The sequence below is a fragment of the Streptomyces zingiberis genome (assembly GCF_012034935.1).
Lineage (GTDB): Bacteria > Actinomycetota > Actinomycetes > Streptomycetales > Streptomycetaceae > Streptomyces > Streptomyces zingiberis.
Window position 1 is genome coordinate 170,686 of sequence record NZ_JAATEN010000001.1, and the last position, 230,686, is coordinate 401,371.

Below are 230,686 nucleotides of genomic sequence, written 5' to 3' on the forward strand. Positions count from 1 at the left end.
TCGAGCCCGTCCAGCTCCTCCAGGGGGCTGCCGGTGCGGATGTGGCTGAGCAGCGACTGGAGGGCGCGGAGCGCGGCGGACGCCGTCGGGCCCCAGGTCGAGAAGTAGGAGAACTGCCACCACCACAGCGCCTCGGCGACCCGGCCCGCCTGGTAGTGCGCCATGCCGTGACGGAGGTCGCTGATGATGTCGGCGAGGTCGTCGGAGATCCGGTGCGGGACGGGCTCGCTGCGCGGCACATACGGGTCGAAGACCTCGGAGTAGACGTCCGCCGGCTCCAGCAGCGCGGCGAACCGCTCGCGCAGCTCGTCCATGTCGAGCTCCGGGCCGATGTCCGGTTCGTACCGCTCCACCGGGACGAAGTCCTCGTGCGCGCCGAGCCGGCCGCCGGCCAGCAGCAGTTGCGAGACCTCCAGCAGCAGGAACGGGATCGCGCTGCCGGGCTCGTCCCCCTTCGCCACCTCCGTGACCGCGACCAGGAAACTCTCGATCTGGTCCGCGATCTGTACCGAGAAGTCGTCCGGGCTCCGCCGGGCGTCGTGCAGTGTGGCGTCAGACATCGAGCAATCGTCTCCCTTCGAAGGCACGCCCGAGGGTGACCTCGTCGGCGTACTCCAGATCCCCCCCGACCGGGAGACCACTGGCCAGTCGTGTGACCCTCATGCCCATGGGTTTGATCATGCGCGCGAGGTAGGTGGCGGTGGCCTCTCCCTCGAGGTTGGGGTCGGTGGCCAGGATCAGCTCGGTGACGGTGCCGTCCGCGAGCCTGGCCAGCAGTTCCCGTATACGCAGATCATCGGGGCCTACACCCTCGATCGGGCTGATCGCCCCGCCGAGTACGTGGTAGCGCCCGCGGAACTCCCGGGTGCGCTCGATGGCGACGACGTCCTTGGGCTCCTCGACCACGCAGATGACCGCCGGATCACGGCGCGGGTCCAGGCAGACCCGGCACCGCTCTTCCTGCGCCACGTTGCCGCACACCGCGCAGAACCGGACCTTGGCCTTCACCTCGGTGAGCGCGTGCGCGAGGCGGCGGACGTCGGCCGGCTCGGACTGGAGGATGTGGAAGGCGATCCGCTGCGCGCTCTTGGGACCGACGCCGGGCAGCCTGCCCAACTCGTCGATGAGGTCCTGGACCACGCCTTCGTACACGGGTCGTCTTCTCCCTGCCTGGTCGTTCCGGTCGGCGGTGCCGCTTCGGCCGCCGATTCCGCTGTCGCCGCCCGCCGCCCGCCGACCGCTGTCCACCGCCTGCGGTTCACCGCCTGCGGTTCACCGGCCGGGCGGTGCTGCGCCTCCCCGGTGCGGCGGTCCCGCTCAGCCGGCCGGCGCCGGGCGGAACGGGCCGCTCCTGCCCGGCGCCGGGCCCTCACCGGGACGGGCCGGCGCCGGGGGCAGGCCGGTCAGAAGGGCAGGCCGGGCGTTCCGCCGAGCCCCTGGGTCAGCGGGCCGAGCTTCTCCTGCTGGAGCGCGCTCGCGGCGGCGTTGGCGTCGCGCACCGCCGCCAGCACGAGATCGGCGAGAGTCTCCGTGTCCTCAGGGTCCACGGCCTTGGGGTCGATGACCAGCCCCTGGAGCTCACCGGCTCCGGTGACCGTGGCCTTCACGAGCCCGCCGCCCGCGGAGCCCTCGACCGAGGTCTCGGCCAGTTGTTCCTGCGCCGAGGCGAGGTCCTGCTGCATCTTCTGGGCCTGCTGCAACAACTGCTGCATGTCGGGCTGGCCACCACCGGGAAACACGTGCGTACGCTCCTGGCATCGACGACGGTTCGGTCTGCTTCGCCTGATGAGCCTACGTGGTCACCCGGGGGCGCGCGCCACACCTCGGGGCAGGAAACCGGCCGGGTTCGCTGCCGGATCCGCCGTCGGATCCGCCGCCCGGTTCGGTGGCCCGGCTCCCCTGCCGGGTCCCTTGCCCCGGCGGCCACCGCGCTGCGTGGTGCCGACGGTGCGCAGGGTGCCCGCGGGGGGCGGATCGGCCACCGCCGGTGCGGGGAGCCATACCCGGGCACGGGCGCCGGGCGCCGCCCCGGGCTCCGGGTCCCGGGCCTCGGGCGGAAGGTCCGGATCCGGGCCCCGGTACGGGCGTCGGGTTGTGGCGGCGCCCCGGAGTACGAGTGGACGCGCGGGCGCCGACGGCGCGGATCCCCGGCAGGGAGCGTCCCCGCCCGAAGGCGGCCTGGCGCCGGGGGCTACTGGTGCTCGATCTCCTCGACCACCGTCGCGCCGAGTTCCCGGACGATCAGGTCATGCCCGGAGAGGGCCGAGTCGTCGAGATCGGGATCGTCGGCGGCCGGCATGTCGTCCTCCAGCGCCACCGGCCGGCGCGGCGGTTCCGGGGCGGGCCGGGCCGGACGCGGAGCGGATGCCTCCGGGCGCGGGGCGGGCTCCGCCGAGGAGGCCGGGCCGCTCCCGGGGCCCCCGGGGGACGGCGGACGCGGTGCGGGGGTGGGCGGACGCGGAGCGGCCTGCGCGCCCCCGAAACCGCCCCCACCGCCTCCACCACCGAAGCCCTGGCCGGGACCGGGGCCCGGCGGGGGAGCCGAGCCGCCGCCGGCCCCTCCCGTGGGGTCGACCACCGATTCGATCTTCCACTGCACCTGGAGCGCGTCGGACAGCGCCTGGCGGAGGACGTCCTCGCTGCCACCGCCGACGAAGCTGTCCCGGGCGCCGGGGTTGGAGAAGCCGATCTGCAGGGTGCTCCCGTCGAACCCCACGACGTGCGCGTTCTGGCTGAGCAGGATCCAGGTGAACCGGCGGCGGTTCTTCACCGCCTCCAGGATGTCCGGCCACATCTGCCGCACCTGGAGCGCACCCTGTCCCGCGCCGGGCGGGGCGGCCGACCCCGCGGTCGGGGCCGGGGCTGCGGAGGACGCGCCTCCGGGGGGCCCGGACGCCGGTCCGCCCGCGGCGCCCGCGTCCGGGGAACCGCCCCGGCCCTGGCCGGGCGCGGCGGCCGTGGGCCAGCCGCCGGGACGGCGGCCGGCGGGGCTCTCGCCGCCACCCGAGCCCGTTCCGGCGCCGGCGCCCGCGCCGCCCTGCCCGGCTCCGGGCCAGGAACCCGGCCGCCGGCCGCCGTCACCGGCGGTCCCGGCCTGACCTGCCTGGCTGCCGTGGCCGCCGTGACTTCCTCGACCGGCCTCCCCCTGACCGGCCGCTCCGGTTCCGGCCGCGGCACCGGCACCGGCACCCGTACCGGAAGCGGCACCCGGCCAGGCACCAGCAGGACGAGTCGCCGGGCCGGCGTCCCCGGCCGGCTCCGGTACGGGGCCGCCGGGCTCCGCGCCCGGCGCCTGCCCGGCCGCGCCCTGCGAGGCCACCTCCGCGCCGCCGGACGGGCCCACCGGCCGGCCCGGGGCGGCCGGTGCCACGGCTGGGGATGGCTCGCCCGGCTGCGGTCCGCGGTTCGGCAGCGCGGCCCGGGCGGCGGCCGGACCCGCCGGCCCGCCGGCCGCCGGCGCGGAGAACGCGGAGGTCTCAGCCCCCGGGGCCGCGCCCGCGCCGAAGCCACCCGCCGGGACGCCACGCTCCAGCCGCTCCAGCCGGGCCTGCACGGAACGCTCGTCGTCGAAGGCCGCGGGCAACAGGACGCGCGCGCAGATCAGTTCGAGCTGGAGCCGTGGGGAGGTCGCACCCCGCATCTCCGTCAGCCCCGTGTTGACCAGGTCCGCGGCCCGGCTCAGCTCGGCCGCGCCGAAGGCGGACGCCTGTGCCTGCATCCGTTCGAGGAGGTCGGCGGGGGCGTCGATCAGCCCCTTGTCGGCGGCGTCCGGGACGGCGGCCAGGATCACCAGGTCCCGCAGGCGCTCCAGCAGGTCGGCGACGAAGCGGCGCGGGTCGTTGCCCCCCTCCACGACCCGGTCCGTGACCTCGAACACCGCACTGCCGTCGCCCGCCGCGAAGGCGTCGACCACGGCGTCGAGAAGGGAGCTGTCGGTGTAGCCGAGCAGGGCCGTGGCCATGGCGTACGTCACACCCTCCGCGCCGGCGCCGGCGAGAAGCTGGTCCATGACGGACATCGAGTCCCGCACGGAGCCCGCCCCGGCCCGGACGACCAGCGGCAGCACCGCGTCGTCGACGGGGATCGACTCACGCTCGCAGACCTCCGCGAGGTAGTCCCGGAGGGTCCCCGGGGGCACCAGCCGGAACGGGTAGTGGTGCGTGCGCGACCGGATCGTGCCGATGACCTTCTCCGGCTCGGTGGTCGCGAAGATGAACTTGAGGTGCTCCGGGGGCTCCTCCACCACCTTCAGCAGGGCGTTGAACCCCGCCGAGGTGACCATGTGCGCCTCGTCGATGATGTAGATCTTGTAGCGGCTGGAGGCGGGGCCGAAGAACGCCTTCTCCCGCAGCTCACGGGCGTCGTCCACACCGCCGTGCGACGCGGCGTCGATCTCGATGACGTCGATCGAGCCCGGGCCGTTGCGGGCGAGATCCCGGCAGGAGTGGCACTCGCCACAGGGCTGGGGCGTCGGCCCCTGCTCGCAGTTGAGGCAGCGGGCGAGGATGCGGGCGCTGGTCGTCTTGCCACAGCCGCGCGGGCCGCTGAACAGATACGCGTGGTTGACGCGATTGTTCCGCAGCGCCTGCTGCAGCGGGTCGGTGACGTGCGACTGCCCGATGACCTCGGCGAAGGTCTCGGGACGGTAGCGACGGTAGAGCGCGAGGGACGACACACCCCCGACGATATCGGCAGCCGCCGACAGCCGGGCCCCGGCCGCGTCCCGTCCGGCCCGGGCGGCGGGCCACGGCAGAGCACGGCGGGCCACCGCAGACCGTCGGCATCGGGCCGACGGCACTCCCCCGCCCCGGCACCGAACGCACCGTACGGCAGCTCCCGGCACCACCCCGGCACCACTGCGGACCGGCGGCGCCCCGGCCCGGCCCGGAGAACGTCAACGCCCCTCACGCACCCGCCAGAGCCCACTTACCCTTGCTGCCTTCCGGCCCTGGGGGAGTTCGGTGAGATAGCGCCACGTGAGGGGCTGAGCCCCACCCTAGCGGATCCCGGACGCCGATTCGAACCCGCTCCGGAGGAAGCCCCGGGGAGCGGCCCGGACCCGCCCCTCCACCCCGCGAGACCGCCCCGCCCCGTGCCCGGGCACGGCCCGCCGACCCCCTCGCGACGGGCCCCGGGCCTGTCCGAGGCCGCCCCCGGACACCCCGGCCCAGGGCGGCCGGGGCCCGGGGAGGGAGGGGTTCGCTAGCACTGCCTCACGTCTTGTATTGTTTGCGGCGGAGGATTCGCCTAGAGGCCTAGGGCGCACGCTTGGAAAGCGTGTTGGGGGCAACCCCTCACGAGTTCGAATCTCGTATCCTCCGCCAGTGCCTCACCGGGCACGATGTCGAGGGGCCCCACCGTTCGCGGTGGGGCCCCTCGGCGTTGCTGGTCTCAGTTGTCCTGCGTTGTCCTGGTGTTCGTCCACACAGGGCGCGTTCGGGGCTTCCCGGGGTACTCCCGATCTTCCCGTGGGCCGCCTCGGGCGCGTGGCCGGTCTCGCGCCGCGCTGCCTGGCCCGGTGCCCGGCCGGGCGGCGGGCCGGTCCGCACAAGCCGGCACCGTCCTCGTACGCCGCCGCCGGCTCCCCAGCGGGCCGGTCCGGATCCCTGCACCGCCAGGCCGCCGGCCGCGGACGGCGGACGGCGGGCGGCGGACGGCGGACGGGCGGTTCAGGCGGGGAGATCGAGGAGGACCACCGGGTCGGAGGTGGGCTGCGGGGAGCCGCCCGCCGGTTCGACGGTGACGCCCATCGCGGACGCCGTGCCGAGCGCGCCCTCCATCAGGACGGCCCGGCTGGTACGGCCGGCGTCCATCAGCCCGGCCGGGCGCATGGTGTCACCGTCGGCGAACCAGAGCTGGTAGACCTTGCCGTCCGGAAGGGGGGTCATGCCGGTGGCGGTGAAGACGGCCTTGTCGCGGGCGGCGGAGACGACCACCGTCCCGCTCGTCCCGTCCTCGAACCGCGCCGTGCGGGACTTGGCGTCCGGGGCGGCCAGGACCGCCGCGAGCTGGTCCGCCCGCTGCTGCGCCTGGTGCGCGTCCCGGCGGGCGTCCTCCACCTGCGTGTGCTGCCAGGCCGCGGTGGCACCGAGCGCGGCCGTCAGGGCGACGCAGGCGGCCAGCGCCCAGTTCGACAGCAGGCGCCTGAGCACGCGGGCGCGCGCCGGCGCGCGGACCACCGGGGGTTCCTGCCGGACGGTGGCGATACGGCGGATCACCTGCTCCTTGAGGGCGGGCGCGGGCGGCGCGGAGGCGGCCAGACCCAGCCGCGCCGCCGTGGCGGCCAGCTCACGCACCTCCTCGGCGCACGCCTCGCACACGGTCAGGTGCCGCTCGAACCGCGCGCGCTCCTCGGCGTCCAGGGCGTGCAGGGCGTAGGCCCCGGTCAGGGTGTGCAGGTCTGCTGCGGTGCTGGTCATGCACTCACTCCCAGGCAGTCTCGGAGCCGGATGAGACCGTCGCGCAGCCGGGTCTTGACGGTTCCCAGCGGTACGGACAGCTGTGCGGCCACCTCGCGGTAGGTCAAGCCCCGGTAGTAGGCCAGGGTCACCGACTGGTGTTGCAGTTCGGTGAGAGTACGCAGGCACCGGCGTACCTGTTCGCGTTCGAGCCGTGCCTCGACCTGCTCGGTCACCTCGTCGAACTCGGGCATCCGGTCGAGCAGGGCGGCTTTGTGGTCGCGGGCGGCGGAGGCGTCCGCCGAACGCACGCGGTCCACGGCGCGGCGGTGGGCCAGGGTCAGCACCCAGTTGATCACGCTCCCGCGGTCCTCGCGGTAGCGGGGAGCGGTGCGCCACACCTCGACGAGGACCTCCTGGGTGATCTCCTCGGACTGCGCCGGGTCGCGCAGGACGGCCCGGACCACGCCCATGACGGGGGAGGCCACGGCGTCGTAGAGGCTGCTGAAGGCCTCTTCGTCCCCGCGGGCAACCGCTTTCATCAGCTCCTGCAGGTCAGGTTGTGCCGACGGATTCTTCCCGATGTACACGGCTTCCGGCATGTGGTGGGCCCTTCCGCAACAGATGTCGTCCACTGGTGATCCGGAGCGGGGTGGACGACGGTTTGGTGCCTGTTGCCGGTCCGGAGCCGTCCCGACCCTTTCATGGGTCGCGGCAGCTGTGACCTGCGGGGACGAGGCCGTCCGCGGGACGGGAACGCGCCGGCCGGCAACGACCCCACCGGGAGGGCGCGTTCGGGCGGTGGAGAGGACCGGGGGCGGACGGAAGCACCCGAACGGCTCCCGCCCGCCCCCTCCCCCGGACCGGAGGGCCCGGTTCCGATTGCCGTCGCCGGCCCCGGGCCCCCCGGCGGCTCATCCACCGGCGGAGGCCGGCGGGAGCCCGCGTCCATGGATCTCCATGGATCTCCATGGCTGTCCGCGGGTGACCGCCGGCTCAGCCGGTTCAGCTCTTCGGCATCAGGACCGAGTCGATGATGTAGACGTTGGCGTTGGCGGTCTTGACGTTGCCGCAGACCACCTTCGCCTCGTCGTTCACCGTGTAGGACTCGCCGGAGCCGGAGGTGGTGATGTCCCCCTTCTCCAGCGTGGTGAAGGTGCCGTCGCCGAGGTCCTCGGGGGTGAGCTTCTCGCCCGTCACGTGGTAGGTGAGGATCTTGGTGAGCTGCTCCTTGTCGTTGAGCACCTTCTCCAGGTCGGCCTCCGGGATCTTGTCGAAGGCGTCGTTGGTCGGGGCGAAGACCGTGATGTCCTCCGCGCTGTTGAGCGTGTCGACCAGGCCGGCCTTCTTCACCGCGGTGACGAGGGTGGAGAGTTCCGGGTTGTTGGAGGCCGCGGTCGCCACCGGGTCCTTCGCCATGCCGTCGAAGGAGCCCGCGCCGTCCTTCGGCACGGCGGAGCAGGCCGGGCCGAACTCCGCCATGCCCGCCATGTCGTCCGAGCCCTCGGCCTCCTCCGCGGGCGTCTCCTCGGCCTGGGTCTCCTCGGCCGCCGAGGTCCCCTTGGAGGACGAGTCGCCGCCGTCGTCCGACGAGCAGGCGGCCAGGCTCAGCGGCAGCACCGCGGCGGTGGTCACGGCGATCGCGGCACGGCGGAGACGGAGGGTGCGCTGGGACTTCGTGTTCATCGTTGCTCCTCGGAGAAATCGGGAGAAAAGCGCGGCACGGACGCCGCTCGGATGGAGGTGGAGGTTGATCTGAAAGCGGTGGAGGTCGATCGGGGAGGGCTGGTTCGGAGGGGGAGGCTGCTGCGGAGGGCCGCCGCCGGGGCGGCGCGGGTCACTCGACGTTGACCACCACCGAGTGGTGGCCGGTGGCCCCGTCGGGGACGGTCGGGGCACGCCGCGCGGTCTGCGTCCCGCCGGTGCGGTCGGTCGCGCGGACGGTCAGGGTGTGGCTGCCGGGGGCCGCCTTCCAGGGGAAGGACCACTGCCGCCAGGTGTCGACGGTGTGCTCGGCGGCGAGGTCCGCCTCCCGCCAGGGGCCGTCGTCCACCCGCACCTCGACCTTGGCTATGCCGCGGCGCTGGGCCCAGGCGACGCCGGCGACCATCACGGTGCCCGCGGCGGGCCGGGCGAACGGCTTCGGGGTGTCGATCCGGGACTGGGTCTTGACCGGCGCCTCGCGGGCCCAGTCACGCCGGACCCAGTACACGTCGTAGGCGTCGAACGTGGTGAGCTCGATGTCCTCGATCCACTTGCAGGCGGACACGTAGCCGTAGAGGCCGGGCACCACCATGCGCACGGGGAAGCCGTGGTCGAAGGGGAGCGGCTCGCCGTTCATCCCGACGGCGAGCATCGCGTCCCGGCCGTCCATGACGTCCTCGACCGGCGTGCCGATCGTCATGCCGTCGACCGAGCGGGACACGAGCTGGTCGGCCGGGCCGCCCCGGGACGGGGGCCGCACTCCGCAGTCCTCGAGCAGTGCGGCCAGCCGGACGCCGATCCAGCGGGCGTTGCCCACGTAGGGCCCGCCGACCTCGTTGGATACGCAGGTGAGCGTGGTGTCCCGTTCGATCAGCTCGCGGCGGAGAAGATCGTCGAAGCCGAGGGTCAGGGGCCGGCGCACGCCCTGGCCGTGGATGCGCAGCCGCCAGGCCGTGGCGTCGACCCGCGGCACCTTCAGGGCGGTGTCCACCCGGTAGAAGTCGCCACCGGGGGTGAAGAAGGGACTCACACCGGGGACCTTGAGCCGGGCCCCGCGGGGGACGGGCGCGGCCCGGGAGGCCGGCGCGGGCAGGACGACGTCTTGGCGGGAGGCGGCGGCCTCACGGCCACGGGTGGAGCCGAGCACGCGGGCCGTCACCCCGGCGCCGGCCGACGCGGCGGCGGCCGCAGTGGCCGCCAGGACGAAGCCACGGCGGTCCCACTCCCCCTCGGCCCGGGGCGTTCCGGGGCCGGGGAGCGGGGTGCCCGGGTCGGTGGTGCCGGGGGTCTCAGGGGTTCCGGTGGCGCCGGAGGCGGCGGAGGCAGGGGCGGCGGCAGGCGGATGTCCGGGGCCGCGGGCCGGACCGTGGGGTTCGGCGGCACGCGGCTCGGCGGTACGCGGCTCGGCGGTGCCGTCCTCCGTCGTCCCGCCGTCCGCCCGCCGGGCCAGGAGCCGGCCGGCCAGGCCGTACAGCGTCACCGCGCCGGCCACGGCGCCCGCGGCGGACGGCAGGATGTCGGCCCACCCCGCCGCGTCCGGGCGGCCGAGCGCCGCCACCCCGCCGACGGCGCCGAACAGCAGGACCCCGCCCGCCGCCACCCGGCGGTGACGGAGCGCCAGGGCGCCGAGGACCGCCGCCGCCACGGCGATCACGGTCACCATGCCGATCTGCAGGACCAGTTTGTCGTCGGTGCCGAACTGACGGATCGCCCAGTCCTTCACCGCGGCGGGCGTACCGTCGATCGCCGACGAGCCGACGGCCACGAGCGGACCGGTCTGGGACCGCGCCGCGGCCACCAGTTCGGCGGCGGACAGCGCCGCGCCGCCGGCGAGCAGCCCGCTGAGCGCGGCCAGTGCCCGCCGCGGCCGGCCGCCGCCGTGTCCGGAACCCTCTCGATCTCGTCTCACGTGGGGAATCCGGAGCGGCGGTGCGGAGCGGATTGGTGCGATCTCCGGGAAAAACCGCAGGACGAAAGGTGCCTCCGGGACCAATCCGCGGAGGCCCCGGCTACGGATCACCCGGGTCGCGTCACCCCGTCACCAGGCCGCTCACGCGCGGGGCACCGGCGGTCCGGCCGGCCCCGGGCGCCCCTCAGGCCCGGTAGGTGCGCAGCCAGCGGGCACGGTGGCGGGCGTCGCCCTGCCCCGTGCCGTTCAGGCCGACGAGACGCTGCAGCGAGGTGCCGCCGTTCCACAGGCCGAGGTGGTCGCGGTGGACCGCGAGGATCCCGTGGCGCACGGCGAAGGCCTCAGAGGGACCGCTGAAACGGGTGGTGGTGACGAACACGGCCAGGTCGGCACCGAAGTGCACCTGCGCGCCGAGCAGATCCCGGACCTCACGGCTGGCGATGGCGCCCCGGCCGGGGGCGTACCGCTTGCACTGGATCACCATGGTCCGCCCGTCGGGGAGCCGGCCGAGGACGTCCGCGCCGTTGTCCCCGCTGCCGCCCACGCGCCGGACCTCCGTGCAGCCGTCCCGGCGGCAGAGCGCCGCGACCAGCTCCTCGAACTCGCCTCCGGACATCCGGTCGATCTCCGTGAGCGTCCGGTGGCCGGCCCGGATCGCGTCCTCCTCACGCCACCGGCGGTCGCCGCGGCGCGCCGACCGGTCGGTGCGCCACAGCCACCATCCGCCGGCGCCGACGGCCCCGAGCACGAGGGCGAGCAGGAGATAGGGCCAGACCTCCGACCAGTACGCCACCAGCGGGACGAGTGCCGACGCGCCGGACCACAGCGCCGCGTCCCGGCGTCGCACGCGCGCCGGCCGCTGCCGCCACCGCTGTTGCCGCCCTTGTGCCTTCCGCTGCCGCCGCCGGGCGGGTGAACCGTGCCCGCGTCGTCCGGCCATGCCGATGCCCCTTCTCCCGCGCTCCTCCGCGCACTCCCGTGTTCCGCCGTGCCGCGTCGCGTTCCGCCGTGCTCCGGGCCGGGACGCCCCGTCGCAATCTCCGCCCCGCGTCCGCCGCGCCGCCCGCGCGCGGGCCGTCGTCCGTGGGAGGTGCAGTCTGGGAGGCGGGTGCCCCGGAGCGGAAGGGTGCCCGCGGGGGCCGGCCGAAATCCGGCCAGTGGTCCATTACCGAACGGTCATACGACCGTCGGCGGGCAAGCCCTCCTCGGAGAAGGACCGTTCACCGGTGCCGGAAGCGAGCCGCGTCCCGGCCCGCCCGCACACTCCGCCCCGGCGCGGGTAGCCGGTCCGCCATGGGCGACATCCTTGTGGGCACCTGCTCCTGGACGGACCGGGCGCTGCTCGCCGCGGGCTGGTACCCACCGGGCCGGCGGGACGCGGAAGGGCGGCTCCGCCACTACGCCGAGCAGTTCCCGGTGGTCGAGGTCGACGCCTCGTACTACGCGCTGCCGAGCCGCCGGAACAGCGCGCTGTGGGCCGAGCGCACCCCACCCGGCTTCCGCTTCGACGTCAAGGCGTTCTCCCTGCTGACGGGGCATCCGACACGGTCCGGCGCGCTCCCCGCCGAACTGCGTCCGGCGCTGCCCCGGCAGCGCGGGCACGGCCCGGCGGACGCGGACCCGGCGCTGCTGGACGAGGTCTGGCGGCGGTTCGCCGAGGCGCTGGAGCCGTTGCGCGCGGCGGACCGGCTGGGCAGCGTGCTGTTCCAGTTCCCGCCGTGGTTCGCGCCGGGTCCGCACGCGGAGACGGCGCTCCGCGCCTGCGCCGAACGGACCGCGGGCTGGCCGGTCTCGGTGGAGTTCCGTCATCCGGACTGGTGGCAGGAGGAGCGGTACGGCGCCACGGCGGCCCTGCTCGGCGAGCTGGACCTGACGGCGGTGGCGGTGGACACGGCCCAGGGGCTCCCCGGCTCCCTCCGGCCGGTCACCCCGGTGACCACGCGGCGGCTGGGCGTGGTCCGCTTCCACGGCCGCAGCCGGGAATGGCGGACCGGGGGCAAGGAGGACCGCTTCCGGCACCGTTACACGGAGGACGAACTGACGGCGTGGCTACCGGGGGTGCGACGCATGGCCGAGCGGACCGATCTGCTCCACGTGCTGTTCAACACCTGCTGCGGCGACGCCGCCGTGACGGCCGCGGCGTCGATGCGGGACCTCCTCGGCCTGCCGGCCGGGGTCCGGCGACGGACCGGGAACGGCGTCGAGGGGGCGATGGATCCGCGCGGCGGCGGCAGGGGCTGACCGGCCCGGCGTGACGCGCGGGCGGCTGTTCCGGGGTCCGGCGGAAACGGCCGGTTGTGCACCGGCGCGGCGGTCTGCCGAGCGGCGCGCCACCGCGCTTCCGCGCCCCGAGCCGCGGGTCCGGCCGGGCCCGCCCGGTGGTGCCGGGTACGCGGGGTCCACCGGGTGCACAGGGTCCGCCGGGTGCACAGGGTCCGACGCGTCCCCCGCCTGCGCCGAGTACGCCGCCGGCACGGCGTGCCCGCCGGTCCTTGGCGTTCAAGCGGCTTCCGCGCGCCCCTCGCCGCTTCCGGTCCGCCCCTCGCCGGTCCCGGTCCGCCCCTCGCCGGTCCCGGTCCGCCCCTCGCCGGTCCCGGCCTGCCGGTCGCCGGTTCCGGTTCCGGTTCCGGTTCCGGTCCGCCGGCTTCCCGCCTCTCGCGGCTCCGCGCGGTGGCCTCGCCGCCCACCGCCCCGGCCGCCCGGCCGGCCCGCGCCACGGCCACCGGCCACCCGGTCCCCGTCCTCCGTCGCGCCCCGTGCCCCGGGCCTCCGCTCCGCCCGGTCCCCTTCCCTCCGCCCCGCCGCCGTTCCCCGGTCCTCTCGTTCCGCCCGGGCCACGTGCTCCTTGACGGCCAGAAAGCTGTCGGGCGTGACGGAGATCGAGTCGATACCCGCGGCCACCAGGAAACGGGCGAAGTCCGGGTCGTCGCTGGGCCGCTGGCCGCAGAGCCCCGCCTTCCGCCCCTTACGGTGGGCCACCTCGATCAGATGCTCGATCGAACGGGTGACGGACGGGTCACGCTCGTCGAACTCCTGTGCCAGCAGCTCCGAGTCGCGGTCGATGCCGAGGGTGAGCTGGGTGAGGTCGTTGCTTCCGACCGAGAAGCCGTCGAAGCGGTCGGCGAACTCCTCCGCCAGCACGATGTTGGAGGGGATCTCCGCCATCACGTAGACCTCCAGTCCACCGCGGCTGCCGTCCCCCCGCTCGCCCCCGGCCCGTGGGCCGCCGCGCCCGTCGCCGCCGTTGCGCCCCCCGCTCCCGCGGGCGAGCCCGTGCTCCGCCAGGGTGGCCAGGACCCGGTCGGCCTCGTCCAGGGTGCGGCAGAAGGGGATCATGACGACGGTGTTGGTCAGCCCCATCTCCTCGCGCACCCGGCGCACCGCGCGGCATTCGAGCGCGAAGCCCTCCCGGTAGCCGTCGCTGTCGTAGCGGGAGGCGCCGCGCCAGCCCAGCATCGGGTTCTCCTCGCCGGGTTCGAAGGGCCCGCCACCGATCAGCTTGGCGTACTCGTTGGTCTTGAAGTCGCTCATCCGGACGATCACCGGCTTCGGCCACCAGGCGGCGGCGATGCGGGCGATGCCGTACGCGAGCCGGTCCACGAAGTAACGGGTCTTGTCCGGGTAGCCGCGGGTGAGTTCCTCGATCCGCTCCCGGGCCTCGCGGTGCTCGGGAGCGTCCGCCAGCGCCTCGGGATGGATCAGGGCCAGCGGGTGAATCTTGATGTGGTTGTTGACGACGAACTCCATCCGGGCGAGCCCCACCCCGTCCGCCGGCAACCGCCACCAGCGGAAGGCGGCCGACGGGTTGGCGAGGTTGAGCATCACCCGGGTGCGCGTCCGTTCGATGCGGTCGAGGGCGATCTCGCGCTCCTCGTAGTCCACGGCGCCCGCGTAGACCCGGCCCTCCTCCCCCTCCGCGCAGGAGACCGTCACCTCCTGCCCGTCGTGGAGCCCGGCGGTGGCGCCGCCCGTGCCGACGACGGCCGGGAGGCCCAGCTCGCGGCTGACGATGGCGGCGTGCGAGGTGCGTCCGCCGCGGTCGGTCACGATGGCCGCCGCGCGCTTCATGATCGGCTCCCAGTCGGGGTCGGTCGCGCCGGTGACCAGCACCGACCCGTCCTCGAACGCGGCGATATCCCGGGCGCTGCGCAGCCGGCAGACCCGTCCGGTGGCGACGGCGTCACCGACGGCGAGCCCGGTGACCAGCGGCCGGCCCTCGCCGGTGAGCCGGTACGAGCGCAGGGTCGCGGCCTCCTTGCTCTTGCGGGCCTGCACGGTCTCGGGGCGGGCCTGGACGACGGACAGCTCGCCCGTGCGGCCGTCCTTGGCCCACTCCAGGTCCATCGGGCAGCCGTAGTGCTCCTCCACGGCCACCGCCCACTCGGCCAGGGTCAGGATCTCGTCCTCGGTGAGCACACAGGAGGACCGTTCCGCCGCCGAGGTCGCCACCTCCTCGGTCGGATCCCCGCCCGGGCCGCCCCCGCCGTCCGCATAGACGATCTTGCTCTGTTTGCCGCCGGCCGTCCGGGAGATCACCGGCCTGCACCCGGCCCGGCCCAGCAGCGGCTTGAAGACCAGGTACTCGTCGGGGTCCACCCGCCCCGAGACCACCGATTCGCCGAGCCCGTAGGCGGCGTTGACCAGGACGACGCGGGGAAAGCCGCTGTCGGTGTCGAGGGTGAACATCACCCCGGCGCCGGCCAGGTCGGAGCGGACCATCTCCTGGACCCCCACCGAGAGCGCCACCCGGAGATGGTCGAAACCGTGTTCCTCCCGGTAGTTGATCGCCCGGTCGGTGAAGAGCGAGGCGTAGCAGCGGCGGCAGGCATCCAGCAGCCGCTCCTCACCGGTGATGCCCAGGAAGGTCTCCTGCTGGCCCGCGAAGCTGGCCTCGGGCAGGTCCTCGGCGGTGGCGCTGGAGCGGACGGCGACGTCGGGGTCCGTCCGTCCGAGCCGGGCGGCGAGCTGCCGGTAGGCCGCCGTCACCTCCTCCGCGAGCCCTTGCGGCAGTGCGGTGGCGAGGATCAGCTCCCGGATCTCGCGTCCGGTCTCCGCCAGGGGCGCGCCGGCGTGGAGGGCGTCGATCCGCTCCCGGACGGCGTCCCGCAGCCCGCCGGTGCCCAGGAACTCCTCGTAGGCCGCCGCGGTGGTGGCGAAGCCGATGGGCACCCGCACCCCGCGGGCGGTGAGGTTCGCGGTCATCTCGCCGAGGGACGCGTTCTTGCCTCCGACGACGGGGACGTCGGAGGAGGTGAGGTCCTCGAACCGGAGCACCCTCGGCCGGGTGGTGCGATCCGTCCGGCCGGCGCGTCCGGCCCGGTCGCCTTCCTGAAGGCCCATGGCGCCCGGGTAGCCCGGCAGGGTGGGGCGAAACCGGCGCAGATTCTCCGAAAATCCCGAATCGCTCCGAATCTTCTCCAAAACCTCCGAAAGCCGCCGTCCCGGACGGACGCGCCCGGCTCGCCCGCCGGAGCGGGCTCCACCAGGCTGGACGGCGGAGAACTCCGCACAGCCGTTTCCCGCACCACGCACCAGCACCAGCACCACGCACCCGGGAGGGCACATGGGCCGCCTGGACGGCAGGACCGCCATCGTCACGGGCGGCGCACGGGGCATCGGCGCCGCCGTCGCCCGGCTGTTCACCGCCGAGGGCGCCGCCGTCCTCGTCGCCGACCTTCTGCGGGAGGAGGGGGAGGCGCTCGCCGGCGAACTGGGCGCCGCCGCCCGCTTCCATCCACTGGACATCACCGGCGAGGACGACTGGTCCGCCGCCGTCGCCGCGGCCGAGGAGGCCTTCGGCCCCGTCTCGGTGCTGGTCAACAATGCCGGGATCGTCGAGTTCGCCACCATCGAGGAGCAGCCGCCGGAGCGCTTCCGCCGGGTGGTGGAGGTCAACCTCTACGGCGCGTGGCTCGGCCTGCGCGCCACCCTGCCCTCCCTGCGCCGGGCGGGCGGCGGCGCGGTCGTCAACGTCTCGTCGACGGCCGGGCTCATGGGCTACGCCAACCTCGCCGCCTACAGCGCGAGCAAGTGGGGCCTGCGCGGGCTGACGAAGGCCGCGGCCCTGGAGCTGGCCCCGGACCGGGTACGGGTCTGCTCCGTCCACCCCGGCCCCATCGCCACCCCGATGACCAGCGGTTTCGAAGAATCCACCATGACCGGCTCGCAGCCGGTGCCACGCTTCGGGCAGCCGGAGGAGGTGGCGCGGATGATCCTTTTCGTCGCGGCGGACGCCACCTACTCCACCGGTTCGGAGTTCGTCGTGGACGGCGGCGCGACCACGGGCTCGCTGCTGGTGGCCGGGGGACCGGACAAGTAACCCCCGGGCCGCCCGCGCCGGGCGGGGAACGGCGCCGGGCCGGGAACCCCGCCGGGCCCTCCCAACACGAGAGATGAGGACTCCGGGAAAGCCGGGGACGGAAACCGGGAACACCACGCGCATCGCGACTCCGACGGGCAGGCCACCATGACCGCAGCAGCACCGTCGCAGGACGTGCTCACCACCGACCTCTACGAGGCCACCATGTGCCTCGCCTACCTCCGCGAGGGCATGACCGGCGAGGCCACGTTCAGCCTCTTCGTCCGCCGCGTCCCGCCCGGGCGCGGCTTCCTGGTGGCCGCCGGCCTGGAGTCCGCCCTGGACCACCTGGCGCGCCTGCGGGTCGGCCCCGCCGAGGTGGCCGCGTTCGCCGCGGTCATGAACCGTCCGCCGGAGGAGCTGGCCGTGCTGGACGGCCTGGAGTTCCGCGGCGAGGTCCGCGCCGTGCCCGAGGGCCGCGTGGTGCTGGCCGGGGAACCGCTGCTGGAGGTCACGGCCCCGCTGCCGCAGGCGCAGCTCGCGGAGACGATCCTGCTCAACCAGGTCAGCCACCGGACCGCGGTGGCGGCCAAGGCGGCGCGCTGCGTCCTCGCGGCGCGGGGCCGCCCGGTCGTCGACTTCGCGCTGCGCCGCACCCACGGCACGGAGGCCGGGCACGCGATGGCGCGGATCGGCGCGCTCACCGGTTTCGCCGGCACCAGCGACGTCGCCGCGGCGCACCACCTCGGCCTGCCGGCCATCGGCACCATGGCGCACTCCTACATCGAGGCGTACGAGGACGAGGAGACGGCCTTCCGCGCCTTCGCCCGCGCCCACCCCGGCCCGGTCACCCTGCTGGCCGACACCTACGACACGGAGGAGGGCGTCCGGACCGCCGCCCGGGTCCTGCGCGACCTGGGCCTCGGGCCCGGCTGCGCCGTCCGGCTCGACAGCGGCGACCTCGGCGAGCTGGCCAGGCGCTCCCGGCGCATCCTCGACGAGGCGGGGCTGCCCGAGGTGGAGATCACCGTCAGCGGCGGACTGGACGAGTACGCGATCGACCGGCTGGTGCGCTCGGGCGCGCCGATCGACACCTTCGCGGTCGGCACCAAGGCGGGCGTCGCGGCCGACGCCCCGTATCTGGACTCCGCCTACAAGCTGGTCGCCTACGAGGGCCGCCCGGTGATGAAGCTGTCCCACGCCAAGGTCACCCGGCCGGCGCCCAAGCAGGTCTTCCGCCGCCCCGGCCTGCGGGACACCCTCGCCCTCCGGGACGAACCGGTGCCGCCCGGGGCGGAACCGCTGCTGGAGACGGTGATGAGGGACGGACGGCGCACCGGGCCGAAGCCCTCACTCGCCGCCGCGCGGCGCCGCTTCGAGGCGGACCTGGCCCAACTCCCGGAGGCGGCGCGCCGGATCGACGATCCGGAACCACCGGAGGCGCAGATCTCCGGTCCGCTCAGCCGCCTCACCGACGAGGTCCGCGGCCGTCTCGAACGGCGGATGGCGGCCCTGAGGGAGCGCTGAGAGACCCCACCCGCCGGTCCCACGCGCCGGTCCCACGCGCCGGTCCCACGCGCCGGTCCCACGCGCCGGTCCCACGCGCCGCCCCGGGCGGGCCGCCGGTCACGGTCGCGCGCCGGAGAATTCCAGGTCATCGCGTCCCGCCCGTTCCCAAACAGGCCCTGCTCTCGTTAGGTTCCCTCTCACACCCACCGTCCGCATCACGGAGCTGTGCCACCGGATGCCGGACGGTCGTCGTGCTGCCGACCGCCCCCCATCGGCACCGCCCACTGCCGGAAGGAACGTCCGTGGATGCACGCCACTCCCGCCGGGCGATAGCGGCTCTGGCCGCCACCGCCCTGGCCACCCCGCTGCTGCTGGCGGCGGCCTCCCCCGCCGCGGCCAAGCCCGACCCGGGCCGCAAGGCGCAGGTCCTCGCCAAGAAGCTGGTCACCCAGTCCTCGGCCAAGAGCGCCCACAGCCACCTCAAGCGCTTCCAGGCCATCGCCGACGCGAACGACGGCCACCGCGCCGCGGGCTCCCCGGGGTACGACGCCTCCGCCGCGTACGTGTACCAGCTCCTGAAGAAGGCCGGTTACCAGGTCTCCTACAACACCTTCGACTTCGTCTACACGGAGACCCTCGCCGAGAAGCTCTCCGTGCTCTCCCCGAACGCGCGGGACGTCGAGGTCGCGGCCATGACGTACACCACGAGCACCCCCGAGGGGGGCATCGAGGCCGCCGTCGCCGCCGTCCCGGTGGACGCGGACGGGACCACCGGCTGCACCTCCGGTGACTACGCCGGGCAGGACTTCACCGGGAAGATCGCGCTGATCCAGCGCGGCGGCTGCACCTTCGGCGAGAAGCAGGCGGCCGCGGCCGACGCGGGCGCCGAAGCCGCGATCATCTACAACAACACCGACGGCGCCCTCAACGGGACGCTCGGCGACGCGGCCGTCGGCCGCATCCCCACCGGTGGCATCACCCAGCAGGCGGGCGAGGCGCTCGCCGCCGAGGTGGCGCAGGGCGAGGTACGGGTCGCTTACGAGATCCGCGCCCTGCAGGAGGACCGCACCACCAGCAACGTCATCGCGGAGACCAAGGGAGGGAAGGCCGCCGACACGGTGATGCTCGGCGCCCACCTCGACTCCGTCGCCGAGGGGCCCGGCATCAACGACAACGGCTCCGGCTCGGCCGGCCTGCTGGAAGTCGCCCTGAAGCTGGCCAAGACCAACGAGAAGCCCGCCAACAAGGTCCGCTTCGCCTGGTGGTCGGCGGAGGAACTGGGACTCCAGGGCTCCGAACGCTACGTCGCCGGCCTCACCGACGCCCAGCGCGAGCAGATCCGGCTGTACCTCAACTTCGACATGATCGCCTCACCCAACTACGGCCTCTTCGTCTACGACGGCGACGACTCCGACGGGGTGGGCGCCGGTCCCGGCCCCGAGGGCTCCGCCCAGCTGGAGCGCCAGATCACCGACTTCCTCGACAAGCGCGGCATCCCGCACGCGGGCACCGACTTCACCGGCCGCTCCGACTACGGCCCGTTCATCGAGGTCGGCATCCCCTCCGGCGGCACGTTCACCGGCGCGGAGGGCATCAAGACGGAGAAGCAGGCCGAGATGTTCGGCGGCGAGGCCGGGGTCGCCTACGACCCGTGCTACCACCAGGCGTGCGACGACCTCTCGAACATCGACATGAAGGCGTTCGACGTCAACATCGACATCATCGCCAACGCCGTGGGCACCTACGCGCACGACCTGAGCCCTCTCACCCGCACGGTGGAGACCGTCCCCACCGACGGTGACGCGGGCAGCGGCGGCGGTCTGCACGACGGGCACGCGGACCACCGCCCCACCGAGTGACACCACCGGGCGGCGTCACCGGGTGACCCCGGCGGCGCCGGCGCTTCCCGGGCCGCGGGCGCCGGATCACACTCCGGCGCCCGCGGCGCGCCCCCGCCTCTCCACAGCCCCTTTGCATCACCCCTTTGCACCGCCGCTTCTCCACGGACCCTTCTCCACGGCCCCCTCGCCACCGTCCGCGAGACGCCGCGCCCCGTCCCGGGCCCGCGCCGTGGACCGCCCGCCCGCCCGCAGCCCCGGGAGCCGAATCGGCCGGGCCGTCCGGGACCGCGAGGCTGCGCCCGCACCACCCGGCCCGGTAGGCTTTCCGTGTGATCTTCAAGCGCATCGGAAACGGGCGGCCGTACCCGGACCACGGCCGGGACAGCACCCGCCAGTGGGCGGACGTCGCACCCCGGCCGGTCCGCCTCGACCAGCTGGTGACGACCAAGGGACAGCTCGACCTGGAGACCCTCCTCGCCGAGGACTCCACGTTCTACGGCGATCTCTTCGCCCACGTCGTGAAGTGGCAGGGCGACCTCTACCTGGAGGACGGGCTGCACCGCGCGGTCCGCGCCGCGCTCCAGCAGCGGCAGGTGCTCCACGCCCGGGTGCTGGAACTCGACTGAACAGGCGGCCCGTGAGCCGCGGGAGCGGCTGCACCGTTCGGGTTGCGCGGTCCGCCACTCGTTGATCCTTTAGTAGGCAGAAATGACCACCCGCACTACGCTGCGCCCATGAGCATGCTCACACCTCCCGGCATGGGCGGGAAATACCGCGTCACGGGCACCACGTTCCCGCGGATGCGCAGGCCACGGCATCGCCGGGCGGTCCTCGCGGCCGTCGGCGCCACCGCGGCGGTTTCCCTCGTCGGGTGGGGGACGGTGCAGGCCGTGGACATCTTCACGGGCGGCGGCGGACCGGCGGCCCGGGCGGCCGTCGGCGACAAGAACTGCACCGCGCGGCAGGCCACAGCGTCTCCGGCGTCTCCGGCGCCCGTGGCCCTGCCCGAACCGGGCGAGATCACGGTCAACGTCTACAACGCCACGACCGAGAGCGGCCTGGCCAAGAAGACGGCGAAGGCGCTGGAGAAGCGCGGCTTCACCATCGGCGAGATCGACAACGCGCCCGCCGAGTACGACAAGAAGGTCAAGGACACCGCGCTGCTGCTGAGCGGCCCCGGCGCGGGCAAGGCCCCCGAGGTGCTCGGCGCCCATGTCACCGACGCCCGGACCGAACAGGCCCGGGACGGCGACCGGGACAGCGGGGACGGCGGCGGCGACGGCGCGAAGAAGCAGCCGGCCGAGGGGAACGCCAAGGGCGACAAGAGCGGAACCCCGGATGAGACCGGGGACGCCGGGGACGCCGGGAAGGCCAAGGGCTCCAAGGCGGAGATCGACTTCATCATCGGCGAGGCGTTCACCGGGCTGGCGCCCGAGAGCAAGGCCACGAAGACCGTCGCCGCCCTGGCCGAGCCCTCGCCCCGTCCGTCCTCCCGCTGCTGACCCGCACGCGCGCACCGGCGGCCGCCCCCTCGCGGCGCCGTGGAGCCCGCCGCCCCGGGCCGGGGCGGCGGGCTCCACGGGCACCGGCCGGAGGTCAGCCCTCGGCGATGCCGTACATACGGTCGCCCGCGTCACCCAGCCCGGGGACGATGTAGCCGTTCTCGTTGAGCCGCTCGTCCACCGCGGCCGTCACGACCGTCACCGGGGCCCCGTCGAGTTCCCGCTCCATCAGCTCCACGCCCTCCGGCGCGGCCAGCAGGCAGAGCGCGGTGACGTCGTCCGCGCCGCGCGAGATCAGCTCGCCGATGGCGGCGATCAGCGTGCCACCGGTCGCGAGCATCGGGTCCAGAACGTAGACCTGACGGCCCGAGAGGTCGTCGGGCATCCGGGTGGCGTAGGTGGAGGCGCGCAACGTCTCCTCGTCACGGACCATGCCCAGGAAGCCCACCTCTGCGGTGGGGAGCAGCCGAACCATGCCCTCCAGCATCCCGAGGCCGGCCCGCAGGATCGGCACGACCAGCGGCCGCGGGTGGGAGAGGCGGACCCCGCTCGTGGTGGTGACCGGGGTCTCGATGCCGACCTGTTCGGTGCGCACGTCGCGCGTGGCCTCGTAGGCGAGCAGGGTCACCAGTTCGTCGGCGAGCCGCCGGAAGGTGGGGGAATCGGTGCGCTTGTCGCGCAGTGTGGTGAGTTTGTGCGCCACCAGCGGGTGGTCGACGACGTGGATCCGCATGACGACGACACTAACCGACCCCGTCCGGGTGCCCGGCCGGGCACCGTTCCCGGCGCCCGCCCGGGGGGTTCCGCGCGGGCGCGAGTGCCCGTCCGCCCCTGCCCGTTCGCATCTTTCGGCCCGTCCGGGGAAGGTGGGAGGGATCTCCCCGGGTCCGGTCCCGGGGGCGGCGTCGCCGCAGGGGCGGTGCCGGGATCGGTGTGAATGGGGATGGTTTCTGCCATGGCGGACCGTGACCGCGACACCAAGGAGGCGGACCGGGCGGCGCCGGAGGGCGGCGTCACGGCCCGGCGCCGGCGGCGCGCCCAGTTCCTGCGCGAATTGCACGAGGCCAGGGAACTGCGCGACCGGGTGCAGCCACGACGCGCCCGGGCCGCCCGGATGCGCCAGCAGATGAGGATGCGCACCTTCCGCTGGTAGCGGGGTGCGAGGGCCCCCCGGCACGGACCGGCGGGGCCCCTCACCCCCGCACCGTCCTGCCGTTTCCGTTCATTCATCGCCGGGCTCCGAACGGGTTCGATCAGGCTCGATAAGGGTCCGATCAAAGGACTGGCGCACGACGCACAGTCGAAGACCTCTCACAATGGCGCTCTTTCTGCCACGATTCCGAGTGGACGGGACAGCGGGCACGGACCGCGGGCCCGTCCGTCCCGGCACACGCCTATGACCAGTGGGAGAGTCACGGTGTACTTCGCCGCACTGCTCGCGCGCACCGAAGACGGGTGGGAAGCGAGCGACACAGAGCTCGACGACGTGGAGTCCCTGGCCGATCTGATGGATCTGGCCCGTGGGGCATCGACCGACGACGACACGGTGATCGCCTACATCGAACAGGAGGACGCCTGGTTCGGCCTCCTGCGGGTGGACGGTGAGGAGGACCCGCGCATCTTCGTCTCCGACGCGGCGGCCGCCGCACGCAGCTCGTACGGCGAGATCCTCCTCACCGACGAACTGCTCGGCAGGGACCCGGACGACCTCGACGACCTCGTCGATCTCGACGGCACGGAGGACGGCGAACCGGACGGGGACTTCGGCGCGGACACGCCCGGCGCCGACGGCGACACCGTGCCCCCGGGCCCGATCGGGGACACCCTGGTCCTGGATGACCTGGGGATGGCCGAGAAGGAACTGCTGGCCCTGGAAGGCGACGCGCTGGGCGCCATCGCCGACGCGCTGGGATGCGTGGACGTCCTGGAGGCGGTCCGCTGACCGGAGGGGCGCCCGGCCCCGGGCACGGCCGGACCCGCGCCTGACCGACACTGTCCCCATGGACGCCCGCTCCCCCCGAGAGCCCACCGGCCGGGACACCACCCCCGGCCCCGGGGCCCCGCTCCGGGGCCACACCCCGGGCGGCGCCCGGCCCGCCGCCCCCGGTCCCGGCTCCGGCTCCGGCTCCGGCTCCGCTGAACAGGACCCCGCCGCCGGGGACACCACCACCGGGGCACCCGCCACCGAGGACACCGCCGCCCGGGCCGGCCGGCCCGGGCGCGACGCGGCGCCCGCCGGCGCCTCCGAACCCGTGCCCGAACCCGCGCCCGATCCCGCGCCCGATCCGGTGCGCGACCGCTGGCGGGAACCCATGCGGCTGGCCCTCTCCGAAGCCGTCCGCGCGCCCCGCACGGGGGACGTACCGGTGGGCGCCGTCGTGCTCGGTCCCGACGGCGCCGTCCTCGGACGGGGACGCAACGAGCGCGAGGCCGTGGGCGACCCGACGGCGCACGCGGAGGTCCTCGCGCTCCGCGAGGCGGCGCGCGCCCGCGGGGAGTGGCGGCTGACCGGCTGCACCCTGGTGGTGACCCTCGAACCCTGCACGATGTGCGCGGGCGCGGCGGTCCTCGCCCGCGTCGACCGGATCGTCATCGGGGCGGCCGACGCCAAGGCCGGTGCCGCCGGCTCGCTGTGGGACGTCGTCCGCGACCGCCGGCTCAACCACCGGCCGGAGGTGATCCACGGTGTGCTCGCCGAGGAGTGCGCCGCGCCGCTGACCCGCTTCTTCCGCTCGGGCCGGCGCCCCGGCCCCCGGACCTGACACCCCCGAGGCACCGGGGGCGCGGCACCGGGGGCGGGGGCCCGGGGGCGGGGGCCCGGGGGCGCGGCCCGGGGGCGCCCCGCCCCTCCGGGGCACAGGGCTCCCGGGAGGCCTCCGGGAACCGGATTTCGGTCAGCGGCGCCCCTCCGCTAAGCTCTCTCTCGGTAGCGTGTCCGAGCGGCCGAAGGAGCTCGCCTCGAAAGCGAGTGTGGGGCAACCCACCGAGGGTTCAAATCCCTCCGCTACCGCAGGTGGAAGGGGCGCCCGGTCCGGTGGACCGGGCGCCCTTTCGGTTTCCGTCTCCGTTTCCGTCTCGGTCGACCGGTACGAGCACCCCGGCAGCCCCTGGCGTCGCCGTCGCCGGGCCGCCGCGCGAGTCGCGGAGAACCGGAGAAGATCGTCAACGCGCCGGGGCCGTGCGGCCGTCCGGGCGTTAGACTCACCCGACTGCTCAGGAGGCAGGGCGCTCGGCACCGGAGCAGGAAGGGCTCGGCATGGCACAGGCGAAGAAGATCGGGATGTACCTGGCCGTCGTCTTCGTGCTGTACACGATCATCACCTCGCCGGACCGGGCCGGAGAACTCGTCCAGATCGGCTTCAACGGCATATCGAGCGCCGCCCACGGCGTCGGCGACTTCATGTACCAGCTCGTCAACTGAGCCATCACCCCCGTCCGCCCGGCGCGGCGCAGCGCCGCACGGCCGACCGCACCGCGAGGAGCCACCCGTGATCCGCCACCTGGTCCTCCTGAAGCTCGACGAGGGCGTCCGCCGCGACGAGCCGCGTGTCACCGCCGGAGCCGAGGCGTTCCGCCGGCTCGGCGACGAGGTGCCCGGGCTGGAGTTCTGGGAATGCGCCTGGAACATCTCCGAGCGGCCCATCGCCTACGACTTCGCCATCAACTCCGCCGTGGCGGACAGCGACGCCCTGCGGCGCTACCTGGAGCACCCGGCGCATCAGGCCGCCGTGGCGCAGTGGCGGGAATTCGCCACCTGGGTGATCGCCGACTACGAGTTCTGAGCCCGGCGCGGGCCGGCACGCCGGCCTCGGAGTGGCCGCGAACGCCTCGCGCCGCGGGGCCGGGCCGCGGCCCGGCCGGGCGCCCCTCGCGTCCCCTGCCCCGCGGGAGGCGGGGCGCGCCGCCTGACGGCCGCTGACGCCGGTGCCCCGCGCCCCTTCCGTCCCGCGGCGCCCATCACCCTGCCCGGACCGGCCAGGGGCACCCCCTCCACCGGGCCCGTAGGGCCCCGCCGTCTCGCCCACCGCCACCGGATCGCCCCCGGCTCCCCCACGGGCCGGCGGGGCACACAGAACCCGGGCGGCGCGCGGAACACGCGCGGGAGTCCCGGCACGGACCGTCACCGGGGACCGCTCTCCTGGCTCAACTTGCCGCAGACACGGCATTATCGGGTACTTGCGCATGGTGCACATGTGTTGTGATGCTATGACCGATTTTGCCGGTTGCTGACTCGGCAGTCTCGACGACTTCGGCGACCCCTGCCGCCCTGACCGGCCTGACGGTCCGGGCGGCCGGGGCAGCCCACGACCGTCAGGAATGCGCCATGACGGTCACGGCCGCCCTGCCCCCGGTGCCCGCCGTGACCGTCCTGGCTGCCCTGACGACGCCGCCACCCTTGACCGCTCCGACGTCCCCGACGTCCCCGATGCCCTTGATCGACCCGACACCCGGGGCGCCCCGGCACCCCGGCCCCCTGACGCCCTGACGCCCTGCCGACCTGACGCCTGATTGACTCCGCGAACTCCGAGAAGGGGTGGCATGACCGCTTCGGCACGCACAGCGCCCGCGACACCCTTCCGGAGCGCCACCGCCCGGTCCCGTGAGAGCCGCGGCGCGGACACCCGCGCCCTCACGCAGGTCCTCTTCCAGAAGCTCTCCGCGCTGACCCCGGGCACTGCCGAGCACGCCCGGGTCCGCGCGGCGCTCATCGAGGCGAACCTGCCGCTGGTGCGCTACGCGGCGGCCCGCTTCCGCAGCCGCAACGAGCCGATGGAGGACGTCGTCCAGGTCGGCACCATCGGCCTGATCAACGCCATCGACCGGTTCGACCCCGACCGCGGGGTCCAGTTCCCCACCTTCGCCATGCCGACCGTCGTCGGCGAGATCAAACGCTACTTCCGGGACAACGTCCGCACCGTCCATGTGCCACGCCGGCTGCACGAGCTGTGGGTGCAGGTGAACGGCGCCACCGAGGACCTGACGGTGCTGCACGGGCGCTCCCCCACCACCGCCGAGATCGCCGAGCGGCTGCGCATCCCGGAGGAGGACGTGCTCGCCTGCATCGAGGCCGGCCGGTCCTACCACGCGACCTCCCTGGAGGCCGCGCAGGAGGGCGACGGCCTGCCGGGGCTGGTGGACCGCCTCGGCTACGAGGACCCGGCGCTCGCCGGTGTCGAGCACCGCGATCTGGTGCGTCACCTGCTGGTCCAGCTCCCCGAGCGGGAGCAGCGCATCCTGATGCTCCGCTACTACAACAACCTGACGCAGTCGCAGATCAGCGCGGAGCTGGGGGTCAGTCAGATGCATGTCTCCCGGCTGCTGTCACGGAGCTTCGCCCGCCTCCGGTCCGCCAACAGAATCGAGGCGTAACCGGGACGAGTGGCGATTCCTGCGCAGATAAATCGACTTGGCACTACAGCGCGTTGCCGACATGTGACATTCTGCAGGAAGTGTGTTTGCCGCAGCGTCGTGTCCGGTATTCAGGTGGAGGTTGGCTCTCCTCTTCGGGGAGGATGCCGCTGCGACTCGTCCGCAACCCAAAGGGGGTGGCATGTCCGTAGAACTGGGCAGCTCGAAGGTGCTCTCCACTGACGCACCGCATGTGTTTGACGACGACACTGCCGCCATCGACACCCGCACCCTCTCCCGCTCCCTGTTCCTGCGGCTCGGCCTCCTCGACCAGGACAGCCCCGAACGCACGTACGTCCGGGACACCCTCATCGAGCTGAACCTCCCCCTCGTCCGGTACGCGGCGGCCCGCTTCCGCAGCCGCAACGAGCCGATGGAGGACATCATCCAGGTCGGCACCATCGGCCTGATCAAGGCGATCGACCGGTTCGACCCGGACCGCGGCGTGGAGTTCCCGACCTTCGCGATGCCCACGGTCGTGGGTGAGATCAAGCGCTTCTTCCGGGACACCAGCTGGTCGGTCCGCGTCCCGCGCCGCCTCCAGGAGCTGCGCCTCGCCCTCACCAAGGCGAGCGACGAGCTCTCGCAGCAGCTCGACCGCTCCCCCACGGTCCCGGAGCTCGCCGGCTCCCTCGGCGTCTCGGAGGAGGACGTCGTCGACGGCCTGGCGGTGGGCAACGCCTACACGGCCAGCTCGCTGGACTCCCCGGCCGCCGAGGAGGACGGCACCGAGGGTTCCCTCGCCGACCGGCTGGGCTACGAGGACACCGCCCTGGAGGGGGTGGAGTACCGGGAGTCGCTCAAGCCGCTGCTGGCCAAACTGCCGCCCCGTGAGCGGCAGATCATCATGCTCCGCTTCTTCGCCAACATGACGCAGTCACAGATCGGCGAAGAGGTCGGCATCTCCCAGATGCATGTCTCCCGGCTGCTCACCCGCACCCTGGCGCAGCTCCGCGAGGGCCTGGTCGCCGAGGAGTGAGCCCCGCGCCGGCCCCGTGGGCCGGCGGTACGGCGAGCGAGAACGGCCGCCGCGGCGTTTCGGAACGCCGCGGCGGCCGTTCGCCGTGATGCCGGGGGAGCAGGAGCGGGTCAGGTCCGGTCAGGTCTCAGGAGGGAGACCGGCCGGGTGAAGCAGGGCGAGCGGGACCCGGCTCCCGCCGGCACGGCCTCAGGGGCGCGCGGCCGCGGCGGCCACCCGGAAGGCGGCCCGGCGGGCGGCGAGCCGAACCGGTCAGCCGAGGGCCAGCCAGGCGACCCCGGCGACGATCGCCAGGGCGGCGATCACACCGATGATCAGACCGAGCCGCGGGCCGGAGGAGGCCGGGGCGGGCCGGCGGGCGGGGGTGCCCTCGTCGACGAAGGCACGGAACATCTGGGTGCTGCCCGCGGGGTCCTGCTGGGGCGCGGGGCCGTGAGGGTTGTTCGTCATGTGCGGACCCTAGCGAACCCCGGGAGCCGTCCCAACCCCAGGGGCGCGCCCCTGGCGGCCGCGGCGCGCCCACGACCGGCCGGCCCCGCGCGCTCCCCGGGGAGGCCCCTGCCCCGGCCGCCCCGCATCGGCCACTCCACGCCCATGACCGGTCACGTTCCGTCCCCTCCGGCGCCACCGGGGGTTCATTTGCCTTCAGCAACCAACAGGTTTACCGTTGCTTCGAGCAACTATTTGGAGGGTGTGCGGTGGCCGAACCGAGCCGGTACGAGGAGCTGGTCCGCGGACTCGGCGTGATCGGCGTGGTGAAACGCAGCCTCACCCGCGCCCTCCCGCGCGACGCCCAGCCGGGCCCGACGGCCGTCCTCGCCCTCCTCGACCACCACGGCGAGCTGCGGATGAGCGAACTCGCCGACCTGCTCGGCGTCGGCATCTCCGTCGCCAGCCGCCATGTCGCCCACGCGGCCGAGCGCGGCTGGGTCGTGCGCGCCCCCGATCCGCTCGACGGCCGGTCCCAGCTGCTCAGCCTGAGCCCCGCGGGCGGCGAACTCCTCCGCGAGGTCTCGGCGCACTGCGGGCGGCTCCTCGCCGAGGCGCTGCACGACTGGCCCGACGAGGATCTCGACCGTCTCGGCGAGCTGCTGGACCGGCTGCGCACCGGCTTCGACGGGTGCCGGTCCCGGGACCGGCCGTCACCGGGGCGGGCCGCCACCGTCCGTACCACCCCGTCCCCGTGAGGGACCTCAGGAACCAGAAAAGGAACCGCATGGCCACCACTCCGTCCGCCGGTGTGCGGCCGGCCGCCGACACCGGCCCGGCCGGCGACCGGCCGCCGATGACCCACCGGCAGATCATGGAGGCGCTCTCCGGGCTGCTGCTCGGGATGTTCGTCGCCATCCTCTCGTCGACGATCGTCTCCAACGCGCTGCCCCGGATCATCTCCGACCTCGGGGGCGGGCAGAGCGCCTACACCTGGGTCGTCACCGCGTCCCTGCTCACCATGACGGCGTCCACTCCGCTGTGGGGCAAGCTCGCCGACCTGACGAGCAAGAAGACGCTGATCCAGATCGCCCTGGTCGTCTTCGTCCTCGCGTCCGCGGGCGCGGGCCTGTCGCAGAACCCGGGCACGCTGATCGCGTTCCGCGCGGTGCAGGGCCTGGGCATGGGCGGGATGGCCGCGCTCACCCAGATCGTGATCGGGGCGATGATCCCGCCCCGCGAACGCGGGCGGTACAGCGGCTACCTCGGGGCGACGTTCGCCGTCGCCACCGTCGGCGGCCCGCTCGTCGGGGGCGTCATCACGGACACCTCGTGGCTCGGCTGGCGCTGGTGCTTCTACGTCGGGGTGCCGTTCGCCGTCGCCGCGCTGGTGGTGCTCCGCAGGACGCTCAACCTGCCGGTGGTCAAGCGTGAGGTCAAGGTCGACTGGACGGGCGCGTTCCTCATCGCCGCCGCCGTCTCCCTGCTGCTGATCTGGGTGACCCTGGCCGGCACCAATTACGACTGGATGTCCTGGCAGACCGCCGTGATGGTGGGCGGATCGATCCTGCTGGGGCTGGCCTTCGTCGCCGTGGAGGCCCGGGCGGCCGAGCCGATCATCCCGCTGCGGCTGTTCCGCAACCGGACGATCACCATGACCTCGCTCGCCAGCCTCTTCGTCGGTGTGGCGATGTTCGGCGCCACCGTCTTCCTCAGCCAGTACTTCCAGCTCGCCCGGGGCGAGTCGCCGACGATGTCCGGGGTGCTGACCATCCCGCTGATCGCGGGGCTCTTCCTCTCCTCGACCGCGTCGGGTCTTCTGATCACCCGGACCGGGCGCTGGAAGCGCTGGCTGGTGTCCGGAGCCGTCCTCCTCACGACCGGCCTCGCCCTGCTGGGCGCGCTGCGGCACGACACCCCGTACTGGCGGACCGCCGCCTTCATGGGCCTGGTGGGCCTCGGGGTCGGCATGATGATGCAGAACCTGGTGCTGGCCGCGCAGAACCAGGTGGAGACGGAGGACCTCGGCGCCGCCAGCTCCGTCGTCACCTTCTTCCGCTCGCTCGGCGGCGCCGTCGGCGTCTCGGTGCTCGGCGCGGTCCTGGCCCACCGGGTCACCGACCACCTCCGCGAGGGCCTGGCGGCCATCGGCGTCCAGCCCGGCCAGGTGGGTGACGGCGGTATCCCCAAGCTGGAGACGCTGCCCCCGCCCGTCCGCGCCGTCGTGGAGTCCGCCTACGGGCACGGCATCGGGGACATCTACCTCTGGGCCGCGCCGATGGCGCTGGTGGCGCTGGTCTTCACGCTGCTGATCAAGGAAGTCCCGCTGAAGACCACCGGCGGCCTGTCCGTCGTCACCGGCGGCCCCGGACAGGGGCCGGAGGACGGGGCGCAGGCGACCACGCCCGGCACGTCCGCTGCCCCGGCCGGTGTTTCCGCGGCCACCACCGGGACGGGACGGCGCGCGGAACAGCCGGCGGCCCCCGAGCCACCCCTCGCCGGCACCGCCGGCCACCGGCCCCGGGAGACGACGCGGGCGGACGAGCCCCGGAGCTGATCCCTCCGGCCACGGAGGCCGGGTACGGAGGCCGGGTACGGAGGCCGGGTACGGAGGCCGGGCGGCACCCTGCGCAGGGTGCCGCCCGGCGCCGTATCCGCACCCCGGGACGGACTCCCCACCTCCCGGCGGCCTCCCGGCAGGCGGCAGGCGGCAGTGGGCACACGGCAGTGGGCACACGGCAGTGGGCACACGGCCTGTGCGGACGGCTGGATACCGCTCCCGCCGTTCAGCCGCGCGGTGGTTCGCGGCGCAGCGCCACCAGCCCGAGAAGGGCGACGACGGCGGTGGCCGCGGCCGCCACCGGCTCGTTCCACGGCTCCAGGAGCAGACCCCAGGGGTACGGATCCTGGGGCGTCCTCAGCCCCGCCGCCACGGTGACGAACAGCCACCCCGCCGTGGCGGACGCGGCGACGGTCCCCCCGAACCGGGCCCGCACCAGCAGCGCGAACCCCACCAGGAAAAGGGTGTTCCGCCCGGCGGCGGTCGCGGTGGGCATGTCGAGCCGCAGATGGAACAGGGCCCCCGTCAGCAGCACAACGCCCGTGGCCGCCAGCACCAGTCCGCGGTCGGCCCGGACGACCGGGCGCACCCCGGTCAGCTCGGCGTGGCCGAGCCTGCGGTCCAGGCTGAGCAGCAAGGCCAGACAGACGAGGAGCGGGAGGAAGTTCATCAGCTTCATCCCCGCACTCCCGAAGATGGTCACCGAGGGCACGTACACGACCTGCTCCCGCACCACCAGCAGCAGACCTGTGTAGGCCACCACCCCGATCAGGACGATCCACGGTCGGCGGACCATGACCCACGGGCTCACCGGCGGGCCTCCGCGTGCACCCGCGGGTCACAGCTGCGCAGCGCCCGCGCCTGGCCGTCGGCCCACCGCTTCTGCGCGGCTGGGGTGAGGGCGCGGATCCCGGCGACCCGGCGCAGGGTCGCCTCGCTGTGCGCCGCCGCGACGACACGTTCGTCCATCCCGGCGGTCAGCCGCATCCACGCCGTCAGCGGCCCCGGAGACGGCCGGCCCGCGTAGTCGTCCGGGAGGCGCGGGCAGTCGTCCCAGCGCCGCACGGGGACGAGCGCGGTGGCCACCGCGCTCAGGGCCCGGTTCTCCGTCAGCGGCCGCTCCACCCGGATCCGCCAGGTGTCCGGGGACGCCGGCGCGCTCCGGGACATATGGACCAGGGCGCGGGGCCGGTCGTACCCCGCCGCGACGAGTTCCGGCACGACCGTCCGGGCGGCGGAGCGCAGACGCGGCAGCATGTCCGCGTACTCCTCCGGCACGCAGATACGCGGTGCGCGGTCGTCGCAGGCCTGGTGGCCGGTGCGCGGGACGGTGGCGGTGAGATACCCGTCGTCCGCCACCATCGCCTGTGCGGGGACGGCGCCCGCGGCCAGACACAGCACCGCGAGGACCGCACGGAGCAGCCGGCCGCGGAGCCGGACGGCGGCAACCAGCACGGCGGCCACGGCGGCCGACCACAGGACCACCGGGGCGAGCAGGGCGTGCGGCGCGATGGAGTCGGTGACCGTGGGGCCCTCCCGCACCAGACCGGTGAGATGACGAACCCACGGCGTCTCCAGCGTGGCCGGAACGGCGGACCACAGCACCAGGGCCAGCCCGACCAGCGGAGCCGCCGGCGGACGCGGGAGCGCGCACCCCGCCCCGAAACCGATCACCAGAGCCGCGACCTGCACGGTGAGGAGCGTCCCGATGAGCGGCAGATCCTCGGCAAGCCTGGGCGCGGCACCCACGTGGAGCGAGGCCCCGGCGAAGACCACGAGGTCGACGAGGAGCATCAGAAGCAGAACGGGGCGCAAGGCCTCGACCGCGATGCGGTACCGATGCCGGGACGGGGTCAGCGCCCACGCCTTCCCCGCCCGCAGCCGGCCGGCCTCCCAGGCCGCGACCGCCGCCAGCCCCGCCGGAACGGGCCCCATCGCGAGCGCGGCCTCGGTGCCCGCGTCGCCACCGAACCCGGTGCCGGGACGCTCCCACAGCAGAGATGTGTAATACAGCGCCAGGCCGAGCAGCACCGGACCGGCCCACAGGAGCGACGAGCGCCGTAGCGCGTTTCTCAGGCCCATGCGCGATCCCGCTCCGTCAGCACGTGGTAGGCGGAGTCGGCCCGCCGCCCGGGGACGGTGCCCGGCTCGGCATGGGCCAGGAACTCCCCCACCGGGCCCTGGAACCGGATGCGTCCGTCGACCAGGACGAGCACGTTGTCGTAGACCGTTTCGAGGTCGGCCGTGTCATGGGTGGAAAGGATCACGTGGACGGTCGGCGGGAGGTTGCCCAGGGTCTGGTGGAATACGCTCCGCCGGCGCGGGTCCATGCCGGCGGTCGGTTCGTCGAGCAGGAGCACCTCCGCCCCATGGACCAGGGACTGGGCTACCCCCACCCGGCGCTGCTGGCCACCGGACAGTCGACTGATCTTGTCATCGGCCCGGTCTCCGAGCTCCACCCGCTGGAGGGCGCGCAGCGACTGTTCCCACGCCTCGCGCCGGGACATGCCCTTGAGCCAGCCCACGTAGGCGACCTGGTCCCGCGCCGTCAGGCCCGGCACGGCGGCGAGTTGCTGCGGCATCCACGCGATCCGGCGACGGTAGGCAGCCAGGGTGCGCCGGTCGGTCGTGTTCATGCCGCGGTAGGTGACCGTCCCGGTCCGGGGGAGCAGGGCGGACGCGGCGAGCCCGAGCAGCGTGCTCTTTCCCGCACCGTTGGGCCCGAGGAACACGGTGCGGCCTGGCGGCAGTTCGCCATCGAAGCCGCTGATGACGGGCTTCCTGCGGTGGTACCCGAAGGAGCAGGCGGAGAAGTGGATCGGCATGAAGGGCTTCCCTGACGGCACGGAGGTGGCAGGCAGGTCGGTCCCCCGCCGCGACCATCTTGTCGCCGCCGGCCGGCACCGGGTGGGGGTTCTCCACATCCGGTGCCGGCCGGACCGTGCCGGCCCGGGGCGACGCGCCGCGCGGCGGTCCATCGACGTCCGCACGCGGCCCCGGAAGGGAAACGGGGGTGCCGGCGACGACGGGGCGTCGCCGCTCGCCGCTCGCCGCTCGCCGCTCGCCGGGTGACGGGTGCCGAAGCGAGCTACGGGCGTCCGAGGCATCGGGGGAATCCGCTGATCACCGACCGCACCCGCGACCACCCACCCCAGGCAACCCACCAACACGACGAAACCCCCGAACCCGAGGGTTCGAGGGTTCGAGGGTTTCCGATGCCACAAGACATCACACTGTGCGCTCGGCAGGATTCGAACCTGCAACCTTCTGATCCGTAGTCAGATGCTCTATCCGTTAAGCTACGAGCGCTTACTTTCCGGCTTTTCGGGCCGGTCGGCGTTGCGGGAACAACATTACATGACCTGCCGCCCGAGGCGAAATCCATTGGCCATACCTGGCCCCACCTGCGAAAACGTCCTCCGGGACGGTCTCGGGAGGCCCTCGTGGCGACGCCGGGAACGGCAAGAGCCCCGGCCGTCGGGCCAGGGCTCTCGGTGATCCGGGGATCAAGCGGAGGCTCCGGGATTTGAACCCGGGATGGGGGGTTACCCCAAACCGCATTAGCAGTGCGGCGCCATAGACCAGACTAGGCGAAGCCTCCACACCCGCCCGCGGAACCGCGAGTGGTGTGTGCAGAGATGATGGCACAGCCCCGTGGGCTGTCACCAATCGGACCCTACGGTACTCGGCGCCGCGGGCGCAGGGCAAAGGTCTTCCACCGCCCTCGCCGGGCCGGCCGGGCGAGGGCCCGCTCCACGGCGGTGGCGGTCTGCTCCACGACGGTGGCGCCCACCACGGCCGGGCGGTCCGTTCACGGCGATGGCGCCCACCACGGTGGCGCGCGGCCCCGGTGGTGCGCGCCCCACGGCGGGCCGGTGCGCCCCGGATGGGCGCCTCGTACACACGGACGGCGGCCGGTCGCGCAACGCGACGGCGTGCCCGGCGTTATCAGGGGCGGGGCCGTCTCAGCAGCCGGCCCCGGACCGGCGCCGTGGCGGGTACGAGACCGCCACCGGCAGGCCGGTCCGCCCGCACCAGCCCGAACCCGGGCCCTTGCCCGGTCCGCACCAGGAGAGCCCGATGCCGTTCCGCCGTCTCACCGCCGCCGTGTTCTGCGCGGCCGCCCTGCTCGCCACCGCCCCGGCCGCGGGTGCGGCGCCGTCCCCGCCCCCCGTTCCGCTCCCCGCGCCCGCGGGGGCTCCCGCGGGGGAGGACCGGCTCGTCGTCTCGGTCAGTGACGCCCGCCCCGGGGCCGGCGCGGACGGTGGTGGGGCCGGCGAGACCGGCGACGGGGCCTGGGGGCGTGCGCCGGAGCGTTCCTACCGGCTGGAGTGCCATCCGGCGGGCGGTACCCATCCGAGCGCGCCCGACGCGTGCGGCCGGCTGGACGAGCTCGGCCGGGACGGCGGGGACCCGTTCGCCCGGGTGCCCGCCGGCACCCAGTGCACGATGCTGCACGGCGGCCCCGAGACCGCGCGCGTCACCGGCTCCTGGCACGGCCGTCCGGTGAACGCCCGCTACAACCGTGAGGGCGGTTGTGAGATCGCCCGCTGGGAACGGCTCGGTCCGGTCCTCCCCGGTGCCGGTCCCGAAGTCGGCCCCGTTACCGGTGCCACCGCGGCCGGTGCCGGACGGGACACCACACCCGCCGCCGGCACCGGCCGCTGACGGAGACTGACGCAGACGCTGACGGAGAGGGCCACGTCGCCGCCCCGCGCGCGGAGCGGAGGACGGCCCCCGTCCGCCGGAATGGAGAGTTCCGTCACGGGCCGGACCGGCCGCCGCCCCCTCCGGATTCCGCACCTGCGGAGCGGGGCCACGGAACCGCCACGGGCTCACCAGGCGTCTCACACCCGGCTCCCGGGGGACCGGGGGAAGCACGGGGGCATACCCGGGGGAAGCGCGCAAGGTCATCTCCGCCCCTCCGCTCATCCCCAGCCGTCCTCCGGCCGGCTGCCCGTAGACTCCCCCCAGTGACAGGCCACCGGACACCCCCCGAGGAGTCCGCGGCCGTCGGCACAACGCGGTAACAGGAAGGAAGCGCCGTCGTGAGCAGCAGGCCATCCCGAGGCGCTGCTCGCCTCGCCGCGATACTCGACGCACTGCCCGACGCCCTGCTGCTCGTCAACTGCAACGGCACGGTCGTCAACGCCAACACCATCGCGCTGGAGGCCTTCGAGGCCCCCGGCACGGCCCTCGTCGGCCGCGGTCTGCTGGACCTCCTGCCGTCGTTCGACTCCAAGCGCATCCCCGGTTCGATGCGCCTCCCGGACGACGACGACCAGGACGAGAACGGCCGGACGAAGCCGACCCGCATGGTGGCCCGGCGCACCGACGGCAGCGAGTTCCCGGTGGAGGTGACCAGCGCCAATCTCGACGGCCGGACCCCCTACGCCTCGGCCGTGGACGCCGCCTTCGCGGACCACAACCCCTACACCGGCGACGAGCTGCTGATGCTCGTCGTCCGCGACCTGACCGGCACCCTCGACACCGAGGCCGAACTCGCCCGGCAGCAGCGCCAGACGGAGATGATCCTGCGCGCCGCGGCCGAGGGCGTCGTCGGCGTCGACATCGAGGGCCGGGTCGTCCTCGTCAACCCCGCGGCCGCCCAGATCCTCGGCTACCGGGCCAGTGACCTGGGTGGCAAGAAGCTGCATCCGCTGATCCACCACTCACGGCCCGACGGCTCGCCGCTGCCGTACGAGGAGACGCAGCTCGCGGACACCCTGCGGTCCGGCCTCAAGCACCGGATCCGCGGCCAGGTGCTGTGGGCGAAGGACGGCCGCCCGGTGCCCGTCGACATGACCACCGCGCCGGTGCGCGACGGTGAGCAACTGGTCGGCGCCGTCCTGGCGTTCACCGACCGGCGCCCGTACGACGCGCTGGCCGCCCGCCACTCCCAGCTGCTGGCGGTCCTCGACGACTCGCTCCGCGGGCCACTGGAGAACCTCCGCTCGGAACTCGGCGGGCTCGCGGCCGACCCGGGCGGCCAGCTCTGGCCCGAGGCCAACCAGATCCTCCACCACCTGGCCGCCGGTTACTCCCGGATGACCACCTTGGTCGACAACGTGCTGTCCTACCAGCGGCTCGACTCCGGTACGGAGAAGCTGCGGCGGGAGCCCGTCCCGATGGACGCGGTCGTCGCGGCGGGTGTCGAGGGCGCCATCGAGCTGATCGGCCCGGGGCGTGCGCAGTTCGCCGTGCACGCCCCCGCGATCGAGGCCGAGGTCGACGCCGACCGGCTGGCCACCGCGCTGGCCCACCTCATCGCGGACGTGGCCGGGGTCGACTCCACCGGCAACACGATGGCCGGCGGCGGTTCGGGCGATTCCACCATCGTCGTCGCGGCGGCCCAGCGTGGCGAGGTCGTGCGGATCGAGGTACGCGGCCCGTACACCGCCGCCGACCCCGTGCACGGCCCGATCGTCGCCGGCATTGTCCGGCTCCACGGCGGAGTGCTCCAGACCCACGAGGTGCCGGGGGTGGACGGCACGGCGTATCTGCTCGAAGTACCCGTCTCCGCGGCGAACGTGCCGGTCCGCCCGTCCGGCGACGCGGACCGCGACCGGGGCGGCGACACCTCGACCACGGTGATGCCCGCGCCGGCGGCCCCGGCCCGCGGCACCCCGGCGGCCGGAGGCGCGGCGGCGCCCGCCGGGCTCCCGCCCGCTGACGCGCCGGGTGACACGCCGGGCGCCGGGGCGGGGGCGGGCGCGCCCGGTCCGGCGGCGCCGCCCGCCGCGCTCCCCGGGGCGCCCGCCGCGCAGAGCGCTGCCGCGGGTGACGGGCCCGGTCTCGTCCACGTGCCCAGCGGTGCGGGCGGCGCCCGGCAGGGGCGCCCCGTGCGCCGGGAGATCGGCTCGGGGCCGCAGGCCCAGGCACCGGGGGCCCAGCCCTCCGCGCAGGCCCCCGCGCGGGGGCGGCAGTCCGGATCGCGCGCCCTGCCCGCGCTGCCTCCGGCGGGAACCGCCGCGGGCCGGCCGGACCGCCCCGCCCCGGGGCTCCGCCCGGTCGCCCCCGAGCAGCCGGGCGTCCCGGGTCTGCCCGCCGGGGATCCCGCACCCACCGGCCGGCGGCGCGGCCGTCCCAGCCCGGCCGAGGAACAGCCGGCCGCGACGCATCAGCCGCCCCGGCCCCAGGAGTTCCCCGGGCAGCAGGCACGACCGCCGCAACCGGCACAGCCGGGACGGTCGGGACAAGCAGCACAACCAGGACAGCCGGGACGGCCGGCTCAGGGCGTGGCGCCCTCCCCGGCGGCGCGGCACGGCGGGCCTGACACCCCCGGGCCCCGTCCGGAGCGTCCCGCGCTGCCCCCGGCCCCCTCGCCCGCGCCCCCAGGCGGTCGGCCGTATCCGCGCCCCGGCGCCCCGGAGGACGGCCCCGCTCCCCGGCGGGCCGCGGTGGCGACGGCCCCCGCCGAGTGGCCCGCCCCCCAGCAGGCAACGGACGAGGACGGCGGCGGCCACCCCTACGGGCCGCAGCCGCCCGGAGCCCAGCCGCGGCCTCCCGAGCAACCGCAGGGTGAGGGCGCGCCGACCGGCCGCCGGGCCCGTGCGCTCCCCGCTCCGGCCGGTGAACCGGGTGACGGTCCGCCCGCGGGTGACGGCTGGGGCACGCGGCAGGGCGCGTCCGGCCTGCCGGCGGTCCCCGGTCCGGCCCGGCCCCAGGACGCCCCCGCCGGCGGCACGCCCCCCGAAGGCGTCCCCGGGGGCCCGGGCCGGCAGCCGGCGGGCCGCCGCACGCGCCGGGCCCTCGCCCCCGCCGACCGGCCGATCCCCGAACAACCGCAGGACCGGCAGCCGCCGGCGCAGGGACCACGCCGCCCCGTGCCCCCGCAGGGGCGGCCCGGCGGTGCCCCGGCCGAAGCCGCCCCGCAGCGGCAGGCGTTCGCGCTGCCGCCGGCGGAGGCGGACCGCGCGCCCGCCGCGTCCGGCGGCGGGCCGAGCCGCCCGCAGCCGTACCCGCCGGAGGGCGCGCGCCCGTACCCGGACGACCCGCCCGCCGCCGCGCCCCGCCCACCGGGGCCCTACGGCGCGGCCCCGGCGCCGTACGAGCGGGAGGCCCACGGGCGCCACCGGCCGGAGCAGGAGGAGGACCACACTCCGCCGCAGCCGCACCCCGCGCCGGGTGGTGGCCGTCGCGCCCGTCCCGCACCGCCCGGTGGCGCCACCGGGCAGCAGCAGGCCTGGACCGACGGCCCGCCGCCGGCGAGCCCGTACGAACAGCCGTCCGCGCCGGAGGCCGGACCGGGCCGCCCCGCCACCGGCCGCCGCGCCCAGCCGCCTCAACCGGCTCAACCGGCTCAGTTGTCCCGACCGCCCCAGCCGGCTCAGCCGCCCCGGCAGCCGGGCCCCCAGCCGGTGCCCGCCCGGGCGCCGCAGCCGCCGGCCGGGCAGCCCGGCGACCCCGGAGTAGCCGCAGTACCCGCAGCCCCCGGTCAGGCACCACGGCCCGGCGCCCTCCCGCCCCGGCAGCAGCCCGCCCCCCAGCCCGGGCCCCGGCCGGGTCCGCAGCCGCCCCGGCAGCCCGGGGGCGCACAGCCCGGTCCGCAGCCGGTGCCCGCGCCCCAGGAGTCGGACACCCATGGCCACCCCATCAGCGTGCGCACCCTCGGTCAGGGCGTGCCGTTCGCCCAGCACTTCGCCGACCAGGGCGGCAGACCTGCACAGCCGCAACAGACCCCGCCCCGGCAGCCGGCCCAGCCCCCGGACGCCGCGGAGCCCCCGCAGCAGCAGCCGGCCCAGCCGACCGGCCGCCGGCGCAAACTCGCCCCGCCGCCGGACGGAGCGCCCACCCCGGGAGCCCCGGGACCGTCCGTGCCGCGCGGGACGCAGCCGCCACGGCTGCTCGACTCCCAGGGTGACGGCCGGGCCTACGCCATAGGAGCCCCTCAGGAGGGGACGGAGGGACCGGAGCCGCTGGACGGGCCCAACGGCGCCGTCGACGTCACGGACGTACAGGCCGGACCGCCGCTCGACGACGAGCTGCCGCCGGAGCCGCTGGACAACCCGCGCCGGCTGCTCGTCTGGCCGGTGCCGGACGTCGACACCCAGCAGGCGCTGAGCGACCGCGGCTACCGCCCGGTGATCGTCAACTCCCGTGAGGAGGTGGACGCGCAGATCGCCGCCTACCCCGCGGCGCTCTTCGTGGACCCGCTGACCGGCCCGATCACCCGGACCGCCCTCCAGTCGCTGCGTTCCGCCGCGGTGGCGGCCGAGGTGCCCGTGCTGGTGACGGCCGGTCTGGGGCAGGCCACCCGGGAGGCGGCCTACGGCGCCGATCCGGCCGTCCTGTTCAAGGCTCTCGCGCCGCGCGACAGCGAGCAGCACCCGCCGCGCGTCCTGCTGATCGAGGAGCGCGACGCGGTCGCGAGCGCCCTGACGGGGGCCCTGGAGCGGCGCGGCATGCAGGTGGCGCGCGCCCGCTCGGACGCGGACGCGGTGACACCCGCGGCGCAGATGCGGCCGAACCTGGTGGTGATGGACCTGACCCAGGTGCGCCGCCGCCGGGCCGGCATCGTCGACTGGCTGCGCACCAACGGGCTGCTGAGCCGCACCCCGCTGGTCGTCTACACCTCGGCCGGGATCGATCCGGCCGAGATGCATCTGCTGGCCTCCGGGGAGACGGTCCTCTACCTGGCCGAGCGGTCGACCAGCCCGGAGGTGCAGGAGCGGATCGTCGACCTGCTCGCCAAGATCGGCGCCACCTGAGCGGCCGGCCGCGGTGCGGGGCGGCCCCCGCACCGCGCCGCGCGCACGCCGGGGGGCGCCTCCCCGCCCCGGGCCTCCCGGCGGGGGCGGCGGAAGCGGGGCGCGCCACCGGACGGCAGGCGCGCCGCCCGCGCGTTACACCTCGCTGACCTCCAGCTCCCCGTCCGCGTACCGGCGGCGCAGCACCTTCTTGTCGAACTTGCCGACGCTCGTCTTCGGCACCGCCTCGATCAGCGACCAGCGCTCCGGCAGTTGCCAGCGCGCGACCCGCTCCGCCAGGAAGGACTTGAGCCCGGCGAGGTCGGCGGACGCGCCCTCCCTGAGCACCACCGAGGCGAGCGGGCGCTCTCCCCACCTCTCGTCCGGCACGGCGACCACCGCCGCCTCGGCCACGTCCGGGTGCGCCATCAGCGCGTTCTCCAGCTCCACCGAGGAGATCCACTCGCCGCCGGACTTGATGACGTCCTTGGCACGGTCGGTGAGGGTGAGGTACCCGTCGGGGCTGATCGTGCCCACGTCGCCGGTGCGGAGCCAGCCGTCGGGGCTGAACTTGTCCTCGGGGCGGAAGGGTTCGCCGTCCGCCCCGCCGTAGTACGCGCCCGCGATCCACGGCCCGCGCACCTCCAGCTCCCCGGTGCTCTTCCCGTCCCACGGCAGGACGTCACCACCGGGGCCGGCCAGCCGTGCCTCGACGGAGCTGAGGAAACGGCCCTGGGTGAGGCGGTACGGCCACTCCTCCTCGGCCGTCAGCCCGGCGGGCGGGTGGGCGATGCTCCCGATCGGCGAGGTCTCCGTCATGCCCCAGGCATGCAGGACGCGGACCCCGTGGATCTCCTCGAAGTCCCGCATCAGGGCGGGCGGGCAGGCCGAGCCGCCGATGACGACCGCGCGCAGCGAGGAGACGTCCCGCCCGCCGGAGGCCAGCTCCTCCAGCAGCCCCTGCCAGATGGTGGGGACGGCGGCCGCGACCGTGGGCCGCTCGCTCTCGATCATCTCGGCGAGCGGGGCCGGCTGAAGGAAGCGGTCGGGCATGAGCAGCGAGGTGCCCGACAGGAACGCGGCGTGCGGCAGGCCCCAGGCGTTGACGTGGAACATCGGGACCACCGGGAGCGTGATGTCGTGCGGGGTGGTGGCGAAGGACTCGCCGCTGTTCGCCTGCATCGAGTGCAGGTAGATCGAACGGTGGCTGTAGGCGACGCCCTTGGGGTCGCCGGTGGTGCCGGAGGTGTAGCAGAGGGCCGCCGCCTCCCGTTCGTCCAGCTCCGGCCAGGGGTACGCGGCCGGGCGGCCGGCGATCAGCTCCTCGTGGTCGTGGACGCGGGGGCGGCAGCCGTCCAGGACGGAGCGGTCGCCCGGCCCGGATACGACCACGTGGTCGACGGAGTCGAGGGCCGGGAGCAGCGGGGCGAGCAGCGGCAGCAGCGAGCCGTCGACGAGGATCACCCGGTCCGCCGCGTGGTTCACGATGAAGGTGAGCTGGTCGGCGGGGAGCCGCAGATTGAGCGTGTGCAGCACCGCGCCCATCGCGGGGACGGCGAGATACGCCTCCAGATGGACGGCGTTGTTCCACATCAGGGTGGCGATCCGCTGATCACCGCGGACGCCCAGTTCGTCGCGGAGCGCGTGCGCCAGGCGTCCCGCCCGGGCGCCGACCTCGGCGAACGACCTGCGGTGCGGCGCGCCGTCCCCGGTCCAGGTGATGACCTGGGAGGAGCCGTGGATCGTGGAGCCGTGCCGGAGGATACGGCTCACGGTCAGGGGTATGTCCTGCATGGTGCTCAGCACCGTCGGCCTCCCGGGCAGTGTGACGCGGCGGTAACGTGCCGCCGATTCTCCGGCCGTACCGGCCGGTATGTCACTACCTCCGGCAAGGATCACCGAAGGCCGGGGAGGGAATGCCCCCGGGGAACGACGTGATGACGCGGGGAGCGAGCGCGGGCGCCGGCGCGGGGCGCGCGCCCGCGGGGCGGCAGGCAGGGAGGGGCGGGCGCGGGGCGGGGCAGCGGGCCGGCCGGGAGGAAGGGCCGGCAGGGAGGGGCGGGCGCGGGCGGCGGGACGCGGATCAGCCGCGCACGGGGGCCAGTTCCGGATCGTCCCTGAGCTTGGCCAGCGCCCGCGAGACCGCGCTCTTCACCGTGCCGACCGAGACCCCGAGCACCTCGGCGGTGCGCGCCTCGCTCAGGTCCTCGTAGTACCTGAGGACGACCATCGCCCGCTGGCGGTCCGGCAGCCGCATCACCGCCCGCCACATCGCGTCCCGCAGCACCTGCTGCTCGGCCGGGTCGGGCGCGGGCTGGGTCTCGCGCTCCGGCAGCTCCGCGCAGGCGAACTCGTCGACCCGGCGCTTGCGCCACTGCGAGGTGCGGGTGTTGATCAGCGCCCGCCGGACGTAGCCGTCCAGGGCCCGGTGGTCCTGGATCCGTTCCCACGCCAGGTAAGTCCTGGTCAGCGCGGTCTGCAGCAGGTCCTCGGCGTCGCAGGGATCCGGCGTCAGCGAACGTGCGGTACGCAGCAGAACGGGCCTGCGGTTCCGGACGTAGGAGGTGAAGTGCGTCGCGGTCGCGCTGGTGATGCGGACAGGCGTGGTCATACCTCAACGCTAGGAGCGGGGGTACCGGCGCGGATCGCCCGCAGGTGCCGAAGCGGGCTCCGACTCAGGTTGTATGGACCACATGGGCCGCACCTCCTCGGGGTGGAGAGGCGCTGTCCGGCGGAGTAGGGGTCGGGCGGGGATTCCCGCAGGGCGGCCGGGTGGTCGTCCACCCACCCTGCCGGTCTCCCGGCGGTCGTCCCGTGGCCGTTTCCTCATCAGGGGAGGCTCCCTCAGGTGGGGGTTTCCCTCAGGCGGGGGTTTCCCTCAGGCGAGGCGCGGTTCCCTCAGACGAGGACGGCCACCGGGGCGTCGACGGCGCCGCGGTCGGGCTGCGCCGGGAACCCGCTGGGGCTCTCACGCACGTCGCCCGTGGACCGGTGAATCCCGCGGTGCGGAGGCCAGGAGCCGTCGGCGAGCGCGGAGTCGCGGCCGGCCGGGGGCCTCGTCCCCCAGCGGGCGAACCACATCACCTCGGGCAGATCCCGTCCCCCGTCCCGCCGGCTCCGCTCCACCGGGGCCATCCCGCTCTCCGCGCCGCCGCGGAAGCCGGGGAAGCCGGGGAAGTGGCCACGCCGGTGGACCTCACGGCTCCAGGCGCGGACGGAACGCGGGGTGGTGACGGCAGACCGCCGCTCACCGCGGTCGTACGCAGCCACGTCCAGGTCGTAAGGAGCGACGTCCGGTTCGTACGGGGCCACGTCCAGGTGGAGCGGACCGCGTGGGTGGAAGCCGAGCACCGGGCCACCCCGCACCACGTCCCGCCCGTCGGCGGCGCCCTCCGTCCGGAGCCGGCCGGGTCCACCGTCGAGCGGCACGGGTCTCCCGTGGTGACTCCGCGCGCACGGGACCTGGGCGCCGACCCGGAGCGGCGGCGCTCCCCAGCCGGCGCGGTGGACGGAGAGCGCCCAGTTGCGATTGAGGTTCGGCTGACGCTTGCAGAGGCGTCCCCGGCCCCCGAAGGAGACGCCGATCGCGCGGTAGTGGGACTTGCGCCAGGCGTTCATGGCCGCCGGCGACGGCGTACGGCAGGTGCCGAACCCCGTCTCCCGGAAGATCTCCGGGCCCCGGCCGCGCGGATCGCCGAAGGCGGCTCGCGTCAGCAGGCCCTCACCGGAACCCTCGGAACCACCGGGAGCGCCGGGGCCACCGGCGGAAGGGGTGCCCCGCCCGGAGGGCGCGGCGGTGGCCGGTGCCGAGAACAGTCCTCCGATGAACGAGGCCAGGGCGGTCAGCGCGGCCACGAGGTATTGGATGATCTTCGTTCGTCGTTCCATGGGAGGAAGTGAAAAGGGCCGGACGCGCGGATCCACGGCGGACACGCGGCGGGTCGTCCCGGACCACCCGTCCGCACCAACGCCCCGAATGCGCGGCGCCCAGGCACCGACCCACTCCCACCTGCGGAGATACCGTCGAGGTCACGGTACGGCCCCGCCGTCGGGCCGGCGCGGGGTTGCCGCCCGGACCGGGATGTGGCAGAAACGTGCCCGCCCACCCCCAGGAGTCATGCCCCTTCCGTGCCCCATCGAGCGGGGAACCGCGGGGAACCACGGTCAGCCAAGGTGTCGCCCCATGCGAACGGCCCCCGACCGTAGTTCCTGGTCAAGGGCCGTTTACCTGCGGAGGGTGTGGGATTTGAACCCACGGTGGTGTCGCCACCACGACGGTTTTCAAGACCGTTCCCTTAGGCCGCTCGGGCAACCCTCCCCGCTCCCCGCGCACCAGCGACGGAGGCGGCTACAGCCTACCTGGCGGCGCCACCTGCGGGGGCGCTCGATCCGTCCCCGGCCCACCGGCCGCCCCGGGCACGCGGTCCGTCGCCGGTCCGCCGTCCGTTCCGGCCCGCTGGTCCGTCGCCGGTTCGTCCAGGGGGCGTCGGCCGCGGGTGGCTTCAGCCGTTCAGCGGGGGGCTTCCGCTCCACCGCCGTGGCGGATTCCCGCCAGGACCTGTTCGTGCAGCGCGGCCAAGCCCTCCCCGGGCACCGGGACCGGGCTGCCGGTGAGGGTGTACCACTCGTCCGCGTCCGTGTACTGGACGGCGAGGCCGGCGCGCCCGTCGGGCAGCGGCCGGGTGGCGAGGGTGAGGTCGCCGGTGATGACGCCGACCTCGTCCGTCATCGCGCCGCCGGGGCCGGCCTTCACCTCGGCCACCAGTTGCTCGGGCTGCTCCGGCTGCGAGGAGTGTGCGTTCATGAGGAACAGGTACCCAGCATGTCGGTGAGTGTGTCCTTCTCGGCCTCGGTCACGGACAGCTCGTAACCGGACTTCACCGACACCCAGGCACGGGCATAGGTGCACCAGTACCCCTCCGACGGCGGCTGCCACTCGTCCGGCCCCTGGTCACCCTTCGAACGGTTCGTGGCGGCGGAGACGGCCAGCAGTTGCGGGCCTTCCAGGTCGTTGGCGAATTCCTTCCGCTTCTCCTGCGTCCACGTGTTCGCGCCGGACCGCCAGGCGTTCGCCAGCGGCACCATGTGGTCGATGTCGAGGTCGGAGGCGTCAGTGAAGGTCTTGTCGTCGTACACGCTCACCCAGCGGCCGGACACCGCACGGCACTCCTCGTCCTGGGAGACGTCCGTGCCGTCGCGTTCGAGGACGGTCTCGCGGGTGTTGCAGTTCTCCCCCAGCTCCGACCAGTGGGGGAACTTGGAGCGGCTGTAACCGGACATCGAGCCGTGCGGTGCCACCTTCAGCCCCGCCAGCTCCGTACGGGCCTGCTCCGCCGTCGGCACGCCGGGCAGCGTGCCGTCCCCACCGCCCGACGCTCCCGCGGAGGACGACGAGGAGGGCTTGGAATCACCCGACTGCGAGACCTCCGGGAGGTCGATACCCGCACAACCCGCCACGGCGAGTACCGCCACGGCCGCCAGACTCCGCTGCCACCGCTTCTGCTGACGCCCCATGACCTGCCGGTTTCCTCTCACCCGGGGATGTACGCGCGCAGCCTAACCGGTCCGGAGAACTCCGGATCCCGCGCCCCGACCCCGAGAGCATCTCCCGGCGGACTCCCGCGGAAACGGCGCACGCCCGTGGTGTGTGCCCGGGCCGGCGTCGCCCAACGTCCCCCGCCGGGGCGGCCGGTGGGCGCCGCGAGCCCGCGGGAGGACTTCGCTGCCACGCGTTCCGGCCCCCTCCCGTCGTCGCGGGAGGGGGCCGGAAGGTGTGGCGCGGAGCCCGGGCCCGGGGCGGGGCGCCGTCCCGTCGCGTGGGAGCGGTCGCCGGCGTCCAGGCCGGGGAGTCACCGGGTATGACCGGCCGTCATTCGCCCTTGCGTTCGCCCAGCGTGACGTCGACCGTGGTCTCCTTGCCGCCCCTCTTGTAGGTGAGCTTGACCGTCTGGCCCGGCTCGTGGGCCCAGATCTCGCTGATCAGGGTGGGCCCGCTGTCGATGATCGTGTCGCCCAGCTTGGTGATGACGTCGCCCGGCCGCAGTCCGGCCTTGTCCGCCGGGCCACCCTTGGTGATCGCCGCGCTGCCGCCCTGGCCGTTCTCGGAGATCCGGGCGCCCTCGCCCTGTTCCCGCATCTCGACCTGGACGCCGATCACGGGGTAGACGGCCTCACCGGTCTCGATGAGGTTGTCGGCCACCCGCTTCGCCTGGTTGATCGGGATGGCGAAACCGAGCCCGATGGAGCCCGCCTGGGACTGGCCGAATCCACCGCCACCGCCCGCCGACTGGATCGCCGAGTTGATGCCGATCACGGCACCCTGGGAGTTGAGCAGCGGACCGCCGGAGTTACCCGGGTTGATCGAGGCGTCGGTCTGCAGGGCGCTCATGTACGAGGCGTTGCTGCCGCCACCGTCGCTGGACGCGACCGGGCGGTTCTTGGCGCTGATGATCCCCGTGGTGACCGTGCCGGACAGACCGAAGGGCGCGCCGATGGCGATGGTGGCGTCACCGACGGCGACCTTCTTGTCGGAGTCGCCCAGCGGCAGCGGCTTGAGATCCGCATCGGAGGCGTTCCTGAGCTTGATCACCGCCACGTCGTACCCCTCGGAGCGGCCGACGATCTCGGCGTCGTACTCCTTGCCGTCGGAGAACGTCGCCGTCAGCTTGCCGCCGTTCGCCGCGGAGGCCACCACGTGGTTGTTGGTGAGGATGTGACCTTCCGTGTCGTAGACGAAGCCGGTGCCCGTGCCGCCCTCCGCCTCGCCGCCACCACCCTGGGCGTTGAGGGTGACGACGCTGGGCAGCGCCCGCTGGGCTATACCGGCGACCGACTTCGGCGAACGGTTCAGCACCTCGGGGTCACCGGCGGCGGAGATCGTCGTCGAGCCGCCGCCGTTCCGGTCGGCGGCCACGAAGCCCAGGCCACCCCCGACACCGCCCGCGACCAGCGCGGCGACGAGCACGGCGGCCATCATCCCGCCGCGGCGCTTCTTGCCTCCCCCGGGGGCCCCGCCCGGTGCCCCGCCGGGCGGCGGGGGGAGGGGCGCGCCGGGCGCCCCCCAGCCGCCCTCCGGCGGGGGCGGGGGCGGCGGGGGCCAGCCCGCGCCGGCTCCGCCCGGTCCCGCTCCGGCGGCCCCGCCGGGAGCGCCGTGGCCCTGCGGTCCCTCGTACGGCGTCCCCTCCGCCCCGTGCGGCGCCTGGGCCGGCGGGTGCGCCGGCACCGGGGGCTGCTCGGCCGTCCGGTCGGTCCCCGGTCCGGTCTCCGGCCGCGGCAGCGGGTAGTCCGCCTGCGTCGCGCCCGTACCGGACGGGTGCTCGGCACCGGACGGTGTGGACGGGCTGGGCGGCGCCCCGGGCGCCGACGGCCGGTCCGTCCCCGGCGGAACGGCGGCGCCCTCGTTCTCGGTGCTCACGGCTCTCTCCTTGGGTACGGGAAGTCTTGTTTCACGGCCCACGTGCTCACGGCCCACATGGTGACGGCCACATCGCCCGATCGGCGAATGCCCAGGAACAGGGTTCCCCATGGGGCGTCAGGGCACTGTAAGCGCGGCGGCGCCCCCGGCCCCGTTTCCTTACTCCCCCACACCTCCGGCATTCCCGGCATCCCGGGAGTCCGGGGAATTCCGGATGCCTGCGGCGGGAGGGGCGTAGGGGGCGTTCACGGCATCGGCTGCCTCCATGAGCTTCCAGGTGTTCGTGACGCACGTGACGACCTCCAGGGTGCCCGGGCGCGGTGACGGTGGCCGTCCGCCCTGGGTGCCCGCGGGGGTGGCACCATAACGCGGTGACCCCTGCGCACCCGGCCCCCGGCACCCCTCCGGGACCCGCCTCCATCGCCGTCGTCGCCCACCGCGGTTCCTCCGAGGACGTGCCGGAGCACACGCTGGCCGCGTACCGGCGAGCCATCGAGGACGGCGCGGACGCCCTCGAGTGCGATGTGCGGCTCACCGCCGACGGCCATCTGGTCTGCGTCCACGACCGCCGGGTCGACCGGACGTCCAACGGGCGCGGGGCCGTGTCGGGCCTGGAACTGGCGGACCTCGCGGAGCTGGACTTCGGCTCCTGGAAGGACCGGTACGAGGCCCCTGACCGGGAGCACAGCTCCGTCCTCACCCTCGAACGTCTGCTCGAACTGATCCACGATACCGAGCGCCGGGTCGAACTCGCCATCGAGACGAAGCACCCGACCCGGTGGGCGGGACAGGTGGAGGAGAGGCTGCTGACCTTGCTCCGCCGCTTCGGGCTGACGGAACCCCCGCCCGGCCAATCTTCAGCCGTACGGGTGATGAGCTTCTCGCCACGCTCCCTTCACCGGATACAGCTGGCGGCGCCGGGGATACCCACCGTCTACCTGATGCAGTTCTTCTCCCCCCGGCTCCGCGACGGACGGCTCCCCGCCGGGGCGCGGATCGCCGGGCCGAGCATGCGGGTGCTGCGGAACCACCCCGAGTACGTGGCCCGCGCGCACCGGGCGGGCCACCAGGTGCACGTCTGGACCGTGGACGACCCCGCCGACGTGGACCGGTGCATACGTCTCGGCGTGGACGCCATCATCACCAACCGCCCGGCGAGAGTTCTGTCACAACTCGGACGGACGAACGGCCTCCGGAACGGCTGAACCCCCCGGTGGGGAGCACACCGGCGCGTTCGGGACGTATGCCGACCTTCTCAGTGCGCCAGTCGATCGCGGATGGCCGGTTTCCGGCTCAACGGGGGAGGGCATCCATCCTCTGGCGTGGGGCGAAGGAGGTCTCGGGGGTGGCGTTGGTGGTGGCACAGGAGGTGCCTACTTCATCGAGCATGACCGTGTCCCACGGGCCGTCGGGCGCGCGTGCCGCGCGCCACCGGATGCGCGAAAGACTGGGCATGAGCGGCGTCCCCGAGGGGGTCGTCGACGATGCGGAGCTGGTCCTCTCGGAACTCCTCAGCAACGCCTTCCGGCACGGACGGCCCCTGGGCGGCGGGCTCTCCGGCGGCCCGGGAGCCGACGAGATCCGGGCCGCCTGGCGTGTGGACGAATACGGGCAATTGACTGTCGAGGTGACAGACGGGGGCGGTCCGACCCGACCATTTCCGGCCACTCCCTCGGTCACGGCTCGCGGCGGCCGCGGCCTCAACATCATCCGGTCGCTCACCGAGGACTGGGGCGTGCGGGACGAGGAAGGCGGCGCGGTCACCGTCTGGGCCCGCTTCGCCCCCGTCTCCCGCACCCCCGGCCCGGGCGACGGCCTGGGCGGCCCGCTCCGCCTCGCCCGGCCCGCCCGGCCCGCCCGGCCCGCCGCCGACCTGCTGGACGACTTCGCCTGAAGACCCCGCCCGCTCCGCCGGGCCCCGCGCCTCCCGCCGCCCCCGCGCCTTTCGTTCCTCCCGGCACGCCGGACGCGCCCGGGACGGCGGCACGGCCCCCGCCCCCGGCCCGCTCGGCGGGGGCGGCCGGTCCGGCGTGCACCTCCGTCGCGGCACCGGAACGCGCGCCGGCCCCGGCCCCGTCCCCCGCGGACGCGGACCGCGCGCCGGCCCGGGCGCCCCGCCGGGCTCCCGCGCCACCCCCTCGCCCGTTGCGCACCAGGGGTTCGCCAGGGGCCTCACGGGCCGTCCGCGCCCCGCTCACCCGCCCGTGGCCACCCTTCCCGCAGGGCGGGCGGAGCCCCTCCGAGCCGCTAGGCTCGGCGGCCGAGACCTACCGCCGCACCCGCGGCCCGACCTACCGCCGCACCCGGGAGACCCACGCCATGGCGAAGAAGCGCCCCCAGAAGAAGGCCGGCACGTCGTCCTCCGCACGGGGCGCCGACGCCGCCGTTCCCGTCGTCGGGGCCCGCGAACCCTGCCCCTGCGGCTCCGGCCGCCGCTACAAGGCCTGCCACGGGCGAGCCGCCGCCCAGGCCGTCGCGGAACTCGTCCAGCGCCCCTTCGAAGGGCTGCCCGGCGAGTGCGACTGGGTGGCGCTGCGCGAGCTCGTCCCCGCCGCCACGGCCGAGCTGCGGCTGAAGGAACCGCTGCCGGAGGGCGTGCCGTCGGTGACCCTGGCGACCGTCCTGCCGATGGCGTGGCCGGCGCTGCGCCGCGAGTCCGGCACGGTCCTGCTGGGGCTGCAGAACGACACCGCCTCCGGCGACCTCAGCCGTGACCTCGCCGACGTGCTCTCCCGGGCACTGACCGCCACGCCCGGCAGCCCCGTCGCCGCCGAGCGGGTGCCCGCCGGCGGGCCACGGCTCCAGGATCTGCTCGACACGGGGGCTTCCTTCGAGCCGGTGGTGCACGAGGGGTTCGAGTTCTGGCTGGAGGACGCCGCGAACGCCGCCCCGGAGGTGGCCGCGTCGCTGGAGCGCGCCAACGAGGCGGCGATCCCGACCGTGCGGCTGTCCGGTGTCGAGGCCGCGTACTGGTGCCGGACCCCGGAGAAGAACCACCTGCGCTGGGTGATGCCGTACCCGGAGGAGGGGCTGCTGAACGCGCTGGCGCGGCTGCACGCGGCGGGTGACTCCTCGCTCGGGGAGGGCACCCGGCTCGTGGGCTCCTTCCGGGCCCACGGCCTGCTGGTCCCGGTCTGGGACCTGCCGCGGGACATGGGCGCCGACGAGACCGAGAAGCCGGCGGCCGCCTTCGCGGAGCGGCTCGGCGAGGCGCTCGGGTCCGAGGCCCCGCTGACCGCGGAGGAGCGGAGGGCGCGGGGCGGCCTCACGAACCGTCAAGTCACGCTGAGTTGACGGAAGATGGGGAAACGGATGCGGTAGCAGTGATTCCCGTCACACAGGGTTCTACCGAACAGTAAATTCGCCGCCGAATCCACGCGATCGAATTTGCGAACGGGCGATCTCTTGTTACCTTTCTAGGAGCCCGGTCGCTGGTGCATCCCCCGTCGCCAGCGACCGGGCGCTTCCATGTCCGGGCCCGGCCCGGCGCCGGGCCCGCCGGCCGTCCCCGTCACGGAGGGCCGGCCGGAACGGGTGGGAGCGGGGCCGCCTGACGCCGCGGCACCTCCCCGCACCAGGCGGCGTGGGAATGACGCGCACGGCGCCCCGGAGGGGCCCGGCCCCTGATCGCTCATCCGGCCGCCCGGGCGGAACCGCTCCCCGGCGGGCGGGCGCGGGCCGTGGACCGGCCCGGGCCGCCGGTTCCCGCGAGGCGGGACCCGCGGGATCAGCAGGCGTGCCGGATCAGCAGTCCGGCGGGATCAGTAGGACAGCCGGGTGCCACCGCCGGGCGTGCCGGCGCTGGCCTCGACGAGGGCCTCCACGACGGTCTCCACCCGCGGCAGCCACGGGCCGCCGTCCCGCTCCGCGCGCGGTGCCCGTTCCCAGTGCACCGGCCCGGCGCCCGTGGCCGACGGCGGGAGCGCGAGGTAGCCGCCCTCACCGTGGAAGCGGAGCGAGCCGGGTACCCAGTCCTGGCTGTAGAGCAGTTCCCCCAGCTCCGGCAGCGAGTACGGGGCGACCAGCAGCGCCCAGCGCTCGGGGTGGGCGACGACCGGGCCCAGCCGGACCCCCGCGCGCTCCAGTTCGGCCACCGCCTCGGCACCCGCCGCGGCGGGCAGGCTGACGGCACAGGGGGCGCGTCCGCCGGTGGCGAGGATCACCGGCGCGGACGGGCGGTTGGTCCACCACCAGCGGACCATGCGGGCGTCGGTCGTCGCGGCGAGCAGCACCGGTTCGAAGGGGTGTGCTCCGGGTACGGAGCAGTCGGGCTGCGGGCAGTCGCAGTGGGCCGCGCCGCCTCTGCCCTGCCGGGCCCCCACGCCGGGGAGCACCGGCCAGCGCCACTCGGTGGCGCAGGTCAGCGCCGCGTCGAGCAGGACCGACCGCCCGCCGCGCCTGCGCCCGCGCAGGAGCCTGCGTCGCATTCCGGGGATCTCGCGCATGAGCGCTCGTTCCTTTCCGTTACGCCGAGGGCTGTTTCCGTCGCGTGTGTCCGCGGACTCCACGCGCCGGGGAGGCGCGGGGAACCGCGACGAGCAACTGTCTGGCAACTACCTGGAACAGAACCGCACAACAACTGCCTGGCACTCTGGTACTACGCGGCGCCGCGTAACCGGGACTCAAACGCCCCGCGCGCCGCGCTCGACCGCGGGACTGCGCGTGTGCATCAGCGCATCACGCCACCGACCGGGCGTGGAGATGCGTGGGATGGCGCTCGTACAGCGCGTGCCGCCCCCGTTTACCCCACGTGACGCGAGGAGCCCCCACGTGTCCGCTCACCTGTGGGAGCGCGACGTTCGCAGATGAGGACGCTCCCGGCCGCCGCCGGGTTCCAGCACGCCCCAACTGGCCCCGCCCTCCTCGGTTTACGTACCCACCGCGGTGGATGTGACGCGTTACCGACGAGCCTCAGTCGACCGCGCATCGACTGGAGCGCATCATTTTCCGGCCAAACCTAGCAGCCTCCCGGGTCTCGTCAAACCCGGCTACCCGGAGACGGCCCCGCCACACCGGCGGGCGTGGGTCCCACCTTTCGGCGGGAATGCGGCCATCCTGCCCGCTTGGCCGGGGACCACCACGATGACCTGGTTCTCCCACGGAACCGCAGGGCCGGCGCGGCGGGCGGACGGCCCCGGGAACCGTGACGACCGGCGGGGACGCGCGCGGCGGGGACCGATCCCCGCCCCGCCCGCGCCACGGTGGCGGACCGTACACCCGCCTCTGGGAAAGTGGCTGGAACCGATCCGATCACTCGGGTGACCACGCATAATGCGGTCCGCCCGCCGAGGGACCGGGGGCGTTCCCCGTCGCGCCGGCCCCGGCCGCCCGTACGTCCGGGGCGCCCCGCGCGACCCGGGTCCCGCCCCGCGGCGTCCCCCGCGTGTCCCGTGCGCGCGCCCTGCATGCGTCCTCCGCGTCTCCGCCGTCCGCACGGTGTTCCCGTCCGTGCCGCCCCGCCGGAACGCCCGCTCACCCGTTCCCGCCCCTCCTGCCTCCGGCCGCCCGCCCATACGATGGGACGAAGGTGTTCAAGGAGGAAACCGTGACAGATCAGCCCGTACCGGCCCAGCAGAGCGAGACCGCCCCGGCGGGTGACGAGGAGCCGGTCAAGCAGCGGAAGAACGGTCTCCACATGGCCGTGTCCGAGGAACTCGCCGCGAACATGCGCGGCGGCTGGGCCGACACGGAGCTGCGCGATCTCGAACCGCTGCCGCAGGCGGCCGAGTCCGCGGCCCGCCGCGCCGCGCTCTCCGCCCGCTTCCCCGGCGAACGGCTGGTGATTCCCGCCGGGAACCTCAAGACCCGCTCCAACGACACCGAGTACCGGTTCCGGCCCGCCACCGAGTACGCCCATCTGACCGGTGACGACTCCGAGGACGGCGTCCTCGTCCTGGAGCCGTCGGCGGACGGCGGGCACGAGGCGGTGCTCCACCTCCTCCCCCGCTCGGACCGGGAGAACGGCGAGTTCTGGCTCGACGGCCAGGGCGAGCTGTGGGTCGGCCGCCGGTACAGCCTCAAGGAGAACGAGCGGCGGCTCGGCCTGCCCTGCCGGGACGTGCGCCGGGTGGCCGGCGAGCTGACCGCCGCGGACGGCCCCGTGCGCCTGGTCCGCGGTCACGACCGGGGGCTTCAGGAGGCGCTCGCCCCGCAGCTGGACGAGGAGCGCGACGAGGAGCTGCGCGTCTTCCTCAGCGAACTGCGTCTGGTGAAGGACGCGTTCGAGGTGGGCGAGTTGCAGAAGGCCGTGGACTCCACCGTCCGCGGCTTCGAGGACGTCGTGCGGGTCCTGGACCGCGCCGAGGCCACCTCCGAGCGCTACGTCGAGGGCACCTTCTTCCTCCGTGCCCGGGTCGAGGGCAACGACGTGGGCTACGGCTCCATCTGCGCGGCCGGCCCGCACGCGACCACCTTGCACTGGGTCCGCAACGACGGTCCGGTCCGCGCCGGCGAGCTGCTGCTGCTCGACGCCGGCGTGGAGACCCACACCCTCTACACCGCCGACGTCACCCGCACCCTGCCGGTGAACGGCCGCTTCACCGATCTCCAGCGCCGGATCTACGACGCGGTGTACGACGCCCAGGAGGCCGGGATCGCCGCCGTGCGCCCCGGCGCCAAGTACCGCGACTTCCACGACGCGGCGCAGCGGGTGCTCACGGAGCGGCTGGTCGAGTGGGGACTCGTCGAGGGGCCGGTCGAGCGGGTGCTGGAGCTCGGGCTTCAGCGCCGCTGGACCCTGCACGGCACCGGGCACATGCTCGGCATGGACGTGCACGACTGCGCGGTGGCGCGTACGGAGACCTACGTGGACGGCACGCTGGAGCCCGGCATGTGCCTCACCGTGGAGCCCGGCCTCTACTTCCAGGCCGACGACCTGACCGTGCCACAGGAGTACCGCGGCATCGGGGTCCGCATCGAGGACGACATCCTCGTCACGGAGGACGGCAGCCGGAACCTCTCCGCCGCGCTGCCCCGCGCCTCGGCGGACGTGGAGTCCTGGATGGCGCGGCTCAGGAGCTGAGCGCCGGGCCGGCGACGGGGCCGCCCGCGAGCAGCGCCCCGTCCCGGCCGCGGAGCCGCTTGCTGAAGGAGACCACGGCCCCCCGGCCCGGCCGGTTCCGGATGTGGACGTGGTCGGCGAGCGCCTCGATCAGCAGCAGTCCGCGGCCGTGCTCCGCCTCCCAGGCGTCCGGCGGCGGGCCGGGCCGTACCGGGGCGGCCCGGGCGTCACGGCGCCCGGTGGCGCGGACCGGCACGGCGCGGGCCGCGGGGAAACCGGGCCCGGAGTCGGCGACCTCGATACGGCAGGTCCCGCCGGCCGGGACGCCCCGGCTCCCCCGGTCCGCCAGGACCTCCGGTCTCCCGGACCCGGACGCTCCCGGCGTCTCCAGATACGCCGTCACGCTGTACCGCCCGCCCCGCCGGCCCTCCGCCCCCGCGCCGCCGTGCTCGACGGCGTTGGCGCACGCCTCGGTGAGGGCGAGGGAGAGTTCGTAACCGGCGTCGGGGTCGGCGCCCGCGGACTCCAGTGCGCCGAGGAGCATGCGGCGGGCCAGCGGCACGCTCGCCGCCTCGCGCCGCAAGTGGAGGGACCACCAGATGCTCATGCTGCGGCCTCCTGGCTGCGGGCTGCGGCTCGACTCACCGTACGTATTGCCCGGGCCCTCGCGCCGTAAGCCTGGCCCGAAGGGGACTCCCCTCGTTCGGCCGCGCGAGGGCGGCGGGCGGGCCGGCCTGACGGGCGCGCGGGCGGGCGGCCCCGGCAGGGCGGGCGGGGGTCGGGGGTCGGGGGCGGCGGGCTGCCGTGGACGGCCGTGCGGCCGGGGCAGTTGGGGCGGCGGGACGGGCGGGGCCGGGGAGGGCGGGCAGAGGGCCTGCCGGGGCGGCGGGGGACCGGCGGGCCGCCACGGCCACCCGGGCACCGGGGCGCGGGGGTCCTGGTGCGATGATGAGTCCGCCATGTCTGGTTTCTCAGCACGCGCCGGAAGCGGTCTGCGCCTGGTGAGGGCCGCGGTGTTCGCCGCGGCCTGCGTCGTGCTGTCCGGGACCGGGCACGCGTTCGCCTCGCACGGCGGCGTGCCGCTGTGGGCGTCGGCCGCCGGTTTCGCCGCCGTCTTCGGGTGCGCGGCGGGGCTCGCGGGGCGGGAACGGTCGCTGCCGGGCATCGCGGTGGCGCTGGGTACGGCGCAGATCGCCCTGCACGTCCTCTTCGGCTGGGCCCAGCGGGCCGCGTCCGCGCCGGTGGTCACCCCGCCGTCCGGCCGGGCCGCCACCGGCGCGGACCCGGTGGTCGCGCTCGCCGGCCGGCTGCTCTGCGGGGAAGGCCCGGAGCCGCTCTCCGTCGCCGAGGCCCGGCGCGTCGTGACCGCGGCGGGCATCGACCCGGCGTCCCACACGGCCGCCCACGCCGCGGCCACCCCGGCTCCCGCTCCGCCGGGAGCCGGCGCGGGGCTCCACGACACCGTTCCGGCCACGCTGTTCCCGTCGACGGCCATGCTGCTGGCGCACCTGCTGGCGGCGGTGGTGCTCGGGCTGCTGCTGCGGCGGGGTGAGGCCGCGCTCTTCCGTCTCGTGCGGCTGTCCGCGCGGGGGCTGGCCGAGGGGGTGTCCGTACGGTCGCTGCGCGCCGCGCTGCGGCTGGCGCGGGTGCTGCTCGCCGGCGCCTGCGGGGCGCCCCGGCCGCGGAACCCGCGGCGCTCGGCGCTCTCCCGCGAGCGGGTGGGCCCGCACACCCTTCACCTGGCGCACTCCGTCAGCCGGCGCGGGCCCCCGGAGTTCGCCCTCGCGGCCTGACGCGCGCTCCGCCGGCCCCGGCCGGGGCTCCGCGTGCGCTGCCGCCTGCGTTCACGGACCCCACCCCCTCTCTCCAGCGGAGATGCGCACTCATGCGTTCACACACCACCCGATCCGTCCGTCGCGTCCCGGTTCTCCTCGGCGCAGCGGCCGGCTCCGTCCTGCTGTCCGCCGGCCCCGCGCTCGCCCATGTCTCGGTCCAGCCGGGCGAGGCCGAGCAGGGCGGTTACGCCACCGTCGTCTTCAAGGTCCCGAACGAACGGGACTCCGCCTCGACCGTCAAGCTGGAGATCAGCCTCCCCGCCGATCACCCGCTGGCCTCCGTCCAGCCGCAGCCGGTGCCCGGCTGGGACGTGAAGGTGGCCACGGCGGCCCCCGCCGAGCCGCTGGAGTCACACGGCGAGCGGGTCGAGAAGGCCGTCACCAAGGTCACCTGGAGCGGCGGGACGATCGAGCCCGGCATGTTCCAGCAGTTCCCGCTCTCCGTGGGCCGGCTTCCCGAGGACACCGGCCAGTTGGTGTTCAAGGCCCTGCAGACCTATGACGACGACGAGGTCGTCCGCTGGATCGAGGAGCCGAGGAAGGACGGGACGGAGCCGGAGACCCCGGCCCCCGTCCTGAAGCTGGTCCCCGGCACGGGCGGCCACGGAACGGCCGGGAACCAGGCCGGGGACGGCAAGGGGAGCGCCGAGGAGGACGGCCACGGGCACGGCGCCGAAGCCGCCGGGACCGCCGAAGCGGCCGGCGGCGGAGGCACGGACACCACCGCGCGGGTCCTCGGTGCCGCCGGCATCCTCCTCGGCGCCGCCGGGACCGCCTTCGGCCTCCTCGCCCGGCGCCGCCGCGCCGCCTGACCGCCTGACCGCCGGCGCGGCCTGACGGGTGGCCGGCGGCTCGTCCCGGCCACCCGCCCGGGGCCCACCGGCCCTGCCTTTCGTTCGCACCACCGTTCGATCCAGGAGAGACCCCACCCCATGCACCGCACGCACTCCGCGCGTCCCGCGCAACCTGCGCCGTCCAGCCTGTCCGGCCCGTCCGGCCCGTCCGGTCCCCGGCCGCGCCGCTCCCGCCGCGGCGGACGCCTCCCCCTGTGGCGCGCCGCCGCGCTCACCGCCTCGGCCGTCCTCACCCTCGCCGCCTGTGGCGGCGGCAGCGGCGAGGGCGACGGATCGGGTGGCGACCACCACGCGGGGGCCTCCGCCTCACCCACCAAGGCCGCCACGGTCCTCGACACCCCGTTCGAGAAGCCGGACCTCGTCCTGACCGACACCGACGGTGAGACCTACGACCTGAGGAAGGAGACGGAGGGACGCCCGACCCTGCTCTACTTCGGCTACACCCACTGCCCCGACGTCTGCCCGCTGACGATGAGCAACATCGCCGTCGCCCGCAAGGCGCTGCCGAAGGAGCAGCAGAAGGAGCTGCGGGTCGTGTTCATCACCTCCGACCCGGAGCGGGACACCCCGGAGCGGCTCGGCTCCTGGCTGCGCGGCCAGGACCCCGACTTCACCGGGCTGACCGGCGACTTCGAGGAGATCCAGGCCGGCGCCCGGAGCGTCGGCATCGGGCTGGCCCCGCCCGAGAAGCAGAAGAACGGCGACATCGTCTCCACCCACGGCACCCAGGTCCTCGCGTTCTCCCCGAAGGACGACAAGGCGCACGTTCTCTACGGCGAGGGCACCACCGTGGATGACTACACCGCTGACCTGCCCGTGCTCGTCGAGGGAGGGACGCCGTGAGGCGCCGCGCCACCGCCTCCTGGGCCGCCCTGGCGCTGGGCGCGGTGCTCGCGCTCTCCGGTTGCGGCAGCGCGCCGGAGCTCACGGCGCGCGACGGGTACGTCCCGCAGCCGGTGATGGCCGACATGGCCGGCGGCTTCCTGACGGTCGTCAACACCGGGGACACGGCCGACCGGCTGACCCGGGTGACCAGCGACATCTCCGACGACGTGGAGCTGCACCGGACCCAGGACGGCACCATGCGGCAGGTCCGGTCGCTCGAGGTGCCGGCGGGCGGCGAGCTCGTGCTCTCCCGCGGCGCGGACCACATCATGTTCAAGGAGCTCCGGCGCACACCGGTCGAGGGCGAGAAGGTCACCGTGACCCTCCACTTCGCCGAGTCGGACCCGCTGGAGGTGACCCTCCCCGTGAAGGCCACCACCTACCGGCCCGCGGCGGGGCGCTGACCCGTGTCCGCCGCGTTCCGCCACGCTCCCCGCGCCCGCCACCCGGCGCGCGGGGAGCCCCGGCGCGCCCCCGCAAGCGCACGCCGGGCGGCCCCGGGTGCGGGGGGCGGTCGGACGGCCGCCTCACGGACCGCCCGTGTCCTCGCCGTACTGCTGCTGGTCCCGGCCGCCGCCCTGGCCGGGCTGCTGGCCACGGCGTCGCCCGCCGCGGCGCACGCGGCTCTCACCGGGAGTTCCCCGGGCCAGGGCGCGGTGGTGGACAGCGCCCCGGAGCGGGTGACGCTCACCTTCTCCGAGAGCGTCACCCTCTCCGGAGGCTCCGGAAGTCCGGGGAGCCCGGGAAGCTCCGTTCAGGTATTCGACCCGCGGGGCGGGCGGGCCGACACCGGGCGGGCTCCGCTCCCGTCCGACGGCGGCACCCGGTACGACGTCCCGCTCCGCCCGGGGCCCGCCGAGGGCACCTACACCGTCTCCTGGCGAGCCGTCTCCGCCGACGGGCACCCGATCTCCGGCGCCTTCACCTACTCCGTCGGCGCCCCGTCGGAGACCTCCGCCGCCCCCGTGGCGCGTCCGCCGGGCGGCGGGACCGTGGACGCGCTGTACGCCGCCGCCCGCTGGGCCGCGTACACGGGGTTCGTGGTGCTGGTGGGGGCCGGCGCGTTCGCCCTGTACTGCCGGCCGGGCGGCGCGGCCCCGGCGGCACTGCGGTGGCTGGTGACCCGGGGCTGGGCGCTGCTCACCGTGTCGACGTTCGCCCTGCTCCTGCTCCGCGGCCCCTACGCGGGGGGCGGGGGGATCGCCGCCGCCTGGGACCCGGCCGTCCTCCGGGAGACGCTCACCACCCGGTCCGGGACCGCGCTGCTCGCCCGGTTGCCGCTGCTCGCGGCGGCCGCCCTCTGGACGGCGGCCCTCTTCGCCGCCCCCCGCGGGACGGCCGGGGAGCGGCGGACGTCCGCCCTCCCGGGGCGGCGGGGGCTCGCGGCGGGCGGTGCCGCCGTCGCCACCGCACTCGCCACGACCTGGGCGGCCGCCGAGCACGCCACCACCGGCCCGCAGCCCTGGCTGGCGATACCCCTGGACGTCCTGCATCTGCTGGCCGTCGCCTGCTGGCTGGGCGGGCTGTCCGCGCTGCTGCTGACGCTGCGCCGGGAACCGGCGGTGGCGGGAGCGGCGGTGCGGCGCTTCTCCACGCTCGCCCTCGGCAGTGTGGTGGTGCTGGCGGCCACCGGGCTGTATCTGTCCTGGCGGCAGGTCGGCTCCTGGGACGCCCTGGTCTCCACCGCGTACGGGCGGCTGCTGCTGGTGAAGGTGGGCCTGGTCGCGCTGTTGCTGGTGATCGCCCGCCGGTCACGGCGCGCCACCGGCCGGCTGGCCGACGCGGTGGACGGGGCGGCCGGCGGAGGCGGTCCGGCGGTGGCGGCGGGCCCCCCGCGCGGGCCGGCGCGCGGCGGGCCGGAGAGCGGCCCGCGACGGGACGACGGGTCCGGCGGCGATCGGCAAGAGCACGCCGGGGAGGAGCCCGGCCGGGAGCGGAACGTTCCGGGGGTGAGCAGCGTGCCGGACGGCACGCCGCCGCGGCCCGTGGAACCGGCGGGCGCGGCGGAGCCGGGGACGCCGGCCGGATCCGTGAGCGTGGCGGCCCCCGCCGGACCGGCCACGCCGCCGGAACGCGGAACACCCACCGGGCCGGTCCCCGGCGGCGGGCGGCCCTCCGCCGGTGCTCTCCCGGACCGCGTGCGCGCCGCCCAGCTCGCCCGGCAGCGGGCGGCCCGCGCGGCGGCGAGCACCCGGCGGGCCCGCGAGGCCGACCCGGTCCGCTCCCGGCTCCGCCGGTCGGTCCTGGCGGAGACGGCCGTCGCCGTGCTGCTGCTCTCCGTCACCACGGCGCTGACCGGCACCGAACCGGCCCGCGCGGAACAGGAGGCGGCGCGGGCGGCGGCCGGCTCCCCGGCCGCTCCCGGCGCCGGCCGGCCGGCGCGGCTGGAACTGCCCTTCGACACCGGAGGCCCCGGCGGCCGGGGGACCGCCCGGCTGGACCTCCCGCGGCGGGAGGGCGGCTGCGGCAACGGCCTGCGGCTGCGCCTGACCGATCCGGCGGGCGCGGCGCTGGACGCGGCCGAGGTGAAGCTCTCCTTCACCCTTCCCGGCCGGGACCTCGGACCGCTCCCGGCCCAGCTGCGGAAGCGGGCCGCCGGCCGCTGGACGGCCGACTGCTTCCGGTTCCCCCTGACCGGGGACTGGCAGGCGGCCCTGACCGTACGTACCTCGGACATCGACCAGGTCACCGAGACCGGAAACGTGAAGATCGACCGATGAACGACCCTCTCAGCGAAACCCCCGGGATCTCCCGGCGCAGGCTCCTCGGAACCGCCGGTGCCGCGGGCGCCGCGGGCATCGCCGCCGGCGCGGCGGGCGGCGTGGCCTCCACCGCGCTCGCCCGGGACGACGCGCCGGCGCTCACCACCGTCGGCTCCACCTCCGTGCCGTTCCACGGGAAACACCAGGCGGGGATCGTCACCCCACCGCAGTCCCGCGGGCATCTCGTCGCCTTCGACCTCGCCCCGGGCCAGGGACGGAAGGCGGCGGCCGCCCTGCTGCGCCGCTGGACCAGGACGGCCGAACGGCTGACCACGGGGGAGGCCGTGGCGGACGACACCGGGGTGGCGCTGGACGCCGGGCCGTCCTCCCTCACCGTCACCTTCGGCTTCGGCCACAGTTTCTTCGGCCGTACCGGGCTGGCGGACCGGCGCCCCGCCTCCCTCGATCCGCTGCCCGACTTCTCGTCCGACGCGCTGGACCCGCGCCGCTCCCACGGCGATCTGTGGGTGCAGCTCGGCGCCGACGACGCGCTGGTCGCCTTCCACGCGCTGCGCGCGCTCCAGCGGGACGCCGCGGGGACCGCCCGGGTGCGCTGGCAGATGAACGGCTTCAACCGCTCGGCCGGGGCGACCGCACGCCCCATGACCACCCGCAACCTCATGGGCCAGATCGACGGCACCCGCAATCCGCGGCCGGAGGAGCCGGATTTCCAGGAGCGCGTCTTCGTGCCGGAGGGCGGCGGCCCGAAGGACCCGGCCTGGATGGCGCACGGCTCGTACGCGGTGGTCCGGCGCATCCGGATGCTGCTGGACGACTGGGAGAAGCTGGGGCTGCGGGAACAGGAGCGGGTCATCGGGCGCCGCAAGGACACGGGTGCCCCGCTCACCGGCGGCTCCGAGACCACCGAGCTGGACCTGGAGAAGACCGGCCCCGACGGCGGCCTCGTCATCCCCGCCGCCGCCCACGCGCGGATCTCCGCGCCGGAGGCGAACGGCGGCGCGGCGATGCTGCGGCGCCCGTTCTCCTTCCACGACGGCTTCGACGAGCGGGGGGTGCCCGACGCCGGACTGCTGTTCGTCTGCTGGCAGGCGGATCCGCTGCGGGGGTTCGTCCCGGTGCAGCGCAAGCTCGACCGGGGGGACGCGCTGTCGCCGTTCATCCGGCACGAGTCCAGCGGCCTCTTCGCCGTGCCCGGGGGCTGCGGGCCGGACGGGTACGTGGGGGAGGAGCTCCTGGAGGGGTAGGGGACGGCGCACGGACCGGAAACCACCGGCCCGGGGCGGCACGCGGCGGAACCGGCCGGCACGGAGGAAGTGGCCAGGACGGGGCAGGCGTGGGCACCGGAGTGCGCACCGGAGCGGGCGGGGCGGCGGCGCCCCGGGGGCGTGCGGCCCCCGGGTGGCTGCTCCTCCGCCGGCGGGTCCGCCCCGCCGCCCGCCGGTATGGTGGGAAGCCCCCCGCAGCCGAAGGAGCCCGCTCGCGATGTCCGTCAGCCGCTACACGTATCTGGGTCCCGAGGGCACCTTCACGGAGGCCGCCCTGCGCACCCTGCCGGAGGCGGCGACGCGTGAGCTGGTGCCGATGGTCTCCGTGCCGGCCGCGCTGGACGCGGTGCGGTCCGGGGAGGCGGGGGCCGCGCTGGTGCCGATCGAGAACTCGGTGGAGGGCGGGGTGACCGCGACCCTCGACGAACTCGCGACCGGCGAGCCGCTGATGATCTACCGCGAGGTGCTGCTGCCGATCTCCTTCGCCCTGCTCGCGCGGCCCGGGGCCGCACTGGCGGACGTGAAGACCGTGACGGGGCACCCGGTGGCGCAGCCGCAGGTACGCAAGTGGCTGGCGGAACACCTCCCGGACGCGCAGTGGGAGTCGGCGGCCTCCAACGCGGACGGGGCCCGGCTGGTCCAGGAGGGCCGGTACGACGCCGCCTTCGCGGGGGAGTTCGCCGCCGTCACCTACGGGCTGACCCCGCTGGTCACCGATATCCACGACGCGCAGAACGCGGTGACCCGCTTCGTCCTCGCCGGGCGGCCCGCGCGGCCCGCGGCGCGGACGGGCGCCGACAAGACGTCCATGGTGCTCTGGCTCGGTGACGACCATCCCGGCGCCCTGCTGGAACTCCTCCAGGAGTTCGCCGCCCGTGGCGTCAACATGGTGCGTATCGAGTCCCGGCCGACCGGTGAGGGGATCGGCCGGTACTGCTTCTCGGTGGACTGCGAGGGCCACCTCACCGACCGCCGGGTGGGCGAGGTGCTGATGGGGCTGCGGCGGACCTGCCCCAAGGTGCGTTTCCTCGGCTCGTATCCGCGGGCGGGGGTGCGGCCGGAGGAGGTCTCACCGCTGCGGCCCGGCACGGCGGACGAGGACTTCTCCGCGGCCTCGGACTGGCTGGCGCGCTGCCTCGACGGGCGTGGCTGAAAGGTCCATCCCGTCACGCTGTCTCACCGGCTGTGCACAACGACGGAGAGTTATCCACAGGTTGTCGATGAAAGCTGGGGACAAGTCGACACGGGAAACAGTCATAAAGGACAAAAGCCGCCAGGCGCTCCACTTCTGCGCACAATACGGCGGATCACCTTTCGTCAGCCGAATTCTTGGGGGCAACCCTTCGGAGTGAAGCATTTCCGTCCGAAAGAGGGCGTGAAGCGGGTTTGAGAGGGGAATCCATGAGCCTTCACCCAGAAGACCGGAATGATCAATTCCGACTTCCACAGCCCCCGCGCACACCCTGTGGATAAAGCCTCCCGGCACTCCCCAACTGTGGAAAACCCCTGAGGAGTACACAGCTTCCCGGGCTCACCACCCCGGAGGACTTCGGCCGGCCCCGCTTTTCCGCGGCACCGCCCCTCCTCCGGGGTGACAGATCCGGCCGAAACCGGCCGAAACTTGCCGGAATCAGCCCGGAATCAGCCCGGAGTCTCCGGCGGCCCCTGGCGGCGCCGGCCGGGAATCCAGGGGCGACGGTGACCACCGACCCCTTTCCCAAAACGGTCGAATTGAATAATTGCCCCCATATCACTCAGGGAGGGTGTCCAGGCGCCATCGCCCGCACCGGTAGCCTGGAGCGGTGATTGACCTTCGCCTGCTCCGTGAGGACCCCGACCGTGTCCGCGCGTCCCAGCGCGCCCGTGGCGAGGACGTCGGCGTCGTCGACACCCTCCTCGCCGCCGACGAGCGGCGCAGGTCGTCCGGCGTCCGCTACGACGAACTCCGCTCCGAGCAGAAGTCGCTCGGCAAGCTGATCCCCCGGGCCGCCGGGGAGGAGAAGGCGGAGCTGCTCCGGAAGGCCGGTGAGCTGTCCGCCGCCGTGAAGGCGGCCGACGCCGAGCGGGACGAGGCCGCGGCCGAGACCCAGCGCCTGCTGGCCGGTCTCGGCAACCTGGTCCACCCCGAGGTGCCCGTCGGCGGCGAGGACGACTTCACCGTCCTGGAGACCGTCGGCACCCCGCGGGACTTCGCCGCCGAGGGCTTCGCCCCCCGGGACCACCTGGAACTCGGCCAGCTGCTCGCCGCGATCGACGTGGAGCGCGGCGCGAAGGTCTCCGGCTCGCGCTTCTACTACCTCACGGGCGTCGGCGCCCTGCTGGAACTGGCCCTGGTCAACGCGGCGATCGCACAGGCCACCGCCGCCGGTTTCGTTCCGATGCTGACCCCCGCGCTGGTCAAGCCGCGCGCCATGGAGGGCACCGGTTTCCTCGGCCAGGCCGCCGAGAACGTCTACCACCTGGAGAAGGACGACTACTACCTGGTCGGCACCTCCGAGGTCCCGCTCGCCGCCTACCACATGGACGAGATCCTGGAGGCGGACCGGCTGCCGCTGCGCTACGCCGGCTTCTCGCCCTGTTTCCGCCGGGAGGCGGGCACGTACGGCAAGGACACCCGCGGCATTTTCCGCGTCCACCAGTTCGACAAGGTGGAGATGTTCTCCTACGTCGCGCCCGAGGACTCCGAGGCCGAGCACCGCCGGCTGCTGGAGTGGGAGAAGCAGTGGCTCACCGGCCTGGAACTGCCGTTCCGGGTGATCGACGTGGCCACCGGTGACCTCGGCTCCTCGGCCGCCCGCAAGTTCGACTGCGAGGCGTGGATCCCGACCCAGGAGCGCTACCGGGAGCTCACCTCCGCCTCCGACTGCACGGAGTTCCAGGCCCGCAGGCTCTCGGTCCGGATGCGGGACGGCAAGCACGTCCGCCCGCTGGCCACGCTCAACGGCACGCTCTGCGCGGTGCCCCGCACGATCGTCGCGCTGCTGGAGAACCACCAGCGGCCGGACGGCTCGGTCCGGGTGCCCGAACTCCTCCGGCCCTATCTCGGCGGCCGCGAGTCCCTGGCCCCCGTGAACGCGTGAGCGCCGCCGGCACCGCCCGCCCGGGCACCGGCGGGCACCTCCCCTACCGGCTGATCGCCACCGACCTCGACGGCACCCTCCTCCGGGACGACCACACCGTCTCGCCGCGGTCGCGGGAGGCCCTGGCCGCGGCCGTGACCGCGGGCGCCGCGCACGTCGTCGTCACCGGCCGGGCCGTGCCCTGGACCCGTCACATCCTCGACGACCTCGGCTACCGGGGCCTCGCCGTGTGCGGGCAGGGCGCGCAGGTCTACCACGCCGGCGAGGACCGGCTGCTCACCTCCGTCACCCTGGACCGGAGGGTCGCGGCGCTGGCGGTCGCGAAGATCGAGGCGGAGACAGGGCCGCTGGCACTGGCCGCGAGCAGGGACGGGCTGGCCGGTGAGGTGCTGGTCGGGCCCGGTTACGCCGTCACCGACGGGCCGCTGCCGTACACCGGCTGCCCGGACCGGGCCGACCTGTGGGCCGAGCCCCTGGTCAAGCTCTACCTCCAGCACCCGCGCCTGGACGACGACGCGCTCGCGCAGGCCGCGCGCTCCGTCGTGGGCGACCTGGTCGGCGTGGTGATGGCCGGCCCCGGCGTCGTCGAGCTCCTGCCCGCCGGGCTCACCAAGGCCACCGGGCTCTCGCTGGCCGCCCGCCGGCTCGGGCTGCGCCCCGCCGACACCATCGCCTTCGGCGACATGCCCAACGACATCCCCATGTTCGGCTGGGCCGCGCACGGCGTCGCCATGGCCGGGGCGCACCCCGAACTGAAGGCCGTCGCCGACGAGGTCACCGCCTCCAACGAGGAGGACGGCGTCGCACTGGTCGTGGAACGCCTCCTCGGCCGGGGAGCCGCGGGCGCGTAACCCCCGCGCCGGGGGCTCGTTGCCCACAGTGCGCGAGGGCAACGGGAGTTCGAGGCGTCGAGAGTGCGTGAAGTGGCGGATTGCCGGGCGGCAGAACCGGTCATCGAGTACGTGGACAGGTGAGCAGCCCTCGCTCCTGGCCCCTGGGTACGGGCGTGACCCATTCGTCATGGAAAACGAAGGAGGGCACTCCCATGCCAACTTCCATGCCACCCGAGACCGCCTTGCTGGAGTCGCGCGCCCTGCGCGACAGCCTCGCCCGGCGGACCGGGGTCCTCGACAAGGTGAAGATCCTGACGGTGCTGCCGGACGGGCTGCACGTCACGACGCGGATGGTCGCGGGGTACTTCGAGGTCGGGGAAGAGGTGATCCGCCAGCTGACCTCGCGCCACCGCGCAGAGCTCGGCGAGAATGGCATGATCACGCTTCGCGGCGCTGACCTGCGGCGATTTAAGCGTGACATCCTGTCACTCCATCCCGGGGACGGTTATCCACAGCCCAGGTCCAACCTGAACCTGTACACCCGCCGCACCGTGCTCAACGTCGCGATGCTGTTGCGCGACAGCGGCGTGGCGCGGTCGGTGCGCAGGTACCTGCTCGACGTGGAGGAGGAGTCCCGTCGGCCACGCCGGGGCGCCGGGGACCGGCCGCACGGCCGGTCGCTCGAAGCCCGGACGGCGGCCGTCGAGTCCCATCTGGCCGAGGTGGGGGCGGCGCTGCGGGACCTCGGTCCGGTGCTGCGGCGGACCTCGGACCGGCTCGACCGCATCGACCGGCGGCTGGACCTGATGGACCGGCGGATCGAGTTCCTCGACCGGCGGCTCGACAACACCGACCGGGTCGTCTGCGCCATGAGCGAGCGGCTGGCCGGGGTGGACGGCCGGCTGCGGGAGCTGGGGGAGGGCATGCGGCGCTGAGTCCGGGCCGCCCGGTCCGGTGACGTGAGCCCGGTGGCGTGAGCCCGGTGGCGTGAGTCCGCCGCCGGGGGGCGGCCGGTTCCGGCCGCCCGCCGCACGACACGGCGGAGGCCGGGGCGCTCGTCCTCGCGGACGCGTCCCGGCCTCTCCCGTGGGCCTTCTCCGCTCCCGTCCCCCGGCGCTACTCCTCCGCCGCCAGCTTGAGCACCCGCAGCTTCCGCCCCGCGTACCAGGTGGCGACGGCGGTGACGGCGACCAGCAGCACGACGGCCGGGGTGAGGCCGACCTCCGAGGTCACCAGCCCGCCCCCGGCGATCCGCTCGGCGACGGCCAGCGCCCACTGCTGCACGCTGAGGGTCTGGGCGCCCTCGACGAGGCTGCCGAAGAGCGTCTCCCACACCAGCGCGTAGACGAGCCCGGCGACGACGGCGTGCCGGGTCACCGTGGCGAGCAGCAGGAAGAGGGCGCTGTAGGCCACCGCGGCGACGGCGGCGGCCGCCGCGAAGGCCACGGCGAGCCGCTGGCTGTTGCCGCCCAGGATCAGCCCGGCGATCAGGGTGGGCACCGCCGCGAAGAGGACGGTGACCCCGGTCGCGACGAGCAGTTTGGTGAGGATGACGGTGGGCCGCCGCACCGGTTTGGCCAGCAGGTGGATGATCGAGCCGTCGTCGATCTCCGGCCCGATGGCGCCCGTGCCGGCGATCACCCCGATCAGCGGGACCATGGTGGCCAGGGCGAAGCCGCCGAGCACGTCGGTGGTGATCTGGTCGTCGGCCCCGGCGAGCCGGCGGACCGCCACCGCGATGACCAGCAGCAGCGCGGGGAGCAGAAAGAGGATCAGCGCCCGGCGGCGGCCGAGCAGGCCCCGGTAGGTGAGCCGGGCGACCGTGGAGTTGTACATCGGTTCGGGCTCCTTCAAGCCGCGGGGCCGCTAGGCCGCTACGAGGTAGGAGAAGACGCTCTCCAGGGACTCGTCCGAGGGCGAGACCGTGAAGAGCCGGATGGAGCGCTCGCGCGCGACCCTGGGGAGCAGTTCCGTGAAGCGCGGGAAGTCGACGGCCTGGATGTGCAGCGCCCCGTCGGCCAGGTCGATCTCGACAGCGGCCGTGGACGGGTCGGCTATCAGCGCGGCGGCCAGCGCGCGGTCGTCGCTGGACCGGACGAGATAGCGGTGCGGACGGTCCGTCATCAGCCGGCGGATGCGGCGGAAGTCTCCCGAGGCGGCGTGGCGCCCCGCGACGATCACCTCGATGTGTTCGGCGAGCTGCTCGACCTCCTCCAGGATGTGCGAGGAGAAAAGCACGGTGCGCCCTTCGTCGCCCATCCGCCGCAGCAGCTCCATGAGCTGCATCCGCTGGCGCGGGTCCATGCCGTTGAACGGTTCGTCGAGCAGCAGCAGGGAGGGGTCGTGGACCAGGGCGGAGGCCATCTTCACCCGCTGGCGCATGCCCTTGCTGTAGGTGGAGATCTTGCGCTTTTCCGCGTACTCCATCTCGACGGTGGCGAGCGCCCCGCGGGCCGCCGCGCGGGGGTTCTTCAGACCGTGCAGCTCGGCACTCGCGAGGACGAAGTCGTGGCCCGTCAGGAAGTCGTACATCCCCTCGCGCTCGGGGACGATGCCGAGGTGCCGGTACGCCTGTTCGTTGCGCCAGACCGGGGCGCCGTCGAGGGTGACGGTGCCGGTGGACGGGGCCAGGAAGCCGGCGGCCATGCTGATCAGCGTGGACTTCCCGGCGCCGTTGGGGCCGAGGAGGCCGGTGACGCCGGGGCCGACGGTCATGCTGACGTCGTTGACGGCGACCACGTTGCCGTACCAGCGGGAGGCGTGGTCGAGGGTGAGAGTGGTCACAGTCCGACCTTCCGGTAGCGGGCCGTCAGCAGCGCGTACGAGCCCAGGATCACGCCGAGGAGGACCAGCGCGTAGGCGGTTCCCAGCAGGGCGCCGGACGGCGCCTCCCCGCCGGGGAAGGCCGAGGTCGCGCCGAGGAACAGCGACTTCGCGCCCTCGATGAGGGTGATCGGCGAGAACAGGCCCAGCCAGGGCACGGCGTCGAGGTTGCCCTGGTCCCAGGCGATCACCTGGAGGGTGGACACCGCCCCGTACGGGATCGTCATCACGGCGATGACGGCGGCCACGCCGAAGCCCCGGCGCGGGGTGAGCGCCGCGACGACCAGGCCGATGCCCGCGAAGAGGACGGAGAGCACGGCCACGGAGAGCAACCCCTGGCCGAACCCCTTGGTCTGCTCGGCGAAACCGAGTTCGGCGAGGAGTGCGCCGAGGTAGAGGATCACCAGCGGGGCGGCGGTGAGCACGAAGAGGGCGGAGGCCATCGCCGCGTACTTCGCCAGGACGTAGTCCCCGCGCTCCAGCGGCCGGGAGAAGTAGAGCGGCACGGTACGGAACCGCAGGTCGCGCGAGACCGCCTGCGGGGCCTGGGCCGCGAGGTAGAGCCCGATGACCGCCTGGAGCAAGACCGCGTACTCGGTGTACTCCACCGGCAGGTTCTTCATGTTCGCCGAGACGGCGACGGCCACGATGATGCCCGCGGGCAGGCACATCACCGCGAACAGCAGCATCGGCAGCACCTTGGAGCGGGCGGACCGCCCCAGCCCGTAGGCGCCGCGCAGGCTCTGCGTGTACAGCGAGCGCCGGGCGTAGGCGCGGCCCAGCCGGGGGCCGTCGTAGCGGCGGTAGCCGATGTCGTGGATCCGGGCGGCCTCGGCCGAGGGGTCGGCCGCCGCGATGGTCTCAGGCCGCATCACGGCCACCTCCGTCCGGCCCGCCGGAGGTGGCGCGGGGACGGGACGGGCCCGCCGTCTCCGCGGTCTTCCCGGTTTCCCCGGTCCGCGTCCGGCCGGCCTGCCCCGGCTGCCCGGTCCCGCCGGGCCGCCCGGGTTCCGCCGCCGCGGGGTCCGCCGGGGAGTCCGCTGCGGAGTCCGCCGGGGAACCGGCTGCGGAGTGGAACACCTCCGCGATCCGGTGGCGGCGCTGTTCCATGCGGACCAGGCCGAGCCCCAGTTCCGCGACGGTGTCGCGGACGGTGTCGTAGGTCTCCTCGTCGGCGGCCTCCAGCAGCAGCACCCGGCCGGCGCCCGGGGCGGCTCCCCCGGCGTGCGTGCGGATGCCCGCGCGGTCCAGCGCCGCGACGAGCGCGGCGGTGCCGTCCGGGTGCCGGCCGGTGTCCGTGACCTCGACGGCGAGCGTGGTGGTGGACCGGGTGAAGTCGCTGGTGGCGCTGGAGCGCAGCAGTGTCCCGCCGTCCACCACGACGACGTGGTCGCAGACCCGTTCCAACTCGCCGAGCAGGTGTGAGGTGACCAGGACCGAGATCCCGAAGTCGGTGTGGATCCGGCGGATCAGGGTGAGCATCTCGTCCCGGCCGACCGGGTCCAGGCCGTTCGTCGGCTCGTCCAGCAGGACCAGCCGGGGATCGTGCACCAGCGCCTGGGCGAGTTTCACCCGCTGCTTCATGCCGGTCGAGTAGCCGCCCATCGGGCGGTACCGCTCCTCGTGCAGCCCGACGTGGCGGAGGGTGTCGGCGGTGCGTTCCCGGGCGGCGGTGGGCGGCAGCCCCGAGATCCGGGCCATGTGCACCACGAACTCGGTCGCGGAGACGTCCGGGGGCAGGCAGTCGTGTTCGGGCATGTAGCCGACCTGCTCACGGATGGCGCCGCCGTCGCGCGCCACGTCGAGGCCGAGGACGCGCGCGCTGCCCTCGGTGGCGGGCGAGAGCCCGAGCAGGATCTTCAGGAGGGTCGACTTGCCCGCTCCGTTGGCGCCCACCAGGCCGGTCACCCCCGGTCCGACGGTCAGGGAGAGCCGGTCGAGCGCGGTCACCTTGGGGAACCGCTTGCTGAGGCCTTCGGTCAGGATCACATTCACGGGGTTGACGGTAGGGCCCGGGAGGGGGCCGGTCGTCACCCTGTGCGGCTGTCCCGGGCTCCGTCTGGAGGTGGAGAAGCCCGTAAGGGCTGTCCTCCCCGGCCGCCACGGCGGTCATGGCGGGGGGCCCGGGTCTTTCGTCCCGGAACCCCCGCGCGCCCCGGCGCGAGGCCCGGACCCCGCCCGGCGTGCCACGGTCGTCGCAGGTCACGGCGGTACCCTGGGGGGATGCGGGTACTCGTCGTCGAGGACGACCCCGGGATCGCCGACCTGCTCGTACGGGGGCTGGAGCGCGCCGGGTACGCGGCCGGCAGCGTGTCCGGCGGGCATCAGGCGCTGACCGCGGCGCCGGAGCCGGATGTCGTGCTGCTCGACCTGGGCCTGCCCGACCTCGACGGGGTCGAGGTCTGCCGCCGGCTGCGCCGCCGCTCCGATGTGGTGATCATCGTGATCACGGCCAGGGGCGAGGAGGGCGACCGGGTCGCCGCACTCGACGAGGGCGCCGACGACTACCTCGTCAAGCCGTTCGGGCTCCCGGAACTGCTCGCCAGGATCCGGGCCGTGCTCCGCCGGGCGCGTCCCGTCGGCGCGCCGGAGGAACTGCTGCGCCACGGACCGCTGTCGGTGGACCTGCGCACGCGGAAGGTCGCCGTCGGCGGCCGGGAGGTGCCGCTCACCCCGAAGGAGTTCTCCCTGCTGGAGACGTTGGCCACCGATCCGGGCCGGGTGGTGACCCGGCAGGAGATCCTGGAACGCGCCTGGGACGCGCACTGGTACGGCCCGACCAAGGTGCTGGACGTGCACGTCGCGGCGTTGCGGCGGAAACTCGGCGTCCCCGGCCTGGTCGAGACGGTGTACGGCAGGGGATTCCGCCTCGGCGCGGTGACCGGGGTGACCGGAGAGGCGCCGGGACCGGGGCCGGGGGACACCGCCCCGCACGGGCCGCCGGAGCCGCTCCCGCCGGCGCCGCTCCAGCCGGCGCCGGAGCCGCGGGACGCCGCTCGGCCGGAGCAGCCGGACGCACCGTCGCCGCCCGGAGCCCCGGGCACACCACCGCCGCCCGGAGCCCCGGGCCCTCCGCCCGCCGCAGAGCGATGACGCGGCGGGTCGCCCTGGCCGTGATGGCCCTGGTCGCGGCGGTACTGGCGCTGGCCGTCGTCCCCCTCGGGCTGTCGCTGGCTCAGCGCGAGCGCGCGTCCTTCCGGGACGGCGCCACGGCGGCGGACCGGGCGATCGCGGCCGCCGCGGAGGAGTATCTGTCCGACGGCCGTCCCCCGGCCGCCGTGCGCGGGCTGCTGGAGCGGGCGCGGCGGGACGGGGACTGCGCCGCGGTCTTCGACGGCGCGGCCCGCCGGGAGGCGGCCACCTCGTGCCCGGCGCCGAGCCCCGCGGCGGCCGGGCGGGCCGGCGAGGACTGGGCGGCCCTGGCGCGGCGGGTGATCGCCGAGCCGCGGGTGGTGACGCGGGAACGCGACGGCCGGTTCGTCGTGGCGGCCCCGGTCGGGGACGGTGAGGACACCGCGGGCGTCGCCGTGCTCTCCCGCCCGACGGCACCGGTGGACGAGCGGATCACGGCGATGTGGGAGCGGCTGGCGGTGATCGGGGTGGCCGGTCTCGCGGCGGGCGCGCTGCTGGCCGTGGCGCTCGCCCGCTGGGTCGGCCGGCCGCTGCACGCCGTCGACGCCGCCGCCCGGCGGCTCGGTGAGGGCCGGCTGGCGGCGCGGGCGCCCGGCGGCCGGGGCCCCGTCGAGGTGCGCAGGCTCGCGGCCACCTTCAACACCATGGCCGCGCGGATGGAGGCCCTGATCCACGGCCACCGGGCGGTGGTCGCCGACGTCGCGCACCAGTTGCGCACGCCGCTCACGGCGCTGCGGCTGCGGCTGGACGTGCTCGCGGCGGCCGCGGACGAGACCACCGGGGGCACGTCCCACCCGGAGAGCACGGCGGACGCGGCGGACGCCGGGGACACCGCCGCCGAGCTCGCCGCCGCCCAGGAGGAGATCGCCCGGCTGTCCCGGCTGGTCGACGGGATGCTCGCGGTCGCCCGGGCGGAGAACGCGGTGCCGGTACCGGTGCCGGTGCGCGTGGACCGGGTGGTGGCCGACCGGATCGCGGCCTGGCTCCCGCTGGCCCAGGAGCGCCACGTCACGCTCACAGCGCACTGCGCGGCCGGGCTGACCGCGCGGCTGGCGGCGGGCGATCTGGAACAGGTGCTCGACAATCTGCTGGCCAACGCGGTGGACGCGGTGGGTGAGGGGGCGCGGGTACGGGTCGGGGGCCGGGCCCGCCGCGACCGGGTCGAGCTGACCGTCGCCGACGACGGCCCCGGGATGAGCGAGGCGGCCCGCAGGACCGCCTTCCGCAGGTTCGGGTACCCGGAGGGGTCCGGCACCGGGCTGGGCCTGGCCATCGTGCACCGCCTGATCACGTCCAACGGGGGCACGGCGCGGCTGGCGGAGACCCCGGGCGGCGGTCTGACCGTCGTCCTCGACCTGCCCGCCGGCGAGTCTTAACCAGATCTGAGGAACTCCTGAACGGGTTTCTGAACCACCGCGCGGCAGGCTGGGCGACGGAGCACCGAAATCACGGAAAGGCCCGCCCCGTCGCGAGGAGTCCGCCATGTCCGATTCCGATCACCAGCCCCGCCCGGCCGTCGAGGCCGCGGTGCACCGCCGTGCGCGGGGACGGCGCCGCGTGCGGGGCGCCACCGGCTGGGCGGTGGCCGCCGCGGCCGCCGGCACCGCCGCGCTCGGCGTGGGGTACGCGCACGCGATCCCCGGCACCTCCCCGTCCTCCGGTGGCACGCCGGACCAGAACACCACGCCGGGTCCGGCCGGGCCCCGGACCCCCGGCGGGACATCGGAACCGTCGGCTCCGGGCACGTCGGCCCCGGCGACCCCGCCCGGGACGACCTCCCAGGCGCCCCACACTCAGTCGGGCGCGTCATGACCGCCACCCACCGGCCGGCCGCGGAGCCGGCCCGCGTCTCCTTCCGCGCGCTGGGCACCACGGCGGTCCTGCTCACAACCGGCCCGGCCGGCGCGGGGGTGTCGCTGCCGGCGCTGCGGGCGCTGCGGGCCGAGCTGGCCGCCGTGGACGCCGCGTGCAGCCGGTTCCGCCCCGACTCCGAACTCAGCCGGGTCAACGCCACCGCCGGCAGCGGCCGGCCCGTGCCGGTGGGACCCCTGCTGGCCGAGGCCGTGACCGTCGCGCTGCGCGCCGCCGAGGACACCGGCGGCGCCGTCGACCCGACCGTGGGCCCCGCCGTCTCCGCGCTCGGCTACGACCGGACGTTCGACGAGGTGCCACCGGGGACACCGGAGCCCTCGCCGCGGCCGCGGCCGGCCGTCGGCCGGCGCGCGGTCGGCTGGGATCCCGGGCTGCGGCTGCTGCGGCTGCCCGCCGGCGGCGCGCTGGACCTGGGTGCCACGGCCAAGGCCCTGGCCGCGGACCGGGCCGCCCGGCGGGCCGCCGACGCGGCCGGCTGCGGGGTGCTGGTCAATCTCGGCGGTGATCTGTCGGTGGCCGGACCACCCCCGGCGGGCGGCTGGCGGATAGCCCTGGCCGACGACCACGCCGGCCCGCGCCCGGCGGCGGGCCCCGTCGTCACCGTCGGGGCCGGCGGCCTCGCCACCTCGGGGACGACCGTCCGCTCCTGGCGGCGCGGTGGAAGGCTCCGGCACCACCTCGTCGACCCGGCCACCGGCACCTCCGCCCCCGTCGTGTGGCGGACCGCGAGCGTGGCCGCAGCCTCGTGCGTGGCCGCCAACACGGCCGCGACCGCCGCCGTCGTCCTGGGCGAGCGGGCCCCGGAGTGGCTGCGGGACGCCGGGCTGCCGGCCCGCCTGGTCCACGCCGACGGACACGTACTCCACCTGGGCGGATGGCCCGACGACCCGACGGGAGGCCCCCGATGACCGGCTCCACCACGACCGCCCTGGCGGCCCTCGCGGCCGGCCCGAGCCCGCTCTGGTACGCCACCCGGGCGTCGGGCACCGTCTCGCTGGTGCTGTTCACCGCGGTGACCGCGCTCGGCGCCGCCGCCGGCGGGCGGTACGCGCCCCGGCGGATCGCCCGGTTCGAGGTCTCCGCGCTCCACCGCAACCTGTCGCTGATCTCCCTGGCCTTCCTCGGCCTGCACCTCCTCACCACCGTGGCCGACACGTACACGGACATCGGCCTGACGGCCACCGTCGTGCCGTTCGTCTCCTCCTACCGGCCGCTGTGGGTGGGGCTCGGGGCCGTGGCCCTCGATCTGCTGCTCGCGGTCGCGGTCAGCAGCGCCCTCCGGCACCGTCTGGGGCACCGCCGGTGGAAGGCGGTGCACTGGCTCGCCTACGCGGCATGGCCGGTGGCCCTGCTCCACGGGATCGGCACGGGCACGGACACCCGCCTGGGCCCCCAGCAACTGCTGTACGCGGGCTGTCTGCTGACGGTGCTCGCCGCCGCGGGGTGGCGGCTCGGCCGCGCGGGACGGCTCCCGGGCGCGGCACGGCGCACCCGGAGGCAGGCGGTCGCCGCCCCGGCGCCGGTGCCGGTGGCCCCCACCGCCCCCGCCTCCCCCGTGCCGCTCCGGACCGGGCCGGCGACTCCGCACCATCCCGGACGCCCGTGGCCGGAGATTCCGGAGAGCCCCGGAGGGCCCGGAGGACCCGGAGCACCGGAGAGAACCGGAGGAACACGAGAAGCACGTCGGGACATCAGAGAAATCGGAGAAATCAGAGAAAGGGGTGAGGCCGCGTGACCCCCGGCCCCGTCACCACATCCACCCTGCGGCGCCCGCGGCCCCCCGCCGGCCCGGACGGCACCCGTCTGCTCCTCGGCTGGTACGAGACGGGCGGGCCCGCCGGTCTCGCCGAGCACCTGGACCGCTACGGCCCCGCCCCGTCGGCCGCCGCCCCGGAGACGCTGATCGACGCGGTGCTGCGGGCCGGGCTCACCGGCCGGGGCGGCGGCGGCTTCCCCACCGGGCGCAAGCTGGCCGCGGTCGCGGAGCGGCGCGGCCCCGCCGTCGTGGTCGCCAACGGGATGGAGAGCGAACCGGCCGGCCGGAAGGACGCCACCCTGCTCCATCTCGCCCCGCATCTCGTGCTGGACGGAGCCGTGCTCGCGGCGGTCGCGACCGGCGCGGCCACGGTGCACCTCTGCCTGGCCCGTACCCGGGGAGAGCAGGTGCGCCGGCTGGTCCGGGCGGTCGGGGAGCGGCGGCGCGCGGGAGTGGACCCCGTCCCGGTGGAGGTGCACACCCTGCCGCACCACTTCGTCTCCAGTGAGGAGACCGCGCTGGTGAACTGGCTCAACGGCGGTGCCGCCCGGCCGCGGGCCACCCCGCCCCGGCCGTTCGAGAAGGGGGTCGCCCGGCGCCCCACCCTGGTCGACAACGTGGAGACCCTCGCCCATCTCGCCCTGATCGCCCGCTACGGCCCCGAGTGGTTCCGCGAGCAGGGCGGCCCCGAGGCCCCGGGCACCGCCCTGACGGCCCTCACCGGCTCCGTGCGCCGCCCGGGGGTGTACGAGCTGCCGGCGGACAGCTCCGTCTCCACCGCGCTCGACGCGGCGGGCGGACCCGCCGGGCGGCTCGGCGCCGTGCTGGTGGGCGGCTTCTTCGGCAGCTGGCTGCCCGCACCCCCGCACGGCGCGGACCCGGGGCGGCTCGCGGGCGTGGTGGCGGCACTGCCCGAGGAGGCGTGCGGACTCGCCGAGACGGCCGCGGTGCTGGCCTACCTGGGCGCCCAGAGCGCCCGGCAGTGCGGTCCCTGCCGCTTCGGGCTCCCGTCCGTGGCCGAGGACTTCGCCGAGCTGGCCTGGGGACGGGCCGGGGCGCCGGTGCTGGAACGCCTGAACCACCGGCTCGGCCTCCTCCCCGGCCGGGGCGCCTGCCGCCACCCCGACGGGGCCGCGCGGCTGGCCGTCTCGGCGCTGCGGGTCTTCGGTGACCACGTGGCGCGCCATCTGAGCCACGGTCCGTGTGCCTTCGCGCACGCGCCCCTCACCCTGCCGGTGCCCGCCGCCCGGCCACCGGCCGAGGACGCGTGGCGGTGAGCGCGCCGCGCGGTGCCGGCGGCCCGCGCGGCCGGGGAACGGCGACCGGCGGACGGGGCCGGGCCGAGAGAACGGCGGAGCAGGGAACGAAGACGAAGGGATGACGCAGATGACCCAGATGACCCGGATGACCCAGATGACGGAGCCCGCGGAGACGGCGCAGACGGCGGAGGCCTCAGGCATGGCGGAGAAGCCACGGCGCGCGGGAACGCCCGGGACGGCGGGAACGGCGGGGACGCCCCGGCCGGGGGCGCCCCGGCCCGGCGGGCGGCTCTCCGTCGACTTCGCGGCGTGCGACGGCCACGGCCTCTGCGCCGAACTGCTGCCGGAGCTGATCACGCTCGACGAATGGGGTTACCCGGTGCTCCGTGCCACGGCCGTCCCGTCCGAGCTGGCCGGGGACGCCCGCCGGGCCGTGGCCGCCTGCCCGGTGATGGCCCTGCGGTTCACCCGGCCACCGGCGCGGCACCGGCATCGCGCGGCGGGGCGCTCCCCGGCCGGGGGGACGCGGGCCGAGCGGGGAACGCAGTCCGGGGCCCGGTGACCCCGCGCACGCCGCCGCGGCCCCGCACCGGGCCGGGGTGACCGCGGGGTGGCACGGCACGGATCGGGGGCGAACGTCCCCGGTGGAGGCCGGCGCGGCCGCGCCCAGGACGACCACCGCTGCTCCCGGGCCGTACCACCGGACCTTCCGGGGTGTTCGGACCGCACCGTAGGCTTCCGGACCATGACCCCGCGACTGAGCACCGTGATCCTCCCCGTCGACCGCTGGCACGAGGGCGGCCGGGCGAAGTGGCGGCGGGCCGAGGAGCTCGGCTTCCACGCCGCGTACACCTACGACCACCTCTCCTGGCGGTCCTTCCGGGACGGTCCCTGGTTCGGCGCCCTGCCCACGCTCACCGCCGCCGCCACCGCCACGGAGCGCCTGCGGCTGGGCACCCTGGTGACCTCGCCCAACTTCCGGCATCCGGTGACGCTCGCCAAGGAACTGATCTCCCTGGACGATGTCTCCGGTGGCCGGATCACGCTCGGTATCGGCGCCGGCGGCAACGGTTTCGACGCCACCGCCCTGGGCCAGGAGCCGTGGCCGCCGCGGGAGCGCGCGAGCCGCTTCGCCGAGTTCGTGGCACTGCTCGACCGGCTGCTCAGCGAGGACGCCCTCTCGCAGCGTGGCGCGTACTACTCGGCGGAGGAGGCCCGGAACATCCCGGGCTGCGTCCAGCGGCCCCGGCTGCCGTTCGCCGTGGCCGCGACGGGCCCGCGCGGTCTGCGGCTGGCCGCGCGGTTCGGGCAGGCGTGGGTGACCACGGGGGATCCGAAGCTGTTCGCCGAGGGCACCCCGCAGCAGTCGGTGGAGGCACTGCGCGGCCAGCTCGGGCGGCTGGGCGCGGCGTGCGAGGAGGCCGGGCGGGACCCGGCCGGGCTGGACAAGATCCTGCTCACCGGTTTCACCCCGGAGGGGGCCGGGCCGCTGCAATCCGTGGACGCCTTCGTGGACTTCGCCGGGCGCCACCAGGAGCTGGGCTTCACCGAACTGGTGCTCCACTGGCCGATCCCGGACTCCGACTTCGCGGCCGACCAGAACGTCTTCGAGAAGATCGCCACCGAGGCCATGAGCCGGCTCGGCTGAGCGCCGCCCGCCCCCGGGGTGGCGAGGGCGGGGCGGGCCGACGCCGGGCCGGCCGGGAGGCGAAGGGGCAGGACGGCCCGCCGTGCGCGCGCCGGCGGGGCGGACCCACCGCCGCGCACGACACCGCCGCCCGCCCCGGCACCGGCCGGGACCGGCCCGCCCGGCCTCGGCCGCCGCGTGCGTACGCCGCCGTCGCCGCTCCCGCGTCCCCGCCCCTCGACGTGGGGCGGAACACCGCTCCCCTGTGCGCCCGATCGCACTTCTGTACGCGCATATGCGGGAAGATGGAGGAGTGACCTCAGCTACCGAGCGGCCCGAACCGCACCAGCGGCCCCGGACGGCGGCCGGTGAACCGGCCCCCGTCGCCGGGCCCGTGCGGCTGATCGCCACCGATCTCGACGGCACCCTGCTGCGGGACGACAAGTCGGTCTCCGACCGCACCGTCGCCGCCCTGGCGGCCGCCGAGCGAGCCGGTATCGACGTCTTCTTCGTCACCGGCAGGCCCGCCCGCTGGATGGACGTCGTCAGCGCCCATGTCCACGGTCACGGGCTGGCCATCTGCGCCAACGGCGCGGCCGTGGTGGATCTGCACCGCGGCGGCCGGGTCGTCGACCTCCGTCCGCTGCACCGCCTCTCCGCGATGGACGTCGTCGGGGCGCTGCGCGTGGCGGCCCCCGGCACCTCCTTCGCCGTCGAGCTCACCTCCGGACTCCACCACGAGCCGGAGTACCCGCCGTTCCCCCTGGACACCGGCGCCCGGGTCAAGGCGGCCGAACTGCTGCTCGCCGAGGACGCCTGGGACGCGGAGCACCACCTCCTCAAGCTCCTGGCCCACCACCCCGTGATATCCCCGGACGAGTATCTGGCGCTGGCCCGGGAAACGGCCGGCGCGCACGCCTCCTTCACCCGCTCCAGCCCGACCGCGCTGCTGGAGATCAGCGGGCTGGGGGTCAGCAAGGCGTCCACCCTGGCCCGGTGCTGCGCCGAGCGCGGCATCTCCCCGGAGGAGGTCGTCGCCTTCGGGGACATGCCCAACGACCTGGAGATGCTGAGCTGGGCCGGGAACTCCTACGCGATGGCCAATGCCCACCCGGAGGTGCTGGCCGCCACCTCGGCCCGTACAACGGGCAACAACGAGGACGGCGTCGCCGCGGTCATCGAGGCCATCCTGGAGCGGCAGACCTGACATGCCGCCGGCGTGAACGCGCGGGCTCCCCGTACGAACGAACAGGCCGAAGCACAGGGATGGAGCAGGGGACGCCGTCCCGTCCTTCCGGCTTCCGGCCGGCTTCCCGCGGCCACGCTCCGTGCGGCCGGGTGCCCGTCCCGTCGGCGCGCCGCACGGGCGCGCGTCCGAAGCTCCACCCGTCCGGCGGCGACCCCCCGCCGGCCGGCAGCCCGTCCGCCCGTCCCGGCCAATCGGCCCCGCCGGCCACACCGGACGGGGCGGCCGGACGGGCTGCCGGCCGGCGGAGCGGCGCACCGCCCAGGGCCGTCACCGCAGGTCACCATGGTCTCGGGCACCGGCCGGCGGGTCAGGGCGGCCTCAGGTCACCGCCGCGTCCCGGCCACCGGGAGGACCGGCCGGGGCCCATCGGCCCCGCCCGGGGAGGCCCCGCCCGGACCGTCCTCGCCCGGGGCGCCCTCCACCGCGCGCTCCCGCTCCAGCATCCGCCGGAACGGCCCGTCGGCGGAGGCCAGTTCGGCGGGGGCGCCGCGTTGCACGGCCCGGCCCCGGTCCAGCACCACCACCTCGTCGACCTCCGCCAGACCCGCCAGCCGGTGGGTGATCAGCACCGTCGCCCGCCCCTGGGTGGCGGCGAGCAGGTCGGCCGTCAGGGCGTCCGCCGTCGCCAGGTCGAGATGCTCGGCGGGCTCGTCGAGGACGAGGACGGGGACGTCGGCGAGGAGCGCGCGGGCCAGCGCGAGGCGCCGGCGCTGACCGCCCGACATCCGGGCGCCGTGCTCACCCACCGGCGTGTCCAGCCCGTCGGGCAGCCCGTCCACCCAGTCCAGCAGCCGGGCCCGGGCCAGCGCGGCGCGGAGCGCGGCCTCGCCGGCCGGCGGGCGTGCCAGCCGCAGGTTCTCCCGCAGGGAGCTGTCGAAGATATGCGCGTCCTGGGCGCAGAGCCCGACCAGCCGGCGCACGGCGTCGCCGTCGAGCGTCGTGGCGTCGGCACCGGCCAGGGTGTAGCGGCCGGACTCCGGGTCCAGGAAGCGCAGCAGCACCTGGGCCAGCGTGGTCTTGCCCGAGCCCGAGGGCCCGACGACGGCGATCCGTCGCCCGGGGGCGAGGTCCAGGTCCAGCCCGTCGAGCGCGGGCCGCGGCTGCCCGGGATGGCGGGCGGTGATCCCGCGCAGCTCCAGCGGGAACGGTGAGGCCGGCGCGGGCGCCGGGCGCGCGGGTTCCCGCACCGGTTCCGGCGCGGACAGCACCTCCTCGACGCGGGCCGCGGCGCGGTGGGCCCGCTGCCGGTGGCGCACCGCGAGCGGCAGGTCGGCCACGGCCTCGAACGCCGCGAGCGGCAGCAGGACGACCACGGCCAGCGCGACCCCGGCGAGGCGCCCCTCGTGCACGGCCTGGATCCCGGCCCAGGACAGGGCGGTCACGGTGAGCCCGCACACCAGGGCGGTGAGCCCCGCCCCGGCCCCGGCGGCGGCGGCCGAGCGGCGGGCGAGCGCGGTCAGCCCGGCGTCCGCCCGCAGGGCCCCGGCCGTGCGGGCCTCCAGCTGCCCCGCGACCGTCAGTTCGGCGGTGCCCGCCAGGAGGTCCACCACCCGGGTGGCCAGGTCCCCGCGGGCCGGGGCGAGCCGGCGTTCGGCCCGCCGGGAGAGCGCCCCGGAGAGCAGCGGGACCCCGGCGCCCGCGGCGAGCAGCCCCAGCGCCAGCAGGGCGCCGGCCTCGGGCAGCAGCCAGGCGGTGAACCCGGCGGAACCGGCGGACACCAGCAGGGCCACCCCGACGGGGAGCCACAGCCTCAGCACGTAGTCCTGAAGCGAGTCCACGTCAGCGACCAGCCGGGACAGCAGATCCCCGCGGCGGGTGGCGCGCAGCCCGGCGGGCGCGAGCCGCGCGAGCCGCCGGAAGACGTCCACCCGGAGATCGGCGAGCATCCGGAAGACCGCGTCATGCGCGACCAGCCGCTCGGCGTACCGGAACACGGCGCGGCCGATGCCGAAGGCCCGGGTGGCCGTCACCGCGACCAGCAGATGCAGCACCGGCGGCTGCTCGGAGGCGCGGGAGATCAGCCAGCCGGAGACCCCCATCAGCCCCACCGCGCTGCCCAGCGCCAGGCTGCCCAGCGCCAGCGCCAGGGCGAACCGGCCCCGCCGGGCCCGCAGCAGCGCCCGCACCCGGCGCAGCGGGTCGGCCCGGCGGCCCCGCCGTCCACACCGCCCGCGCCACCGCCCGCTCCCGCCTGCCGCGGCCGGTGCGGCGGGGCCGGTGGAGAGGTTCACGGCACGGTCCGCCGGAACGTCCGCACGGGCCGCCGCGAGCTCCGGGGTGGCCGCGTCCGCGCCCCCGTCCGGGCCGTCCGCGCCGATGGCCCGGGCCGCGGGGGCGTGGACCACCCCGCCGGCCCCCTCTCCCGGGAGTGCCGCCGCGGGCCCGGCCGGGGTGCCCGGCGCCGCCGGGGCGAGGGCCACGACCCGGTCCGCCACCGCCGCCGACGCGGGCCGGTGCACGGCCATCAGCACGGTGCGTCCCTCGGCCAGCCGTGCCACGGCCGCCGCGACCGCGGCCTCGCTCTCCCCGTCCAGGTGGGCCGTCGGCTCGTCCAGCAGCAGCACGGGACGGTCGGCGAGGAAGGCCCGGGCCAGCGCGACCCGCTGCCGCTGCCCCGCGGACAGCCCGGCACCGCCCTCCCCGAGCACGGTGGCGGCCCCGTCGGGCAGTGCGGAGACGAACTCCAGCGCTCCCGCGTCCCGCAGCGCCTCCCGCACCGCGCCGTCACCGGCGTCCGGCCGTGCCAGCCGGACGTTGTCGGCGATGGAACCGGCGAAGAGGTGGGGGTGCTGGGGCAGCCAGGCGATCTGCCGCCGCCAGTCCGCGGGATCGGCGTCGGCCAGATCCGTACCGCCGAGGAGCAACCGCCCCTCCGCCGGTTCGGCGAACCCCAGCAGCGCGTGGAGCAGCGTCGTCTTCCCCGACCCGCTGGGGCCGGTCAGGGCGACCGTCTCACCCGGGCGGACGGTCAGCGAGGTCCGGGGGAGCGAGGGCCCCGGGCGGCCCGGGTGGCGTACGACGAGACCCTCCACCCGCAGCGCGGAGTTCCGCGCTGCGGGTACGGGCGCACCGCCGCCACGCCCGGGAAGCGGGGTCTCCAGGACCGCGAACACCCGGTCCGCGGCGGCCAGTCCCTCGGCGGCGGCGTGGAACCGCGCCCCCACCTGGCGGAGGGGCAGATACGCCTCGGGGGCGAGGATCAGCACCACCAGCCCGGTCCGCAGGTCGAGGTCGCCGTGGACCAGCCGCATCCCGATCCCCACGGCGACCAGCGCTACCGACAGGGTGGCCAGCAGTTCCAGGGCGAAGGAGGAGAGAAAGGCGATCCGCAGGGTCCGCAGGGTCGCGCGCCGGTAGTCCGCCGTGATGGCGCGTATCGAGCGGGCCTGCGCCGCGGCCCGGCCGAACACCTTCAGGGTGGGAAGGCCGGCGACCACGTCGAGGAAGTGTCCCGACAGCCGGGAGAGCAGCAGCCACTGCCGCTCCGTCCGCGCCTGCGTGGCCCAGCCGATCAGCACCATGAAGAGCGGGATCAGCGGCAGCGTCAGCACGATGACCACCGCGGAGACCCAGTCCTCGGTGACGATCCGGGCCAGCACCACGGCGGGCACCACCACCGCCAGCGCCAGCTGCGGCAGATACCGGGCGAAGTAGTCGTCGAGCGCGTCGATGCCCCGGGTGGCGAGCGTGGTCAGCTCCCCGGTGCGCTGGGTGGAGAGCCAGCCCGGGCCGAGCCGGGTGGCATGGCCGAGCAGCCGCGCCCGCAGCTCGGACTTGACGGTGGCACCGGTCCGGTGCGCCGTCAGCTCCGTCAGCCAGGAGACGAGGCCCCGGCCGGCGGACACGGCCACGAGCAGCAGCAGGGGGGTACGCAGCCCGCCGGCGTCCAGGCCGCGCTGGAAGGCGCCGGTGATGATGTCGGCGAGCAGCACCGCCTGGGCGACCACCAGACCGGCCCCCGCCAGCCCGAGCGCGGCGGAGACCAGCAGGAAGAACCGGGTCGCCCGGGCGTACCGGAGGAGCCGGGGATCGACAGGTTTCACGTGAAACACTCCCTCGGTGCCGACGCCCCCGCGGGCCGCTCCGCCCGCCTGTCCCCAGCCGGCTGCACCACCGCTCCTGCCCGTACCGCGATTCCCGCTCGTAGCGCCGTCCCGGCCGTTCCGCCGGCCACTGTTCTCACCCGGCCCTCAGTGCGCGTCCGCGAGATGCTGGGTGCCGATGCGCTTACGGAAAACCCAGTAGGTCCAGCCCTGGTAGAGCATGACCAGCGGAGCCGCCACCCCGGCACACCAGGTCATGATCTTCAGCGTGTACGGGGTGGAGGAGGCGTTGGCCACGGTCAGGCTCCACTCCTCGTCCAGGGTGGACGGCATGACATCCGGGAACAGCGTCAGGAAGAGCATCGCCACGGCTGCGGCCACGGTGATCCCCGACAGGGCGAACGCCCATCCCTCCCGGCTCCGGCCGTTCATCCCGATCGCCGCGAGCAGGGCGCCTGCCGCGACCACCAGGGCCACCAGGCTGAGGCCGTCCCCGCGCTCCAGCTGGGTCCAGCCCAGCCAGAGGACCGCCAGCCCGGCGGCGGGCACCCCCACGGCCGTGGCCGTCCGCCGGGCCCGGGCCCGGATGTCCCCGACGGTCTTGAGGGCCACGAAGACCGCGCCGTGGAAGGTGAAGAGGGTCAGCGTGACCGCCCCGCCGAGCAGCGCGTACCCGTTGACCAGGCCGAGCAGACCGCCGGTGTACTCGCCGTCCGCGTCGATGGCCACCCCGTGCACGATGTTGCCGAAGACCACTCCCCAGAGGAACGCGGGCACCACCGAGGTCCAGAAGATGGCGTGCTCCCAGCGGGACTGCCAGCGCTCCTCCTGGCGCTTGTGCCGGTACTCGAAGGCGACCCCGCGGACGATCAGCGCGAGCAGGATCGCCAGCAGCGGCAGGTAGAAGCCGGAGAAGAGGGTGGCGTACCACTCCGGGAAGGCCGCGAAGGTGGCGCCGGCGGCGGTGAGCAGCCAGACCTCGTTGCCGTCCCAGACCGGGCCGATGGTGTTGATCAGGACCCTTCGCTCACGGCGGTCGCGGGCCAGCACCTTGGTGAGCACGCCGACCCCGAAGTCGAAGCCCTCCAGGAAGAAGTAGCCCGTCCACAGGAAGGCGATCAGGACGAACCAGATGTCGTGCAGTTCCATGCCTCGCTCCTCGTCGCTCGGTCAGGCACGGTCAGGGACCGGGGGTCCAGAGGTTCAGGGGGTCAGGGGATGCGGCCGGCCGGGGCCGGTGGTCCGCCGCCGGGCCCGGTGAGCGGTGGCCCGCCGGTCCCGGGCCGCCGGCCTCCGGGATCAGTACGAGAAGGCCATGGGCCGGTCGGCGTCGTCGCGGTCGTGACCGCCGATCCGGGTGGGCGGGTCGAGGTCGGCGTCGGTGAGCTCCGGCGGCCCGGCCTTGGCGTAGGTGACCAGGAGCCGCACCTCGACCACCGCGAGAATCGCGTACAGCAGGGTGAAGACGCCCATCGACAGCAGCACCTCGCCCTGGCTCACCCCCGGGGAGACCGCGTCCTCCGTCCGCAGCACGCCGTAGACCACCCAGGGCTGACGGCCCATCTCGGTGAAGATCCAGCCCCAGGAACTGGCGATCAGCGGGAAACCGATGGTGAGCACGGCCAGCCGCCAGTACCAGCCGGTGAGGGTGGCCCCCAGCGTCCGGTCCCGGGTGAGCGCGAGCAGCGGCACCTCGTCCTCGCCGGTCCGCAACCGGGGCGCGAGCCAGAGCCGCTTCCGGGTGAGGTACAGGCCGACCGCGCCGAGCAGGAAGGAGGCCATGCCGAAACCGATCATCCAGCGGAAGCCCCAGTAGGCGACCGGGATGTTGGGCCGGTAGTCGCCGGGCCCGTACTTCTCCTGCTCGGCCTCGTTCACGTCGTTGATGCCCGGGACGGCGGTCTCCAGATCGCCGTGGGCGAGGAAGGAGAGGAGCCCGGGGATCTCGACGGCGACCGAGTTGTGCCCCTCGTCGACGTCCCCGTAGGCGAAGAGGGAGAAGGGCGCGGGCGCCTCGCTGTCCCACAGCGCCTCGGCGGCGGCCATCTTCATCGGCTGCTGCTCGAACATCACCTTGCTGAGCTGGTCACCGCTGACGGCGGTCAGCAGACCGCCGACGACCAGGGTCACCAGGCCGAGCCGGAGCGAGGTCCGCATCTCGGGGACGTGCCGGCCACGGCGGAGGTGCACCGCCGCGATGCCGACCATGAAGGCGCCGCCCGCCAGGAACGCCGCGGTGAGGGTGTGGAAGACCACCACGAGGGTCGTCTCCTGGGTGAGTACGTGCAGGAAGTCGGTGAGTTCGGCCCGCCCGGTCTCCTCGTTGATCCGGTAACCGACCGGATGCTGCATCCAGGAGTTGGCCGCCAGGATGAAGTACGCGGAGAGCACCGTGCCGAGCGCCACCATCCACATGCAGGCGGCGTGGATCCCCTTCGGCAGCTTGTCCCAGCCGAAGATCCACAGGCCGATGAAGGTGGACTCGAAGAAGAACGCGATCAGCGCCTCGAGGGCCAGCGGGGCGCCGAAGACGTCCCCGACGAAGCGCGAGTAGTCGGACCAGTTCATCCCGAACTGGAACTCCTGCACGATGCCGGTGACGACCCCCATCGCGATGTTGATCAGGAAGAGCCGGCCCCAGAACTTGGTGGCCCGGAGGTACTTCTCCTTGCCCGTCCGCACCCACGCGGTCTCCAGCCCGGCCACCAGCGCGGCCAGGGAGATCGTCAGGGGGACGAACAGGAAGTGGTAGACGGTCGTGATGCCGAACTGCCAGCGCGCGAGCGTCTCGGGGGCCAGGGCCGTGTGCACGGCGTCGACCGCCGTCACGGTGGTCACGGTGGTCAGAGGATCCATGGCGGCACTCCCTCACATCGCGGCGATCGGATGTGGCAGACCACCCGTTTCACGGAGGAACGGGAGGAACCAGCAGAACCAGAGCAACCGGAACAGAGTCCAGCGCTTGTGAAAGCGTTCACATTCACAAGCCCAGTATCGCGCACCCGTTCCCCGGAGGAAGCAGCGGGGGGTGTGCCCTGCGGCACACCCCCCGAACTGCGATCTTTTCCGGACACCCCCGGTGCCGCACCGGCCCCACCGGCACGACCCGGCCCCTGGCCCGACGAGGGCACCGGCGGTCCTGACGCGGCCGCGGCCGACGCCGCCGGGGCGCGGCCGGCCAACCCACCGCGCCACCGGACAACCGGATCACCGGACGCACTGAACCGACGGGCGCACCGGACCGCCGGAACCCCCGGGCCCCGGATCACCGGCCGCCCGGGACCTCAGAGCTCCTTGCGGAACGCCTCCGCCGCCTCCAGCAGCAGGTCGTTCGCCTCGGGCTCACCGATGGTGATCCGCACGCCCTCGCCCGGGAACGGCCGGACGACCACGCCCGCCCGTTCACAGGCCGCCGCGAACTCCGACGTCCGCTCCCCCAGCCGCAGCCAGACGAAGTTGGCCTGGGACTCCGGGACCGACCAGCCCTGGGCCGACAGCGCCCCGGACACCCTTGCCCGCTCCGCGACCAGCGCCGACACCCGCTCCAGCAGCGCGTCCTCGCTGCGCAGCGAGGCCACCGCGGCGTCCTGCGCCAGCTGGCTCACGCCGAAGGGCACCGCGGTCTTGCGCAGCGCGGCCGCGACCGGCTCGTGCGCCACCGCGAAGCCGACGCGCAGCCCGGCCAGCCCGTACGCCTTGGAGAAGGTGCGCAGCACGCAGACGTTCGGGCGGTCGCGGTAGATCTCCAGGCCGTCCGGCACCTCCGCGTCCCGGATGAACTCCCGGTAGGCCTCGTCCAGGACCACCAGGACGTCGGAGGGCACCCGGTCCAGGAAGCGTTCCAGCTCCTCCCGGCGGACGGCCGTGCCGGTCGGGTTGTTCGGATTGCAGACGAAGACCAGCCGGGTCCGGCCGGTCACGGCCGCGGCCATCGCGTCCAGGTCGTGCCGCTCGTCTTCGGTGAGCGGCACCTGCACGGAGGACGCGCCGGAGATCTGGGTGAGGATCGGGTACGCCTCGAAGGAGCGCCAGCCGTAGATCACCTCGTCCCCCGGGCCGGCGGTGGCCTGGAGGAGTTGCTGGGCCACGCCCACCGAGCCGGTGCCGGTGGCCAGATGCGTGGCCGGCACGTCGAACCGCTCGGACAGCTCGGCGGTCAGCGCGCTGCACGCCATGTCGGGGTAGCGGTGGAAGCTCTCCGCGGCGCTCCGCACGCTCTCCATGACTCCCGGCAGCGGTGGGTAGGGGTTCTCGTTGGAGGAGAGCTTGTACGTGACCGGCCCGTCCCCCGCCGCGGCGGGCTTGCCCGGCTTGTAGGTCGGGATGCCCTCCAGCACACCGCGCAGTCTGGGGATCACCGGGGCCTCGGGGGAGACCCCCCGGGATTCAGTGTGCATCACAGTCCTCCTCGACCGTCCCGCCGCCTCATCGTGCCGTCCAATGCTGCATACCCTATGAGGATTGCGGCGACGGGCAATGGCCGCGGCGCGGGAAGCCGGGCGGCGCGGCGCGGGAGCGGACCGCGGCGCCGTGCGGCGAGGCCCGGCGGTGTGCGGCGCCGCAGGGCCCGGGCGGAGTGATGTGGAACCGCGGCCACCTTCGCCCGATACGTCCGCGGGGCCCTCCGCGGTGCCGTCCGCCGTCCCGCCGGTGCACGGCCACCTCCCGCGCGCCGGTGGATCGCGCCGCCCCGCGCATCACCCGTCCAGGTGACTTGAGACCTCTTCGAAACAAACACGGTTCCCTGGAAAGCGGCCCGTATGGGCACCACGGCCGCCCAAAGTTTTCCCCAACGACCTTGCATGTCATGGCTGTTGAGGTCGCCCGCCTTGCAGAAACGTAACTCCTGATGGTCCGTCACCGACTGCCGCTCCCGGGGCCCGGGCACCCTAGTATCGGCTGGCCATGACAGCAGCAGAGAAGCACCAGGTGAGCCGGGCGGCCGGCCGTCGGCTGGGGCGAGCGGGCATCCGGGACGTGGCCGCCGCCGCCGGTGTCTCCATCACGACTGTCTCCGACGCCCTCAACGGCAAGGGCCGCCTCCCCGACGCCACCCGCCGTCACGTCCGCGAGGTCGCGGAGCGACTGGGCTACCGCCCTTCCGCCGCGGCGCGCACCCTCCGTACGGGCCGGTCCGGGCTGATCGGACTGACCGTGACCACCTACGGTGACGAGCCCTTCACCTTCACCGAGTTCGCCTACTTCGCCGAGATGGCCCGGGCCGCCACCTCCGCCGCGCTGGACCGCGGCTATGCCCTCGTCATCCTCCCCGCCACCTCCCGTCACGACGTCTGGTCCAACGTCGCCCTCGACGGCACGGTGGTCATCGACCCCTCCGACCACGACCCGGTCGTCGCCGAGCTCACGCGGCAGCGGATCCCCGTCGTCTCCGACGGCCGCCCCGCCGGTTCCGTACCGGTGACCGCCTGGGTCGACAACGACCACGAGGCCGCCGTCCTCGGACTGCTGGACCACCTCGCCGAGGCCGGCGCCCGCCGGATCGGCCTGCTCACCGGCACCACCACCGACACCTACACGCGCCTCTCCACCAGCGCCTACCTCGCCTGGTGCGAACGGGCCGGGCAGGACCCGGTCTACGAGAAGTACCCGGCCCACGACCCGCGCGCGGGAGCCGTCGCGGCGGACCGCCTGCTGGCCCGCCCCGACCGCCCGGACGCCGTCTACGGCCTCTTCGACCCCAACGGCACGGACCTGCTGGCCGCCGCGCGCCGCTACGGCCTGCGTGTCCCCGAGGACCTGCTGCTGGTGTGCTGTAGCGAGTCCACGGTCTACGCCGGCACCGAGCCGCCGGTCACCACCCTCTCCCTGCAACCGCGCCGGATCGGCACGGCGGTGGTCCAGCTGCTGATCGACGCCATCGAGGGGCTGGACGAGGGGCGTCCGGTGGCCCAGGTGATACCGACGGAGCTGATCGTGCGCACCTCCTCGCAGCGGCGCGCCTCGCGCACGACGGTCACCCCGCCCCGGTCGTCCCCGGCCTGACGGCGCCGGATCCCGGGCGGCCCGCCGGGTCCGGGCCGTTCACCCGGCCGCCTCCCGTGCCGGGAGCGGCGCGCCGCCCGGCGCGGGCCGCGCCGGGCCCGGGCCGCCCGGGACCGGCGGTGCCCGGCCTGGAGGCACACCGGCCCGGCGACCTCCCGCGGGCGTCTTCCGGTGCGGTGCGCCACGGCCGGACGCCGGCACACCCGCGTGCGGACGGGCGTCCGGGGCCGGATCCTCCCGCCGGCCGGAGCCGCGGCACGGCCGGCGCCCGCCGCCACGGGGCAATTCGGGAGGAAAGCCGGTGCTCCCGGCCGTCCCGGGGATTGACGGGTCCCTGGTGCGTCACAACCCGCGAGCGGCGTTCCTATGATGGGCGCACGACACTGCGGATCCTTGATCGCGAAGGGTCCCCGCCCCGAGGCGGGGAGGGTGCCGTCCGCGGCGGCGGACGGGGTCCGGCAGGTGTACGGCGGCGCGACGGTGGAGGGGTCGATGACTCAGGGGGCCGGTCAGGGACCCGTGGTGCGGGGCATGCTCACCATGCAGGTGACACCCGCGGACGCGGCGGCACCGCCGTACGCGGCCGAGGACGGCTATACGCCCACCGAGCGGAATCTCCCCGTCATCGGGCGCGCTGCCGCGGCCGCCGGGGTCCCGCATCCCGGGCAGGAACCGCAGGCGGCCCCCTCGGACGGGCCCGGCCCGCTCTACGTGGTGGGAGATGTCCACGGTTACCTCGACGAGTTGCGCGCGGCCCTGCGGACCGAGGGGCTCATCGACGAGCAGGACCGGTGGGTCGCCGGCACCGCCCGTCTGTGGTTCCTCGGGGACTTCACCGACCGCGGCCCGGACGGCGTCGGGGTCATCGATCTCGTCATGCGGCTCTCGGCCGAGGCGGCCGCGGCGGGCGGCTACTGCAAGGCCCTGATGGGCAATCACGAACTGCTGCTGATCGGCGCCAAGCGGTTCGGGGACACCCCCGTGGCCTCCGCCGCCGGGACGGCCTCCTTCCACGCGGCCTGGCTGCTCAACGGCGGCCAGCGCACCGACATGGAGCGGCTGCAGGACCACCATGTGCAGTGGATGTCCCGGCTCGACGCGATCGCCGAGGAGGACGGCCATCTGCTCGTCCACTCCGACACCACCGAGTATCTGGATTTCGGGGACTCCATCGAGGCCGTCAACGACAGGGTGACGGAGACCCTGCACCGCGGTGACGCCGCCGAGTGCTGGGAGCTCTTCCGCAAGTTCACCAAGCGCTTCGCCTTCCGCGACCAGGGCGGCTCCGAGGCCGCCCGCCGGCTGCTCGGGGCCTACGGCGGCGGGCGCGTCGTCCACGGCCACAGCCCCATCCCGTACCTCACCGGGCAGGTGGGCAGCGAGGACGGGGAGGACGGCGGCGCGCCGGTGGTCGAGGGCCCGCACGTCTACGCCGACGGGCTGGCCATCGCCATGGACGGCGGGGTCACCATGGCCGGAAGAATGCTGGTCACCCAACTGCCCTTGGCCGGCTGAGGATTACCGGACACCCGCCCCGGGCAGATAGACATGCCCACGGTCGGGTCACATTCCGGCAACACCCTGCCAGGTCCCGCGTGGGCGCTCTACCATCGGCCTATCCGCAGCAGGCTCTCCTCCGTTTCCGCCCGCTCGCCCGGTGAGAATCGGGGCGCCGGGCCCACGGAGCATCGGGGGATGCACATGAACAGCGCACAGCATCTGCTTCCCGAGGACCACCCGGAGTACGCCCGGGTCCTCGACGAGGCGCTGCGCGGCATGACCGGGTCGTCGGCGGCGACGGCCGGCGGCACCGGTGGGCGGCCGGGCACCGAGCAGCTCCGTGCCCTGGCGCTGGAGGCCGCGCCGAGAATCGCGGCGCGCGCCGCCGGCGAGTACCGCGCGTATGTGACGCTCCGGGAGAAGGTGCGGGAGGGCGCGCGGCAGCAGAGCGGCGTCGACACCCCCGAGGGCGGGAACGGCGGCGGGGCCGCCCTCACCACCGCCGTGGGTGAGACCGCCGGGGCCGGGCTGCTCGCGGTCTTCACGGTGCTGGCCCCCGTGCTGGCGGGTGCCGCGGCGGCGATCTTCCTGCTCATCGGCTATCTGCTCCATCTCTTCAGCCCGGACGCGCCGACGGCCGGCCCGATCATCAACGCCGGCTGGGTCTTCCTGGCCCTCGCCGCGGCGGCCACCGTCATCGCGATGTGCGGCCTGGTCTTCACCGCCCTCCGCAACGGCTCGGGCTCCCTGGGCACGGCCGGCCGGGCCCGGGGCCGCGACCGGGACGACGAGTTGGCGCGCCTGCGCGAGACATGGCGGCGGGCGCTGCTCGACCGGGGCATCCTGCCGTTCCTGCGCGAGGCGCAGAGGGAGTCGACGGCGGCGCTCGCCGCGCGGGAGGGCGGCCGAGCCGAAGACGCCTCCGCGGAGGGCTCCCCGGAGGAGGACCGGTCGGGCGGCCGCACCCCCCAGCTCGGCTACAACCGGCCGGGATTCAGCAGCCCGGGCGGAGGCGACACCCCGGGGGAGGGTGGTTCCCGGCCGCGCTTCAACAGCCCCGGCTTCTCCAGCCCCGGCTACGGTGGCCCCGACCACCCGCCCGAGTAGCCCGGCCGGCGCACCGCCGCCCGCCGCCCCGCCCCTCACCACCGTCCGCCGCCGTCCGCTTCCATGGGCCCGGGGCGCGAGGAGGCGGACGACGGCGGGAACGAGACGGAGGGACGCGCCGGCGGACGGTCCGGCCCCGCCGGCCCGGGCCCCTCGGCGGTCAGTCCGCGATCGGCAGGTACACCCGGTTCCCGCCCGCGGCGAACTCCCGTGACTTGCGGAGCATCCCCTCGGCGGCCTCCTCCGCCGTGGTCCCCTCCGCTCCGGCACCGAACCGCTCGGTGATGTCATGGCTGATTTTCATCGAGCAGAATTTCGGTCCGCACATCGAGCAGAAGTGCGCCGTCTTCGCCGGCTCGGCCGGCAGGGTCTCGTCGTGGAAGGCGCGGGCCGTGTCGGGGTCGAGGGCCAGGTTGAACTGGTCCTCCCAGCGGAACTCGAAACGGGCGTCGGAGAGCGCGTCGTCCCACTCCTGGGCGCCGGGGTGCCCCTTGGCCAGGTCGGCCGCGTGGGCCGCGATCTTGTAGGTGATGACCCCGGTCTTCACGTCGTCGCGGTCCGGCAGCCCCAGGTGCTCCTTGGGCGTGACGTAGCAGAGCATCGCCGTGCCCCACCAGGCGATCATGGCCGCGCCGATGCCCGAGGTGATGTGGTCGTAGCCGGGCGCCACATCGGTGGTCAGCGGACCGAGGGTGTAGAAGGGCGCGTCCTCGCAGATCTCCTGCTGGAGGTCCACGTTCTCCTTGATCTTGTGCATGGGCACATGGCCCGGTCCCTCGATCATCGTCTGCACCCCGTGGGCCTTGGCGACCCGGTTCAGCTCGCCGAGGGTGCGCAACTCGGCGAACTGCGCCTCGTCGTTGGCGTCCGCGACGGAACCGGGGCGCAGCCCGTCCCCGAGGGAGAACGTCACGTCGTAGGCGGCGAGGATCTCGCACAGCTCCTCGAAGTGCTCGTAGAGGAAACTCTCCTGGTGGTGCGCCAGGCACCAGGCAGCCATGATCGAGCCGCCGCGCGAGACGATGCCGGTCTTCCGGCGGGCGGTCAGGGGGACATGGCGGAGCAGTACCCCCGCGTGGACCGTCATGTAGTCCACGCCCTGTTCGGCCTGTTCGATCACGGTGTCCCGGTAGATCTCCCAGGTCAGCTCCTCGGCCCGGCCGCCGGTCTTCTCCAGGGCCTGGTACAGGGGCACGGTGCCGATGGGCACGGGGGAGTTGCGCAGCACCCACTCACGGGTGGTGTGGACGTCCCGCCCGGTGGAGAGGTCCATGACGGTGTCGGCGCCCCAGCGGGTGGCCCAGGTCATCTTCTCGACCTCCTCCTCGACGGAGGAGGTGACGGCCGAGTTGCCGATGTTCGCGTTGACCTTCACCAGGAACCGCTTGCCGATCACCATCGGCTCGGACTCCGGGTGGTTGACGTTCGCGGGGAGCACCGCGCGCCCGGCGGCGATCTCCTCCCGGACGGTCTCCGGGGAGACGTCCTCCCGGACGGCGGCGAACTCCATCTCGGCCGTGATCTCGCCGCGCCGGGCATGGGTGAGCTGGGTGACGGGCGAGCCGTCGCGGCTCCGCCGGGGGCGCCGGGGCCCCTCGGGACCCGGGCCGGCCAGGTGCGGGCCCCGGCCGGCGGCGGTACGGAGGCCGTCGTCCTCCGGCCGCCGCGGCCGGCCCGCGTACTCCTCGGTGTCACCGCGAGCGGTGATCCAGTCCTGGCGCAGCGGCGGCAGTCCGCGCCGTACGTCGGTGGTGACGGTGGGGTCGGTGTACGGGCCGGACGTGTCGTACAGCGTCACGTCGCGGCCGTCGGTCAGACGCACCCGCCGTACGGGGACCCGCAGGTCCGGGCGGGAGCCGGTCAGATAGCCCTTGTGCCATCCGATCGGCCGGGGCCCGCCGTCCCCGCCGGGGCGGGTGGACGGTTCCTGGGCAGGCGTGCGCGCGTCGTCTACGGTCATCTCGGACCTACTCCCTACGCCGGCATTACCCGGTAACAGGTTCGGCGGTCGGCGCAGCGGCTTCCGTGGGGTCCCGGCGTACGGCCGGACCCGGGTACGGAGTTCAGCGCCCTCTCAGCCCGGTGCTCCGAGCTCCCGCGTGTGCAAAGGCGCCCCCACGCTAACGCCGTCCCGCGGTTCCTGACCAGAGCGCCTCCCTTCTTGCGATGATCGGGCGGTGAACTCGACGCCCGAACCCCCGGCCCGCCCCGACCCGGCCCAGCCCCACGGCCACGCGCACCCGCCCCCACACGCGCATACGCACGGCCACGGCCCCGCGGCCCCCGTCTCCCGGCGGCTGCGGACGATCATCGCCGCCGTGCTGATCCCGTTCGCCGTCGCCGTCGCCGTCGGACTGGTGGCTCTGTGGCCCGGCGGAGTCCCGGGGCACGCCCCGAGCGGCGTGGGCATGGACCGCCAGATGGAGAAGGCGCAGGTCGTGCGGGTCGAGCAGGTGAAGTGCTCGGACGTGAACGCCGGCGGTGGGCAGCCGCCCGGGGCCGCGCCGGAACAGGGGACACCGGGCGCGCCGGGCGGGGACGGGGCCGGCGACGAGGTCTGCGAGAAGGCGACCGTGCGCGTCACCACCGGGGACGACAAGGGGCGGGAGTTCACCGAGATCGTCCAGCCGGACTCCACACGGCGGCTGAGCCAGGGGCAGGGCGTGGTGGTCGCGTACGCTCCCAACGCGCCGCGTGAGTTGCAGTATTCGGTGAACGACGTGGAACGGGACGTCCCGATCACGCTGCTGGCCGGCCTCTTCGCGCTCGCCGTGGTCGCGGTGGGACGGCTCCGCGGGCTGCTCGCGCTGGTCTCACTGGTCGTGAGTTTCGCCGTGCTGACGCTGTTCATCCTGCCGGCGATACTTCAGGGCGAGCATCCGCTGCTGGTCGCCGTGGTCGGCAGCAGCGCGATCATGCTGGCGGCCCTCTATCTGTGCCACGGGCTGACGGCGCGGACCTCCGTGGCCGTCCTGGGCACCCTCATCTCCCTGCTGCTGATCGGGCTGCTGGGGTCGGTCTTCATCGACTGGGCGAAGCTCACCGGCAACACCTCCGACGAGACGGGGCTCATCCACGGCCTCTATCCGGGCATCGAGCTGAGCGGTCTGCTGCTGGCGGGCGTCATCATCGGCTCGCTCGGCGTCCTCGACGACGTGACGGTGACCCAGACCTCGGCGGTGTGGGAGCTGCGCCAGGCGGACCCGACGATGTCCGCGCGGCGGCTGTACCAGGCGGGTATCCGAATCGGCCGCGATCACATCGCGTCCGTGGTCAACACCCTGGTGCTGGCCTACGCGGGGGCCGCGCTGCCGCTGCTGCTGCTCTTCTCCATCGCGCGGAGCGGTGTGTCCACGGTGGCCCTGAGCGAGGTGGTCGCGGAGGAGATCGTCCGCACCCTGGTGGGGAGCATCGGGCTGGTGGCGTCGGTGCCGGTCACGACCGGACTGGCGGCCCTGGTGGTGTCGGCGGACCGGTTCACGCCGGGCACCGGCGCCCCGGCGGCGGGCACGGCCGGCGCGGAGGCCCCCTCGGCGGGCGCGTCGGCGCCCGGCCCCCGGCGCGCGGAGTCCCGAGGGGGGCGCGGACGCCGCCGCAAGCCCTGAGCCGCCGGGAAAGCCGGGCACCCGCCTCCCCGGGGGCGGAGGCGTGCCGGGTGACGCCCGGACCGGCCCCGCGCGGCCGTCCGCCCAGGAGCGGCAGCGCCGTCAGCCGGCGTTGCGGGCCTGGGAGAGAATCCGGTCCAGCGCCTCCGCCAGCCGGTCGTCGAAGTCGCCGGCGGCCTGTTCCTGCCCCATGGGGACGATGCGGTCCGTCCGGTCCAGGAAGGCCACCAGCGGGGCGGCGCCCGCCCGGAAGGCCGCCCGCTCCTCGCCCACCTGGAGGCGGATGAGGACGTCGGAAAGCACGCCCGGGGTGGCCGGGGCGATGTGCACGTCCCCGTCCCCGGTGGGCGCGCTCAGCCCGTCCAGCAGCAGGTCACGGGCGAACGCCCAGGTGACCGGGGTGTCGCCCGGCAGGTGGAAGGTGAAGCGGACCGCGAAGGGATCGGCCGGGTCGTACTCCAGCTCCACCGGAATGCGGAAGGACAGCTCCTCGGAGACGAGGAAGCTCATCATCAGCTCTGCCTGAATCGTGTCGCGCATTGGTCCCACTGCCCCGCGTCGCTCGGAGTGGCCTGGTGTGAGACTCCCCGGCCCTCATGACGCCTGGTGATCGATGCGCCGACGGGCCACCGGAGTGGTGTTACGGATACTGCTGGTGCGGGCGGGGCCACGGAGAGAGCCGCCCACTGCGCAGCGTAGCCGCTTCCGGTCGTGGAGTAGCTGACCGGCATGGGGAGATGAGCGAGAAACACGAAAGCGGCGCCCGCGGACCCGGGCCGTCCGGAGGGACGGGGACCGGGCCCGTGAGCGCCACGGGTGGGGGCCGGCGCACCGGGGCCGGCGAGCGCCTCAGCCGTCGCCGCGCGGGGGCGAGGAGGCGGTGAACTTCCGGACGACGTAGACCAGTCCGGCCACCAGCGCGGCGAAGACCAGCACCTTGAAGAGCAGGCCGACGAGGAAGCCGATGACGTTCATGATCAGGCCGCCGAACATGATCAGCGCCAGGACCGGAACGGCGACCCACTTCACCCACCACGGCAGACCGTCGAAGATTTCCTTGACCGCCACTGTCGTTTCCCCTGCCTACGGTTCGCGGTACCGGAACGCCTCCGGCTGTCTTCGATGCTAATCGCGGTGGGCGTGTCGCGGGGCCGCCGCGGCCCTCGTCGTTCCCTGACCCGCCCCCTACGGGGCGCGCGGCTCCCCGTCAGCTCTCGGGTGGAGAGAAGATCACCAGCACCCGGAGGTCCTCGGTGATGTGGTGGAACTTGTGCTCCACCCCGGCGGGCACGTAGACGACGCTGCCGCGGGCCACCGGGGTGGTCTCCGCCCCCACGGTGATCGACGCCCGCCCCGTGATCACGCAGTAGATCTCGTCCTGCGCGTGCGGCCGCTGCGGGTCCACCGCCCCCGCCTCCAGGGCGTACAGCCCGGCCGACATCGTCTTCTCCCGGAGGAACTGCAGGTAGGAGCCATCGTGCGCGGCGCGCTCCGCGTCCAGTTCGTCCAGTCGGAAAGCCTTCATGCTCACCCCTCGATACGGCCTTCGGCCCAGCGGATCCTGTCTGGGACGATCAGATCATGCTGAATTTTCTGATCAAGACGGTGGCCAACGCCGCGGCCCTCGCCGCAGCGGTCTGGCTGCTCGACGACATCACCCTCACCGGGAGCAGCACGGGTGGCAAGGCGCTGACCCTGCTCCTGGTCGCCCTGATCTTCGGCGTGGTCAACATCGTCGTCAAGCCGGTGGTGCGGCTGCTCTCGCTGCCGCTGTTCGTCCTCACCCTGGGGTTGTTCACCCTGGTGGTGAACGCTCTGATGCTGATGCTCACCTCCTGGCTGGCGGGCCTGGTCGACCTCCCCTTCCACGTCGCGGGATTCTGGACCGCGGTGCTCGGTGGCCTGATCGTCTCCGTCGTCTCCTGGGCCGTGAACCTGGCGCTGCCGGACCGCAGCTGACCGAATCCGCCCGGCCCCGCGGCGCCCCCGGCCGGACCCGGCTCCTGCCGGGCGGCCGGAAGGAGGCCGGTGGCCGCGGGGCCGGCCGCCGGAGAACCGCCGTACCGCCGCCGGAGGGCGGAGAAGGGAGAGGAACGGATGACCGAGACCGCCGGGGACGGCACCCGCGCCGTCCGCGCCGGGCTTCCCGAGCCCGTGGCCCACGAGCCGTCGCTGCCCGGGCCGGTGTTCGCCGCCCACTACCACCTGCCGGGGGAACCGGCCGGCCCCTACACCTACGGCCGGGACGAGAACCCCACCTGGACCAGGCTGGAACAGGCCATCGGCGAGCTGGAGTCCCCTGAGGCACCGGCGGAGACCGTCGTCTTCCCGTCCGGCATGGGCGCCGTCTCCGCCGTCCTGTTCTCGCAGCTCCGCTCCGGCGACGCGGTCGTGCTGCCGTCCGACGGCTACCAGGCGCTGCCGCTGGTCCGCGAGGCCCTGGAAGGCTACGGGGTGGAGGTGCGCACCGCGCCCACCGCGGGCGACGCCCAGCGCACCCTGGTGGACGGCGCGCGGCTGCTGTGGATCGAGAGCCCGGCCAACCCCGGGCTCGACGTCTGCGACATCCGGCGGCTCTGCCGGGCCGCCCGGGCCGCGGGTGCGCTCGTCGCCGTCGACAACACCCTGGCCACCCCGCTCGGCCAGCGCCCGCTCGACCTGGGCGCCGACTTCTCCGTGGCCAGCGGGACCAAGGCGCTGACCGGCCACGGGGACGTCCTGCTGGGGTACGTCAGCTGCCGCGATCCGCGGTCCGCCGCGGCGGTGCGGAAGTGGCGCAAGACGGCGGGCGCCGTGACCGGGCCGATGGAGGCCTGGCTGGCCCACCGCTCGCTCGCGACGCTCCAGCTCCGCGTGGACCGGCAGGCCGCGAACGCCCTCGCCCTGGCCCGGGCGCTCCGCGAGCGGCCCGAGGTGACGGGGCTGCGTCACCCCGGACTGCCGGAGGACCCCGCGCACACCGTCGCCGCGGGGCAGATGCGCGGTGGCCGCTTCGGCTGCGTGGTCTCCTTCACCCTCCCGGACCGCGCGCACGCCGAGCGGTTCCTGGGCGCGCTCCTCCTCGTCGACGAGGCCACGAGCTTCGGAGGGGTGCGTTCCTCGGCCGAGCGGCGCGGGCGGTGGGGCGGGGACGCCGTGCCGGAGGGGTTCATCCGCCTCTCGGTGGGCGTGGAGGACCCGGACGACCTGCTGGCCGACGTGGAGCGGGCACTGGACCGGGCACGGGGCCGGGCGGCGACCTGAGCCGGACTCGCACCCACGCCGCTTCCGGGGCGGCACGGCGGGGGCTGCCCGAGCAGCCGGGCGGGGGCGTGCGGACGACGGTGCGCGGCGGGTGTCAGCGCCGACGGCGCGGGCGCGGCACGGTGGGGCCGGGCGGGGCGGCTCCCCCCTCGTGGTTCGAGCCGCCCCTGGTTCCGCCCGGGAACCGCTCGCACAAGGCTGGTTGACGGCCCGTCATGCACCCGTCGCGGTGAGGACACGGGGCAGACGCGGATACCCGGAGGACGCCCGGCGCGCCGGCACGGATCCACCGGACGCCGGGCGCGGGTTTCGACGGCGCCGTCCTGGGCCAGATCAACCCCATGACCGAACGGCCGCTGGTCAAGCGCACCGCCCGCGCCATCCTGCTCGACGGCGACGACATGGTTCTGATCAAACGGACCAAGCCGGACCGCCCGCCGTACTGGATCACGCCAGGCGGTGGGGTCGAACCGGAGGACGCCACCGTCGTCGAGGCCCTCCACCGGGAGCTCGACGAGGAACTGGGCGCCAAGGTCACAGATGTGGTCCCGGCCTTCGTCGACACCGTGGAACACACCACGGGGGACGGTGCCTCCGGCGTCAAGGTGCAGCACTTCTTCCTCTGCCGGCTGGTCACGATGGATCCGTCCCGCCGCCACGGCCCCGAGGTGGAGGAGCCGAGCGGCGAGTACGAGATCGTCAAGATCCCTTTTACGCGGGTCGGACTCGCCTCCGTGGAGGTCGTCCCGCTGTCACTCCGGCACTATCTGGACGGCAACATCGAGGGGGTACGGGCGCTGCACGCCCCGGACCTGGGGTGACACCTCCCCGCCTCCGTCTCGCCTCTGTCCCGCGGCCGTCCCGCCCCCGCCTCGCGGGAGGCCGGTAACCGGGACGAGCGGTCCGGGGAGACCGGGCGCGTGTTTCACGTGAAACGGGATCCGGCCACCACCCCTCGGCACCGGAGACGGAGGCCGCGGGAAGCCCGGGGGCCGCGCCGTCCCGTCAAGGCAGAGGCCGCCATCCCCCGCGGTCCACGCCACCGGGCACCGGCGCCGCCGGGTCGTAGGGCTCACGGGTGAAGACGAACGAGCCGAGGTCCAGATGGCTGAGGGTGCCGTCGGACCGCCGGACAGGCCGCAAGGTCTCCCCGAGGTAGTAGCCGTCCAGACCTGTCCAGGTGGCGTCCGGCTCGGCGCGGAAGCGGGAGGTGCGGCCCATACCCGCCAGAGCGGTGAGCTCCAGGCCACGCCCGGCCAGAAGCCGCACCGCGAACGGCACGGGTCCCCAGTACCACGGGCCGGTCAGCTCCAGCAGTTCCGGATCCCACGTGGAGAGCGGCCGCCAGGGCTCCGGGATCCGCGGCTCACGATCGGCGACGATCGACACCAGATCACCGGCCGCGGGGCCGACGGCCGGACCGGCGGTGGCGTTGGCCAGCACGATCCCCGCCACGTCGTCCTCCGCACTGATCCACAGAGTGGCCAGGTAACCGGGGAGCGAGCCGCCGTGACCGAAGAGCACCCGCCCGTCCCGGCGGAGCAGGAGCAGGCCGAGCCCGTAGCCGGCTTCCCAGCCGTCCCTGGCGGGCACCGCCGCCGGTTCGCGCATCTCGGCCACCACCCCGGCCGGGAGCACCCGCTCGTCACCACGCATCAGGAAGGCCGCGAAGCGCCCCAGATCCGCCGCCGTGGACCACAACTGCCCGGCGGGGGCCATGATGCCGAGGTCCTCCGCCGGCTCGGGAAGGAGGACGTCCGCCCAGGGGTGGACCGCCCAGCCCGCGGCATACGGGGCCCGTGGGCGTACCCCGGTCCGGGCCATTCCCAGCGGCTCCAGCACCTCGCGCCGGAGCACCGCCTCCCACGGCTCCTCACGGAGGGCCTCCACCAGCGCGCCGAGCAGGGCATAACCGGGGTTGGAGTAGTGGAAGCGCCGCCCGGCGGGGTGGAGCACCGGCCGGTCCCCCAGGACGTCCCGCAGGGCGGGGCGCGTCTCCCCCGGGGTCCGCTCCCACCACGGGCCCGGCGTCTCGGCCGCCAGTCCGGCCCCGTGACAGAGGAGCTGGGCGACGGTCACCTCCCCCACCCCGGTACCGGGCAGATGGTGCTCCAGCGGGTCGTCGAGCCCGATCAGCCCCTCTTCCCGCAGCCGCAGCACGAGCACGGCCGTGAAGGTCTTGGTGAGGGAGCCGACGCGGTACTGGGTGTCCTCCCCCGGGGCCGCTCCGTCCGGGGCCGGGCTCTCCGGGGCCGGGCCCTCCGGCGTACCGGCCGGGGTGAGGGCGCCGTACCCCCCGCTCCAGACCGTCCGCCCGCCGCGTACCACGGCCGCCGCCAGGGACGGGGCCCGTCCTTCGGCCTGGGCGACGGCGGCCCGGTGGTGCAGCGCGCGGACGGTCTCCGGCAGCAGGCTGTCGTGCAATGCAGTCATGCGCCTACTACAGCAGGCGTGATCAGGTCTGCGCCATGTCGACGAAGCGCGAGTAGTGGCCCTGGAAGGCGACGGTGATGGTCGCCGTCGGGCCGTTGCGGTGCTTGGCCACGATCAGGTCCGCCTCGCCTGCCCGGGGCGACTCCTTCTCATAGGCGTCCTCGCGGTGCAGCAGGATCACCATGTCGGCGTCCTGCTCGATGGAGCCGGACTCGCGGAGGTCGGAGACCATCGGCTTCTTGTCCGTGCGCTGTTCGGGACCGCGGTTGAGCTGCGACAGGGCGATGACCGGCACTTCCAGCTCCTTGGCCAGGAGCTTGAGGTTCCGGGACATGTCGGAGACCTCCTGCTGGCGGCTCTCCGGCCGCCGCGCGCCGCCGGACTGCATCAGCTGGAGGTAGTCGATCACCACCAGCTGGAGGTCGCTGCGCTGTTTCAGCCGCCGGCACTTGGCACGGATCTCCATCATGGAGAGGTTGGGGGAGTCGTCGATGTAGAGGGGCGCCTGGGAGACATCGGGCATCCGCCGCGCGAGCCGGGTCCAGTCCTCGTCGGTCATGCTGCCGGAACGCATGTGGTGCAGCGCCACCCGGGCCTCCGCCGACAGCAGTCGCATCGCGATCTCGTTGCGCCCCATCTCCAGCGAGAAGATGACGCTGGGCAGATTGTTCTTGATCGAGCAGGCCCGGGCGAAGTCCAGCGCGAGGGTGGACTTGCCCATCGCGGGGCGGGCCGCGATCACGATCATCTGCCCGGGGTGCAGGCCGTTGGTGAGGGAGTCGAGGTCGGTGAAGCCCGTCGGCACCCCGGACATCTGGCCGCTGCGGGAACCGATCGCCTCGATCTCGTCGAGGGCGCCCTCCATGATGTCGCCGAGGGGGAGGTAGTCCTCGCTGGTGCGCTGCTCGGTGACGGCGTAGATCTCGGCCTGGGCGTTGTTGACGATCTCGTCGACGTCACCATCCGCCGCATAACCCATCTGGGTGATGCGGGTCCCCGCCTCGACGAGCCGGCGCAGCACCGCCCGCTCGTGGACGATCTCGGCGTAGTACTCCGCGTTGGCCGCCGTGGGCACCGACTGGACGAGCGTGTGGAGGTACGAGGCACCCCCGACCCGGGTGATCTCCCCGCGCCGGGTGAGCTCGGCGGCGACCGTGATCGGGTCGGCCGGCTCGCCCTTGGCGTAGAGGTCGAGAATCGCCTGGTAGACCGTCTCGTGCGCCGGGCGGTAGAAGTCGGCCCCCTTGAGGACCTCCACCACGTCCGCGATGGCGTCCTTGGAGAGCAGCATTCCGCCGAGCACGGACTGCTCGGCGTCGAGGTCCTGGGGAGGTACGCGCTCGAAACCCTGTGCGGCGCCCCCCGGGCCGGCCCAGGGGTCGTCACCCCGGTCGTGCTGGTCCTGGCGGCCCCGTTCACCGCGTTCGCCCCGTTCGCCCCGTTCACCGCGCTGGAACGAGCGCGAGCGCGCGGTCGGCAACCGGTCGCCGGGACCGGCCTCCGGGGCCCAGGCCTGCTCCGTGTCCGGCTGGGTCATCCGGCACCTCCTCCCGTCCGCGCGGCCGGCGTCTCACCGCCCGGTCCACCACTCGGCGTGCCCCACCTTCATACGGCACGGCTCCGACAAATGGGATGCTCGACTCCGCTGGCGACGGGCCGAGTTCCCTGGGTGGCCGGACCACCGTAGGGCCCCCGGAGCCGAGGACCAAGAAAGTTATCCACAGGGTGTGTGGACGACGGATCACATCCTGTGGAGAAGTGGCCCCAACCTGTGCACGAGCCGGGGGACAGCGCTGTGGACAGTCGGCCAATCACACCATCGCAACTGCCCTGACCTGCACTTCTGCCGTCCACCGGCTGTGCAGGAGAAAAAAATCCCCCACTGGGACGAGATCATGACAGAAGCGCGCGCGCACCCAGCCCCCCTCGCCCTCGGGTAAGGGCCGCAGCTACACTCCATCCATTACCTGTGGAAGATTGGAGCCAGAGGCCATGCCCCAGGCCCCCGCGCCGCCCCGGTCCGGCCGCCGCCACGACCGTGAGATCCTCTCCCTCGCCCTTCCGGCCTTCGGGGCCCTGGTCGCCGAGCCGCTCTTCCTCCTGACCGACAGCGCGATCGTCGGCCACCTGGGCACCGCCCATCTTGCCGGTCTCGGCGTCGCCGCGGCCGTGCTCGCCACCGCCGTCAACGTCTTCGTGTTTCTCGCCTACGCCACCACCGCCGCCGTGGCCCGCCGGGTCGGCGCCGGCGACCTCCCCGCCGCGATCCGGCAGGGCATGGACGGTATCTGGCTCGCCCTGCTGCTGGGCGCCGTCACGGCCGCCGCCGCCCTGCCCGCCGCTCCCTGGCTGGTCGGTCTCTTCGGCACCTCCCCCACCGCGGCCCCGCACGCCGTCACCTATCTGCGGGTCAGCGCGCTGGGCATCCCCGCCATGCTCGTGGTCCTCGCCGCCACCGGCGTGCTGCGCGGGCTGCAGGACACCCGCACCCCGCTGCGGATCGCGGTGGCCGGGTTCGGCGCCAACGCCGTCCTCAACGTCCTGCTGGTCTACGGCGCCGGGCTCGGCATCGCCGGCTCCGCCTGGGGCACGGTGATCGCCCAGTGCGCGATGGCCACGGCGTATCTCGTCGTGGTGGTGCGTGGCGCCCGCCGCCACGGCGCCTCGCTGCGGCCGGACGCCGCGGGCATCAGGGCCTGCGCGAGGGCCGGGGCGCCCCTGCTCGTCCGCACCCTCTCCCTGCGGGCCGTGCTGCTGATCGCCACCGGGGTGGCGACCCGGCTCGGGGACGCCGAGGTGGCCGCCCACCAGATCGTGCTGACCCTGTGGACGCTGATGGCGTTCGCCCTGGACGCCATCGCGATCGCCGGGCAGGCCATCATCGGGCGCATGCTGGGCGCCGGGGACGGCACGGAGGCCCGGTCCGTCTGCCGCCGCATGGTGGGGTGGGGAGTGGTCTCCGGCATGCTGCTGGGCCTGCTCGTCGTGGTGGCCAGACCGCTGTTGCTGCCGCTCTTCAGCACCGACGCCTCGGTACACCGGCTGCTCCTCCCGGCGCTGGTGGTGGCCGCGGTGTTCCAGCCTGTCGCCGGGGTGGTGTTCGTGCTGGACGGGGTGTTGATGGGCGCCGGGGACGGCCCCTATCTGGCCTGGGCGATGCTCGCCACCCTCGCCGTGTTCGCCCCCGTGGCGCTGGCCGTTCCCGCGCTGGGCGGCGGCCTGACGGCGCTGTGGTGGGTGATGGGGCTGATGATGGCGGTACGGCTGCTCACCCTGGGCCTGCGCACCGCCTCCGGCCGGTGGCTGGTCACCGGAGCGGTGCGGGGCTGACGAGCCCCGCACCACCGCCGCACCACCGCGGTGCCGCGTCCGTGCCGCCGGCCCGCCGGGCCCGGAGACGGCGAAGGGCCGCGCCCCCGGGCTCCTGCCCCGGGACGCGGCCCCTCGGCCGTTTCCGCCGTAGGCGTCAGGCCGGGACGACCTCGACGCCGACCTGCGCGGCGACCTCGGAGTGCAGCCGCACGGACACCTGGTGCGAGCCCAGGGTCTTGATCGGCGCACCGACCTCGATCCGGCGCTTGTCCACGTCCGGCCCACCGGCCTGCTTGATCGCAGACGCGATGTCGGCCGGGGTGACGGAGCCGAAGAGGCGGCCCGAGTCACCCGAGCGGGTGGCCAGGCGGACCTTCACGGACTCCAGCTGGGCCTTCACGGAGTTGGCCTGCTCGATCGTGGCGATCTCGCGGATCTTGCGGCCGCGGCGGATCTGCGCGACGTCCTTCTCGCCACCCTTGGTCCAGCGGATCGCGAAACCGCGCGGGACCAGGTAGTTACGAGCGTAGCCGTCCTTGACGTCCACGACGTCGCCCGCGGCACCGAGGCCGGAGACCTCGTGGGTGAGGATGATCTTCATGGTCCGGTCACCCTTCCCTTATCGCGCGGACGAGGTGTAGGGCAGCAGCGCCATCTCACGGCTGTTCTTGACAGCCGTGGCGACGTCGCGCTGGTGCTGGGTGCAGTTGCCGGTGACGCGGCGGGCACGGATCTTGCCACGGTCGGAAATGAACTTCCGCAGCATGTTCGTGTCCTTGTAGTCCACGTACGCGGTCTTGTCCTTGCAGAACGCGCAGACCTTCTTCTTCGGCTTGCGCGGAGGCGGCTTCGCCATTGTCTCTCTCCAGTGTGATCAAAAAGTGTCGCTGACCGCCCGGGCCAGGCCGCTGCCGGCCTAGAAAGGCGGCTCGTCCGAGTAGCCACCGCCGGAACCGGAACCGGAGCCGGAGCCACCGCCCCAGCCACCGCCCCCACCCTGCTGGCCGCCGCCGGCCGGAGCGCCGGTCGCCCAGGGGTCGTCGGCGGGAGCCCCGCCGCCCTGCTGGCCACCACCGGGGCCGCCGCCCCAGCCGCCGCCACCCTGGGGACCGCCGCCCTGACCGCCGCCGTAACCACCCTGACCGCCACGGCCGGTGGTCTTGGTGACCTTGGCCGTCGCGTTGCGCAGGCTGGCGCCGACCTCGTCGACGTCCAGTTCGTAGACCGTGCGCTTGACGCCCTCGCGGTCCTCGTACGACCGCTGCTTCAGCCGGCCCTGCACGATGACGCGCGTGCCGCGCTGGAGCGACTCGGCGACGTTCTCCGCCGCCTGGCGCCAGACCGAGCAGGTGAGGAAGAGGCTCTCGCCGTCCTTCCACTCATTGGTCTGGCGGTCGAAGGTGCGCGGAGTGGACGCGACACGGAACTTCGCGACCGCCGCACCGGAGGGGGTGAAGCGCAGCTCGGGGTCGTCGACGAGATTGCCGACGACCGTGATGACGGTCTCGCCTGCCATAGGGGTACCTCTCGGCGGGGTGCTGGCTGCGGGTTGCTGGTGGGCCGGGCCGCTTGACGGCGCCCGGTCCGGTCCTGGGCATCACCGCTGAACGTGCGCCGCGGTGGCGCCCCGGTCAGTGGGTCTCGGGACGGAGGACCTTGGTCCGGAGGACCGACTCGTTCAGGTTCATCTGCCGGTCGAGCTCCTTGACGACCGCGGGCTCGGCCCGGAGGTCGATGACCGAGTAGATTCCCTCGGGCTTCTTCTTGATCTCGTAGGCGAGACGACGACGGCCCCAGGTGTCGACCTTCTCGACCTTTCCGTTGCCCTCACGGACGACGGAAAGGAAGTTCTCGATCAGCGGGCTGACGGCCCGCTCCTCGAGATCGGGGTCGAGGATGACCATCACCTCGTAGTGACGCATGTGGAACCCACCTCCTCTGGACTCGGCGGCCACGGTCTTTCCGTGGCAGGAGGGTCGTGATGCGTACGCAACGGTACCGGCCACCACCGACAGCCGAGGATTCCCGGCGAGGACCCCGGGGGGCCCGGCCGCGGCGGCGGGTCAGTGGCACGGGAACGGTCACCGATGCAGACCGTTCAGACTACCCGCATCTGCTCTTCCGGTTGAAATCCGCCCCGGACTCCCCGCAACCTGGAGACATCGGGTGTGACCGGCGCCACAGCGCGCCGTTTTACCGCCGGGAGGTGCCCATGGCGCAACCAGCACGTCATCACCGCAACCCGCTCGCCGCCGTCAGCTCCGTCCTCAACAGCGACGGCCGGCCCCATCCCGTGGAGAACAGCCTCGTCGCCGCGACGCTCGTCCTCGGGGCGGTGGCCTTCGTCACCGCGCAGTTCCACCATCTTCACCTGATCAGTTCATGGACGGGCCTGGCCGGAGTGGTCAGCGGCCTGTGGGGGCAGATGATCTCCGCGACCACCGCCGAGCGCTTCGCGCTGGTCATCGGGTTGGGGGCGGCGGCCGTCGGCCTCTTCCTGGGCATGGCCCACGGCGGTCCCTTCGGCGGCGTCCTCGGCTGACGGGCCCGGCCGGGACCGCCGGCCCGTGCCCCCGAAGGTCCCCGAAGGGCCCGGAAAGCCACCGGAGGGGTCCCGGGGACGTCCAGGAGCCCCCGGAGGAGTCCGGCGGGGGCGCGCGGCGCCGGAATCCGGGGCCCCGCGCCCCTCTGACGGGCCGTACGCCCGAACGAGGTCCTCCCCGGACCAGTAGGCTTCGCCGCGAGAGCCGGAGCCCCATCCCCCTGGGGACGAACCTGCCGAGGAGCACCCCGCATGAGCCTGACCCTGAGGACCATCAGCCGCGAGCAGCATCTGGCGTACATCCAGAGCCTGCCCTCGGCCAGCCACTGCCAGGTTCCCGCGTGGGCGGACGTGAAGAAGGAGTGGCGCTCGGAGAACCTCGGCTGGTTCGACGCCACGGGCGAGCTGGTCGGCGCCGGGCTGGTGCTGTACCGGCAGCTCCCCAAGGTCAAGCGGTATCTGGCCTACCTCCCCGAGGGCCCGGTCATCAACTGGTTCGCCCCCAATCTGGAGGAGTGGCTCCAGCCGATGCTCGCCCACCTGAAGCAGGCGGGCGCCTTCTCCGTGAAGATGGGCCCGCCCGTGGTCATCCGCCGCTGGGACGCCCCCGCCATCAAGACCGGCATCCAGAACCCGGACGTGAAGCGGCTGCGGGACGTCGAGGCCACCTTCATCGAGCCGCGCGCCTTCGAGGTGGCGGACCGGCTGCGCCGGATGGGCTGGCAGCAGGGCGAGGACGGCGGCGCGGGCTTCGGTGACGTCCAGCCGCGCTACGTCTTCCAGGTGCCGCTGGAGAACCGCTCCCTGGAGTCCGTCCACAAGTCCTTCAACCAGCTGTGGCGGCGCAACATCAAGAAGGCCGAGAAGGCCGGCGTCGAGGTCGTCCAGGGCGGCTACGAGGACCTCGCCGAGTGGCAGCGCCTGTACGAGGTCACCGCAGAGCGTGACCGCTTCCGCCCCCGCCCGCTCGGCTACTTCCAGCGCATGTGGACGGCGCTCAACGCCGAGGACCCCAACCGGATGCGGCTCTACTTCGCCCGTCACGAGGGGGAGAACGTGGCCGCGGCCACCATGCTCATCGTCGGCGGCCACGTCTGGTACTCCTACGGCGCCTCCGCCAACCACAAGCGCGAGGTACGCCCCTCCAACGCCATGCAGTGGCGGATGCTGTGCGACGCCTACGCCCTCGGCGCGAGCGTCTACGACCTGCGCGGCATCAGCGACTCCCTGGACGAGACGGACCACCTCTTCGGGCTCATCCAGTTCAAGGTGGGCACCGGCGGGGAGGCGGCCGAGTACATCGGCGAGTGGGACTTCCCGCTGAACAAGCTGCTGCACAAGGCGCTCGACATCTACATGTCGCGGCGCTAGAACGCCCGGAGGGGCCGTCGCCCGCCGTGCACCCCGGCGGGGCCCCGTCCGGCCCCGTCCGGCCCCTTCCGCACCACCGCCCTACCGCAGATCCAGAGAGGTTCCCGACCGGCCATGGCGCTCACCCTCTACGTCGACACCGCTCGCTGGCGGGCGCATCAGCAGTCCGTCGTCCAGCAGTTCCCGGGCCTCGTCCCGGTCTGCAAGGGCAACGGCTACGGCTTCGGCCACGAGCGGCTGGCCGAGGAGGTGACCCGCCTCCGCTCGGACATGCTGGCCGTGGGCACCACCTACGAGGCCGCCCGCATCAAGGACTGGTTCAGCGGTGATCTGCTGGTCCTCACCCCCTTCCGGCTGGGCGAGGAGCCGGTGCCGCTGCCGGACCGCGCGGTGCGGTCGGTGTCCTCCGTGGACGGCGTCCGCGGCCTGGTGGGGGCCCGGGTCGTGATCGAGCTGATGAGCACCATGCGGCGGCACGGGGTGTCCGAGGAGGACCTCCCCAAGCTGCACGCCGCCATCGAGGACATCCGGCTGGAGGGTTTCGCCCTCCATCTCCCGCTGGACCGCACGGACGGCTCCGACGCGGTCGAGGAGGTCATCGCCTGGATGGACCGGCTGCGCACCGCGCGGCTGCCGCTCCACACCATGTTCGTCAGCCACCTGGGCGCCGCCGAACTGAGCGTGCTCCAGCAGCAGTTCCCGCAGACCCGCTTCCGCGCCCGGATCGGCACCCGGCTGTGGCTGGGCGACCACGACGCGACGGAGTACCGCGGGTCGGTGCTGGACGTCACCCGCGTCGTCAAGGGGGACCGCTTCGGCTACCGGCAGCAGAAGGCGAGCGCCGACGGGCATCTGGTGGTCGTCGCGGGCGGCACCTCGCACGGGGTGGGCCTGGAGTCCCCCAAGGCGCTCCACGGCGTCATGCCGCGCGCCAAGGGCGTCGCCCGCGCGGGGCTGGCCACCGTCAACCGGAACCTCTCGCCGTTCGTGTGGGCCGGCAAGCAGCGCTGGTTCGCCGAGCCGCCGCACATGCAGGTCTCCATCCTCTTCGTCCCCTCGGAGGTGGCGCCGCCCCAGGTGGGCGACGAACTCGTGGCCCACCTCCGGCACACCACGACCCAGTTCGACCGGCTCGTCGACCGCTGAACGGCCTCTGAAGGGCCGCTGAAGGGCCGCTGAGCGCCCCTGGCGGCCCCGGCAGGGGGCCGGGCCGCCTCCGGTCCGTACGGCGGGCGGCCCGCGTCACCGTGCCGGCAGGGCCCCGTCCGGGCCCGCCGGCCCTTCCGGGTCCACGCCCCACCGGAGCCGCTGCCCACCCGCCGGCAGCGGCTCCTCCGCGTGGGCGCGGCGCGCGGGCCGGCGGAGGGTGAAGGCGTCCGGCACCCCGTCCAGCACGCCGCCCGACGGGTCGTCCGAGCCGTCCCGGCGCACGGGGTCGCGCTCGGGGCGCAGGACGTCGCGGACGACCACGGCGCAGAGGTACAGGGTGCCGAGCAGATGGACCAGGACAGCCGCCTGGTACCCCTCGGTGGGCAGGCCCTTGTGGGCGTCGCCGCTGGAGGTGTAGGCGAGGTACATCCAGATCCCGAGGAAGTAGGCCACCTCGCAGGTCTGCCAGATCAGGAAGTCCCGCCAGCGGGGCCGGGCCAGCGCGGCGAGCGGCACCAGCCACAGCACGTACTGCGGCGAGTAGACCTTGTTGAGCAGGATGAACGCGGCGACGACGAGGAAGACGAGCTGCGCCAGGCGCGGGCGCCGGGGCGCCCGCAGCGCCAGCACGGCGACGGCGGCGAAGGCCAGCAGGGTCAGCGCGGTGGCCCAGGTGTTGGCGCCCTCCAGGGGGTCGCCCGTCCGCTGCGAGATGATCAGCCAGATCGAGCCGAAGTCCACCGGGCGTTCCTGGCTGAAGGTGTAGAACTTCCGCCACCCCTCCGGAGCGAGCGCCATCACCGGGGCGTTCACCACCAGCCAGGCGGCCGCCGCCCCGGCGAGCGCGCCGCCGAACGCGCGCAGCCGCCCCGCGCGCAGGCACAGCAGGAAGATCGGCCCCAGCAGCAGCACGGGATAGAGCTTGGCGGCGGTGGCGAGACCGATGAGGACCCCGGCGGCGAGCGGGCGGCCCCGGGACCACATGAGGAGCGCCACGGCGGTGAGGGCGACCGCCAGCAGGTCCCAGTTGATGGTCGCGGTGAGGGCGAAGGCGGGCGCCAGGGCGACGAGCAGGGCGTCCCAGGGACGCCGCCGGTGGGTGCGGGCCACCGCCACGGCGATGACGGCGGCGCAGGCCATGAGCATGCCCGCGTTGACGAGCCAGTAGATCTGCTCGCGGTGCTGGATCGTGCCGCCGTGCGGGGTGAGCCAGGAGGCGACCTCCATGAACACCCCGGTCAGGACCGGGTACTCGAGGTACTCCATGTCGCCGGGCAGCCGGTCGAAGTAGGGCACCAGATCGGCGGCGAAGCCGCGCGCGTTGTACAGGTGCGGGATGTCGGAGTAGCAGGCGTGGGTGTACTGGCTGCTGGCGCCGTGGAACCAGGCCCCGTTGTAGCAGGGCAGCTTCTGCACCATGCCCAGGGCGAACATCCCCAGGGCGACGAGGGAGACGATCCGCACCGGGCTCCACCAGCCGGCGCCGGGCCTCGCCCGCCGGCCCGCGGGGCCGCCGATCACCTCGCTGGCGGCGGCCGCCACCTCGTCCTGGCGGGTGGGCGGTACGGGCCGGTCGTCGCGCACGCTCGTCATGGGCCCATCCTGCCGTACGGGGCCGGACACGTACGGAGCCGGACACGGCGGTGCCCCCGCCCGGAGGGGCGGGGGCACCGTGGCCGCGGGGCGGGGCCGGTTCACGGCCGGCCCGGCGTCCGGTCCTGCCGGCTACCCGTCGGATCCGTCCTGGCCGCCCAGCCAGCCACCGCCGTTCCCGTTGCCGCCGGCCGGAGGGCCGCCCGTGGTGGGCGGCGGATCGGAGGTCCCGCCGTCGGCTCCGCCGTTCTCACCGCCGCCGTTCTCACCGCCGCCGGAGGGCTCGTCCTCGTCACAGCGGGGGTCGAACACGCCGCAGGTCGAGGACGGCGTCCCGGAGGGTGACGGGGTCGTCGGCGGGGCCGAGCTCGGCGGCTCGCTCGACTCCGTCTCCGTCGGGGTGGGCGTCGGGGTCGGGGTCGGGGTCGGCGAGGCGCCGTCGCCGTAGACCTTCTCGCCGATCGGGCCCGGCTTCGGGAACTGCTTGACCGGCTCGCCCTTCATCGCCTGGCTCATGTAGCTCGCCCAGATCTCCGCGGGGAAGGAGGCACCGTGGATGCTCTGCTGGCCACCGGTGCCGTACATCTCCAGGAACTTCTGCTTCTTGGCGCCGGAGTCCACCCGGAACATCCCGATGGCGGTGGAGAGCTGCGGGGTGTAGCCGGCGAACCAGGCGGACTTGTTGCCGTCCGTGGTACCCGTCTTGCCCGCCACCGGCCGGCCGTCGGGCAGCTGCGCCGAGGTGCCAGTGCCCTTGTCCACCACGTTCTTGAGCACGTCGGTGACGTTGTTGGCGACGTTGGTCTCCATGCCCTGGCTCTTCTTGGCCTTGTGCGTGAAGATGGCCCGCCCCTCCTTCTCCACCTTCTTCACCGACCACGGGGTGATCTGCTGCCCCTCGGCCGCGAAGGTGGCGTACGAGCCGGCGAGGCGGATCGCGCTGGGGGTCGAGGTGCCGAGCGAGAAGGAGGGCACGGTCGAGGCGAGCTGGTCGTCGGTGAGGCCGGAGTCGATCGCCGTCTCCTTCACCTTGTCGGTGCCGACGTCCACGCCGAGCTGGATGAACGGCGTGTTCACGGAGTGCTGCATCGCCAGCCGGAGGTCGACCTCGCCGTAGTCCTTGTCACCGTCGTTCCGCTGGTGCCACTCCTTGTCCTCCTTGTCGAGCCAGGTGGAGCCGTCGTAGTTGAGCAGCTTCACCTTGTTGTCGCCGTTGTAGACGCTCTTCGGGGAGGCGATGGTGCGCTGTTCGAGTGACTGCTCCGGGGGCCCCTCCGGGTCCCGGACGCCGTAGGTCATGGCCGCGCCCAGCACGAACGGCTTGAAGGTCGAGCCGACGGGGACACCGGTGTAGTCGGCGTTGTTGGTGAAGTGCCGGGTGGCGTCCTCACCGCCGTAGATGGCGACGAGCCGGCCGGTCCGCGGGTCGACGGAGGCTCCGCCGAACTGGACGAACTTGTCCTCCTCGCGCTCCTTCGGCTTGATGTTGGCCTTCGAGACCTTCTGCACGGCCTTCTCCAGCTGCCGCATCTTCTTCTTGTCGAAGGAGGTGTGGATCTCGTAGCCGCCCGTGTCCAGCTGTGCCCGGGTGATGTTGCTGTTGGCCACGATGAAGTTGTCGGCGAGGTTCGTGAGGTACCCGATCTGTCCGGCCTTGTTGGTGGCCGGCTTCGGGTCCTGCGGCATCGGGAAGCCCTCGGCGAGGTACTTGGCCCGCTCGGCGGCCTTCATCCGGCCGGTCTCGACCTCCCGCTTGAGCGTCCAGGACCAGCGGTTCTCGGCCCGCTGGAGGTTCTTCGCCTGGGTGGCCGCGGCGCCGACGCCGCCGGCCGGGTCGTAGAGGTTGGGCCCGTTGAGGGCGGAGGAGAGGAAGGCCGCCTCGCTGGCGGTGAGCTCCGAGCAGTCCTTGCCGTAGTACGCGCGGGACGCCGCCTGGATGCCGTAGGCGCCACGGCCGTAGTAGGCACTGTTCAGGTACCCGGCGAGGATCTTGTCCTTGTCCTCGGTGGCGCCGACCTTCACCGAGATGAAGAGTTCCTTCACCTTGCGGCTGATGGTCTGCTCCTGGGTGAGCATCGCGTTCTTGACGTACTGCTGCGTGATGGTGGAGCCACTCTGGGTGGAGCCGCCCTTGGCCATGTTGAAGACGGCGCGGGCGATACCCATCGGGTCCACACCCGGGTCGTCCTCGAAGGAGGCGTTCTCCGCGGCGATGACCGCGTCCCGCATGGACTTGGGGATCTTGTCGAAGGCGACGATCTGGCGGTTGTACTCGCCGGCGCCGGCGACGACCATCTGGTCCCCGTTGGCCCAGTAGTAGACGTTCTTCTGGACGTTCGCGTCACTCTTGATCTCGGGGACTTCGACCACGGCGAGGGCCACGCCGGTGGCCGCCACCATCAGCCCGAAGAAGCCCACGAAGAGCGCGGCGATCTGCTTCCAGGACGGAATCCAGCGCCGGGCCCCGTAGCGGTCCGAGCGCGGGTAGTCGACCAGGCGCTTCTTCCCCGGGGTGGCGGCCGCACGGCGTCCCCGCCCCTCGGCGCCCGCCCCGGGCGCGGCGGAGGCGGCCGCAGCCCGGCGGCGGCCACCGCGCTGCGCGGCCCGCCGGGCCTCGGCGCGCCCTCCGTAGGGGCGCTCCTCCCCGGGCGGTGCGGTGCCGGAATCGGTGGCGCCGTCCCGCGGCGCGGCACGGCGGCCTGACGACTGCGCCCCGCGTCGGGCCGCTCCACGTCCACCACTTGCGGACTGCGGTGGCTTGCGACGGTGCTCGCTCATCGAACAGTTACTCCTCGGGCAGGCGGTATCGCCTGAAGGCGGCAGTGTGTTTCCGGTCCCCCCGATGCACGGACCGGCGGCCGCCCCGGAGGGGAGCCGGTCCGCACTGCACCCAGGACGGGGACGCTCCGCCGCGTTCCGTGGTTCCCGGTGGTCTGCATGGCGCACAGACTACGCAGGGCCAAAACCTGCCGGGACGACCCTTTCTTCGCGAAGCGGTCAAGTTGCCGTTGACAAAACTCTGATGTGACGCCGTTCACCCCATCCCCTCTTGTCGCATCCGTGGGGCCGTTCTATCGTCGTGATGTATCGAATCGATACATCGATTGGGCATACCGAGTCCTCCGGTGGGCACTGGAGGACTCGGAACCCCTCCGGGCCGACCCGGCCCCATCCGGAACAGCGGACCCATCCGGAACAACAGGACAGCGCGGCACGGACGGCAGAGGAAGGACCGGTCATGGGCAGACGCTCCGGCGTCCTCGAGTTCGCCGTCCTCGGCCTGCTCCGCGAGTCCCCCATGCACGGCTATGAGCTGCGTAAACGCCTGAACACCTCGCTGGGGGTGTTCCGCGCGTTCAGCTACGGCAGCCTCTATCCCTGCCTCAAGACGCTCGTCCGGCAGGGCTGGTTGATCGAGGAGGCCGGCAGCGCGCCCGAGGACGCGCTCGCGGCCACCCTGGCCGGCCGGCGCGCCAAGATCGTCTACCGGCTCACCGCCGACGGCAAGGAGCACTTCGAGGAGCTCCTCGCCCACTCCGGACCGGACGCCTGGGAGGACGAGCACTTCGGGGTCCGCTTCGCCTTCTTCGGGCAGACCTCCCGGGACGTCCGGATGCGGGTGCTGGAGGGCCGGCGGAGCCGGCTCGAGGAGCGGCTGGAGAAGATGCGTGCCTCCCTCGCCCGCACCCGCGAGCGCCTGGACGACTACACCCTGGAACTCCAGCGGCACGGCATGGAGTCCGTGGAGCGCGAGGTCCGCTGGCTCAACGAGCTCATCGAGAGCGAGCGGTCCGGACGCGACCGGCGCCGTCCGCAGGACGGGCCGGGGGCCGGCGAGGGTGACGGCGGGGAAAACCACCGCACCGCCGCGGGGCACGCGGAGGCTCCGCCGGGCCCGGTGGAGGGCTCCGGCCGCGGACCGGCCCCGGCGCGTGGCGAAGCCGCGGAGCCCGGAGCCCACGGAGAGCCCGGAGCGCGTGGAGAGCCCGGAGAACCCGGAGCGCGTCGAGCGCACGGGGCCCCTGGAGGGCCGCCGGCACCCGGGGCGGATGCGGGGGCGGAGCGCGCGCTGCCGCCGCGGACCCGGCCGCCATGGCACGACTCATCACAGAACACGGGCGGCCTGCCCCGGCACCGGGGTGGTTCCCGGCCGGATCCGTCCGACGACACCACCATCTGAGGTCCGCATTCGGCAGGGCCTCGTCGAACAAACAAGGGGAGCAACCGGAATGGGTTCGGTTCGTGTAGCCATCGTCGGTGTGGGCAACTGCGCCGCGTCACTGGTTCAGGGCGTCGAGTACTACAAGGACGCCGACCCGGACAGCCGTGTCCCGGGCCTGATGCACGTGCAGTTCGGCGACTACCACGTCTCCGACGTGGAGTTCGTGGCGGCCTTCGACGTGGACGCCAAGAAGGTCGGCCTGGACCTCGCGGACGCCATCGGTGCCAGCGAGAACAACACCATCAAGATCACCGATGTCCCCTCCACCGGAGTCGCCGTGCAGCGCGGCCACACCCTGGACGGGCTCGGCAAGTACTACCTCGAGACCATCGAGGAGTCCTCCGAGGCGCCGGTGGACGTCGTCCAGGTCCTCAAGGACCGGCAGGTGGACGTTCTGGTCTGCTACCTGCCGGTGGGCTCCGAGGAGGCCGCCAAGTACTACGCGCAGTGCGCGGTGGACGCGAAGGTCGCCTTCGTCAACGCGCTCCCGGTCTTCATCGCCGGTACCAAGGAGTGGGCGGACAAGTTCGCCGAGGCGGGTGTCCCGATCGTCGGTGACGACATCAAGTCCCAGGTCGGAGCCACCATCACCCACCGGGTCATGGCGAAGCTCTTCGAGGACCGGGGCGTCGTCCTCGACCGCACCATGCAGCTGAACGTCGGCGGCAACATGGACTTCAAGAACATGCTGGAGCGGGAGCGGCTGGAGTCCAAGAAGATCTCCAAGACGCAGGCCGTCACCTCCCAGATCCGCGACCGCGACCTGGGCGCGGACAACGTCCACATCGGCCCCTCCGACTACGTCGCCTGGCTGGACGACCGCAAGTGGGCGTACGTGCGGCTGGAGGGCCGGGCGTTCGGTGACGTCCCGCTCAACCTGGAGTACAAGCTGGAGGTCTGGGACTCCCCGAACTCCGCCGGTGTCATCATCGACGCCCTGCGGGCCGCGAAGATCGCCAAGGACCGGGGCATCGGTGGCCCGATCCTCTCGGCGTCCTCGTACTTCATGAAGTCCCCGCCGGTGCAGTACTTCGACGACGAGGCGCGGGAGAACGTCGAGAAGTTCATCCAGGGCGAGATCGAGCGCTGAGTACCCGGCGGCGCGGCCGGTGGCCCCGGCGGCCGGTCGCGCCCTCGCGTGAGAGCTCTTCCCAGGGTCCCCCACGGGTTTTGGGGGCTCCCGCGGGATCGTGACAGGCCCCGGGCATGCCCGGGGCCTGTCACGATCCCGCGCCACCGAGATTCTGTGAGGCTGTGCGGCATGGTCGTTGCGCGAGAGCTGTGGGCACTGCTGCGGTTCCGCGGCTTCCGGCGCCTGCTGACCGTCCGGCTGCTCTCCCAGTCCGCCGACGGCATCTACCAGGTCGCGCTCGCCGCCTATGTCGTGTTCTCCCCCGAGCGGCAGACCTCGGCGGCGGCCATCGCCTCCGCGATGGCCGTGCTGCTCCTGCCCTACTCCCTCGTCGGCCCGTTCGCCGGGGTCCTGCTGGACCGCTGGCGCCGCCGCCAGGTGCTGCTCGGCGGCAACCTGCTGCGGGCCGTTCTGGCGGCCGGCACCGCCGTACTGATCACCGCCGGCGTACCCGACTGGATGTTCTACCTCTCCGCGCTGTCGGTGACGGCCGTGAACCGCTTCGTCCTGGCCTGCCTCTCCGCCGCCCTGCCCCATGTGGTCGCGGAGAAGCGGCAGTTGGTGACCGCCAACGCCATCTCCCCGACGGCCGGGACCATTGCCGCGACCGCCGGGGCAGGACTGGTCTTCGCGCTGCACCTGACCGGCTGGGAGTCCGATGCGGGGACGGTACTCCTGGGCGCCCTCGTCTATCTGGGCGCGGGACTCGCCGCCCTCGGGCTCGGACGGGACCAGCTGGGACCGGAGACGCTGGCACGGCTCCGGATGCGCGCGGCGGTCACCGACACCGTCCACGGCCTGCTGGACGGACTGGCCCACCTCACCCGGCGCCGGACGGCTGCCCGGGCTCTCACCGCCATGACCCTGATGCGTTTCTGCTACGGGGCGCTGACCGTGATGGTGCTGATGCTCTGCCGCTACGCCTGGACCGACGGCGCAGGCCCGGGGGAGGCGGGCGGAGGAGACACGGCCGGCGCCACCACCGCCGGATTCCCGCTGCTCGGTCTCGCGGTGGCGCTCTCCGGAGCCGGATTCCTCGTCGCGGCCCTGCTGACCCCCTGGGGAGCCCGCCGCCTGGGGAACCGCAACTGGATCGCGCTGGCCGCGCTGGTGGCCGCCGTCCTGGAACCGGCACTGGGGCTCACCTTCACACCGGTCCCCGTACTGACGGCCGCCTTCCTCCTGGGCCTCACCACACAGGCGGCGAAGATCGCCACCGACACGATCGTCCAGTCGGCGGTGGACGACACCTTCCGGGGCCGCGTCTTCTCCCTCTACGACATGCTCTTCAACGCCGCCTTCGTCGCGGCGGCGGCCCTCGCCGCACTGGTCCTGCCGCCGGACGGGCGCTCAACCGTGCTGGTCGCCCTCGTGGCCGTCCTGTACGCCGCGACAGCTCTCCTCGCGCGGGAACCCCACGGGGCCGCCCGGCAGCCGCGACGGCGCCCGGCGGAAAGCTGAGAGTGGGCCGGGGGTGTGTGTTTCACGTGAAACACACACCCCCGGCCCACTCTCCCCCATCCACCGGCAGGGCTTCACGGCCCGCACGCACACTTCACGGTCAGGGTTTCACGTGAAACATCGGCGCCCTCTTCCGCGGTTCACGGCCGGGCCCACCCCGCCACCACGCACCCGGCCCGATGTCACGCCTGAGCGTTCTGGGCGGCCCACCACTCCTTGAGCGCCGCCACAGCGGCGTCGCGCTCCATCGGGCCGTGTTCCAGCCTCAGCTCCAGGAGGTGGGCGTACGCGCGGCCCACCACCGGCCCCGGGGGCACGTCCAGAATCTCCATGATGGCGTTGCCGTCCAGGTCGGGGCGGATCGCGTCCAGCTCCTCCTGCTGCTGGAGCTGCGCGATTCGCGCCTCCAGCCCGTCGTAGGCCCGGGAGAGCGCGTTCGCCTTCCGCTTGTTCCGGGTGGTGCAGTCGGAACGGGTCAGCTTGTGCAGCCGCTCCAGCAGCGGTCCGGCGTCCCGTACATAACGGCGGACCGCCGAGTCGGTCCACTCGCCCGTGCCGTAACCGTGGAAGCGCAGATGCAGTTCGACCAGGCGCGAGACGTCCTTGATCAGGTCGGTCGGATACTTGAGCTTCACCATCCGCGCCTTGGTCATCTTGGCGCCGACCACTTCGTGGTGGTGGAAGGAGACCCGCCCGTCCTTCTCGAAACGCCGGGTACGCGGCTTCCCGATGTCGTGCAGCAGGGCCGCCAGGCGCAGCACCAGATCGGGTCCGTCATCCTCCAGATCGATGGCCTGTTCCAGCACGGTCAGGGAGTGCTCGTAGACATCCTTGTGGCGGTGGTGCTCGTCCCGCTCCAGCCGGAGGGCGGGCAGCTCGGGCAGCACATGGTCGGCCAGTCCGGTCTCCACCAGCAGGGTGAGGCCCTTCCGCGGGCGGTCACCGAGGATCAGCTTGCTGAGTTCGTCCCGGGTCCGCTCGGCGGAGACGATCTCGATTCGGCCGGCCATCGCCGTCATCGCGGCCACCACCTCGGGGGCGACCTCGAAATCCAGCTGTGCGGCGAACCGGGCGGCGCGCATCATCCGCAGCGGGTCGTCGGAGAACGACTGCTCCGGCGTCCCCGGGGTCCGCAGAATCCGGGCCGCGAGATCGTCCAGACCGTGGTGCGGGTCGATGAACTCCTTCTGCGGCAGCGCCACCGCCATCGCGTTCACGGTGAAGTCGCGGCGGACCAGGTCCTCCTCGATCACGTCCCCGTAGGACACCTCCGGTTTCCGTGAGGTGCGGTCGTACGCCTCGGAACGGTAGGTGGTCACCTCGATCTGGAAGTCGCCCTTGCGGCACCCGATCGTCCCGAAGGCGATGCCGACCTCCCAGACCGCGTCCGCCCACCCCCGGACGAGGGAGAGGATCTCCTGCGGGCGCGCGTCCGTGGTGAAGTCCAGGTCCTGGCCCAGCCTTCCGAGCAGCGCGTCCCGGACCGACCCTCCCACCAGTGCGAGCGTGTGGCCGGCCCGCTGGAACCGGAGCGCCAGGTCGTCGGCGACGGGGGACACCCGCAGCAACTCGCCCACCGCACGCCGCTGGGCCTGGTTCAGCGCCTCGCCCGGCAGGGTCTGCCCGGTCTGCTGAAACCGCGGGTTCTGCGGGGTCGGAGGGGTCTGCGGTTCGGGGGTGTCATTCTTCGCGTTCGGCACGGCAGACCAGGGTACGGCCCCCGCGGGCCGCGGCGTCCCCGGTACCGTCCCGGGCCGGCGCCCGGCCGCACCGGGCCACCCCGGCACGTCGCAGCCGCGCACCTCGTTACCATGCGGGGACGCATTTCCGACGACCACCGATGACGAGGGACGGGCGAGCGCGTGGCCGAGGTGGCACCAGACCGGGGAACGACTCTCCCGCCCGCCCGCCGGTGGTGGCGGCGGACCGCCGTGGTACTGGCGGGCCTGCCGCTGCTGGGCGGTCTGGCGCAGTTCCCGTCGGCCCCCGGAGCCCAGGCCGCGCCCGTGTCCTCCGCCCCCGGTTCGCGGACGGTGGAGGTCTCGATCGACTCCCTGACCCCGGTCTCCCCCACGGACGACGACACGATCACCGTGACCGGGCAGATCCGCAACAAGGGGAAGTCCGCCATCAGCGACGCCGAGGTGGCGTTCCGTACCCCCGGCACCCCGCTGAGCAGCCGCGGGGCCGTCGACATCGTCGCGAACCGCACCGGCTTCTCCGCCGCCGAGGACGGCGCCGAGGCCACGGGGGAGAAGGCGGGGCTCGGCACCGTGCCCGCCGGGGCCGCCCGCGAATTCACCCTCTCCGTCCCCGCCGAGGACCTCGGATTCGACGAGGCGGGCGTCTACCAGCTCGGCGTCGCGGTGAACGGCCGCACCCCGGGCCGGTACGACCAGGTGCTCGGCATCGAGCGCACCTTCCTTCCCTGGCAGCCGAAGGAAGCCGGGCGGCCGGTACAGGTCAGCTACCTCTGGCCGCTGATCTCCACCCCGCACCTGACCGCTCGCACCGCCTCCGACCAGGAGCAGACCCCGCGGTTCCGGGACGACTCCCTCGCCACCGAGCTCCGTCCCGGCGGCCGGCTCCAGCAACTGGTCGAGCTCGGCAAGGACTCCCCGGTGACCTGGGTCGTCGACCCCGATCTGCTGGTCGGTGTCGAGACGATGACCGGGGCGTACGAGGTGGAACGTCCGGACGGAACCGTCGTCAAGGGTGAGGGGCAGGCCGTCGCCACCCGGTGGATGAGCGACTTCCTGGAGGCCGTCGAGGGCCGGGAGATGATCACGCTCCCGTTCGCCGACCCCGACCTCGCCTCGCTGGCCCACCACGGCAGGAAGGTCTCCGGATCGATCGGTCACCTCAGGACCGCGACCGACCTCGCCGCCAGGACCGTGGAGACCATCGTCGGCCGGAAGCCGCGCACGGACTTCGCCTGGCCGGTGAACGGCGCCCTCGACACCTCGATCGTCGACGTGGCCACCTCGGCGGGTGCCCGGAACGTCATCACCCGCAGCGACAGCCTGCGCGGCGGCGGCGACCCGCCTTACACGCCCAGCGCCGTCCGGCCGATCGGCGGCGGCGTCACGGCCCTGGCGGCGGACGCCCGCCTCTCGAAGGCCTTCCAGAGCGACATGACCGGCGCCGAGGACTCCACCCTCGCCGTCCAGGAGTTCCTCGCCCACACCCTGATGATCAACCGGGAGGCGCCCGGCCGGGAGCGCAGCGTTCTCGTGGCCCCGCAGCGGATGCCCACCGCCGCCCAGGCGCGGTCGATGGCCGAGGCCCTGGAAGGGCTGGAGTCCGGGCGCTGGGCGCGCGTACAGGACGTCCAGCAGGCGATGCGCGCCGAGCCCGATCGGCAGGCCGCCACGCGCGTACCCGGGGCCCGCTCGTACCCGGCGGCGCTGCGCAAGAAGGAGCTGCCCACCACGGCCTTCGAGGACATCCGGCGCACCCAGAACGGGCTCGACGACTTCCAGGTGATCCTCTCCCAGCCCGACCGCGTCATCACCCCCTTCGGCAACGCCATCCTGCGCGAGATGTCCACCTCCTGGCGCGGTGAGCCGAAGGCCGCCCAGGGGTTCCGCGACTCCGTGGAGACCTATCTGGCCGACCTCTCGCAGGAGGTACGGCTCATCGAGAAGTCACAGAAGAGGCTGACGCTGTCCGGCCGCAGCGGGACGATCCCCGTGACGGTGCAGAACAACCTCCTCCAAGGGGTCGAGGGCCTCAAACTCGTCCTCCGCTCCAGCTCTCCCCACCGGCTCGACCCCGGGGAGCCGCAGGAGGTGAAGATCGGCGGCGGCCACAGCCAGACGGTGAAGTTCGACACCACGGCCAACGCCAACGGCCTCGTCTGGGTGGAGGCGCAGCTCTACACCCACGACGGCCGCCCCTACGGCGCGCCCATGTCCTTCCGTGTGAACGTCACCGAGATCACCTCCACGGTCATGCTCGTCATCGCGGGCGGGGTGCTGCTGCTGGTCCTGGCCGGCATCCGGATGTACACCCAGCGCAAGCGGGCGGTGGCGCGGTCGGCCGGGGGCCCGGGGGACGGTCCCGCCGGGGCGACGGACACGGACGGCGAGCCGTCGCCCGGCCCGGACGGCGACCACGGCGCGGACGCCGGTTCCGGTTCCGCCCCCGCCGGCGAGGACGGTGCGGGGAACGGGTCCGCAGAGCCCGCCGGAGACGGGGCGGGCCCGGAGCCCGCCGAGGACCGGGGCACCACGTCCGGGCCCGCCGAGGAGCCCGGTGCCGACGTCGGCACCGGCGCCCCGCAGGAGACCGGGACGGCACCGGACACCGGCCGGACGCAGCCCGCCACGGACGGCTCCGCGCCGCCCTCCCGGGACGAATCAGGTACGACCGGGCAGGACGGCCCCGGACGGCGCGGCGCCGCCGACGCGGGTGAGAAAGTGGAGCGTTGAGCGAGATCGAGGCCGGTCCGGCCCGGGACGACGAGGTGGGGAAGCGATGAACGCGCCGTACGACGGTGACCGGGGCTGGGAACCGGGCGGTGATCCGGCCCGCCAGGCACCGCCACCCGCGCCCGGACCGCACGGCCGCGCCGGCGAACGGGACCCGTGGCCGGTGACCGGCCCCGGGGAGCGCACTCCCCGCCACCGGGAACCCGCGTCCCCCACCGCGTCCGCCCCCTCCCCGTGGGCCCCCGCGCCCGAACCGGAGCGCGAACCGGAAGGGCAGCCGGGCGAGCGGCCGGGCGGCCGGGCCGAAGGCGGGGAGGCCGGCCAGGATGCTTTCGAGCACCTCTTCCGGGACCAGCGGCAGCCCTACAGCCCCCAGCCCTCATCACAGCCCTCCCAGCCGCCCCGGCGCCCTCAGGGGCCGCCACACCACCCCCAGGCCCACGGCACGCCCCCTCCCGCCCCGCCGACGTCCCCGCCGACCGGCGCTCCGACCGGGGCCCCGGCCGCCGCCCCCGGCCCCGAGCTCCCGGCGGACCCCGGGCCGGCGCCGGAGTCCGCCCCGGCGAAGAAGCCCGCCGGCCGGGCGTCGAGCGTCCTCAAGTCCAGCGCCGTGATGGCGGCGGGCACCCTGGTCTCCCGGATCACCGGCTTCCTCCGCACCCTGGTGATGGCCGCCGCCATCGGTGTCGGCACGCTCAACGACGCCTACCAGGTCGCCAACACCCTGCCGACGATGATCTACATCCTCGTCGGCGGCGGAGCGCTCAACGCCGTCTTCATCCCGCAGCTCGTCCGGGCCATGAAGAACGACGACGACGGCGGTGAGGGCTACGCGAACCGTCTGCTCACGCTGGTGATCGTCCTGCTCGCGGGCATGACGACGGTCTGTGTGCTGGCGGCCCCGCTGCTCATCAGGATGATGTCGGCGAAGTGGGCCTCCGACCCGGCGCAGATGGATGTCGCCGTGGCGTTCGCCCGCTACTGCCTGCCCACCATGTTCTTCATGGGCGTCCACGTCGTCCTCGGGCAGATCCTCAACAGCCGCGGCCGCTTCGGGGCGATGATGTGGACCCCGGTCCTCAACAACGTGGTCATCATCGCCACCTTCGGCGGCTTCATCTGGGCCTTCGGCGGCTTCACGGCCACCGGGATGACCGCGGGGACCATCACCCCGGAGGGCGTGCGGCTGCTCGGCATCGGCACCCTGCTCGGTCTGACGGTGCAGGCCCTGGCGATGCTCCCCTACCTCCGCGCCGCGGGCTTCCACTTCCGCCCCCGGTTCGACTGGCGCGGGCACGGCCTCGGCAAGGCCGCCCGGCTCGCCAAGTGGACCTTCTTCTTCGTCCTCGCCAATCAGCTCGGCATGATCGTCGTCACCCAGCTCGCCACCTGGGCCGGTTCGGTCGCCGAGAACGAGGGCCACACCGGCACCGGCATCACCGCCTACAACTACGCGCTGCTGCTCTGGCAGATGCCGCAGGCCATCATCACGGTCTCGGTGATGACCGCGGTGCTCCCCCGGATCTCCCGCGCGGCGGCGGACGGGGACCCCGGGGCCGTCCGGGACGACCTCTCCTACGGGATGCGCACCTCCGCCGTGGCCATCGTGCCGTGCGCCTTCGCCTTCCTGGCGCTCGGCATCCCCATGGCGACGCTGCTCTACTCGGCGGCGGGTGAGTCCGGCGCCCGCAACATCGGCTTCACCCTGATGGCCTTCGGGCTGGGCCTCATCCCGTACTCGGTGCAGTACGTGGTGCTCCGGGGCTTCTACGCGTACGAGGACACCCGGACCCCGTTCTACAACACGGTGATCGTGGCCGCCGTCAACGCCGTCGCGGCCGGCACCTGCTTCCTGCTGCTGCCCGCCCGGTGGGCCGTGGTGGGCATGGCCGCTTCCTACGGGTTGGCCTACGCCGTCGGGGTAGGCGTTGCGTGGAAGAGGCTGAGCGTACGGCTCGGCGGCGATCTCGACGGCCGCCGGGTCATGCGCACCTACGCCCGGCTGGCCGGGGCGGGAATCCCCGCCGCGCTCGCGGGCGGAGCGGCGAGCTACGGCATCACCCAGGCCCTCGGGCCCGGTGGGCTCGCCTCGCTCGCGGCGCTGGTCGCGGGCGGCATCGTCCTGCTGGCGGTGTTCGTCCTGGCGGCGAAGCGCATGCGGATCGAGGAGATGACCGCCATGGTCGGAATGGTCCGCGGCCGTCTCGGCCGCTGATCGAGCACAACCCTGGTCCGGAACCGTAAGTCGTGCAGAGGGACGGACTGTGGGCACAATTGCTTAGCTGTGGTGACGGCGCGCAACGGATGGGGAGGCAGGAACGACGGTGGCGGAACGGAGTACGGCTGCCGTCGGCGTGGCAGACAACAGCGGTGAGGACCCGCTGACCGCCCAGGCGGTAACTGCCCACGCCGACGGGGTGAAAGCCCAGGACACGACCCGCACTGCGGACGCTCGGACCGCCCGCATCGACCTCGACATCCCGGACACGGCCAGACCGCGGCCCAGGGCGGTGGCCGAGGTCTCCGCGCCCGAACTGCACAGCGGACACAAGCTCGCCGCCCGCTACCGGCTGGAGGAGTGCCTCACCCGGCTGGACGGCTTCAGCAGCTGGCGCGCGGTGGACGAGAAGCTGCGGCGCGCCGTGGGCGTCCACGTGCTGCCCGCCGACCACCCGCGGGCCCGCCCCGTGCTCGCCGCCGCACGCTCCGCCGCGCTGCTGGGCGACCCGCGGTTCGTCCAGGTACTCGACGCCGTCGAGGAGAACGACCTGGTCTACGTCGTCCACGAATGGCTGCCGGACGCCTCCGAACTCACCAGCGTCCTCACCGCCGGCCCCCTGGAACCGTATGACGCCTACCAGGTGGTGCTCCAGGTCTCCCAGGCCATGGCGGCCGCCCACCGGGAGGGGCTGGCGCATCTGCGGCTCACCCCGAGCTGCGTACTGCGCACCGAGTCCGGCCAGTACCGCATCCGCGGTCTGGCCGTGCTGGCCGCGCTGCGGGGGATCACCTCCGAGCATCCCCAGCGCACCGACACCGAGGCCATCGGCGCCCTCCTGTACGCCTCCCTCACCCAGCGCTGGCCCTACGAGGGCGACGCCTACGGCATGTCGGGGCTGCCCCGGGGAATCGGCCTGATCGCTCCCGACCAGGTGCGTGCCGGGGTGCACCGCGGTCTCTCGGAGATCGCGATGCGGGCCCTCTGCCACGACGACCCGGCGCCGCGGCAGGAACAGCCCTGCACCACCCCCGAGGAGCTCTGCAAGGCCGTCACCGCGCTGCCGCGGATCCGGCCGCCGGAGCCCTCGTTCGCCACTCCGGCCTTCCACCAGCCGACCGCCTACCAGCCCGCCGCCGGTTACCCGGGCGGCCCCCGGGCCGGCACACCCGCGGCGGGGCAGCCCTTGCCCGCGCCGCCTCCACCGCCGCTGCACAGCCGTACCGGCAAGGCGCTGAAGTGGACGGTCTCCTCGCTTCTGATCGCCGCGCTCGGACTCGGCAGCTGGCAGGTCGCGGACACCCTCATCAACCGGGAGCAGCACCGGGCGGGCGAGTCCGACCAGGCCCAGGGCGGCGGGGACGAGCCCAAGGCCCCGAGCAAGGGGAAGGCGGTGCCGCTCAAGATCGCGGATGCCACCGAGTTCGCGCCGCTCGGGGCACCCGTGGCCGCCGACAAGGTCCCCAACGCCGTGGACGGGGACTCGGACACCGCCTGGATCACCCCGCACTACAAGGGCTACGCGAAGTTCGGCAACCTCGCCAACCGCAAGGAGGGCAGCGGGCTCATCGTCGACCTCGGCAGCGTGCAGAACGTCAGCGGGGTGAACGCGGAGATGTACCGCGGCGGCCAGACGGTCCAGGTGCTCGCCGCCCCGGAATCGTCCACCTCCCTCTCGTCGCCTTCGTCGCTCGCCGACTTCTCCCAGCGTCTCAGCAAGCTGCGGAAGGTGGGGGACACGTTGAAGATCAACACCGACGAGCCCGTCCGGACCCGCTATGTACTGATCCACATCACCGAGCTACCGCCCGAGGGATCGGGGAACCAGTACCGCGGCGGCATTTCCGAGATCACTGTGACAGGCTGAGCCGGAGGCGAGCCTCGGCCTGACGGGAGGGACCGACGTGGAGGACGGCCTGCGTGGTTCCCTGCCGGACAAAGACCTCCTCGCCCGGCATGTCGCGGGTGATCCGGACGCCTTCGCCGAGCTCGTACGGCGCCACCGCGACCGCCTGTGGGCCGTGGCGCTGCGGACGCTGGGGGACCGCGAGGAGGCCGCCGACGCGGTGCAGGACGCCCTGGTCTCCGCCTATCGCGCGGCCCACACCTTCCGCGGCCAGTCGGCCGTCACCACCTGGCTGCACCGCATCACCGTCAACGCCTGCCTGGACCGGGCACGCAAGGCGGCCTCCCGCAGGACCTCCCCCGTCGCCGACACGGAGCGGCTGGAACAGCTCATCGAGCCCCACGAGTCCGCCCACGCCCCCGCCGAGCGGGGAGACCTCCACCGGGAGCTTCTCCGGGCCCTCGCCACCCTCCCCCCGGAACAGCGCGCCGTCCTGGTCCTGGTCGACATGCAGGGCTATCCCGTCGCCGAGGCCGCCGATGTCCTCGGCATCCCCAGCGGCACGGTGAAGAGCCGGTGTGCCCGGGGCCGGGCCCGCCTCCTTCCCCTGCTCTCCCACCTCCGCGGTGGAGGTTCCCCCCGTGATGCCGGGGAGAAAGAGGGGGAAACGGGGGGACACGGTGAACCGGATTCGAACGGGGGAAGGAACCGTGCGGCGGGGGCATCCGTCCCACCGGCTGCGAACCCCAGGGATCCGGACACCGTGAAGGGAGGCAGGCGGGCGTGACATCCACGATCGGAGCGGACGGGCATCCGGACGTCGAGGAGATCTCCGCGCTCATGGAGGGAGCACTGCCGCCAGGGCTCTCCTCCGCAGTGCGGGCCCATCTCGGCGACTGCGAGCTGTGCGCGGAGGTCCAGGCCTCCCTGCGGGAGATCCGGAGCCTGCTGGGAACGCTGCCGGAGCCACCCCGGATGCCCGCTGATGTGGCCGGCCGGATCGACGCGGCCATCGCGGCGGAGTCCCTCCTCGCGGCCACGGCGCCGCGCGATGTTTCACGTGAAACCGGCCCCCCCACGGGAGCCGCCCCCGTTTCACGTGAAACGGACCGCTCCCCGTCACCCGCTCCCGTGGTGACATCACCACCACGAGGACGCACGTCCCGCACTGAACGCCCCTCAGGGAGCGGCCCCGGCCGGGGGCCCTCCCGCCGGCGCCGCCGCTCCCTCACGCTGGGCCTCGCGTGCGCCCTGGGGCTGGCGCTCGGCGGGGTGGCCGTCGTCCAGGCGCTGGGCCCCGCCTCCCGTCCCACCGGGACGCCGGCGAAGAGCACGGACGGGCCCGTCGAGTCCGCAGCCGAGTCCGGCGGCTCGGAAGTGAACGCCGCGACGCTGGAAGGCACGGTGCACCGCTTGCTCGCCGCCCAGCCGTCCCCGCCCGGCGAACAGTCCGCCGGGCCTCCTGCCGACGAGATGCCGGACACACTCGGCGCCCGGTCCGCCCCGGCTCAGCCGTTGCGCGGCGACGATGCCGCCCTCCCGTCGTGCATACGGAACGGGATCGACAACCCCGTCGCGCCGCTGGCCGCCGAGGAGGGCACCTTCGAGGGCAAGGCCGCCTACATCGTGATCTTCCCCCACCCGTCCGACCGGGAACGCGTGGAGACCTACGTGGTGGACTCCTCGTGTGTCACCACCGCCGAGCCGCGTGGCGACGTCCTGCTCTCCCGCACCTATCCCCGACACTGATCCCCGGGGGCAGGGCCCCGCGCATCCGTCGTGGCGCCGCGTCCGCCGGGACGTCGCGCTCGTCACGTCCGCCGCGTCAGCCGCGTCCGCCGTGTGCGCTGTGGACGCACCGGCGGCCCGCGATGCGGCGGCGGGAATGATGGCCCTCTAGGATCCGTTGGGTGGTATGCGGGCCTCGTCAGTGGCTCGCACGGCACTCCGGAAAACGGCCCCCTGGAAACAGTCGGCAGAGACGAGGAAGACACCCGTGAGCGACGTCCGTAACGTGATCATCATCGGCTCCGGGCCGGCGGGCTACACCGCGGCGCTCTACACCGCGCGGGCCGCCCTGAAGCCCTTGGTCTTCGAGGGTGCCGTCACCGCCGGCGGCGCCCTGATGAACACCACCGAGGTGGAGAATTTCCCCGGTTTCCGCGACGGCATCATGGGACCGGACCTCATGGACCAGATGCGGGCCCAGGCCGAACGCTTCGGCGCCGAACTTGTCGCCGATGACATCACGGCCGTCGACCTCTCCGGTGATCTCAAGTCCGTGACCGACTCCACCGGTACGGTCCACACGGCTCGTGCCGTGATCGTCGCCACCGGTTCCCAGCACCGCAAGCTCGGGCTGCCCCGGGAGGACGAGCTCTCCGGGCGCGGTGTCTCCTGGTGTGCCACCTGCGACGGCTTCTTCTTCAAGGACCAGGACATCGCCGTGGTGGGCGGCGGCGACACGGCGATGGAGGAAGCGACCTTCCTCTCCCGCTTCGCCAAGTCCGTGACCATCATCCACCGGCGCGACACCCTCCGCGCCTCCCGTGCGATGCAGGAGCGGGCGTTCGCCGACCCGAAGATCACGTTCGCCTACGACAGCGAGGTGATCGAGATCAACGGCAATCCGAAGCTGACCGGTGTGACCCTGCGTTCCACGAAGACGGGGGAGACCCGGGAGCTCCCGGTGACCGGACTGTTCATCGCCATCGGGCACGACCCGCGCACGGAACTCTTCGGCGGCCAGCTCGACCTGGACGACGAGGGCTATCTGCGGGTCGAGTCCCCCTCCACCCACACCAACCTCACCGGTGTCTTCGCCGCCGGCGACGTCGTGGACCACACCTACCGCCAGGCGATCACCGCGGCGGGCACGGGGTGCGCCGCGGCCCTCGACGCGGAGCGCTACCTGGCGGCTCTCACGGACACCTCCGCGGAGCACACGCCGGAGCCGGAGAAGACCGCCGCCGCGCCCCTCTGATCCAGCCCTCCCGCATCGGGAATCCCCCGACCCACTCAGCAGCACTCCGGAGAACAAGGAGCACGCCATGGCCGGCGCCCTCAAGAACGTGACCGACGCGACCTTCGACGAGGAGGTCCTGGGGAGCGACAAGCCCGTCCTCGTGGACTTCTGGGCGGCCTGGTGCGGCCCGTGCCGCCAGATCGCCCCCTCCCTCGAAGCCATCGCCGCCGAGCACGGCGACAAGATCGAGGTGGTCAAGCTGAACATCGACGAGAACCCGGCGACCGCCGCCAAGTACGGGGTGATGTCGATTCCCACCCTCAACGTCTACCAGGGCGGAGAGGTCGCCAAGACGATCGTCGGCGCCAAGCCGAAGGCGGCCATCGAGCGCGACCTGGAAGCCTTCCTCGGCTGACCGCGCCCCGCATGACGCCGGGCCCGCCCCTTCGGGGGCGGGCCTTCGCCGTGCGCCAGGACGCCCACGGCCTCCGGGCCCACGGTCACAGAGGGCGGAGCGCCGGCTCCTTCTGGACCGCGCCGAGCAGCCTGTCCAGGGCCATTTCGACGTCCTCCTTCCAGGAGAGGGTCGTCCGCAGTTCCAGCCGCAGCCGGGGATAGCGGTGATGCGGCCGTACCGTCTTGAAGCCCACCGCCAGCAGCTGCTCGGCGGGCAGGACACAGGCGGGTTCCGCCCACCGCGCGTCCCCGAAGGCCTCTATCGCCTTGAATCCGCGCCGCAGCACATCCTTCGCGACCGTCTGGACGAGCACCCGGCCCAGCCCCTGCCCCTGATAACCCGGCAGGATCCAGGCGGTCATCAGCTGTACCGCGTCGGCGGCCACCGGGCTGGTGGGGAAGGCCGTGGAGCGGGGGACGTAGGCAGGGGGCGCGTACAGCACGAATCCCGCCGGCGCCTCGTCCACATAGAGCACCCGGCCGCAGGACCCCCACTCCAGCAGGACGCCTGAGATCCAGGCTTCCTTCTCCAGTTCCGGCCTGCCCGCCTTCACCGCGGCCTCGCCGCTGACCGGATCGAGCTCCCAGAAGACACAGGAACGGCAGCGCTTCGGCAGATCCGGAAGGTTGTCCAAGGTGAGCGGTACGAGCCGGCGCCCCATGAAGTCTGCTCCTCACATACGCCTCCGTCCGGCCGCTCCGGCAGGAACGACCGAACCCTTCCGGGCCCGGCACGCTCCGGGGAGCGCTCGGTCCCCGGTCCCCGGGCATCGTAACCAGTGGGCCCGGCCGACGGATGAAGACAGCGAAGGGCGGGCCGTACCGTCACGGCCCGCCCGCACGCCGATCCACCGGTCGGCTGTCCCCGGTAGCTGTTCCTCCGGCCCAGGATCTACTCCGGTGCCTGCTCCTCCGCGGCAGAGTCCAGCACCCGGTCCTCCCCCGGGGCGAGAGTGGAGAGAATCCGCTCCAGATCCTCCATGGAGGCGAACTCCACGACGATCTTGCCCTTCTTCTGGCCGAGATCGACTTTGACGCGGGTCTCGAAACGGTCGGAGAGACGGGAAGCCAGCTGGTTGAGCGCCGGGGAGACGCGGGCGCCCGCCCGCGGCCCCTTCGGTTTCACCGCGCTGCCCTGTTCGGAGCCCATCAGGGTGACGATCTCCTCGATCGCCCGGACCGACAGCCCTTCGGCGACGATCCGGTGAGCCAGCCGGTCCTGCTCCTCCGAGTCCTCGACCGACAACAGAGCCCGGGCATGCCCGGCGGACAGGACGCCCGCCGCCACCCGGCGCTTCACCGGAGTGGAGAGCTTCAACAGCCGGAGGGTGTTGGAGACCTGCGGGCGGGACCGCCCGATGCGGTCCGCGAGCTGGTCCTGGGTGCAGGCGAAGTCCTTGAGCAGCTGGTCGTAGGCCGCCGCCTCCTCAAGGGGGTTCAGCTGAGCCCGGTGGAGATTCTCCAGGAGGGCGTCCAGCAGGAGCTTCTCGTCCTCGGTGACACGGACGATGGCGGGGATGCGCTCCAGGCCGGCTTCCCGGCAAGCACGCCACCGGCGCTCGCCCATGATGAGCTCGTATCGCTCCGCTCCCAGCCGGCGGACCACCACCGGCTGGAGCAGGCCCACCTCCTGGATGGAGGTGACCAGCTCGGCCATGGCGTCCTCGTCGAACACCTCTCGGGGCTGACGAGGGTTCGGCGTGATGGAGTCCAGCGGAAGCTCGGCGAAGTGGGCCCCGGTGACGGGCTCCGCGGTCTGCTCGTCCTCCACCACGGGTTCGCCGGTGAAGGGCTCAGGCTCCTCCTGCGGAGCGGGAACCGTCGCGGGCGGCGCGACATCACGCTCGGAGATGAGCACGGGAACCGCCGTCGGCGACGTGGCTCCCGGCGATACGGTCGGCACCGGCTGATCCCTGCTCTGGGGCTCGTGCGGAATCAGAGCGCCCAGACCACGGCCGAGTCCCCTGCGTCGTTCACTCACTGCGTCCCCTCCGGCCTGCCGTGCTGTTCATGCTGAGCGTTCGCGCCCGGGAGATGAGCGCTGACACCTTCGTGATCTTCATGGGTGACACCCACCCCGCGCAGCGCGATCTCCCGCGCCGCTTCGAGGTAGGAGAGCGAGCCGCTGGAGCCCGGGTCGTAGGTCAGCACCGTCTGACCGTAGCTGGGTGCCTCCGAGATGCGCACGGACCGCGGAATGCAGGTCCGCAGCACCTCATTGCCGAAGTGGCTCCGGACCTCGTCCGCGACCTGCGAGGCCAACCGGGTGCGGCCGTCGTACATGGTCAGCAGGATCGTGGAGACGTGGAGCCGTGGGTTGAGATGCCCGCGCACCAACTCGACGTTGCGCAGCAACTGCCCCAGCCCTTCCAGGGCGTAGTACTCGCACTGGATGGGGATGAGCACCTCCGCTCCGGCGACGAGCGCGTTGACGGTGAGGAGACCCAGGGAGGGCGGGCAGTCGATGAGGATGTAGTCCAGTGGCTGCTCGTACGCCTGGATGGCGCGCTCCAGCCGGCTCTCCCGGGCCACCAGGGAGACCAGCTCGATCTCCGCACCGGCCAGGTCGATGGTGGCGGGTGCGCAGAACAGCCCCTCCACGTCCGGTACCGGCTGGACCACCTCGGAGAGCGGCTTGCTGTCCACCAGCACGTCGTACACCGAGGGAACCTCGGAGTGGTGATCGATCCCGAGAGCGGTGGAGGCGTTCCCCTGGGGGTCGAGGTCGATCACCAGCACCCGGGCGCCGTGGAGAGCGAGCGACGCGGCCAGATTGACGGTGGTCGTCGTCTTCCCCACCCCGCCCTTCTGGTTGGCCACCACCATGACGCGCGTCTGTTCCGGGCGGGGCAGATTCTCGGCGGCCTGCCCCAGCGCGGCGACAGCGATCTGAGCGGCACGACCGATCGGGGCATTGTCCAGGGGGGCCGGCGTTTCACGTGAAACATCGACCCCCGGTGGCGGGGTCTCGGAGGTCACCCCCCGATAGGGCTCGGCAGCGCGGGGGCCCGGGACCGGATCGGCCATCGGCCCCGCGATATTGGCGTCGGACCGCAAGGATTCACTCTCCTCGACTTCTGACTCGCGATAGTCAGAGCCTGCCATGCTAGCGGGGTCATGAACCAGCGAGCCCCTCTCCCCTGTGGATGAATCCCCACCGGAGGACCCTTCCGCGGGCGGCCGAACCACCCGCCGAGGCGACCCCGGAGGGGTAGAGCGGCCGGCGTCCCCACCTCCGGGGGCGGCGAGGTGACGCGGCGCGGCAGCTGCGCGACCACGGCTGATGATGCCATGCAACAGAGAGCGTCGTTTCACGTGAAACACGATGCCTACGCCCGCATCACCGGCCGTCGCGACACTCCGCTTTGGGTGTTTTGTGGCTTGTATGGAGCAATGCGGGCCAGGGGATCCCGGGGCCCCTCAGCGGCGCCGGCGAACCGCCTTCGGCGGCCGTCCCGTACGAGCCGCCTTGGCGCGTTTGGCGGCGAAGCGCACACCGCCCGGGCTCTCTCCCACCTCGACCTTCACCACCGTCGAGAGCGGGTCGACCAGCCCCTCGCCCACCTGGAGAACCGAGGTCCGCTCCACGCCGAGTTTGCTCAACGCCGCCCGCGCTCCCCGGAGTTCCTCCTCCGCGGTGTCCCCCTTGAGGGCGAGCATCTCCCCGTAAGGCCGCAGCAGGGGAACCCCCCAGCCCGCCAGCCGATCGAGTGGGGCCACGGCGCGAGCCGTCACCACATGGACCGGGGACAGGGAGCCGAGCACCTCCTCGGCCCTGCCCCGCACCACGGTGACATGGTCGAGGCCGAGCAGCTCCACCACCTCCTGGAGGAAGTTGGTGCGCCGCAACAAGGGCTCCAGCAGCGTGATCCGCAGATCGGAGCGGACCAGCGCCAGGGGGATACCGGGAAGCCCCGCCCCGGATCCCACGTCGCAGACCGACACCCCCTGGGGAACGGCCTCGGAGAGCACCGCACAGTTCAGCAGATGCCGCTCCCACAGCCGGGGGACCTCCCGTGGGCCGATCAGACCGCGCCGCACCCCGGCGTCGGCCAGCAGTTCCGCGTACCGGACGGCGTGCGGGAGGTGATCACCGAACACCGTACGTGCCGTGGGCGGGGGCGGGGGAAGCTCTGCTGCCTCGGTCACAGGAACCGTCCTTCCTCGGATGACCGGCGCACCGCGCCCGGATGCAGGGCGCCGGCCGGAACAGCGCTCTCTACGCTGACAACGTACGGCCCCGCCTGCGAACAGGCGGGGCCGGGTTCATCTCTGTCCGTCAGGCGGGGAGTACCACGACGCAGCGCTGCGGTTCCTCGCCCTCCGACTCGCTGCGCAGCCCGGCCGCGGCGACGGCGTCATGGACGACCTTGCGCTCGAAGGGGGTCATCGGCTGGAGCTTCACCGGCTCGCCACTGCCCTTCGCCTCGTCGGCCGCCTTGGCCCCGAGCGCCGAGAGTTCCTCACGCTTGCGAGCACGGAAACCGGCGATGTCCAGCATGAGGCGGCTGCGGTCACCGGTCTCGCGGTGCACGGCGAGACGGGTGAGCTCCTGCAACGCCTCCAGTACCTCGCCGTCGCGGCCGACCAGCTTCTGCAGGTCCCGGCCGGTGGAGTCGCTGATGATCGACACCGCGGCCCGATCGCCCTCGACATCCATGTCGATGTCACCGTCGAGGTCGGCGATGTCCAGCAGACCTTCGAGATAGTCGGCCGCGATCTCGCCCTCCTGCTCCAGGCCGGTCAGGGTGTCGCCGCCGGTGGCGGTCGTGCCGTCCGTCACGGGGTCGCTCCTCACTTCTTCGTCGGGTGCTTGGGCCGCTGGCGGCCCTTGCGCTGTCCGGACTTGGGGGTGCCGGCGGCGGACGCCCCTCCGGCCTGCTTCGGCCGGTTCTCCCCGGCCTGCTTCGTCTCCGTGTCCACCGGCCGGCTCTCCTCCTCCGGCTGAGGGGTCCCGGGGCTCTTGGCGGCCCCCTGGGCGGTGGCCGACTGCCGCTGGGACTTGGTCTGCCGCTTGGGCTGCTGCCGCTTGGCCCGCGCCTCCTCGACGGCCTGCCGGACCTCCGCCTTGGCCGGGTCCTCCTTGAGCTTGCCCTTGGCCCGCAGCCGCTCCTGGCGCTGCTGGTAGGCGATGCTGCCGGGGGTGGGGTTCCGCTGGATGATGTACATCTGCTGGCCCATGGTCCACACGTTGGTGGTGAGCCAGTAGACCAGGACGCCGACCGGGAAGTTGATGCCGAAGACGGCGAACATGATCGGGAAGACGTACATCAGCATCTTCTGCTGCTGCATGAACGGCGTCTTGACCGTGAGGTCGACGTTCTTCGTCATCAGCTGGCGCTGCGTGAAGAACTGCGAGGCCGACATCAGCACGATCATGATCACGGTGACCACGTGGACGTTGGTCAGCGAGGCGTTCAGGCTCTCGACCTTGGCGGCGCTGTCCATGAACTTGGACGCGATGGGGGCGCCGAAGATGTGCGCGCTACGGGCGCTCTGGACCAGGTCCTGACCCATCACGCCGACCGCCTGGTCATTGGCGATCTTGTTCAGCACCTGGTAGAGCGCGAGGAAGAACGGTGACTGCGCCAGGATGGGGAGACAGCTCGAGAGCGGGTTGGTACCCGTCTCCTTGTAGAGCTTCATCATCTCTTCGGACTGGCGCTGCTTGTCGTTCTTGTAGCGCTCCTGGATCGCCTTCATCTTCGGCTGGAGCACCTGCATGTTCCGCGTCGCCTTGATCTGCTTCACGAAGAGCGGGATCAGGGCGATCCGGATCAGCACCACCAGCGACACGATGGACAGACCCCAGGCCCAGCCGCTGTCCTTGTCGAAGACGAGGCTGTACAGCGAGTGGAACTGGACGATGATCCAGGAGACAACGGTATAGAGAGGGCCGAGGATCGTGTCCACGAATCAGGCTCCTTGGGCGTTGGGCTGAGTCTCGGGCCGGCCGGCCGGCGTATCGGTGGAGCGTTCGGTCCACCGCTTCCGCAGTCGCTGGTGCCAGACCGGGTGGGTCCGGGGCGGAACGTGGTCGACACCGCCGGGCGACCACGGGTTGCAGCGCAGGATGCGCCAGGCGGTCAGTGCCGTCCCTTTCACCGCGCCGTGCGTCTTGATGGCGCCGTAGCCGTAGTGCGAGCACGACGGGTAGTACTTGCAGACCGGACCCAGCAGGGGGCTGATGGTCCATTGGTAGAGCTTGATCAGCCAGAGCAGCGGATACTTCATCGCTCCGCCTTCTCCCCGGTCCGGTCGTACGCGGACCCACCCAGCAGCCGCCGCAGTGCCCTGTCGAGATCGCCGGCCAGTTCCTCGTGGCCCGCGGTACCCGCTCCGGGCAGTGCCCTCACGACCACCAGGCTACCGGCAGGCAGTGCGGACAGCCGTTCCCGCAGGAGATGACGGAGCCGCCGCTTCACCAGGTTCCGGGTGACGGAACCACCGACGGCCTTGCTGACGACGAAACCCGCACGCACCGGGGGAGAGGTCTCCCCAGGCGCGTGCGGGCCGGTTGAGCCGTTACGCAGATGCACGACGAGGAGCGGGCGACCGGCCCGGCGTCCTCGGCGTACCGCGGTGGCGAAATCCTCGCGCCGCCTCAGCCGATTCTCGGTGGGCAGCACGGCATCGGACCTCTGAGGTCTGGCTGGTCAGGCGGACAGGCGGGTGCGGCCCTTGGCACGGCGGGTCGCGAGAATCGCGCGGCCGGCACGGGTACGCATCCGCAGCCGGAAGCCGTGGGTCTTCGCGCGGCGGCGGTTGTTCGGCTGGAAGGTGCGCTTGCTCACTCGGGGGCTCCAGGAAGACTCGGGTGTTGGCGTGACGTCGTCTGGCTGTCACCGTGCGCCCACGAGGAGCTCGCACACGCCCGAGTGCCGCATGATCGGCAATCAAGCGATCTTCGCCCATCGGAGGCAGGCGGCAGCAGCCATCGACAACTCGACCTGCTCACGGTACGCGCGGCCAGGTCACGCGGTCAAACCGGGTGTCCAGGGGCGCGGACCCCGCCCGGCCGACGGGGCGGGGCCGGAGGACCGGCGGACGGAGCACGGACCGGGCATGGCACATTTGTACACACCCTGTGGACAACGACTTGAACCCCGCCTGTCGGCCTGACTACCGTGCGGAACTCGAGATTCTTCCCTCCCGCCCCGAGAACCACACATGCGTGGGCTCCCCCGGCTCCGCCCCGTGAGTGAGAGAGCGTGCCCTGTGGCTGATGTACCTGCTGATCTTGGAGCGGTCTGGCCGCGCGTCCTCGATCAGCTTCTCGGCGACGGCGCCCAGGGGATCGAGGCGAAGGACCGCCGCTGGCTCAAGGACTGCCAGCCGCTGGTCCTGATCGCCGGGACGGCCGTGCTCGCGGTACCCAACGAGTACGCCAAAGGGGTTCTCGAGGGCCGGCTGTCCCCGCTGATCAGCGAGGCGCTCAGCCGCGAGTGCAACCAGCCGGTCCGGCTCGCGGTGACCGTCAGCGCCACCGAGCCCGCGCCGCAGCCGCCCGCGCAGAGCGCTCCCCAGCCCCAGCAGCGCTACGACGAGGCACCGCCCCACGAGGAGCCCCAGCACCCGCAGCTCCCTCAGCAGTCCCAGCCGTCCCAGCACCCGTCCCACGCCGAGCCTCAGCGGGACGGGTACGAGGGCTACGACGGTTACGAGGGGGGCTACGGCGGGGGTTACGACCCCGGCTACGACTACGGCCGGCCGGCCGACGGACTGCCCACCGCGCGCCCCGCCTACCCGGACTACCAGCGGAGCCGGCCCGAGCCCGGCGCCTGGCCCCGGTCGCGCGAGGAGTACGACTGGCGCCGGCCCCGCCTCGGCTCCCCCGACCCGTACGCCTCGCCGCACGCGGAGCAGCAGAACCGCCCGCACCGCTTCGAGGACGCCCCGCACCCGCAGCACTCCCCGCGCACCGGGCAGCATTCCCAGCATTCCCAGCGCTCTCAGCACTCCTCGCACGCGCCGCACTCCCAGCAGTACGAGGAGCCGCAGCGCTACGAGGACGCCCAGCGCCCCGTCCCGCCGCAGGGCGACTACCGTTCCACCGGCACGGACCGCCCGCCGTACGGCGACCGGCACCGCGAACTCCCGGAGCCCCCGTCCGGCCGTCCCCACGGGGTGCCGGGCGGTCTGCCCGCCCCCAGCGGGGCTCCCGGCCCGCTGGCCGCGCAGCCCGCGCCGGCCACGGGTCCCGGCGAGCCCACGGCGCGGCTCAACCCCAAGTACCTGTTCGACACCTTCGTCATCGGTGCCTCCAACCGCTTCGCGCACGCCGCCGCGGTGGCCGTCGCCGAGGCGCCGGCCAAGGCGTACAACCCGCTCTTCATCTACGGGGAGTCCGGCCTCGGCAAGACCCACCTGCTCCATGCCATCGGGCACTACGCGCGGAGCCTCTACCCGGGCACCCGGGTGCGCTACGTGAGCTCGGAGGAGTTCACCAACGAGTTCATCAACTCGATCCGCGACGGCAAGGCGGACGCGTTCCGCAAGCGCTACCGCGACATGGACATCCTGCTGGTCGACGACATCCAGTTCCTGGCGAGCAAGGAGTCGACCCAGGAGGAGTTCTTCCACACCTTCAACACGCTGCACAACGCCAACAAGCAGATCGTGCTCTCCTCGGACCGGCCGCCCAAGCAGCTGATCACCCTGGAGGACCGGCTCCGAAACCGCTTCGAGTGGGGCCTCATCACCGATGTGCAGCCGCCGGAGCTGGAGACCCGGATCGCGATCCTCCGGAAGAAGGCCGTCCAGGAGCAGCTCAACGCGCCGCCCGAGGTGCTGGAGTTCATCGCCTCCCGGATCTCCCGCAACATCCGGGAGCTGGAGGGTGCGCTGATCCGGGTGACGGCGTTCGCCAGCCTCAACCGGCAACCCGTCGACCTCGGCCTCACCGAGATCGTGCTCAAGGACCTGATCCCCGGCGGTGAGGACGCGGCACCCGAGATCACGGCCACGGCGATCATGGCCGAGACGGCCGCGTACTTCGGGCTGACCGTCGAGGACCTCTGCGGCTCCTCCCGCAGCCGGGTCCTGGTCACCGCACGGCAGATCGCGATGTACCTGTGCCGGGAGCTGACCGACCTCTCGCTCCCGAAGATCGGTGCCCAGTTCGGCGGGCGCGACCACACCACCGTGATGCACGCGGACCGCAAGATCCGGGCCCTGATGGCCGAGCGGCGGTCGATCTACAACCAGGTCACCGAACTCACCAACCGCATCAAGAACAGCTGACACCGTTCGCCCCGGCGATCCGGCAGCCACTCCCGGGTTCCCGGGCCCCCGGCGCCCCCGGGGGCCCACCGGCCCCCGGCAGCTCCCCGACCGGCACGGGCCCCGTGGGCGTGCGGCGCCGTGCCCGGGACGGCGGGATCTCCCCGGCGCCCGTCGGCATCACCGGCAGAGCCGGTCACAGACGGCGCCGGGACGCCGGGCCCCTCCCGGCGCGAGGTCCGGGCACCCGGGGCGTACGGACACACGGAGTCGCGCCCGAACGACCACTGGTCCCGGCGCCGCTCGTCCCGCCGCCCCGACCATCCCCCACGGCCGCGTGCACCGCGCGCCCGTGGGGGTTTCCCTGGGCGGGAGCACTCACCAGCCTCTCGTCACGCCCCCACCGCGCCTGCCGGCACCGTGCCGATCACCGGGCCTGCCCGGCCCCTCGCCGATCTCCTCGCCGATCTCCTCTCCGGCCCCCTGACCGGTCACCGCCGTGCCGCGGACCGGTGCGACGGCTCCGTCCACGGTCGCGCTCCCGGTCCCCCTCACGGGCCGGATCGCGACGTCCACGGGCGTGAATCCGGGGGCTCCCGGTCCCCAGGGCCCTCCACTCCTTGATCCGGTCTGTTCGATTAGCTGCTGCCGAAGGCGGGTTCTCCACACGAACCGGGCTTTCGGGCCGTCCACACCCTGGGGAGGGGGGAGTTGTCCAGACTGCGTCCACAGCCCGGCCCGTTCACCCCGGCTCCTGGGAGGTCAAGCGCCTGTGGGCTTGTGGGCGGCAGCTCTCCACAGACTGTGGAAGGCGACGGGGCGATTCGGGGGCCGGTGAGGTTGTCCACGCCCCGCCCACAGGGAAAGGGCTGTTGTGCACAGGCTGTCCACAGCCTTGTCCACTGTTCGGCAACGCAACACCCGCCCTCACCGTCAAGAGTGAACTGCATCACAGAAGGTTCCCGGATTGGGCTGTGCAGAACGTGGGTAAAACTGGGGACGCCGCTGGGGAGAACCGGCCCCTTCCTGTGCATCGCGTGTGCAGAACTCTGCCGTGTCCACAGCGACGGCCACTTGTCCACCGGTGCCGCCCACAGGGCCCGTGGATAAAATCTCGCCTCTGAGCTGGGCAAACGTGGTTATCCACGGTTTCCACAGGCCCTACTACTACGACCACTGAGAGAGAGCGGGAAATCCGTTCAGAAGCAGGGCCTGTGCACAACTCGCCCTCGGGCCGCGGCACGCCTCCCGACCCGACTTGACCCCGGAGCGCTTCCGCTGTCCGTGGTGTGCGTCAGACTGGTGAGGCGGCGACGGAGCCGCGGGGCCGGTGACGGCCGATCCACGACCAACGCCGAGAGGCCCGCCGGGCCGAGCAGGGCGAGCCAGTGAGAGCAGGAGGCGGCTTACGGTGAAGATCCGGGTGGAGCGCGACGTACTCGCGGAGGCGGTGGCCTGGGCTGCGCGCAGCCTCCCGGCCCGTCCGCCGGTGCCGGTCCTCGCCGGCCTGCTGCTGAAGGCCGAGGAGGGCTCCCTGAGCCTGTCCGGCTTCGACTACGAGGTCTCCGCCCGGGTGTCGGTCGAGGCCGATGTCGAGGAGAGCGGCACCGTCCTGGTCTCCGGCCGGTTGCTCGCCGACATCTGCCGGGCCCTGCCCAACCGCCCGGTGGAGATCTCCACGAACGGCGTGCGGGTGACGCTGCTCTGCGGCTCGTCCCGGTTCACGCTCCACACCCTGCCGGTGGAGGAGTACCCGGCCCTGCCGGACATGCCGACCGCCACCGGCACCGTCCCCGGCGACGTCTTCGCGGCGGCGGCCGCCCAGGTCGCCATCGCCGCCGGGCGGGACGACACCCTGCCGGTGCTCACGGGCGTGCGCATCGAGATCGAGGGCGACACGGTCACGCTGGCCGCCACCGACCGCTACCGCTTCGCGGTCCGGGAGTTCCTGTGGAAGCCGGAGGTTCCGGACCTCTCCGCGGTGGCCCTGGTGCCCGCCAAGACCCTGCTCGACACCGCCAAGTCGCTCACCAGCGGTGACACCGTCAGCATCGCGCTGGCGGGCTCCGGCCAGGGCGAGGGGCTGATCGGTTTCGAGGGCGCCGGGCGCCGGACGACCACCCGCCTGCTGGAGGGCGACCTGCCGAAGTACCGGACGCTCTTCCCGACGGAGTTCAACTCCGTCGCGGTGATCGAGACGGCCCCCTTCGTCGACGCCGTGAAGCGGGTGGCGCTCGTCGCCGAGCGGAACACCCCGGTGCGGCTCAGCTTCGAGCAGGGGGTGCTGACCCTGGAGGCCGGCTCCAGCGACGACGCACAGGCTGTGGAAAGGGTCGACGCCCAGCTCGACGGCGACGACATCTCCATCGCCTTCAACCCGGGCTTCCTGCTGGAAGGGCTGAGCGCCATCGACTCCCCGGTGGCCCAGCTGTCGTTCACCACCTCGACCAAGCCGGCGCTCCTCAGCGGCAGGCCCGCGGTGGACGCGGAGGCGGACGAGGCCTACAAGTACCTGATCATGCCGGTGCGGCTGAGCGGCTGACACCGGGCGGCGGGCCCCCTGCGCGGTCCGCTCCGCCGCGATGTGCGGTACCGGCCCCCAGCGGCTCCTCCCCCGCGCCCGCCTCTCCCGCGTCGTGCGTCTGAGCGGTACGAGCCCACAGGTGAGCGGGGGGTGCCCCCGCGTAGGCTCGGACGGGTACCAATCGCAACGACTACGTCGAAGAGGGTCACTGATGGAGCTCGGTCTCGTCGGTCTCGGCAAGATGGGCGGCAACATGCGCGAGCGCATTCGCCGCGCGGGGCACACCGTCGTCGGGTTCGACCGCAACGCGGAGCGCGCCGACGTCCACAGCCTGGAGGAGCTCGTCGGCCGGCTCAGCGGCCCGCGGGTCATCTGGGTGATGGTCCCGGCCGGTGAGGCCACCCAGTCGACCGTCGACGCGCTCGCCGAGCTGCTCTCGCCCGGGGACGTGGTGGTCGACGGCGGGAACTCCCGCTGGACGGACGACGAGAAGCACGCCCGGGAACTGGCGGAGAAGGGCATCGGCTTCGTCGACTGCGGCGTCTCCGGTGGCGTCTGGGGGCTGGAGAACGGCTACGCGCTCATGTACGGCGGCGCCGCCGAGGACGTGGCGAAGGTCCAGCCGGTCTTCGACGCCCTCAAGCCGGCGGGCGAGTTCGGGGCGGTCCACGCGGGCAAGGTCGGCGCCGGCCACTTCGCCAAGATGGTCCACAACGGCATCGAGTACGCCATGATGCAGGCCTTCGCCGAGGGCTGGGAGCTGCTGGAGGCCGTGGACTCCGTCACCGACGTCCGCGAGGTCTTCCGCAGCTGGCAGGAGGGCACCGTCATCCGCTCCTGGCTGCTGGACCTGGCCGTGCGCGCCCTCGACGACGACGAGCACCTCGGGAAGCTCCGCGGTTACGCCCAGGACTCGGGCGAGGGCCGCTGGACGGTGGAGGCCGCCATCGACCACGCGGTGCCGCTCCCCGCGATCACCGCCTCCCTCTTCGCCCGGTTCGCCTCCCGCCAGGACGACTCCCCCTCGATGAAGATGATCGCCGCGCTGCGCAACCAGTTCGGCGGCCACGCGGTGACCGCGGCGGCCGGTGACGAGAAGGGCGCGGACGCGCCGGGCGCGGACGTCACCCCGCCGGTGGACGGCTGACGGGCCCGATGCACGTAGCGCATCTGTCGCTCGCCGACTTCCGGTCGTACGTCCGGGTCGAGGTCGCTCTCGACCCGGGCGTCACCGCGTTCGTCGGCCCCAACGGCCAGGGGAAGACCAACCTGGTCGAGGCCGTCGGCTACCTGGCGACGCTCGGCAGTCACCGTGTCTCCTCCGACGCCCCGCTGGTGCGGATGGGTGCCGAGCGGGCGGTCGTCCGGGCGGCCGTGGTCGGCGGGGACCGCCGGCAACTCGTCGAGCTGGAACTCAACCCGGGGCGGGCCAACCGCGCCCGGATCAACCGTTCCTCCCAGGTGCGGCCGCGGGACGCGCTCGGCATCCTGCGCACCGTGATGTTCGCCCCCGAGGACCTCGCCCTGGTGAAGGGGGATCCCGGGGAGCGCAGACGTTTCCTGGACGAACTGGTCGTCGCCCGCTCCCCGCGGATGGCCGGTGTGCGGTCGGACTACGAGCGGGTGCTCAAGCAGCGGAACACCCTGCTCAAGAGCGCCGCGATGGCCCGCCGCCACGGCGGCCGCACGATGGACCTGTCCACCCTGGACGTCTGGGACCAGCATCTGGCCCGCGTCGGCGCGGAGCTGCTGGCCCGGCGGCTGGACCTGATCGCCGCGCTCCAGCCGCTCGCGGACAAGGCGTACGAGCAGCTGGCGCCCGGCGGCGGCCCGGTGGTGCTGGAGTACCGCGGATCGGCCGGGGAGGTTCCGGAGGGGGTGGCGAGCCGTGAGGAACTCCAGGGCGTGCTGCTGGAGGCGCTCTCCGGGGCGCGCCGCCAGGAGATCGAGCGCGGGGTGACGCTCGTCGGGCCGCACCGGGACGATCTGGTGCTCAAGCTCGGCCGCTTCCCGGCGAAGGGCTACGCCAGTCACGGGGAGTCCTGGTCCTACGCGCTGGCGCTCCGGCTCGCCGCGTACGACCTGCTGCGGGGGGAGAGCCCCGCCGGGCCCGCGCCCGCGCCGGACGGCGGGCCGGGCCGGCGGGTCGGCGAGCCCGTCCTGGTCCTCGACGACGTCTTCGCCGAGCTCGACGCGCGCCGCCGGGACCGGCTGGCCGAGCTGGTCGCCCCGGCCGAGCAGGTCCTGGTGACGGCGGCCGTGCCGGAGGACGTCCCCGCGGTGCTCAGCGGAGCGCGGTTCACGGTGGCGGACGGCGCGGTCGAGCGGGTGGCGCCGTGACGGCGGCGCGCGGCCCCGCGGAGGGCCCGGCCGGGCGGCCGGAGCCGCGACAGCGGGACGCTGCCGCAGCCGGAACAGCCGGAACAGCCGGGCCGTCCGGCTCCGGCCGCCGCGGCATGGCGCCCCCCGGCTCATCCGGGGGGAACGCGCCCTCCGGGGGATCGGGCGTGGATCTGGCCCGGGTCGCCCTGCGGGCCGCGAAGGAGCAGGCCAGGGCGCAGGGGGCGGCGGCCCAGCAGCGCAAGCAGGCCCGCCGGGGCGGGCTGCGCTCGGGCGCCCGGGCGGACGGCCGGGATCCGCTGCCCCTGGGCGCGGCGATCAACCGGCTGATCACGGAGCGTGGCTGGGAGGCCCCGGCCGCGGTGGGCGGGGTGATGGGCCGCTGGCCACAGATCGTCGGCCCGGAGGTGGCGCAGCACTGCGCCCCCGAGCGGTACGACGAGGAGGAGCGGGTGCTCACGGTGCGCTGTGACGCCACGGCGTGGGCGACGCAGCTGCGGCTGCTCGCCCCCCAGCTGGTGGCCCGGCTCAACACGGAGCTGGGCCCCGGCACGGTCGCGTTCCTCAAAGTCCTGGGGCCCGGCGGGGGCGGTGGCCGGGCGGGTTCGCGGCCGTACGGAACGCTGCGTGCACCCGGCAGCCGGGGCCCCGGTGACACCTACGGCTGATCAGCCGCGACGACGGTGACGTATGTGACGTCATGAGGGTCCCGCAGCGTGGTCGGGGGTTGACAGCCCGAAGCGCTGAGTGCCCCTGTGGGCCGCTCGGAGCCCTTCCCCGTATATGGGGAGTCGGCGGATGGAGGTTGAGGGCGGCACATGACGATCCAGGCACCGGCAAACCCCCATTCCGGTCGGCGCTACCGGTAGACTGGTGGTCATACCGCCGAGTTGCGGAACATGTCGAACGACGCAGCCGCTCCCGGACGCCGGGAGACGGCGTGTGCTGTGCCAGAAAGGGCGCTTCGTGGCCGATTCCGGCAACCCCAACGAGACCAACACCGCTCCCCCCGCCGGCTCGGGTGACGGACCGCCCGAGCGGTCCGCGGGCCCGGCGCAGTCGGTGTCCGCCGCGGCCGCGGCAGCCCCGGCGGCTGCCGGCGAGCCCGGGGACACGACCGCGTACGACGCCAGCGCGATCACCGTCCTGGAGGGCCTGGACGCGGTCCGCAAGCGCCCCGGCATGTACATCGGCTCCACCGGCGAGCGGGGCCTGCACCACCTGGTGCAGGAGGTCGTCGACAACTCGGTCGACGAGGCGATGGCCGGCCACGCGGACAGCATCGAGGTCACGCTCCTGGCCGACGGCGGTGTCCGGGTGAAGGACAACGGCCGCGGCATCCCGGTGGGCATCGTCCCCTCCGAGAACAAGCCGGCCGTCGAGGTCGTGCTCACCGTGCTGCACGCGGGCGGCAAGTTCGGCGGGGGCGGTTACGCCGTCTCCGGCGGTCTGCACGGTGTCGGCGTCTCCGTCGTGAACGCGCTCTCCACGCGGCTGGCGGTGGAGGTGCGCACGGAGGGCCACCGGTGGACCCAGGACTACAAGCTCGGCGTCCCCACGGCCCCGCTGGCGAAGAACGAGGCGGTGGAGGAGACGGGCACCACCGTCACCTTCTGGGCCGACCCGGAGATCTTCGAGACCACCGAGTACTCCTTCGAGACGCTCTCGCGCCGCTTCCAGGAGATGGCCTTCCTCAACAAGGGCCTGGCCATCTCGCTGACGGACGAGCGGCCGGACCACGTGGACGAGGAGGGCAGGCCGCTCTCCGTCCGGTACCACTACGAGGGCGGCATCGTCGACTTCGTGAAGTACCTCAACTCCCGCAAGGGTGAGCTGATCCACCCCTCGGTCATCGGCATCGAGGCCGAGGACAAGGAGCGGATGCTCTCGGTGGAGATCGCGATGCAGTGGAACTCCCAGTACACCGAGGGGGTCTACAGCTTCGCCAACACCATCCACACCCATGAGGGCGGCACTCACGAAGAGGGTTTCCGCGCGGCGCTGACGGGTCTGGTCAACCGCTACGCGCGCGACCGCAAACTGCTGCGGGAGAAGGACGACAACCTCACCGGTGAGGACATCCGCGAGGGTCTGACGGCGATCATCTCGGTGAAGCTCGGCGAGCCGCAGTTCGAGGGCCAGACCAAGACGAAGCTGGGCAACACGGAGGCGAAGACCTTCGTCCAGAAGATCGTCCACGAGCACTTCGCGGACTGGCTGGACCGCAACCCGAGCGAGGCCGCGGACATCATCCGCAAGGGCATCCAGGCCGCCACCGCCCGGGTCGCCGCCCGCAAGGCGCGTGATCTCACCCGCCGCAAGGGGCTGCTGGAGACGGCGTCGCTGCCGGGCAAGCTCAGCGACTGCCAGTCCAACGACCCCACCAAGTGCGAGATCTTCATCGTGGAGGGCGACTCCGCCGGCGGCTCGGCCAAGTCCGGCCGTAACCCGGAGTATCAGGCCATCCTGCCGATCCGCGGCAAGATCCTCAACGTGGAGAAGGCCCGCGTCGACAAGATCCTCCAGAACCAGGAGGTGCAGGCGCTGATCTCGGCCTTCGGCACCGGGGTCCACGAGGACTTCGACATCGCGAAGCTCCGCTACCACAAGATCATTTTGATGGCGGACGCCGACGTCGACGGCCAGCACATCAACACCCTGCTGCTGACCTTCCTCTTCCGCTTCATGCGCCCGCTGGTCGAGGCCGGTCACGTCTACCTCTCCCGCCCGCCGCTCTACAAGATCAAGTGGGGCCGGGACGACTGGGAGTACGCCTACTCCGACCGTGAGCGGGACGCGCTGATCGAGCTCGGGCGCCAGAACGGCAAGCGGATCCGGGACGACTCCATCCAGCGCTTCAAGGGCCTCGGCGAGATGAACGCCGAGGAACTCCGCGTGACGACGATGGACATCGACCAGCGGGTGCTCGGCCAGGTCACCCTGGACGACGCGGCGCAGGCCGACGACCTCTTCTCGGTGCTCATGGGCGAGGACGTCGAGGCCCGGCGCTCGTTCATCCAGCGCAATGCCAAGGACGTCAGGTTCCTGGACATCTGACCCGCGGCATCCGCCCCCGGATCTCCCCGCGGCCCGCCGGCCCCTGCCCGGGCCGGCCCCGCGGCGCCGTACCTCGAAAGGACTCCGACCAGCATGGCCGACGTGACCCCACCTCCGTCCGAAGGCGGCCCCGCCGTCCCCGTCCCCGTCTCCCCCGAGGGTGATCCCGTCGCCATCGAGGGTGTTGGCATGCGGGTCGAGCCCGTGGGCCTGGAGACGGAGATGCAGCGCAGTTATCTCGACTACGCGATGTCCGTCATCGTGTCGCGCGCGCTGCCCGACGTCCGTGACGGGCTCAAGCCGGTGCACCGACGGGTGCTGTACGCCATGTACGACGGCGGCTACCGGCCGGAGAAGGGGTACTACAAGTGCGCCCGCGTCGTCGGCGACGTCATGGGCACGTACCACCCGCACGGCGACTCCTCGATCTACGACGCGCTGGTCCGCCTGGCGCAGCCCTGGTCGATGCGGCTGCCGCTCGTCGACAGCAACGGCAACTTCGGCTCGCCGGGCAACGACCCGGCCGCGGCCATGCGGTACACCGAGTGCCGGATGGCGCCGCTGTCCATGGAGATGCTCCGGGACATCGACGAGGACACCGTCGACTTCCAGGACAACTACGACGGCCGCAACCAGGAGCCGACGGTCCTGCCGTCCCGCTTCCCCAATCTGCTGATCAACGGCTCGGCGGGGATCGCGGTCGGCATGGCCACCAACATCCCGCCGCACAACCTCCGTGAGGTGGCGGCCGGGGCGCAGTGGGCGCTGGACCACCCGGACGCCTCCCGCGAGGAGCTGCTGGACGCGCTGGTCGAGCGGATCAAGGGGCCGGACTTCCCGACCGGTGCGCTCGTCGTGGGCCGTAAGGGCATCGAGGAGGCGTACCGGACGGGCCGTGGTTCCATCACCATGCGGGCCGTGGTGGAGGTCGAGGAGATCCAGGGCCGGCAGTGCCTGGTGGTGACGGAACTCCCGTACCAGGTCAACCCGGACAACCTCGCGCAGAAGATCGCCGACCTGGTGAAGGACGGGCGGGTCGGCGGCATCGCGGACGTCCGTGACGAGACCTCCTCGCGCACCGGTCAGCGGCTGGTCATCGTCCTGAAGCGGGACGCGGTCGCCAAGGTCGTCCTCAACAACCTCTACAAGCACACCGATCTGCAGACCAACTTCGGCGCCAACATGCTGGCCCTGGTGGACGGCGTGCCCCGCACGCTCTCCCTGGACGCCTTCATCCGGCACTGGGTGGCCCACCAGATCGAGGTCATCGTCCGCCGGACCCGTTTCCGGCTGCGGAAGGCCGAGGAGCGGGCGCACATCCTGCGCGGTCTGCTCAAGGCGCTGGACGCGATCGACGAGGTCATCGCGCTGATCCGGCGCAGCGACACGGTCGAGACGGCCCGCCAGGGCCTGCGCGGGCTGCTGGAGATCGACGACATCCAGGCCAACGCCATCCTGGAGATGCAGCTCCGCCGGCTGGCCGCCCTGGAGCGGCAGAAGATCACCGCGGAGCACGACGACCTGCTCGCGAAGATCTCCGACTACAACGCGATCCTGGCCTCCCCGGAGCGCCAGCGCCAGATCGTGAGCGACGAGCTGACGGCGCTGGTCGAGCGGTTCGGCGACGACCGGCGCAGCAAGCTGGTGCCCTTCGAGGGTGACATGTCCATCGAGGACCTGATCGCCGAGGAGGACATCGTCGTCACGATCACCCGTGGCGGCTACGTGAAGCGCACCAAGACCGAGGACTACCGCTCGCAGAAGCGCGGTGGCAAGGGCGTCCGGGGCACCAAGCTCAAGCAGGACGACATCGTCGACCACTTCTTCGTCTCCACCACCCACCACTGGCTGCTGTTCTTCACGGACAAGGGGCGGGTCTACCGGATCAAGGCGTACGAGCTGCCGGACGCCGGGCGGGACGCCCGCGGCCAGCACGTGGCGAATCTGCTGGCCTTCCAGCCGGACGAGAAGATCGCCCGGATCCTGGCGGTCCGCGACTACGAGGCGGTGCCGTACCTGGTGCTGGCGACGAAGTCCGGGCTGGTGAAGAAGACCCCGCTGAAGGACTACGACTCCCCGCGCTCCGGCGGCGTCATCGCCATCAACCTCCGGGACGAGGACGAGCTGATCGGCGCGGAACTGGTGTCGGCGACCGACGACCTGCTGCTGATCAGCAGGAAGGCGCAGTCGATCCGGTTCACCGCCTCGGACGAGACACTTCGCCCGATGGGGCGGGCCACCTCGGGCGTGAAGGGCATGAGCTTCCGCGAGACCGACGAACTCCTCTCGATGAATGTCGTCCGGCCCGGTACGTTCGTCTTCACCGCCACCGACGGTGGTTACGCGAAGCGGACGAACGTCGACGAGTACCGCGTCCAGGGCCGCGGCGGCCTCGGCATCAAGGCCGCCAAGATCGTGGAGGACCGCGGATCGCTGGTGGGCGCTCTGGTGGTCGAGGAGAGCGACGAGATCCTCGCCATCACGCTGGGCGGCGGTGTGATCCGGACACGGGTCGACGAGGTCAGGGAGACGGGCCGTGACACCATGGGCGTTCAACTGATCAACCTGGGCAAGCGCGATGCCGTGGTCGGTATCGCCCGGAATGCCGAGGCCGGACGGGCCGCCGAAGAGGTCGAGGAGATCGCCGACGCGGCCGGGTCGTCCGAGCCCGAGGCGGCCGAGGGCGGGCAGTCCTCGGCCGGAAGCCAAGAGGAGTAGGCCGTGAGTGGAGCCACGGGCACCGGAACGGGTGACACGGCGGGGACCGACGGGCGGGACGTTCCCCCGGGGCACACCGGGGCGGGTGGTGCCCGTGGCCCCGCCGGCCCGCAGCCCGCCGGGTACCCGGCGGGGACGCCTTCCGGGGGGAACACCGCGGTGACGGACGCGCACCAGCCCTATCCGCAGCAGCCGGCGGAGCCGTACCACCCGCCGCACGCTTACGCCTCGCCCGGCGAGTCGCGCCCGGGCGCGGTGCCGGAGCAGCCGGGCCGGGCCGGCCAGGGGCAGCCGGTGCGGCGGCCGCGCACCGGGGCGGGCGCCCGTCCGGTGCCGCGTACCCGTAAGGCGCGGCTGCGGGTGGCCAAGGCCGACCCGTGGTCGGTGATGAAGGTCGGCTTCCTGCTCTCCATCGCCCTCGGCGTCTGCACGATCGCCGCGGTGTCGGTGCTGTGGATGGTGCTGGACGCCATGGGGGTGTTCTCCACCGTGGGCGAGACGATCGGCCAGGCGACCGGTGCCGCGGAGGGGGAGGGCGGCTTCGACCTGGAGGGCTTCCTGTCCTTGCCGCGGGTGCTGATGTTCACCTCCGTGATCGCGGTGATCGACGTGGTGCTGGCCACGGCGCTGGCGACGCTCGGCGCCTTCGTCTACAACCTGTCCGCGGGGTTCGTCGGGGGCGTCGAGCTGACGCTCGCCGAGGACGAGTGACGGCCCCGCCCCCGGGGCCGTCCGCCGGCCGCGCCGAGCGGTCCGCGGGGCGGGCCCGGGGGCGGGATCACCACCCCGAACCGATTTTGGGACCTGGCCCGGTGTGCGCTAATGTTCAGGGGCAGCGCGGGGCTATAGCTCAGACGGTTAGAGCGCTTCCCTGATAAGGAAGAGGCCACAGGTTCAAGTCCTGTTAGCCCCACCTCCCCGAAACGGCCCGGACGGCTCTCCGTCCGGGCCGATTCACGTTTCCGCGCAAGGGGTTTGGGGTGCCACGGCGGAGGGCAACGGCCGGTATCGGCCGGTGTGTATAGTCGGGCGCCAGAGGTCCCCTACGTCAAGAAGGACGAGGTAGCGCGGTGAAGAAGCTGCTCCTGGTCGCACTGGCCGCCGTTGGCGGGCTCCTTGTGTACCGCCAGATTCAGGCGGACCGCGCCGAGCAGGACCTGTGGACGGAGGCCACCGACTCCGTGCCCGCAGGTTCGGGCTCCGGTGCCTGAGAAGCCTCCGGCGAAACGAGTCTGTACGAACCCCGGACGAAAGCGTCCGGGGTTCCGTGCTGTTCCGGGCCGGCTCTCCTCTTGAGGTTGCGTCGGCAAATAAATAGGCTGCATTCGCAAATGTTCCGGCGTGGGTGTGACGGGGAGTTCCCGGGCCGGCGGTGACGGGGAGATGGCGCACCGGTCGCCGGAAGGCGGCCCGCCCGCGCCCGTCACCGCCGTACGCTACGTCCTCGTATGACCTCGGACGGCCGCAGACGGCCGTGGGCGGCCCCGTGCATCCTCGTACGGCCGTCTTCCGGGGACTTCCGGGGCCATGGGGACGAGGGGCGGCCGGTGACGACGAAGGGCGGCGGGGGATGAGGCAGGTCGGCCGGGCACGCGCCGGACTCACCGCGGTGGCGGCGCTGGCCGCGGCGGTGACCGCCGTCGCGTGGGCGCCGCCCGCCACCGCGGACGGAGCGGCCGAGCCCTCCCCCTACCGGATGTCGGACAGCGCCGAACCGGTGACCGGCGGCGCAACTGAGGCGGCGGCGCCGGAGTTGACGGCCCGGCGGATGTACACCGACACCATCGCCGCGGCCGAGACCCTCCACTACCGGGTGCGGCTGGACGCGACGGTCAACGCCCATCTCTCCGCGGTCGCCGCGCTGGAGCCCGCCTCCCGGCCGGCCTTCGGCGACGGGATCGAGGTGACGTTACGGAGCGCCGACGGCGCCCGGTGCGACGGCATGCGCAGCACGGCGGGCCAGGGTGGTTTCGGCAGGCCGGTCGCCGCCGCCGCCTCCCGGCTCGTCCGGCCCGACGCGAGCTGCCAGGGCGCCGGTTCGTACCTCCTCACCGTGGAGCGCGTCGGCGGCGCGACCCCGGGGGAGTGGCCGCTGGAACTCGCCTTCATGACGGAGCCGGGGGCCCGTGACGCGGCCACCGCCCCCGAGGGCAGCGTCGAGTGGCCGGACGATCCCCCGGCCGCCACCGGCGGCATCCCCCGGCGGACCCGGGGCGGTACCGGCTTCAACGACGCCCGCCCGGTGGGCGGCGGCATGTGGCAGGACCGGGTGGAGCCCGGGCAGACGCTCTTCTACCGGATCCCGGTGGACTGGGGGCAGCGGCTCGGCGTCTCCGTGGAGACGGCCGGTACGGTGCCCGGTGACGGAGCGGACGCCTACCTCGGCGGCGGGCTGGAGCTGCGGTTGTTCAACACCGCCCGCGCCCCCGTGCACGACGAGAGCGCGGCCGTCGACGGACGGCCCAAGGAACTGCGGTTCGCCACCGCGCCCGCGCTCTTCTCCCACCGGTTCAGCAGTGTCGCCAAGGTGGAGGAGATGCGCTTCGCCGGCTGGTACCACGTGGCGGTCGGCCTGACCTCCGAGGCCGCGGAGGGCGCGGACTTCCGGCTGCGGCTCGCGGTCGAGGGGGAGGCGGGGGAGGGACCGGACTACACGGGGGACGCCGCCGCGGCCGGTTTCGCCGTCACCGACGCCGACCGGAAAGCGGCGGCGGAGGGCGGCCCGGCCGCCGTCCGGCCCACGGAGAGCCGGGCCGCCGGCGGCGCAGGTGAACCGGACGCCCCGGGGAGCGGCCCCCGGCAGGTGATCGGCTTCGCGGGGCTCGGCGCCGGCACGGCGCTGCTGTTCGGACTGGGACTGTGGACGCTGGCCGCCCGGCGCCGCGCGGCCGGGGCGCCGGCGGACGCCGGGGCGTCCGGGCCGTACCCGGTCCCGGGGCCCGCGCCGGAACCGGGCGGGCACTCCGGGGACACCCCGCCCCCGGTCGCGCCCGGCCGGCACCGGCGGCGCTCCGGCCGCTGAGCGGCCACCCACCGCGCGCCGGAGCGCGCGCCGAGCCCACGGAACCCGGCGGCCGGGGACCGGGGGCCCGGGGGTCGGATGCCGGGGAACGCGGCCGTGCCGTCGCGCGACGGCACGGGCCGGGGCGGTCGACCCGCACCGCTCGCGGACGGACCCGTGACCGCAACACCGCCGGCGGCGCGCCCCCTCGCGCGCCGGCCGGGGCCCACGCGGTCCGGGGGGTCCCGGGCGGGCTGTCACGAGGCGCCCGGAAAACCGGCCCCACCGCGACCGCCGGGCGTCCGCGCGGCTCCGGCGTCCGCGGGAGGACGGCCGCCGGCCGCTCCGTGAGCCTGGCCGGTCAGCTCCCGGCCAGTGCCCAGATGCCGACGGCGTAGCACACCATCGCGAGCAGCAGCACCGGGACGGCGACCCGCGCGGGCGGTCCCGGCCGCCGCGCCGGAGCCGGGACACCGGCGAGCGGCCCGGGCGGGCCGGCGGGGTGGGGATAAACCGGGTGGGCTGTGGGGTGGGGAGAGGGGGTGTGGGCTGTGGGCTGGGGAGAGAGGGCGTGGGCTGTGGGGTGGGGAGAAGGCGTGTGGCCGGCGGGGTGCTCGGCCCGTGCGCTCGCGGTCGTGGCCTGGGAGAAACCGGCGGGGTCCACCGGCGGTGGCGGGCCGGCGGCGGCCACGGCGCCGGGCGGAACGGAGCCCCAGCCGGGGCCGGGCTCCACCGTCCGGGCCGGTGGCGGGCCGGGGTAGCCGTACCCCGGTCCGGGCTCCGCCGGTGCCGCGCCGGGGAACACGGGGGGCCGCTCCGCCGCCGTGACGAACGGGGTCGGCGGCGCGTGACGGTTCCCGGGCGGGTGGAGGGGAGCGGCGGGCGGGGTGGCGGGGGATCCCGGCGGAGTGGCCGGGGTCGTGGGGAGTGGTGGTGCGGCGGGTGGCGGCGGCGTGGCGCCGCCCGTATGCGCCGGTGGCGCGAGGGGAAATCCGCCGTCGCCGGGCGCGGAGTCCTCCGCGTAGGCGCGGCCTCCCTGGGGCCCCGGTCCGCCTGGCGCGCCGGGCGGCCGCGGTGCAACGGGCCCGGCCGCCGGGCCGGTCCCTCCGGTCCGCCGGCGCAGCGGCCCGTCCGGCCCGAACCCCTCGGGCAGCGGCCCGAGATGGTCGAAGACCTCGACGGTCTCCTCGCCCTCCGCGCTCTCCGGCAGCAGATCGACGGCGCTCGCCAGCGCCTTGCGCGCGCCGGTGGCCGTACGGAAGCGGACGGCCGGGTCCGGTTGCAGCAACCCGGCGATCACCTGCCAGAGCGGACGGGGCACCTCGGCGGGGGCGTCCGGCACCCCCTGGGCGAGGAAACGCTCGACGAGCGCCTCGGCGTCCGGTTTCTGCCCGGTCAGCAGATAGAGCGCGAGCAGTCCCGTGGCGAACAGGTCGGCGGGGAAGTCCGGTTCCGCGCCCAGGATCTGCTCGGGGGCGAAGTACCCCGGGGTGCCCACCACGTAGTCCGTCTCGGTGAGTCTCGGCTCGCCCTTGCGCATGGCGATGCCGAAATCGGAGAGGCGCAGATGCGGTGGTCCGGTGCCGGTGGCCTCCAGCAGGATGTTGGCGGGCTTGATGTCCCGGTGGATGACGTCCTCGGCGTGCACCGCGGTCAGCCCGGCGAGTAACTGGTCGAGCAGGACGCAGACATGACGCGGTGGCAGCGCCCCGTAGTCGCCGATGAGGTGGGCCAGCGAGCCCCCGCGCACCAGGTCCATGGTGAACAGGATCTTGTCGTCGTCGGCGGCCCAGCTCGCCGGGGCCAGCACATGGGGGTGGTCGATGCGCAGCGCCTGTTCGCGGACGAACCGCAGCAGGGTGTGGGCGTCCCGCTGCTGGAGCACCTTGGCCGCCACGTAGCGGCGCCGCCGCTGGTCCCAGGCGCGCCAGACGGCGCCGACCCCGCCCCGGCCGATCGGGTCGACCAGTTCGTACCGGCCGGCGAAGAGTTCACCCATCGCGCCGTGTCACCCCCTCACCGGCAGGGCCGGTCAGCTCTGGTGCGCCTCGTAGTGGGCCACCGCCTCGGCGGTCCGTCCGGCACCGTACACCCGGAGGAACTCCGCGAGTTCGGGTTGGGAGGGGGCGAGCGTCTCGGCGGCCTCGATGATGTCACCGGCGGCGGCGACGGAGCGCAGCAGCGACTGGATCTCCCGCACCACGCGCCGGACGGTGGGAGCGCCCGAACTGGCGGTGGTCTGCGAACCGGTGGGGGTGAGCACGGAGCCGCCCGAACTCCTCTTGATCTCGTCCATGCGCTCCGCCGCCTCGGCGGCGCTCACGCTGCCGTCGGCGACCTGGGCCGCCAGCTCCTGGAGGGCCTGGACCCGCTGCACCACGGCCGGGTTGCCGATCTTGGCCCGCTGGCCGCTCATGAGCTGCGACAGCATGGGCGCCGAGAGGCCCAGCACAGCGGCGAGCCGGGCCTGGTTCAGCCCGAGGTCGTCGATGAGCCGCCGGAAGAGCGCCCCCAGCGGCTCCCCGTACCAGCTCCGCTGCATCTCACGGGCTCTGGCGGTGGCCTCCTGCTGTGCTGCTTCCATGGCGACTCCCCTTCGCTGCTGCGAACCTCGCGCGGCCATCCTACGGAGCGTGACCGGCGATCGGGAGTCCCCGTCCCGCTGCGGGAAGTGCTCCCGGAACCCGGTACTCTTGTCGGCGGTGGTGTCGCCACGCCGCCCGCGCGCACGCCGCCCGGGGGGAGGGACGCCGCCCTCCACGGGGCCTTAGCTCAGTTGGTAGAGCGCTGTCTTTGCATGGCAGATGTCAGGGGTTCGACTCCCCTAGGCTCCACCGTTCGACAACCCCCTGGCGTGCGGAAGCGCAGGTCAGGGGGTTTTTGTCGACCATTGTGCCGACCACTGTGCCGGCCGCTGTGCCGGGGCCGATCCGGTTCCCGCACCTGGCGTGGCCCGCGCGGTCGTCCCGGCGCGGGCCACGGCTCAAGGACCGCCGGTTTGCGAAACGCATCGGGGCGGCGCCCTCCCGGGCCTCCGTGCGCCGGTTCCTCTCCGCGGGCCGTGCGTGAGCGGGCGCGCGAACGGCGGGAGACCCGGGCCGTCCCGGTCGTCTCCCGCCGTTCCGCGGCGCGTTCGCCGCGCGGACCCCGTACGGCCGCTCATGGCCGCGTACGGCCGCCGCGCGGCCGGGGGCGTGCGCTCAGCTCTTGCCGTCGCCGTCCCCGGCGCCCTTCCGGGCGGGTTCCGCCCCGGCGTCCGCGGCGCCGCTCTGGTTCGACCGGAGTTCGGCGTCGAGCTCGGCCTGCTCGCCGGTGCCCAGCGGAGCCTTCTCACCGAGTTCGGTCGCGGCGGGGGGCTCGACCAGCCAGTCCGGGTTGGCCTGCTTGTCCCACCACTTCCAGGCGGCCACGGCGCCGCCGGCGAGCAGCCCGAGGACGAGGGCCCGCTTGGCGAGACGGCCGTTGCGGATCCGGCGCCGGCGCTTCTTGAGCACCTGCTGGATCTCCGCCGGGGTCACCTGGCCGCGGAGCGCGGCCAGGGCGGCGGCGCTGCGGGCGGCCGCCTCGGCACGGGCCGGCTCGGACGCGGTGAGCGCCTCGGCCACGGCGTGCTCCACCCGGGGCACGGCGTAGTCGGCGGCCTGCCGGGCCCGGACGGCCGCCTTCTGGGCGGCGAGGTCGACCTTCGGCGGGAGGGCGCCCCGTGCCTGGTCGAGCCGCGGCTGCAGGGTCGTTCTGGCGTGCTGGGTGGCCTGCGCCACCTTGGGCGCCAGCCGGACCCGCGCCTCGTGTGCGTAGTGCGCGGCCTGGTGCTTGGCCGTGCCGGCGTACGGCGCCACGACCTCCGCCGCGTGCAGCACGCCCTCCTTGGCGGTGTCGGTCGCGGCGCGCACGCCGTCGATGCGTGTCACGGGATCCTCCTCCTCGGTGGTGGTACACGGGGGCCTGGGGGATCCCCCAGTCAGGACGCACTTCGCCTTTCCACCCGAGTAGAGATCATGCCCGCGGCGGCCGGGCGGGGCATGCGCTGACGGGCATCCGGGTGGGGCGCGGAAGCCGCCGGGGCGGCGGGCACTCGTCGGTCCGGGGCGGGCCGTGGGAGGATCGGGGACGTCAGCGAGAACGTCAGGAAGGCAGATCGTGGCCGAGCAGCTCTATGCCACCCTCAAGACCAATCACGGAGACATCGAGGTGCGGCTGCTGCCGGACCACGCGCCGAAGACGGTGAAGAACTTCGTCGAGCTCGCCCGGGGCGAGCGGGAGTGGACGAACCCCGCGACCGGCCGGAAGACGAGCGACAAGCTCTACGACGGCACCGTGTTCCACCGTGTGATCAGCGGCTTCATGATCCAGGGCGGTGACCCCCTGGGCAACGGCACCGGCGGCCCCGGGTACGAGTTCGGCGACGAGTTCCACCCGGACCTCTCCTTCGACCGGCCCTACCTGCTGGCCATGGCGAACGCCGGCCCGGGCACCAACGGCTCGCAGTTCTTCATCACCGTCGGCGCGACGACCTGGCTCACGGGCAAGCACACCATCTTCGGTGAGGTCGCGAACCCGGCCGGGCAGAAGGTGGTGGACGCCATCGCGGCCACCGCCACCAACCCGCGCACCGACCGTCCGGTGCAGGACGTGGTGATCGAGTCGGTCGTCGTCGAGTCCCGCGAGGGCTGACGCCCGCGCGCGGCGGAGCCGGGGCCGCCCGCCCGTCCCGTATCCCGGGGCGGGGGCGGCCCGGCCCCCGCGGGGGCGGCCGGGCGGAACCCGCGGGCGGGGCCGCTCGTAAACAGGGGTGACGGCCGAATCCGGCCGCAGACCGCCGGCCGCGGACCGCACACCGCAGACACCGCACACACCGGGACCCGGGGACCGAGGGGGAACGATGGAGCAGGCGCCAGGGAGCCCGGAGCGGCCCGTCACGGGGAGCGGCCTGCCCGGCTGCTACCGCCACCCGGACCGGGAGACCGGCATCAGCTGTGTCCGCTGCGAACGCCCCATCTGCCCGGACTGCATGATCAGTGCCGCCGTCGGCTTCCAGTGCCCGGAGTGCGTCCGCACCGGCGCGGGTACCGGGCACGCGCCCGGCGCCAACCGGCCGCGCACCCTGGCGGGCGGGGTGCAGACGGCCGATCCGCGGCTGGTGACCAAGATCCTGCTGGGCATGAACGTGGCGATCTGGGCCCTCGCGCTGGCGGCGGGGGACCGCTTCGTGGAGGCCCTCGACATGCTGGGCCTGGCCGTGGGCACCGACGGCCGGGTGATCGGTGTCGCCGACGGCGAGGTGTACCGCCTGCTGACCTCGGCCTTCCTGCACCAGGAGCCCCTGCACATCGCGTTCAACATGCTGGGCCTGTGGTGGCTCGGCGGCCCGCTGGAGGCGGCCCTCGGCCGGGTCCGCTATCTGGCGCTCTACCTGCTCTCCGCCCTCGGCGGCAGTGCCCTGTCGTATCTGCTCGCCGCGGGCAACCAGCCCTCGCTGGGCGCATCGGGGGCGATCTTCGGCCTGCTCGGGGCCACCGTCGTACTGATGCGGCGGATGAACCAGGATCTGCGGCCGGTGGCCATCCTGCTGGCGCTGAACCTGCTGATCACCTTCACCTGGACGGGCATCGCCTGGCAGGCGCACATCGGCGGCCTGGTCACCGGCGCCGCGGTGGCGTACGGAATGGTGCACGCCCCGCGGGGCCGGCGGACGCTGGTCCAGTGGGCCACCTGCGGGGTGCTGCTCTTGGTGATCGCCGTGGTGGTGGGGGTGCGGACCCTGCAGCTCGTGGGCTGATGCCCGGCCCCCGGCCGTGACCCGGCCGGCCCGCGCCCACGGCTGCCGTCCCCGGCCCGCTCACCCCGGCCCGTTCTTCCTGGGCCGTTCTTCCTGGGCCGTTCACCCCGGCCAGGTGCCTGCCCGCGGATGTCTCGCACTGTTGTCCACAGCGGGTGGGGGATCTTGTGCATAGGGTGCGCCGCGAGCCGGGGAGGCTCCGGCGATACCCCACTGACCTGCACCTTTGCGACCCGCGGGGAGAGTCGTAGGACAAGGTGACGGTCCTGCCGGTGGCTCACCCGGGGTGGTTATCCACAGCTCTTCATATCTTTTCCCCTGCTGTGGATAACTCTGTGGACAACGTGTGGTCAAAGCTTGACCACACGGCTCGCGTCCGCTACTTCCACTGCGTGGAGACCACGAAGCCCGCCGCGATGAACCCGAAGCCCACCACGATGTTCCAGTTGCCGAGGGACTTGACCGGCATGTCGCCGGTGGTCACATAGAACACCACGATCCAGGCCAGCCCGATCAGGAACAGGGCCAGCATCAGCGGCGCGACCCAGCTGCGTCCGCTCGACAGCTTTATGGTGGTCTGTTTCGCCGGAGGCGGCGTGAAGTCGGCCTTCTTGCGGATACGTGACTTCGGCACGAGAGACTCTCCTGTCGATGCGCTGGACGGCCGGGCCGGGGTCTGGGCTGCCGGCCGGTCGAGAGCGACGGGGACACTTGCTCCCCCGGGCGCGTCCGTTAGCGTAGTGCTTCCGCGGCTTCGAAGGAGATAAGGGTACGGTGAGCAATCCGGCGGATCCCGCCCCCGAGCCCCACGGCCCCGCGCCCCGGCGTTCGGGACCGCGCCCGGCGCGGCTCCTCACGGCAGGCGTCTTCGCCCTCGCCGGCCTGCTGTTCTGGACGAGTTTCGATACGGCTCAGGGTACCAACCTCCGCACCGACGACTCCCTTCTCGAACTCTCCGACCTCATCGGGGAACGCAGCCGTGAGAACGCCCGGCTCGACGAGGAGACGGCCGCCGTGCGCTCCGAGGTCGACCGGCTCGCCCAGCGCGACGACGGCTCCACCAAGGCCCAGGACCGGGCGCTCAAAGGGCTGGAACGGGACGCCGGCACCGCGGAGGTCGGCGGCCCCGGCCTGACCGTCACCCTGACCGACGCCCCGCCGGACGCCACGGCGCGCACCCCGGGGATCCCCGACCCCCAGCCCAACGACCTCGTCATCCACCAGCAGGACCTCCAGGCCGTCGTCAACGCCCTCTGGGCGGGCGGCGCGCGGGGCATCCGGGTCATGGACCAGCGGCTCATCTCCACCAGCGCCGTCCGCTGCGTCGGCAACACCCTGATCCTCCAGGGCCGGGTCTACTCGCCGCCGTACGTCGTCACGGCGGTCGGTGACACGGCGGGGCTGCAGCGGGCGCTGGACGACTCCCCCGACATCGAGAACTACCTGCGCTACGTGGACGCCTACGGCCTGGGCTGGAAGGTGGAGAAGCACGGCGCGGTGACCCTGCCCGGCCACTCCGGCACCGTGGACCTCCAGCACGCCACCCCGGTGGACGGCCCGGAGAGCGGCTGACGGCACCCACGCCCCGGGCGCCCCGGGCGCTCCGGCTCCCCGGCCCGGCTCCGCGCCCCCTGGGCGGATGGCCCGCGGCGGTCACCGGGGGGGCCGGGCGGGCCAAGCGGTAACCGGAAGGGGTACATTCCCCGGCTGGCCCACGCCTGAGGGGCGATCACCCTTACTCTGGTCGGTGCACCGATCGGAAAGGGTCAGCATGTACGGCTGGATCTGGCGGCATCTGCCGGGGAACACGTGGGTGCGGGCGCTGGTCTCGCTCGTGCTCTCGCTGGCGATCGTCTTCGTGCTGTTCCAGTACGTGTTTCCGTGGGCCGAGCCGCTGCTGCCGTTCGGTGATGTGACGGTCGACAACGGGGGTGGTTCCCGGTGAGCGCGCGTGTTCTCGTGGTGGACAACTACGACAGCTTCGTCTTCAACCTCGTCCAGTACCTCTACCAGCTCGGCGCGGAGTGCGAGGTGGTGCGGAACGACGAGGTGACGCCCGAGCACGCCGGGGACGGCTTCGACGGGGTGCTCCTCTCCCCCGGCCCCGGCACCCCCGAGGAGGCGGGTGTCTGCGTGGAGATGGTGCGGCACTGCGCCGCGCGGGGTCTCCCGGTCTTCGGCGTCTGCCTGGGGCTGCAGTCCATGGCGGTGGCCTTCGGCGGGGTCGTCGGCCGCGCCCCGGAGCTGCTGCACGGCAAGACCTCCCTGGTGCGCCACACCGGCGAGGGCGTCTTCCAGGGCCTGCCCTCCCCTTTCACGGCCACCCGATACCACTCGCTCGCGGTGGAGCGGGGCAGTGTGCCGCCCGAACTGCGGATCACCGCATGGACCGGGGACGAGGGGCCGGAGCGCGGGATCGCGATGGGGCTGCGCCACCGTGAACTCCTCGTCGAGGGCGTGCAGTTCCACCCGGAGTCGGTGCTCACCGAAGGAGGGCACCGGATGCTGGCCAACTGGCTCGTGGAGTGCGGGGACACCGGGGCGGTGGAACGGTCGGTGGGTCTCGCGCCGGTGGTCGGCAAGGCCGTCGCGTGACCGCGATCCGTCCGGAGCGGGACAGCGCCCGCGCCGTGTACGACACCGGCGGAGCCGGGGCGCCGGCGCCGCTCACCGGATCCGCCGGGGCCACCGGGTACGCGCCGGAGGGGGGCCGGCACCGCGGCGCGGCGGCGGCCGATCCCCTCGGTGGTCCGCTGCCGGGGCCCCGTCCCGGCCCCCCGCCGCCGGGCCACGGGGAGACGCACGCCGCGGCCCCCGCGGCCGGGGGGTACGACGATCCGTACGCGCCCCCGGCCGCGCGGCCGCACCGCGCGCACGAGGAGTTCCCCGCCGAGGCCTATCCCCGGAGCGCCGCCTTCCGGACCGTCAGCCAGATCGCGCAGGCCGGCGGGGAGAGACGGCCCGAGGGGGCCGCCGACGACGGTTACGGCGGCCCGTCCGCCGGCTCCTACGGGGGCAGACCGGCGCCCTGGGACCTGGAGGGCGAGGAGGCGGTGCGGCGGACGCACACCGCGTTCGGGGCCGGGCGGGCCGCCGCCTCCGGTGCCACGGCCGAGCCACCCACCGCCCGGATCCCCGCCCCCGTGCCGGCTCCCGGACCCGCCCCGGCTCCCGCCACCGTGCCCGCTCCCGCCACCGGCCGCACGGCCGGGCCGGAACCCGCCCCGCCGCCCGTGGACGAGGAGACGGTGGCCCTGCGGCTCCCGGCGGCGCCCGCGGTGGACCCCGCCGAACCCGCCGCACCTGCCGTGGACGGCGGGACGCCGGCCGCGGGCGGGCGGGCGGCCCGCCGCCGGGCCGCGCAGAGCGGCGGACGGCACGGGAGCAGCCGCCATGGCGGCGGGCGGCGGGCGCGGCGGACCGGCGGAGCGGCGCCCCCGCCGGACACCGCGGCGAGCCCGGCCGCCGGGGGCACCGGCGGCGCCGGCCCCGGCCCCGGCAGCGCCACCACCGCCCCGCGCTCCCGGCTGGAGGCCCGCCGGCTGGAGCGGGCCCGCAAGGACAGTCCGGGGATCATCGCCAGCCGGTTCCTCGGCGAGACCTTCATCACGCTCGGCGTGCTGATGCTGCTCTTCGTCACCTACCAGCTCTGGTGGACGAACGTGCTCGCCGGGCAGCAGGCCGGAGGCACCGCGAGCAACCTCCAGAAGCAGTGGGACGAGGGCGACGAGAAGGTCGACAAGCGGGACCCGGGCGCCTTCTCGCCCGGTGAGGGCTTCGCGATCATGTACATCCCCAAGCTGGACGTCAAGGTCCCCATCGCCGAGGGCATCGACAAGCACAAGGTGCTCGACCGCGGCCTGGCCGGTCACTACGCCGAGGGCAAGCTCAAGACGGCGATGCCCTGGGACGAGACGGGCAACTTCGCGGTCGCCGGCCACCGCAACACCCACGGCGAGCCGTTCCGGTACATCAACAAGCTGAAGCCGGGTGACGAGATCATCGTCGAGACGCGGGACACGTTCTACATCTACGCGATGGCGAGCATCCTCCCGCAGACCCCGCCGTCCAACATCAGTGTGATCGAACCGGTGCCCAAGCAGTCCGGGTTCACCGAGCCCGGCCGCTACGTCACCCTGACCACCTGCACTCCGGAGTTCACCAGTACGTACCGGATGATCGTCTGGGGGAAGATGGTCGACGAGAGGCCGCGGAGCGAGGGCAAGCCCGACGCGCTCGTGGGCTGAGGGCCTGAAGGGCTGAGGGGCCGAGCACCGGGCTGAGCACCGGGGGTGGGACCGGACCGGTGACGGGCCGGGTGGATCGAGCAACGGGGACGCCGTGGCAGCGACAACCGAACAGCAGAAGCAGGCGGGGCACCCGGGGGAGCCCCGGCCCGGACGGCCGCGACGGCGCGGCCGGATCGCCACCGCGGCCGGTGTGGTCGGTGAGTTGCTGATCACCGCGGGGGTGGTGCTGGCGCTCTTCGTCGCCTACTCCCTCTGGTGGACCAATGTGCTGGCCGACCGCGAGGCCGGCCGCAGGGGCGCGGAGGTGCGGGACCGCTGGGCCGGCGGCCCGGGCCCGCTCGACACGGGCAAGGGCATCGGCTTCCTCCATGTGCCGGCGATGGAGGAGAGCGAGATCCTCGTCACCAAGGGCACCTCCGCCAAGGCCCTCAACGCGGGGGTGGCCGGCTACTACACGGACCCGGTGAAGGCCGCGATGCCCTGGAAGGAGAAGGGCAACTTCTCCCTCGCCGCCCACCGGGACGGGCACGGCGCCAAGTTCCACAACATCCACAAGGTGCGGAACGGCGACCCGGTGGTCTTCGAGACCCGGGACACCTGGTACGTCTACAAGGTCTTCGCCTCGCTCCCGGAGACCTCCAAGTACAACGTGGAGGTGCTCGCCGACGTCCCCAAGGGGTCGGGGAAGAAGGAGCCGGGCCGTTACCTCACGCTGACGACCTGCACCCCCATCTTCACCTCGGACTACCGCTACATCGTGTGGGCGGAACTCGAGCGCACGGAGAAGGTTGACGCGGAGCGTACGCCGCCCGCGGAGCTGCGCTGACCTCCCTGGAACATCCCGGGGCCCGGGCCCGGGGCCCGGGGGTCCGGGAGGGCCGCCCGGGCGGGACGGGGAGCCGGACGCCGGCGGACGGACGCACGCACGGAACCGCCGCCCAGCGGAAACCGCGCCCAGGCGGGACTCGGCGCCGCACCCGCCGGAACGCCCGCGGGAGCCCGAGCGGGAGCCGCTTCACAGGGCCGGGGCCGCGGGCCACGGAGGCCCGGCCTCACCGTTCACGGCCGACGCGTGGCCGGGGGACGACGCACGGGAGCCCCGGCCCCCTGGAAGGGGTGCCGGGGCTCCCGCGCACCGTCTCCGCCTGCCGCCTCCCGCCCGTACGGTTCGCCGTGGCGGGCGGGGGACGGCCGGGCCGGTGCCCCTCCAGGGGCCGGCCCGGTGCCGCTAGCCGTCGGTGCCGCCGAAGAAGCCGCCGAAGCCGCCGCCGTTGTCACCGCCGCCGTTGTTGCCGCCGCCCGGACCGCCGCCGGGGCCGCCGGCGACGGTGGCCAGCGTCACCTGCTCGCCCTTCTTCAGCTCCTGCCCCTCACCGGGCTGGATGGCGATGACCGTGGCGTTGTCGTCCTGCGGGGAGCCCTCCACGAAGGCGACGCCCAGGCCGAGACCCTCCAGCTGCTCGCGGACCGCCTTGACCTTCTGGCCGCGCAGACCGCCGGGCACCTTGACCTTCTCGCTCTCCTTGGCCACCTGGACGTTGACCGTGGAGCCCGCCGCGACCTGCTCGCCCGCCTGGAAGCTCTGGCCGACGATGGTGCCCGCCTTGGCGTCGGAGTCGACCTCGCTCTGGTCGCCGAGCACCAGACCGGCCTCGTCGAGGATGCCCTTGGCCTCGTCCGGCGTCTTCCCGGTGAGGTCGGGCACGGTGGACTTGTCCGCCTCCTTGGCGACGGAGAGGGTGATCGTCACATTCTTGGCCCGCTTGCTGCCGGCGTCCGGGGACTGCTCGATGACCGTGCCCGGGGTGCGCTCCGAGACGACGTCCTTGCGCTGGACGTTCTCGAAGCCCTTGTCCTCCAGTTCGGACTTGGCGTCCTCGTACGTGGCCCCGATGAGGTCCGGAATCGCGATCGGCGCCGGTCCGGAGCAGAGCGTCACGGTGATGGTGTCGCCCTTGGGCATGTCGGTCTCGGGCTCGGGGGACTGCTTGGTGACGGTGTTCTTCCCACCGTCCTCACAGGTCTCGGTACCGCCCTTGGCGATCTCCAGATCGACGTTGGCCGCCCGGTCGCCGGCCTCCTCGAAGGACTTCCCGATCAGGTTGGGCGCCGAGACGTCCTTGTCGGAGTTGTCCCCGGCGAAGATGATCCGCCCGATGAAGATGGCGCCCACCAGGACCAGGACGGCAGCGACGACCAGAAGGATCGTCGAGGTGCTGGTCTTCCTGGCGCCGCCGCGGCGCCGGTCGGGCCGCTCGTCGTAGCCGAAGCCGCCGTCGTCGTCGCGTGGCGGCGGCAGCATGCCGCCCTGCCCGCCCGCGCCCTGGGCGGGCATCGCGGTGGTCGGCTGGTCGGAGCCGTAGCCGCCGTAGCCGACCGCGCCCATGGCGGCGGTGGCGGCCACCGGCTGGCCGTCGAGGGCGGCCTCGATGTCGGCCCGCATCTCGTCCGCCGACTGGTAGCGGTAGTCCGGGTCCTTGGTCAGCGCCTTGAGGACGATGGCGTCCATCTCGGGCGTGATCTCGGGGTCGTAGGTGCTCGGCGCCTGGGGCTCCTCGCGGACGTGCTGGTAGGCGACGGCCACGGGTGAGTCGCCGACGAACGGCGGCCGGACGGTGAGGAGTTCGTAGAGGAGGCAGCCGGTGGAGTAGAGGTCGGAGCGGGCGTCGACCTGCTCGCCCTTGGCCTGCTCGGGGGAGAGGTACTGCGCGGTGCCGATGACGGCGGCCGTCTGTGTCATCGTCATGCCGGAGTCGCCCATGGCGCGGGCGATGCCGAAGTCCATCACCTTGACCTGGCCGTTGCGGGTCAGCATGACGTTCGCGGGCTTGATGTCGCGGTGGACGATGCCGGCGCGGTGCGAGTACTCCAGCGCCTGGAGGACGCCGATGGTCATCTCCAGCGACCGCTCGGGGAGCAGCTTGCGTCCGGAGTGGAGCAGTTCGCGCAGGGTCGAGCCGTCGACGTACTCCATCACGATGTAGGGAATGGAGACACCGTCGACGTAGTCCTCGCCGGTGTCGTAGACCGCGACGATGGACGGATGGTTCAGGGAGGCGGCCGACTGGGCCTCACGGCGGAACCGGGCCTGGAACGACGGGTCGCGGGCGAGGTCCACCCGCAGCGTCTTCACAGCGACGGTGCGGCCGAGCCGGGTGTCGTGGGCGAGGTAGACCTCGGCCATCCCACCGCGGCCGAGCACCGAGCCCAGCTCGTACCGGCCGCCGAGGCGACGCGGCTCTTCCATAGCTTCTCCAGCCCTCTCCGTCATTCCCGACCGCACCGACATGGGGCCCGGCGGTGTGCTGTCCGGGCATACCGTACCCGGCGCGTCTTACGCGGTCCGGGCGTCCCGGCGAGCTGATACACGACCGGTACGACAAGAAGGGAGGATTGCTTCATGGCGTGACCGAGATCACTCGTTGCCGTCGAGGACGGACTGCATGACGTCCTTGGCGATCGGGGCCGCCAGCCCGCCACCGCTGATGTCGCCCCGGGAGGCGTCCGAGTCCTCGACGACCACGGCCACCGCGACCGGGGAGCCGTCACCCGTCTTGGCGTAGGAGATGAACCAGGCGTACGGGTTCTCGCTGTTGTCCACACCGCGCTGGGCGGTACCGGTCTTGCCGCCGACCGTGACCCCGGGGATCTTCGCCCGGCTGCCGGTGCCGTCGTTGACCACGGTCTCCATCGCCTGCTGGAGCTTCTGGGCGTTCTCCGGGGACAGCGGCTCGTGCATCACCTCGGGGCTGGTCTGCTCGATGACGCTGAGGTTCGGTGCCCGCAACTCGTCCACCATGTACGGCTTCATCAGCTTGCCGTCGTTGGCGACGGCCGCGGCGACCATCGCCATCTGCAGCGGGGTCGCGGCCGTCTCGAACTGGCCGATGGAGGAGAGGGCGGTCTGCGGCTTGTCCATCTCGGTGGAGATGTTGCTGCGGCCGGCCCGTACCGGGGTGTCGATCTCCGAGCTGTTGAAGCCGAACTTCTCGGCCGTCTCCACCAGCTTGTCGCGGCCGAGGTCGGCGCCCATCTTGCCGAAGACGGTGTTGCAGGAGACCCGCAGGGCCTCCCGCAGCGAGCCCTTCTCACAGGTCGGGTGGGGGCCGTCGTTCTTCAGCTCGGTCCGGGTGTCCGGGAGGATGTACGGATCGGGGGTGTCGGTCTTGTCGTCGATGTCGTCGATCAGACCGTGCTCCAGCGCCGCCGCGGCGGTGACCACCTTGAACGTCGAGCCGGGGAAGAACGTCTCGCGCAGCGCGCGGTTGTGCATCGGCTTGTCGGGGTCGTCGAGCAGCTTCTGGTAGTTCTCGCCGTCCTCCTTGCCCATGCCGGCGATGGTGGACGGGTCGTAGCTCGGCGTGGAGGCGAGGGCGAGGATCGCCCCGGTGGACGGGTTGATCGCCGCCACGGCGCCCTTCTTGTTGCCCAGGCCCTCGAAGGCGGCCTTCTGCGCCTTGGAGTTGAGGGTGGTCACGACCTGGCCACCGGTTCGGTCCTTGCCGGTGAGCATGTCGATCGTGCGGGTGAAGAACAGCCGGTCGTCGTTGCCGGTGAGGATGGAGTCGTACAGCTTCTCCAGCTGGTTGGCGTCGTAGACCTGGGAGGCGTAGCCGGTGACCGGCGCCCACATCTCGCCGTCCTTGTAGGTGCGCTTGTACTTGAAGTCGCCGCTGTCGGTGGTGGTGGAGCCCGTGATGGCCTTGCCGTCCACGATGATGTCGCCGCGCGGGACGCTGTAGCGCTCGATCGCGACCCGGCGGTTGTGCTTGTCCTTCTGCAATTCGTCGGCCTGGACGAACTGCACCCAGTTCACCCGGATGAGCAGGGCCAGGATCAGCAGCCCGCTGAAGATGGCGACACGGCGGAGTGGCTTGTTCACGTTCGGACCACCTGGGTCATCTCGGCGTCGGTGGACGGTGCCGGGGCGGGCGCCGGGCGGCGGGCGGTGTCGCTGATCCGGAGCAGGATCGCGACCAGCGCCCAGTTGGCGATCACGGACGAACCGCCCTGCGCGAGGAACGGAAGGGTCATGCCGGTCAGCGGGATCAGGCCGGTGACGCCGCCGGCCACCACGAAGACCTGGAGCGCGAAGGCGCCGGCGAGACCCACCGCGAGCAGCTTGCCGAAGGGGTCACGGGCGGCGAGGGCGGTGCGCATGCCCCGCTCGATGAGCAGGGCGTAGAGCATCAGCACGGCCATGACCCCGGTGAGGCCCAGCTCCTCGCCCACGGTGGCCAGGATGTAGTCGCTCTTGGGGGCGATGCCGCCGATCAGGCGGGAGTAGCCCTGGCCGAGCCCGGAGCCGAGGATGCCGCCCGCGCCGAAGGTGTACATGGCCTGCGCGGTCTCGGTGACCCCGCCGTTCAGCAGATCGAGGGGGTTGAGCCAGTTGTGGACCCGGCGCTGGACGTGGGAGGCGAAGGTCGCCACCGTGACGGCGCCCACGGCGCTGAGGGTGAGGCCGAAGACCACCCAGCTGGTGCGCTCGGTGGCGACGTACAGCATGATCACGAAGAGACCGAAGAAGAGCAGCGAGGTGCCCAGGTCGGTCTCGAAGATCAGGATGAGCAGGCTGAGCGCCCAGATCACGATGATCGGTCCGAGGTCCCGGCCGCGCGGCAGATACATGCCCATGAACCGCCGGCTCGCGAGCGCCAGCGCGTCCCGCTTGACCATCAGATAGCCGGCGAAGAACACCGCGATGATGATCTTGGCGAACTCGCCCGGCTGGAGCGAGCCCACCCCGGGGATGGTGATCCAGATACGGGCGCCGTACCGCGCCGGGAAGAACATCGGCAGGATCAGCAGGACCAGCGCCACCACCATGGAGATGTAGGTGTAGCGCTGGAGCACCCGGTGGTCCTTGAGGAAGACCAGCACACCGAGGAAGAGGGCCACCCCGATCGTGGACCACATCAGCTGGCCGGGCGCCATCGCGCCGCCGAGCGCCGGGGTGGTGATCGTCGGCTCCTGGTCCAGCCGCCAGATGAGCACCAGGCCCAGGCCGTTGAGGAGGGTGGCGATCGGCAGCATCAGGGGGTCGGCGTACGGCGCGAACTTGCGCACCATGAGGTGGGCCGTGCCCGCCAGCAGGACGAGGCCACCGGCGTAGCCGAGGACGCCCGCCGGGACCGTCCCCTGCTTCGCCAGGCCGACGTTGACGTAGGCGAAGACGGGGATGAGCACGGCGAAGACGAGCAGCGCCAGCTCGGTGTTGCGCCGGCTGGGCGCGCCCATCGGTCCGATGGTGGTGGTGTTCGCGGAACTGCTCACGTCGGGCCCCCTACGGTGTGCTGTCGCACTGCTTGGCCAGCCGTTGCTCTTCCTCGGAAAGGCTGGGGCCCGGCGACGGAGCGGCGGCCTTGGTGGCGCCGGTCGACTGTTCGATGGCGGCACCGGAGCCGGTGCCGGCCGCTGCGCCCGGCGAGGGGGAGGCGCCCGGAGTGGCCGAGTTCTGCTTCTCCTCGGCCTCCTTCTCCTGCGCCTTCTTCCGCTCGGCCGCGGACTGCTGCTCGGCCTTCTTCCGGCAGGCGGTGGCCTGCTTCCCGAGATCGACGACCTTGTCGCGGCCCTGGGCCAGGCCGGCCACCGCGATGGTCTCCTCCAGCTGCTCCTGCTGGTAGGCCGGCAGGTACTTGAGTTCGATCTCGGGGTGGTCCTCGTGCACCGTGTTGAGGCTGATCCAGGCGAGGTCCTGGCTGATGCCCCGGTACAGCGCGACATGGTGGCCGTCGCTGCCGGGCTTCCCCACGGTGCCCACGTAGAACTGCGTCTGCGTCCAGCGGTACCCCCCGTAGAGGCCACCGCCGACGAGCCCCAGCACCAGGACGGTGCCGAGCGACCTCGTGAGCCACCGGCCCTTCCGCCGCGGCTTGAGCGGCTCACCGGGGTACGGGCCGTACGCGCCGTCCCCCGGCGGGTCGCCGGCGGGGCCGCCGCTGCCGGGCGGGCCGAAGCCGCCGGACGGGGAGCTGGCGTCGCCCTGTGGCGGAACGGTACGGCCGAGGCCGGCCGCGCGGCCGGCGGGGGTCTGCATGGCGCCGCCGTCCCCGAGCTGCGGCTGGCTCTCCGCGACGGCGCCGACCACCACGGGGGTGTCGTTCAGCCGCCCGGCGAGGGTGTCCGAGCCGTCCACGTCGAGGACGTCGGCGACGATGCAGGTGATGTTGTCGGGGCCGCCGCCGCGCAGCGCGAGCTGGATGAGCTCCTGCACCGTCTCGTGCGGGCCCTGGTAGCCGGCGAGGGTGTCCTCCATCGTCTGGTGGCTGACCACGCCGGAGAGACCGTCGGAGCAGATGAGGTAGCGGTCACCGGCGCGGACCTCGCGGATGGAGAGATCCGGCTCGACGTGGTCGCCGCTGCCCAGCGCGCGCATCAGCAGGGAGCGCTGCGGGTGGGTGGTGGCCTCCTCCTCGGTGATCCGGCCCTCGTCGACCAGCCGCTGGACCCAGGTGTGGTCCTGGGTGATCTGGGTGAGGACGCCGTCGCGCAGCAGGTAGGCCCGGGAGTCGCCGACGTGGACGAGGCCGAGCCGGCGGCCCGTCCACAGCAGCGCGGTGAGGGTGGTGCCCATCCCCTCCAGCTGCGGGTCCTCCTCGACCATGACGCGCAGCTGCTCGTTCGCGCGCTGGACGGCGGTCCCGAGGGAGGTGAGGAGGTCCGAACCGGGCACGTCGTCGTCGAGCTGGACGAGGGTGGAGATCACCTCGGAGCTGGCCACCTCGCCGGCGGCCTGGCCGCCCATGCCGTCGGCGATGGCGAGCAGCCGGGGGCCGGCGTAACCGGAGTCCTCGTTGCCCTCCCGGATCATGCCTTTGTGCGATCCGGCGGCGAAGCGCAGTGACAGACTCATGCGCACCTCGCCCGTCGGCTCCGGGTACATCCGCACGGTGCCCACCCTCCGGTCCGGAGCGCGCCGGGGTCCCCTGCCGGGACGGAACCGGCGGCCGTGGCCGCCGGGGCGCGCTCGCTCCGCTCGCTCATTGTCGTACTACTTCCGCAGCTCGATGACGGTCTTGCCGATGCGGATCGGGGCGCCCGGCGGGATCGGCGTCGGCGTGGTGAGGCGGTTCCGGTCGAGGTACGTGCCGTTGGTGGAGCCGAGGTCCTCGACGATCCACCGGCCGTCCCGGTCCGGGTAGATCCTGGCGTGCCGGCTGGAGGCGTAGTCGTCGTCCAGCACGATCGTGGAGTCGTGGGCCCGGCCGAGGGTGATGGTCTGCCCCTGGAGGGCGACGGTCGTGCCCGTGAGGGTGCCCTCGGTGACCACCAGCTTGGTGGGCGCGCCGCGCCGCTGACGGCCTCCGCCGCGGCCCCCGCTCTGCTGGCGCGGCGGCTGCGGCCGCGCCGCCTGGGCCGTCCGGCCGGAGTCGGCGCCGCGGCGGGCCGCGCGCTGGGTCACGCGGGTGCCGAACAGGTCGCTGCGGATGACCTGCACGGCCACGATGACGAACAGCCACAGTACGGCGAGAAAACCCAACCGCATGACCGTCAGGGTCAGCTCTGACATTGCCCCCGCTTCACCCTTCGGCTTGCCGGTAAACGATGGTCGTACTGCCCACGACGATGCGTGAGCCGTCGCGGAGCGTAGCGCGGGTGGTGTGCTGCCCGTCCACCACGATGCCGTTGGTCGACCCCAGATCCTGGACGACCGTGGGCGTTCCCGTACGGATCTCGCAGTGCTTCCGGGAGACCCCCGGGTCGTCGATGCGGACGTCCGTCTCGGTGGAACGGCCGAGCACCAGTGTGGGGCGCGTCAGCTGGTGACGGGTGCCGTTGATCTCGATCCAGCTGCGGGACTGGGCGCCGGGCAGCGGCGCGCCGGCGGCGGGGCGGGGCGCCTGCCCCGGGCCGGGCGGCGGCGAGGTCGGCATGGGGGGCGGGCCGCCGGGCTGGGCGGGGTAACCGCCGGGATGCGGCGCCGCGGCGGGCCGGCCACCGGGCCTGACCTGCGACTCGCTGGAGGCGAGGGTGCGGCTGCGGACCCGGTACAGCCCCGTGTCCAGGTCCTCCGCCTTCTCCAGGTGGACCCGGACGGGGCCCATGAAGGTGTAGCGCTGCTGCTTGGCGTAGTCCTGCACCATGCCGGAGAGCTCGTCGCCCAGCTGGCCCGAGTACGGGCTGAGGCGGTCGAAGTCCGGGGTGCTCAGCTCGACGATGAAGTCGTTGGGGACGACCGTCCGCTCGCGGTTCCAGATGGTCGCGTTGTTGTCGCACTCGCGCTGGAGCGCGCCGGCGATCTCGACCGGCTGCACCTCGGACTTGAACACCTTGGCGAAGGTGCCGTTCACGAGACCCTCGAGACGCTGCTCGAAGCGCTTCAGTACTCCCACCGGGCACCTCCTTCCCTGAACCGTGTCCCACTCCGTGGGTGATACCGCCGGTACCGCCGACGCCGCTGGTACTGCCTACTGATCGTATCCACGAGCCGCAAACGCGACTGGTTCCCCATCCCGCCCCTGCCCGTCGAGTGTCGCCGCTCACAGGATCGTAGAGGCGCGCTCCCACCAGTGTCCCGCAACCTGCGGGGTGCCAGGGCCCCCGGGGCGGAGAATCCCGGTCCCGGCTGGTGCGGCGCACCGGGGCGGGCCGGGTGCGGGACGGGACGGATGTGACCAGAGGGGACGGACGGGGCGGACCGCCGCGCCCGCCGGTGACCGGGTGGCGGTCCCGGCCCGGGCGGGCGGGTCCCCGGGAGGCGGGCAGGAGCGGCGCGGGAGCCGGGAGCCGGGAGATGAGAGCCGGGATCCGGGGAAGAAACGGGGCGGGAGAGGGGCGGGAAGGGCCCGGTGCCGCCCCGCCGGGACGGCGCGCGCGGTACCCGGGGGCGCCGGGAACGCCGGTGAACCGACCCTGTCCGGCGTGCTAATCTTCTGGATGTCGGAAGGCGCTCACGCCACACCGGCCCCGAGCGGGCCGGGGGATGTGGGAAGATTGTTTCGGCAACACCCATGCGCGGGTGGCGGAATAGGCAGACGCGCTGGATTCAGGTTCCAGTGCCCGAAAGGGCGTGGGGGTTCAACTCCCCCCTCGCGCACAGAGAGAAACCGAAGGAACGGGTCTCTGCCGGTGACGGACGTCACCGCAGGGGCCCGTTTCTCGTTGCCGCGCCTCCGCGACTGCCCGTGGGGCGACGCGGCCCCTGCCCCCGGACCCGGGAAGCCTCCACCGCTTGAACCGCGCCCCCTGAACCCCATCGCCCCACCGCCCGACCCCACCGCCCGACCCCACCGCCCCGGCGGCGCCGGTCCGGCGGCGCCGGTCCGCGGCCTGACGGGACGCGCGGGCCGTGCGGAACCGGCCGGGGCTCCGTGGGGCGGGGTGGGCCGTCCGCCCCGGTCCGCCGGGGGCGCCGGCCACGGCAGGTGAGCTGCCCGGAGTGGTACCGCGGTACCACTCCGGGGCTGAGGATTCGCCTCCGGTCCCACGGATCCGGCCCGCCGCGCTCCTAGCGTCGAGGACAGCCACCGCGGCGGTTCCGCGGCACGGCCCGCGTCCGACGCAGGAAAGGTCCCAGGTCCACCATGATCGAAGTACGTGAGCTGACCAAGCGTTACGGCGACAAGACGGTCGTCGACCATCTGAGCTTCACGGCCGAGCCGGGAGAGGTGACCGGTTTCCTCGGCCCCAACGGAGCCGGCAAGTCCACGACGATGCGCATGATCGTCGGCCTGGACGCCCCGACCGGGGGCTCGGCGACCGTGGGCGGCAAGGCGTACGCCGAGCACGCCGCGCCGCTCCAGGAGATCGGCACCCTGCTGGAGGCCAAGTCCGTCCACCCCGGGCGCAGCGCGCGTGGGCACCTGATGGCGCTCGCGCACACGCACGGCATTCCGCGCCGCAGGGTGGACGAGGTCATCGAACTGGCCGGGCTGACGAGCGTGGCCGGCCGGCGCGTCGGTGCCTTCTCCCTCGGCATGGGCCAGCGACTCGGTATCGCCGCCGCCCTCCTCGGCGACCCCGCGATCGTCATGCTCGACGAACCGGTCAACGGCCTCGACCCCGAGGGCGTGCTCTGGGTCCGCACTCTGCTGCGCGAGCTGGCCGACGACGGGCGGGCCGTGATGCTGTCCTCGCACCTGATGAGCGAGACCGCGATGATCGCCGATCATCTGGTGATCATCGGGCGGGGGCGGCTGCTCGCCGACACGACCGTGGACGACTTCACCCGCGAGGCGGGCGGGGGAGGCGTGAAGGTGCGCACCCCGGACGTCCTGCGGCTGCGTTCGCTGCTGTCCGGGCCGGATGTCTCGATCACCTCCTCCTCCCCCGGGGAACTGCTGGTCACCGGGCGTGAAGCGCGGGAGATCGGGACGATCGCCGCGGAACACGGGGTGGTGCTCCACGAGCTCACCCCCCAGGCCGTCTCGCTGGAGGCCGCCTTCATGGACCTCACCCGTGATGCCGTCGAGTACCGGAGTGCTCCGGCCGGCACCGAGCGAAAGGCCGCCTGATGACCGTCACCGACCTCACCCCGGACCGCGCACCCGGCCGCGCTCCCGAAGGCGCGGGCACCGCGCGGCTGAAGGTCACCGGCGCTCGCGTGCTGCGCTCGGAGTGGGCCAAGTTCTGGTCGCTGCGCTCCAGCTGGATCACCCTGGGCGTCGCCGTGTTCCTGCTGATCCTCTTCGGAACGGTCGCCGGCTACACCTACAGCCCCGACGCCGATCCCATGGGCCCGCCCCGCCCCGGAGGTGCCGGCGCCGACGCGGTGAGTCTCGCCCTGACCGGCGTGACCTTCGCGTCCCTGGCCGTGGGGGTGCTCGGGGTGCTGCTGTCCGCGGGCGAGTACAGCACCGGCATGATCCGTTCCACCCTCGCCGCCGTGCCACGCCGGCTGCCCGTGCTGTGGTCCAAGGCCGTGGTGATCGGGCCCGTCGTCCTCCTCCTCGCCACCGCCGGCGCGCTGGCCGCGTTCCAGCTGGGAGCCCCCGGTCTGGACGGCGAGAAGATCGCGCTCTCCCTGGGGGACGACGGCGTGCTGCGCAGCCTGGCCGGCGCCGGGGTCTACCTCGCCCTGGTGGCCGTCTTCGGCGTGGCGCTGGGCGTGCTGCTCCGCTCCTCCGCCGGGGCCATCGCGGTCCTGGTGGGCATCCTGCTCGTGCTGCCCGGGCTGGCCTCGCTGCTCCCCGACTCCTGGTACGAGACGCTCAGCCCCTACTTCCCCGGCAACGCGGGCTCGTCGCTCTACGCCCTTCAGGAGTCCTCGGGCGCCCTCTCGCCGGGGGCGGGGCTCGCCGTCTTCGCCGGATGGGTGGCGGTCACCCTCGCCGGCGCGGCGTTCCGGCTGCGCGGAACCGACGTCTGACCACGGCGTGAGGATAATGGTGCCCATGAGCGCGGAACGGGCGGCGGCCGCCGCGGGCGCCGCCCGGGAGGCGGCGTCCCCGCCTCCCGGGTCCGACACCGACTGGGCGCCCCTCCTCGGGCACGTGTGGCGTGGCAGGCAGGACCGGCAGCGCCTGGACCGCCGGCACCCGTGGCTGCTCGACACCGCGGTGGTCCTGGTCGTCGTCCTGTTCAGCCTGCCCGACCTGCTCTCCGGCAGCAGCCGCGGCCCCTTCGGGGAATCGGTCCACCGGGGTCAACTGCCGCCGGGCGCGCTGTACCTCTTCACCGCCGCCCTCGTCGTGCCGCTGTGGTGGCGGAGGAGGGCCCCGGTCCTCACCTTCGCCGTGATCGCTTCGGTGTCCCTCGTCCAGTGGACGCTCGGGGTGTGGTCGCCGGCCGGCATCAGCACGCTCGTCGCCCTGTGCTCGCTGGCCCTCCACGGGTCGCTGCGCGCGCTGGGCTGGGCCGCCGCCGTGACGGTCGCCGAGACGGCGGTGGCGGCCCTCGTCCTGGTGGAGGTGGAGCACCCGCTGCGCGGCCTCTTCTTCCTGCTGGGCACGGTGACCGCGGCCACGGCCGTCGGCCTGACGCTGCGGATCCGCCGGATGTATCTGGCCGCGCTGGAGGACCGTGCCAGGCGCCTGGAGGTCGAACGCGACCAGCGGGTCCGGCTCACCACCGCCGCCGAGCGCTCCCGGGTCGCCCGCGAGATGCACGACATCGTCGGCCACAATCTCTCGGTCATGGTCAGCGTCGCCGACGGGGCCGCCACCCTCGCCGCCCACCGGAACGAGCGGTCCGCCGAGGCCCTGCGCCTCCTCGGCGACACCGGACGCCAGGCCATGAGCGAACTGCGCCGCGTCCTGGGCGTCCTGCGGGACGGCCCGGAGGACGGCGGCCCGCTCGGCCCGCAGCCCGGCGTCCGGGACCTCGACCCCCTGCTGGACCGGGTCCGCGCGGCCGGGGTTCCGGTGACGTACCGGACCGTCGGCGACCCCGGTGCGCTGGGCGACGGCCTGCAACTCACCGTGTACCGCATCGTCCAGGAAGCGCTCACCAACACCCTCAATCACGCCGGGACAGGCACGTCCGCGGAGGTGAGCCTCACGGTCGAGGCGGACGAGGTGCGGATCCGGGTCGCCGACACCGGCGCCCGGCCGTCGGCGCTCCCGCGGAAGGCGCCCGCGGCGGGGCACGACGACTCCGGACACGGCCTGGTCGGCATCCGCCAGCGGGCCGCGATGTACGGCGGGACCGTCGTCATCGGACCGCGCGGCACCGGCCGGGGCTGGCTCGTGGACGTCGTGCTCCACGTACCACCGGGAGAGAGAGCGCCATGACCACCGTCCTCGTCGTCGACGACCAGCCCCTCCAGCGCATGGGTGTCCGCATGCTCCTGGAAGGCACGCCGGGCCTGGATCTGGCCGGCGAGGCCGCACACGGGGGCGAGGCCGTCCGCATGGCCGCCGAACTCCGCCCCGATGTCGTCGTCATGGACGTCCGCATGCCCGGGATGGACGGCATCGAGGCCACCCGCCGCATCGTCGCGTCCGGCGGCCGCACCCGCGTCCTCATCGTGACCACGTTCGACCTGGACGAGTACGCCTACGCGGGCCTCCGGGCGGGCGCCAGCGGCTTCCTGCTCAAGGACGCCCACCCCGAGGAACTCGTCGCCGGCATCCGCGCGGTGGCGACCGGGGACGCCGTCGTGGCCCCCCGGCTGACCCGCCGCCTGCTGGACGCCTACGCCCACCGGGTCCTCGCACCCTCCGGCGGCCCCGCCCCGCAGGACCCCCGGCTCCAGGCCCTCAGCGACCGTGAGCGCGAGGTCCTGGTCGCCATCGGCCGGGGCTGGACCAATACGGAGATCGCGGAACGGCTCGTGCTCAGCGAGTCCACCGTGAAGAAGCACGTCGGGCGGGTTCTCGCCAAGATCGGGGCGCGCGACCGCATCCAGGCGGTGATCACGGCGTACGACGCGGGGCTGGTCAGGGCCAAGGACTGAGGTGCCGGGACCGTCCCGGTGCACGTGGAAAGCCGGCCGGAGTGGGAGCGCGCGGGTGGGGGGCGGGTGCCGGGCACGCACGGGGGCGGTGGAGCGGTGGAGTGGTGGCGCCGGCTGTCCGTCGTGGGGTCCTGCCTGGTGGGGCGGCTGGGGTGGACGGGGGTCGGAGGCGTGGCGCCGTAGCTCGTAGTCTGGTGCGGTGACGAATCCGGATGCCACGCAGACCGAGCCGACCGAGCCCCCGCCCGGGCCAGACGCCTCCGGGCGGGACGAGCCGGGCCGGGAAGAGACCGAGCCGGTGGCCACCGAGCGTCTGGAGCGCGCGGTGCTCGCGGCCGAGCAGGCACTCATCGAGTTCGAGATCGCGGTGGAGACCTTCCGGGTCGAGGTGGAGAACTTCTCCCGGCTGCACCACCAGCGGCTCGGCCCCATGTACTCCCGCCTGGACGAGCTGGACGCGCTGATCGCGGAGGCCGTCGCCGCGCGGACGGGGAAACCGGAGGACGTCCGGCGGGCCGGGGAACTGCGCGGGCTGGTGCAGCCGATGCCCGGTGTGGAGGAGCTCTTCCAGGGCTGGATCGACTCGGACGGCATCCCCCAGGAGGCCGACGCCATGCTCAACGAGAAGCCGGTCCGCCCGCCGTCCCGCGTCCGTCCCGGTGAGGAGGCCCGCCGGATCTACCGCGAACTGGTCCGCAAGGCCCATCCGGACCTGGCCCGGGAGGACGACGAGCGGCGGCGCCGGGACGACTTCCTCGTCCGCGTCAACGCCGCGTACACCCTCGGCGACGAGCAGGCCCTGCGGAAGCTGGCCGGGGAGTGGGAGGAGGGGCCGTCCCCGCAGGAGCGCGGACCCGATCGCAGCGAGGAGCTCTACGCCCGCCTGGAGTGGCTGGCCCGGCGGAAGGAACTGCTGGCCGCCGTCGCCGCCGAGCTGGAGTCGAGCGCCATCGGGCAGATGCTGAAGATGGCGCCGGAGGACCCGGACACCCTGCTGGACGAGATCGCCGAGCAGTTGCTGGCCCAGGTCTCCGAGCGCGAGGCAACTCTCCAGGAACTGTCCGCGTAGCGTTCCGCGCCGGGTGTCCGGTGGCTGTTTCCCGCCGGTCTCCGCTCGTGTCCCGGGCGGGAGGCCCGTCCGTCATCACTTTCACCGAGGAGCTGAACTCCATGCATTTCGCCCAGGTGCCCGCGGTCGAGGTCACGGCCGTCCCGCAGGACGGCTTCCTGCTGGATGTCCGGGAGGACGCCGAATGGGCCGCCGGACACGCCGAGGGTGCGCTGCACATCCCGATGGGGCAGATCCCGGCCCGTCTCGACGAGGTGCGGCAGGCGGCCGGCACCGAGCGGGTCCATGTGGTCTGCCGGGTGGGCGGCCGCTCGGCCCAGGTGACGCAGTACCTCGCCGCTCAGGGCCTCGACGCGGTCAACGTGGACGGCGGGATGCTCGCCTGGGAGGCGGCGGGCCGCCCCCTCGTCGGCGACGGCGGCGGGACGGCGCAGGTCATCTGAGCCTGCGGCGGGGTCAGCGGTCGAAATCCAGCTCCACCCGGTCCGTCGCCGGACGGGACTGGCAGGCCAGGACGTAGCCGGCGGCCAGCTCGTCGGGTTCCAGGGCGAAGTTGCGCTCCATCCGCACCTCGCCGGAGACCAGCAGGGCACGGCAGGTTCCACAGACCCCGCCCTTACAGGCGTAGGGGGCGTCCGGACGGTGGCGCACCACGGTGTCCAGCAGTGGTTCGCCGCTCCGCACGGGCCAGTCGCCGGAGCGCCCGTCCAGGGTGACGGCCAGGGTCGCGTCGCCGTGGACGGCCGGTGCGGGGATCGCCGTCCGTGCGCCGGCCGCCGGGGCGCCGTCGACGTGGAAGATCTCCTGGTGCACCCGGTCCCGGGGCACGCCCAGGCCGCGCAGGGCCCGGAAGGCGCCGTCGACCAGGCCGTGCGGGCCGCAGAGGAACCAGCCGCCGATCCGTTCCACCGGGAGGAGGGCGGGGAGCAGCGCGGTGAGCCGCGCGGTGTCCAGCCGTCCGGAGGCGGGGCCGGTCTGCTGCTGTTCGCGGGAGAAGGTCTGCACCAGCTGGAGACGTTCGGGATACCGGTCCTTGAGGTCCGCCAGCTCCTCCAGGAACATCGCGGAGGCCGTGGTGCGGTCCGACCGGATCAGGCAGAAGCGGGCCTCCGGCTCCCGGGCCAGCAGGGTCGAGACGATGGAGAGCACGGGGGTGATGCCGCTGCCGCCGGCCACGGCGGCGTAGTGGCCGGGGCGCGGTTCGAGGACGAACCGGCCCGAGGGTGGCATCACCTCCACGACGTCCCCGGGGGCCAGCTCCTTGAACGCGTAGGTCGAGAACGCGCCGCCCGCCACCAGACGGATGCCGACCCGCAGGGTCTTGGGACCGCCGGGCGAGGTCACCGGTGCGCAGATCGAGTAGGTGCGGCGGAGTTCCCGGCCGTCCGCGGACCGCGTCCGCAGGGTCAGATGCTGCCCCGGCCGGTGGCGGAAGCCGGCGCGGAGCCCGGCGGGAACGTCGAAGGTGACGGCGACCGCGTCGTCGGTGAGCGGTTCGACCGCGGCCACCCGCAGCGGGTGGAACGCGCCGTGCCGGGCCGCGGCCATCTACAACTCCTTGAAGTGGTCGAAGGGTTCGCGGCAGGAGTCGCAGCGGCGCAGAGCCTTGCACGCGGTCGAGGAGAAGCGGCTGAGCAGCGAGGTGGTGGTCGAGCCGCAGTGCGGGCAGCGCAGCGCCAGGTCCACGGGGACGGGGCCGTCCGTGGCGGCTCCACCGGTGGGGCGGGGCGGGGCTATGCCGGACTCGGCGAGTTTGCGCCGCCCTTCCGCGCTGATGGCGTCCGTGGTCCAGGGCGGGGAGAGCACCGTGCGCACGGTGACCTCGGGGATGCCGTCCGCCCGCAGAACGCGCTCGATGTCCGAGGCCATCGCCTCCACGGCGGGACACCCGGTGTAGGTGGGGGTCAGCTCCACCTCGACCCGGCCCGGGCCGAGCAGCCGGAGGCCCCGGACCACGCCGAGCTCCGCGAGGGTCACCACCGGCAGCTCCGGGTCGGGCACGGAGCCGGCCAGTTCCCGCAGCCGCTCCTCCAGCGGGGTGGGCGCGGCGGTCACCAGGAGGCTCCGGGATGGCTGCGGTGGAGGTGCTGCATCTCGGCCAGCATCCGGCCGAAGGGCTCCGTGTGCAGGCCCTGCCGCCCGGCTCCGGCCGCCCAGGCACCGTGGCGCGGCCCGTCCGGGACGGAGAGCGTGGCCCGCCCGAGCACGGACGCGATCCGCTCCAGCCACTCCGCCTCCATCGCGGCCGGAGCGGCGGGGTCGAGCCCGAGCCCTTCCAGCGGCTGGAACAGCTCGCCGGTGAAGCGCCACAGGCCGTTCACGGCGGCGGACATCCGGCGGTGGCTCTCCTCCGTGCCGTCCCCGAGCCGCAGGGTCCACTGCTCGGCGTGGTCCCGGTGGTAGGCGACCTCTTTGACGGCCTTGGCCGCGACGGCGGCGAACGGGCCCCCGCCGGCGGCGAGCCGCGTGTACAGCAGTTCCTGGTGGACGGAGAAGTAGAGCTGGCGGGCGATGGTCACGGCGAAGTCGCCGTTCGGCTGTTCGACCAGCTGGACGTTGCGGAAGGCGCGCTCCTCGCGGAGGTAGGCGAGCTCGTCCTCGTCGCCGGCGAGGGAGAGCAGCAGCCGGGCCTGGCCGAGCAGGTCCAGCGCGATGTTGGCGAGCGCGACCTCCTCCTCCAGCACCGGGGCGTGACCCGCCCACTCCGCCAGCCGGTGGGAGAGGACGAGCGCGTCGTCACCGAGGGCGAGGGCCGCCGTGGCGGGGGCACCGGTGAGACGCGGCTCCCCGGTGGGGCGGGCCACGCCGCTCCTCGCCCCGATCCCGGGGTCGTTCGCCCGGCTCGCCGTGCCGTTCGCCGGCCCGTTCGCCGGCCCGGTCGCCGCGGAGGCGCCCGGGCCGTGGTCCGCCGTCATCGGGGTGGTGCTCACAGGTGCCGCACCCCCTCGGGGATGTCGTAGAAGGTCGGATGGCGGTAGGGCTTGTCGGCCGCGGGGTCGAAGAAGGCGTCCTTCTCGTCGGGCGAGGAGGCGGCCACGGCCGCCGAGGGCACGACCCAGATCGAGACGCCCTCGGCCCGACGGGTGTAGAGATCGCGGGCGTTGCGCAGGGCCAGCTCGGCGTCCGGGGCGTGCAGGGAACCGGCGTGGGTGTGGGAGAGGCCGCGCCTGCTCCGCACGAAGACCTCCCAGAGCGGCCAGTCGTCGTGGCTCATATGGCGGTCCCTTCCGCGTCGTTACCGCCTCCGCTTCCCGGGGCCGCCGCGGGCACGGCGGCGGACACGGTGGGTTCGGGCACGGCGGCGGGCCGGGCCGTCGCGCCCTGCCGGTGTGGTGCCGTCCCGCGGCGGACGGCGTGTGCCGCGGCCGCCTCCCGCACCCAGGCGCCTTCCTCGTGGGCGCGGCGGCGCTGCGCGAGGCGCCGGTCGTTGCACGGGCCGTTGCCGCGCAGCACCTCGCGGAACTCCTGCCAGTCGATCGGGCCGAAGTCGTGGCTGCCGCGCTCCTCGTTCCAGGCGAGGGCGGGGTCGGGCAGGGTCAGCCCGAGCGACTCGGCCTGGGGGACGCAGATGTCCACGAAGCGCCGGCGCAGCTCGTCGTTGGAGTGCCGCTTGATCTTCCAGGCCATGGAGCGGTCGCTGTGCGCGGACTCCGCGTCCGGCGGCCCGAACATCATCAGTGAGGGCCACCACCACCGGTCCACGGCGTCCTGCGCCATCGCGTGCTGGGCCTCGGTGCCCTGGCTCAGCGCCAGCAGCAACTCGTACCCCTGGCGCTGGTGGAAGGACTCCTCCTTGCAGACGCGCACCATCGCACGGGCGTAGGGGCCGTACGAACAGCGGCAGAGCGGGACCTGGTTGGTGATCGCGGCGCCGTCCACCAGCCAGCCGATGGCGCCGACGTCGGCCCAGGTGAGGCTCGGGTAGTTGAAGATGGAGGAGTAGCGCTGGCGGCCGCTGTGCAGCTTGTCCAGCAGCTCGCCGCGGCTCACGCCCAGCGTTTCGGCGGCGCTGTAGAGGTACAGGCCGTGGCCGGCCTCGTCCTGCACCTTCGCCATGAGGATCGCCTTGCGGCGCAGCGAGGGCGCGCGCGTGATCCAGTTGGCCTCCGGCTGCATCCCGATGATCTCGGAGTGGGCGTGCTGCGCCATCTGCCGGACGAGGGTGGCGCGGTAGTCGTCCGGCATCCAGTCCCGGGGCTCGATCCGCTCGTCCGCCGCGATCGCCGCCTCGAACTCCGCCTCGAACCCAGCCTGGAGATCCGCCGCGGGACCGGTCGCGAGATCTGCCGTGCGGCCTGCCCCGGACTCCGCGTGGGACGCGCTCGCGTCACCGGACGGCCCGGCCGCCCCGAATGCTCCTGTCGGCGCCCCCGCGTGGGCGGGCGCCGTCGTTCCAGCCGCCGTCATCTCACCCCTCCAGCCCGTGATTCCGGTCGTGTCGTGTCGTGGTGTGCGGTCGTGGTGTGCGGTCGTGGGGGTCCGTCCTGCGCCCCCGCCGACGGGTGGGAGCCGGGCGGGCCCCGGGCAACAGGCCCCGCGGACACCCCACGGGCCGTCACCGAGGCGCCGGAGAGCCTACCGACCGATCGTTCGGTTCAATGGTGCGGTGGCCGCTGTGGGGTGTCAAGGCTGTGGATAACCTGACCGGCCCCACCCGGACGCGGCGCGCTGAGTACCGTTCTCCGGGAGCACCGGGCCGGGGGGAAGGCCCGAGGCGGAGGACAGGCGGCCAGGGGAGAGGCGCGATGGAGCACACGGAGCAGCGGGGGACGGCGCCGCCCGCCGGGGTGGGCGCGCTCTCCCTCCCCGCCAGGGTGGCGGTGGCGGTGGTGCTGGGAATCGTCACGGTGGCCGCACTGGCCCATCTGACGCTGGTCTTTCTGCACGTGGCCCCGGAGAACGCGGTCTCCGCGCGCCACCGTGAGGTCGTGAGCGGATACGTCTACCCGGAGTTCGAGCAGAACTGGAAGCTGTTCGCGCCCAACCCCCTTCAGCAGAACGTCGCCGTGCAGGCGCGCGCCGAGGTGGTGGCGCGGGACGGCGGCGTGACCGTCACCGCCTGGACGAATCTCACCGCCCGGGACGCCGAGGCGATCCGGCACAACCTCTTCCCCAGCCACGTCAATCAGAACGAACTCCGCCGGGCCTGGGACTTCTTCACCGGTTCCCACGACGAACGCGACCGCCCCCAGGGGCCGCGCGGCGCGCTCTCCGAGGAGTACCTGCGGCGCATCGTCCTCTCCCGGATCGGACCGGAGACGGCCTCCACCCGGGTACGGAAGATCCAGGTCCGCTCCGCGGTCACCCCCGTCCCCCCGCCCGTCTGGGCCCCGGGGGCGGACGGGACGTCCGGCTCGGGTGACCGGACGGACGGGGACCGGTCCGCCACCGGTACGACATACCGCACCCTCCCCTGGTGGAAGGTGACCCCCGGGGACGTCCCCGGCACCGGCGGCGCCGGACGGGCCGCCGTGGTGGGTGGCCCGTGAGCGCGGCGGACGGTGGTGCCACGAGGACCGGTGACGGCGGAGCGCCGGCCCGGGGCGGAACGCGGGAACAACGGGGCGGAACGCCGGGAGACGGCGGGAGCGGAAGCGGTGGACCGAGCGCGATGAGCCTGACCGGAATCCGTGCCGCCCTCGCACGCGGCGTCGAACGGGTCACCGGCACCGCGCTGGGCCCGTACCAGGCCGCCGTGGTGCGGATCGGTTTCTCCTTCACCTGGCTGGGGTTCCTGCTCCGCGAGTGGCCGCACCGCCGGGAGCTCTACGGCCCGGACGGCCCGTGGAGCTGGGCGATGGCCCGGCAGCTCATCAGCGGGAACGGCGCGTTCACCACGCTGATGTGGTCGGACGGCACGCTGTGGTTCGAGTGCGTCTATCTGCTCTCCGTGATCTCCAGCGTCCTGCTGCTGCTCGGCTGGCGGACCCGCGCCTCGTCCGTCCTGTTCATGGTGGGCGTGCTGTCCCTGCAGAACCGCAGCGTCTTCATGGGGGACGGCGGGGACAACGTCGTCCACCTCATGGCGATGTACCTGGTCCTGACGCGCTGCGCGCGGGTCTGGTCGCTCGACGCCCGCCGGGCGCGGAGACGGGCCCCGGCCGGCGGCGGGGCGGCGCCCCCCCGGGACGTCACCGGTGTGGCCCTCTGGGCGCTGCTCGGGGCGGCGCTCGTGGTGGCCACCCTGGTGCCCGGCGTCTCTCCGGGGTGGGCGGCGGTCTTCTGGGGGCTCTGGCTGGTCCAGGCCCTGTGGTGGGCGGTGTGCCGCCACGCGCCCCGCGGTGAACTGCGCACGGTGCTCGACATGACCGGCAACCTGGTGCACAACGCCGGACTCTTCGTGATCATGGCCGAGGTCTGCCTGATCTACGCGACGGCGGGCTGGTACAAGGTGCAGGGCTCGCGCTGGCAGGACGGCACCGCGCTGCACTACCCGCTCCACCTCGACTACTTCACCCCTTGGCCCGCCCTCTCCGAGGTGCTCGGCTCCAGCGGCCTGCTGGTCACGGCGATCACCTACGGCACGGTGATCGTGCAGGTGGCCTTCCCGTTCACCCTGGTCAACCGGCGGGTCAAGAACGTGCTGCTGGCCGTGATGATGACCGAGCACCTCGCCATCTCCGTCGTGCTCGGCCTGCCGTTCTTCTCCCTCGCCATGATCGCGGCGGACGCGGTCTTCCTGCCGACCGTCTTCCTCCTCGCCACCGGGCGGATCGCCGGAGGGGCCACGGCGCGGCTCCGCGCCCGGCTCCCCGGCGGGGGCCGGCGCGGCGGCGGCGACGACGGCCACCCGCGGGGTGAGGACGGCGACGGGCACGGTGACGGGGGCCGGGACGGGCCACCGGCCGGCGACGGCGGGCGGCGGGAGCCCCGTACCCTCGTCGGGTGAGCAGCGAGCACCCTCCCGGCCCGCCCCCGGGCCCCCTTGACGGAACGCGGCGGCCGACGGCACCGGAGGACTCCCGTCCGGACCCGGCCGCCCCGGCCGGTGCGGCCCGGGACGGGGCATCCCCCGGCGGGACGGCGCCCGGCGGGAACGGTCAGGCCGGGACCGGCGGGCACGAGGCGACCCACGGTGAGCCGGTCCAGTACGACGAGGGCTTCGGGCCCGGGAGCGTCGGCGTCGGCCCGCATCCGCGGCCGTGGCCCGCCGGGGACCACTGGGACCCGGAACTGCTGGCGCACGGCGACCGCCGCAACGTCGTCGACGGGTACCGCTACTGGACGCGCGAGGCGATCGTCGCGGACCTCGACACCCGGCGCCACGACTTCCACGTCGCCGTCGAGAACTGGGGGCACGACTTCAACATCGGATCGGTGGTGCGCACCGCCAACGCCTTCCTGGCGAAGGAGGTGCACATCGTCGGCCGCCGGCGCTGGAACCGGCGGGGCGCGATGGTCACCGACCGTTACCAGCACGTCCGGCACCACCCCGACACGGCCTCCCTCACCGCCTGGGCCGCCGCCGAGGAACTGCCGGTCATCGGCGTGGACAATCTGCCGGGCGCGGTGCCGCTGGAGACCACGGAGCTGCCCCGCCGCTGTGTGCTGCTCTTCGGGCAGGAGGGGCCGGGGCTGACGGAGGAGGCACGGAAACACGCGGCCCTGGTGTGCTCGATCGCGCAGTTCGGCTCCACGCGGTCGATCAACGCGGGCGCCGCGGCCGCCATCGCCATGCACAGCTGGGTACGGACCCACCTCTTCGGCTGACGCGGCGGGCGGGGAAGCGGCAGCCAGGCGTCCGGGGGAGGCGGCGGGGCCACGGCGACCGGCGCCGACCGGCCGCGCGGACGGCGGGCCGTGGCAGGCGGGCCACTGACGGCCGGCCACTGACCCACTGACGGCACGCCGCAGGCCGCGGGAGAGCAGGCCGGGAAGCAGGCCGTGCGAACGCAGGCCGGGAAGCTGGCCGCGTACCGCGCCGGGCGCCGGTCCACCTCCGGAGCCCGCCGGGAGCGGCGCCGATCAGCCGCCGGGGCCACCCGCCGCGTCCAGTACGCGCTCCGCCACCCGCACCGAATCCACCAGCGGGTGCAGCGCCAGCGCGCGTACCGCCGCCCGGCGGGAACCGCTCGCGGCGGCCTCGATGGCCGCCTCCTCCACCGCCTTCAGCGTCAGCATCAGCCCCAGCTGGTCCGGGGCGACCGGGCCGGTGGCCAGCGGGCGCGCCCCGCCGGCGTCCACCAGGCAGGGGACCTCCACCACCGACTCCGGGGCGAGCCCCGGGACGGCCGAGCCGTTCGGCACGTCGAGGATCAGCTTGGTCCGCTCGTTCCGGGAGATGGCCCGCATCAGCGCCAGGGCGACCTGGTCGTATCCGCCGCCGTCGAGGTCACAGGCGTCGCGCTGCCAGCCGCCCGTCGCGGCGCGGCTCTCCGCCATGTAGGTCTCCTCGCGGGCGCGGCGGGTGCGCTCCCAGACCTCGTACGGGTCCGGCGGGCCGTCCCCCACCCGCTCCGGGGCTTCCGTGCCGGGGGCTTCCGCGCCGGGGTAGAAGCGGGCCTGCTGCTCCAGGACGACCTCGCCGCGGGTGGCCCCGGCGTCCCGCAGGGCGGCCACCGTCTCCCGGTTGAAGTAGTAGTAGTGCAGATACTCGTTGGGCAGGGCGCCGAGCGTGCGGAGCCAGTCGGCGCCGAAGAGCCGGCCCTCCTCGAAGGACTCCAGGGCCGCGCGGTCGGCGAGCAGCCGCGGCAGCAGATCGCGGCCGTCCACCGTCAGCCGGCGCAGCCAGCCGAGGTGGTTGAGGCCCACGTAGTCGAAGTCGGCGCGCTCCGGGTCGGCTCCGGCGGCGCGTGCGGCGCGCCTGCACAACCCCACCGGCGAGTCGCAGATGCCGATGACCCGGCCCGGCATCCCCCGGCCGGCGAGTACCCGGTCCATCGCCTCGGTGACCATGCCCGCCGGATTGGTGAAGTTGACGACCCACGCCTGCGGGGCGACGGCCGCCACGCGCTCGGCGATCCGCACCGCCACCGGGAGCGTGCGCAGCCCGTAGAGCACCCCGCCGGCGCCCACGGTCTCCTGGCCCAGCACCCCCTCGGCCAGGGGGATCCGTTCGTCGCGCACCCGGCCCGCCAGGCCGCCGACGCGGATCGCGGAGAAGACGAAGTCGGCGCCGCGCAACGCGTCGTCGAGGCCGGTGGCGAGCCGCACGGCGGGCGCCGGGCCGCCGGGGCCCTCGGCGTGCCGGGCGGCCTGCCGGGCGAGCACGGCGGCGACGGTCTCCAGGCGCCCCCGGTCGGTGTCGTACAGCACCACTTCGGTGCAGCGGCCCGCGGGGTCGCCGCTGTCGCCGAGCAGCGCCCGGTAGACCAGCGGTACCCGGAACCCGCCCCCGCCCAGCACGGTCAGCCTCATGACCGGCCACCTCACCCTTCGGCGCCTCGTCGGTTCCCCGGGGGCCGCCCATCGGCCACCGGGTGTCCGCCACACTAGTGACAGGATGAGCGAGAGGGGCACGAGTGCGTTGAGTAACACCGGAACCGCCCACCCGGCGCCGTCGCGGTCGCCGATCGACCCGCTGGCCGCCGTGCGCCGGGACGGCGACCCCCCGACGGATGTCTTCCTCACCGGCACCGTCTTCCTCGACATCGTCTTCACCGGCCTCGACCACGCGCCGGTCCGCGGCACCGAGACCTGGGCCCGCGGCATGGGCTCCAGCCCCGGCGGCGCGGCGAACATGGCGACGGCGCTGCGCCGCCTGGGGCTGCGCACCTCCCTCGCCGCGGCCTTCGGGGACGACGTCTACGGGGACTACTGCTGGGAGAGCCTGGCCGACTGCGAGGGCATCGACCTCGGGCCCTCCCACCGCGCCCCCGGCTGGCACTCGCCGGTCACGGTCTCCATGGCGTACGAGGGCGAGCGGACGATGGTCTCGCACGGGCACGTGGCGCCCACGCCCTGCGTGAGCGTCGCCGAACGGCCGCGCTCCCTGGCCTGTGTGGCCTCGCTGGACCCGGGGCGGCGGCTGGACGACTGGGTACGCCGGGCGCACGGGGAGGGCAGCCGGGTCTTCGCCGACGTGGGCTGGGACGGCAGCGGCGCCTGGGACCCGGACACCCTCGCCGACCTGACCCACTGCCACGCCTTCCTCCCCAACGCCGCCGAGGCGCAGCACTACACCCGGACCGACTCCCCCGAGGCGGCGGTGCGGGCGCTCGCCGAGCTGGTGCCCGTGGCCGTGGTCACCAAGGGGGCCGCCGGCGCGGTCGCCGTCGACTCGGTCACCGGAGAGAGCGCGGAGGTGCCGGCCCTGCGGGTGGAGTCGCTGGATCCCACCGGCGCCGGTGACGTCTTCATGGCCGGCTTCATCACCGGCACCCTGGCCGGCTGGCCGCTCACCGACCGGCTGGCCTTCGCCAATCTGACCGCGGCCCTGTCCGTGCAGCACTTCGGCGGTTCGCTCTCCGCCCCCGGCTGGGCGGAGGTCGCCGCCTGGTGGCAGTACGCCACCAAGTGCGGTGGGCAGCCCGAGGAGGTGATGCGGCGCTACCGCTTCCTCGGCGACCTGCTGCCGGCGGGCACCTCGGACTGGCCCCTGCGCCGGGCCACCCCGACCATCGGCTTCCGCCCTTCCTGAACGGCCACGGTGGCCGCGCGCCGGGAACCCGGCCGCCGCGCCTCGTGTCGGGGCCGTACCGGCCCGCCCGGTCTGCCCGCGCCCCGGTCCGGCCCCACCCCGCCGGCCCCGCCCCGGCCCCGTCTCGTCAGCACCCGTCCGTGCCCCGTCCGGCGCCTTCCCGGGCGGTCCGCCCCCGGCGGCCGGCCCGGCCCCCCACCGGGGCGGGAGAGGCCGTGGCCGCGCCGGGCGGGGCCGGGCCGGCGCGGGGCGCCGGTGGCGCCCGCCGGATCAGGCCTGCCGGCGGACCTCGACCATCCGGAAGCGGTTGGCCACGAAGGCCGCGTCGCACAGCGTCACGTTGGCCGCCGGGTTGCCGCCGGAACCGTGGAAGTCGGAGAACGCGGCGGTCTGGTTGACGTACACCCCGCCGGTGAGGTTCAGCGAGAGCTGGGCGCACTCCTCCAGGCAGACCTCCTCCACCTGCCGCTCGACCTCCTCCGAGGTGGTGTACGCGCCGACCGTCATGGCCCCGTGGTGCCGGACCGTCCGGCGGAGCAGTTCCACCGCGTCCGCCGTGGAGTCCACGGCGACCGCGAAGGCCACCGGGCCGAAGCATTCGGAGAGGAAGGCCGGCTCGGCCGCGGCGCCGTCCCAGACCTTCCGGGCGCCGTCCAGCTTGACGATCAGCGGGGTGCGGACGGTGGTGCCGGGGAACTCCGGGTGGGTCACGGAGCGGGAGGCGAGGGCCGTCTCACCGAGCCCGGCGGCCTCCGCGATCCGCTTCTCCACCCCCGGGTTGACGATCGCGCCGAGCAGGGCGGCGGCGCGGGCGTCGTCCCCCAGGAGCTTGTCCACGGCGGCCGCCAGGTCGGCCGTCACCTCGCCGAACGACTTGTGCCCGGCGTCCGTGCCGATGCCGTCCCGGGGTATGAGGAGGTTCTGCGGGGTGGTGCACATCTGGCCGCTGTAGAGGGAGAGCGAGAAGGCCAGGTTGGCGAGCATCCCGCGGTAGTCGCCGGTCGAGTCGATGACGACCGTGTTGACGCCGGCCTTCTCCGTGTACACCTCGGCCTGGGTGGCGTTCTCCTCCAGCCAGTCGCCGAAGGCCGAGGAGCCCGTGTAGTCGATGATGCGGACCTCCGGCCGGGTGGCCAGCGTCTTCGCCAGGCCCTCCCCGGGCCGCTCGGCCGCCAGCGCCACCACGTCGCGGCCGAACCCGGCCTCCGCCAGCACCTCGCGGGCCACCGCCACGGTGAGCGCGAGCGGCAGCACCGCCCGCGGATGCGGCTTGACCAGGACCGGGTTGCCCGTCGCCAGGGAGGCGAAGAAACCCGGGTAGCCGTTCCAGGTGGGGAAGGTGTTGCAGCCGATCAGCAGGGAGATGCCGCGCGGCACGGCGGTGAAGGTCTTGTCCAGCTCCAGCGGTTCCCGCTTGCCCTGGGGCTTCGACCACGCGGCCCGCTCCGGTACCCGCGTCTGCTCCGCGTAGGCGTACGCCACCGCCTCCAGACCGCGATCCTGCGCGTGCGGCCCGCCGGCCTGGAAGGCCATCATGAACGCCTGGCCCGAGGTGTGCATGACGGCATGCGCGAACTCATGGGTGCGGGCGCTGATCCGGGAGAGGATCTCCAGGCAGACCAGGGCCCGCGTCTCCGCCCCGGCCCGGCGCCACCCCACCCCCGCCGCCCGCATGGCGGGCAGCAGCACCTCGGCGTCGGGGTGGGGATACTCCAGCAGCAGCTCCGTGCCGTACGGGGAGATCTCGTTGCCGGCCCAGCCGTCCGTACCGGGCTGGCCCAGATCCAGACGGGTGCCGAGCAGCGCCTCGAAGGCGGCCTCGCCCTCCGCGGCGGCGTTCTCCCCGTAGGCCTTGGGGTGCTCCGGGTGGGGCGACCAGTACGCGCGGCTGCGGATGGCTTCCAGCGCCCGGTCGAGCGTGGGGCGGTGGGTCTCGGTGAGCCTCTCTGCGGTGAGATCGGCGGCCATGGATGACCAACTCCTTGTCGAGTCGCCGTCGAGTCGCCGACGGGTCGCCGACGGGTCGCCGACGGGTCGCCGTCGAGCCGCCGTCGGGTCCTCGCCGGGCCGGACGGGCCGGACGGCGCGCGCGGCGCTCTGCCGTGACGGATGGTGCGGTGTGGCGGGAACAGCTTTAGAGTAACCGAACGATCGGTCGGTACAAGGGTTGTGGACAACTCCCCGCGGACGACCCGGAGACCGGAAACCGGAGAGAGGAACGAGCGCATGGCCCCGGCAGACCCGCCGCCCACCGCCCCGCGGCGGCCCACCGCCGCCCCGGCGTCCACCGCCACCGGCGCGCCCCCCGCCCCCGCGACCGCCCCCGCCCCCGGCGCGTCCGGGCCGTCCCCCCTGCCGCCGGAGAGCGTGGTCGCCGTCGCCGGCACCGGGACGATGGGCCGGGGCATAGCCCAGGTCGCCCTGGTGGCGGGCCATCCGGTGCTGCTGTACGACGCGGTGCCCGGGCGGGCCGCGGAGGCGGCGCGGGCCGTGGCCGCCCGCCTCGACCGGCTGGTGGAGAAGGGGCGGCTGACGCCCGGCGCCCGCGACGCGGCCCGCGCCCGGCTCGGCCCCGTCGCCGGGCTGCCGGAGCTGGCCGGGGCCGCGCTCGTCGTGGAGGCGATCGCGGAGGACGCCGAGGCCAAGCGCGCCCTCTTCGCCGAGGTGGAGAAGGTCGTGGGGGAGGACTGCCTGCTGGCGACCAACACCTCCTCGCTCCCGGTCACCGCCGTGGCGAGCGCCTTGCGGCATCCCGGCCGCCTCGTCGGGCTCCACTTCTTCAACCCGGCGCCCCTGCTGCCGCTGGTCGAGGTCGTCAGCGGCTTCGCCACGGGCGAGCGGGTGGCCGCCCGCGCGCACGCCACCGCCGCGGCCTGGGGCAAGACCCCGGTGCGCTGCGCGGACACCCCCGGCTTCATCGTCAACCGCGTCGCGCGCCCGTTCTACGCGGAGGCGTTCCGCGTGTACGAGGAGCGCGCCGCAGACCCGGCCACCCTGGACGCCGTCCTGCGGGAGTCCGGCGGTTTCCGCATGGGCCCGTTCGAGCTGACCGACCTGATCGGGCAGGACGTCAACGAGGCGGTCACGCGGTCCGTGTGGGAGTCCTTCTTCCGGGACCCCAAGTTCACCCCCTCCCTGGCCCAGCGGCGCCTGGTGGAGTCGGGCCTGCACGGCCGCAAGAGCGGGCGGGGCTGGTACGCCCACGGGGAGCGCGCCGAGCCCCCCACCCCGCACACGGCACCGCCGGGCCCCGCTCCCGCCCGGGTCGCGGTCCACGGCGACCTGGGTCCCGCGGCGGCGCTGTGCGCGCTCATGGAGGAAGCCGGCCTCACGGTCGTCCGGGCGGGATCCCCCGGTGGCCCCGATCCCTCCGGCCGCTCCGGCAGCTCCGGTGAAACGCGCCCTGCCGGGCCGGCTCACGGGTACCTCGAACTGCCGGGTTCCGTCCGGCTCGCCCTGACGGACGGCGGAACCGCGACCGGGCGCCGGGCCGCGACGGAGGCGGCGGCCCCGGCCGCCGGCGGTGGTGGCGGCGCCTTCGTCCCGCCGCCGGTCGACGTCGTGTTCGACCTGGCACTGGACTACCGCACCGCCACCCGGATCGCCCTGGCCCCGGCGGCCGGGGCGGCGCCCGGCGCCGTGGAGGCGGCGGCGGGGCTCTTCCAGGCCCTCGGCAAGCAGGTCAGCGTGATCGGCGACGTGCCGGGCCTGATCGTCGCCCGGACGGTCGCGATGCTGGTCGACTTCGCCGCCGACGCGGCCGGCCGCGGTGTGGCGGCGGCCGCGGACGTGGACACCGCCATGCGGCTGGGCGTCAACTACCCGCGCGGACCGCTGGAGTGGGGCGACGCGCTCGGCGCGGCCTGGGTCCGCGCCGTCCTGGACCGGCTGCACCACGCGTATCCCACGGGCCGCTACGCCCCTTCCCCCTGGCTGCTCCGCCGCGCGGCGGCCGGCGAGAACCTGCTTGAATCATGAGCATGGCCAAGCGCGACACCTATACACCGGAATCGCTCCTCGCGGTCGCCGTGGAGGTGTTCAACGAGCGCGGTTACGACGGCACCTCGATGGAGCACCTCTCGAAGGCGGCGGGGATCTCCAAGTCGTCGATCTACCACCATGTGCGGGGCAAGGAGGAGTTGCTGCGGCGGGCCATAAGCCGCGCGCTGGACGGCCTGTTCGCCGTGGTGGAGGAGGCGGGCGCGCGGGAGGGCCGGGCGATCGACCGGCTGGAGTACGTGGCCCGGCGCACCGCCGAGCTGCTGATGTCCGAGCTGCCCTACGTCACGCTGCTGCTGCGGGTGCGGGGCAACACCGGCACGGAGCGCTGGGCGATGGAGCGGCGCCGTGAGTTCGACCAGCGGGTGGCGGCACTGCTGAAGCAGGCGGCGGCGGACGGCGATCTGCGCGAGGACGTCGACGCGCGGCTGGCCACCCGGCTGCTCTTCGGCATGGTCAACTCCATCGCCGAGTGGTACCGGCCGGAGAGCGGCGGCGAGGCCGAGCGGGAGCGGGTGGCGGAGGCCGTGGTGCGGATCGCCTTCCGCGGCCTGCGGACGGACTGAGAACTAACTGAGAACGGACTGAGAACGGCCCGGAGGGCGGACGGACCCGGCCGCGCGCCGGAGGGCGCCCGGATCCCGCCGCGCGCCGGCCGGCGTCAGGGCCCCGGCCCCAGGTCCGTCTCCTCGAAGACCAGCAGGGTGCGGGTGCTCAGCACCTCCGGCATGGCCTGGATCCGGGTGAGCACCAGTTCCCGCAGCGCCCGGTTGTCGTCGGTGTGCACCAGCAGCAGGACGTCGAAGTCGCCGCTGACGAGGGCGAGGTGGGCGGCTCCCGGGAGCTCCTGGAGCTGCTCGCGGACGCTCCGCCAGGAATTCTGCACGATCTTGAGCGTGATGTAGGCGGAGGTGCCCTGTCCTGCCCGCTCCTGATCGATCCGGGCACTGAAGCCGCGGATCACCCCGTCCTCCACCAGGCGGTTGATCCGGGCGTAGGCGTTGGCGCGGGACACATGGGCCCGCTCGGCGACCGACCGTATCGACGCGCGGCCGTCCGCGCGCAGGATCCGGAGGATGTCCCGGTCGATGCCGTCGAGCGGGCGGGCGGGGGGCGGGGTCCCGTCCCCGGCCATCTGTTCAGCGGACATTTCCTCGCGCCACCCCCTCCTGGACGTCCTGTGCCCATCCCAGGTTGTGGAGAACCGTTTGTCCACAGGCTGGTGCCACCCGTAGCCAAACTGTGCCGGCGACCGAACAATCGGTAGGGGAGGGAGTCCACCGGCTCCGCGCTCGAAGCCGCCCGTCCCCCGCGCACCACGCGGGGCAGTCCAGGAGGTGTTCGTCCATGACGGTCCTGCAGCAGACCGACGCGTCCGCCCGACCGGTGCCGCCGCCCGCGTGGCGGCCCCGCACCGACCCCGCTCCCCTGCTGCCGGACCCCGAGCCGTTCCGCGTGCTCGGCACGCCGGCGGCGCGGGAGGCCGACCCGGCGCTGCTGAAGCGGCTCTACACAGCCCTGGTGCGCGGTCGCCGGTTCAACACCCAGGCCACGGCGCTCACCCGGCAGGGCCGGCTCGCCGTCTACCCCTCGTCCACGGGGCAGGAGGCGTGTGAGATCGCCGCCGGGCAGGTGCTCCAGGAGCGGGACTGGCTCTTCCCCAGCTACCGCGACACCCTGGCGGTGGCCGCGCGCGGGGTGGATCCGGTGCGGGCGCTGACGCTCCTCCGGGGTGACCGGCACACGGGGTACGACCCGGCGGAGCACCGCGTCGCCCCGCTCGCCACCCCGCTCGCCACCCAGCTCCCGCACGCCGTCGGCCTGGCGCACGCCGCCCGCCTCAAGGGCGAGGACGTGGTGGCGCTCGCCCTGGTCGGGGACGGCGGCACCAGCGAGGGGGACTTCCACGAGGCGCTCAACTTCGCCGCCCTGTGGCGGGCCCCCGTCGTCTTCCTGGTCCAGAACAACGGCTTCGCCATCTCCGTGCCGCTCGCCAAGCAGAGCGCCGCCCCCACCCTCGCCCACAAGGGCGTGGGCTACGGCATCCCCGGCCGGCTGGTCGACGGCAACGACGCGCTCGCCGTCCACACCGTCCTGGCCGAGGCGGTGCGGCGGGCCCGGGCCGGCGGCGGCCCGACCCTCGTGGAGGCGGTGACCTACCGGGTGGAGGCCCACACCAACGCCGACGACGCCAGCCGCTACCGCGCGGCCGAGGAGGTCGAGGCCTGGCGTGAGCACGACCCGATAGCCCTGATGGAACGCGAGCTGCGCGCGGCGGGGGTGCTGGGCGACGAGGACGTGGCGGCCGCCACGGCGGCGGCCGAGGAGATGGCCGCCGAGCTGCGGGCCCGGATGAACGAGGACCCGCCCACCGACCCGATGGGACTCTTCGACCACGTCTTCGCCCGGCCCACCCCCCGGCTCCGGGAACAGGCCGAGCAGTTGCGCGCCGAACTGGACGCCGAACTGGGCGCCGAACTGGATCCTGAACTGGAGTCCGAGCCGGCCGGGCAGGCGGAGCAGCCACGGCAGGCCGGGCCGGCCGGGGCCGGGCGCCCGCGGGAGACAGGGGAGGGAAACCGGTGACCACCGCACCGGCCGCCGAGAAGCCGGCCACCACCACCCGCAGGCCGGCCACCATGGCCCAGGCCCTCAACCGCGCCCTGCGCGACGCGATGACGGCCGACCCGGCGGTGCACGTCCTCGGCGAGGACGTGGGCCCGCTCGGCGGCGTCTTCCGGATCACCGACGGCCTGGCCGCCGAGTTCGGCGACGACCGCTGCACGGACACCCCGCTCGCGGAGGCGGGCATCCTCGGCACGGCCGTCGGCATGGCGATGTACGGGCTGCGGCCCGTCGTGGAGATGCAGTTCGACGCCTTCGCCTACCCCGCGTTCGAGCAACTGGTCAGCCACGTCTCCCGGATGCGCAACCGGACCCGGGGGGCGATGCCGATGCCGATCACCGTGCGGGTGCCCTACGGCGGCGGGATCGGCGGTGTCGAGCACCACAGCGACTCCTCCGAGGCGTACTACATGGCCACCCCCGGCCTCCATGTCGTCACCCCGGCGACGGTCGCCGACGCCTACGGGCTGCTCCGTGCCGCGATCGCCTCCGACGACCCGGTGGTCTTCCTGGAGCCCAAGCGGCTCTACTGGTCCAAGGCCGACTGGTCGCCGGATCCACCGGAGGAGGTCGCCCCGATCGGCCGCGCGGCGGTGCGCCGCGCGGGGCACTCGGCCACCCTCATCTCCTACGGTCCGTCCCTGCCGGTCTGCCTGGAGGCGGCCGAGGCGGCGCGGGAGGAGGGCTGGGAGCTGGAGGTGGTCGACCTGCGGTCCCTGGTGCCGCTCGACGAGGAGACCGTCGCCGCCTCGGTGCGCCGTACCGGCCGGGCCGTCGTCGTCCACGAGGCCACCGGGTTCGCCGGCCCCGGCGCGGAGATCGCCGCCCGGGTGACGGAGCTCTGCTTCCACCATCTGGAGGCCCCCGTGCTGCGGGTCACCGGCTTCGACATCCCGTATCCGCCGCCCATGCTGGAGAAGCACCATCTGCCCGGGGTCGACCGGATCCTGGACGCCGTGGCGCGGCTCCAGTGGGAGGCGGACCTCACCGGCGCCGCCGGCGGGAGCGGGCCCGCCCCCGCCACCGGGGCCGCGGAAGGTTCTGCCGGGGGAGGGGTGTCCTGATGGCCGTGGTCCGCGAGTTCGCGCTGCCCGACCTGGGTGAGGGGCTGACGGAGGCCGAGATCGTCCGCTGGCTGGTGGAGGTCGGCGAGGTCGTCGCGGTCGACCAGCCCGTCGTCGAGGTGGAGACGGCCAAGGCGGTGGTGGAGGTCCCCTGCCCCTACGCCGGGGTGGTCACCGCCCGTTTCGGTGCGGAGGGGACGGAACTGCCCGTCGGCGCGGCGCTGCTGACGGTCGCCGTGGGCGCGGAGTCGCCCGCGGGCGCCGGGGCGGCGCCGGGCGGCGGCCCGGACGCGCCCCCCGGCGCGCCACCGGGGGCAGCGGCGCCCGAGGCGGCGGACACCGGGCGCACCGCCCCGGCCGGGCCCGCCGACCGCTCCGGGAACGTACTGGTCGGCTACGGCACGGGGGCGCCCCCGGCGCGCCGCCGCCGGGTCCGTCCCTCCGGGATCGGCGGCCGGGGCACCGGTGGCGCGGACGGTCCCGGGCGTTCCGTCCCGCGGCGGCCGGACGGACGGCCCGCCGTCCCGTACCAGGACGGTGTCCGGGATGTCCCCGGCGGCGGGGGACCGGCGCGGCCCGGCCCGGCCGGGGCGGGATTCCGTGAGCCGGGTGTGGAGATCGCCCCCGGCGGGGGCCCCGCGCCGGGCCGGCCCCCGGCCCCCGTCCCGGCCGCCGCTCCGGAGGGCGCTCCGGAGGGCGCTCCGTCCACGGGGCCCGCCGCGGCGGACGGCGGTCACGGTGGGGTGGGTCCCGGGGGCGGTACCGCCGCTCCGGCCCGGCGCGCCAGGCCGGGTGCGCCCGGAGCGGACACCGCCCCGGAGACCGGGGGTGGCGCGGGCGCACGTCCCGCCGCCACGTCCGCCGGCGGAACCACGGGGCAGACCACGGGGCAGGCCGCAGCGCAGGCCACGGCGGGGACCGCGGCGGAGATCCCGGTGGAGGCAGCGGCGGAAACCAGGGGTGCGGGTCCCGTCGCCGTCGTCTCCCCGCTGGTGCGGCGGCTGGCCCGGGAGCACGGCCTGGATCTGCGGCGGCTGGCGGGCTCCGGCCCGGACGGGCTGATCCTGCGCCGCGATGTGGAGGACGCCTTGCGGCGCGCGGCCGTGGCGGAGCCGGCCGCGCCGCCCGCTCCCGGCCCGGCGGGGCCACCCGGTACCGGGCCCGATCCGCGGACCGGCCTCGGCCCGGTGATCACGGCGGCACCGCCGTCCGCGTCCGGGGCCGTCGCGCCGTCCGTGCCGGGCGGCCCCGCCGGGCCGGGGCTGCGGTCCGAGCGGATACCGCTCCGCGGTGTCCGCGGGGCCGTGGCCGAGAAGTTGTCCCGCAGCCGGCGCGAGATCCCCGACGCGACCACGTGGGTGGACGTGGACGCCACCGAACTGCTGGCGGCCCGCGCCGCCATGAACGCCGGTGGCCGGCCCAAGGTGTCGCTGCTCGCGCTGCTGGCCCGGATCTGCACGGCCGCGCTCGGCGAGTTCCCGGAGCTCAACTCCACCGTGGACACGGCCGCGCGCGAGGTGGTCCGGCTGCCCGCCGTCCATCTGGGGTTCGCGGCCCAGACCGACCGGGGCCTGATGGTGCCGGTCGTCCGGGACGCCCACACCCTGGGCGCCTCGGCGCTGTCGGCGGAGTTCGCCCGGCTCACCGAGGCCGCCCGGGCCGGCCGGCTCACCCCGGCCGAACTCACCGGTTCCACCTTCACCCTCAACAACTACGGCGTCTTCGGGGTCGACGGCTCCACGCCGATCATCAACCACCCGGAGGCCGCCATGCTCGGCGTCGGCCGGATCGTGCCCAAACCCTGGGTGCACCAGGGCGAACTGGCCGTACGGCAGGTCACGCAGTTGTCGTTCACCTTCGACCACCGGGTGTGCGACGGCGGCACGGCGGGTGGTTTCCTCCGCCATGTCGCCGACCGCGTCGAACAGCCGGCGCTGCTGCTGCGCACGCTCTGAGCCCCGCCGGCCCCGGGCGCCGCCCGGGCGGCCCGGTGCGCGGGGGCGCCTCCCCGGTACCGGGTGCCCGGCCGGGCCCGGGGCCCGGTGATACTCGGAGCATGACTGTGCGGGAGTACGGGGATTACGACGCCGTGGTGCTGGCCGGTGGCGCCGCGAAGCGGCTGGGCGGGGCCGACAAGCCGGGATTGCGGGTGGGCGGACGGTCCCTGCTGGACCGGGTGCTCGGCGCCTGTGCGGACGCCGGCCGCACCGTGGTCGTCGGCTCGCGCCGGCCCACGGCACGGCCGGTCCGCTGGGCCCGTGAACAGCCGCCCGGCGGCGGTCCGCTGGCGGCGCTCCACGCGGGAGTCCGGGAGGTCTCGTCCCCCGTGGTGCTCGCGCTCTCCGCCGATCTGCCCTTTCTGACCCCCGAGACCGTCCGCGCCCTGCGCACGGCGCTCGACGGGCCCGGCGAGGCCCCCCGGCCGGACACCGGGTCCGCGCGGCCGTCCGCCGTGGGCCGTCCCGCCGGCGCCGTTCCCGCCGGCGCGCGCCGCCCCGGGGACCGCCCCGACGCGGCGAGCGCCCCCGAGGGGCACCCCGGCACCCGCCCCGCCGAGCACCGTGCCTCCGCTGAACGCTCCGCGGCCGATCGCCCCCCTGCCGGTCAGGCGGCACCCGGCCACCCCAGGGCCGACCACCCCGCCACTGACCGCCCCGCCACTGACCGCCCCGTCACCGAGGTCCCCGCCGGGCCGGGCGCCGCCGGCCGGGCCCCCGCCGCCGACCGCCCCGACGGGGTCCTGCTGACCGACGCCGACGGCCGGGACCAGCCGCTCGTCGCCGTCTACCGCACCGAGTCCCTCCGCCGCGAACTCGCCCTGATCGCGTCCGAACACGGCGGCCTGGCGCACCTTCCGCTGCGTCTCCTCACCGGCGGCCTGACGCTCCGCCGGCTGCCCGCCCCGGATCCGCACGCCGTCTTCGACTGCGACACCTGGGACCACCTCGCCGCGGCCCGCGCCCGGATCAGGGACCATGGACGGGTGCTGGACGAATGGATTTCCGAAGTCAAGGCCGAACTCGGCATCGAACTGGACGTGGACACCGCGGGCCTCCTCGACCTGGCCCGGGACGCCGCCCACGGCGTGACCCGGCCCGCCGCCCCCCTCACCACCTTCCTGGTGGGCTACGCGGCGGGCATGGCGGGCGGCAGCCCGGAGCAGGTGACGGCCAACATCCAGCGGGCCGTGACGCTCGCCGCGCGCTGGGCCGCGGAGTCCGGCGCGGACTCCGCGGAGGACCCCGGGAAGCACACCGGATGACGAGCCGCGGCACGGGCACCGGCCGCGGGCGTGCCCCGGGCGCCGACCGCGAGGCCGGCGCGGGAGCCGACCGCGAGGTCGACGAGGCGCTGGCCATCGCCAACGCTGCCAACGCCGCCGACACCGCTCGCACCGCCGGCCGGGGGGCGCCCGCGCCGCGTCCGTCCGCGGGGCCGGCACGGGAGCGTTCCGCCGGCCGTCCGGACCCGGGCCCGCAGGCCGCGGCGGACGGGGCGTCCGCCCCGGCGGAGGCGGTGGCCGGGGAGGAGTGGGAGGACCCCTGGGAACACATCAACAGCGAGGCCCCCACCCGGTCCGGCGTCCCCGGTGGCCTCTCCGTCCGTGACGGCGGTACCGGCCCGGGCGGGTCCCGGGGCCCCGGCGCGGCCTCCGGCCGCGGCGGTCCGGGTGACGGCGGCCCCGGTGGCCGCGGCGCATCCCGCGCGGAGAGCGGCACGCACCGGGACGGCGACGGCGGTCCGCGCCGTGGCGGCGGCCGCGGACCCCGGGGTGACGCTTCCCACGACTCCCACCGGGGCCCTGGCCGCCCCCGCCCGGACCACGGTTCCCACCCGGGCCATGACTCCCACCCGGCTCATGACCTCCACGTCCCGCGCCACGGCGGTCCGGGCAGCTCGCGTGACACCTCCTCCGGCGCCCCCCACGGCGGCACCCGCCCCCGACCCTCCCCTGGGGACGGCGCCCACCGCTCTCCCCACGGCAGCGCCCACGGTCATGGAGCGACCCCGTGGCCGGAGGCGCGCGCCGTGGCGGGGCGCGCCCCCCGCGGCCCGCTCCCGGCGGAGACCCGGCCGCTCGCGGACGTGTTCGGCAGGGTGCTCGCCGAGCCGCTGACGGCGCTCACCGACCTGCCCTCCTTCGACTCCTCGGCCATGGACGGCTGGGCCGTGTCCGGCCCGGGCCCCTGGCGGCTCGTCACCGCCGGCCCCGGTGTGCTCGCGGGGGACGACGGCCTCCTGCCGCTGGAGGACGGCGAGGCCGTCCCCGTGGCGACGGGGGCCCGGGTGCCGCCGGGGACCACGGGGGTGCTCCGCAGCGAGTACGGCGAGGTCCGCGGGCGCCCCGCGCCGGGGAACGACGGGCGGGAGCGAGGGGAGCACCGGCCGGACCGGCACCCCGGAGACCGGCCGGAGGGCCGCGAAGCCCCCGGCGCCCGGGGAACCTCCGGCGGCGTCCCCACCGCCCAGGACCCCACCGCCCAGGACCCCACCGCCCAGGACCCCACCGCCCAGGACTCCGATGTCCGGGCCTCCGATGTCCGGGACCCAGATGCCCCGGACCCCGCCGGCCCCGAGAACGTGGCCGGCCCCGAGGACCCTGCCGGACGCGCCGCCTCCGCTCACCCCGCCACTGCCACCGCCACCGCCACCGCCACCGGCCACGGCCGCTCCGGCCCCGCCGCCAACTCCCCCTCGCCTTACCCCGATCCGCCCACCTGGCCCCCCGACCCGCACGCCCCGGGCACCGGCACCCCGGGCGCCACCGGCTCCGCTCCCACCCCCGCTCCCACCCCCCGGCTCCACGCGGCCCCCGGCCGGACCGTCACCCCCGGCCAGGACGTCCGCCCGCGCGGCCAGGAGTGCCGCAGCGGGGACCGGCTGCTGGCGCCGGGAGCCCCGGTCACCCCGGCGGTCCTCGGGCTCGCCGCCGCCGCGGGCTACGACGCGCTGCCGACGGTGCGCCGTCCCCGGGTGGAGGTCCTGGTCCTCGGGAGCGAACTGCTGCACGCCGGGCTCCCCCGCGAGGGCCGGATCCGGGACGCCCTCGGCCCGATGCTCGGCCCGTGGCTGACGGCGCTCGGAGCGGAGGTCACCGGGGTGCGCAGGCTCGGCGACGACGCCGCGGTGCTGTACGCCGCCGTCACCGGATCCACCGCCGACCTGGTCGTCACCACGGGGGGAACGGCCGCGGGCCCGGTGGACCACGTCCATCCCGTGCTGCGGCGGGCCGGGGCCGAGGTGCTGGTGGACGGGGTGGCCGTCCGGCCGGGCCACCCGATGCTGCTGGCCCGGCTCGCCCCGGACCGCCATCTCGTCGGCCTGCCGGGCAACCCGCTCGCGGCGGTCTCCGCTCTGCTCACCCTCGTCGAGCCGCTGCTCCGCACGCTCTCCGGGAGCGGTCCGCGCCCCGCCGCGTCCGCCCGGCTCGCGGAGGCGGTCCAGGGGCACCCCCGGGACGTCCGGCTGGTCCCGGTCGCGTACCGCTCCGCCGCCCCGCGCCACCGGCCCGCGCCGGGTCCGCGCGGCGCCGGGACCCCGGACGCCGCCGTGCCGGACGGCGACCGTCGGGCGGTCCCGCTGCGGTTCGGCGGACCGGCTATGCTCCGCGGGATCGCCGCCGCCGACGGGCTCGCCGTCGTCCCCCCGGGCGGCGCGGATGCCGGCACCGCGGTGGAGATCCTCCGGCTCCCCTGGGCCGAGGGAGAGGCGCAGTGAAACTGCCGAGTCACGACATCGCCGCGCGGGACCACCCGGACGGCACGGGCTTCCGCATCCAGCTCCCGCGCCGGATCGCGGTGCGCCCGCTGCGCCAGGTGGCCCGGCGGCTGCTGCTCGCGCTGCTCGTCCTGCTGGCGACGGTGCTGATCGTCTACCTCGACAGCGACGGCTACCACGACAACGCCGGCGGGACCGTCGGCTTTCTCGACGCCTTCTACTACGCCACCGTCACCCTCTCCACCACCGGCTACGGTGACATCGTCCCGGCGAGCGACGGCGCGCGCCTGATCAACGTGCTGGTGGTGACGCCGCTGCGGGTGATCTTCCTGATCATCCTGGTCGGCACCACCCTGGAGGTCCTCACGGAACGCACCCGTGAGGAGTGGCGGCTGGCCCGCTGGAGGAGCAACTTGCGCGACCACACCGTCATCGTCGGCTTCGGCACCAAGGGCCGCTCGGCCGTGCTGACCCTGCATGCCAAGGGGCTGGCCAAGGACCAGGTCGTCATCGTCGACCCCAGTGGCAAGGTCATCGACGCGGCCAACGCCGAGGGGTTCGTGGGCGTCGTCGGCGACGCCACCCGCAGCGACGTCCTGCTCCGCGCCGAGGCGCAGAAGGCCCGCCAGATCATCATCGCCACCCAGCGCGACGACACCGCCGTCCTGGTCACCCTGACGGCCCGTCAGCTCAACCGCTCGGCGAAGATCGTGTCCGCGGTCCGGGAGGAGGAGAACGCGCCGCTGCTCCGGCAGTCCGGCGCCGACGCCGTCATCACCAGCGCCAGCGCCGCCGGGCGGCTGCTCGGCCTCTCCACGCTCAGCCCCAACGCGGGCATGGTGATGGAGGACCTCATCTCCCAGGGCAGTGGGCTCGACCTGATCGAACGCCCGGTCGTCAAGGCCGAGGTGGGCCGCTCGGTGCGGGAGACCGACGACCTCGTGGTCTCCGTCCTCCGCGGCCACCGGCTGCTGGGTTACGACGACCCCACCGCGAGCCCGCTGCGCTCCACCGACCGCCTCATCACCATCAAGCGCGCCCGGCCGCGGGCCCATCCGGCGGAACCGGAGGAGCGCCGCGTCCGGGAGTAGCCTCGCGGGCATGGCTATGCACGCGATCACCATTCCCGAACCCGGCGGACCCGAGGCCCTGGTGTGGACCGAGGTCCCGGACCCCGAACCGGCCGAGGGCGAGGTGCTGGTCGAGGTCGCGGCCGCCGGCGTCAACCGGGCGGACGTCCTGCAACGCCAGGGGTTCTACGACCCGCCCCCCGGCACCTCCCCGTACCCCGGGCTGGAGTGCTCCGGCCGGATCGCCGCGCTGGGACCGGGGGTCTCCGGCTGGGCGGTGGGCGACGAGGTCTGCGCGCTGCTGACCGGCGGCGGGTACGCGGAGAAGGTCGCCGTGCCGGCCGGCCAGCTCCTCCCGCTGCCCCACGGCACGGCGGGGGCGGTGGACGTCCTCACGGCCTCCGCGCTCCCGGAGGTCACCTGCACCGTCTGGTCCAACGTCTTCATGATCGCCCACCTGCGGCCCGGGGACACGCTGCTGGTGCACGGCGGCGGCAGCGGCATCGGGACGATGGCGGTCCAGCTCGCGAAGGCGGCCGGCGCCCGGGTCGCGGTCACCGCGGGCAGCGCGGAGAAGCTGGAGCGCTGCCGCGAACTCGGCGCGGACATCCTGATCAACTACCGCGAGCAGGACTTCGTCGAGGAACTGCGGAAGGCCACGGACGGCGCCGGGGCCGACGTCATCCTGGACATCATCGGCGCCAAGTACCTGGAGCGGAACGTGAAGGCGCTGGCGGTCAACGGCCGGCTGGCGGTCATCGGCCTGCAGGGCGGCGTCAAGGGCGAGCTGAACCTGGGCGCCCTGCTGGCGAAGCGGGCCGCCGTCACGGCCACCTCGCTGCGGGGCCGGCCCGCGGTGGAGAAGGCGTCGATCGTGGCTGCCGTGCGGGAGCACGTGTGGCCGCTGGTGGGGGACGGCCGGGTGCGCCCGGTCGTGGACCGCACGCTGCCGATGAGCGAGGCGGCCCAGGCTCACCGGGCGCTGGAGGACAGCGGCCACGTCGGCAAGATCCTGCTGGTGCCCTGACGGCTACGGCTACGGCTACGGCCTCGGCTGTGGCTGTGGCTGTGGCTGCGGCGGCGACAGCGACAGCGGTCGTGACGGTGGCGGGGCGGGAGCGCGCCGTGTGAGACGCGGCGCGGGCCGCCGGGGTGAGCGCCGGGGGTGAACGCCGGGGCCGCGCGCCGCCGCCGGAACACCGCCGCCGGGCGGGCCGCCCGCCCCGGTACGCCGCCCCGGGCCGACGGCGTCCCGGTCCCCCGGGGTCCGGGCCCGCACGCGCGGCGCCGGCCCGGGGTGGCACCGCCCGGCCCACTCCCTGCCCGGGCGGGCCGACCCGCGACGGACCGGCGCGGGCGCGATCGCCGCCGCCGGCCCGGGGGCGCCTGCGGCGGGGTGCCCATGGCGGCCGGAGCCTGCCCGGGCCGGACGCCGGTGGAGGGCCGACGCATCCGGCACCCCGCCCGGGATGCCGGGAATGCCCAACTGTGTGACGCTGAAGGTGTTCCGGCGTGTCACGGGTGGTCTCCCGGGCGGTGACATCCCCCGCCGGGCGGCGCCCCGCCTGCCGGATCCGGCACGGCGCACGCGGCGCCGGCCCGGCGTGACGTGGCTCCGCGCGGCGAGGTCCGGCGTGGTGGTGTGCCGGGCGTTCCACCACTCCGTCCGGGAAGGGGGCCGAGGGTGGCTCCGGTCCTTCGTCCACGGCTTCTCGGGCTCCTGCTGGTGGCCGCGGTGCTCACCCCGGTCCTCGGCGTCCTGCTGCGTGAAGGCGCCGCGCCACGCGAGCCGTTCACCGGCGACCGCGCGCCGCGGGCGGTGTCCGCGCCGGGACTCACGGCTGTCCGGTACGACGAGCCGTCGGCCGGGCGGCGGGCCGCGGAGGGCCGCGCCCGCCCGGGACGGCCGCCCGGGTACGGCGCCGGCCCTCCAGGCCACAGCGCCCGCGGCCAGGACGTCCGCGGCCAGGACGCCCACGAGCACGCCGCCCACGGCTCCGGCGCCCGTGAGGACCACGTCCACGGCGAGCGGGGGTACGGCGAGCCGAACCGCGGCGAGGAGGTGGGCGCGCGGGCGGCCCGGCCCGGTGGCCCGGCCGGGACCCCGGGAGCCGGTGCCCCCCTCGCCGACGTCCTCGCACCGCAGCCGCCGGGCGGGCGGGCCCACACCTCCGGCGCATCCCGCGAAGGGCCCTCCGCGGCGGAAGCCTCCCGGAGGGACCGCGAAGCGGACCCCCTCCGGCGCGGCGCGGCCCCGGCGACACCGGCCGCCTCTGCCGCGGGCCCCGGGGATTCCGGCACGGGAGCGGACCGGGAGAGCGGCGCAGCCGGAGCCGCAGCCGGAGCCGGAGACGGAGCCGAGGACGGAGCCGAGGACGAAGGCGAGGTCACGACGGCGGGACGGCCGGCCCAGGGGAATGCCGGCGCCCCGGCCGCCGCGACCGCCCGCACCGGCGGCAGGCCGGGCTCGCGGGTGCTGGAACTCGGGACCGGCCTCCTGTGCATGGGGCTGGGCCTCGGCTTCTTCGGCCTGCGGTTGCGCCGGGGCTGACCGGCGCCCGTACGGGGCCGCCCGTCGGCTTCCGCAGCGCCCGTCGGTCTTTCTCAGCCTCCGCAGCGTCCTCAGCGCCTGCGGTGCCTGCGGTGCCTGTGGTGCCTGTGGAGCGAGCCCGTCTCCGTGCGCCTGAAGCGAGGCCGCCCGTCCCCGTCCGAAGCCGCCCGTCCCCGTCCGAACCCGCCCGTTCCCGGGACTGCCCCGGCCCGTCCCCGCCCCGGGCCCGGCGGCCGGCCTGCCCCGCAGCCGTGTGAGGACCGTCTCGCCGGTCCCTCCCGACCGGCCCGCCGCGCTGTGCGCGAGAATGGGCGGTATGGAGAACCCGAGGAACGAACGGTCGCAGGAGAGCTCGCACGTCCTGGTCGTGGGGCCGGACGGAATGGCCCTCGGAAACGCCGATTCCGCCGGTGGGGAGGGGGGCGAGTCCCGCGAGACGCCGCTGACGGAGATGGTCGAGCAGCCCGCCAAGGTCATGCGCATCGGCAGCATGATCAAGCAGTTGCTGGAGGAGGTCCGCGCGGCCCCTCTCGACGAGGCGAGCCGGGTGCGCCTGAAGGAGATCCACGCCGGATCGGTCAAGGAACTGGAGGACGGGCTCGCGCCGGAGCTGGTCGAGGAGCTGGAGCGGCTGTCGCTGCCCTTCACCGACGACGTCGTGCCCACCGAGGCCGAGCTGCGCATCGCGCAGGCCCAGCTGGTCGGCTGGCTGGAGGGGCTCTTCCACGGCATCCAGACCGCGCTCTTCGCCCAGCAGATGGCGGCCCGGGCCCAGCTGGAGCAGATGCGCCGCGCCCTGCCGCCGGGGACGCACCTCCCCGAGCAGGGCGACGAGGAGGGCAGCGGCCTCCGTGGCGGCGCCCGCTCGGGCCCGTACCTGTAGGGACCCCCGGTTTCCGCGACGGGGCCGCGGCGGGGGCACGCCCCGGGCCGCGGCCCCGAAGCGGCGCCACAACCGTCCCGCGGCCGGTCGGCGCCGGTCCCCCGGCGGCCGGCCCCGTGACCCGTGTCCCCGTCACCGGCCGCCGTGTGCCCGGGGCCTCACGCGACGGGCGAGGCCCCGCCGCCGCTCACTCGGGGTTGCCGGTGGCCACGGTCAGGGTGATCTTGTCCTTCTTCGGGTCGAACGCCTCGCCCTGGCGCGGGATCTGCTCCAGCACCGAGTTCTTGCCCCAGATGGAGGAGTCCTCGTACTCCAGCTCGTTGTACTTCCAGCCCGCCGCGTTCATGCACTCCTTCACCGACGCGATGTGGCGGGTCTGGAAGTCCGGCATGCGCACCGAATTCTTGTCCTCGTAGTGCTCGTAGGCGTCGGTGCACTTCTCCTTCTGGATGGTGCGGCTCTTGTCCTCGGGGATCTCCTCGGAGGCCTTCTCGGTCTCCCCGTCGTCCGCGCCACCGGAGTCGTCGGAGCCGCCGTCGCCGGAGTCCCGGGAGCCCTCGGACCCGGGCGTCCCGTCCGGGGAGCCCGAGGAGGCGTCCTCGCCGCCCGTGCCCGCCTCCTGGCTGCTCCCCGTCCCGACCGAGGGGGTGCGGGTTCCCTCGTCGTCGGCGAGGATCCAGCTGGTGAGGAGGAGGCCGCCCACGCCCAGCGCCACGGCCGACACGATGGCGACCACCAGCGGCGCGTTGCTCCGCCGGGGGGCGGGGCCGGGACCGCCGGGCGGGTTGAGGTTGTACGCCGCGGCCCCGCCCGGCGGGCCGTACGGGGCGTGCCCCGGGTAGCCCGGCCGGGCCAGGGGGTAGGTGCTGGGCGGCGGCGGTGTGGACGGGCCGAAGCCGCCGGGGCCGTGCTGCGGCCCGTACGGGGGAGGGGAGCCGGGCAGGCCCTGCGCGCCGTGTGGTGCCGCGGCCGGATTCTGCTGGTCCAGCGGCGGGAAGACCGCCGCGGCCACGCCCGCGCCGCTGGCGCCGGTGCCCGTGCCCGGGACGATCGCCGGGGCCGCGCCCGTCTGCCCGCTGCGGGCCGCGCGCTCGCACTCCTGCCGCATGGCCTCGGCGGACGGGAAGCGCTCGTTCGGGTTCTTCTTCAGCGCCCGCGCGACCAGCGCGTCCACCACGGGCGGGACGGAGCGGTTGATGTCCGAGGGCGCGGGCGGCTCCTCCTGGACGTGCGCGTAGGCGATCGCCAGCGGGGAGTCGGCGTCGAAGGGCAGCCGGCCGGTCAGCAGCTCGAAGAGGAGGATGCCGACGGAGTAGAGGTCGGAGCGGGCGTCGACGCCGCGCCCCAGCGCCTGCTCCGGCGAGAGGTACTGCGGGGTGCCGACGACCATGCCGGTCTGTGTCATGGACGTCACACCGGACTGGACGGCCCGCGCGATGCCGAAGTCCATGACCTTCACCACATCGCGCCGGTTCATCATGACGTTGCCCGGCTTGATGTCCCGGTGGACCAGCCCCATCTCGTGGCTGACCTCCAGCGCCGCGAGAACGTCGCCGGCGATCCGCAGCGCCCGGTCGGCGGGCATGGCGCCGTGCCGGGCCACGTCCTCGTCGAGCACGGCGCGCAGCGGCCGGCCGTCCACGTACTCCATGACGATGTACGGCATCCCGCCACCGCCCTCGTCCGCCGGGAGCGGGTCCTCACCGGTGTCGAAGACGGAGACGATGTTGGTGTGCGAGAGCTTGGCGACGGCCTGTGCCTCGCGGCGGAAACGTTCGCGGAACGCCTCCTCGCGGCCCAGCTCGGAGTGGAGGACCTTGATCGCGACCTGCCGGTCCAGCACGGTGTCGTGGGCCAGGTACACGGAGGCCATGCCGCCCGCGCCGAGCTGATTCCGGAGCTGGTACCGCCCGCCCGCAACCGAGCGTCCCTGGAACCGGTTCCGGTCGCCGTCGCCGCCGCTCATGTGACTGACTCCCCCTCGGCGGACGGCCGTCCGGACTGGGACCGGCCCGCTGGTCGAACTATCCTGACTACCCTGATTATCGGCCAAGTCTGCCGTAGGGCCGAGAGACGTCAAGCCATGTGCCCGTTCCGTGACCGGATGGGCGGGAAGCGTCACGGCGTCCTCACGAGAAGCCTCCGTCCGGCCGTCCCGGCAGGCGGGACGGCCCGTCCACCGCGGAACCGGCCGCCCCGCGAAGGCTGTAGCGTGCCTTCGGAAGACTTTCGGGTCCCCGGGCCGTGGCGCCGGTGGCGCGGCCGGGTGAACCCCCACCGCGCACAGCGGGACCAGATGACTGACGGCGAGGACTGGGCGAGGACTGATGTCACAGACGCACGGCGCCGGGGGCCCGTCCGCATCCGATCCGGCGCGCGGTGACCGAGTGACCGGACCCTCCGCCGACTCCCCCGAGTTCTGGGGCGACGGCGGGCTGGTCGGGGACGGCCGTTACCGGCTGACGCACCGGCTCGGCCGCGGCGGCATGGCGGAGGTCTTCGCCGCGGAGGATGTGCGGCTGGGCCGGACGGTGGCGGTGAAGCTGCTCCGCTCCGACCTGGCCGAGGACCCGGTCTCCAAGGCCCGCTTCACGCGCGAGGCCCAGTCGGTGGCGGGGCTCAACCACCACGCGGTGGTCGCCGTCTACGACTCCGGCGAGGACGTGGTCGGCGGCAGCACCGTGCCGTACATCGTCATGGAGCTGGTCGAGGGATCGACCATCCGCGACCTGCTGGGCGCCGACGCGCCGCCGCCGGACCAGGCCCTGATCATCGTCTCCGGGGTGCTGGAGGCGCTGGCCTACAGCCACCACCACGGCATCGTGCACCGGGACATCAAGCCCGCCAACGTGATCATCACCAACGGCGGCGCGGTCAAGGTCATGGACTTCGGCATCGCCCGCGCCCTGCACGGCGCGCAGTCCACGATGACGCAGACCGGCATGGTCATGGGCACCCCGCAGTACCTCTCGCCCGAGCAGGCACTCGGCAAGACCGTCGACACCCGCTCCGACCTCTACGCCACCGGCTGTCTGCTCTACGAACTCCTCGCCCACCGGCCGCCGTTCACCGGCGAGAGCCCGCTGTCGGTGGTCTACCAGCATGTCCAGGACATGCCCGTGCCGCCCTCCCAGGTCTCGCCCTCGGCGCCGCCGGAGCTGGACGGGCTCGTGATGCGCTCGCTGGCGAAGGACCCGGACGACCGCTTCCAGACCGCCGAGGAGATGCGCGGCCTGGCCCAGTACGCGCTCCAGATGCTCGCCGAGCGTGGCTCCCACACGGGCGGTGTCTGGGACACCGGCCCCGTGGACGCCGCCGCCGGGACCGCCCCCACGGCGGCCATGGGCGGCACGGCGATGATGCCCGCCGGCGGTGGCGACACCTCGCAGATCCCCGCGCCGCTGCTCGGCGCCCCGCGCCGGGACGACGGCGGCTTCGACGGATACCGGCGCGACGGCGGCCGGGACGGGCGCGGCGGCGGTGGCGGCGGCCGCGGCACGATGATGGTGCTGGCCGCGCTGGCCGCCATCGCCGTGGTCGTGGGTGTCGTCTACGCGCTCGGCAACGGGGATGACGGCGGGGATCAGAAGAGCCCCCGGCCCTCCCCGACGGCCTCGAAGGACGCCGGGGAGAAGGGGTCCCCCTCCCCGGAGGAGGACACTTCCGAGGACCCCGGGACGGCACCGGAGCCCGGCGGCGAGAACGACGGCTGGAACCGCCCGGAGCAGCCGGGCAACCAGGACACCCCGCCGCGCACCGACCCGACCTCCCAGCCGCCCCCGTCCAGCGACCCGCCCACCCAGCCGACCAGTGCGCCCCCGCCCTCCCAGACCACGGGGGGCGACAACGGCGGCGGTGAGCCGGATCCGGGTGGCGAGGACCCTCCTGGTGACGCGGGCGGCGGCAACGGAGGGACGCCGGGCGGCGCCAGCGGCGGCGAGGAGAACGAGGGCTGACGTCCTTCCGCCGGTTTGGGGCCCGAGCTTCGGGCCCCGGCCCCGGCCTCTCCGGCGAACCGCGCGTGCGGCCTCCGTCCCCCGGGAAACCGGCGGGAACGGGGGCCGTTCCGCGTGCGGCGCCGGTCTGGTGCCGGGGGGACGGCCTTCCCGTGCGGGCGCGGGGCGCGGCGGGCTCCGGCGCTCCGCCCGCGTGCGGCCACCCCGGGCCGCCCGTTCCCGTCCCCGCCCCCGGCGCGGGCTTCCCCGCACCGCCCCGCCCGGCCCGTCCGGTGTTCCGCCCCGAGGCCCGCGCCGGGTGCCCGCCGCCGGGGGAACCGCCCCGGCTCGCGGCCCTCACACCGTGAAGGCGTCCAGGACGGCCTCGTAGTGCTCGGTCCACCACACGGCCAGTGCGGCGGCGGCGGGAAAGAGGTGGTCGGCGCGGAGATCGCGCAGCTCGTACCGCCAGCGCAACATCCAGAAGTCGTTCAGCCGTTCCCACCACACCCGGTGCACGGCCGCGGCCAGCTCCGCCGGCTCGGCGCCGCGGGCCCGCCGGTAGCCGCGCGCGTACGCCCGTACCCGGCCCAGGGCGAGCGTCCCGCCGGGGCGGACGAAGAAGATGGCGGCGGCCCGTACGGTCTCCTCGGCGCGCGGCTGGACGCTGAGCCGGTCCCAGTCGACGACGGCGGCCGGTTCCGTACCCCGGTAGATCACGTTCAGCGGGTGGAAGTCGCCGTGCACCCAGCCGGCCGGGGGCTCGGCGCCCGGGGGCGGGCGGCGGTGGGCGTGGGCCAGGAGGAGGGCGCGCCGTTCGGTGAGCCGGTGTTCGGCGAGCGCGTCGAAGGCGTCGCGGTGCGGGCGCCGGCCGGCGCGGGCCAGCAACTCGTCGATCAGCGCATAGGTGTCCGCGGGGTTCGCGCTGGCCAGGCCGGGCGGACTGGTGGGGGAGACGGGGCCGCGTGGCACCGGTATCCCGCGCCGCCGCCTCCCCCGGGCCCCGGCCGCCGGGCCGGAGGGCGCCGGCATGACGCCTTCCAGCGCGGTGTGCAGCGCGCCCAGCAGTTCGCCGAGGCGGGCGCTCTCGGCGCGGGTGAGTTCGGTCCCGTGGCGGTGGCCGCCGTCGATCCAGGGATGGACGGCGAAGCAGCGGCCGCCGGTGACGGCGAGCGTGGCGCCGCCGCGGTCCGGCAGCGGCGGGACGACGGGGAGGCCCAGTGCGGCCAGCCGGGCGGTGGCGCGGTGACGGCGGACGAGGGCGGGCCGGTCCGGGTCGAGGTGGTGCTTGAGGAAGTAGCGGCCGCGGGTGGTGGTCAGGGCGTACCCCCGGTTGAGCAGCCCCTGGGCGACGCGTTCGCAGGAGACCGCCTCGCCGAGCCCGTAACGGCGCAGGAGCACGGGGAGGGCCTCGGGGAGGACGGCGCCCGCGCCGGCCCGGAAACGGCCGTCCGGGCCGTCCGCGACGGGGCCGGTGACAGGGCCGGTGACGGTGGGGGCAACGGATGAGCGCGGCACCCTTCAAATGTTAGATCACCCTGTGTGCCCGGTCCGGAACAGGATCCCGGCAGGGGCGGCGGTGCGGGAGCGCCGGTCCCGCGGCGCACCGGCCGTCGCTCACCGGTGGCGTGCCGGGGCGCCGATCGGCCGGCGATCCGCCATCCGTAACGCAGGCCGGCCCCCGCCGGCCCATCGCCAGGTCACCGGCAGCCCGCCGGTGTCCGCCCGCGGCCCCCGGCCGGCCCGCCGGAAGATCGCCGGCGGATCGCCGGGCAGGACCCTCCCCCGGAGGGGTTTCCGTCGCCAACCCTTCCCGTGCTCTCACCCCGCGGGTTAACGTGCGCTTGTCCGGCCTGCCGTACCGCCGTGACCAGTGCTGTTCCGGCTCCCATCCGATTTACTTGGAAATCAAAGCAAAATCCCAGGTCAAGGGGGTTTCGCAGGGATGCTCCGCACTGGGTAACGTGCGGTGTGCGGCCCTTCGGCCGGGCGCCTGTCACACCCGGCCCCCGAGCCGCGCACCCACCCCGTGTGCCGTTTCGGATCGGGTGAGCCCCCTCTGCCTCCGGCAGGGGATCTAGTGGGCCACCGGCGACCCCGGGGGCCGGACAGACGAGGAGCACACCGTGACCGTGGAGAGCACCGCGGGGCGCAGGCCACGCCGCGCCCCGGCGAAGCGCACCGGCGCCAGGAAGCCGAAGCAGCCGGTCCAGCCGGCCGCCCCGGACCAGCCGGAGCTCGTGCAGCTGCTGACCCCCGAGGGCAAGCGGGTGGAGCACCCCGAGTACTCCGTCGACCTCACCCCCGACGAGCTGCGCGGCCTGTACCGGGACATGGTGCTGACCCGGCGTTTCGACGCCGAGGCCACCTCGCTTCAGCGCCAGGGTGAACTGGGTCTGTGGGCCTCGCTGCTGGGTCAGGAGGCCGCGCAGATCGGCTCCGGCCGGGCGCTGCGGGACGACGACTACGTCTTCCCCACCTACCGGGAGCACGGTGTCGCCTGGTGCCGCGGTGTGGACCCGACCAATCTGCTCGGGATGTTCCGCGGTGTGAACAACGGCGGCTGGGACCCCAACAGCAACAACTTCCACCTCTACACCATCGTCATCGGCTCGCAGGCGCTGCACGCCACGGGCTACGCGATGGGCGTGGCCAAGGACGGCGCGGACTCCGCCGTCATCGCCTACTTCGGTGACGGCGCCAGCAGCCAGGGCGACGTGGCGGAGGCGTTCACCTTCTCCGCCGTCTACAACGCGCCGGTGGTCTTCTTCTGCCAGAACAACCAGTGGGCGATCTCCGAGCCCACCGAGAAGCAGACCCGCGTCCCGCTCTACCGGCGCGCCGCCGGCTACGGCTTCCCCGGCGTCCGGGTGGACGGCAACGACGTCCTGGCCTGCCTGGCGGTCACCCGCGCCGCGCTGGAGCGCGCCCGCTCCGGTCAGGGACCCACGCTCGTCGAGGCGTTCACGTACCGCATGGGCGCCCACACCACCTCCGACGACCCGACCCGTTACCGCCGGGACGCCGAGCGCGAGGAGTGGGAGGCCAAGGACCCGATCCAGCGGCTGCGGGCCCACCTGGAGGCGGAGTCCGTCATCGACGCGGACTTCCTCGCCGCCCTGGAGGAGGAGAGCGAGACGCTCGGCCGCCGGGTGCGGGAGTCGATCCGCCTGATGCCCGACCCGCCGCCCACCGCCATCTTCGAGAACATCTACGCGGACGGCCACGCCCTGGTCGACGAGGAGCGCGCGCAGTTCGCCGCCTACCAGGCGTCCTTCGCCGAGGAGGGTCACTGAGATGGCGGCCGAGAAGGTCATGAGACTCCCCCTCGCCAAGGCGATCAACGAGTCGCTCCGCAAGGCCATGGAGGACGACGCCAAGGTCCTGATCATGGGTGAGGACGTCGGCAAGCTCGGCGGCGTCTTCCGCGTCACCGACGGGTTGCAGAAGGACTTCGGCGAGGACCGGGTCGTCGACACCCCGCTCGCCGAGTCCGGCATCGTCGGCACGGCCATCGGCATGGCGCTGCGCGGCTACCGCCCCGTCGTGGAGATCCAGTTCGACGGGTTCGTCTTCCCCGCGTACGACCAGATCGTCACGCAGCTCGCCAAGATGCACGCCCGTGCCCTGGGCAAGATCAAGCTGCCGGTCGTCATCCGCATCCCCTACGGCGGCGGCATCGGCGCGGTGGAGCACCACAGCGAGTCGCCGGAGGCGCTGTTCGCGCATGTCGCGGGCCTCAAATGCGTCTCCCCGTCGAACGCTGCGGACGCCTACTGGATGATGCAGCAGGCCATCCGGAGCGACGACCCGGTCATCTTCTTCGAGCCCAAGCGGCGCTACTGGGACAAGGGCGAGGTCGACACCGCCGCCACGCCCCGCCCGCTCCACGAGGCCGTCACCGTCCGGGAGGGCACCGACCTCACCCTGGCGGCCTACGGGCCCATGGTGAAGCTCTGCCTGGAGGCCGCGGCCGCCGCCGCGGAGGAGGGCACCTCGCTGGAGGTGCTGGACCTGCGGTCGATGTCCCCCATCGACTTCGACGCGGTCCAGCGCTCCGTGGAGCGGACCCGCCGGCTGGTCGTGGTGCACGAGGCGCCCGTCTTCCTGGGCACCGGATCGGAGATCGCCGCGCGGATCACCGAGCGCTGCTTCTACCATCTGGAGGCCCCGGTGCTCCGGGTCGGCGGCTACCACGCGCCGTACCCGCCCGCCAGGCTGGAGGACGAGTACCTGCCGGGCCTGGACCGGGTCCTGGACGCCGTCGACCGCGCTCTGGCGTACTGAAGGGACGGGAACGTGACGACGACAGCCTCCCAGCATTCCCAGGCCGACCAGCGGTTCCGCGAGTTCCGGATGCCCGATGTGGGCGAGGGGCTCACCGAGGCCGAGATCCTGAGCTGGCATGTGAAGCCCGGGGACACCGTGACCGACGGCCAGACCGTCTGCGAGGTCGAGACGGCCAAGGCGGCGGTGGAACTCCCCATCCCCTTCGACGGTGTGGTCAGCGAGCTGCACTACGAGGCGGGGGCGACGGTCGACGTCGGCTCCGTCTTCATCACCGTCGACACCCGGCCCGGCGACCCCGCGCCGGAGGGCCCCGCGGGGCCGGCGTCCGCCGGAGCTGCCGAACCTGCCGCACCTGCCGGCGCAACCGAACCGGCCGCCACAGCCGAACCGGAGGAGCCGCAGAAGCGGCAGCCGGTCCTGGTCGGTTACGGCGTCTCCCCCGGCTCCACCAAGCGCAGACCGCGGAAGCAGCGGCCGGGCGCGGAGAGCAACGGCGGGCCGGTGGCGCCCCCGGCGCCGCCCGCCGCCCCGCCGCGTGCCGCCGCGATACCGCCCGTGCCCGCCGCCCGCCCGGCGGCCGACCGGCCACTGGCCAAGCCCCCGGTCCGCAAGCTGGCCAAGACCCTGGGCGTGGACCTGGCGGCGGTGGTCCCCACCGGCCCGGACGGCGTGGTGACGCGGGACGACGTCCACGCGGCGCACACGCACGCCCAGGCCGCCGCGGCCCCCGCCCCGCAGGCCCCGGCGGAGGCCCTCCAGGGCCCGCAGGGTTCCCGGGCCGCGGCGGTCACCGCGCTCCCGGTCTCCGGCACCGGCCGCGAGACCCGGGTGCCGATCAAGGGCGTCCGGAAGGCCACCGCCCAGGCGGTGACCGGCAGCGCCTTCACCGCGCCGCACGTCACGGAGTTCGTCACCGTCGACGTGACCCGGACGATGAAGCTGGTGCGGGAGCTCAAGGAGGACCCGGAGATGGCCGGGCTGCGGGTCAACCCGCTGCTCCTGGTCGCCAAGGCGCTGCTGGTGGCGATCAAGCGGAACCCGGAGGTCAACGCGGCCTGGGACGAGGCGAACCAGGAGATCGTCCACAAGCCGTACGTCAACCTGGGCATCGCCGCGGCCACCCCGCGCGGCCTGATCGTGCCGAACATCAAGGACGCGCACGACAAGACGCTGCCGAAGCTCGCGGAGGCGCTGGGCGAGCTGGTGGCCACCGCCCGGGAGGGGAAGACCTCCCCGGCGGCGATGCAGGGCGGCACCGTCACCATCACCAACGTCGGCGTCTTCGGCGTCGACACCGGCACGCCGATCCTCAACCCCGGCGAGTCCGCGATCCTCGCCTTCGGCGCGGTGAAGCTCCGGCCCTGGGTGCACAAGGGCAAGGTCAAGCCGCGGCAGGTCACCACGCTCGGCCTCTCCTTCGACCACCGCCTGGTCGACGGCGAGCTGGGCTCCAAGGTGCTCGCGGACATCGCGGCGATCCTGGAACACCCCAAGCGACTGATCACCTGGGGCTGACCCGCTCCACCACTGGCCGGTACCAGGCTGAACGGCCTGGTACCGGCCAGTGGTGTTTCCGCGCTATATGGCCTCTCGCCTGCTGTACCCGACAAATTCGGACCACGATTCCGGAGAGAAATCCAGAATGCCCCTGCCTCGGTCCTTTGTGTCTCGAACCCGAACCTGGTCCGGGTAATTATCGGAAAATTCGACGCAGTTCTCCGTCCCGCTGTAGGAACTTGTGCGCCAGTTTGCATCGTTTTTCATTCTTCGCCTTCAGTTGATCCGGGTTGTGCGATGTGGCGGTCAAAATGATTTCGTGCCGTAAGTATGAGGGTCCTTGCGGCTTCTCCGTAAACTGCTGATCGTTGGAGCAGTGAGAATGCTTTGGTGTACAGTTCGATCTCGCTCGGCTGCGTGACGGAGAGTTCTGCGGAGAATGTCTCCACAAGGACGAGCCTGTCATCGAACGTCGAGAAGGAGTGCCCCAGCCAGATCGCTGTGCGGGCCGTACGGGGAATGATCCCCAGACTGACTCGGGGAAGGCTCATGAGCGCCATGAGCCGGTCAAGTTGATCTCTCATGATCTCGGGACCCCCGACGGTCGCATGAAGAGCCTGCTCCCCCAGGAGCACGTTGTAGATGCGTTTCCCCTCGTACAGGTACCTCTGCCGCTCAAGCCGTTTGGCTACCGCGGCCTCGGTGTCGTCGGGGACTTCGTGGAAGGCGACGACCTGTTGGAAAATCTCGGCCGCGTATTCTGCTGTCTGGAAGGTCCCCCAAATCATGTTGGGATTCCAGATGCGGAAAACGCGGGTCCTGTCGTACACGGGCAGGGACTTTTTCTGCCGAGACTCGGCCCCGGTCTGGAGCTGTCGCCGCCACTCCAGCCAGAGTTCGTCGATGTGGCGGATGGTGGCGATGAGGTCTGGGAGGTGGGCTTGCCGGCCGGTGGCCTCGCACCAGGCCCGGATGTCGTTCTCGCTCGCGCTCTGTTTTCCGTTCTCCAGTCGTGAGACCTTCGATTCCTGCCAATTCAGCGCGTGCGCGAGCGCCCGCCCGCTGGAGAATCCTGCGTCCTTCCGGAATCCGCGCAGTCGGGCACCCAGTGCCTCGCGGGCTTCCTGTGCTTGCTTGCTCATGGTTGGATCAGGTCTGGTACTCGCGGTGTGGGACGGCGAGGCGCCATAGCGAGTCGCGAAGTACGGCCGCTTCGGCGGTCACTTGGCGGTCATCGAGGATCTCGTGCCCCACGACGCGGCCGGCGTCGTCGGTGTGCCCCACGGCAAGGAGACGATCGTCGATCAGCCACCAGTCCTTCCCGTCGAACGGGAAGGTGAGGTCGCCCGGGACGAAGTGCCTGGGCAGCCAGCGGATCTCTTCCCCGGCCGCAATGTTCTGCGCCGTGATGCCGTGCTCCCACCGGATGTAGGGCGTGTGAGGGTGGGTGACGACGCGGACGCGGCGGACGGCCTTCCCCTGACCGGTCAAGCGCTTCACCATGTCCGTCCACGGCTCCATGAACGTGTGGTCCACAGGCTCGTCCCGTAGCCAGCTCTTGAAGGGGCTGCCCTCATCGGGCACCGAGTAGTCGTCACGCAGCTCAAGATGGAACGCGTCGTGCGCGCATGCCTCAATCAGCTGGTTGCGTTCGGGGCCGGAGATCAGCTCCACGCGGTTCCTCCAGTAGGGCGGTGATCGCGGCCCTGGGGACCTCGACCACGGTCTCGTAGTCCGGAATCTCCATCTGGGCCAGGGCTTCGGCGTCGGTCAACTCCAGCCCTTGGACCACGTAGGTGCCTGCCGGGGTCAGGATCATGAGGGGGTCTTCCAGCCGCCTGAACTCCCCTGCGGGAAGGCCGTCCTTCTCCAGGTGCTCGAACAGTTCGGTCGGGACCTCCACAACGGTCTGCCCCTCGGGCACATCGAGTCGCATGAGCAGGTCGTTCGCGAAGACCTTCCAGCCCTGGACGAGGTACGTGTCCCGGTTCGTCGCGTACAGGGCCGGGCAGTCGCACACATTGGAGTTCTTGCCAAGGAACCGTAGCTTCATGGCGTTTCTCCTGTCTGCTGCCTTGCGTTGGTTTGCGCGGCATGGTCATCGTCTGCGGCCTGTTCAAGCTGGTCAACGCTTCTTCCGCAAACTGGCGCAATCTTCTTGGGGTTCAGTCTCCGGCCCCTCTACGTTCGTCTTGCTTCCGCACGGCGCCGCCGGGTTTGTCCGGTGGTGCCGGAGGAGAGCGCCCGGTCCTGCCCCTCGTCAGGGCTGGGTGGTCCACCACCTCGGAGGGATGGCCCCGTGACCATGACCACGCCCCGTGCCCACGCAACCGGCGTCCCCGGCTACAGCGAAACCTGGCCGAGTGAGCCGGAGACCGCCGGTCGTGCCCGGAAGCTGGTCAAGACGGTGCTGCATACGTGGAACATCGATGGTGAGGTCGTGGACGACGCAGTCCTCATCACCTCCGAGCTCGTGACCAACTCGATCGTGCACAGCAAGTGCAGGCTTCTGCGTTTGAGCGTGACGCGACCCAGGCGGGACCTGGTGCAGATCTCCGTCACGGATAAATCGAGGACGGAGCCGGAACATCGCGACGCAGGTCCCGAAGAGGAGAGCGGGCGCGGCCTCATGCTCGTCCGGGCCTTGGCCGGCAACTTGGGTGTGGAGCTGCGCAGCTTCGGCAAGACCGTCACCGCCGAGCTGGAGGTCCCCTGCCGAAGGGCAAGTTCAACCGTCGTCGGCCCTACCGGTGGTAAATGAACATCCGATTCGTCTGGCCTGGTTCCGTCGTCCTCGACGGATTGTGTGGCCGGGCTTGAGCGCCTGATCCGGGGACCGGGCCCGCCCCCTGTACCGCCGGCGGTCCGTATCGCGGACCGTGCCGGAGGCCGGGCGCTGTTGTATCTATGCTGTACGCATGCCCTCCGATCCCGCGCACGCCGGTGTGCCCGGCCGCCGTCCGCCCGCGGCCGACCGCGTCTACGACCACGTCAAACAGGCCGTTCTCGACCGCCGCTACGAGGGCGGGACGCTGCTCACCGAGGGGCAGCTCGCCGAGGACGTCGGCGTCTCGCGCACCCCCGTCCGGGAGGCGCTGCTGCGGCTGGAGGCCGAGGGGCTGCTGCGGCTGTACCCGAAGAAGGGCGCGCTGGTGCTTCCCGTGTCCGCGCAGGAGATCCGCGACGTCGTCGAGACCCGGCTGCTGGTCGAGGAGTACGCCGTCCGCCGGGTGCACCCCGTGACCCCGCAGCTGGTCACCCGGCTGGAGGAGCTGCTGGAGGAGCAGCGCCGCCACGCCGCCGCGGGGGACCTTCCCGCCTTCTCCGTCAGCGACCGCTGCTTCCACGCCGAGATCGTGCGCGCCGCGGGCAACCGCATCCTGGAACGCCTCTACGACCAGTTGCGCGACCGCCAACTGCGGATGGGCGTCGCCGTGATGCACGCCCACCCGGACCGCATCGCCAAGAACCTCACCGAGCACACCGCGATCCTCGCCGCCCTGACCTCCGGCGACCCGGGCGCCGCCGCCGAGGTCGTGCGCCGCCACATCGACCGGGTGCGCCTGCTGACCGGGGGAGGTTCCCGGTGAACGGTGCCACTGCCACGGGGGAACGGCAGTTCGCCGAGCCCCCGGGCGGCTCCCGCGCGGTGTTCGTCTGGGGTGCCGGCGTGCTGGTCTACTTCGTCGCCGTCTCCTACCGCACCAGCCTCGGCGTGGCCGGGCTGGACGCGGCCGACCGCTTCCAGGTGACCGCCTCCGCGCTCTCCACCTTCACCATCCTCCAGCTCCTGGTCTACGCGGGGATGCAGATACCGGTGGGGCTGCTGGTGGACCGGCTGGGCACCAAGCGGGTGCTGATCATGGGCATCGCGCTCTTCACCACCGGCCAGTTCGGCTTCGGCCTCGCCGACTCCTACCCGCTGGCCCTCGCCTCCCGCGCGCTGCTCGGCTGCGGTGACGCCATGACCTTCATCAGCGTCCTGCGGCTCGGCTCCCGCTGGTTCCCCGCCCGCCGGGGCCCGATGATCGCGCAGGTTGCGGCGCTGATCGGGATGTCCGGCAACCTCGTCTCCACGCTGGCGCTCACCCGGCTGCTGGACCGCTTCGGCTGGACCCCGGCGTTCGCGGGCAGCGCCGCCGCCGGGCTGGTCGTGCTCGTGCTGGTGCTCGCCCTGCTCAAGGACGGCCCCGGGAGCGACGGCGCCCCCGCCCGCCGGGACCGCTCCGCCGGGGCCGGCCGCTTCGGCGTCGGCCGGCAGATCGCCGACGCCTGGCGCGAACCCGGCACCCGCCTCGGGATGTGGACGCACTTCACCACCCAGTTCCCCGGCATGGTCTTCCTGCTGCTGTGGGGGATTCCGTTCCTGGTCGAGTCGGAGGGCGTCACCCCGGCCCGCGCCGGTGAGCTGCTGACCCTGCTGGTGCTCGCCAACATGGCCACCGGCCTGGTCTACGGCCAGCTGATCGCCCGCCGCCACGGCGCGCGCACGGTCCTGGCGCTGGGCACGATCGGCGCCACCGCCGCCGCCTGGGCCGCCGTCCTCGCCTGGCCGGGCCCGGCGCCGTCCTGGCTGCTCGTCACCTTCTGCCTGGTGCTCGGGCTCTGCGGCCCGGCGTCGATGATCGGCTTCGACTACGCCCGCCCGGCCAACCCGCCGGAGCGGCTCGGCACCGCCTCCGGCATCGTCAACATGGGTGGTTTCACCGCCTCGATGACGACGCTGCTGGCGATCGGGGTGCTGCTCGACGCCACCGGCGACAACTACCGGATCGCCTTCGCCTCCGTCTTCGTGCTCCAGGCGCTCGGCGTCGGCCAGATGCTGCGGCTGCGCGGCCGGGCGGTGCGGCGCGAACGTGAACGGGTCGTCGCCGCCACCCGGGTGGAGTCCGTCCGCGTCCCGGCCTGACCCCCGGCCCTGGGCCGCGCACGGGCGCGGGCCCGCACACGGTCCAGGGCCACGGGGGCACCGGGACTCCGCCGTCCGGCGGCTACGGGATCGTGACGGTCACGGCGGTCACGGCAGCCACGGCGGTCAGGGCAGCCACAGCAGGCATGGCAGTCGTCACGGCGGTCACGGCGTCACGGCGAAGCCGCGCAGGATCGCGTCCGCGAGCGCCTGGTCGCCCTCCACCTTCACCCGGTCCTCCACCGCCGCCGGCCGGACCCGTCCGCAGGCCAGCAGCACATACGTCTCCCAGTCCAGGACGAAGGTCACCGCCGGGCCCAGCGACGGGCTGCCGCTCACCGTGCCGCGCCCGTCGGCGTCCACCCGCACCGTGCGCATGAACTCCACCGGCCCGTGCACGTCCACCACCACGGCCGTGTGCGGCGGCGCGCCCGCGCCTTCCGTCACCACCCCGGGGAGCGCCTCGATCAGCACGTCCCGCGCGACCATCGCCCCCGGCGAGTCCAGGTTGCCGGGGGAGCGCAGCGCCCGCCGCAGGTCCTGCTCGTGCACCCACACGTCGAACGCGCGCAGCCGCAGGCACTCCTCCAGCGACACCTCCGCGCCGCCCAGCGGACCGCGCACCCGGGCGTCCGGCTGCCGCGTCTCGTTCCGCAGCTGCCGGGAGCGGCGGATGAGCGTGTACTCCAGCTCGGAGGTCATCTCCGGGGCCGTGTGGCAGCGCCGCACGTCGACCTGGACCTCCATGTAGCGGGTCAGCTCGTTCCGGACGTGGTAGAGGTCGCGCGGCAGGGAGTGGATCGGCCGAGGGTCGCCCAGCATCTCGCACTCCAGGCCGATCACGTGGGAGACGACATCCCGCACGGACCAGCCGGGGCAGGCCGTGGCACGGTTCCACTCACCCTCGACGAGCGGCGTCACCAGCTCGGATATCGCCTCGATCGCATGCGACCAGGCGTCGATGTAGGTCTGAAGGCTTGGGTGGACGGTCACGTGACCCCTCGGCGGTTTTCGTACGCGGGCTGGGAGCTTGAGCCACCGGCTCACGCAGTTAAGTTACGCTGCGCTTGGGCACACCGGCAGTGCTTTCGTAGGACGATCGTAGGCCCCGGACGCGGGCCGTAGCCCCGGAGTGGTGGTACCGTGCGCGCCTCCCTGTTGCAGATCTCCGTCAATCCCGGCGAAACGGTGGAAGAGCGCCGCGAGCGCGTCGCCGCCCTGGTCCGCGAGCAGTCCGCCGCCGACCTCGTCGTCCTCCCCGAACTCTGGCCCACCGGCGCCTTCGCCTACGACCTCTTCGAGGAGTACGCGGAGCCGCGGAACGGCCCCACCTTCACCGCCCTCTCCGCGGCGGCCGCCGGCGCCTCCGTCTGGCTGCACGGGGGCTCCGTGGTCGAACGCCTCCCCGACGGCACCCTCTACAACACCTCGCTGGTGATCGGCCCGGACGGCGAACTCCGCGCCGCCTACCGCAAGATCCACCGCTTCGGCTTCGACCGGGGCGAGGCCGCCATGATGGGCGGCGGCGAGGCCGTCGTCACCGTCCGCCTCCCGGAGACCACCGCCGGCCTGGCCACCTGCTACGACCTGCGCTTCCCCGAGCAGTTCCGGCAGCTCACCGACGCCGGCGCCGAGGTGTTCGTCCTCCCCGCCGGCTGGCCCGCCCGCCGCCGCGAACACTGGACGCTGCTCTCCCGCGCCCGCGCCGTCGAGAACCAGGCGTACGTCCTCGCCTGCTGCACCGCCGGCACCCACGGCGGCGTCGAACAGGCGGGCCACAGCCAGATCGTGGACCCGTGGGGCGAGGTGCTCGCCGAGGCCGGCGAGGGCGAGGAGATCATCACCGCCGACCTCGACCTGGCCCGCGTCGCCAAGACCCGCGCCGACTTCCCCGTCCTCCGCGACCGGGTCCTCGGCGTCCCGGGCCGCGTCGGCTGAACTCCCCTCCCGGGCGGACCGGCAACTCGACATCACGCCCCGATCACCCGTTACGGGTGACCAACTGCCGTCGTACTGCCGGCGCATGACGGCCCGGCGTACCTTCGGAGCATGGCTACCGAGCATCTGGGCGACCGCCTCGGCCGGTTACGGCGTCTCGCCGGCCTGGATGCGCCACCACGCCTTGGCGGTGGCCGTCGTCCGCGACCTGTGGAACGGCTCCGCCCGGCCACCGGGCCTCCGCAACCTCGCGGAGTTCATGGGTGTCATTGATCAGCGCGGAAAATTGAGCGTGGATGATGCGAACACACTTGTGGGAACGGTGTTTTCGGGCTGGGTGAACCTCTTCCGAACGGTGGGCCAGGGCCTCTACCCGGTCCCTCTCCCCGCCTCGCCCGCGTCCGTGTCCAGCAGTTCCCGGGCCGCCGCCACGAACGCCGCGCGGGACTCCGCCAGCTGGTCCACGGCGCTCGCGTGTTCGGCGCCGAGCCGGAGCGCCCCGTCCCACGTCGGGTCGGTGAGCAGCGCCCGCTTCTGCCGCGCCGTGAACAGTCCGCAGGCGTCCAGGGCCGCCGCCGCCCGGTCGTGCGCGGCGTCGAAGGCCGCCCGGTCGGCGCGGCCCGCGTCGTGGTGGAAGGCCGCCTCGCGGAGCTGGGTCAGTGCCCGGTGCGCGGCGAGGGCGAGCGCCGGGGGCGAGGCGGGGTCCGCCCGCTCGGCCGGGGCCCCGTCGGTCGCCTCGCCCAGCAGCCGCAGGGCGGCGGCCCGGGGCGCCAGGCGCCGCGCGTGGTCCCCGGCGGTGAGGCAGTGCCGCTGCGCGGTGAGCGCCAGGCCGGCGATCCGGCCCGGCCCCTCCAGCTCCACCACGGCGTGCGCGGCCTTCACCGCGCGGGCGGCCTCGCCCGGCGCGTCCGGGCCGCCCCCGGCCGCGGCACCCGGCCCGCCGTCCCCCGAGGCCGGCCCCGCGCCCGTCCCGGCTCCGTCGTCGAGCAGTTCCGGACGGGACACCAGCTCCTCGAACCGGTCGAGCGCGGTGACGAACCCGGCGTAGGCGTCCCGCCGCCGCTCCCGCCGCCACTGCTCGTGAACGGCGCGCTGGGCGGCGTGCGCCTGGTCGAGGGCGGCCCGGTAGGTGGTGTCGGCCTGCGCCAGCGCCGCGTCGGCCTGGGCCAGCGCGCCCCGCAACTGCGCCCGCGCGGCGGCGAAGGTGCCGATCGCACCGATCGCGACCCCCACCAGGGTGCACACCGCCCCGACGACCGTGGCCGTGCTGTCAGGTTCCATGGCCGACCATCATGGCGGACCCGCCCGTCGTCCGCGGTGGCAGGTGCCGACCCCGATCGCCTTGGTCAGCAGGCCGTATGCGGGTGACGCGGACGGACGGACGTGGCGGGTCAGGCGCCGAGGCCCAGGACGCGGACCGTCCGGTCCTTCCAGCGCTCGGGCTCGGTGGTGGCGACGACCGCGCCGTCGGGGCGTTCGGGCGTGGGCCGCGCCGCGTGCTCGGTGTGCGGGATCGCCCAGCCCTCGTCGTGCGCGACGGCGAGGGAGGCCGGGAGGTCCAGTTCCAGCACGGTGAGCCCGGGCAGTGCCGCCAGGTGCTCGGCCGTGCCGGGCCGGGTGCGGTCGGCTTCCACCAGCGCGCACGCCGGGGCGTAGAGGAACCAGCCCGCCTCGGTGTGCGCCCGGTGAATCAAGCGGGAGACGAGGACGTTGCCCTGCCCGGCGGCGACCATGGCCGTGTCGTCCAGCACGATGTGCAGCGGGCGGGGGAACTCGGTGTGCGGACCACTCATCGAACGGACGCCTCGCCCAGCCGCCGGTCCAACTCCGCGTCCAGCGAGTGTTTCTCGCTGTCGGAGGGGTCGTAACCGTTCCACTCCCGCAGGGCGGTGCGCGCCTTCTCCGCCCGCTCGGCGCGCTCGGCCGGTGTCAGTATCGACTCGGCGAGCCGGGCGAGATAGCCGCGCAGGGACAGCCCTTCGGCGGCGGCGACCTCGGCGAGCCGGTCACGTGCCTCGGCGGGGATACGGACATTGGCGTCGGCCACGGTGGGACTCCCTCCACTCACCCGCCCAGCATACGGGTACGCACCCGTACCCCTCGCCGACGGGCAGGCACGCACCGGCGCCGCCGAGGGCTCCCGCCGGGCGTGGCACCCTGGGGGCATGAGCAAGCGTGCCCGGGTACGAGCCCCTGAGCTGCAAGGACGTGCGTGGATCAACACGGGCGGTGAGGAGCTGGACCTCGCCGCCCTCCGCGGTCGCATCGTGGTTCTCGACTTCTGGACCTTCTGCTGCGTGAACTGTCTCCACGTCCTCGACGAGCTGCGGGAGCTGGAGGTGAAGCACCGGGACACGCTCGTCGTCATCGGAGTGCACTCCCCGAAGTTCGCACACGAGACGGAGCACCGGGCCGTCGTGGACGCCGTCGAGCGCTACGAGGTGCGCCACCCCGTGCTGGACGACCCCGAGCTGGCCACCTGGCAGCAGTACGCCGTGCGGGCCTGGCCCACGCTGGTCGTGATCGACCCGGAGGGTTACGTCGTCGCCCAGCACGCCGGGGAGGGCCATGTGCACGCCATCGAGCGGCTGGTCACGGAGCTGGAGGCGGAGCACGCCGCCAAGGGCACGCTCCGCCGCGGCGAGGGCCCGTACGTGGCGCCCGAGCCCGTCCCCACCGACCTGCGCTTCCCCGGCAAGGCCCTGCGGCTGCCCGGTGGCACCTTCCTCGTCTCGGACTCCACCCGGCACGCCCTGGTGGAGCTGGCGGCCGACGGCGAGACGGTGCTCCGCCGCATCGGCAGCGGCGAGCGCGGCGCGGCCGACGGCGGGCCGGACGAGGCCCGGTTCAGCGAGCCGCAAGGGCTGGCCCTGCTGCCCGACGGCCGGGTGGCGGTGGCCGACACCGCGGGCCACGCGCTGCGCGCCGTGGACCTGGCCACCGGCCGGGTGACCACGCTGGCCGGGACCGGGCGCCAGTGGCGGCAGGGCTCCCCGGCCGCCGGGCCGGCCCTTGCCACCGACCTCTCCTCGCCGTGGGACGTGGCCTGGTTCGCGGACCGGCTGTGGATCGCCATGGCCGGCGTCCACCAGCTGTGGACGTACACCCCGCCGGCGGGCGCGGGCACGGCGGGCGCGGGCCCGGCGGGCGGTGAGGACGCCGCCGGGGACGAGGCCGGCGGCGACGAGGCCGCCGGGGGCACCGTCGCCGCCGTCGCCGGGACGACCAACGAGGGGCTGGTCGACGGGCCCGCCGCGCAGGCGTGGTTCGCCCAGCCCTCGGGGCTCGCCGCCACCGGGGACCGGCTGTGGCTCGCCGACTCCGAGACCAGCGCGCTGCGCTGGGTGGAGCGGGCCGCTCCCGGCCCGGCCGGACCGGACGCCGGCGGAACGGGAGACGGAGCGGGAACGGGAGACGGAACGGGAGCGGGAACGGGAGACGACGGAGGAACCGGGGCGGGGAACGAGGCGGGACACGCGGAGGAGTTCGTCGTCCGCACCGCCGTCGGCACCGGCCTCTTCGACTTCGGGCACCGCGACGGCCCCGCCGGCCAGGCGCTGTTCCAGCACCCGCTGGGCGTCACCGCGCTGCCCGACGGCTCGGTCGCCGTCAGCGACACCTACAACCACGCGCTGCGCCGCTTCGACCCGGCGGCCGGCGAGAACGGCGAGGTCAGCACGCTCGCCACCGATCTGCGGGAGCCCTCGGACGCCGTGCTCGACGGTGACGAGATCGTCGTCGTGGAGTCCGCCCGGCACCGGCTGACCCGGCTGCGCCTCCCGGAGGAGGCGGTCCGCGTGGAAGCGGTGGCGCACCGGACCCGGCGCGAGCCCACCGCGATCGGCGCGGGGCGGCTCCGGCTGGACGTGGTCTTCCAGGCGCCCCCGGGCCAGAAGCTGGACGAGCGTTACGGACCGGCGACCCGGCTGGTGGTCAGCTCCACCCCGGAGGGGCTGCTGGCGGCGGGCGCGGGCGCGGACACCGGCCTCACCCGTGACCTGGTCCTGGCCGAGGGGGTGACGGAGGGCGTGCTGCACGTCTCCGCCATGGCCGCCTCCTGCGACGACGACCCGGGGCAGCCGTATCCGGCCTGCCATGTGCACCAGCAGGACTGGGGGGTGCCGGTGACGGTCACCGAGGGCGGCGCGGACCGGCTGCCGCTGGTCCTGGCGGGGCTCGACACCCCGTAGCGGCCGGCGGCCGGCGGCCGGCGGCTGCCGGCTACGGAACGCCGGTCCGCCCGGGGCCACGGAAGACGGTCGGCCCCGGCGCGGCAAGGCGCCGAGGCGCGCCGGGGCGGGCTCCGCGACAGAACGGCGTCCGCGGCCCCCCGGTGCGCGGGGGTGCGGACGCCGTTCCCGGATCAGGTGCCGTTCCGGAGCCGGAGCGCTGTACGGAAGGGCCGGGCGTCACCGGTAGTAGCGGGGGTCGTCGACCTCCATCACCGGAGCCGCGCCCGGGTGCAGCGCCTGTACCCGGCGCCGCCGCAGAACGCTCGCGTACACGGCGAGTCCGATGAGGCCGACCACCATCATGATGATGCCGACCAGGTCGACGTTGACTCCCGCGAGGTCCCAGTCCACTGCGAAGGTGAGGATGCCACCCACCGCGATCAGACCGATGCATCCGCCGATACCCATGGGGTCCGCCTCCTCGTTGGCCGTCCAGGCGTGATACGTAACCTTCGGCCTTCGGCTACCCGGGCCCCGGGGCTCCATGCGCGGGCCGGGAGCCGCCGGTGACGGGAGCGGGCCGGGGCACGGTCACACCCGTCCCCGGCGCCCCCGTCACACCTCCAGGAACGCCCGCATCACCGCCGCCAGCATCGGCGGGTCCTCGGCCCCGCACAGTTCGCGGGCGGAGTGCATGGAGAGGATGGCCACGCCGGCGTCGACCGTCGCGATCCCGTGCCGGGCCGCGGTGATGGGGCCGATGGTCGTACCGCAGGGCATGGAGTTGTGGGAGACGAACGCCTGCCACTCCACCCCGGCGCGCTCGCACGCGCGGACGAAGACGGACCGGCCGACGCCGTCGGTGGCATACCGCTGGTTGACGTTGACCTTGAGGATCGGGCCGCCGTTCGGCATCGGGTGGTGCCCCGGCTCGTGCCGCTCCGCGTAGTTGGGGTGGACGGCGTGGCCCGTGTCGGAGGAGAGGCAGACGGAGCCGGCGAACGCGCGGGCCCGCTCCTCGTAGGTGCCGCCGCGGGCGAAGACGGAACGTTCCAGGACGGAGCCGAGGAGCGGGCCGTCGGCACCGGTGTCCGACTGGCTGCCGTTCTCCTCGTGGTCGAAGGCGGCCAGCACGGGGATGTACGGCAGGTCCTCGCCGTCCGCCGCGGCCGAGACGAGGGCGGCCGTCCCGGCGTGCACGGAGAGCAGGTTGTCCATGCGCGGGCCGGCCACCAGCTCCTGGTCCCGGCCGAGGTAGGCGGGCGGTTCGACGCTGTGCGCCATCAGGTCCCAGCCGGTGATCTCCTCCACGGCCGCGTTGGTCTTCCCGGCGACGTAGGCCAGCAGATCGCCTTCCCGCGCGTCCCCCAGACCCCAGACGGGCGTCATATGGCGCTGCTTGTCCAGCTTCAGCCCCTCGGAGTTGACGGTCCGGTCCAGGTGGACGGCGAGCTGCGGCACCCGCAGCAGCGGGCGGTCGACGGCGAACAGCCGGGTGGTGCCGTCCCGCATCGACAGCCGGCCGCTGAGCCCGAGGTCCCGGTCGAGCCAGGTGTTGAGCAGGGCACCGCCGTAGATCTCGACGGCGATCTGCCGCCAGCCGTGCGCGCCGGTGTCCGGCACCGGCTTGACCCGCAGGTTCGGCGAGTCGGTGTGCGCGCCGATGATCCGGAACGGGGTCGCCGGGGAGACGCCCTCGGGGACGTACCAGGCGATGATCGCCCCGCCGCGCACCACGTAACGGCCGCCCGGCCCGTCCGCGGAGCCCTGCGAGTCCGCCGAATCGGCCGGGCCGGTCCAGGGGTCCGTCTCCTCCACGCGCCGGAAACCGGCGCGCTCCAGCCGGCTCGCGGCGGCGGCGACGGCGTGGTACGGCGACGGGGCCGCCGCGAGGAAGGACATGAGGTCGTCGGTGTGGCCGCGGGTGAAGCGGGCTGGTCTGCTCATGGGCTTCAGCATATGGAGGGCGCGTCACCGGCTCGAACGGGCTCGCGGTCCGCCGGGGTGGGCCCGCGGCGCGCGCTTCCACGCAGCGGCGGGGCACCGGCGAACAGGGGAACGCGAGCCGGAGGCGGCCGGTGGGCGGGCAGGGGAGGCCCCCGCCCGGCGGGACCTGCCGGGCGGGGGCCGGAGCGCCCCGGGCGGTGCCCCGGCGCGGACGGCCGGGGCGGGGCCGGGGCTCGCCGGCGCCCTCCGGTCACTCCCACCGGAGGGGGCACGGCAGTTCGGGCGGGTGGCCGGTGAGATGACCGGCCACCGCGGATGGCGCGGGCGGACCGGCCGGCCGCGGCGGACCGGCGGCCCGCCGCACCGGCCGGTCCGCCCGCCCGCCGGTCAGAAGGCGGACTCGTCCAGCTCCATCAGGGTGTTGTCCACCTTCTCCGCGATCGAGCGCTGGAGGGAGACGTCCGGCAGCACGGTGTGCGCGAAGAACGTCGCCGCGGCGATCTTGCCCTGGTAGAAGGCGCGGTCCTTGTCGGGGGCGGAGGGGAGCTTCGCGGCGGCCACCGCGGCGCCCTTCAGCAGCAGGTAGCCCACGACGACGTCACCGGAGGCGAGGAGCAGGCGGGTGGTGTTGAGGCCGACCTTGTAGATCGACTTCACGTCCTGCTCGGTGGCGGCGAGGTCCGTCAGCATGTGGCCGACCATCGCCTCCAGGTCCACCGCCGCCTTGGAGAGCTCGGCGCGGG

General features: G+C 73.9%; 190 protein-coding genes, 8 tRNA genes, 1 other RNA gene and 2 pseudogenes (2 of these 201 running past the window's edge). 113 read left to right on the forward strand and 88 right to left on the reverse strand.

Going from position 1 to position 230,686, the window contains the following annotated elements; all coding sequences use genetic code 11:
• From HCK00_RS00760 to ffs, 5 genes are all read right to left on the reverse strand, one after another.
• Window positions 1-560 carry the 5' portion of a DUF5063 domain-containing protein gene (locus HCK00_RS00760; RefSeq protein ID WP_168099750.1) on the reverse strand. It extends 115 nt beyond the left edge of the window, so 560 of the gene's 675 nt are visible here — the first part of the coding sequence; it begins with the start codon at window positions 558-560; the stop codon falls past the left edge of the window.
• Window positions 553-1,152 carry a recombination mediator RecR gene (recR, locus tag HCK00_RS00765; RefSeq protein ID WP_168099751.1) on the reverse strand — a complete coding sequence of 200 codons (600 nt, stop codon included), beginning with the start codon at window positions 1,150-1,152 and terminating at the stop codon, window positions 553-555. The genes HCK00_RS00760 and recR overlap by 8 nt, the downstream gene beginning before the upstream one ends.
• A 251-nt stretch (window positions 1,153-1,403) precedes the next feature.
• On the reverse strand, window positions 1,404-1,739 hold the full coding sequence (locus HCK00_RS00770) for a YbaB/EbfC family nucleoid-associated protein (protein WP_168099752.1): 336 nt from the start codon (window positions 1,737-1,739) through the stop codon (window positions 1,404-1,406).
• 452 nt (window positions 1,740-2,191) lie between these two features.
• A complete protein-coding gene (locus HCK00_RS00775) occupies window positions 2,192-4,675 on the reverse strand; it encodes a DNA polymerase III subunit gamma and tau (protein WP_168099753.1) in 2,484 nt (827 codons plus the stop codon).
• Window positions 4,676-4,890: 215 nt separating this feature from the next.
• Window positions 4,891-4,989, reverse strand: an RNA gene (gene ffs, locus HCK00_RS00780) — signal recognition particle sRNA small type.
• A 247-nt stretch (window positions 4,990-5,236) separates the two neighbouring features.
• Between ffs and HCK00_RS00785 the strand changes: the two genes are divergently transcribed.
• Window positions 5,237-5,324: transfer RNA gene (locus HCK00_RS00785), tRNA-Ser, on the forward strand.
• A 345-nt stretch (window positions 5,325-5,669) separates the two neighbouring features.
• Here HCK00_RS00785 and HCK00_RS00790 read toward each other — a convergent pair.
• The 5 genes from HCK00_RS00790 to HCK00_RS00810 all read right to left on the reverse strand — a co-directional run bounded on the left by HCK00_RS00790 (window position 5,670) and on the right by HCK00_RS00810 (window position 10,951).
• Window positions 5,670-6,419 carry an anti-sigma factor gene (locus tag HCK00_RS00790; protein ID WP_168099754.1) on the reverse strand — a complete coding sequence of 250 codons (750 nt, stop codon included), beginning with the start codon at window positions 6,417-6,419 and terminating at the stop codon, window positions 5,670-5,672.
• On the reverse strand, window positions 6,416-7,000 hold the full coding sequence (locus HCK00_RS00795) for a sigma-70 family RNA polymerase sigma factor (protein ID WP_168099755.1): 585 nt from the start codon (window positions 6,998-7,000) through the stop codon (window positions 6,416-6,418). The genes HCK00_RS00790 and HCK00_RS00795 overlap by 4 nt, the downstream gene beginning before the upstream one ends.
• Window positions 7,001-7,403: 403 nt before the next feature.
• Window positions 7,404-8,084, reverse strand: coding sequence for a fasciclin domain-containing protein (locus HCK00_RS00800; protein WP_168099756.1), 681 nt, complete (start codon window positions 8,082-8,084; stop codon window positions 7,404-7,406).
• A gap of 151 nt (window positions 8,085-8,235) precedes the next feature.
• Entirely contained in the window at window positions 8,236-9,765 is a 1,530-nt protein-coding gene (locus HCK00_RS00805) for a molybdopterin-dependent oxidoreductase (RefSeq protein WP_375781900.1), read from the reverse strand.
• Between the two features lie 430 nt (window positions 9,766-10,195).
• Entirely contained in the window at window positions 10,196-10,951 is a 756-nt protein-coding gene (locus HCK00_RS00810; RefSeq protein WP_168099757.1) for a restriction endonuclease, read from the reverse strand.
• Between the two features lie 353 nt (window positions 10,952-11,304).
• Between HCK00_RS00810 and HCK00_RS00815 the strand changes: the two genes are divergently transcribed.
• Complete coding sequence (locus tag HCK00_RS00815) at window positions 11,305-12,252, forward strand: DUF72 domain-containing protein (protein ID WP_168099758.1); 948 nt, start codon at window positions 11,305-11,307, stop codon at window positions 12,250-12,252.
• Window positions 12,253-12,510: 258 nt separating this feature from the next.
• Here the strand turns inward: HCK00_RS00815 and ppsA are convergent, their stop codons facing one another.
• Entirely contained in the window at window positions 12,511-15,351 is a 2,841-nt protein-coding gene (gene ppsA / locus HCK00_RS00820) for a phosphoenolpyruvate synthase (RefSeq protein ID WP_206319746.1), read from the reverse strand.
• A 223-nt stretch (window positions 15,352-15,574) separates the two neighbouring features.
• On the opposite strand from ppsA, the gene HCK00_RS00825 reads away from it, so the two are divergent.
• From HCK00_RS00825 to HCK00_RS00845, 5 genes are all read left to right on the forward strand, one after another.
• Window positions 15,575-16,330, forward strand: a complete 756-nt coding sequence (locus HCK00_RS00825) for a glucose 1-dehydrogenase (protein ID WP_168099759.1) — start codon at window positions 15,575-15,577, stop codon at window positions 16,328-16,330.
• A 147-nt stretch (window positions 16,331-16,477) separates the two neighbouring features.
• Window positions 16,478-17,836, forward strand: coding sequence for a nicotinate phosphoribosyltransferase (locus tag HCK00_RS00830; RefSeq protein ID WP_168099760.1), 1,359 nt, complete (start codon window positions 16,478-16,480; stop codon window positions 17,834-17,836).
• A gap of 311 nt (window positions 17,837-18,147) precedes the next feature.
• Window positions 18,148-19,677 (forward strand): M28 family metallopeptidase, encoded by a 1,530-nt coding sequence (locus HCK00_RS00835; RefSeq protein WP_168099999.1) that lies wholly within the window; start codon window positions 18,148-18,150, stop codon window positions 19,675-19,677.
• A gap of 311 nt (window positions 19,678-19,988) precedes the next feature.
• A complete protein-coding gene (locus tag HCK00_RS00840; protein ID WP_071268372.1) occupies window positions 19,989-20,285 on the forward strand; it encodes a type II toxin-antitoxin system VapB family antitoxin in 297 nt (98 codons plus the stop codon).
• 108 nt (window positions 20,286-20,393) lie between these two features.
• A complete protein-coding gene (locus HCK00_RS00845; RefSeq protein ID WP_206319747.1) occupies window positions 20,394-21,161 on the forward strand; it encodes a LytR C-terminal domain-containing protein in 768 nt (255 codons plus the stop codon).
• Window positions 21,162-21,255: 94 nt separating this feature from the next.
• On the opposite strand, the gene upp is transcribed toward HCK00_RS00845, so the two are convergent.
• On the reverse strand, window positions 21,256-21,894 hold the full coding sequence (upp, locus tag HCK00_RS00850) for a uracil phosphoribosyltransferase (protein WP_168099761.1): 639 nt from the start codon (window positions 21,892-21,894) through the stop codon (window positions 21,256-21,258).
• 222 nt (window positions 21,895-22,116) lie between these two features.
• Between upp and HCK00_RS00855 the strand changes: the two genes are divergently transcribed.
• The 8 genes from HCK00_RS00855 (at window position 22,117) to HCK00_RS00890 (ending at window position 27,549) form a co-directional block, all read left to right on the forward strand.
• Complete coding sequence (locus tag HCK00_RS00855) at window positions 22,117-22,314, forward strand: hypothetical protein (protein ID WP_168099762.1); 198 nt, start codon at window positions 22,117-22,119, stop codon at window positions 22,312-22,314.
• A gap of 243 nt (window positions 22,315-22,557) precedes the next feature.
• Window positions 22,558-23,103 carry a tRNA adenosine deaminase-associated protein gene (locus HCK00_RS00860; protein ID WP_206319748.1) on the forward strand — a complete coding sequence of 182 codons (546 nt, stop codon included), beginning with the start codon at window positions 22,558-22,560 and terminating at the stop codon, window positions 23,101-23,103.
• Between the two features lie 310 nt (window positions 23,104-23,413).
• Window positions 23,414-23,923, forward strand: coding sequence for a tRNA adenosine(34) deaminase TadA (gene tadA / locus HCK00_RS00865; RefSeq protein WP_168100002.1), 510 nt, complete (start codon window positions 23,414-23,416; stop codon window positions 23,921-23,923).
• A gap of 163 nt (window positions 23,924-24,086) precedes the next feature.
• Window positions 24,087-24,171: transfer RNA gene (locus HCK00_RS00870), tRNA-Ser, on the forward strand.
• A 246-nt stretch (window positions 24,172-24,417) separates the two neighbouring features.
• The gene (locus HCK00_RS00875) at window positions 24,418-24,582 is read left to right on the forward strand and encodes a hypothetical protein (RefSeq protein WP_168099763.1); all 165 of its coding nucleotides are present in this window, start codon (window positions 24,418-24,420) and stop codon (window positions 24,580-24,582) included.
• Window positions 24,583-24,649: 67 nt separating this feature from the next.
• On the forward strand, window positions 24,650-24,943 hold the full coding sequence (locus HCK00_RS00880) for a Dabb family protein (RefSeq protein ID WP_168099764.1): 294 nt from the start codon (window positions 24,650-24,652) through the stop codon (window positions 24,941-24,943).
• 757 nt (window positions 24,944-25,700) lie between these two features.
• Window positions 25,701-26,531, forward strand: coding sequence for an RNA polymerase sigma factor SigF (locus tag HCK00_RS00885; RefSeq protein WP_168099765.1), 831 nt, complete (start codon window positions 25,701-25,703; stop codon window positions 26,529-26,531).
• 181 nt (window positions 26,532-26,712) lie between these two features.
• Window positions 26,713-27,549, forward strand: coding sequence for an RNA polymerase sigma factor SigF (locus HCK00_RS00890; RefSeq protein WP_168099766.1), 837 nt, complete (start codon window positions 26,713-26,715; stop codon window positions 27,547-27,549).
• A gap of 252 nt (window positions 27,550-27,801) precedes the next feature.
• Here HCK00_RS00890 and HCK00_RS00895 read toward each other — a convergent pair whose 3' ends face one another.
• Window positions 27,802-27,999: a hypothetical protein gene (locus HCK00_RS00895; RefSeq protein WP_168099767.1), complete on the reverse strand. Its 198-nt coding sequence runs from the start codon at window positions 27,997-27,999 to the stop codon at window positions 27,802-27,804.
• 248 nt (window positions 28,000-28,247) lie between these two features.
• On the opposite strand from HCK00_RS00895, the gene HCK00_RS00900 reads away from it, so the two are divergent.
• Together HCK00_RS00900 and HCK00_RS00905 are read left to right on the forward strand one after the other, a co-directional pair.
• The gene (locus HCK00_RS00900; RefSeq protein WP_168099768.1) at window positions 28,248-28,736 is read left to right on the forward strand and encodes a MarR family winged helix-turn-helix transcriptional regulator; all 489 of its coding nucleotides are present in this window, start codon (window positions 28,248-28,250) and stop codon (window positions 28,734-28,736) included.
• Between the two features lie 98 nt (window positions 28,737-28,834).
• Window positions 28,835-30,499, forward strand: a pseudogene (locus tag HCK00_RS00905) (MFS transporter); the annotation flags it as partial.
• Between the two features lie 265 nt (window positions 30,500-30,764).
• Here HCK00_RS00905 and HCK00_RS00910 read toward each other — a convergent pair.
• The 5 genes from HCK00_RS00910 to HCK00_RS00930 form a co-directional block, all read right to left on the reverse strand.
• On the reverse strand, window positions 30,765-31,334 hold the full coding sequence (locus HCK00_RS00910; RefSeq protein ID WP_168099769.1) for a hypothetical protein: 570 nt from the start codon (window positions 31,332-31,334) through the stop codon (window positions 30,765-30,767).
• Window positions 31,335-31,345: 11 nt separating this feature from the next.
• Entirely contained in the window at window positions 31,346-32,620 is a 1,275-nt protein-coding gene (locus HCK00_RS00915; protein ID WP_168099770.1) for a DUF7224 domain-containing protein, read from the reverse strand.
• Window positions 32,611-33,363: an ATP-binding cassette domain-containing protein gene (locus tag HCK00_RS00920; RefSeq protein WP_168099771.1), complete on the reverse strand. Its 753-nt coding sequence runs from the start codon at window positions 33,361-33,363 to the stop codon at window positions 32,611-32,613. Before HCK00_RS00920 ends, HCK00_RS00915 begins: the two co-directional genes overlap by 10 nt.
• 411 nt (window positions 33,364-33,774) lie before the next feature.
• A tRNA-Arg gene (locus HCK00_RS00925) sits at window positions 33,775-33,847 on the reverse strand.
• Between the two features lie 202 nt (window positions 33,848-34,049).
• Window positions 34,050-34,139, reverse strand: a tRNA-Ser gene (locus HCK00_RS00930).
• A 479-nt stretch (window positions 34,140-34,618) separates the two neighbouring features.
• Between HCK00_RS00930 and HCK00_RS00935 the strand changes: the two genes are divergently transcribed.
• The gene (locus HCK00_RS00935; RefSeq protein WP_168099772.1) at window positions 34,619-35,206 is read left to right on the forward strand and encodes an SSI family serine proteinase inhibitor; all 588 of its coding nucleotides are present in this window, start codon (window positions 34,619-34,621) and stop codon (window positions 35,204-35,206) included.
• A 380-nt stretch (window positions 35,207-35,586) separates the two neighbouring features.
• Window positions 35,587-40,248, forward strand: a complete 4,662-nt coding sequence (locus HCK00_RS00940; RefSeq protein ID WP_168099773.1) for a PAS domain-containing protein — start codon at window positions 35,587-35,589, stop codon at window positions 40,246-40,248.
• Between the two features lie 135 nt (window positions 40,249-40,383).
• Here HCK00_RS00940 and HCK00_RS00945 read toward each other — a convergent pair whose 3' ends face one another.
• The 7 genes from HCK00_RS00945 to HCK00_RS00975 form a co-directional block, all read right to left on the reverse strand.
• Window positions 40,384-42,033 (reverse strand): long-chain fatty acid--CoA ligase, encoded by a 1,650-nt coding sequence (locus HCK00_RS00945; RefSeq protein ID WP_168099774.1) that lies wholly within the window; start codon window positions 42,031-42,033, stop codon window positions 40,384-40,386.
• A 277-nt stretch (window positions 42,034-42,310) separates the two neighbouring features.
• Window positions 42,311-42,838, reverse strand: coding sequence for a SigE family RNA polymerase sigma factor (locus tag HCK00_RS00950; protein ID WP_168099775.1), 528 nt, complete (start codon window positions 42,836-42,838; stop codon window positions 42,311-42,313).
• A 287-nt stretch (window positions 42,839-43,125) separates the two neighbouring features.
• Complete coding sequence (locus HCK00_RS00955) at window positions 43,126-44,115, reverse strand: glycoside hydrolase domain-containing protein (protein WP_168099776.1); 990 nt, start codon at window positions 44,113-44,115, stop codon at window positions 43,126-43,128.
• Between the two features lie 343 nt (window positions 44,116-44,458).
• Window positions 44,459-44,545: transfer RNA gene (locus HCK00_RS00960), tRNA-Ser, on the reverse strand.
• Between the two features lie 192 nt (window positions 44,546-44,737).
• On the reverse strand, window positions 44,738-45,031 hold the full coding sequence (locus tag HCK00_RS00965) for a hypothetical protein (protein WP_168099777.1): 294 nt from the start codon (window positions 45,029-45,031) through the stop codon (window positions 44,738-44,740).
• Window positions 45,028-45,741 (reverse strand): HNH endonuclease family protein, encoded by a 714-nt coding sequence (locus tag HCK00_RS00970; RefSeq protein ID WP_168099778.1) that lies wholly within the window; start codon window positions 45,739-45,741, stop codon window positions 45,028-45,030. The genes HCK00_RS00965 and HCK00_RS00970 overlap by 4 nt, the downstream gene beginning before the upstream one ends.
• Window positions 45,742-46,096: 355 nt before the next feature.
• Window positions 46,097-47,641 (reverse strand): S1C family serine protease, encoded by a 1,545-nt coding sequence (locus HCK00_RS00975; protein WP_311765088.1) that lies wholly within the window; start codon window positions 47,639-47,641, stop codon window positions 46,097-46,099.
• A 371-nt stretch (window positions 47,642-48,012) separates the two neighbouring features.
• On the opposite strand from HCK00_RS00975, the gene HCK00_RS00980 reads away from it, so the two are divergent.
• The 3 genes from HCK00_RS00980 to HCK00_RS00990 all read left to right on the forward strand — a co-directional run bounded on the left by HCK00_RS00980 (window position 48,013) and on the right by HCK00_RS00990 (window position 50,935).
• Complete coding sequence (locus tag HCK00_RS00980; RefSeq protein WP_168099780.1) at window positions 48,013-48,846, forward strand: glycerophosphodiester phosphodiesterase; 834 nt, start codon at window positions 48,013-48,015, stop codon at window positions 48,844-48,846.
• 140 nt (window positions 48,847-48,986) lie between these two features.
• Complete coding sequence (locus tag HCK00_RS27160; protein WP_375781892.1) at window positions 48,987-49,535, forward strand: ATP-binding protein; 549 nt, start codon at window positions 48,987-48,989, stop codon at window positions 49,533-49,535.
• Between the two features lie 425 nt (window positions 49,536-49,960).
• The gene (locus tag HCK00_RS00990; protein ID WP_168099782.1) at window positions 49,961-50,935 is read left to right on the forward strand and encodes a DUF5926 family protein; all 975 of its coding nucleotides are present in this window, start codon (window positions 49,961-49,963) and stop codon (window positions 50,933-50,935) included.
• 467 nt (window positions 50,936-51,402) lie between these two features.
• Here HCK00_RS00990 and HCK00_RS00995 read toward each other — a convergent pair whose 3' ends face one another.
• Window positions 51,403-52,086, reverse strand: coding sequence for a bifunctional DNA primase/polymerase (locus tag HCK00_RS00995; RefSeq protein WP_168099783.1), 684 nt, complete (start codon window positions 52,084-52,086; stop codon window positions 51,403-51,405).
• Window positions 52,087-53,276: 1,190 nt separating this feature from the next.
• Between HCK00_RS00995 and HCK00_RS01000 the strand changes: the two genes are divergently transcribed.
• Window positions 53,277-54,662 (forward strand): aminopeptidase P family protein, encoded by a 1,386-nt coding sequence (locus HCK00_RS01000; protein WP_168100004.1) that lies wholly within the window; start codon window positions 53,277-53,279, stop codon window positions 54,660-54,662.
• Here HCK00_RS01000 and HCK00_RS01005 read toward each other — a convergent pair.
• Window positions 54,652-55,248, reverse strand: a complete 597-nt coding sequence (locus HCK00_RS01005; RefSeq protein WP_168099784.1) for an ATP-binding protein — start codon at window positions 55,246-55,248, stop codon at window positions 54,652-54,654. The genes HCK00_RS01000 and HCK00_RS01005 overlap by 11 nt on opposite strands.
• A 352-nt stretch (window positions 55,249-55,600) precedes the next feature.
• Between HCK00_RS01005 and HCK00_RS01010 the strand changes: the two genes are divergently transcribed.
• The 10 genes from HCK00_RS01010 (at window position 55,601) to HCK00_RS01055 (ending at window position 67,051) form a co-directional block, all read left to right on the forward strand.
• A complete protein-coding gene (locus HCK00_RS01010) occupies window positions 55,601-56,434 on the forward strand; it encodes a hypothetical protein (protein ID WP_168099785.1) in 834 nt (277 codons plus the stop codon).
• Between the two features lie 92 nt (window positions 56,435-56,526).
• Window positions 56,527-57,288, forward strand: coding sequence for a YcnI family copper-binding membrane protein (locus tag HCK00_RS01015; RefSeq protein WP_168099786.1), 762 nt, complete (start codon window positions 56,527-56,529; stop codon window positions 57,286-57,288).
• Window positions 57,289-57,408: 120 nt separating this feature from the next.
• Window positions 57,409-58,173 carry an SCO family protein gene (locus HCK00_RS01020; protein WP_168099787.1) on the forward strand — a complete coding sequence of 255 codons (765 nt, stop codon included), beginning with the start codon at window positions 57,409-57,411 and terminating at the stop codon, window positions 58,171-58,173.
• On the forward strand, window positions 58,170-58,619 hold the full coding sequence (locus HCK00_RS01025; RefSeq protein ID WP_168099788.1) for a copper chaperone PCu(A)C: 450 nt from the start codon (window positions 58,170-58,172) through the stop codon (window positions 58,617-58,619). Before HCK00_RS01020 ends, HCK00_RS01025 begins: the two co-directional genes overlap by 4 nt.
• Window positions 58,620-58,622: 3 nt before the next feature.
• A complete protein-coding gene (locus tag HCK00_RS01030; protein WP_311765089.1) occupies window positions 58,623-60,935 on the forward strand; it encodes a copper resistance CopC/CopD family protein in 2,313 nt (770 codons plus the stop codon).
• Window positions 60,932-62,182, forward strand: coding sequence for an iron uptake transporter deferrochelatase/peroxidase subunit (gene efeB, locus HCK00_RS01035; RefSeq protein WP_168099789.1), 1,251 nt, complete (start codon window positions 60,932-60,934; stop codon window positions 62,180-62,182). Before HCK00_RS01030 ends, efeB begins: the two co-directional genes overlap by 4 nt.
• 238 nt (window positions 62,183-62,420) lie before the next feature.
• On the forward strand, window positions 62,421-63,356 hold the full coding sequence (gene pheA / locus HCK00_RS01040; RefSeq protein WP_168099790.1) for a prephenate dehydratase: 936 nt from the start codon (window positions 62,421-62,423) through the stop codon (window positions 63,354-63,356).
• A 649-nt stretch (window positions 63,357-64,005) separates the two neighbouring features.
• The gene (gene serS / locus HCK00_RS01045; protein WP_168099791.1) at window positions 64,006-65,283 is read left to right on the forward strand and encodes a serine--tRNA ligase; all 1,278 of its coding nucleotides are present in this window, start codon (window positions 64,006-64,008) and stop codon (window positions 65,281-65,283) included.
• On the forward strand, window positions 65,280-66,134 hold the full coding sequence (locus tag HCK00_RS01050) for an HAD family hydrolase (protein WP_168099792.1): 855 nt from the start codon (window positions 65,280-65,282) through the stop codon (window positions 66,132-66,134). Before serS ends, HCK00_RS01050 begins: the two co-directional genes overlap by 4 nt.
• Window positions 66,135-66,340: 206 nt before the next feature.
• On the forward strand, window positions 66,341-67,051 hold the full coding sequence (locus HCK00_RS01055; RefSeq protein WP_168100006.1) for a hypothetical protein: 711 nt from the start codon (window positions 66,341-66,343) through the stop codon (window positions 67,049-67,051).
• 181 nt (window positions 67,052-67,232) lie between these two features.
• On the opposite strand, the gene HCK00_RS01060 is transcribed toward HCK00_RS01055, so the two are convergent.
• Genes HCK00_RS01060 through HCK00_RS01075 form a run of 4 tightly spaced genes read right to left on the reverse strand, consistent with a single transcriptional unit; the run spans window position 67,233 to window position 70,928 of the window.
• The gene (locus tag HCK00_RS01060) at window positions 67,233-67,952 is read right to left on the reverse strand and encodes an ABC transporter permease subunit (protein ID WP_168099793.1); all 720 of its coding nucleotides are present in this window, start codon (window positions 67,950-67,952) and stop codon (window positions 67,233-67,235) included.
• A 30-nt stretch (window positions 67,953-67,982) separates the two neighbouring features.
• Window positions 67,983-68,900 (reverse strand): ABC transporter ATP-binding protein, encoded by a 918-nt coding sequence (locus HCK00_RS01065; protein WP_168099794.1) that lies wholly within the window; start codon window positions 68,898-68,900, stop codon window positions 67,983-67,985.
• Window positions 68,897-69,811 (reverse strand): ABC transporter permease, encoded by a 915-nt coding sequence (locus tag HCK00_RS01070; RefSeq protein WP_168099795.1) that lies wholly within the window; start codon window positions 69,809-69,811, stop codon window positions 68,897-68,899. Before HCK00_RS01070 ends, HCK00_RS01065 begins: the two co-directional genes overlap by 4 nt.
• Entirely contained in the window at window positions 69,801-70,928 is a 1,128-nt protein-coding gene (locus tag HCK00_RS01075; protein ID WP_168100007.1) for an ABC transporter ATP-binding protein, read from the reverse strand. The genes HCK00_RS01070 and HCK00_RS01075 overlap by 11 nt, the downstream gene beginning before the upstream one ends.
• A 234-nt stretch (window positions 70,929-71,162) precedes the next feature.
• On the opposite strand from HCK00_RS01075, the gene HCK00_RS01080 reads away from it, so the two are divergent.
• From HCK00_RS01080 to HCK00_RS01120, 9 genes are all read left to right on the forward strand, one after another.
• Window positions 71,163-72,032, forward strand: coding sequence for a response regulator transcription factor (locus HCK00_RS01080; protein ID WP_168099796.1), 870 nt, complete (start codon window positions 71,163-71,165; stop codon window positions 72,030-72,032).
• Window positions 72,029-73,447 carry a sensor histidine kinase gene (locus tag HCK00_RS01085; protein WP_168099797.1) on the forward strand — a complete coding sequence of 473 codons (1,419 nt, stop codon included), beginning with the start codon at window positions 72,029-72,031 and terminating at the stop codon, window positions 73,445-73,447. Before HCK00_RS01080 ends, HCK00_RS01085 begins: the two co-directional genes overlap by 4 nt.
• A gap of 106 nt (window positions 73,448-73,553) precedes the next feature.
• Window positions 73,554-73,883 (forward strand): hypothetical protein, encoded by a 330-nt coding sequence (locus tag HCK00_RS01090; RefSeq protein WP_168099798.1) that lies wholly within the window; start codon window positions 73,554-73,556, stop codon window positions 73,881-73,883.
• On the forward strand, window positions 73,880-74,851 hold the full coding sequence (locus HCK00_RS01095; RefSeq protein WP_168099799.1) for an FAD:protein FMN transferase: 972 nt from the start codon (window positions 73,880-73,882) through the stop codon (window positions 74,849-74,851). The genes HCK00_RS01090 and HCK00_RS01095 overlap by 4 nt, the downstream gene beginning before the upstream one ends.
• Complete coding sequence (locus HCK00_RS01100; RefSeq protein WP_206319751.1) at window positions 74,848-75,678, forward strand: ferric reductase-like transmembrane domain-containing protein; 831 nt, start codon at window positions 74,848-74,850, stop codon at window positions 75,676-75,678. Before HCK00_RS01095 ends, HCK00_RS01100 begins: the two co-directional genes overlap by 4 nt.
• Window positions 75,675-76,976, forward strand: coding sequence for an NADH-ubiquinone oxidoreductase-F iron-sulfur binding region domain-containing protein (locus tag HCK00_RS01105; RefSeq protein ID WP_168099800.1), 1,302 nt, complete (start codon window positions 75,675-75,677; stop codon window positions 76,974-76,976). The genes HCK00_RS01100 and HCK00_RS01105 overlap by 4 nt, the downstream gene beginning before the upstream one ends.
• A 109-nt stretch (window positions 76,977-77,085) precedes the next feature.
• Window positions 77,086-77,520, forward strand: a complete 435-nt coding sequence (locus tag HCK00_RS01110; RefSeq protein ID WP_240965141.1) for a ferredoxin — start codon at window positions 77,086-77,088, stop codon at window positions 77,518-77,520.
• Window positions 77,521-77,703: 183 nt separating this feature from the next.
• Window positions 77,704-78,606, forward strand: coding sequence for an LLM class flavin-dependent oxidoreductase (locus HCK00_RS01115; protein ID WP_168099801.1), 903 nt, complete (start codon window positions 77,704-77,706; stop codon window positions 78,604-78,606).
• A gap of 274 nt (window positions 78,607-78,880) precedes the next feature.
• Window positions 78,881-79,792, forward strand: coding sequence for an HAD family hydrolase (locus HCK00_RS01120; RefSeq protein WP_168099802.1), 912 nt, complete (start codon window positions 78,881-78,883; stop codon window positions 79,790-79,792).
• A gap of 365 nt (window positions 79,793-80,157) precedes the next feature.
• Here HCK00_RS01120 and cydD read toward each other — a convergent pair whose 3' ends face one another.
• The 4 genes from cydD to hisC all read right to left on the reverse strand — a co-directional run bounded on the left by cydD (window position 80,158) and on the right by hisC (window position 88,274).
• Window positions 80,158-83,877, reverse strand: coding sequence for a thiol reductant ABC exporter subunit CydD (cydD, locus tag HCK00_RS01125; protein ID WP_168099803.1), 3,720 nt, complete (start codon window positions 83,875-83,877; stop codon window positions 80,158-80,160).
• Window positions 83,878-84,024: 147 nt separating this feature from the next.
• Window positions 84,025-85,026, reverse strand: a complete 1,002-nt coding sequence (gene cydB / locus HCK00_RS01130; RefSeq protein ID WP_168099804.1) for a cytochrome d ubiquinol oxidase subunit II — start codon at window positions 85,024-85,026, stop codon at window positions 84,025-84,027.
• A 150-nt stretch (window positions 85,027-85,176) separates the two neighbouring features.
• The gene (locus HCK00_RS01135; protein WP_168100009.1) at window positions 85,177-86,688 is read right to left on the reverse strand and encodes a cytochrome ubiquinol oxidase subunit I; all 1,512 of its coding nucleotides are present in this window, start codon (window positions 86,686-86,688) and stop codon (window positions 85,177-85,179) included.
• 473 nt (window positions 86,689-87,161) lie between these two features.
• Window positions 87,162-88,274 carry a histidinol-phosphate transaminase gene (hisC, locus tag HCK00_RS01140; protein ID WP_168099805.1) on the reverse strand — a complete coding sequence of 371 codons (1,113 nt, stop codon included), beginning with the start codon at window positions 88,272-88,274 and terminating at the stop codon, window positions 87,162-87,164.
• 508 nt (window positions 88,275-88,782) lie between these two features.
• Here hisC and HCK00_RS01145 point away from each other — a divergent pair.
• From HCK00_RS01145 to HCK00_RS01155, 3 genes are all read left to right on the forward strand, one after another.
• Window positions 88,783-89,880 (forward strand): LacI family DNA-binding transcriptional regulator, encoded by a 1,098-nt coding sequence (locus tag HCK00_RS01145; RefSeq protein WP_168099806.1) that lies wholly within the window; start codon window positions 88,783-88,785, stop codon window positions 89,878-89,880.
• Window positions 89,881-90,411: 531 nt separating this feature from the next.
• Complete coding sequence (locus HCK00_RS01150) at window positions 90,412-91,395, forward strand: metallophosphoesterase (protein ID WP_375781901.1); 984 nt, start codon at window positions 90,412-90,414, stop codon at window positions 91,393-91,395.
• Window positions 91,396-91,581: 186 nt separating this feature from the next.
• Entirely contained in the window at window positions 91,582-92,487 is a 906-nt protein-coding gene (locus tag HCK00_RS01155; RefSeq protein WP_311765090.1) for a hypothetical protein, read from the forward strand.
• Between the two features lie 160 nt (window positions 92,488-92,647).
• Here HCK00_RS01155 and thiC read toward each other — a convergent pair whose 3' ends face one another.
• Window positions 92,648-94,447, reverse strand: coding sequence for a phosphomethylpyrimidine synthase ThiC (gene thiC, locus HCK00_RS01160; protein WP_168099808.1), 1,800 nt, complete (start codon window positions 94,445-94,447; stop codon window positions 92,648-92,650).
• 217 nt (window positions 94,448-94,664) lie between these two features.
• Between thiC and HCK00_RS01165 the strand changes: the two genes are divergently transcribed.
• Window positions 94,665-96,092, forward strand: coding sequence for a YibE/F family protein (locus HCK00_RS01165; RefSeq protein WP_168099809.1), 1,428 nt, complete (start codon window positions 94,665-94,667; stop codon window positions 96,090-96,092).
• A 102-nt stretch (window positions 96,093-96,194) separates the two neighbouring features.
• Here the strand turns inward: HCK00_RS01165 and HCK00_RS01170 are convergent, their stop codons facing one another.
• The 3 genes from HCK00_RS01170 to HCK00_RS01180 form a co-directional block, all read right to left on the reverse strand.
• Window positions 96,195-96,632, reverse strand: a complete 438-nt coding sequence (locus HCK00_RS01170; protein WP_168099810.1) for an SsgA family sporulation/cell division regulator — start codon at window positions 96,630-96,632, stop codon at window positions 96,195-96,197.
• A gap of 309 nt (window positions 96,633-96,941) precedes the next feature.
• Complete coding sequence (locus tag HCK00_RS01175) at window positions 96,942-97,160, reverse strand: DUF5326 family protein (protein WP_168099811.1); 219 nt, start codon at window positions 97,158-97,160, stop codon at window positions 96,942-96,944.
• Between the two features lie 139 nt (window positions 97,161-97,299).
• Complete coding sequence (locus tag HCK00_RS01180) at window positions 97,300-97,617, reverse strand: cupin domain-containing protein (RefSeq protein WP_168099812.1); 318 nt, start codon at window positions 97,615-97,617, stop codon at window positions 97,300-97,302.
• A gap of 56 nt (window positions 97,618-97,673) precedes the next feature.
• On the opposite strand from HCK00_RS01180, the gene HCK00_RS01185 reads away from it, so the two are divergent.
• From HCK00_RS01185 to HCK00_RS01195, 3 genes are all read left to right on the forward strand, one after another.
• A complete protein-coding gene (locus HCK00_RS01185; RefSeq protein WP_168099813.1) occupies window positions 97,674-98,051 on the forward strand; it encodes a phage holin family protein in 378 nt (125 codons plus the stop codon).
• A 138-nt stretch (window positions 98,052-98,189) separates the two neighbouring features.
• Window positions 98,190-99,335, forward strand: a complete 1,146-nt coding sequence (locus tag HCK00_RS01190) for a cystathionine gamma-lyase (protein ID WP_168099814.1) — start codon at window positions 98,190-98,192, stop codon at window positions 99,333-99,335.
• 341 nt (window positions 99,336-99,676) lie between these two features.
• Window positions 99,677-100,156, forward strand: a complete 480-nt coding sequence (locus tag HCK00_RS01195; RefSeq protein WP_168099815.1) for an NUDIX domain-containing protein — start codon at window positions 99,677-99,679, stop codon at window positions 100,154-100,156.
• A 184-nt stretch (window positions 100,157-100,340) separates the two neighbouring features.
• Here the strand turns inward: HCK00_RS01195 and HCK00_RS01200 are convergent, their stop codons facing one another.
• Window positions 100,341-101,768, reverse strand: coding sequence for a serine hydrolase domain-containing protein (locus tag HCK00_RS01200; protein WP_168099816.1), 1,428 nt, complete (start codon window positions 101,766-101,768; stop codon window positions 100,341-100,343).
• A gap of 22 nt (window positions 101,769-101,790) precedes the next feature.
• Complete coding sequence (dnaB, locus tag HCK00_RS01205; RefSeq protein ID WP_168099817.1) at window positions 101,791-103,305, reverse strand: replicative DNA helicase; 1,515 nt, start codon at window positions 103,303-103,305, stop codon at window positions 101,791-101,793.
• 455 nt (window positions 103,306-103,760) lie between these two features.
• Between dnaB and HCK00_RS01210 the strand changes: the two genes are divergently transcribed.
• Complete coding sequence (locus HCK00_RS01210) at window positions 103,761-105,098, forward strand: MATE family efflux transporter (RefSeq protein ID WP_168099818.1); 1,338 nt, start codon at window positions 103,761-103,763, stop codon at window positions 105,096-105,098.
• Between the two features lie 136 nt (window positions 105,099-105,234).
• Here HCK00_RS01210 and rplI read toward each other — a convergent pair whose 3' ends face one another.
• The 4 genes from rplI to rpsF all read right to left on the reverse strand — a co-directional run bounded on the left by rplI (window position 105,235) and on the right by rpsF (window position 107,002).
• Window positions 105,235-105,681 (reverse strand): 50S ribosomal protein L9, encoded by a 447-nt coding sequence (rplI, locus tag HCK00_RS01215; protein ID WP_168099819.1) that lies wholly within the window; start codon window positions 105,679-105,681, stop codon window positions 105,235-105,237.
• A gap of 18 nt (window positions 105,682-105,699) precedes the next feature.
• Window positions 105,700-105,936, reverse strand: a complete 237-nt coding sequence (gene rpsR / locus HCK00_RS01220) for a 30S ribosomal protein S18 (protein ID WP_004950692.1) — start codon at window positions 105,934-105,936, stop codon at window positions 105,700-105,702.
• A 60-nt stretch (window positions 105,937-105,996) separates the two neighbouring features.
• Window positions 105,997-106,596, reverse strand: a complete 600-nt coding sequence (locus HCK00_RS01225; RefSeq protein WP_168099820.1) for a single-stranded DNA-binding protein — start codon at window positions 106,594-106,596, stop codon at window positions 105,997-105,999.
• 115 nt (window positions 106,597-106,711) lie between these two features.
• Window positions 106,712-107,002: a 30S ribosomal protein S6 gene (rpsF, locus tag HCK00_RS01230; protein WP_168099821.1), complete on the reverse strand. Its 291-nt coding sequence runs from the start codon at window positions 107,000-107,002 to the stop codon at window positions 106,712-106,714.
• A 290-nt stretch (window positions 107,003-107,292) separates the two neighbouring features.
• Here rpsF and HCK00_RS01235 point away from each other — a divergent pair, with 290 nt between their 5' ends.
• From HCK00_RS01235 to HCK00_RS01245, 3 genes are all read left to right on the forward strand, one after another.
• Window positions 107,293-107,622 carry a hypothetical protein gene (locus HCK00_RS01235; protein WP_168099822.1) on the forward strand — a complete coding sequence of 110 codons (330 nt, stop codon included), beginning with the start codon at window positions 107,293-107,295 and terminating at the stop codon, window positions 107,620-107,622.
• A 252-nt stretch (window positions 107,623-107,874) separates the two neighbouring features.
• Window positions 107,875-108,993: a lipid II:glycine glycyltransferase FemX gene (locus tag HCK00_RS01240; protein ID WP_168099823.1), complete on the forward strand. Its 1,119-nt coding sequence runs from the start codon at window positions 107,875-107,877 to the stop codon at window positions 108,991-108,993.
• 114 nt (window positions 108,994-109,107) lie between these two features.
• Entirely contained in the window at window positions 109,108-110,139 is a 1,032-nt protein-coding gene (locus HCK00_RS01245) for an alanine racemase (RefSeq protein WP_168099824.1), read from the forward strand.
• 96 nt (window positions 110,140-110,235) lie between these two features.
• Here HCK00_RS01245 and HCK00_RS01250 read toward each other — a convergent pair whose 3' ends face one another.
• A complete protein-coding gene (locus HCK00_RS01250) occupies window positions 110,236-111,735 on the reverse strand; it encodes a glycosyltransferase family 87 protein (protein WP_168099825.1) in 1,500 nt (499 codons plus the stop codon).
• Window positions 111,736-111,867: 132 nt separating this feature from the next.
• A complete protein-coding gene (locus HCK00_RS01255; RefSeq protein ID WP_168099826.1) occupies window positions 111,868-114,513 on the reverse strand; it encodes a transglycosylase domain-containing protein in 2,646 nt (881 codons plus the stop codon).
• Between the two features lie 460 nt (window positions 114,514-114,973).
• Here HCK00_RS01255 and HCK00_RS01260 point away from each other — a divergent pair.
• The 3 genes and pseudogenes from HCK00_RS01260 to HCK00_RS01275 form a co-directional block, all read left to right on the forward strand.
• Window positions 114,974-115,558, forward strand: a pseudogene (locus tag HCK00_RS01260) (PadR family transcriptional regulator); the annotation flags it as partial.
• A gap of 406 nt (window positions 115,559-115,964) precedes the next feature.
• On the forward strand, window positions 115,965-117,047 hold the full coding sequence (locus HCK00_RS01270) for an inositol-3-phosphate synthase (RefSeq protein ID WP_168099827.1): 1,083 nt from the start codon (window positions 115,965-115,967) through the stop codon (window positions 117,045-117,047).
• A gap of 171 nt (window positions 117,048-117,218) precedes the next feature.
• Entirely contained in the window at window positions 117,219-118,550 is a 1,332-nt protein-coding gene (locus HCK00_RS01275) for an MFS transporter (RefSeq protein ID WP_168099828.1), read from the forward strand.
• Window positions 118,551-118,732: 182 nt separating this feature from the next.
• Here the strand turns inward: HCK00_RS01275 and HCK00_RS01280 are convergent, their stop codons facing one another.
• Window positions 118,733-120,250: a CCA tRNA nucleotidyltransferase gene (locus tag HCK00_RS01280; protein WP_168099829.1), complete on the reverse strand. Its 1,518-nt coding sequence runs from the start codon at window positions 120,248-120,250 to the stop codon at window positions 118,733-118,735.
• 162 nt (window positions 120,251-120,412) lie between these two features.
• Between HCK00_RS01280 and HCK00_RS01285 the strand changes: the two genes are divergently transcribed.
• The 7 genes from HCK00_RS01285 to trxA all read left to right on the forward strand — a co-directional run bounded on the left by HCK00_RS01285 (window position 120,413) and on the right by trxA (window position 130,427).
• Window positions 120,413-122,983: a DUF6049 family protein gene (locus HCK00_RS01285; RefSeq protein ID WP_375781893.1), complete on the forward strand. Its 2,571-nt coding sequence runs from the start codon at window positions 120,413-120,415 to the stop codon at window positions 122,981-122,983.
• Window positions 122,984-123,029: 46 nt separating this feature from the next.
• Window positions 123,030-125,198, forward strand: coding sequence for a murein biosynthesis integral membrane protein MurJ (gene murJ, locus HCK00_RS01290; protein WP_168099830.1), 2,169 nt, complete (start codon window positions 123,030-123,032; stop codon window positions 125,196-125,198).
• Between the two features lie 109 nt (window positions 125,199-125,307).
• Entirely contained in the window at window positions 125,308-127,068 is a 1,761-nt protein-coding gene (locus HCK00_RS01295) for a protein kinase family protein (RefSeq protein ID WP_168099831.1), read from the forward strand.
• Between the two features lie 37 nt (window positions 127,069-127,105).
• Entirely contained in the window at window positions 127,106-127,834 is a 729-nt protein-coding gene (gene sigM / locus HCK00_RS01300; protein WP_168099832.1) for an RNA polymerase sigma factor SigM, read from the forward strand.
• A complete protein-coding gene (locus HCK00_RS01305; protein WP_168099833.1) occupies window positions 127,831-128,796 on the forward strand; it encodes an RsmA family anti-sigma factor in 966 nt (321 codons plus the stop codon). The genes sigM and HCK00_RS01305 overlap by 4 nt, the downstream gene beginning before the upstream one ends.
• 247 nt (window positions 128,797-129,043) lie before the next feature.
• Entirely contained in the window at window positions 129,044-130,030 is a 987-nt protein-coding gene (gene trxB, locus HCK00_RS01310; protein ID WP_168099834.1) for a thioredoxin-disulfide reductase, read from the forward strand.
• A 67-nt stretch (window positions 130,031-130,097) separates the two neighbouring features.
• Window positions 130,098-130,427 (forward strand): thioredoxin, encoded by a 330-nt coding sequence (gene trxA / locus HCK00_RS01315; RefSeq protein ID WP_168099835.1) that lies wholly within the window; start codon window positions 130,098-130,100, stop codon window positions 130,425-130,427.
• An 85-nt stretch (window positions 130,428-130,512) separates the two neighbouring features.
• Here trxA and HCK00_RS01320 read toward each other — a convergent pair whose 3' ends face one another.
• The 9 genes from HCK00_RS01320 to rpmH all read right to left on the reverse strand — a co-directional run bounded on the left by HCK00_RS01320 (window position 130,513) and on the right by rpmH (window position 137,262).
• Complete coding sequence (locus HCK00_RS01320; RefSeq protein WP_168099836.1) at window positions 130,513-131,130, reverse strand: GNAT family N-acetyltransferase; 618 nt, start codon at window positions 131,128-131,130, stop codon at window positions 130,513-130,515.
• Between the two features lie 230 nt (window positions 131,131-131,360).
• Complete coding sequence (locus tag HCK00_RS01325) at window positions 131,361-132,449, reverse strand: ParB/RepB/Spo0J family partition protein (RefSeq protein WP_168099837.1); 1,089 nt, start codon at window positions 132,447-132,449, stop codon at window positions 131,361-131,363.
• Window positions 132,446-133,573 carry a ParA family protein gene (locus tag HCK00_RS01330; protein WP_240965142.1) on the reverse strand — a complete coding sequence of 376 codons (1,128 nt, stop codon included), beginning with the start codon at window positions 133,571-133,573 and terminating at the stop codon, window positions 132,446-132,448. The genes HCK00_RS01325 and HCK00_RS01330 overlap by 4 nt, the downstream gene beginning before the upstream one ends.
• Before the next feature lie 315 nt (window positions 133,574-133,888).
• Window positions 133,889-134,617 carry a 16S rRNA (guanine(527)-N(7))-methyltransferase RsmG gene (gene rsmG, locus HCK00_RS01335; RefSeq protein WP_168099838.1) on the reverse strand — a complete coding sequence of 243 codons (729 nt, stop codon included), beginning with the start codon at window positions 134,615-134,617 and terminating at the stop codon, window positions 133,889-133,891.
• A 130-nt stretch (window positions 134,618-134,747) separates the two neighbouring features.
• A complete protein-coding gene (locus HCK00_RS01340; RefSeq protein WP_168099839.1) occupies window positions 134,748-135,251 on the reverse strand; it encodes a Jag family protein in 504 nt (167 codons plus the stop codon).
• Window positions 135,252-135,262: 11 nt separating this feature from the next.
• Window positions 135,263-136,381 carry a membrane protein insertase YidC gene (gene yidC / locus HCK00_RS01345; protein WP_168099840.1) on the reverse strand — a complete coding sequence of 373 codons (1,119 nt, stop codon included), beginning with the start codon at window positions 136,379-136,381 and terminating at the stop codon, window positions 135,263-135,265.
• Between the two features lie 3 nt (window positions 136,382-136,384).
• Window positions 136,385-136,702, reverse strand: coding sequence for a membrane protein insertion efficiency factor YidD (yidD, locus tag HCK00_RS01350; protein ID WP_168099841.1), 318 nt, complete (start codon window positions 136,700-136,702; stop codon window positions 136,385-136,387).
• The gene (gene rnpA, locus HCK00_RS01355; protein ID WP_168099842.1) at window positions 136,699-137,097 is read right to left on the reverse strand and encodes a ribonuclease P protein component; all 399 of its coding nucleotides are present in this window, start codon (window positions 137,095-137,097) and stop codon (window positions 136,699-136,701) included. Before rnpA ends, yidD begins: the two co-directional genes overlap by 4 nt.
• Window positions 137,098-137,124: 27 nt before the next feature.
• A complete protein-coding gene (gene rpmH / locus HCK00_RS01360) occupies window positions 137,125-137,262 on the reverse strand; it encodes a 50S ribosomal protein L34 (protein ID WP_019707372.1) in 138 nt (45 codons plus the stop codon).
• A 424-nt stretch (window positions 137,263-137,686) separates the two neighbouring features.
• On the opposite strand from rpmH, the gene dnaA reads away from it, so the two are divergent.
• The 11 genes from dnaA (at window position 137,687) to HCK00_RS01415 (ending at window position 153,351) form a co-directional block, all read left to right on the forward strand.
• Complete coding sequence (gene dnaA / locus HCK00_RS01365; RefSeq protein ID WP_168099843.1) at window positions 137,687-139,711, forward strand: chromosomal replication initiator protein DnaA; 2,025 nt, start codon at window positions 137,687-137,689, stop codon at window positions 139,709-139,711.
• A gap of 1,390 nt (window positions 139,712-141,101) precedes the next feature.
• Window positions 141,102-142,232, forward strand: a complete 1,131-nt coding sequence (dnaN, locus tag HCK00_RS01370; protein ID WP_168099844.1) for a DNA polymerase III subunit beta — start codon at window positions 141,102-141,104, stop codon at window positions 142,230-142,232.
• Window positions 142,233-142,425: 193 nt separating this feature from the next.
• On the forward strand, window positions 142,426-143,361 hold the full coding sequence (gnd, locus tag HCK00_RS01375) for a phosphogluconate dehydrogenase (NAD(+)-dependent, decarboxylating) (RefSeq protein ID WP_168099845.1): 936 nt from the start codon (window positions 142,426-142,428) through the stop codon (window positions 143,359-143,361).
• 8 nt (window positions 143,362-143,369) lie between these two features.
• On the forward strand, window positions 143,370-144,554 hold the full coding sequence (gene recF / locus HCK00_RS01380) for a DNA replication/repair protein RecF (RefSeq protein ID WP_168099846.1): 1,185 nt from the start codon (window positions 143,370-143,372) through the stop codon (window positions 144,552-144,554).
• 116 nt (window positions 144,555-144,670) lie between these two features.
• Window positions 144,671-145,222 (forward strand): DciA family protein, encoded by a 552-nt coding sequence (locus tag HCK00_RS01385; RefSeq protein WP_168099847.1) that lies wholly within the window; start codon window positions 144,671-144,673, stop codon window positions 145,220-145,222.
• A gap of 274 nt (window positions 145,223-145,496) precedes the next feature.
• Window positions 145,497-147,611, forward strand: a complete 2,115-nt coding sequence (gene gyrB, locus HCK00_RS01390; RefSeq protein ID WP_168099848.1) for a DNA topoisomerase (ATP-hydrolyzing) subunit B — start codon at window positions 145,497-145,499, stop codon at window positions 147,609-147,611.
• 93 nt (window positions 147,612-147,704) lie between these two features.
• Window positions 147,705-150,329 (forward strand): DNA gyrase subunit A, encoded by a 2,625-nt coding sequence (gene gyrA / locus HCK00_RS01395; RefSeq protein WP_168099849.1) that lies wholly within the window; start codon window positions 147,705-147,707, stop codon window positions 150,327-150,329.
• 3 nt (window positions 150,330-150,332) lie between these two features.
• Window positions 150,333-151,040, forward strand: coding sequence for a DUF3566 domain-containing protein (locus HCK00_RS01400; protein WP_375781894.1), 708 nt, complete (start codon window positions 150,333-150,335; stop codon window positions 151,038-151,040).
• 128 nt (window positions 151,041-151,168) lie between these two features.
• Window positions 151,169-151,242: transfer RNA gene (locus HCK00_RS01405), tRNA-Ile, on the forward strand.
• Window positions 151,243-151,399: 157 nt separating this feature from the next.
• Window positions 151,400-151,540 carry a DLW-39 family protein gene (locus tag HCK00_RS27165; RefSeq protein ID WP_311765092.1) on the forward strand — a complete coding sequence of 47 codons (141 nt, stop codon included), beginning with the start codon at window positions 151,400-151,402 and terminating at the stop codon, window positions 151,538-151,540.
• 359 nt (window positions 151,541-151,899) lie between these two features.
• On the forward strand, window positions 151,900-153,351 hold the full coding sequence (locus HCK00_RS01415) for a hypothetical protein (protein ID WP_168099851.1): 1,452 nt from the start codon (window positions 151,900-151,902) through the stop codon (window positions 153,349-153,351).
• A gap of 340 nt (window positions 153,352-153,691) precedes the next feature.
• On the opposite strand, the gene HCK00_RS01420 is transcribed toward HCK00_RS01415, so the two are convergent.
• Both HCK00_RS01420 and HCK00_RS01425 read right to left on the reverse strand, forming a co-directional pair.
• Window positions 153,692-155,329, reverse strand: coding sequence for a serine/threonine-protein kinase (locus HCK00_RS01420; protein WP_168099852.1), 1,638 nt, complete (start codon window positions 155,327-155,329; stop codon window positions 153,692-153,694).
• Between the two features lie 33 nt (window positions 155,330-155,362).
• Entirely contained in the window at window positions 155,363-155,914 is a 552-nt protein-coding gene (locus HCK00_RS01425; RefSeq protein WP_168099853.1) for a helix-turn-helix domain-containing protein, read from the reverse strand.
• Between the two features lie 177 nt (window positions 155,915-156,091).
• On the opposite strand from HCK00_RS01425, the gene HCK00_RS01430 reads away from it, so the two are divergent.
• A tRNA-Ala gene (locus tag HCK00_RS01430) sits at window positions 156,092-156,164 on the forward strand.
• Window positions 156,165-156,530: 366 nt separating this feature from the next.
• Here the strand turns inward: HCK00_RS01430 and HCK00_RS01435 are convergent.
• Window positions 156,531-157,241, reverse strand: coding sequence for a DUF5324 family protein (locus tag HCK00_RS01435; protein ID WP_168099854.1), 711 nt, complete (start codon window positions 157,239-157,241; stop codon window positions 156,531-156,533).
• Between the two features lie 229 nt (window positions 157,242-157,470).
• Here HCK00_RS01435 and HCK00_RS01440 point away from each other — a divergent pair, with 229 nt between their 5' ends.
• Both HCK00_RS01440 and HCK00_RS01445 read left to right on the forward strand, forming a co-directional pair.
• Window positions 157,471-158,004, forward strand: coding sequence for a peptidylprolyl isomerase (locus tag HCK00_RS01440; protein ID WP_168099855.1), 534 nt, complete (start codon window positions 157,471-157,473; stop codon window positions 158,002-158,004).
• 208 nt (window positions 158,005-158,212) lie between these two features.
• Window positions 158,213-159,109 carry a rhomboid family intramembrane serine protease gene (locus tag HCK00_RS01445; protein ID WP_168099856.1) on the forward strand — a complete coding sequence of 299 codons (897 nt, stop codon included), beginning with the start codon at window positions 158,213-158,215 and terminating at the stop codon, window positions 159,107-159,109.
• Between the two features lie 379 nt (window positions 159,110-159,488).
• On the opposite strand, the gene crgA is transcribed toward HCK00_RS01445, so the two are convergent.
• The gene (crgA, locus tag HCK00_RS01450; RefSeq protein ID WP_168099857.1) at window positions 159,489-159,743 is read right to left on the reverse strand and encodes a cell division protein CrgA; all 255 of its coding nucleotides are present in this window, start codon (window positions 159,741-159,743) and stop codon (window positions 159,489-159,491) included.
• A 140-nt stretch (window positions 159,744-159,883) separates the two neighbouring features.
• Here crgA and HCK00_RS01455 point away from each other — a divergent pair, with 140 nt between their 5' ends.
• From HCK00_RS01455 to HCK00_RS01475, 5 genes are all read left to right on the forward strand, one after another.
• The gene (locus HCK00_RS01455; protein ID WP_168099858.1) at window positions 159,884-160,681 is read left to right on the forward strand and encodes a DUF881 domain-containing protein; all 798 of its coding nucleotides are present in this window, start codon (window positions 159,884-159,886) and stop codon (window positions 160,679-160,681) included.
• Window positions 160,682-160,856: 175 nt separating this feature from the next.
• A complete protein-coding gene (locus HCK00_RS01460; RefSeq protein ID WP_168099633.1) occupies window positions 160,857-161,054 on the forward strand; it encodes a hypothetical protein in 198 nt (65 codons plus the stop codon).
• Window positions 161,051-161,704, forward strand: a complete 654-nt coding sequence (locus HCK00_RS01465) for an aminodeoxychorismate/anthranilate synthase component II (protein ID WP_168099859.1) — start codon at window positions 161,051-161,053, stop codon at window positions 161,702-161,704. Before HCK00_RS01460 ends, HCK00_RS01465 begins: the two co-directional genes overlap by 4 nt.
• The gene (locus HCK00_RS01470; protein WP_311765093.1) at window positions 161,701-163,356 is read left to right on the forward strand and encodes a class E sortase; all 1,656 of its coding nucleotides are present in this window, start codon (window positions 161,701-161,703) and stop codon (window positions 163,354-163,356) included. The genes HCK00_RS01465 and HCK00_RS01470 overlap by 4 nt, the downstream gene beginning before the upstream one ends.
• A gap of 94 nt (window positions 163,357-163,450) precedes the next feature.
• On the forward strand, window positions 163,451-164,185 hold the full coding sequence (locus HCK00_RS01475) for a class E sortase (RefSeq protein ID WP_168099860.1): 735 nt from the start codon (window positions 163,451-163,453) through the stop codon (window positions 164,183-164,185).
• Window positions 164,186-164,587: 402 nt separating this feature from the next.
• Here HCK00_RS01475 and pknB read toward each other — a convergent pair whose 3' ends face one another.
• The 6 genes from pknB to HCK00_RS01505 all read right to left on the reverse strand — a co-directional run bounded on the left by pknB (window position 164,588) and on the right by HCK00_RS01505 (window position 172,694).
• Window positions 164,588-166,606 carry a Stk1 family PASTA domain-containing Ser/Thr kinase gene (pknB, locus tag HCK00_RS01480; RefSeq protein WP_168099861.1) on the reverse strand — a complete coding sequence of 673 codons (2,019 nt, stop codon included), beginning with the start codon at window positions 166,604-166,606 and terminating at the stop codon, window positions 164,588-164,590.
• 168 nt (window positions 166,607-166,774) lie between these two features.
• Window positions 166,775-168,241, reverse strand: coding sequence for a peptidoglycan D,D-transpeptidase FtsI family protein (locus tag HCK00_RS01485; RefSeq protein ID WP_168099862.1), 1,467 nt, complete (start codon window positions 168,239-168,241; stop codon window positions 166,775-166,777).
• A complete protein-coding gene (locus tag HCK00_RS01490) occupies window positions 168,238-169,599 on the reverse strand; it encodes an FtsW/RodA/SpoVE family cell cycle protein (protein WP_168100012.1) in 1,362 nt (453 codons plus the stop codon). Before HCK00_RS01490 ends, HCK00_RS01485 begins: the two co-directional genes overlap by 4 nt.
• 46 nt (window positions 169,600-169,645) lie before the next feature.
• On the reverse strand, window positions 169,646-171,244 hold the full coding sequence (locus HCK00_RS01495; RefSeq protein WP_206319822.1) for a PP2C family protein-serine/threonine phosphatase: 1,599 nt from the start codon (window positions 171,242-171,244) through the stop codon (window positions 169,646-169,648).
• A gap of 108 nt (window positions 171,245-171,352) precedes the next feature.
• Window positions 171,353-171,871: an FHA domain-containing protein FhaB/FipA gene (locus HCK00_RS01500; RefSeq protein WP_168099864.1), complete on the reverse strand. Its 519-nt coding sequence runs from the start codon at window positions 171,869-171,871 to the stop codon at window positions 171,353-171,355.
• 10 nt (window positions 171,872-171,881) lie between these two features.
• Window positions 171,882-172,694, reverse strand: coding sequence for an FHA domain-containing protein (locus HCK00_RS01505; RefSeq protein ID WP_168099865.1), 813 nt, complete (start codon window positions 172,692-172,694; stop codon window positions 171,882-171,884).
• Between the two features lie 620 nt (window positions 172,695-173,314).
• On the opposite strand from HCK00_RS01505, the gene HCK00_RS01510 reads away from it, so the two are divergent.
• The 7 genes from HCK00_RS01510 (at window position 173,315) to HCK00_RS01540 (ending at window position 179,209) form a co-directional block, all read left to right on the forward strand.
• Window positions 173,315-173,398, forward strand: a tRNA-Leu gene (locus tag HCK00_RS01510).
• A gap of 487 nt (window positions 173,399-173,885) precedes the next feature.
• Entirely contained in the window at window positions 173,886-174,815 is a 930-nt protein-coding gene (locus HCK00_RS01515) for an ABC transporter ATP-binding protein (protein ID WP_168099866.1), read from the forward strand.
• Window positions 174,815-175,669, forward strand: coding sequence for an ABC transporter permease (locus HCK00_RS01520; protein WP_206319755.1), 855 nt, complete (start codon window positions 174,815-174,817; stop codon window positions 175,667-175,669). Before HCK00_RS01515 ends, HCK00_RS01520 begins: the two co-directional genes overlap by 1 nt.
• Before the next feature lie 25 nt (window positions 175,670-175,694).
• Window positions 175,695-177,032, forward strand: a complete 1,338-nt coding sequence (locus tag HCK00_RS01525) for a sensor histidine kinase (protein ID WP_168099867.1) — start codon at window positions 175,695-175,697, stop codon at window positions 177,030-177,032.
• Complete coding sequence (locus HCK00_RS01530; RefSeq protein WP_168099868.1) at window positions 177,029-177,697, forward strand: response regulator; 669 nt, start codon at window positions 177,029-177,031, stop codon at window positions 177,695-177,697. Before HCK00_RS01525 ends, HCK00_RS01530 begins: the two co-directional genes overlap by 4 nt.
• Before the next feature lie 199 nt (window positions 177,698-177,896).
• Window positions 177,897-178,766, forward strand: a complete 870-nt coding sequence (locus tag HCK00_RS01535) for a hypothetical protein (protein WP_168099869.1) — start codon at window positions 177,897-177,899, stop codon at window positions 178,764-178,766.
• A gap of 101 nt (window positions 178,767-178,867) precedes the next feature.
• Complete coding sequence (locus tag HCK00_RS01540; protein WP_168099870.1) at window positions 178,868-179,209, forward strand: rhodanese-like domain-containing protein; 342 nt, start codon at window positions 178,868-178,870, stop codon at window positions 179,207-179,209.
• Between the two features lie 13 nt (window positions 179,210-179,222).
• Here the strand turns inward: HCK00_RS01540 and HCK00_RS01545 are convergent, their stop codons facing one another.
• The 5 genes from HCK00_RS01545 to paaA are packed head-to-tail and all read right to left on the reverse strand — an operon-like array spanning window position 179,223 to window position 183,173.
• Window positions 179,223-180,314, reverse strand: coding sequence for a 2Fe-2S iron-sulfur cluster-binding protein (locus HCK00_RS01545; protein ID WP_168099871.1), 1,092 nt, complete (start codon window positions 180,312-180,314; stop codon window positions 179,223-179,225).
• Window positions 180,315-180,824, reverse strand: a complete 510-nt coding sequence (paaD, locus tag HCK00_RS01550; RefSeq protein WP_168100014.1) for a 1,2-phenylacetyl-CoA epoxidase subunit PaaD — start codon at window positions 180,822-180,824, stop codon at window positions 180,315-180,317.
• A complete protein-coding gene (paaC, locus tag HCK00_RS01555) occupies window positions 180,818-181,696 on the reverse strand; it encodes a 1,2-phenylacetyl-CoA epoxidase subunit PaaC (protein WP_311765094.1) in 879 nt (292 codons plus the stop codon). Before paaC ends, paaD begins: the two co-directional genes overlap by 7 nt.
• Window positions 181,693-181,980 (reverse strand): 1,2-phenylacetyl-CoA epoxidase subunit PaaB, encoded by a 288-nt coding sequence (gene paaB / locus HCK00_RS01560; RefSeq protein WP_168099872.1) that lies wholly within the window; start codon window positions 181,978-181,980, stop codon window positions 181,693-181,695. The genes paaC and paaB overlap by 4 nt, the downstream gene beginning before the upstream one ends.
• Complete coding sequence (gene paaA, locus HCK00_RS01565) at window positions 181,977-183,173, reverse strand: 1,2-phenylacetyl-CoA epoxidase subunit PaaA (RefSeq protein WP_168099873.1); 1,197 nt, start codon at window positions 183,171-183,173, stop codon at window positions 181,977-181,979. The genes paaB and paaA overlap by 4 nt, the downstream gene beginning before the upstream one ends.
• Window positions 183,174-183,511: 338 nt before the next feature.
• On the opposite strand from paaA, the gene HCK00_RS01570 reads away from it, so the two are divergent.
• From HCK00_RS01570 to HCK00_RS01580, 3 genes are all read left to right on the forward strand, one after another.
• Window positions 183,512-184,255, forward strand: coding sequence for a DUF5819 family protein (locus HCK00_RS01570; protein ID WP_168099874.1), 744 nt, complete (start codon window positions 183,512-183,514; stop codon window positions 184,253-184,255).
• 122 nt (window positions 184,256-184,377) lie between these two features.
• Entirely contained in the window at window positions 184,378-185,655 is a 1,278-nt protein-coding gene (locus HCK00_RS01575) for an HTTM domain-containing protein (RefSeq protein ID WP_240965144.1), read from the forward strand.
• Window positions 185,652-186,476, forward strand: a complete 825-nt coding sequence (locus HCK00_RS01580) for a TrmH family RNA methyltransferase (protein WP_311765095.1) — start codon at window positions 185,652-185,654, stop codon at window positions 186,474-186,476. The genes HCK00_RS01575 and HCK00_RS01580 overlap by 4 nt, the downstream gene beginning before the upstream one ends.
• 255 nt (window positions 186,477-186,731) lie before the next feature.
• On the opposite strand, the gene HCK00_RS01585 is transcribed toward HCK00_RS01580, so the two are convergent.
• Window positions 186,732-188,123 (reverse strand): family 4 glycosyl hydrolase, encoded by a 1,392-nt coding sequence (locus HCK00_RS01585; RefSeq protein WP_168099875.1) that lies wholly within the window; start codon window positions 188,121-188,123, stop codon window positions 186,732-186,734.
• An 85-nt stretch (window positions 188,124-188,208) separates the two neighbouring features.
• Between HCK00_RS01585 and HCK00_RS01590 the strand changes: the two genes are divergently transcribed.
• Window positions 188,209-189,345 (forward strand): carbohydrate kinase family protein, encoded by a 1,137-nt coding sequence (locus HCK00_RS01590; RefSeq protein ID WP_168099876.1) that lies wholly within the window; start codon window positions 188,209-188,211, stop codon window positions 189,343-189,345.
• A gap of 270 nt (window positions 189,346-189,615) precedes the next feature.
• On the opposite strand, the gene paaN is transcribed toward HCK00_RS01590, so the two are convergent.
• On the reverse strand, window positions 189,616-191,313 hold the full coding sequence (paaN, locus tag HCK00_RS01595; RefSeq protein ID WP_168099877.1) for a phenylacetic acid degradation protein PaaN: 1,698 nt from the start codon (window positions 191,311-191,313) through the stop codon (window positions 189,616-189,618).
• Window positions 191,314-191,571: 258 nt separating this feature from the next.
• Between paaN and HCK00_RS01600 the strand changes: the two genes are divergently transcribed.
• Both HCK00_RS01600 and HCK00_RS01605 read left to right on the forward strand, forming a co-directional pair.
• Window positions 191,572-193,323, forward strand: a complete 1,752-nt coding sequence (locus HCK00_RS01600; RefSeq protein ID WP_168099878.1) for a 3-hydroxyacyl-CoA dehydrogenase — start codon at window positions 191,572-191,574, stop codon at window positions 193,321-193,323.
• Window positions 193,320-193,910, forward strand: coding sequence for a TetR/AcrR family transcriptional regulator (locus tag HCK00_RS01605; RefSeq protein ID WP_168099879.1), 591 nt, complete (start codon window positions 193,320-193,322; stop codon window positions 193,908-193,910). Before HCK00_RS01600 ends, HCK00_RS01605 begins: the two co-directional genes overlap by 4 nt.
• A gap of 95 nt (window positions 193,911-194,005) precedes the next feature.
• Here the strand turns inward: HCK00_RS01605 and HCK00_RS01610 are convergent, their stop codons facing one another.
• Entirely contained in the window at window positions 194,006-194,494 is a 489-nt protein-coding gene (locus HCK00_RS01610) for an Lrp/AsnC family transcriptional regulator (RefSeq protein ID WP_168099880.1), read from the reverse strand.
• Window positions 194,495-194,691: 197 nt separating this feature from the next.
• Between HCK00_RS01610 and pdhA (HCK00_RS01615) the strand changes: the two genes are divergently transcribed.
• From pdhA (HCK00_RS01615) to HCK00_RS01665, 9 genes are all read left to right on the forward strand, one after another.
• Window positions 194,692-195,930, forward strand: coding sequence for a pyruvate dehydrogenase (acetyl-transferring) E1 component subunit alpha (gene pdhA, locus HCK00_RS01615; protein WP_168099881.1), 1,239 nt, complete (start codon window positions 194,692-194,694; stop codon window positions 195,928-195,930).
• A 53-nt stretch (window positions 195,931-195,983) separates the two neighbouring features.
• Window positions 195,984-197,033: an alpha-ketoacid dehydrogenase subunit beta gene (locus tag HCK00_RS01620; RefSeq protein ID WP_168100016.1), complete on the forward strand. Its 1,050-nt coding sequence runs from the start codon at window positions 195,984-195,986 to the stop codon at window positions 197,031-197,033.
• A complete protein-coding gene (locus HCK00_RS27170) occupies window positions 197,033-198,988 on the forward strand; it encodes a dihydrolipoamide acetyltransferase family protein (protein WP_240965146.1) in 1,956 nt (651 codons plus the stop codon). Before HCK00_RS01620 ends, HCK00_RS27170 begins: the two co-directional genes overlap by 1 nt.
• A gap of 101 nt (window positions 198,989-199,089) precedes the next feature.
• Window positions 199,090-200,295, forward strand: coding sequence for a DUF6457 domain-containing protein (locus HCK00_RS01635; protein WP_168099882.1), 1,206 nt, complete (start codon window positions 199,090-199,092; stop codon window positions 200,293-200,295).
• Window positions 200,296-201,119: 824 nt separating this feature from the next.
• Complete coding sequence (locus HCK00_RS26735; RefSeq protein WP_311765096.1) at window positions 201,120-202,751, forward strand: molybdopterin molybdotransferase MoeA; 1,632 nt, start codon at window positions 201,120-201,122, stop codon at window positions 202,749-202,751.
• Complete coding sequence (locus HCK00_RS01650) at window positions 202,748-203,842, forward strand: potassium channel family protein (protein WP_168099883.1); 1,095 nt, start codon at window positions 202,748-202,750, stop codon at window positions 203,840-203,842. Before HCK00_RS26735 ends, HCK00_RS01650 begins: the two co-directional genes overlap by 4 nt.
• 16 nt (window positions 203,843-203,858) lie before the next feature.
• Complete coding sequence (locus HCK00_RS01655) at window positions 203,859-204,848, forward strand: NAD(P)H-quinone oxidoreductase (protein WP_168100017.1); 990 nt, start codon at window positions 203,859-203,861, stop codon at window positions 204,846-204,848.
• A 657-nt stretch (window positions 204,849-205,505) separates the two neighbouring features.
• Complete coding sequence (locus HCK00_RS01660; protein ID WP_168099884.1) at window positions 205,506-206,372, forward strand: hypothetical protein; 867 nt, start codon at window positions 205,506-205,508, stop codon at window positions 206,370-206,372.
• A gap of 316 nt (window positions 206,373-206,688) precedes the next feature.
• Window positions 206,689-207,255, forward strand: a complete 567-nt coding sequence (locus HCK00_RS01665; protein ID WP_168099885.1) for a bacterial proteasome activator family protein — start codon at window positions 206,689-206,691, stop codon at window positions 207,253-207,255.
• A 187-nt stretch (window positions 207,256-207,442) separates the two neighbouring features.
• Here HCK00_RS01665 and HCK00_RS01670 read toward each other — a convergent pair whose 3' ends face one another.
• Window positions 207,443-209,221 carry a protein kinase domain-containing protein gene (locus HCK00_RS01670; RefSeq protein WP_168099886.1) on the reverse strand — a complete coding sequence of 593 codons (1,779 nt, stop codon included), beginning with the start codon at window positions 209,219-209,221 and terminating at the stop codon, window positions 207,443-207,445.
• 361 nt (window positions 209,222-209,582) lie between these two features.
• On the opposite strand from HCK00_RS01670, the gene HCK00_RS01675 reads away from it, so the two are divergent.
• A complete protein-coding gene (locus HCK00_RS01675; protein WP_168099887.1) occupies window positions 209,583-211,211 on the forward strand; it encodes a protein kinase domain-containing protein in 1,629 nt (542 codons plus the stop codon).
• Window positions 211,212-211,547: 336 nt separating this feature from the next.
• Here HCK00_RS01675 and HCK00_RS01680 read toward each other — a convergent pair whose 3' ends face one another.
• Window positions 211,548-212,591, reverse strand: coding sequence for a phosphotransferase (locus tag HCK00_RS01680; RefSeq protein WP_168100018.1), 1,044 nt, complete (start codon window positions 212,589-212,591; stop codon window positions 211,548-211,550).
• A 725-nt stretch (window positions 212,592-213,316) separates the two neighbouring features.
• Here HCK00_RS01680 and pdhA (HCK00_RS01685) point away from each other — a divergent pair.
• The 3 genes from pdhA (HCK00_RS01685) (at window position 213,317) to HCK00_RS01695 (ending at window position 216,995) form a co-directional block, all read left to right on the forward strand.
• Window positions 213,317-214,486, forward strand: coding sequence for a pyruvate dehydrogenase (acetyl-transferring) E1 component subunit alpha (gene pdhA / locus HCK00_RS01685; RefSeq protein ID WP_168099888.1), 1,170 nt, complete (start codon window positions 213,317-213,319; stop codon window positions 214,484-214,486).
• A gap of 1 nt (window position 214,487) precedes the next feature.
• Window positions 214,488-215,477, forward strand: coding sequence for an alpha-ketoacid dehydrogenase subunit beta (locus HCK00_RS01690; protein WP_168099889.1), 990 nt, complete (start codon window positions 214,488-214,490; stop codon window positions 215,475-215,477).
• Between the two features lie 69 nt (window positions 215,478-215,546).
• On the forward strand, window positions 215,547-216,995 hold the full coding sequence (locus tag HCK00_RS01695) for a dihydrolipoamide acetyltransferase family protein (protein WP_168100019.1): 1,449 nt from the start codon (window positions 215,547-215,549) through the stop codon (window positions 216,993-216,995).
• A gap of 63 nt (window positions 216,996-217,058) precedes the next feature.
• Here the strand turns inward: HCK00_RS01695 and HCK00_RS01700 are convergent, their stop codons facing one another.
• From HCK00_RS01700 to HCK00_RS01715, 4 genes are read right to left on the reverse strand one after another with little or no spacing between them, the layout of a single operon-like run.
• Entirely contained in the window at window positions 217,059-217,244 is a 186-nt protein-coding gene (locus HCK00_RS01700) for a DUF397 domain-containing protein (RefSeq protein ID WP_168099890.1), read from the reverse strand.
• Complete coding sequence (locus HCK00_RS01705; RefSeq protein ID WP_168099891.1) at window positions 217,241-218,119, reverse strand: helix-turn-helix domain-containing protein; 879 nt, start codon at window positions 218,117-218,119, stop codon at window positions 217,241-217,243. Before HCK00_RS01705 ends, HCK00_RS01700 begins: the two co-directional genes overlap by 4 nt.
• Before the next feature lie 7 nt (window positions 218,120-218,126).
• A complete protein-coding gene (locus HCK00_RS01710; protein ID WP_168099892.1) occupies window positions 218,127-218,651 on the reverse strand; it encodes a DUF6879 family protein in 525 nt (174 codons plus the stop codon).
• Entirely contained in the window at window positions 218,611-219,030 is a 420-nt protein-coding gene (locus tag HCK00_RS01715; protein ID WP_168099893.1) for a hypothetical protein, read from the reverse strand. Before HCK00_RS01715 ends, HCK00_RS01710 begins: the two co-directional genes overlap by 41 nt.
• A gap of 252 nt (window positions 219,031-219,282) precedes the next feature.
• On the opposite strand from HCK00_RS01715, the gene HCK00_RS01720 reads away from it, so the two are divergent.
• From HCK00_RS01720 to HCK00_RS01730, 3 genes are all read left to right on the forward strand, one after another.
• Window positions 219,283-219,738, forward strand: a complete 456-nt coding sequence (locus tag HCK00_RS01720) for an ATP-binding protein (protein ID WP_206319829.1) — start codon at window positions 219,283-219,285, stop codon at window positions 219,736-219,738.
• A gap of 157 nt (window positions 219,739-219,895) precedes the next feature.
• Window positions 219,896-220,567 carry a GntR family transcriptional regulator gene (locus HCK00_RS01725; RefSeq protein WP_168099895.1) on the forward strand — a complete coding sequence of 224 codons (672 nt, stop codon included), beginning with the start codon at window positions 219,896-219,898 and terminating at the stop codon, window positions 220,565-220,567.
• Window positions 220,564-221,886 (forward strand): MFS transporter, encoded by a 1,323-nt coding sequence (locus tag HCK00_RS01730; protein ID WP_168099896.1) that lies wholly within the window; start codon window positions 220,564-220,566, stop codon window positions 221,884-221,886. Before HCK00_RS01725 ends, HCK00_RS01730 begins: the two co-directional genes overlap by 4 nt.
• A gap of 165 nt (window positions 221,887-222,051) precedes the next feature.
• Here HCK00_RS01730 and HCK00_RS01735 read toward each other — a convergent pair whose 3' ends face one another.
• Complete coding sequence (locus HCK00_RS01735; RefSeq protein WP_168099897.1) at window positions 222,052-222,879, reverse strand: maleylpyruvate isomerase family mycothiol-dependent enzyme; 828 nt, start codon at window positions 222,877-222,879, stop codon at window positions 222,052-222,054.
• 150 nt (window positions 222,880-223,029) lie between these two features.
• Between HCK00_RS01735 and HCK00_RS01740 the strand changes: the two genes are divergently transcribed.
• Entirely contained in the window at window positions 223,030-223,824 is a 795-nt protein-coding gene (locus tag HCK00_RS01740; protein ID WP_168099898.1) for a carbon-nitrogen family hydrolase, read from the forward strand.
• Between the two features lie 369 nt (window positions 223,825-224,193).
• On the opposite strand, the gene HCK00_RS01745 is transcribed toward HCK00_RS01740, so the two are convergent.
• The 3 genes from HCK00_RS01745 to HCK00_RS01755 form a co-directional block, all read right to left on the reverse strand.
• Window positions 224,194-225,105: a hypothetical protein gene (locus tag HCK00_RS01745; RefSeq protein ID WP_168099899.1), complete on the reverse strand. Its 912-nt coding sequence runs from the start codon at window positions 225,103-225,105 to the stop codon at window positions 224,194-224,196.
• A gap of 110 nt (window positions 225,106-225,215) precedes the next feature.
• Entirely contained in the window at window positions 225,216-225,617 is a 402-nt protein-coding gene (locus tag HCK00_RS01750) for a PIN domain-containing protein (protein WP_206319756.1), read from the reverse strand.
• Window positions 225,614-225,871, reverse strand: a complete 258-nt coding sequence (locus HCK00_RS01755) for an Arc family DNA-binding protein (protein WP_168099900.1) — start codon at window positions 225,869-225,871, stop codon at window positions 225,614-225,616. The genes HCK00_RS01750 and HCK00_RS01755 overlap by 4 nt, the downstream gene beginning before the upstream one ends.
• A gap of 118 nt (window positions 225,872-225,989) precedes the next feature.
• Here HCK00_RS01755 and HCK00_RS01760 point away from each other — a divergent pair, with 118 nt between their 5' ends.
• Complete coding sequence (locus HCK00_RS01760; protein WP_168099901.1) at window positions 225,990-228,014, forward strand: NHL domain-containing thioredoxin family protein; 2,025 nt, start codon at window positions 225,990-225,992, stop codon at window positions 228,012-228,014.
• Between the two features lie 219 nt (window positions 228,015-228,233).
• Here HCK00_RS01760 and HCK00_RS01765 read toward each other — a convergent pair whose 3' ends face one another.
• The 3 genes from HCK00_RS01765 to HCK00_RS01775 form a co-directional block, all read right to left on the reverse strand.
• Window positions 228,234-228,464, reverse strand: coding sequence for a DUF6458 family protein (locus HCK00_RS01765; protein WP_168099902.1), 231 nt, complete (start codon window positions 228,462-228,464; stop codon window positions 228,234-228,236).
• A 147-nt stretch (window positions 228,465-228,611) separates the two neighbouring features.
• Window positions 228,612-229,943 carry a M18 family aminopeptidase gene (locus HCK00_RS01770; protein ID WP_168099903.1) on the reverse strand — a complete coding sequence of 444 codons (1,332 nt, stop codon included), beginning with the start codon at window positions 229,941-229,943 and terminating at the stop codon, window positions 228,612-228,614.
• A gap of 387 nt (window positions 229,944-230,330) precedes the next feature.
• Window positions 230,331-230,686 carry the 3' end of an acyl-CoA dehydrogenase gene (locus HCK00_RS01775; protein ID WP_168100021.1) on the reverse strand. 1,471 nt of this gene lie beyond the right edge of the window, so the window shows 356 of its 1,827 coding nt (coding positions 1,472-1,827); its start codon lies off the right edge, out of view — the gene reads right to left on this strand; its stop codon occupies window positions 230,331-230,333.

Excerpts from the sequence above, each read along its gene's own strand:
- HCK00_RS01675 (WP_168099887.1), top strand. The coding sequence starts at position 209,583 with ATGTCACAGACGCACGGCGCCGGGGGCCCGTCCGCATCCGATCCGGCG.
- HCK00_RS00955 (WP_168099776.1), bottom strand. The coding sequence starts at position 44,115 with ATGGAACGACGAACGAAGATCATCCAATACCTCGTGGCCGCGCTGACC.
- HCK00_RS00995 (WP_168099783.1), bottom strand. The coding sequence starts at position 52,086 with ATGCGCGAGATCCCCGGAATGCGACGCAGGCTCCTGCGCGGGCGCAGG.
- HCK00_RS00795 (WP_168099755.1), bottom strand. The coding sequence starts at position 7,000 with ATGCCGGAAGCCGTGTACATCGGGAAGAATCCGTCGGCACAACCTGAC.
- HCK00_RS00875 (WP_168099763.1), top strand. The coding sequence starts at position 24,418 with ATGGCACAGGCGAAGAAGATCGGGATGTACCTGGCCGTCGTCTTCGTG.
- HCK00_RS01770 (WP_168099903.1), bottom strand. The coding sequence starts at position 229,943 with ATGAGCAGACCAGCCCGCTTCACCCGCGGCCACACCGACGACCTCATG.
- HCK00_RS01605 (WP_168099879.1), top strand. The coding sequence starts at position 193,320 with ATGAGCATGGCCAAGCGCGACACCTATACACCGGAATCGCTCCTCGCG.
- HCK00_RS01600 (WP_168099878.1), top strand. The coding sequence starts at position 191,572 with ATGGCCCCGGCAGACCCGCCGCCCACCGCCCCGCGGCGGCCCACCGCC.
- HCK00_RS01750 (WP_206319756.1), bottom strand. The coding sequence starts at position 225,617 with ATGAGTGGTCCGCACACCGAGTTCCCCCGCCCGCTGCACATCGTGCTG.
- HCK00_RS01525 (WP_168099867.1), top strand. The coding sequence starts at position 175,695 with ATGAGCGCGGAACGGGCGGCGGCCGCCGCGGGCGCCGCCCGGGAGGCG.
- HCK00_RS01620 (WP_168100016.1), top strand. The coding sequence starts at position 195,984 with ATGGCCCAGGCCCTCAACCGCGCCCTGCGCGACGCGATGACGGCCGAC.
- HCK00_RS01095 (WP_168099799.1), top strand. The coding sequence starts at position 73,880 with ATGACCGCCACCCACCGGCCGGCCGCGGAGCCGGCCCGCGTCTCCTTC.
- HCK00_RS01085 (WP_168099797.1), top strand. The coding sequence starts at position 72,029 with ATGACGCGGCGGGTCGCCCTGGCCGTGATGGCCCTGGTCGCGGCGGTA.
- HCK00_RS01570 (WP_168099874.1), top strand. The coding sequence starts at position 183,512 with ATGGAGCACACGGAGCAGCGGGGGACGGCGCCGCCCGCCGGGGTGGGC.
- HCK00_RS00990 (WP_168099782.1), top strand. The coding sequence starts at position 49,961 with ATGGCGAAGAAGCGCCCCCAGAAGAAGGCCGGCACGTCGTCCTCCGCA.
- HCK00_RS01665 (WP_168099885.1), top strand. The coding sequence starts at position 206,689 with ATGGAGAACCCGAGGAACGAACGGTCGCAGGAGAGCTCGCACGTCCTG.
- HCK00_RS01320 (WP_168099836.1), bottom strand. The coding sequence starts at position 131,130 with ATGGGGCGCCGGCTCGTACCGCTCACCTTGGACAACCTTCCGGATCTG.
- HCK00_RS00855 (WP_168099762.1), top strand. The coding sequence starts at position 22,117 with ATGGCGGACCGTGACCGCGACACCAAGGAGGCGGACCGGGCGGCGCCG.
- HCK00_RS01545 (WP_168099871.1), bottom strand. The coding sequence starts at position 180,314 with ATGGCCGCGGCCCGGCACGGCGCGTTCCACCCGCTGCGGGTGGCCGCG.
- thiC (WP_168099808.1), bottom strand. The coding sequence starts at position 94,447 with ATGACCGTAGACGACGCGCGCACGCCTGCCCAGGAACCGTCCACCCGC.
- HCK00_RS01585 (WP_168099875.1), bottom strand. The coding sequence starts at position 188,123 with ATGAGGCTGACCGTGCTGGGCGGGGGCGGGTTCCGGGTACCGCTGGTC.
- HCK00_RS01520 (WP_206319755.1), top strand. The coding sequence starts at position 174,815 with ATGACCGTCACCGACCTCACCCCGGACCGCGCACCCGGCCGCGCTCCC.
- HCK00_RS01590 (WP_168099876.1), top strand. The coding sequence starts at position 188,209 with ATGAGCGAGAGGGGCACGAGTGCGTTGAGTAACACCGGAACCGCCCAC.
- paaA (WP_168099873.1), bottom strand. The coding sequence starts at position 183,173 with ATGACGGCGGCTGGAACGACGGCGCCCGCCCACGCGGGGGCGCCGACA.
- HCK00_RS01655 (WP_168100017.1), top strand. The coding sequence starts at position 203,859 with ATGCACGCGATCACCATTCCCGAACCCGGCGGACCCGAGGCCCTGGTG.
- HCK00_RS01385 (WP_168099847.1), top strand. The coding sequence starts at position 144,671 with ATGGCGCCCCCCGGCTCATCCGGGGGGAACGCGCCCTCCGGGGGATCG.
- HCK00_RS01715 (WP_168099893.1), bottom strand. The coding sequence starts at position 219,030 with ATGAAGCTACGGTTCCTTGGCAAGAACTCCAATGTGTGCGACTGCCCG.
- HCK00_RS01490 (WP_168100012.1), bottom strand. The coding sequence starts at position 169,599 with ATGGGCGCGCCCAGCCGGCGCAACACCGAGCTGGCGCTGCTCGTCTTC.
- HCK00_RS01670 (WP_168099886.1), bottom strand. The coding sequence starts at position 209,221 with ATGAGCGGCGGCGACGGCGACCGGAACCGGTTCCAGGGACGCTCGGTT.
- HCK00_RS01185 (WP_168099813.1), top strand. The coding sequence starts at position 97,674 with ATGCTGAATTTTCTGATCAAGACGGTGGCCAACGCCGCGGCCCTCGCC.
- HCK00_RS01150 (WP_375781901.1), top strand. The coding sequence starts at position 90,412 with ATGCTCACCATGCAGGTGACACCCGCGGACGCGGCGGCACCGCCGTAC.
- HCK00_RS00965 (WP_168099777.1), bottom strand. The coding sequence starts at position 45,031 with ATGAACGCACACTCCTCGCAGCCGGAGCAGCCCGAGCAACTGGTGGCC.
- HCK00_RS01530 (WP_168099868.1), top strand. The coding sequence starts at position 177,029 with ATGACCACCGTCCTCGTCGTCGACGACCAGCCCCTCCAGCGCATGGGT.
- gnd (WP_168099845.1), top strand. The coding sequence starts at position 142,426 with ATGGAGCTCGGTCTCGTCGGTCTCGGCAAGATGGGCGGCAACATGCGC.
- rpsR (WP_004950692.1), bottom strand. The coding sequence starts at position 105,936 with ATGGCGAAGCCGCCTCCGCGCAAGCCGAAGAAGAAGGTCTGCGCGTTC.
- HCK00_RS01575 (WP_240965144.1), top strand. The coding sequence starts at position 184,378 with ATGAGCCTGACCGGAATCCGTGCCGCCCTCGCACGCGGCGTCGAACGG.
- HCK00_RS01200 (WP_168099816.1), bottom strand. The coding sequence starts at position 101,768 with ATGACTGCATTGCACGACAGCCTGCTGCCGGAGACCGTCCGCGCGCTG.
- recF (WP_168099846.1), top strand. The coding sequence starts at position 143,370 with ATGCACGTAGCGCATCTGTCGCTCGCCGACTTCCGGTCGTACGTCCGG.
- HCK00_RS00910 (WP_168099769.1), bottom strand. The coding sequence starts at position 31,334 with ATGGTCCGCCGACCGTGGATCGTCCTGATCGGGGTGGTGGCCTACACA.
- cydB (WP_168099804.1), bottom strand. The coding sequence starts at position 85,026 with ATGGAACTGCACGACATCTGGTTCGTCCTGATCGCCTTCCTGTGGACG.
- HCK00_RS00890 (WP_168099766.1), top strand. The coding sequence starts at position 26,713 with ATGTCCGTAGAACTGGGCAGCTCGAAGGTGCTCTCCACTGACGCACCG.
- HCK00_RS01020 (WP_168099787.1), top strand. The coding sequence starts at position 57,409 with ATGCACCGCACGCACTCCGCGCGTCCCGCGCAACCTGCGCCGTCCAGC.
- rpsF (WP_168099821.1), bottom strand. The coding sequence starts at position 107,002 with ATGCGTCACTACGAGGTGATGGTCATCCTCGACCCCGATCTCGAGGAG.
- HCK00_RS01425 (WP_168099853.1), bottom strand. The coding sequence starts at position 155,914 with ATGGAAGCAGCACAGCAGGAGGCCACCGCCAGAGCCCGTGAGATGCAG.
- HCK00_RS01195 (WP_168099815.1), top strand. The coding sequence starts at position 99,677 with ATGACCGAACGGCCGCTGGTCAAGCGCACCGCCCGCGCCATCCTGCTC.
- HCK00_RS01190 (WP_168099814.1), top strand. The coding sequence starts at position 98,190 with ATGACCGAGACCGCCGGGGACGGCACCCGCGCCGTCCGCGCCGGGCTT.
- HCK00_RS01330 (WP_240965142.1), bottom strand. The coding sequence starts at position 133,573 with ATGGCAGGCTCTGACTATCGCGAGTCAGAAGTCGAGGAGAGTGAATCC.
- HCK00_RS01445 (WP_168099856.1), top strand. The coding sequence starts at position 158,213 with ATGGAGCAGGCGCCAGGGAGCCCGGAGCGGCCCGTCACGGGGAGCGGC.
- HCK00_RS00920 (WP_168099771.1), bottom strand. The coding sequence starts at position 33,363 with ATGCCGATCCACTTCTCCGCCTGCTCCTTCGGGTACCACCGCAGGAAG.
- HCK00_RS01255 (WP_168099826.1), bottom strand. The coding sequence starts at position 114,513 with ATGAGCGAGCACCGTCGCAAGCCACCGCAGTCCGCAAGTGGTGGACGT.
- HCK00_RS01610 (WP_168099880.1), bottom strand. The coding sequence starts at position 194,494 with ATGTCCGCTGAACAGATGGCCGGGGACGGGACCCCGCCCCCCGCCCGC.
- HCK00_RS00810 (WP_168099757.1), bottom strand. The coding sequence starts at position 10,951 with ATGGCCGGACGACGCGGGCACGGTTCACCCGCCCGGCGGCGGCAGCGG.
- HCK00_RS01705 (WP_168099891.1), bottom strand. The coding sequence starts at position 218,119 with ATGAGCAAGCAAGCACAGGAAGCCCGCGAGGCACTGGGTGCCCGACTG.
- HCK00_RS01115 (WP_168099801.1), top strand. The coding sequence starts at position 77,704 with ATGACCCCGCGACTGAGCACCGTGATCCTCCCCGTCGACCGCTGGCAC.
- HCK00_RS01745 (WP_168099899.1), bottom strand. The coding sequence starts at position 225,105 with ATGGAACCTGACAGCACGGCCACGGTCGTCGGGGCGGTGTGCACCCTG.
- HCK00_RS00790 (WP_168099754.1), bottom strand. The coding sequence starts at position 6,419 with ATGACCAGCACCGCAGCAGACCTGCACACCCTGACCGGGGCCTACGCC.
- HCK00_RS01235 (WP_168099822.1), top strand. The coding sequence starts at position 107,293 with ATGGCGCAACCAGCACGTCATCACCGCAACCCGCTCGCCGCCGTCAGC.
- HCK00_RS27170 (WP_240965146.1), top strand. The coding sequence starts at position 197,033 with ATGGCCGTGGTCCGCGAGTTCGCGCTGCCCGACCTGGGTGAGGGGCTG.
- HCK00_RS01015 (WP_168099786.1), top strand. The coding sequence starts at position 56,527 with ATGCGTTCACACACCACCCGATCCGTCCGTCGCGTCCCGGTTCTCCTC.
- HCK00_RS01275 (WP_168099828.1), top strand. The coding sequence starts at position 117,219 with ATGGTCGTTGCGCGAGAGCTGTGGGCACTGCTGCGGTTCCGCGGCTTC.
- HCK00_RS01635 (WP_168099882.1), top strand. The coding sequence starts at position 199,090 with ATGACTGTGCGGGAGTACGGGGATTACGACGCCGTGGTGCTGGCCGGT.
- HCK00_RS01240 (WP_168099823.1), top strand. The coding sequence starts at position 107,875 with ATGAGCCTGACCCTGAGGACCATCAGCCGCGAGCAGCATCTGGCGTAC.
- HCK00_RS01120 (WP_168099802.1), top strand. The coding sequence starts at position 78,881 with ATGCGGGAAGATGGAGGAGTGACCTCAGCTACCGAGCGGCCCGAACCG.
- HCK00_RS01760 (WP_168099901.1), top strand. The coding sequence starts at position 225,990 with ATGAGCAAGCGTGCCCGGGTACGAGCCCCTGAGCTGCAAGGACGTGCG.
- HCK00_RS01060 (WP_168099793.1), bottom strand. The coding sequence starts at position 67,952 with ATGTACAACTCCACGGTCGCCCGGCTCACCTACCGGGGCCTGCTCGGC.
- HCK00_RS01210 (WP_168099818.1), top strand. The coding sequence starts at position 103,761 with ATGCCCCAGGCCCCCGCGCCGCCCCGGTCCGGCCGCCGCCACGACCGT.
- ppsA (WP_206319746.1), bottom strand. The coding sequence starts at position 15,351 with ATGGGCCTTCAGGAAGGCGACCGGGCCGGACGCGCCGGCCGGACGGAT.
- dnaB (WP_168099817.1), bottom strand. The coding sequence starts at position 103,305 with ATGACCCAGCCGGACACGGAGCAGGCCTGGGCCCCGGAGGCCGGTCCC.
- HCK00_RS00895 (WP_168099767.1), bottom strand. The coding sequence starts at position 27,999 with ATGACGAACAACCCTCACGGCCCCGCGCCCCAGCAGGACCCCGCGGGC.
- HCK00_RS00805 (WP_375781900.1), bottom strand. The coding sequence starts at position 9,765 with ATGGTGACCGTGATCGCCGTGGCGGCGGCGGTCCTCGGCGCCCTGGCG.
- HCK00_RS00815 (WP_168099758.1), top strand. The coding sequence starts at position 11,305 with ATGGGCGACATCCTTGTGGGCACCTGCTCCTGGACGGACCGGGCGCTG.
- HCK00_RS01080 (WP_168099796.1), top strand. The coding sequence starts at position 71,163 with ATGCGGGTACTCGTCGTCGAGGACGACCCCGGGATCGCCGACCTGCTC.
- upp (WP_168099761.1), bottom strand. The coding sequence starts at position 21,894 with ATGCGGATCCACGTCGTCGACCACCCGCTGGTGGCGCACAAACTCACC.
- gyrA (WP_168099849.1), top strand. The coding sequence starts at position 147,705 with ATGGCCGACGTGACCCCACCTCCGTCCGAAGGCGGCCCCGCCGTCCCC.
- HCK00_RS01010 (WP_168099785.1), top strand. The coding sequence starts at position 55,601 with ATGTCTGGTTTCTCAGCACGCGCCGGAAGCGGTCTGCGCCTGGTGAGG.
- HCK00_RS01420 (WP_168099852.1), bottom strand. The coding sequence starts at position 155,329 with ATGGGTGAACTCTTCGCCGGCCGGTACGAACTGGTCGACCCGATCGGC.
- efeB (WP_168099789.1), top strand. The coding sequence starts at position 60,932 with ATGAACGACCCTCTCAGCGAAACCCCCGGGATCTCCCGGCGCAGGCTC.
- HCK00_RS00860 (WP_206319748.1), top strand. The coding sequence starts at position 22,558 with ATGACCAGTGGGAGAGTCACGGTGTACTTCGCCGCACTGCTCGCGCGC.
- HCK00_RS01180 (WP_168099812.1), bottom strand. The coding sequence starts at position 97,617 with ATGAAGGCTTTCCGACTGGACGAACTGGACGCGGAGCGCGCCGCGCAC.
- HCK00_RS01000 (WP_168100004.1), top strand. The coding sequence starts at position 53,277 with ATGGCCGTGTCCGAGGAACTCGCCGCGAACATGCGCGGCGGCTGGGCC.
- paaB (WP_168099872.1), bottom strand. The coding sequence starts at position 181,980 with ATGAGCCACGACGACTGGCCGCTCTGGGAGGTCTTCGTGCGGAGCAGG.
- HCK00_RS01170 (WP_168099810.1), bottom strand. The coding sequence starts at position 96,632 with ATGCGCGACACGATTCAGGCAGAGCTGATGATGAGCTTCCTCGTCTCC.
- HCK00_RS01225 (WP_168099820.1), bottom strand. The coding sequence starts at position 106,596 with ATGGCAGGCGAGACCGTCATCACGGTCGTCGGCAATCTCGTCGACGAC.
- HCK00_RS01500 (WP_168099864.1), bottom strand. The coding sequence starts at position 171,871 with ATGTCAGAGCTGACCCTGACGGTCATGCGGTTGGGTTTTCTCGCCGTA.
- HCK00_RS01245 (WP_168099824.1), top strand. The coding sequence starts at position 109,108 with ATGGCGCTCACCCTCTACGTCGACACCGCTCGCTGGCGGGCGCATCAG.
- HCK00_RS00935 (WP_168099772.1), top strand. The coding sequence starts at position 34,619 with ATGCCGTTCCGCCGTCTCACCGCCGCCGTGTTCTGCGCGGCCGCCCTG.
- HCK00_RS01690 (WP_168099889.1), top strand. The coding sequence starts at position 214,488 with ATGGCGGCCGAGAAGGTCATGAGACTCCCCCTCGCCAAGGCGATCAAC.
- paaN (WP_168099877.1), bottom strand. The coding sequence starts at position 191,313 with ATGGCCGCCGATCTCACCGCAGAGAGGCTCACCGAGACCCACCGCCCC.
- HCK00_RS01725 (WP_168099895.1), top strand. The coding sequence starts at position 219,896 with ATGCCCTCCGATCCCGCGCACGCCGGTGTGCCCGGCCGCCGTCCGCCC.
- HCK00_RS01720 (WP_206319829.1), top strand. The coding sequence starts at position 219,283 with ATGACCACGCCCCGTGCCCACGCAACCGGCGTCCCCGGCTACAGCGAA.
- pdhA (WP_168099881.1), top strand. The coding sequence starts at position 194,692 with ATGACGGTCCTGCAGCAGACCGACGCGTCCGCCCGACCGGTGCCGCCG.
- HCK00_RS01270 (WP_168099827.1), top strand. The coding sequence starts at position 115,965 with ATGGGTTCGGTTCGTGTAGCCATCGTCGGTGTGGGCAACTGCGCCGCG.
- HCK00_RS01090 (WP_168099798.1), top strand. The coding sequence starts at position 73,554 with ATGTCCGATTCCGATCACCAGCCCCGCCCGGCCGTCGAGGCCGCGGTG.
- HCK00_RS01145 (WP_168099806.1), top strand. The coding sequence starts at position 88,783 with ATGACAGCAGCAGAGAAGCACCAGGTGAGCCGGGCGGCCGGCCGTCGG.
- HCK00_RS01250 (WP_168099825.1), bottom strand. The coding sequence starts at position 111,735 with ATGACGAGCGTGCGCGACGACCGGCCCGTACCGCCCACCCGCCAGGAC.
- HCK00_RS01055 (WP_168100006.1), top strand. The coding sequence starts at position 66,341 with ATGCCACCCGAGACCGCCTTGCTGGAGTCGCGCGCCCTGCGCGACAGC.
- HCK00_RS01515 (WP_168099866.1), top strand. The coding sequence starts at position 173,886 with ATGATCGAAGTACGTGAGCTGACCAAGCGTTACGGCGACAAGACGGTC.
- HCK00_RS01540 (WP_168099870.1), top strand. The coding sequence starts at position 178,868 with ATGCATTTCGCCCAGGTGCCCGCGGTCGAGGTCACGGCCGTCCCGCAG.
- pknB (WP_168099861.1), bottom strand. The coding sequence starts at position 166,606 with ATGGAAGAGCCGCGTCGCCTCGGCGGCCGGTACGAGCTGGGCTCGGTG.
- HCK00_RS01155 (WP_311765090.1), top strand. The coding sequence starts at position 91,582 with ATGAACAGCGCACAGCATCTGCTTCCCGAGGACCACCCGGAGTACGCC.
- HCK00_RS00830 (WP_168099760.1), top strand. The coding sequence starts at position 16,478 with ATGACCGCAGCAGCACCGTCGCAGGACGTGCTCACCACCGACCTCTAC.
- HCK00_RS01005 (WP_168099784.1), bottom strand. The coding sequence starts at position 55,248 with ATGAGCATCTGGTGGTCCCTCCACTTGCGGCGCGAGGCGGCGAGCGTG.
- HCK00_RS00825 (WP_168099759.1), top strand. The coding sequence starts at position 15,575 with ATGGGCCGCCTGGACGGCAGGACCGCCATCGTCACGGGCGGCGCACGG.
- pheA (WP_168099790.1), top strand. The coding sequence starts at position 62,421 with ATGTCCGTCAGCCGCTACACGTATCTGGGTCCCGAGGGCACCTTCACG.
- HCK00_RS01110 (WP_240965141.1), top strand. The coding sequence starts at position 77,086 with ATGACCCAGATGACCCGGATGACCCAGATGACGGAGCCCGCGGAGACG.
- HCK00_RS00885 (WP_168099765.1), top strand. The coding sequence starts at position 25,701 with ATGACCGCTTCGGCACGCACAGCGCCCGCGACACCCTTCCGGAGCGCC.
- HCK00_RS01765 (WP_168099902.1), bottom strand. The coding sequence starts at position 228,464 with ATGGGTATCGGCGGATGCATCGGTCTGATCGCGGTGGGTGGCATCCTC.
- murJ (WP_168099830.1), top strand. The coding sequence starts at position 123,030 with ATGAACGCGCCGTACGACGGTGACCGGGGCTGGGAACCGGGCGGTGAT.
- yidD (WP_168099841.1), bottom strand. The coding sequence starts at position 136,702 with ATGAAGTATCCGCTGCTCTGGCTGATCAAGCTCTACCAATGGACCATC.
- HCK00_RS01695 (WP_168100019.1), top strand. The coding sequence starts at position 215,547 with ATGCCCGATGTGGGCGAGGGGCTCACCGAGGCCGAGATCCTGAGCTGG.
- HCK00_RS00970 (WP_168099778.1), bottom strand. The coding sequence starts at position 45,741 with ATGGGGCGTCAGCAGAAGCGGTGGCAGCGGAGTCTGGCGGCCGTGGCG.
- trxA (WP_168099835.1), top strand. The coding sequence starts at position 130,098 with ATGGCCGGCGCCCTCAAGAACGTGACCGACGCGACCTTCGACGAGGAG.
- rplI (WP_168099819.1), bottom strand. The coding sequence starts at position 105,681 with ATGAAGATCATCCTCACCCACGAGGTCTCCGGCCTCGGTGCCGCGGGC.
- HCK00_RS00845 (WP_206319747.1), top strand. The coding sequence starts at position 20,394 with ATGAGCATGCTCACACCTCCCGGCATGGGCGGGAAATACCGCGTCACG.
- HCK00_RS01495 (WP_206319822.1), bottom strand. The coding sequence starts at position 171,244 with ATGTACCCGGAGCCGACGGGCGAGGTGCGCATGAGTCTGTCACTGCGC.
- HCK00_RS00800 (WP_168099756.1), bottom strand. The coding sequence starts at position 8,084 with ATGAACACGAAGTCCCAGCGCACCCTCCGTCTCCGCCGTGCCGCGATC.
- HCK00_RS01100 (WP_206319751.1), top strand. The coding sequence starts at position 74,848 with ATGACCGGCTCCACCACGACCGCCCTGGCGGCCCTCGCGGCCGGCCCG.
- HCK00_RS01700 (WP_168099890.1), bottom strand. The coding sequence starts at position 217,244 with ATGAAAAACGATGCAAACTGGCGCACAAGTTCCTACAGCGGGACGGAG.
- HCK00_RS01415 (WP_168099851.1), top strand. The coding sequence starts at position 151,900 with ATGAGGCAGGTCGGCCGGGCACGCGCCGGACTCACCGCGGTGGCGGCG.
- HCK00_RS00915 (WP_168099770.1), bottom strand. The coding sequence starts at position 32,620 with ATGGGCCTGAGAAACGCGCTACGGCGCTCGTCGCTCCTGTGGGCCGGT.
- HCK00_RS01070 (WP_168099795.1), bottom strand. The coding sequence starts at position 69,811 with ATGCGGCCTGAGACCATCGCGGCGGCCGACCCCTCGGCCGAGGCCGCC.
- HCK00_RS00950 (WP_168099775.1), bottom strand. The coding sequence starts at position 42,838 with ATGACCACGCCTGTCCGCATCACCAGCGCGACCGCGACGCACTTCACC.
- hisC (WP_168099805.1), bottom strand. The coding sequence starts at position 88,274 with ATGCACACTGAATCCCGGGGGGTCTCCCCCGAGGCCCCGGTGATCCCC.